The organism is Candidatus Accumulibacter sp. ACC003, from assembly GCF_907163085.1.
GTDB lineage: Bacteria > Pseudomonadota > Gammaproteobacteria > Burkholderiales > Rhodocyclaceae > Accumulibacter.
Genome location: NZ_CAJQTX010000009.1, coordinates 1 through 228,406, shown reverse-complemented (window position 1 = coordinate 228,406; position 228,406 = coordinate 1). Strand labels below are relative to the sequence as shown.

Genomic DNA, 228,406 nt, shown 5'->3' with positions numbered 1-228,406 from the left:
GCGGCGCACGCACCGAACCAGCCGTCTGATCGCCAAACTGCGCGGTCATGGCTTGATCGCCAAGGTCACCAACTCTCGCCTCTACCGCCTCACGCAAAACGGCGTGAAAGCCATGTGGGCGGCGGTCCGCTGCCGCCGTATCGACTTCCCAAGCGCTTTCAACATGTCAGAATCATTCGTGCAATAGAGACAAGTTTTGCGGGGGAATTTCATAGCCCCACATCCGCTGCTTGCCGGCCGCCCGCTCGCCGTCCTGGATCCTGCGCGCGCTGGCCGTCAGCACGTTCCACGTTTCCGGCACCTGTTGCCCGTACTTCTGCAGCAGGTCGCTGCGGTAGAAGAGCAGCCCGGCGTTGGCGAACCAGGGCATGGCGACGAGTCGGCCGTGGCTGCTGTTGTTGGCGATAAAGCCCGGAAAGTGTGCTTTCTCGACGCCACTGGCGTAAGGCCGCAGGTCGAGCAAGTGGCTACCGAGCAGGCCCGGCCAGATGACATCGACCTGCAGGACATCGACCTTGTCGGAGCGCGCCGACAGCAACTGCTGGTACAAGGCCAGCCGTTCGCTGGCGTCGTTGGGCGGGGTGACGATGTTCACCGTGTTGCCCGTCTTCCTGGCCCAGGCTTCGGCGGCCCCTTTACAGAATTCGAGTTCCTGGCCGACGCCCGAGCAGGCGATACTGATCGTCGCCGCGTGCGCGGTGCCCAGGGCGCTCGCGAACAGGGCGCTGGCGAAAAGCAGGGCGCGGGCGGTGCGTGCCGAAAGGTGGTTCATGCGCTGTCTCCCGTGTGTTTTCGTTGCCGCAAATGGTCAACGCTGCGCAACGCCCCGGTGCTGTCCAGGTGCGGGTTGCGCTGCGGGAAAGCGACGTAGAAGAACGATTTCGAGCACGGTCGGCAGCCGCCTGACCCGCAGCATGCTGGCGATGGCGCAGAGCACGGCCAGGCCGAGATCGCCAACGATGATCGGCAAGCGCCGCCGGTCGGTGTTCGACGGGCGGCGCTTAGGCCAGGAAACGCAGAAACGGGGTCACGTTTTGCCTATTGCCCGAGGCACGGGCAAGACCTGACTCCGCGCGCGCCGGCCTTGCTGATGCCGGCGTTGCGCAGGAGACGGGTCGCTGATGATCAGCCGCGTTGGCGGCGACGTGCCAGTTGCATCCCTACGAAACCCAGCCCAACCAGGGCCAGCGAAAGCGGCTCGGGAACTGGTTTGGGATCACCCTTCGCTGTCGCCGCGGCGAGGAGATACGAACCGCCGAATCGGAAGGTGTCGAAGGTGCCTTCGCCGAGATCCAGCCGGATGCCGCGGAAAGCAAAGTCATTGAAACCGCCCGGGGTCGAGATCGGCGCAAGGGCGGCGAGATCGAAGCTGGCGACTTCCAGGCCCGCCGACCACACCGAAATCACCGGTGGATCGCCAACGCCTGGGGCGTAATTGAAAAAGGCGCCGAACTCGCTGATCGGGGTGGCGAAAGCGAACTGCGCATAGCCCGTGCCGCTGTCCACACCGGCGTAAACCGACGGCAGGCCAAAGCTGCCGTTTGCGCCCAGACCGTAGGATCCCTGGCCGAGCACCGAACCGCTACCGGAATTACCGCCACCGCCGGGTGCTGCCGTAAAAGTGATCCCGCCCGGGATGGGTTCCGGACCGAAAGTGAAGTTGTAGGAGCCGTTGGCGTACGCCGAAAGATCCAATGCCGGTCCGGCGTAGGTGGCATGGTCGGTGAGCAGCGTCGCCGCTTGGGCGCCGCCGGCAAAGGCCAATGCTACGAGAAGGGACAGTCGTTTCATGGGAAATTCTCCTTGTCTGGGGTTGAAGTGCGTCACGCTATCAACAAAGCAAAATGCGTGCCTATTAGAAAAGTCTATACGAAACAATGGCTCGGCTTGGGGTGCTGCTGCGCCGTGTAAAAATTTCCGACAGCTTTTGTCGCTGGGCAGCAAGAGCGTTGAGCAAGACCGGGAAATCCCCTGGCTCGCCCGAGGTGGCTGGAGAATAAGGTCGGCACGCCATCGCCGCCGATGACGCGGTCCCCGGTTGCCGGGCGCAGGCGTGTGACGAGCATGCCGGTGCCCTCGCGATAGCGGCGCTGGTGAGCGACCAGATCGCGCGGCGTCAGGCGCAGCGCGCCGCCCCGGCCCGCGTCGAGCAGGCTGCAGAGCAGCGCCTCCTGGTAGTGCCGTTCGCTGCCCACCGCGAGGTGTGCAATCTTCTGGCTGGCCTTCGGAGTGCGCCGCCAAGAAAACGACGGCGCCCAATAGTTAGCGGTTACACTGATTTCAGCTTCGCGGCGGTCACTGCCGGCGGCGGGCTGCGTAGCGACCACGGCGCTACGCGCCGCTCCTTCCACGCCCGAGGCCATGCCGGAGCAAATGTCGTAAGCGATCAGTTCCTCTGGACCAGGCGATGGGAATTCGTGCAATCAAGGCAAGTTCCGCCTAACGAAAATCGAGGGCCTCATGAACGTACATCCAGCAACGCTCAAACAAGTCGGAATGACTCTGGGGTGATCATCATGACCGCGGCGTTTCCCCACGCCAACGCGATTGCCGCCAACCGAATATTCAATCTGCACCTGAAGAACATCGACTCCAAGCCAGCGACCTTCACGATCAAGACGGTTGGCCCCTGTTATGAGGGAAGTCCGGGCTTGGGCGAGATTTTTGCGAACGTTGCCCCGGGCGCGCAAGCGACGATCACCCTCGCCCGAATCCAGGGGCACGGGTGTGACGGCAAGGGCGGCGAACTCGGTGTCGAGTTCAATCCGCCAGACGGACATCGAAGCATCCAGAACTTTCAGTTTGACAACGCCGGTTCGCACTGGCTGACCGCGGCCGCCAACACCTACGGCGGAAAATTGAGCGCCAAGGCGGCTGACGAGAGCTATACGTATACGACCGTTCAGAGCCTGAAGGTCAGCGCCGGCAAAGCGATCGGCAGCTGGGAACCCGTCTGCGCGGGAATGTGCAACAGGAACCGTTCGAAAGAGACGACGCTCCAGAAGACGGCCGAAACGACCCACAGTCAAGAGACCATGAACGCCGTATCGGTGGCCCTTGAAGCGGGCGTCGAGTTTGGCGGGGCGTCGGCCAAGACCACCGTCACGGCGAGCCAGGAGAAGCGGATCGGACAGTCGATGAGCGAATCCTTCATGCGCGGCGAAACCAATACGGACACCAGCAATTACGTCCTGTCAACGGCGGAAATGAGGGGCCTTAACATCTATGCGGTCTGGCAATGGGCGGCGAAGACGAAGCTGAATACGGGCGAAGAGATCGTCGTGTTGAGTAACAACATTACCTGTACGCGGAATGCGGAAAAGCCAAAGTACCTGCCGGGAAGCCCTGAAGATCTGGTCGCCTGCAAAGGCGGAGCGGCACCAGCGGCCAGCGCGGCGGCGCCGGCAGCGGCATCTGTGCCGGATCTGCAAGGGACTTATCAGCGGGAGTCGGCGCAGAACGATTGGCACAAGGGGACGCTGCGCGGGCAGCCCCTGCGCTGGACGAATGCGGCTGGTGCGACCTGGGGTTTTGACGCGCAACCGCTCCGCGTTTCGGCGACCGAGCTGGTGTTGCAGACCAATACCGAGAATCCCTACTTCAAGTCGGGTGGCAAGACCTTCGACTTTGTTCTCGAAAACGGCAAGGTCGTCGGTTTTCGCTTCTTTGGCGAGAAGGAAATGTACCGGCGGACCGGCAACTGAATCGGCGCGCCAGCGCGCTTGAATGGTGATGGCGCAGGGCGCGATCGCGCCCTGCGCTTCTTCAAAAACCTTGAGCTACCGAGCCTTGCGCTGCGGTAGAAGGGCAATTCATCGAACCGCCGGCTGCATGCCCTGTCGTCCGGTGGGGCAGGAGCGGAGGAGTCCGGGAGGTCTTCTCGCATGGCGATCAACTACCGACGATTAACGAAGGAGGCGGCATGGGCTGGTTTTCGAAGGCGGACAAGGATTTCTTTCTGGCGACGGTCGAGCCGGGCACGCACAGCGTGCGCATCGACAAATATCTCGGCGTCGTGAATGGCGAGGCGATCATCGGCGCCAATATTTTCCGCGATCTTTTCGCGTCCGTACGAGACGTCGTCGGCGGTCGTGCCGGTGGCTATGAGCGGGCGCTCTCGGGCGCCCGCGATGCAGCGATGGAGGACATGATCGAGGCGGCGAAGGAGATGGGAGCCAACGGCGTCGTCGGAGTCGACTTTGACTACGAAGTGCTCGGGGAAACCAACGGCATGATGATGGTGGCAGTCAGTGGAACGGCGGTCAGGATCGCCTGAGTGCCGGCTGGCACGCGAACATCGCGGCGGCCATTTTCGACGCCCCCCAGCCAAGGGTCTCGACCTTCATCACCAGGGGCCTTGGCGACTGTCATGACGCTTAGTCGAGCCTGGCGCCCGCCACGTCGTCTTTCGCGCTTTGTCCGGGAATCGTCATGTACAGGCGCTTGTCCCTGCCGCCAGAGCCGGAGAAGACGTTGGCTCTGAGCCTTGGTGTCACTATCCTGGGTTGATACAACTGGTAGAGCTGCGTCACCAGTTGTACGTAATTGCGCGTTTCCGGATACGGCGGAATGGTGTTCTTGTGCTGCTGGACGGCGCCTTCGCCGGCGTTGTAGGAAGCCAGCACCAGATCTTGCTGATCTGGAAACAGGCGCTGAAGGTCACGCAGGTAACGCGCCGCCAAGCGGATATTGGTCTTGGGGTCGCTCAACTTCTCTTCAAGGGTATTCTTCTTGTCGCCGCGCAAGCCATAGCGCTCGGCCGTAGCCGGCATGACCTGCATCAGGCCAATCGCTCCCTTGGGCGAAATCGCGTCGGGATTAAAACCCGATTCGGCCGCCATGACGGCCTTGAGCAAGGCGGAATCGACGGCGAAGTCGTCGCCGGCCGATTTCAGGAAGGGCTCGAATTTCTTCAGGTTTGGATGTTTGGACAAATAGCGCAACACTTCGGGCCTTTCTGCACCGCTGGCCAGCGATGAAGACGAATACAGCGCATCGCCGCGCGCGAATAACTGGTAGCGCGCATCGATCTTTTCGGTGGCCAGGTGTGCGACGCCTTGTTCGTCGACGTAACCATAAATGCTCGCCAGGGCGCTCGCCGAAGCGACGTAGAGGGCAAGCGCGAGAACAAGACGGTTAATCAGCATTCGCTGGCATTCGGTAGTGTTGCATTCTTGACGAGACCTTCAGCAAGCCTGCAAGCAAGGCTGGGCCGAAGCGTTGTGATCGCTGACATAGGCATCTGCCAAAGCGCTTGTGGGTTCCCTGAAGGGAAAGCATCCCGCTCGGCGAGCGTTGCCGGGCGCCACGGCCGACGCAGCGTCAACGCCAGGAGAAAGATCTCTGGATTGCCATGTCGGCTGCGCCGCCGCGCAATGACGCGCGGACCAGGCACCTCGCGAGGGAATCGCTGCCGCTCCGTGCTCAGAGTGCAACACTATACTGGTTGCCGGCGTTGCCGTCGCATTCACGGAACGTTTCGGCGAGCGGCGCCGCCGCATCAGCTCCTGGGGACCACGTCGCTCACCGGCGACGACTCGATCTGCGACAGCAATTGCTGCAGCGCCTGCCGCAGCGACGTCGCTTCGGCCGTCGCGGCATTGGCTTCGACGAGCGACAGCGCCCAGCGGGCGATCGCCGCGGCCGCTTCGGCGTCGCCACGCGTGCGCGCTTGTTCCGCCCACAGCTTCGCCTGACGAAGGAAATCAGCGTCGAAGGCGACTGCCAGCTCGTTCGCCGCCAGCGTCTGGCAAAGCCGCACGCCCGGGGCGCCGGCTGCCGCCGTCAAGCGGACGTCGCTGTCGCTGCCGTCAGCGCCGGCCTTGCCCGAGGCCGCGCGCGACGCCAGGCCGAAAGTCCTTCGCGCCCACGCCGCTTCCGGGGCGCGAGAGCCCAGCAGCGGCGTGATGGAGTCCTTGAACCATTGATAGCGGTACAAACGATGCTGCCCGCCAAGGCCGGCGTCACCGCCCTTGGCGCCCTTGCCAGGCGCCGCGCAGCCGCCGGGCGGCCCGCCTTCGACGCCAGTGTCGAGCGCTGCTGGCAGCGCCTCGCCGATCGTCACGTCGATCGTGCCGCCATCGCCACCGCGTCCCGGGCGCCCGGGCGGCCCGCCGTCGCCGCCCCTGGCGCCGTCATGACCCGGCTCGCCGTAAGCCACCGACAGAAAATACGACAGCCCGAACTTCTTCAGAACGCGGCCGCCAAAGCGGCCACCGGTCTTGCGCGGATTGAACGCACCGTTGCTCGCCGACGCCGTCGTCGGCTGCACGCCCTTGCCGCCGCCCTGGCTGTCGCCGCCACAAGAACCGCAGGCGAGCAGGCGCGGCGCCGATCGCACGCGCTGGCAGACGATGCGCACGACGCCGCCGGCGACGCCGGCAACGCCGTCCTGACCGCGCTGCCCGTCGACGGCCGGCGCTGTACCGCTGGCGGCCGAAGCTTCGCTCCAGGGGGTTGGCGGTGTGCGGCCGCTGACGTCGATGATCGCGTCGCTGCCAACCATTTCGCGACAACGAAGATGCAAGCGGCCACCCGGCAAGGCGAATTCGCCGCGGACGCGTAGCTGGTCGGCGTCGACGGCGAGCTGCGTGATGCCGCCGGCGAGCAGCGTTCGGGCCAGAGTGGCGTCGAGCTCGACACGTCGGCCGACGATCCGCAAGCGTGACTTCTCAGGCATCGTTTCCTCCCGCGTCGTCGGCCAGGACGTCCACCACGAAGCGCTCGATCAGTGGCGCGGCTGGCGTGCTCTGGCTGCCGGCCGGCATGCTGCGGAGTCCGGCAGCGTCTCCGACTCCGGTGACTCCGGTGAATCCGGTGAATCCGGTGAATCCGGTGAATCCGCTGATCACCGCCGACCCGGAAAACTGCAGTTCGAGGCATTCGCACGCCGACAGGTCGAGCCCAGGAATACCGCCGACCGGAAGGCTCACGCGCCATTCGGTGAACGGCGTTGGTTCGAAAAAGACAGCGGCCATGCGGGCTATCGGTTCGCCGCCGAAGCTCACCTCGGTCGCCGTATCGACGTCGCCGGCTACCGGCAACTGGCTCACTCCGCTCCGGTGCCGGTAGCCGAATCCCAGGCGCAAGGGGCGCCCGGCGAAATCGAAGGCGCGCTCGGGGCGGCCATAGCGGTCGCGGTAATGGTCGCTGGTCGACAGTTGCAAAAGGATCTCGGTGCCCGGCGGGCAGCGTGCGCCGCGCAGGTAGGCACGCACCTGCGAAACGCGGATGCGTGCGTAGTGGGGGAAGTTTTCGGCGGCCATCGGCAGGTCGATGGCCAACGTTCCGTGCGTCGCGAACTGCTCGCGGCGGGTCGCGTCGAATTCCACCGACAACGATTGGCGCCAGGCTTGCGGCCGCGGATCGAAGCGCTCAAAGGCCTGTACCAGATCGTCGGCGGCGCGAGCGAGCGCAGCGCGTAGTTCGGCGGTACTCAGCGCCGGGTCGGCGCTGGCCTGGCCGTCGTCGAGGGCAAAATAATGGTGCGCAGCGGCAAGATTGTCGATCGCCAGCACGACCCGCGCCTTGATATCGTCACGCGCGCGCTCGAAGCGCAGGCGCAGCGATTCCTGCAGCGGCTGGTCGGCAGCGATGGCCGCGATCTCGGTAGCCACCGTCTCCTGGTCGGCCTCGTCGCGCTCGAGCGTCCACACCATCTGCAGGAAACCCTGGGCGTCGGCGACGACGTGCTCCTGGGCGAAGAACCTGGCCTTGCCGCGAATCGCCAGCTTGCGCAGTTCGCTGAGGTAGTCCTGCGCCCCCGGCACCTCGGCGTCGATCGCCGGCTGCAGCAAGGGGCCAAGATCCTCGACCAGCAGGTCCCAGTCCTCGGCAGCGATACTCGAGCCGGCGTCGGGCAGCGTTTGCGCTTCGCTCGCGATCCTGGCCGCCAGCTCGGTGGCGGAAATTCCCGCGGCGACGGCTTCGCGAACTTTGTTGAGCCCGTCGATGATCGATTTCAGCGTCTCGACGCCGCCGACCGCGTCGACCAGGCGCTTGATCGCCGCGATCAGGCGGGCAATACGGCTGGCGGCAAGCGCGGCGCCGGCGGTCGCCTCGGCCGCTGCCGCCGTTCCGGCCGCCGCGCCGACGGGGTTGGCCACGCACACCGCGGCGATCGCGATGCCGATGCCCAGCGCCGCTTGCAGTGACGCCCAAATGATCTGTTCGCGCTGCCAGCGGTCGAGCCCGTCGTCGAATTTTCTGCGGGCCTCGTTCGCGCTGCGCAGCTGCTCTCTTAGATGCGCGTCTTTCTGCTCCAGCAAGCCGCGCGACGCAGCCAGATTCCCTTCGCTCTGCTCGAACAGATTCCGCGTCAAGCGGGCGGCGCTGGCCACTCGCGCCAGCAGACTCTGCGCCGCGCCCTGGCGCACGCCGAGATCGTACTGGCGGTCGTCGACGACCCGCAGATCGTCCTCCACCGCCGCGAGCGCGTCGACCAGCGCCTGCGCCTGCGTGACGTAGAGCTGGCGGTCGAGGTAGGGCAGCAGCGCAAAGCGGCGTGTCGGTGAACGCAAGACGCTGAGGAGTTGCATGCTCTCGGCAAAGAGCCGCGCCTGTCGTGGGTCGCCGACGCTGCCGCTGACCACCCAGCGCGCACGCTCGAGAGCGTCGGCGGGGGCGCGTACGCGCCGGGCGCGCGCGGACTGCAGCACGCTGATCAGCAGCAGCGGGTCGCCCGGCAGGTCGGCGAGCTCGCTGACCTCGAGCTGCGTTTCGTTGCCCGCCGCCGTGCAACGCAGCGCATAGCCCTGTGGCGTGGTTGCCGCCACCTCGAGCGGCACTTTGAGGCCGCTGAAGCGCAGCGCGAAGGCGGCTGCTGCTTGGCCCTCGATGCGGCCGACGAATACCCGCCACGACGACTCTTGCAGCGCAGCGGCGAAGGCGATAGTCGCCGGCGTCGGGCAAACGAGGACGCGCACGTGCAGGTCCAGCGAACGGACGAGGAGGTCTACCGAGCAGTCGACGAGCAACTTGTCGGCACAGATCAGCACCGGCTGCTCGGGCGGCAGCTGCCGCAGTTCGTCGCTGATCGCCGCCAGCGAGAGCTGGCCAAAGTGCACGAAGCGCTTGACGGCCTGGCTTGATTCGCTGCTGGCCATCATTTCGCCGCTCGCGACTTCTTCCGGCGCTTCTTGCCCGCTTGGTACACACGTTCGAGTCGCACCAGCGCGGCGTCCTGCTGGCGGATACGGGCGATCTGGCGGACCGCCTTGTCGTACTTCTCCTGGGTGACGTCGTCACCCATCAGCGCGGCCGCCAGAACGGCACTCTGGATGGCGTTGAGCGGTGCCTTCGACGGCGCCGGGGCGGTGTGCAGCAGCGCGCGTGGGCGGGGGATCTCGGGCAGGTCGCTACGCGGTGTGCTGCGGCTGAGCACCGGCGCCAGCGTCGGCGCCGCCGCGACGCGCCGGCTCTTCAGCCAGTCTTTGCCGGCGCGGCTGGAAAGGTTCTGCCAATCGCGCAGCGTCGCCAGGATAGCCGTGTGGTCGTATTCGGTGCCGCCAGTTGGCGCGCGAAAAACCGTCCCCGGCTCGATCCACGGTGAAACCAGCACCGCCGGCACGCGGACGCCGTAGCGATCGAAAGCAAAGGGTTTCTGGGGCTTGCTGGCATCCGGTCTGACCGCTCCCCACGGTGTCGCTACATGGTCGTAGCAACCGCCGTGCTCGTCGTAGGTGATGACCAGTAGCGTGTTGCGCCAGCCCGGTCCGCTGCTCACCGCTTGCCACACCTCGTGCAGAAAGTTGTCGCCCAAGGCCACGTCGTGCGGCGGATGCTGGTCGTTCTTCTTTTCGAGAAAGCTTGGCTCGACGAAGGAGTATGACGGCAGCGTGCCGAGCGCGGCGTCGTTGCAGAACTCGGTGAAGCCACGGAAATGCCCCTGCAGCAATGGATTGCCGAGCTGCGTGACGAACTGCGAGCGGGTCAGCGTCGGCGTGATGATGCTGTCGGCGTAAACTTTCCAGGTGACGCCGAGCTCGTGCAGGACGTTGAAGATGGTCGGCGTGTTGTAGTACAGCGGATTCGGCGGCGTCCAGTCGTCGACGTCCTTGTCGAGGTTGTTCACCCGCCCGCAGGACGTGCCGGCATGGACAAAGGCTCGATTGGGCCAGGTTTGGCAGGGCAGCGACGCGAACCAGCGATCGCACACCGCGTAGTTGCGCGCCAGCGCCGAGAGCACCGGCAGCTGCGCCGGACTGAAGCAGTCCATGATCAGCCGCGGGTCGGCCTTGGGCTGTTCGCTCGAGCGGATCGCGTCGGCGAAATCGGCGACGAAGCCCTGCATGTCGGCGAGCTTGCCGGTGGTGGGTTGCTGGGTGCCGAACAACTGGCGGCTCATGTAGCGGAACTGCTCGTGCGGATCCGGGTCGGGAACGATCATCGAGCGTGCTCGCTGCGTGGCGTAGGCGCGGCGGTCTTCGGGCACCTGCTCGGGCGGCTTGCCGATGTCGGCGGCGTCGATCGGATTCCAGTAACGCCTCGCTTCGAGTCCGTCAAAAGTCGCTGGCTGTTGCGCCGGAATGTTGTGCGGTGCTTGGTTGCCCTGGTCGGCGTAAAGCCAACCGAGGAGATTGTCGAACGAGCGGTTCTCCATCATCACCACGACGACGTGCGCAATCTGCGCCTTGCCGAGCGGCAGCAAGGGCGCGCGTGGCCAGGCGAATGGCCAGCGTTCGTCGACCTGCCACGGGCTGCCGGGCAGATTGCGCCCGCCGACCATGGCTTCGCCTTTGGCCTGCGCTCGCACGCTGCTCGCCGCCAGGTCGAGGGTCAGCGTCAGCGAAGCGGTGAAGCCGCTGCGCAGGCGACGCGGGCCGAGCATGGCGTTTACGCGGAAGCTGCGGCTGAGCTTGCGTGCTGACAAGCGGCCCGAGCCGAGGCGCTGGCGACCGGCCTTCGGCAGCGGCTTGGGAACCACGAAGTAGGCCGTCACCTGCAGCTGGTCGGCGCGAACCACCTCATAGTCGATCTCGAAGACTCCAGCGTAGCGAATCGTAGGCATGGCTTCCTCCGACTGACACGAACTTCAACAGGGCTTGACGCAGTATCCCGGACTCGGGTTGCCGGAGTCAAACGACGATTTTCGGCCAGTCCGCGATCGGCGCCGCGCCGTTGGCGCGCTCGCCGCGTTCTGCAAGCAATCGCCCGGGCTGTCGTCTGGACTTCGTTTGGCCGTCGTTTGGCTTAATGCAGGGCAAACAGCGTCAGCTGCATGGCCTGCTTGCGGACTTCCAGCAGCTGCCGGTAGTCGGCACTCGCCGCCCAGCGGCTGGCGTCTGCCAAAGTCGGAAATTCGAGTTCGACGAAGGCGTCGAAGGCGCCGCAGTTGAGCTCGTTCCAGTACGAATGCACCAGCGTTCGCCGGTCGGTGATCACGCCGCCGTATTTTTCGACGGTCACCCCAACTTTGCTTCGGTACTCGTCAAAGGCCGCGGCATCGACGAGCTTGATCAGGCCGATCAGTTTCGTTGCCATGCTGTTCTCCCGCGCCCTTGCGTCCTGCCCAGCGTCGCGCTTGCGCTTGCCGCTGGTCGTCGGTGGTCGCCGCTGCTGCTGCCGAAAGCGAGGGCAAGGACGATCAACGTGGCCTGCTGAAGTCGTCGGCTAGCCACGCGCTGGCGCTGTTGACGCTCAGTTTGAATCCGGCGTGCACGCGGACCTCTGCCAGTTGCTCGCCGAGCGCGTCGTGCGCGGCCAGCAAGGCGTGCGGGTCGTACTCGTCGGGGACGATATCGAGCGTCACCGTGATCCGTCCGGCCGGCGTGTCCACGTTCACGCTCTTGTGATACAGCGCATACAACTGCTGCTCGTGACGGCGCAGGACTTCCGACGCCGTCTTGACCAGCGTGTTGAATGCCGAGGTGTCAAGCGGTTTGGGGTTCTTCTTGTCACGACCCATGGTCCATGGGCCGACCAGTGCCGGCTCGGCTTCGCCGTCCTTGCTCATCGCCACCGCCCAGCCTTCGCCGTCCTCGTTCTTGATAACGCGTGCCGTCCAGCCGTTGCTGACCCACAGCCGCGGTTCGTTTACGGCGGTCGGCGCTTCGCTCTCGCTGGTCGCGTCTGATGCCTCGTCTCGCATGCTGATCTTTCCTATTTCTTGCCGCCATCTCTTGGCGAGGACGCGCTGCTGCTGGTCTTCGCGTCCGGCGCTTGCCGGTGGTTGCCAATCACCCCCTTGAGCGGGCAGATCTTGAATGCCGGGCACTTCTGGCAGCCGGCGACGACGGCTATTGGGCAAAGAGTCATGGTCGTTCCTGGTGATTTTGCGGGAGTCGACGAGTATGAACGCGATGCTCGCCAGAAAGTAGGGTGCTTTACCTAAGGCCGTATCTCGTACGTCCCTTTCCGGCAATCGTCGACGATCAGCAGTTGTCGCCCGGTCAGCAGGCCGACCGAGACCGCCGATTCCGAAACGGGCTTTACGGCACCGGTCAGCGGCGCTGCTAGTGGGCAGCGACCGGCGTCAAGCAGCTGCTCACCGTTCATCCCGACGATCCGCAGCTGCCGGCGCGTCGTGTCGGGGACCAGCAGGTACATCCGGTCGGCGATCGACACGACGGTCGACAAGGCAAGCTCGGGCGAGCCATAGACGTGATTCGAGAAGCCATCGAGCGCGGCTATTTCGAGCAAGTCGCTGCCCTCTCGCCGGAAGACCTTCAAGCGGCCGCCGACGTGCGGCGTGATGACCGCGGCGATCTCGGCGCGTCCGTCGCTGTCGAGGTCGGCAACGCCGACCGGGTTCAGCCAGCGCATCGGCGTACCGATCGCTGCCGATTGTGCGGTGATTTCGAGGCGCTTGGCGCGCAAGCCGATCATCACCAGCCGCGATCCCTTTTCGCGCTGGCTGACGATGGCGAGAATTTCTTGAGGATCATCCGCTGCCAGCCTGACCAGCCGTGGCTCGAGATCCTCGAACACCTCGTCGTCGGGAAGCTGCAGGCTGAGCTCGCGGCCGCTGTCGGTGCGCGCTGTCAGGCGAGCATACTCGTGTGGTCGGCCGAGCGCGAAGTGGCCGTAACGATCAACCGGTGCGTCATAGTGCGCGGCGATTATGGCTTCGGCGCCGGCTGCTCCTGCGGCTGCTGCGCAAAGCGCGAAAAGTGCGACTAACGCAGCGATGGCGAACGCGCGGTGCGGTGCTGCGCTCACCAGCTGAAACCATCTGAACATGGCGGCTCATTGGTGCTGACGCACAGGCGTCAGGTGGAGGTGCGGGGTAGGGCCGTCCCGGGCGAAGGCGATGGGCACCTGCGCTTGCTCAACCGAGGGACGAAAAGCCTGGCGGCGCAAGGGCTTCAATGTGCTGCAGCAGCCAGCCCGAAGTCAACAGCTAACAGCTTGCCGTCGCTTTTTCGCTGTGGCGAAAAGCGAAGGTCGATCGGGGTGCCCGGCAACAAGTGCCGGCCATCGGCGACGTGCTGGACGACGACGCGTAGAATGCCCTGGTGATCCCGCCCAAAGACGGTGGCTAAATAACTCACGACGCGAATGGATTCGAGTAAATGACATTTCCGATGATCGGCCTGCAGAGCAGCCGCTTGCCACTGGCCGTGCAAAACGTCTGCCTGGCCCCGGCGTGGGGAGCCTGAGGTGATGGCTCGCGTTCGCCACGGCGTGTGTTTCGCTATCGCTTGCGCCTTGCTTTCGGGATGCGTCAGGTTTCCCGCGAGTCCTGCCGAAGGCGCGATTTTCGTTCCATCACCGAACCACAACGCGCGTCGGCCGGATTTCGTGATCCTCCACCACACCACGAACAGCAACGCCGAGCAGGCGCTCAAGACGCTTACCGACCCGGCCCGTGGCGTCAGCTCGCATTATCTGGTCGGCCGCGACGGCACGCTCTACCAACTGGTTGATGAAGAAAGGCGCGCCTGGCACGCGGGGGCGTCGTACTGGGGCGGTAACACCGATCTGAACTCGGCGTCTATTGGCATCGAACTCGACAACACGGGCAGCGAACCCTACCCGGAAGCACAGATCGTCGTCCTCCTCGATCTGTTGCGGGGCCTAAAAGAGCGCTACCGCATCCCGGCGAGCAATTTCCTCGGGCACGGCGATGTGGCGCCGGGTCGAAAAGTCGATCCGGGCCGACTCTTCCCCTGGCAACGTCTGGCGAACGAGGGCTTTGGCTTGTGGTGCAAGGAAGTAGCGTTTGCGCCGCTAGCCGCTTCCTTCGATTCTCAGGTTGCCCTGCAGGGCATCGGTTACGATGTCTCGGACCCTGCCGCCGCCCTGGCGGCATTTCGTCGGCATTTCATCGGCAGCGATAGCGAGGGAGACGCCAGCGACGAGGAACGGCAACTGCTGCAGTGCTTGCTGATCGCCAAGCGCCAGGAAGCCGGATCATGAACCGATGCCACGGACACTGCGGGCGCCACGGCCGCTACGGGCACTACATCGCCGCCTTGTTGCTGGCTGCCTGGCTGACGATTGGCCTGGCCGCTGCGGCCGAGGGCAGCCCCTGGGCGCTGCTCACGGCTCCCAGCGATGGCCCCGGCGAAGTCATCGGATCGGTCTCCAATGGCTGCATCGCAGGAGCGCAAGCGCTGCCAGCCGAGGGCGAGGGCTACGTCAGCATCCGCCGCTACCGCAATCGCTTTTACGGTCATGGCGAGCTGTTGCGCCTGGTCTCGGAGCTCGCCCGCGGTCAGGCCAGGCGCGGCCACGGCCTGGTGATGGTCGGTGATCTGAGCCAACCCAGGGGCGGCCTGATGTCGAGTTCGCACCGCAGCCACCAGAATGGACTGGATGTCGACATCTGGTTCCAACTCGCCGCCTCCGCGGAGGCTGCCAACCGCGATACGGCAAACCAGGCCGATCCACCCAGCATGGTCAGCGCGGACGGTGAGAGCTTGAGCGCCCTTTGGGGCGATGACCAGCAGGCCCTGCTCAAGGCCGCAGCCGACGACCCGAGGGTGGACCGCATTTTCGTCAATCCGGTCATCAAGCGCGGCCTGTGCGCAAGCGAAGGCGAGCACGCATGGCTGCGCAAGCTCCGTCCCTGGTTTGGCCACGATGCCCACTTTCACGTCCGTTTGCGCTGCCCCGGGGACAGCCGCCAGTGCGATCAGCAGGCGGCCCTCCCGGCCGGTGACGGCTGCGGCAAGGATCTGGACTGGTGGTTCAGTGACGAGGCCCGCCAGCCGCTCAAACGCTCGGTCCCCCGGGCAGAGCCCGTGCTGCCCGCAGCTTGCCGGGCGCTGCTGTCGATCAACTGAGCGGCAACCCGGCAGCGAAGTTCGTTCCTCCGAGTGGGCCGGCGGCGCTGGCGAGCCTGTGAGCGGCAGGTGAGCGAAGTCCGGGTCGGGGCCGCGATCATCGAGATCGTCGGGGTCATCGACGAGCGGCTATGCGAATGTGAGCTGCCGTGGCCGTGGCGCCCAGTTGGCAAGGCCGCAGCGCTTGAAATGGGGCAATTGGCGGACACTTCAATGCCGTTTGCCAAGCGCCAGGCCGATAAGCCAGGTGCTCGTCTCGCTGTCGAGTTTCTTTACACGTGTCGCCAGGTGGCGGCGCGTCGGTCGGATGGTAGCCCATAAAACAAGCATTAAATAATACAATTAATGGGCATGTGTGATTTTTGGCACGAATCGTGCTTTTTTCTTGTGTTTGGTTTTATCGTCGTTCGGGAATTTCCCTTTCAACGCTTGCATACATTTGGAGAACTGCACATGAAGCACAAGAATCGACTTCTGGCCGCGCTCGTGGCCTCGATCGGCCTCGCCGCAGCTTCGGCGGCCAACGCCGGAGCACTCTGGGAATTCGCCTCTGCCGGCAACAGCTTTACCAATGGTAGCTGGGACTTCGCAGCATCGTTCCAGGTAAATACAGACGTTTCGGCGACAGGTTTGGGCTATTACGCGGACCCCAGCACGGGCTCGGTAGACGCCAACGCAGTGGCCTTGTACCAGTGCGACAACGCCGACTGTACCGGCACCGGCGCCCTGCTGGCCTCGGTGGTCGTTGACAATAGCTACCCGCTGACTGGCCACTTCCGCTATGTGACCATCAGTCCCGTCTTGCTGCTGGCAGGCAATTCGTATCAGGTCGCCGGTGTCAGCAGTGGCGACAACTACACGTGGAACGATCCTGGCTTTGCCACTGATCCGGCGATCACCCTGATCGCTCTCGGCGGCCAGGTTGGCCGGTGGCAAGCGGGCGGCACGCCTGACTTCCTGAACTTCGGCCGAAACGATATCGTTGGCCTGGATGGATTCTGGGGGCCAAACGTCTTTGTTGGCGTACCGACCTTTACCGAAACTCCTGAGCCCGCTTCGCTGGCCCTGCTTGGCCTCGGTCTGGTTGGTCTTGCTGCGGCGCGCCGCAGGCAGCACAAGGCTTAATCGCCGCTTCGCTGCTCAAGAAGACAACGGCGGCCACGGTCGCCGTTGTTCATTGTGTGCACGGTTGTTCGCTCGCGCTGCCGATTGCCGCGGCCACGGCCAGCGGCCGCTTTGCAAGCAGAGGGCGGTTTCAACTTTGGCAGTTGAAGGCCTCGGTGTACGCCTGACGCATCACCACGATGCGGCGCTTGTGCGGGTCTTGATCTTCGGCCAGGCACGGTGCAGCCGGCCTTCATTCTTTCTCCGGCTGCACCGTGACGCCGCCGCGAAGCCCGCCGGAAGTCTGGGGGCTGCTCCATTGCGTTGGCTGCTCCATAATTCCGGACTTTGCGGTAAAGGAGGATCGCATGAGCTCTAGCGCTTGCGTCGACGCGCTGATCGCCTTCTATGAAAGCCTCAGCCCGGCCAGCGTCGCGCGCTTTCCCGAGTTCTACGCCGCCGATGCTTTCTTCAAGGATCCGTTCAACGAGGTCCGCGGCGTCGCGCCGATCGAGCGCATCTTCACGCACATGTTCCAGCAGGTCGCGGATGCGCGCTTCGTCGTCGTCGAACGGCTGCTCGCCGACAACGGCGCCATGCTGGTCTGGGAAATGCATTTCCGGGAGCGGCGCGGCCAGGGTCAGGCACGGACGATCCACGGCGTTTCGCATCTCAGGTTCGACGCCCAGGACAAGGTCGTCTGGCATCGTGATTACTGGGACGCCGCCGCCGAGCTCTACGAGACGCTGCCCGGCATCGGCTGGCTGATGCGCTTCCTGAAAAGGAAGCTGGCGGCCTGAGCCGGTCGGCGACGGCAAATGCAGCCGGAACTTCGTCAGCTGTCGAACTTCAGACCGACCAGCTGCCACGCATCGTTGAAGCCGTCACCGACGCCCATGCCGATCTGCCGGGCCGTGACGCGGATCTCGTGCAGCTCGTCGAGAAAGGCTTGGCGCTTGTCTTCGGGCAGGCTCATGACAACCTTCAGCGCCTGTTCGAACATTCGTATCAGCGCGTCGAAATAGCCCTCGTCGTTGACGCCGACTTCGGTGCTGAAGCCGACCGCGTGCCGGCAGTAGAAGATCATCAGATCGGCGAGTCCCTCGGCGTCGCCGACGTCGTGCTGGTAGTCGGCAATTGGTTTTTGGGCGTTGGCCACCGAGTAGTTCTGGTTCTTGAACACGTCGGGCCACAGCCAGCGATCGATGATTGTCTTGTAGGGCTTCAGGGCGTCGCCACCAAGCCCGAAACGGGCGTGCAGGAAGGTTTGATTGTCCTTGCTCGCGGCGTACAAGTCCTGCACCAGGCCGAGCAGGTCGGCACGGTCGAAATCCTTCAGCGTCGCCTTGACGTCGGTCCACGTCGGTGCTTTTTTTCGGGCCACCATGGTCGTTTGCTCCTCTTGTTGGCAGAGCGCGGTGCCTTGCTGCGGCGGTATGGCTTCGGCCGGAGCCGCAGCGCCTCACCACATAGTAGCCGGTTTTTTTGGTGGGGTTTAGCCTGGTCCACCGCCGTCGGCGGGTGAGCGCGGTTCGCCTGTACGCCGAGAGCAGAGGGCCTGCGCACGACGCCGGTCATCGATTGGGCGCTGGCGCGCGCTCAGACGAGATGCGACGAAACGCCCTGGCGGCTGTTGAGCGGCTGCCGACGCGTCGACGCTGCCGGCGGCTACTGAATACCCACCTGGCGCTGCTCGAGTCGCACGTAAGCGGTGATCTGGGCGACGTCGTCGGCCGTCAGGCCGGGCACCGGCGGCATGTCGCCGAACTGCCAGTGGTGCGCGCGCGAACCGTTTTTTACCGCCAGCTGGAAAGCAGCGTCGCCGTGGTGCGAGGGCTCGTAGATCTTGCTCAGCATCGGCGGCCCCTTGTCGCTGCCTTGAAGTTTGGCACCGTGGCAGGAAGCGCAGTTCTTGTCGAACAGGGTCTTGCCCGCCGCCGGGTTTGGCATCAGCCCCGGGCTTGGCGTTGGCACCTGCAGGTTTTGCGCGGTAGCCGGCACGCTGATCGCCGCGCCGACCAGCAGCAGCGCGATCAGGCACAGCTGCAGGCGGCGCGTCTGATGGCCGGCGGCGAGCGCCAGCGATCCTTCAAAAAGCTTGTTCACTTACGTTTTTCCTCCGTGTCGGTGATCGCTGCCAGCGCCCGGCGGTGGCGCCGAGCAGCACGAATGCGGTTTCGTCCTGGCGTGCGCGGCGGCGTTGGCGTCGCGCCAGTCTCGAAAGCTGGCAAGCAGTCTGGCAAGAACTCTGGCAAGGACTGGTTTGAGCCCGGAAGTCATTGACCTTGGCACGCTCTATTTTGCTTGGCTACCGTGCATTCCCGGCATCATCGGCATCGCTTGCCGGCCGTGCATGCCCATCGCGCCCTGGCCGCCGGCCATCGGACAGCCGCTGCCGCCCATGTCTTGCATCATCGTCTGCATGTCGGCCATTTGCGCGCTCATCATCGACAGACGTGCGTCGCCTTCAGTCTGCTCTATGGCATGCATACGTGCCTGCATGGTCTGCATCCGTGCTTGCATTTGCTCGTGCGTCAGGCTCCCAGGAGCCGTTGCCGCGGCTTGCGCCTTGCTGGTGGCGGCCTTGGTGCTGCCTTTTTCGGCAGCCAGAACGGCGACCGGCACGGTCAGTGAGGCGGCCAGGGCAAGCATCAGTAGTCTTCCCGTATACATCTTCATGTGGGTTCTTCCTTTCGTTGGTGAGGGGATGTCGCTGGCGCTGCACGACAACGACCAGTATCCACGATCGACAGCGACGGCGAACTGACCGACGAGTGACATTTCTGTCATCTACGCTCTCAGTGGCTCGCCGCCAGCGGTGTAAAGCGCGCCTGTTCGGCCGCCTTGCCGGCCAGGGTGATCGACACGACGACCTTCATGTCGGGTGTCGACGCGTATTTGGCGCTGCCTTTCATGCGATTGTCGCCGTCGGGTGTCAGCGTCGCAGTGGTCTTGTTCTTGCCGGCGAGGATCGTTGCCGTACCGGTCGCGCCGGCCGTGGCGACCTTGGCGCCGGCGTGGTCGGTGACATGGACGACGAGCGCGCTGTCCCTGGCCTCCTTGCCGTCGCCGGCGACCACCAATTCGAAGTGGTAAGGCCCGGCCTGGCGCAGCTGGCCGCCGTTGGGGGCCTTCTGGGTATCAAGATGCTCGTCGGAGTGGGCCAGCAAGGGCTGGCTGGCGAGCATGCAGGCGCTGGTCGCAGCGGCGAGAATCAAGGTCTTGATCTGGTGCATGGGAAACTCCTTGTCGGTGCAATGGGCTCAGTGCGGTTCAGAAGTGGTTTAGAAGCGGTTCAGAAACTTTCACTGTCATGGGCAGCGAGCAGACGTTCCAGCGCCGGCTTGCCCCACATCCAGAACATCAGCGGTGTCAGCAGGCTGTCGAGCAGCGTCGAACTGATCAGCCCGCCGAAGATGACCACCGCCACCGGGTGCAGCACCTCCTTGCCCGGGGCATCGGCCGAGAGCAGCAGCGGCAGCAGCGCGAAAGCCGCCACCAGCGCGGTCATCAGCACCGGCGTCAAGCGCTCCAGCGAACCGCGAACGATCATGTGCTGGCCGAAGGTCTCGCCCTCGAAGGCGCAAAGGTTGATGTAGTGACTGATCTTGAGGATGCCGTTGCGCGTGGCGATGCCGGTCAGGGTAATGAAGCCGACGAGTGCGGCGACCGACAGCGCTTGCCCGGAAATCCACAGCGCGATGACGCTGCCGACCAGCGCCAGCGGGATGTTGCCCATGATGATCAGCGTCAGTGCGGTCGACCGGTAGCGGCTGTAGAGGACCATGAAGATCATCGTCAGCGAGATCGTGGCGAGGACGCTGATCAGTCGCGCGGCCTCTTCCTGCGCCTGGAACTGGCCTTCCAGCGCGGTGAAATAGCCGTCGGGCAGCGGTTTGGCGGCGAGTTCGCTGCGGATGTCGGCGATCACCTGCGACATGTCGCGACCGTCGGTGTTCGCCGAAAGGACGATCCGGCGCCGTGAATTCTCGCGGCTGACCTGGTTCGGGCCGTCGCTTTCCTCGACGGCGGCGACTTTCGACAGCGGTACGTGGCCGCTCGGTGTTTCGATCAGCAGGTCGGCCAGCGCCTGCGGCCCGCGCGCGCTTTCCGGCAGGCGCACCAGCAGGTCGAAGCGGCGGTTGCCCTCGACGATCTCGGTGATCCGCTCACCCTCGATCATTTGTTGGAGGCCGCGCAGGAGGTTGCCGGGAGCGACGCCGTAGAGCGCCGCCTTCTCGTAGTCGAGGTGGATTTTTATTTGCGGGATCAGCACCTGCTTCTCGATCTGCAGGTCGGTGACGCCGGCAATCTGCGTCAGCCGCCTGCGCAACTCGGCGGCCAGGCCGCGCAGCGTGTCGAGGTCGTCGCCGTAGATCTTCAGTGCGATCTGCGCACGCACTCCCGAGAGCAGGTGATCGAGGCGGTGCGAGATCGGCTGTCCGACGTTCGACGCCGCCGGCAGCGTGGCTAGACGCTGCCGGATGTCGGCGATGATTTCGGCCCGGCCGCGATCGGAAGCCTTGAGGTCGACGTCCATCTCGGTGTAGTGCACGCCCTCGGCGTGTTCGTCGAGTTCGGCGCGGCCGGTACGTCGGCCGACCTTGGTGACCTCGGGAACGCCGGCCACCAGTTGCTCGGCGAGCGTGCCGATGCGGTTCGATTCGCTCAGCGAGGTGCCCGGGTTGAGCAGCACATTGACGGTCAGCGTGCCTTCGTTGAAAGGCGGCAGAAAGGAGCGCGGGAAGAACGGCACGCTCGCCGCAACGAGCAGCACCAGCAGCAGTGCGCCGAGCAGCAGGCCGCGGGCGCGCGCGAAGGACCAGTGCAGGAGGCGCGCGTCGGCACGCTTGAGCCAGATCACCAGCGGGCTGTCGCCGGCGTGCAGTTGCTTCATCCGCGGCAAGAGGTAATAGGCCATCACCGGCGTCAGCGTCACCGAGACGATCATGCTGGCCAGGATCGAGACGATGTAGGCGACGCCGAGCGGCGTGAACAAGCGTCCCTCGATTCCCGGCAGGACGAACAGCGGCACGAACACCAGGACGATGATCACCGTCGCGTAGACGATCGCCGAACGCACTTCCAGCGTCGCGGCGGCGATCACCTCGATCACCGGCCGTGGCGTGCTGGCGACGCGGTTGAGCTTGAGGCGGCGCAGGACGTTCTCGACGCCGACGACGGCGTCGTCGACCAGCTCGCCGATGGCAATCGCCAGACCGCCGAGCGTCATGGTGTTGATCGACAGGCCGAAGTAGCGAAAGACCAGCGCCGTCGCCAATAGCGATACCGGGATGGCCATCAGCGAGATGATCGTCGTGCGCACGTTGAGCAGGAACAGGAAGAGGATTACCGCGACGAGGATCGCGCCATCGCGCAGCGCCTCCGCGACGTTGTTCACCGAGTGCTCGATAAAGTCCGCCTGCTTGAAGAGAAACGACGGCGCTTCGATTCCTTCGGGCAGGCTCCTGGCGAGCTCGGCGATGGCTTTCTCGACTTCGCGGGTGAGCGACACGCTGTCGGCGGCCGGCTGCTTCTGCACCGACAGAATCACCGCCGGCTTGCCCTGGAAGCTGCCGTCGCCGCGTTTGATCGCTGGCGCCAGCTTGACGTCGGCCAGCTGCTTGAGGACGATCGACTGGCCGTTGCGGACGCTCACCACCAGGTTCTGCAAATCCTCGATTCGGGAGCTGCGGCCGATCTGGCGGATCAGGTATTCGCGGCCCTGCACTTCAAGAAAGCCACCGCTGGTGTTGGCGCCAAAATCACGCAGCGCGGCTTCCAGTTTCTCGCGCTCGACGCCCAGCGCCTGCAGCTGTGCGGGGCGCAGTTCGACGCGGTACTGGCGCACTTCGCCGCCGATCGGGATCACCTGCGCGACGCCGGGGATGGTCAACAGGCGTGGCCGCATCACCCAGTCGGCGTACTCGCGAACGGTCATCGGGCTGACCCTGGCGGGGTCGGCGGGGATGGCGATCAGCAGGATCTCGCCCATGATCGACGAGATCGGCCCGAGCTGCGGAACGATCCCCGGCGGCAGCTGATCGCGCACCAGATTCAGGCGCTCGGCGATCTGCTGCCGGTTGCGGTAGATGTCCGATCCCCACTCGAATTCGACATAAATGATCGACAGGCCGATGCCGGAGACCGAGCGCACGCGCGTCACCCCCGGCATGCCGTTCATCCCCGATTCGATCGGCAAGGTCACCAGCTGCTCGACCTCCTCCGGCGCCATGCCGCCGGCCTCGGTGATCAGCGTCACGGTCGGTTTGTTGAGGTCGGGAAAGACATCGACCGGCATCTGGCGCAGCGTCATCGCGCCGTAGATGATCAGCAACAGCGAGACGCCGAGGACGATCAGCCGCTGCTTGAGGCTGGCGCGGATAATCAGTTCGAACATCTCAGCGGACCTGCGATAACAGGCCGGCGCCCTCGACGACGACGCGATCGCCGTCGTGCAGGCCGTCGACAATCGCCACGCTGTTGGCGTCGAGCGACTGCGGCTGCACGCGGCGGGCGACAAAGCGTTCGGCGTCGGTATGCACCCAGACCGCGCTCTCGCCGGCACCGATGCGGGTCAGCGCCGAACGCGGCACAGCGGCGCCCTTGATCTCGTGCGCGGTGCGAACGATCACCTTGAGCGGTTGCCCGACGGCGACCAGCGAATTCGGCGTGACGATCCGGAACAGCAGCGGCAGCGCCTGTTCGCGCATCTGTCGGCCGCCACCGACGAAAGCGAGTTCCAGCGCTCCTTGCTCGGACAGCGCGCTCGCCGAAATCAGCGTCGCGCCGATGCCCGCCTGGTAGGCCAGCGCCTCGACCGCCAGGCGTGACGGGTCGATGATCTCGAAGAGGACTTCCCTGGCATCGACGACCTGACCGGCGACCAGACGGCTGGCGCTGATGACGCCCGTGACCGGTGCGCGCAAAGGCTCGGCGCGATCGATGCTGGCGCTGGTCGCGGCCAGGCGTTTGCGCAGAGCGCTGCGTTCGATGCGCGCCGCTTCGATTTCCTTGTGCGCCACCGCGCCTTCGAGCTCATCGAGCCGGCGTACGCGCGCGTCGGCAATCGCCAACTGTCCCGCCAACTCGGCTTGTTGTTCTTTCTGGTTGCCGCGTTCGATGGCGCTGCTGACCGGGCGCAGGTAGGCCACGATCTCGCCCCGGGTGACTTTTCGGCCGGCGAAGGGCATGCCTTTGGGACCGGCTTCGATACTGCCGGCGAAGGTCGCCTGCACGCGACCGCCGGTCTCCGGGTCGGCGATGACCTGGCCGTTGAGTTCGATCGTCGCCGACAGCGGACCGATGACGACCTGTTGGCTGCGCACGCCGATCTGGCGCTGCAGCGGCTTGGGAACGAACAGGCTGCCGTCGGGCAGGCGCTGCGGCGACGTGCTGTGGCGCACGCTCGCCGTGGCGCCTGCCTTTGCCGCGCTGGCCGGCGCTGCTTTGGCGGCTTCCTGGCTGTGATCCTCGTCGCCGTGCGCCAGCGCTGTACTGGCCAGGCAGGCCAGCGTCGTGGCAGCGAGAATGCGGCGGAAGTTCATGGTCGGTAGCCTCGCGGAGATCATCGGTGTTGGCGGCGGCGCCGGAGAACGAGCAGGGCGGCGCCGGCGAGCAGCAGCGCGGCAGCCAGCAGCCATACCGTCCACTCGCTCCAGTCGTGGCTGTGCGCCGCCGCGCTACTGGCCGGCTGCGACGTATCGAGCAGTAGCGACAGCAGATCGGCGTTGTCGCTGGTCTCGATGCTGATCGTCAGCGGATGTCTGGCCGCCGGAAGCTCGGCGGCGAGGGCAATGACGTAGGTGCCGGGTGAGGTTTCGCTGGCGACGCCCTGCACAGCGGCCAGGTCACCCGCGACCTCGACCTTGGCAGCGCTCACCGGCTCATTGCTGGCGAAGCGATCGACGTAGATCAGCAGTTTCTGTTCTTCGAGCGCGGCAACGACTTCGAAGTCGGCGGTGGCGGCGCTCGCCCGTGGCGCGACGCTCTGGCTGAGCGCTGGTGGCGGCGCGCCGTGATCTTCGCCGCCGTGGCCAAAGGCCGAAACGGCGATCACCAGCAAGGCGGTGGCCAGAAGCGGCTTCATGACAGCACTCTCACGGCAGCACTCCCAGGGTCTGATTGAGGCGCGAAATGGCCGCCGCGCGGGCGATCCGCTGGCGACCGAGGAAAGTGTCGGCGTCGTAGGAGGCGGCGCGGATTCGCAGCAGCGTCGCCAGGTCGGCTTCGCCCAGGGCAAAGCTCTTTTCGGCCAGGCGCAGGCTGTCGGCGCTCAGCGTGCGCCGCTGTTCGGCGAGCGCGTACTGCCGTTCGGCGGCGTGCAAGGCTTGTCGGGCGCGCGCGGCGTCGAGCTCGATGCGGTTCTCGACACGCTGCATTTCAGCGTCGCTGTAGTCGGCCTCGGCCTGCGCCGCCGAGCTTTCGCGGCGCACCAGAGCACCCGAAGAAAAGGGGATTTTCAGTCGGATACCGACGCTGTCCGAATACGATTCGCTGAAGTCGGCGCGCTCGCGAAGGGCGATCAAGCTTACTTCCGGCGCGGCGCGGCGCGACTCTTCGGCGACCTTGACCTTGGCGCGGGCGCTACGCGAGGCGGCCGCGGCAGCGCTCAGTTGTGGGTGCGTCGCCGGCAACAAGCGACTCGCGCCAGCAGCATCTGGCGTCGCCGGCTGTTCGGCGCTGATCGACGACGGCGCCGGTGCCCCGGTGAGTGCGCGAAAGGCGTGCTCGGCCTGCAGCAGCGCGCTGTCGGCGTCGATCGACTCGGCTTCGGCGGCCTGCGTTTCCATTTGTGCCAGATTGGCGTCGATCCGCGACAGATCGCCGGCCTGGTAGCGACGCTGCACTTCGCTGGCCAGGGCGCGCGCGGTCTGCAGGCGCCGCGCTGCCAGGCCGACGGTATTGCGCGCGGCGGCCAGCGTCCACCACGCCTCGCGCAACTCGCCGGCGAGCTCGAGGCGCAGCGCGGCGCGCCTGGCGCCTACTTCATCAAGACGGCTCTCGGCCTCGGCTTGGCGCGCCGCCTTCTGTCCCGGCAGCCACAGGTAGGTGTTCAGCTCGATTGCGACCTCGCGTTTGCCGCGATTGCTGTTCAGCTGGTCGTTGAGCGCGCCGACGCTGAGCGACCCCGGCTCGGGCGTCAGACCGGCAGCGAGCTCCTGTGCCGCGTGTGCTTCGCTGTCGCGGGAGTCCAGCGACTTCGCCTGTGGATTGCGCAGCCACGCCTGTTTCAGCCAGAACGCCAGGCTGCCTTCCTGCGCCTGCACAGGAGCGGCCAGTCCAGGCAGGCTCAGCAGCACGCCGACCAGGCAAGCAGCCAGCCGCAGTGGCCAGCGCACAGCAGTCATGGCAGCGCTCGGAAAGTGCGGCTATTCATCGACTGCTGCCCTTCAATGCTTGGCAAAAACGCGGCTCGAACCCTTGCTGTCGACCAGCAAGCTGTCGTAGGGCACCGGGCTGCCGCCCATCCCGGGCGAGCTGGCCGGCATCCCGGGCACCGCGAGCCCGAGGGCCTGCGGCTTCTCCTTGAGCAAGCGCTTGATATCGGCGGCCGGCACGTGACCCTCGATGACGTAGCCCTTGACCGTCGCCGTATGGCACGAGCCAAATTTCTCGGGCATGCCGAGCTTCGCGCGCTTGGCCGACACGTCTTCGATGTCGTGGGTGCTGACCGCGAAACCGTTGTCGCGCAGATGCTCGACCCAGCCGCCACAGCAACTGCACGAGGCGCTCTTGAAAACCTCGACGCGCGGCGGGGCGTCCTGGGCGAACGCCTGGGCGGCCGCGACGACGACAAGCGCGAGGAGGAGTCGAAATGGTTTCATGGCAGCTTTCTGATCCGGGAGGTTTGGTGAACGGGCAGGAGAAGTCTGGTGGCGCATTCTGCAGAATGTGCTCGCACAGCAGGCTGACGCCCGCATTACATTCGTGTAATCGTTGGCGAGCGGCAGCTGTTGTCGACTCGTGCCTGCTTGCCGGGCAGCTTTTCCAGGCAGGCCCCGAAGACCAGCCAGAATTCCCCGGCACGCAGCGCCGCCGCCGGCCCTTGCTCGACTTCGCACATCTCGGCTCGTCTTTGCGGCAGGCATGGCCGTCATATAGCGGCCAGGGCGACACGCTGACAAGTCGCTCAGACTCGTGCCGCTGGCGAGCTCGAGCGTATCGGGTCGCCGGTCAGGAGGAGAAAGCTGGCTGTGGCGAACGGCCGCGCTGACGCTTCGGCGGTTCAGCGAAACTCGAAGGCTTCCTGGTGGAAGGCGTCCGCGGTGAGGCCGTGAGCGCTCAGCCCGTCACGCATGGCGATGCCAAAACGCGTCGGACCGCAGAACCAGACGCTGGCTTCGGCCCACGCCGGTACGTCGGCGATCAGCTGCTCGACGCTGAGGCTTTTGCCGCGACTGCTGTCGAGCACGTGCAGGCGAACGCCGGCGGTGTCCGCGACGGCGGCCAGACGGGCGACGATCTCGGGATCGGCCTGGCGCGTGCAGTAGAACAGGTCTACCGGGTCTGCCGCGGCCACCGACGGCTGGCTGCTGCGCTCTGCGGCGAGCGCTTCGAGACGTGCGACAAAGGGCGTCAGGCCGATGCCGCCGGCGATCCACATCTGGCGTCGCTGCGCGGCGACGAAGTCGAAGCGGCCGTAGGGGCCTTCGACGATCAGCGGGTCGCCGACCTGCAGTCGGCTCGGCAAGCGGCGCGTGTAGTCGCCCAGACTCTTGATGCCGAACCTGACGTGGCCGTCGCCAAGCCAGGCCGAGGCGATGGTAAATGGGTGCGCGCCCTCGCGGGTGTCGAAGGTGACCAGCGCGAACTGGCCGCTGTGGTGGCCTTTCCAGCCCTTGTCCAGTCGTCCATGCACTTCGAGGACGCCCAGGCCGATCGGGCGGACTTCGGTAATCTCGCCTTGCGTGCGGCGGCGTGCGCCTAGCCAGCCGGCGAGCGAGAGAACGGCGGCGACCGCGCCGCCGGTCATCAGCAGCACCGCCAGGGGTCCGGCGACGCCGGCCCAGAACGCCCTTGGCATGAATACCAGCGCGTGCGCGGCGACCATCAGGAAGACGATCGGCATCAGTCGGTGGAGGCGCGCAAACTGCCGGTAGGGAATTCGCTGCAGCAAGGCCACCGCGACCAGCGCGAGCACCACATACAGGCCCCATTCGCCGAAGTCCTTGGCCAGCGGGTGCCAGGAGTCGAAAAGCGGCAGCGACAGACTCTTGGCGTTTTCGGGTTTTTCGAGGACGCCGCTGCGGCGCAGCTCCTTGGCGCCGAGCTTGATCGCGTAGTGGGTAGCAGCCAGGCCGACAGCGAGCAGCGCCACCTGCCGGTGCACCCGGTACAGCCGGTCGAGACCGCCGAGCAGCGCTTCCAGCCGTGGCCCGCGCAGCGCCAGGAGCATGGTCACCGACATCATCGTCGCCGACAGATAGCCGCTGCCGTGCAGCAGCGCCAGATACCACGCCCAGGGGCGCTCGGCTGAGGCGGTGAAGAGTACGGTCAGCGGCTGGCTGCTGACCCAGGCGGCGGTCAATGCCGCCAGCAGGATGTATACGAAACGATGCATGAGTGCGACCGGCGAAGGCGGAGCAGGAGTCCGAGGAGCGTGCCGCGGTGCGCCTCGAAAGCTTCAGTGTCTCGCATTGTAGCGATGCCCGATGGCAAAGGCGACGCGCTGTACGCAGCCAAAGCTAGCCACCTCGGGAGCCTGCACGCTGCGCACCTGGTACGTGTTTCGCAAGATTCGCCCACTTCGCACGACGATTGCCTGGCGCGCCCCCTTGACGGCGTCCTGGGTTAGGATCGCTTGATGAGCGATGCCAACACCCCATCAGTGCACGCCGCCGCCGAAGCGCCCGAACTCGAGGTGGTCATCGAGGTGCCGCGTGGCAGCTTTCTGAAACGCGGCTCGATCGGTCGCATCGACTTCATTTCGCCTTTTCCATGTCCGTTCAACTACGGCTCGGTTCCGAACTATCTTGGGCTGGAAGGCGATCTGCTCGATGCCCTGGTTCTCGGGCCGCGACTGCCCGTCGGTACGCGCATACGCGTCAAGGCCTGGGGCGCGGTGACGCAAACCGATCGCGGCATGGTAGACGACAAACTGGTGTGCTCTGCGCAGCCGCCGACGGCGGCGCAAAAAGCATTCGTCCTGCGCTTCTTCCGCTTCTACGCCCGCTGCAAGGGCTTGCTCAACCTGCTCCGCGGCCGACCGGGGCGCAACGGCTGCGACGGCTGGTGTTCAGCCGCGCAAGCCATCGCCCGGGCGCGACCGCGGCAGGAGGCGTGGTCGGGGCCGGCAGTCGACTACTGAGCCTCGGCAGCCGGCACGGCACGGGGGCGATTGGCTGTCTCGTCGAGGTCGATAGCCCCTGGTCGTTGCTTTGCCGTGCCTGCAGGGGTTCATGGCGGTGCCCGGCCGGCGCCGCGCCAATCGTCCGGGCTTGTTCGTTGAGCTCGAGTAAGCGAACGGACAAACAGCAAGCGTTCATGAAGCAGCCGCAGCAGATGCCGGGGGCGGTGCTATGGAAGCTTGTTTCTCCAGGCGTTCGACGGCTGCATCAAGGCATGCCCACTGTGGCGCACTACTCGCCCAGGTATTCATCACCGGACGCACTGACGAGGGATCATCGAAATTGCCGGCACGAATGACGGTGAACTGCGGGCGCGCAGACGAATTGCCAAAGAGGTGCGAACCACATCGGGGACAGAATCGTCGGCTGATTTTGTTGCCACTGTCTGCGGTGCTTGTGAATTCACTTAGCTCACCCGAGATTTCGAGTGCGTCTGTTGCCACCAATGCATTGACGGTACCGTTGGCAGCCAGGTGCTGGCAATCCCGGCACCAACAAACACGGGTGGTGATTGGCTCAGCTGCAAGATGAAAACTAACAGCTCCGCAGAGGCAGTGCCCATTTCGCTCAGTCATGTTTGGCTCCCGATCTTGAAAGTAAATTGTGCCGCTTAAGGAATAGTGTTTAGGTGCCGCCACAAAAGCAAGTGTTTTTGGACGTAGCGCAGACATGTCGCCGATGCCCCGATGCCGGGTCGGCCTGAACGAATCGTCAGGCTTCTCCCGGCTTACGGCTTGTCTTGCCACTCGATTATCTGATTGAGATCGAGGGAGAAGCCGCGCAAATGTTCCCTGTTGATTTCAACGGCGGCTGCCGGCTCACCATTCAATTTCCAGGTGTGGTTGCCACTTTGTGATTTCAGGTACTCGACTGTGACCTTGTTGCCTGAGGGCCAGGTGAGGATGTAGGCAAAGTTGCCATTTATCTCGGTCGCCTGCATCTGGCATCTCCCCGACAGCGACAGGTTCGTGCTGAAATTTTCGTAGTCGCATGAGTAGGTCTCCCATTTTGGCTGCGTTGCAGGTTTTGTCGCGTGCGCACAAATTGCAGTGGCGAAAATTGCCAGGCCGAAAGCAACTCGATTTCTCAAGAGGAGTACTCCTTTTTTTATTTTGATGAAAGAGCTCGGCCCACGTTCCGGCGATACTCTTCTTGGCATGTTAGTGGCGGCGTCGATCCGCAGAAATCTTGCGGCAACAAATGGCGGTGGAATTTGGCGGCGAGGCGAGGTGCGTTGCCAATCAGGACAGCCTTTATAAGGGTTGTCGGCCGATGGTCCCGACCAGGCCGGCACGATACTCCGGCGAGCCGACGCGAACGCGTTCGCCCTGGGTCTGAGCACGTCGCGCCGAAAGCCCCAGGCGAGTAGCAACCTCGGTATTCTCGGTGCGATCAAGGAAGTCGTATAGCGAGGCCACAGCATGCGTCAAGCGCCTCTCGTCACTGCCTTGCTTGGCATCCAGGCGCGCCGCGTACCAATCACTGGCGAGTACGCTTTCGCGAGAAAACAGCGAACGGACTTGCGGTGACTCCAGTCCATGGCCATCCGCTGTCTGTCCGTGTGCCATGATTTCCAGCAAGGCCTGCAAGGGCGGGCAGGCCAAAGAAATGGTGCCATCGGTGAAATAACTTTCGGCAACTCGCTGGTGTGTCGCGACGATATTCGCCACACCATCGGCAAAGATGTCCATGTCCTGCAGCTCGGGGCGCAGCATTTCATCGGTGAACACGGCATGCGGATGCAGAAATATCCGGCCAAAGTAGGTGCTCGCCAAACGGGCTGTCATCCGATAACCGAGGCGGCTGGCGAGAACCGGCTGACCACGGTGCTCGAAATCGACAACGCGTTCAAGGGCGCCCCGGGCAAGCAGATTTTTCGCATCGCGTTCACTCGGGCTCATACGTGCGAATACCTCGGGCACCAGCAAACTGACGTCATGATCGACGCGCACATTGGGCCCGACGTAACCGGCAGAGGAAACCCAGCCGTCGTAACCGGTGAGTGCGAAAGACACCAGGGCAGCGTTCAGGTCGATAATGGCTGGCAATGCATTGAACGGCCCTTTGGTCAACGCGCCCTCTGAACCCGCTCCTGTTGTCGAGGGTGACTTGCCGGTCATCGAACTGATGAATTCGATAAAGAGCTCGGGCAGTTCCATGTAGTGCAAGGGATTGTAGGGGCATAGTGCCCGGATGCCGTCCTCGGGAGGGTTGTTGCGGCGACCGGCGGCGACCACGTGCACCGGCGTGATAAGCGGCTCGGCAGTTGACTGCCTGCGGAACAAACTCATCGCCAGGTTGGCAATTGCCGTATCATCCGGGCGCGCGATATCGGAGCGTAGCTGCAGGTAGCGCGGGTTCTTCGAAGGTTTGCCGTCGACCAGACGCGGATGCGCCGAGGATACGAAATAGGCGGGTGACGATCCCTCCGGCGCATTGGCAGCGGCCTCGATCAGTTCCTGCATCGGTGCTGTAAATTCACTGAATCCGATAGCATCATCAACCAGCTCGCGCGCGTCCGCTCCGTCAAGCGGCTGGAAGTTGGATATAAAGGTCCCCGGTGTCGCCAGGTCGAGTTCAGCCTGCCGATCATAGCCGCGATGGATGGCGTCGTCGGGCCTTTGAAACAGGCGGCGCTCGCAGTTTTGCACGAACTTCTGTGACAGCGCCCCCGCCTCGCCGCCAATCGCGCTGGCGGGTGCGACCACGCTGGCCGTGATGTCGTCCTCGGTCTGTACTTTGCCGGCAGGGTGGAAGTCATGACGCAAGCCAAAAACGCGCCAGGCGCCATCTTTCTCGAAACCAACGCGCAGGGTATTGACGATCAGCGTGCTGCCGTCAAGCTTCAGCGAATTCCCTGGACGGCCGTTGATCAGATCGACCGAGTAATGACTCCGCCAGCTATCGCCCCATTCCTGTCGGTGAAAGCGCTTGACGACGAAGACAAGTTCCTTGACGTGTTGCGGAATAGCGCTCAGCCAGGTGTTGTACGCTTGGCTATAATCGCGGATCGACGGCGTCAGCAGCTTGATAACGCTACCAATCGAACGATCACTGCTTAGTAGGAGGCGGTTATCAACGCCGTTCTTTTCCTGATCGCTATAGCGCTCCGAGAAATCACGCGCCAGAATGGTTGCAACCGCGTCCATGTCCTTTTCGAGGTCGGCGACATAAACATGGCCGACAAGTATGGCGTCCGAAATGGCCTTGGATATCTCCGATTTGCCGCCGCCGGAGACGGTCGCCGGCTTGTGGCAGGCCGTCACTTCGGCCGAGGTACCGACGAGGTTCCACTGACGATGATCGGCACTCAATGACTCCATTTGCATGCGGTAGCCGTTGGGGCCCATATAGGTCTTGCCGGCCTGCAATTTGATTGACGACGTATGGCCATCAACGGTTGGCCACGAGACGGTCTGTGATCGCAAACTGAAAGTGGATTTCGCTGGCACCAGAACGACTTTCGGCTGCAGGCGATCAAGCGCATGCCCTGCCGGTTGCACGGCAAAGCGCTCGGGATCGCGAGCCAGCACCTCTTTCAGCGAATAGTCATCACCAGCCGTCAGATCGGTGTACTCCTGGCCTTCGTTATAGCTCGGAAACACCAGCGCGCCACCGGAATGCTCTTCTTCGGCAGAGCCAAACAGGTTCGCCGAATAGCTGATCTGCGTTTTCACCTCTTTCTTGCAGTAACCGAAATAGTTGTCTGCGATGATGGTCACCACCACGCCACGCTCGTCGCGCGCGCACAACTTGAATGCACTACCGCCGTTATACAGCTCGGCTTCACTCTTGTAGCACATGCCATCACGCCGTTGCAGCGCTGTCGCCGCATCCCAGTGTGGGAGACCGAGGAGGTGCTTGGGTACATGCGTCAGATGCGGCGCGAGAATCACGCAACCGGTGTGGCCGGTCCAGCTATCGGGGTCGAGCGAGGAATCATTCTCGGGCAAATAGGGGTCGCCGGCGTTGCCAAAAATACTTTCGACAAAATCGAGATTGGCGACCAGAGCCCCGGGAACGAAAAAGCGGGTTTCCATCCGCTTCTCGGTTGTAAAACCTGGGACGGCAGGCACCACCAGGGGCCGCAGGAGCAGCGAAACGAAGCACCTGGCGGGGGCGCTCTCAGCCGCCGTGAACGGTAGCTGCATTGACTCGGGCGGAGGATTAAGTGCCAGGGCCAGCAACTTGGAAAAAGCCAGCTTCGGCACGGCCAGCTTGTCGTCGGGAATCGGCAAGCCGCCCTCGGCGATGTGAAAAACCCCCGCTGTGGTGCGTCGATCGCTGGCGGGATTGTGGAGAACGCCATTGCGCAGACGATAGCTGCTGAGCAGCGGCGATTTGAAAAGGTCACCATTGGCCGGCAGCGAAACGCCGCGCGCCAGGCCGGATTGGTCGAGCACGAGCGTTTTACCCGGCAAGCGAGGTGCCCGACCAACATCCGCCAGATAATCTTTCAGAAAATTCTGAATGCGCGTGTCCACAGGGCAAAGTTTGTCGGAAAGTCGGCGGCTCAATTCCCGCTGGCGAGCCAGAATGGGTGACACGAGCTCCGTAATCGACGCCCCATCAGCCCCGGCAGCGAGCGGTAATTCGAGAAGAGCAAGTCGCAGATTGATCGCGGCATTCAACTCCGCGGTATTGACAGATAAGGGGGTAACAGCGGTATTTGAAGTGAAATTCACAGTGTATTCTTCCAAAAGGTGGTCACGCAGAATAAAGCGGTCGGCAGTCAAGGACTGCGCCCGAGAAATTGTGATCAAGAATGCCGTGACGAAAGCGAGTTGCCCGACAGCACCGTGGTCCGCAGACGGCCCCAGGGGGAGCACGGTTTGCGCGGTCTTGTTCGTTCGCGTCGTCGGCATGGACCGGGGTAGCGCAGTACTGCGGATCGGTCCGAGCGCCAGTAGAACATGAACTCATGGAGTCCAGCAAGCCGGCCATCGGCGCCGCGGCGACGCCCGCAAACGCCCGCTGCCGGGCCCGTAGCCGCGATCTGCTGCGCGTCCCATGCCGTGGCGCGCAGGCGGATGGGGTCACGGGTCAGTAGGCGGATGGATCAGGCGGGAGGCGCGCAGGGCAGGCGGCAAGCAAGGAACCTGGCCCTTGGTGGGAGCGTCGGTGCAAGCCGTAATGACCGCCGCCTATTCCAAACGCTTCTTAAGGAATTGCGCTTGGCTTGGCCGCTGGCCACTCAGCGACGCTTCCTGCAGGTTCAATGAGCCGCCGTCTGCGGGATCGCAGCCATGCTGGTGTGAGAGGGCGACGGGGTTAACGCCATCGCCTATCCGATCGTCTTGTTCCCGTGGCTGCTCTCGCTACTTCAGCGCCGAACGCTGACCTTCCAGCCGTCGGCCGTCTTGGCCAGATGCTGGACGGTGACGGTGTGCGGATCGTCGCGCGCCTCCAGCACCGCGTAGTCGCCGCTGACCTCGACTTTCTCGATCTGCTTGCGACGCGCTTCACCCTGCGCACCGCTGCGCATCCTGTCGAGAAACTGCTTGAAACCGTCGTCGCCGAAGGCCTTCGCCATGCCCTGCAAGTCGTCCACCTTGGCCGGGGTCATGTACGGACGCGCAGCGTCGAGGCCGCCGGCCAGCAATGCTTTCTCGTAGGCCAGAAAGGCGTCGGCCTGCGGGGACCTCTGCGCCTGCGCGCCGACAAGTGTTTGCGCGTGGCTGCCGGGAATGACCAGGGCGAGTGCGGCAAGAAGAGCGAACAGCCGAATCATCACTTTCATTGAAATCTCCCGGTGCATGGTCGTACAGCGCCAATTGATCACGACTCCGCGATTCGCCACTCGTTGGTGATCTCGACGGACTGGAACAGGGCCCTGGTCGTCAGACAGGTCTGAATGGGCGTCTCCGAGTACAGCCCAGGCTTGCCTCGACCGACCGACCGACCGGCGGCGCCGGTGTCCAGTTGTCATTGATGCTGGCGTCGTCCAGCCAGATCGTCAGGGTGCCCCGGCTGACCAGCGAACGGTCGTACTCCGACCAGTTCGTCACCCAATACCGTTGCTTCGACGTCGCCTCGCCAGTCTCTGGCCTTACACTGCGCCAACGCCATTTAGTTGGCCACCTTGATGGCATTGTTGTAATCGCCTTTTTTGGCCTGGTCCTTTTGATTCTAATTCTTCTTTAATTCTGGCACGTCCAGCGAGCGTGCCAACTCTGCGTAGTGACGTCTGCTGCGTGAGTGGAGAGTCGTCCGCGTGTCGTAGCGAACGTGGCAATTTGGACAGTTCAAGGCCAGGCAGTCACGAACCTCTCGCTCATGTGCTTTGGTATGCACCACGGACTTGAAGCGGGTCTGGTTGATGTTGCCGATGGCCGGATGTTTCGGGCAGACATGCACGTCGCCATTGGGGAGAATCCAGACGTTATCTTCCATGTAGCAGGGAATGTCGTTGGCGCCCTTCTTGATAATCCAGTCCGGAATCGCCGCCAGACCCTCCAACGATATGGATATTCGTTCAGGTTCAAGATTTTTCAGTTGAATGAGTCGGCGGGACATCGCCTCGAGCGTGCTCCTGTCCTCTTCGAGAAGTTGGAGTTCGCCGTGATCACCCTCAGAAAAGTACGGAAAGTCATACTGGATGAGTATTGGACCGAAGGACACGTCGAGTTTTTTGCTGAAATCCCAAATTTTGGCGACCGCATCCAGACTACAGGTCGGCTTCATTATCAGCCAAGCAAATGTCAGGGACACGTCCGGGTAGCGGCTTCGGAGGGAGGTGAGGTTGCGCTCCAGCTTCGCAAAACTGCCTGCTTTACCGACATAGTCGTCGTAGTCGCTGCCTACCCCGTACACTCCTACGTTAATTGCCCTTAATCCGCTTCGATACAGCTCGTCAGCAGCATCGTCGTCCAGCAAGATCGCGTTGGTTCCCAGGCTTGGAAATATACCTCGGTCTCGAGCATACGAAATCAAGCGCGTGATCTCCGGATACAGTAGCGGCTCACCACCATAGAGGTGCACCTTCGGAATACGCAACTCAGCCAAGTCATCTAGCGTCGCCATGACCGTTTCGACGTTGATGCGGTGGCCGGGCAAGAACGACCTCCCGTAGAGGCATGCCTTGCAGCGGAGGCTGCAGTTCGATATCAAGGCTATGTTGACGTTCGAAAGCGCCGGCGCTACGAGCGCTGGAAACGACTGGGCGAGTGAATACTTCAACGACAAGCACTCTCGGTCGACCCACTTCAAGAGCCCGATAGTTGACGAGACGGCGGGTGATTTGGCATGTGGCTTGATATGTTTGAAGTAGAAATTCAATGAAGCTGATCGCATGGTCATTTTCTTTCTCCTGTCGTGTCTGTCTGCCCGGTAGGTCAATGGCCGCCTGCAGTCGGTGTCGCAGCAGCCTTGCGAGGAATGCAGCTTTCATAAAAATCGCCGTACCTTGCGAGCATCGTGGACAGCGAGAATCGAGCGAGCGCATCCTGTCGGGAATTGTAGCCCATCGACGAGCGCATGCTCTCATCCGAAAGCAGCGAATCCATTGCGCCAGCCAAACTGTTCACATCATCCGGCGGGCAAAGGTAGCCAGTCCTGCCGACGCTGACCAGGTCGGAATTGCCGCCTACCTCGGTGGCGACAACCGGAACTCCACAGGCCATAGCTTCGAGAATCGCGTTGCTTAAGCCCTCGTTCCTGCTTGGCAGAACAAACAGGTCTACGGCGGGAAGGTACTTGTCGATCTGCTGGGTGGTACCGTAGAGGATGATCCGTTCAGCGATTCCAAGTTCTCGGCTTAGCGCCAGCAAGCGCGCCCGTTCCGGACCATCGCCGAAGAAGAGGAAGCGCACTTGGCGGTCGCTGCCGCTGCATATCCGGCTTGCCGCGCGAAGGAGCGATGCGTGGTTTTTTATGATGGTCAGGTTCGCTACAGTGGCGACAATTAACTCGTGCTCAGGAAGCTGCAGCTCCCGCCGCAGGGCATGGCGATCGGCGGTCGGTCGAAATCGATCACAGTCGACGCCGTTGTGGAGTATTTCGAAACGTGCCGGGGAAATGCCCGTCAACCCGGCATATTGATCTGCAGTATTGCGGCACACAGCGAGCAGTCGATCGGATCGCCTTGCCAGGATCCGCGACGCAAACCTCCTGCGCAGCGGGAATTTTCCCATGTCGGCGAAGCCGTGAAAGCTCCAAACCAGCGAGGGGCCGATACCGGACAATGCGCAGGCGATGACAGTGTCGAGCCAGGTATTCCAATTTCGGCAATGAACTAAATGAGGCCGCCATTCCCGCACGATCCTGGCCAGTTTGACGGGAACCGTCAAGTCGTGTCTGCGCCGAAAGAGGTCCCAAATACAAGTCTCGCGCACAATGCGTGCGGACATGTCGCCGCGGAGGTCAAGGCAGCAAACAGCCTGTTCGAAACGCGAGAGCGGCAAGCCGTTGACAAGATTGACAACGCCATTTTCGAGGCCGCCAACAGCCAGACTGTGCACGACATGCAGAACCCGTATCGATTGATCACGCATCAAGATTCTCTCTTGGGCCAGAGCGCAGTGACGAATAGGCTATCCGACGACGCTCTGGGGAGTCAAGGGTCTGCGCTTGCTTCATGGGTATGCCAACAAATAATGGCTGCAGCTGGGCCTCATAGAGCGCCTGCCACGCGCAGTGGTGAAGGCTTGAAAAACCGGAGGACTTGGCGGCTCCCCTTGGCGGTGTAGCGGAGTACCAGGGTGCTCCAGTCGGGGCGATCGGTCGCGTCTGTCGCGGAGGTCTGGCGCCGGTCCTGCTTCCGTAATGCGTTTTCGTCCTTGACCCCCGTGCTGCCCTATTTTGCTGGCGCGAGAATAGTGTAATCCGAGGTAATTGCCGATGTCCCTCACGTTGTAGCCGCTACTCACGAAGGCGGTGGCTATCGCCTCGTCCGATTCACGACCCCGCCGTGCCCACCCCATGATTTCCCCGATGCAGCCTTCCAGCAAGCCGCTTGAGCAACAATAAATCATCCACATAAATAAACACCACCGGAATCACCAGCAGGCTTAAGACGGTAGAAGTCAGCAGCCCACCAATCACCGCGATCGCCATCGGCGAGCGGAAACTTGGCTCGGCGCCGAGCCCCAGTGCGATCGGCGTCATCCCGGCGACCATCGCGATGGTGGTCATCAGGATCGGTTTGGCGCGTTTGTGGCAGGCGTCGATCAGCGCTTCGTAGCGCGCCATGCCGTGCTCGCGGCGGGCCATCACGGCGTACTCGACGAGCAGGATCGAGTTCTTGGTGACGATTCCCATCAGCATCAAGAGGCCGATCACCGACGGCATCGAGAAGCTGTTGTCGGTGACCAGCAGGGCGAAGAAGGCGCCGCCGACCGACAGCGGCAGCGCGGCGAGGATCGTCGCCAGTTGCAGGAAGTCGTGGAAGAGCCGCACCAGCACGACGTAGATGAAGAGCACGCCGATCAGCATCGCCGAGCCAAAGCTGCCGAACAGTTCGGCCATGCGCTCGGCGTCGCCCGACGGCGGCCGAGCTCGACGTCGATGCTGACGTTGCGCTGGCGGTCGAGGCGGTCGATTTGCGCCGGGCCGCTGCCCATGCGGATGTCGGCGACGGTGTCGAGCGGCACCGCGCCCTTGCTTGCCGGCACGCGCAGCTGGTGTACGGCGTCGAGGTCGTGGCGCAGGCCTTCGTCGAGGCGGACGCGAATCGGAATCTGGCGCTGCGCCAGGTTGAGCTTTGGTAGCTTGGCGTTGCGGTGTACCGGGGTCACTTCCAACAGGCCCGCATTGCTCACAAAGAGATCGACAGTGGAAATCAGGGCACAGACCGCGGTTTCATCTCACCCGCTTTCTCGCCACGATCAACGCTGCCTTGTTGGCGCCCGGACGCCAGCACTCCTCGATCTTGAATCCGGCACGCACCAGCTCGCCCTTCAACTGGCCAAGGCTTAGCGACGCTATGCTGGGCAACAGCGGCAGTGCGCGCAACAGCGGCGCCAACACCCGCATCTGCCACGCGGCATCGCCGATGCAGATGGTGCTCGAGATGAATAGCCCACCCGGTTTGAGCAATTCATGCACGCGGGCGAGGGTCTGCAGCCGATCCGGCAACAGGTGGAGGATGCTCATGCCGAGGATGACGTCCCAACTATCTGGCGGACTGTCCAACTCGGCCAGCGTCGCCTGTGCGAAGCTCAGGTTGCTGACCCCGGCGGCAGTGGCCTTTGCGCGGGCGATTTCGAGCATCCGCGGCGAATAGTCAATGGCATGGATTAGCGCCACATGTGGAGCGTGCAGGATGGCAGTCGAAGCCGTGCCGCACCCGAATTCCAGCACCCGGCTGTCCGGCCGCAGGAAGGTCCGGGTCTTTTCCAGCTTGGCCTCATAGGATGCCTGATCGGGAATTGGCATCCCTGCGTAGCGCTTTGCCAGGCGATCCCAGAACCAGGAACGCTTAAACATGCGTAATTCCTCCCCGCTCACCGAATTGGCATCGCGATCGGTCGTCAGGGCGCGGCGTCCAGCAAATCATGGGACAGACCGCGGGTTCCTGTCGAAACGCACGACGGCTGCGAGCTATTTCGCCGGCGGCTCGTTTGCCGCTCGCGCCTGTTTTTCCCGCAGTCGCTTGTTCTTGTCCTCGCTGCTGGTGAAAACGTAGCGACCCGCCAGTTCGCAGCCTTTCATGCCGGGGTTACAAACAAGGTCGTTCACCTTGGTGCATAGTCCCTTCACTTCATGCGGACAGCCCCATGACGACATGGCAATCTCCAAAAAAAAAACGGCGGCGAAGCCCGCCGAAAACGCTAGAAGGCAGTCACCGCGGGGGAGTAATGATCAGCTCGCTGGTGACTGTGCCGCTGCGAGGCCAGATTCGCTGCAGGCCGACGATCGCGCGTAGGAATTGGCAACACGCGACAACTCGCCAGGGCGCCTCGCTATTGTAGCCTGCCGACGTTTCATGACGATCAATCGCTGCCAGTGCACGCCAGCGGCGTGGGCTCTTGACTTTTGCCCAAGGCACGGGGGGAAACCTGAGCCCGCGTGCGTGACCCTAGCTAACAGAGCCTGGCGGCCGTCGGTGACAGCGAAAGGCTGGTGGCGCCTCCCTTTGCCGACCCGGGCGCCAGGCCTTCGACGAGCGCTGGTCGAACGCTGGATGCCGTCGATCGGGCCGTCCATCGTCGGCGACCAGCGTTTGATCGCGGCGACCAAGGCTTCGACGTGAGATTCGGGCGTGAGATTCGTGAGATTCGGGTGAGATTCGGGGACAGACCACGGTTCGGAGATTCGGCGGAGATTCGGGGACAGATCACCGTTTAGAACCGAGTTTTGGACGTCGTTAATGCGATCCTGGCTCCGGAAATCCGTGGTGCGTCCGCTGTTTCCGCCTGTTCCCCGCCTCCCCTGTGTTCGGCCATCCTGAACGCGTGCCAAATCACAGGCGCCGATCTACGCGGCAGGTTTGCTGGCGCGGGCCGGTGACTTGCGCTCGGATTTTTTCTTCAGGCCCAGCGAGGCGACCTGGTCGGAACTGGGGCCGAATTGGGCGATGACCTGGTCTTTGACGCCGAGAATGAGATTGTGATGCTCCCACTGGATGGCAACGCAGGCGTCGCGAGCGGCGTTGAAGGCGTTCTGGGCGCGCAGTTCGGCTTCCTGGGCGGCGTGCAGGGCCTCGTTCTTGGCGGCCAGGGTGGCGAAACTGTAGGCCGGGTTGGCCGGGCCGTAATCGGTAATCGCCTTGACCGCCAGAAAGGTTCTTTCATCTGCCTGGAGGATTTCTGCCTGCAGACGAACATTCTCGTTCTTTGCCATTTTTCCTCCCGGAAGATGAAGTTGCCGAGGAGTGGATTACCCTCGGAGAAGAGAATAGGACCGGGCCGCCAAAATTGTCAACACGTTTCGTGGCGCGTGCGCGCAGCGGCCACCGGGCCCGCTGAAAATGCGCACAGCTTGATCCGTGCCGGCAATCTCTCCTGCCGAATCGGCCACTGGATGGCCAGGGAGGCGGCCGCAGGCATCGGGGAGGCATCCCGACGCATCAGGGATGCATCGTGACACCGCGTGGAAGCATCGTGACGCCGCGTGGAAGCATCACGACGCCTCGGGGAAGCATCGTGACGCCTCGTGGACACGTCCCGACGCATCAGGGAAGCATCGTGACGCCCCGGGGAAGCATCCCGACGCATCCGGGAAGCATCGCGACACCGCGGGGAAGCTCCAATTCGTGAAAAGCAAAAAAGGAACCAGGCTCACATATCAAGCGACTTCTGGTCCTGTGGCCCCGTTTCTTCAAGCATTGCCTTCTGCGGCCGACCCCGCGGGCGAATTTCGCGCCGCTGTCCAGTGGCCCGTTCGCTGCTGTCGATAAACCGAGCATCCCCGAGCGGCTGTCGCTAATCCAAGGCCATGCGGATGTCGCTGATTGCCTCGGTATCCAGTTCCAAGCGGAACAAGGACCGATAGTTCACCAGCCGGTCAGCCTCGTTTGCGCCCAGACTGGAATACACCGCATGCGGAGTCAGCAATGAGTCACTCTGCCCCCGTCCGTTCGTTCGATAACTACGCCAGCGATAGTGCGCCGGGTCATCGACCATCGCTGCGCGCACGGCATTGAGTTTGATAGAGCGCTGACAAAGGAGTAGATAGAAATCGGCCTGCACCAGAGAAGACTTGTAGCGGCTGTCCGACAAGGTGCCAGTGCGACGGTACGACTTGTTGATGTACTGCACGTAGCGCCGGCCCAGCGAAATCATCAGCCGGGGGATAGCCTCGGATTCCGGCGGAGACAGCAAGCCGTGCACGTGCTTGGTCATCTGGACGTAGGCGTGCAGCGCGCAGCCGGTGGCTTGGCACGCCTCGCCCAGCCATTCGCGGTAGGCGAGCTAGTCTTCCCCAGCGAAGAAGCAGGCGTCGCGCTTATGTCCCCGCTGAACGACGTGCAGGGGAAAGCCTGGGAGCTGAATGCGGGGGCGACGGAGTAGGTCGTTGAGGAAAGCAGGTTCTTCCAGTTAAATCGAGCCTGGCCCCTTTTTGTTCTCCTTTTTGTTCTCTCTTTTATTCTAGCGAATGGTTGGGCGCCATTCAACCACAGTCCACTACGTGAAGTTGTGTCCGCAGAACCTACAAACTTGCGCAGCGGCCTTTACTTGTTCTGCACACTTGGGGCAGGTCTTCTCGGCAGATGGCACCGAGTTGCTTGCTACCGCAGCCTCGGAACGCTGGTATGAGACGGTTAGAGTGCCATCCGGCTTTACAAGGTGCATGTAGATGAAGATCAGGAAGCCTACCAAAACCACGCAAAGCAAAAGGGCTCCCAGGAATGACCCACAACCGTACGCGCCGGGCGCCCAACTCTGCGACGTGGGAAAGTACCCCTCTGCCGCCATCTTTGCAGCATCACTTTGAAATAACTCCATCGCCTTTGCTTGGCTCCCTTTGTAGGTCTTTACTATGACTTGCTTTTGGAGCCGCTCGCGTTGCTTTGTCTCGTCAAGTTTGGCCTGCAACTGCTGCTGACGTTGCTCCTCAGCTTCCTGCCGTTTCGCAGCCTCTGCCTTCTGTCGTTCAAGGTGTTCATCGACTTTCGCGTAGATGGCCCCGCATTTTGGGCACTCGGCCTTCGGTGTAGTATCGGATGACTGGCGTTCGTACCCGCATTTCCTGCAAACTTGGCTCACCGTTAGCTCTCCTATGGTGCCCAACGTAGAAGTCACCGGCGCTGCGCGGCTTTATCGCGCAGCGTCCGTGTGGACTGCCGGGTTGGGCCGCAGGCGGCAAAGACCCAGCAATAAGAGTGGCCAAACGAAGCCACGCTCATTGCTTGCTCCTGCTTACAAACCCTGGAATGGAGAACACGTCGATTTCCGTCCGGCGGACGCGACGACTGGCAGGCCGGTGTGACGCCAATCCCGTGGCCGGCTTGTAAATATCCAGCCCGCGACCGAGTTTGACTAGAACACCATGATCACACACGACGCAGCGATCGTGGATAGTCGGATCGACCTTGATTGTCAGGGTAGTTCCAAAGTTCCTGAAAAGATCATCGCCGACCTCCGTCATGATCCGGACGTTTGTTGTTGTTCCTTCACTCCACGTACCTGACGTCAGTACGAGAATTTCTTTGGGTCGTGCAACCTCGGCAGCTACCAGCAGAAACTCTTTCAGATTACGGATTTGGTGAGGTGCCGCAAGATACGGATCGATCAATGCAATGCGCAAGGACCCGCCAAGAAGTGCTGGGGCAAAAATCTTTTCCATCGGCCAACCGCTGTCGCCATCAGTCAAGCGAAGCCGGTTAAGTGTTTCCGTGGCACGGTTTTGGATTTCGTCAAACCAATCACCGCTTGACGCCTCAACCTCTTCGACAGATTGCACGGGCGATGAACTCGTTGGCAGTGAGAGGTTCGGCTGTACCGAAATGGCAACAGGCTCAGCGATTTCACTGAGAAGTGGAGCGCAGGAATCGACAACCTTGACCAGTTCGGCAGACAGCAAATTGCTTTCCTGCTCGAATGCTTCCCTTTGCCCACCGATCTTTGCTGTTGCTGCTGCGCGAATATCTTGCTCGGCGTTAGCAAGGGTAGCCTGGACTTCGCCGAGAGCGTTTCGCGGAACACCTTCAGCCTCCACCATTAGAAAGTCACCAAACGCCCCGCTACGCACAGCCAGGTGGGCGGTAAGAGCCTCTTGAAGAAGGCGCTTGACCTCGGTGTAGAAAGCCCGCACCTCCTGAGATTGCTGGTAGGTCGTGCCACGACCGAAGATGTCGGAAACACTCTCGCGTGCGGCCGAGATTTTGTTCTCTACCTCTTCCGAAACAAAGTCGTCGAGGAATGAGACTATGCGCTGTTCCTCGTCCGTGATGAGATCGTTTGCCGCTTTGAGGGATTTTTCCAAAGACCCCATGAGTATCTTGGTCAAATCGAAAGGAAGGTTTGCTCCAAGGTCGAGATTGCTCGCAATATCTTCGCTGGTGTGTGACAAGGCCGCCAGGTGTTTCTCAAAGAGGCCGACGAATGTTGCAAATTGCTCCGTCATTTCCGAGAGAATTTGCTGGACTTTGGGGAATATCCGGTTGGCTACGCGCGATTGGAGGTCGTACATGTATCCCCAGCTACCTGATCTCCGCGTCCGCCAGTGTTTGCCGACGTCGTTCAACTGAAAGCTGTCGAGTTCTCTTTCTGCCAGTAGCCCTATCGTTTCGATAATGTGATTGTTTTGCTTCCGGCGCGCATCGAGATTCTGCTTGAGGACGGCGACCTGCTCGACGGCTGCAATTTGAAATCGCTCCCGAGCAGATTCAAACTCGACTCGAAAGGTGGCAAGCTTTTGTTCAGCCACCTCCCCGTCCTTGATATCACGCAACGCCGCTCGGCGGTTCGCAACAATCGTAAGAAGTTCTTCCAGCGCGGATTTTGTGCCGCCGGCAATGTTGTGGGCGACAAGGGCCAAGCGTGATTCGGTGGACAGGAGGTGAAGCAGTTGCTTCTTCATCTGTTCTATTCCGCCCGGATCATCATCGTGGATTCGGTGCTCGATATGTTTCCCTGCCTTTGAGTCACGATGATTGGCTGCGGAGGTGAATGCCAGCCCGACGACCCCGAGTTGCTCGCGATAGCGGCGCATCGCAGGGGAATCCTCACCACTCAATTCGTTCAGCGTTTTCTCGATTTCATCGCGAATCCGTTGCTCTTCGTGCCTGATGCGCGACGCGATGGATTCCGGGTCTTCGTCGTTGGACTCCGCATTTCTGAGATGCTGATCGTAGGTTTGATCGACCTGCGTGATTACGAAAATGAGTTGTTTTACCGTACCCTTTCGGAGCAGCGTAAGAAGAAAATCCTTTTCTGACTGTCCATAGGCCACGCCCGACTTGGTGAGAAATAAAACGGCATCGACATTCTCGACGGCCTTTTCAGTGAGGCTGACACGGAATCGTTCTGTGTCGTCCAGACCGGGGGTGTCGATGAGCAAAACACCTTCATCGAGAATCGGCGCAGGCGATGCTATTTCAATGCGTTCGACTAGGCAGTGCAGTGGTCGCGTCCCCGAAGTGAACTCTTTCAACTTTTTGCGGAATGCATTTTCTGCCGTCTTGTCATCCGTCTTTCCAAGCAGGATTTCAATGCTGTGCCCGTCTGGCTTCACATAGGTCTTTTCAAGCCCAGGAAGATCGAACACCTCGATGATCTTTCCGTCACTGTTCTTGCGGGGCTTATCGATGAAGCTCTCCCACATCTTCACACGATGGGCATCAACGTGCTTTGCATCTTCCTTGTGGAGACTCTTGATGGCGTCCCACGACTCCCGCCCCACAAACCTGATCGTTGCCTTTACGGAGTTTCCGTGACGGAACGTGGTGACCGCCGCCGTCTCAGGGCTCGTATCCTCGCCTGCGAGTCGCGCGCCAAGCAGCTCGTTCACGAATGAAGACTTTCCTGCTTTGAACCGGCCGACGACTGCGACGCGATAGTTTTCAGGAACGACCTGGTTGGTGAGCAACGAACTGAGTAACTCGGCCGCCCGTGCACAGTCCTTGCCGATGCCCCAGGCCGGTTCATTGGTGTTCTGCACCTTGCGGACGAGTAGGTCGCGAATTTCCTCGACGCGCCCACGCAGCGCATGAATTTCAGTCCGAAGCAGTTTTGGCGATTTCATGTGCTGTCTTCCTTAGAGTAAACACGAAGTACCGCAGTCCAACACACCTGCAGCGGAAATGATAGAAAGTCGGCGCTGACGGGACGGCGATGTCATGGGGTTTGAGGCCCAACGTTTAGTCGACACCGATTTCGGTGTATATCTCGGCGCGTGCAGGTGTATAATCCTGTCCGGCAGGCGTAAGTCGCTGATTTGCATAGGGGTGTCAGACATGAACGCCCCTAATGGCTCGCAAAACGCACCTTCTGAACCTGGGCTCCTCGACCAACTTCGAGATCGCACCCGCCTCAAGCAACACAGCATACGAACTGAGAGCCATTATGTCCACTGCGCCAAGCAGGACATTCTCTTCCACCAGAAGCGTCACCCGCGGGATATGGGTGCTGCCGACGTGGAGGCGTTTCTCACGCATCTGGCAGTCGAGGGAAACGTCGCAGCGCCAACGCAGAAGCAGGCCTTGTCGGCGTTGCTGTTCCTCCGCACACTTCGGGGTCATCCGCACTTGGGGGTCACGTCTTTCCATTTGCCTCTGATAAAAAGTGCCCACGACTTCGAGTCTAAGTGGCCTGGTCATCGGGGAAGCACTTGTAGTCAGCTCAAGGACGCACCGCTTGCGGCGCGTCCCGCTGGAGCGAAGGGCTAGCCGAACTCGCCGAAACGAGCGGAAAATTCTCCGGGTGCCGGATGGACTCGGCGGACAGATCCACATCCAGCAGTGGCCAATACAGGTGGTCCGGGCTTGGCCATTCGACGGTGGTTAGTTGCTCGATGGTGGCCTGTCGGAACCAGGGGAACTCGGAGAACGGCAAGAGAAGCTCTTCGTCGCCGAGAAGCAGCCAAAACCCGTTCTTCGAGACGTGGGTGACTTCAACCGCCAAAGTGCGTGTGCCAGGCATCGATGACCTCCTCAAGGTGGCGGGCGACGACACGCTCGGCGCCGGCCAATTCCCGCCCGGACAGCCCTGTGTGGTTGGCAAGCGCCAGGCTGGGTTGTAGCCAGAACTTGGCCTCGCCATGCGGATGGGCTACATGGATGTGCATTCTCGGCTCCTCCCGCGAAAAGAAGAAAAGCCGGTATGGGCCATCGCGGACGACTGTAGGGGCCACGCTGTCTCCTGCTGGCTGCCGTTCGTTTTAAGCACGCGCGCGGGTTTTTCCTTCTGCTTCGCTGCCCGCTTCCCCTGCCATCGTTACGATTCTTCTAACGTACGTAGTGTAAGCCGAAACAACTGCCAATGTCCTTCAGGCTGTCGCGGCTACTCGCGAACGCAACAGCGACCGCTTCGCCCCGTTCACTCCCCGGCCGTCCCCACCCCATGATTCGCCCGATGCAGCCTGCCAGCCACCCGCTTCAGCAACAACAACAAATCATCCACATAAGTAAACACCACCGGAATCACCAGCAGACTCAGCACCGTAGACGTCACCAGCCCGCCAATCACCGCAATCGCCATTGGCGATCGGAAACTCGGCTCGGCGCCGAGCCCGAGCGCGATCGGCGTCATCCCGGCGACCATGGCGATGGTGGTCATCAGGATCGGTTTGGCGCGTTTGTGGCAGGCGTCGATCAGCGCTTCGTAGCGCGCCATGCCGTGTTCGCGTCGGGCCATCACGGCGTACTCGACGAGCAGGATCGAGTTCTTGGTGACGATTCCCATGAGCATCAAGAGGCCGATCACCGACGGCATCGAGAAGCTGTTGTGCGTGACCAACAGGGCGAAGAAGGCGCCGCCGACCGACAGCGGCAGCGCGGCGAGGATCGTCGCGGGTTGCAGGAAGTCGTGGAAGAGCAGCACCAGCACGACGTAGATGAACAGCACGCCGATCAGCATCGCCGAGCCGAAGCTGCCGAAGAGTTCGGCCATGCGTTCGGCGTCGCCCGACGGCGGTCGGCTGATTCCCGGCGGCAGGCCCTTGAGTGCCGGCAGTTCGTTGGCCTCGGCGACGACAGCGCCGAGGTCGCGGCTGCCGAGTTCGACGTCGATGGTGACGTTGCGCTGGCGGTCGAGGCGGTCGATTTGCGCCGGGCCGCTGCCCATGCGGATGTCGGCGACGGTCTCGAGTGGCACCGCGCCCTTGCTGGCCGGAACGCGCAGCTGGCGGACGGCGTCGAGGTCGTGGCGCAGGCCTTCGTCGAGGCGGACGCGAATTGGGATCTGGCGCTGCGCCAGGTTGAGCTTGGGCAGGTTGGCGTCGTAATCGCCGGCGGTGGCGACGCGAATGACGCCGGCCATCGCCGCGGCGGTGACGCCGAGATCGGCGGCGCGGGCGAAGTCCGGCGTGATGTGGATTTCCGGGCGCTGCAGGCTGGCGCCCGAGGTGACGTTGCCGATTCCCTTGAGCGTGCGCAGCTCGCGGGTTACGGCCTGGCTGGCCAGGCGCAGCGCTTCGGGGTCCTCGCCGGCGAGCACCAGCTTGAGGTTTTCGCCGGTCTGGCCGGCGCCGACCGATACCCGCGCGCCGGGCAGTGCCGCCATGCGCTTGCGGATGTCGGCTTCGACGACGCTCTGCTTGGCGCGGTCGTGGCGCGAGACCAGGCTGACGTTCAGCGTTGCCTTGCGCACGTCGCTGCTGCCGCTACCCGCAAACGGACCATCATTGCCACCCGAGCTGCGGCCGACGGCGCTGAAGACGCGCGTCACTTCGGGCATTTCTTCGAGCAGCGTGCGCGCCTGCGCGGCGATGGCCAGCGTCTCCTGGAGCGTGCTGCCGGGTTGCAGTTCGATGCTCACTTTGGTCTGCGCGCGATCGGCGGCGGGGACGAAGCCGGTCGGCAGCAGCGGTAGCAGTGACAGCGAACCGACGAAGAAGACGATCGCGGCCAGTGCCGTCGTCTTGCGGTGGTGCAGGCACCAGCTTGCCGAGGCGAGGAAGCGCGTCATCAGGCGGCTGTCGGCCGGCGGCGCACCGTGCGCCTTGAGGAAGTAGGCGGCCATCATCGGCGTCAGCAGGCGCGCGACGAGCAGCGAGGCGAGCACCGCGACGGCGGCGGTGATGCCGAACTGCTTGAAGAATTTGCCGGGAACGCCGCCCATGAAGGCTGTCGGCAGGAACACCGCGACCAGCGTGAAGGTGGTGGCGATCACCGCCAGGCCGATCTCGTCGGCGGCTTCGGTGGCCGCCTCGAGCGGCGTCTTGCCCATTTGCAGGTGGCGGACGATGTTCTCGATCTCGACGATCGCGTCGTCGACCAGGATGCCGACGACCAGCGCCAGCGCCAGCAGGGTCAGCGTGTTGAGGCTGAAGTCGAGGTAATACATGGCGGCGAAGGTGGGGATGATCGACAGCGGCAACGCGGTCGCCGCAACCAGCGTCGCACGCCAGTCGCGCAGGAACCACCAGACGACGAGGATCGCCAGCAAGGCGCCTTCGTAGAGCAGTTCCATCGAGCCGTCGAAGTTGTCCTGCACCGGCGCGACGGTATTGAAGGCCTCTTCGATGTGCACCAGGGGGTTCTTCTCCTGCAGCTTGCGCACCGCCTGGCGCACGGCGTTGGCCACCGCGACTTCGCTGGCGCCCTTGATGCGCGTGACTTCGAAGCCGACCACCGGCTGGCCGTCGAGCAGCGTGATGTTGCTGCGCTCGGCGACGCCGTCACGAACCTTGGCGACGTCGCCGAGACGGACGCGGCGGCCGCCAGCGAGCGGGATCTCGAGCGCGGCGATGTCGGCGACGGTGGCCACCGCGGCCAGCGTGCGCACCGCCTGGACGCCGTTGCCGATGTCGCCGCGGCCGCCCGAGGCGTCCTGCTGCACCTGCCGCAGCGCGCTCGAAACGTCGGCGGCGGTGACGCCGAGAGCGGCCAGGCGGGCGGTGTCGAGATCGACCTGCACCTCGCGGTCTACGCCACCGACGCGCGCGACCTTGCCGACGCCCTTGACGGCGAGCATCGCCTTGGCGACGTCGTTGTCGACGAACCACGACAGCGCCTCTTCGTCGAGGCGTTCGGAGCGCAGCGCGTAGGTCAGGATGGCGCTGCCCGAGGTCGTGACCTTGGAAACCACCGGGTCGCGCATCGCCGCCGGCAGGTCGGCGCGCACCGTATCGAGCGCGTTGCGCACCTCGTTGAGCGCCACCTCGGAGTTCTTGTCGATGTTGAAGGCGACCTTGATCGACGCCGAACCGTCGGTGAGCGTCGTCGTGATGTGCTCGATGCCGCCGAGTGATGCGACCTGATCCTCGATCTTGCGCGCCACCTCGGTTTCCATCTGCGCTGGCGCGACACCTTCGTAGGTGGCGGCGATGGTGATCGTCGGCAGCTCGATATCGGGGAAGTTCTGGATTCCCAGCGAGCGGAAGCTGCTGATGCCGAGGAAGGTCAGCAGGACGAACAGCAGCAGCGCCGGAACCGGATTGCGGATCGCCCAGGCGGAAACGTTCATTGGGCGACCTTGGCCGGCGCCGCTTCGACGCGTACCGCGTCGCCGTCGTTGAGGAAGGCGCCGCCGCTGGCGACGATGCGCGAATCGGCCGGCAGCGCCGTCAGGATCTCGACCTGGCTGCCGTCGCGGCGGCCGGTGTCGACCGGCAGCTGGCGGACGATGTCGTGTTCGCCGACCGCGAAGACGTAGCTGTGGCCGTCGCGCAGGATGACCGCCGAAGCCGGCAGAACGGTCGCCGTGGTGTTGCCGCTGACGATTTCGCCGCTGGCGAACATGCCGGCGCGCGCGGCGCTGTCGAGCGGCAGGTCGACGTAAACCAGCGCCTTGCGGCTGCTCGGGTCCAGCGTCGGCGCCAGCATGCGCACGCGGCCGCTCAGCGACGAGCCGTCGGCCAGCCGCAGCTGCGCGGTCTGGCCCGGCGCGACGCTCGCCAGCTGCTCGGCCGAGACCTCGGCGCGCCATTCGAGGCGGTTGCCGCGGAGTAGGCGAAACAGTTCGTTGCCGGCCTGCACGACGCTGCCCAGCGTCGCGCTGCGGCTGCTGATGACGCCGTCGTCGGGGGCGACGATGCGCGTCTGGGCGAGGCGCACGCGCTCGCTCTGCAGCGCCGCGCTGGCCGCCGCGACCGACGCACTGGCGCTCTGCTCGGCGGTCAGGTACTGGTTGATCAGCTGCTCGGAGAAGACGCCGGTGCCCTTGACGCGGCGCGCCCGGTCGCCGTTGGCGTGGGCTTCGGCGAGGCTGGCTTTGGCCTTGGCGACGTTCGCTTCCTGCTGCGCGAGGGCGGCCTCGACGCTGTCGCGCGCGAGCTCGGCGAGCAACTGGCCGCGGCGAACGACGCTGCCGACATCGACCGCCACCTTGACGACGCGCAGGCCGCTGGTTTCGGCGGCGATCACCGCTTCCTGCCAGGGAAAAACGCCGCCGCTGACGCTGACTTGTTGCGACCAGCTGGCCTGTTGCGGCTGCACCGTGCTCACCGCCAGCGCCGTACGTTTCGCCGGCTGCGTGGCGCCAGCTTTGGCGTCGCCGCTGCTGGCGCGGTTAGCGCTGCCGGGGCCGAAACGGAAGGCCAGGAAGGCGCCGCCGACGACGAGCACGGCGGCGATCAGGATGATGGTGAGGCGTAGCGAGCGTTTCACACGGTTCTCCGGCGCCGGCATGGCAGCCGTCGCCCAGGGGTCTTGTACAGGGAAGTCCGCCACTGTACGCGGTCAGGCGGCAGGGCGGTGGCGTTCGGCGTTGTTGGTGCGTCGGCGCCTTTGCCAGGGCCTGCAGCGCCCGCCGACTGACGCTGTTGGCGCGCCGCCCGGCCGCGCTGGCGGTGCAGTAAGAGAATATCAGGCCGACATTATCGCCGCTGGCAGGTTAACGGACGTCGCGGTTTGCAAAGACAGGTAAAGACGCGGCGGCCAGCGAGTTCAACTCACCGCCGGCAGGCGAGGATGATGAGGAGGGCGGTGTTGCCGCCGCCCGCGCGGCGCTGGCTCAGCCGCTGTTGCGCAGCCCGGCGGCGATGCCGTTGATGGTGATCAGGCTGCCGCGTTGCAGGCGGATGTCGTCGTCACCGGCGCGCAGCCGGTGCAGGAGCTCGACCTGCAGATGGTTGAGCAGGTCGATGTAGGGGAAACGGTTGCGCATCGAACGCTGCAGCAGCGGGTTGTCGGCGAGCTGTTCGTCGTGGCCGCTGATCGCCAGCAGGGCTTCGCGGCTGGCGTGCCATTTCTCGCTGATGCGCGCGAAGATGTCGCGGCGCAGTTCGGCGTCGCTGACAGTTCGGCATAGCGCGAGGCGATCGCCAGATCCGACTTGGCCAGGACCATGTCCATGTTCGACAGCAGGGTGCGGGAGAAGGGCCAGCGGCGGTACATCTCCTGGAGCAGCGCCAGACCGTCGGGCCGCTCGGCGCGCCAGCGCCTGACGGCGTTGCCGAAGCCATACCAGCCTGGCAGCATCAGTCGACACTGCGCCCAGGAGAAGACCCAGGGGATGGCGCGCAGGTCTTCGATGCGCTCGGAGCTGCTGCGCGACGCGGGTCGGCTGCCGATGTTCAGCGTGGCGATTTCGAGGATCGGCGTCGATTCGCGGAAATAGCGGGTGAAACCCGGCGTTTCATAGACCAGCTGGCGATACGCCTGGAATGCCAACGTCGACAATTCCTCCATGGCCTGATGGAAGTCCCTGGTCGGCAGGCTCTCGCGGTCGTTGCCGAGCAGCGTCTCTTCGAGAGTCGCGGCGGCGAGAATTTCGAGGTTGCGGCGGCCGACTTCGGGGTTGGCGTATTTCGAAGCGATCACTTCGCCCTGCTCGGTAATCCGGATCTGGCCGGCGACGGCGCCAGCCGGCTGCGCGAGGATGGCGTCGTAGCTCGGCCCGCCGCCGCGACCGACGCTGCCGCCACGCCCGTGAAACAGGCGCAGGCGAATCGCGTGCTCGGCAAAGACTCCGGTCAGGCCGATCTCGGCCTTGTACAGTTCCCAGCCCGAGGTCAGGAAGCCGCCGTCCTTGTTGCTGTCCGAATAGCCGAGCATGACCTCGTGCTGGTCGCCGCGGGCGCTGACCAGCGCCCGGTAGGCGGGCAGCGCGAAGAGTTGCTGCATCACTGCCGGGGCGCGCTGCAGGTCGTCGATGGTCTCGAACAGCGGGATGATGTTGAGCGCCAGTTGCGGTGTTTCGCCCGGTACCAGCAGGCCGGCTTCCTTGAGCAGCAGGGCGACTTCGAGGAGGTCGGAGACGCCGTCGGTCTTCGAGATGATGCAGTTCGGCAGGGCCGTGGCGCCGTAGCGCTGGCGCAGCTCACGGGCGGCGAAGAAGATCGCCAGTTCGCCGAGCGTTTCGGCCGAATACGCGATGTGCGGCGAGTACAGCGGGCGCGGACTGGCGATCTCGTCGGTCAGCAGTTCGATCCGTGCCGCCTCGTCGAGCTGGGCGTAGTCGGCGCAGCGCTGCGCCCTGGCGAGCAGTTCGCCGACCGTGCGTGCATGCACCTCGGAGTTCTGGCGCAGGTCGATCGGCGCCAGATGGAAACCGAAGACGCCGATGGCGCGGACCAGGCTGCGCAGGCGGCCGCCGGCGACCAGTTCGGCACCATTGGCGAGCAGCGAATCGATCAGGATCTGCAGGTCGGCGACGATCTCTTCTGGCGCCGCGTAGGCGGCGGCGACGCCGACCGCGTGCTCCGGCGACTCGTGCTGGTCGAGCGCGCTGGAGGTCGCCGCCAGGCGCGCATAGATGCCGGTGAGCGCGCGTCGGTAGGGCTCGTCGAGGCGTTGGGGTGCGGCGTCCGGCGAGGCTTCGGCGAGCGCTGCGAGGGCGTCGGAGACGTCGACCAGGGTATGCGACAGCGGCAGTTCCCTGCCCAGGGCGTGGATCTCGCCCAGATAGAAATCGAAGGCGGCGATCGACTGCCGGCGGACGCTCTCACGCAGGATGTCGGCGGTGACGAAGGGGTTGCCATCGCGGTCGCCGCCGATCCAGGAACCGACCCGGAAGAAGTTCGGCAGCGCCCAGTTCTGTCCGGGGAAGGCCTCGGCGAGCTGGTCTTCGAACTGGCAATAGAGGCGTGGCAGTTCGACGAAGAAGGTTTCGTCGAAGTAGCTGATACCGTTCTTGACCTCGTCGATCACCGCCAGGCGCGTCGAACGAACCATGCGCGTGCGCCACAGCGTGAGCACGGCGCGGCGCAGCGCCAGCTCGTTGGCGGCCAGCTCGGCCGGCGTCAGGCGTCGCCGATCACGATCGTCGAGCAATCCTCTGACCTCGTGCTGGCAGTAGAGGATGCTCTTGCGGCTGACTTCGGTCGGGTGCGCCGTCAGCACCGGTGAGATCAGCGCGTGCTCGAGGCAGGAACGCAGTCGGTCGGCGCTGACGCCGGCCGCCAGCAGCCGGGAAATGGCCAGCTCCAGGCTGCCGTCGCGCGCTGGCGAAGCAATCATTTCGTGTGCTCGCCGACGGCGGACATGGTGCTCGTCTTCGGCGATGTTGGCCAGATGCAGGAAATAGGTGAAGGAGCGGATCACCGCCAGCATGGTGTCGCGTGGTAGTTCGTTGAGGATTCTCTCCAGTTCGATGCGTGCGCCTTCGTCGAGATCGCGATCGAAACGCACCGAGTTCTGGCGGATGCGCTCGACGACGTCGAAGACCTCGCTACCTTCCTGCTGGCTGACCGTGTCGCCGAGAATCCGCCCCAGCAGGCGGATGTCCTCGCGCAGGGGAAGGTCCTTGTCGCTTTCAGTGCGGCTGGAATTCGTACTCATGGTTGGCTCTTCTCGGGTGGCTGGCTGGAGCGCCAGGCGGCAGTGGTGAACGCGCCTGACGGGTGCGCGATTATAGGCTGTCCAGGCGGCTTGCCTGCGCCCGCAACACGCCGTTCAGCTGGCCTTGTCCCGGTTGGCTGCTGACCATTCGCGGATCTGGTCGATGGTCGCGGTGGCGCCGCCGCAGACGATGAAGAGGACCGTGGCCAAGCCCTGGAGTTCCGGTGCGGCGTCGTAGGCCAGCGACAGGCTGGCGCCGCAGGCCGGCTCGACGAGTAGCCGGTGGTCGGCGAGAAAGCGTTCGCAGGCGCTGAGCGCGGCACCGTCGGAGACCACCAGGCTGTCGATCGGATGCTCCTTCGACCACTGAAACGCCTGCTCGCAGACGCGCTTGGCGCCGAGCGAGGTGGCGATGCTGGTGATCTTTTCGAGTTCGACCAGCCGCCCCGCTTGTCGCGAGCGATTGAACGAGGCCGCGCCTTCGGTTTCGACGGCGATCACCGGGATATGTCCGAGGCCGTTGCGATGCAGGCCTTCGATGACGCCGCAGAGCAGCCCGCCGCCGCCCACCGACAGCACGATGGCATCCGGGGCCAGGGTCGAACTGGCCAGCTCGTCGATCAGGCTGGCATGGCCGTGCCACAGCAGGGGGTCGTCAAAGGGGTGCACAAAGGCGTCCGACTCTTCGATCATCGACAGCGCGCGGATGTTCGCCTCGTGCCAGGAGTCGCCATGAACGATGATTTCCGCGTCTTCCTGCCGCAACAACTCACGCGCCCGCGCCGAGGTCGTTTCCGGTACCACGACGGTGACCGGGATCGACAGGCGGCGGCCGGCGTAGGCGACTGCCAGGCCGGCATTGCCGCCCGACGAGGAAACGAAGCGCCGCGCGCCGCGCCGGCTGTACTCCTCACAGGCGGCACCGATGCCGCGAATCTTGAACGAACCGGGTGCTTGCAGTGCTTCCAGCTTGAGCCACACCGAACAGCGGGCGGCGCGACTCAGTGGGCGCGATTCGAGCAGCGGCGTGGCGATGTGCAGTGGCATTCTGAGCGGGCTTTCCTGGCGCGAGCGACAGTCGATGGTAAACAGCTGCCGCGGCGATGTGCAAGCGTGACGAAGCGAATCCTGCGACACGGCCGCCGGCACGGCATTTGAACTACTGGCCGTGCTTGTTCGTCGGGCTTATTTTTTTGTTACCATTCTTTACGAGGGGTTTTCTCCCTCGCCTGCGCGCTTGTCGCAGGTGCTTGTAGTCCGCTAATCTTCATGAGGAGAGTATCGATGCTACGCAAATTTGCAATGCTGTCAGCAATCGCCGTTTTCGCGATGGCAGGTAGTGCCTGGGCAGGCGAATACGGCTCGCCAGCCGAAGCGAAAGCCATGCTCGAAAAGGCAATCGCCGCGGTCAATGCCAACAAGGCCAAGGCGCTCGAGATGTTCACCAAGGGCGAAGGAGGGTTCAAGGACAGAGACCTCTATCCCTACTGTGGGGGCCCTGACGGCAACTTCACCGCGCATCCGTCGCTGGTCGGCAAGAGCCTGAAGGATCTCAAGGACAAGGCCGGCAAGCCGCTCGGCGTCGACGTTTACGCGGCCGCCAAGGACGGGGTGATTGTCGAGGTTTCCTACATGTGGCCGCGCCCGGGCCAGACCGATCCGGTGAACAAGGTGGTCTACGTCACCAAGGTCGGCGACCAGGTGTGTGCGGTCGGTTATTACAAATAGCGCAGGCGGCGACCGCCCGACGATAGTGCGCCGCAGCGATCGCCATGTGCAAAAAACCCCGCCGTAGCGGGGTTTTTTTTCGGGGTGAAGTCGGTCCGTTTGGTGCTCGGAACCTCAGTACACCTCGGGAATGAAGGTCTGGTCCGACATCGGCGGCCGCACATAGCCGGTTTCTTCCTGCCGCGGCGGCAGGACGATCGCCTCGGGTGTCAGATCCTCATAGTCGATCATGTTGAGCAGGTGCGTGATGACGTTCAGGCGGGCGCGCTTCTTGTCGTCGCCGTCGACGACAAACCACGGCGCTTGCTTGATGTCGGTGTGCGCGAACATATTGTCCTTGGCGCGTGAGTATTCGACCCAGCGGGCGCGCGATTGCAGGTCCATCGGGCTGAGCTTCCACTGCTTTTCCGGGTGGAAAATGCGTTTCTGGAAACGGCGCTCCTGCTCCTCGTTGCTGACCGAGAACCAGTATTTGATGAGGATGATGCCGCTGCGGACGAGCATGCGCTCGAACTCGGGGCAACTGCGCAGGAACTCGCGGTATTCCTCGTCGGTGCAAAAGCCCATCACGCGTTCGACGCCAGCCCGGTTGTACCAGCTGCGATCGAAGAGGACCATTTCGCCGCCAGCGGGCAGGTGCTGGACGTAGCGCTGGAAATACCACTGGCCCGTTTCCCGGTCGGTCGGTGCCGGCAGAGCGGCGACACGCGTGACGCGCGGGCTGAGGCTCTCGGTGATGCGCTTGATCGTGCCGCCTTTGCCGGCGGCGTCGCGTCCCTCGAAGAGAACGACGACTTTCAATTTCTTGAACTTGATCCACTCCTGCAGCTTGACCAGCTCGACTTGCAGGGTCGACAGCGCCTTCTCGTAGTTCTTCGTCTTGAGCGGCTTCTTGCGCGTGCTTTTGACGCTTTCGGTCTCGCGGTTTTTGTCCTTGTCGGCGGCTTCCGGTTTGCTTTCGGCAGGTTTTTCTTTTGCCGCTTTCTGCTCCTTGGCCTTTTCCGGCTTCGCCGCTGCCTTTGTTTCCTGGGCCTTGGCTGTGGCTTTGGCTGCCGCCGGTTTTGCTTCTTCGGCCTTGCTTGAGGCCTTGGCAGCCGCCGGTTTTGGCGTGGCTTTGGCTGGCGTGGCCGTCGGCGCTACGGGCGCAACGGTCTTCCCCTCGGTCACGTCTTCAGCCTTCGCTTGATTGCCTTCCGGTACAACTTCCTCTTGGGCGGGTGTGTTTTCGCTCATTTATGCCTCCTTGGTGTGGCCAAAAAATCGGTAGGTGATTCAAGTGCATCCTGGCAAGAAAGCGTGACTGCTCGAAGGGGACGCTGTCCTTGCCGGCGACACCGGAACAATTGTCGTGGCAGAAAACAGACGGCGGCTGCCGTCGGCCTCGACACGGTTTGTCCGAGCCGCTTACGGCTCCGTGAACGAGCGAGACGTAGGGATTTCTTTGCCGTTTGAGTCGCGTCCGCGGCTCAAGGAGCTCAATTCTCCACTGGCGCGAGAAGGGCCGGGGTGAGGCGGGGAATTCAGGGAGCCTGCTCCCTGCCCGGCGAACGATTCCAGCGTGTAAGCCGGAATGCGCACTGCAAGTGAGAGGGCTGCAGGCATGATTTTCATGATCCGGGCTGCATCGTGTGCCAGGTGGGCCATCACGCTTCTGCGCCTTATGCCACGTTCCGGACGAACGCTGGCGTGTGCCTGCGGCTCAGTCGGAAGAGCGCTGCGCCGACGACTTCGTGGGCGACCATTTCGGGGCTTGGCGCACGCCTGCCGGCGAGCGCTGCCGCCTGCAGGCGGCGACTGGACCATTCAAGGCCGTCCGGAATGGTTGGCATGTTTCTTTTTCCCTTTGCGCCAGAATGGCCGTGGTCGGCAATTATCGTTTATTTTTCCGCAAAAATGAACATTGCTGCGCACGAAACGTGCAGAGGCGTGGCGGTGTCCCGGAACGTTTGCTGAGGGGCGTTCTGGCTGCTGGACAGTTCAGGGGGCAGGCGGCGCGGACAGCAAGGGGTTTCTGGTCCGGCGCGGCGCGGTTGTCCGTTTGCCTGGGGGCCGCTGGGAGCGGTGGCAAAGGGCAAAGAAACGAGCGCCCGGCCGGCGGCCGGGCGCTCGTCAATACGGCGTTCAGGCGAGTTTGGCGAAAGCCTCAACGACGGCTGGCGGTGCCTGGACCAGCTCGATCAGCACACCTTCGCCGGAGATCGGGAACTCGGCATTGGCTTTCGGATGCAGGAAGGTGATGTCAAAGCCGGCAGCGCCCTTGCGGATGCCGCCCGGTGCGAAGCGAACGCCGTTGGCGCTCAGCCACTCGACCGCCGTCGGCAGGTCGTCGATCCACAGACCGATGTGATTGAGCGGCGTGGTGTGTACGGCGGGTTTCTTCTCGGGGTCGACGGGTTGCATCAGGTCGACTTCGACCTTGAACGGGCCGCTGCCCATCGCGGCGATGTCTTCATCGACGTTTTCACGTTCGCTGACGAAGTTGCCGGTGATTTCGAGGCCGAGCATGTCGATCCACAATTTACGCATTTTCATTTTGTCGGGACCGCCGATGGCGATTTGCTGGATACCTAGGACTTTGAAGGGGCGTTGGCTCATGAAGTGTTCTTTCTCTGTAGCAGGGAGGGAAAAGTTCTGGCGGCGCGATCTCAGTCGCGAGCAGAACGACGTAGAGCGGTAGCGGCTGCAATTTCGCCACCGCGGGAAAACGCTTCGACGTTTTCTTCGATGGTATCAGGGTCGTATACATAATTGACCATCAGGCCATACGATTGCTGGCTGCCGCGTGCCGAGGTGTCGGCCAGGTAATTGAGGCGCTCGATGCGTGCGCCGTTGCCGAGATGGAAGCGGGCGACCGGATCGTAAGGCTGGTCACCCTTGCTGGCGGTCAGCAGGTAGCGCGCGGCAAGGCGTGTCAAGCCATGTTGCAGGGCTTGCGCCAGTCGTTGGTCAGCGGCCCAGCGATCGACCGACAGCAGCTTGGCGAGGTCATCGGCGCTGGTAATTGCGGTCATCTCGGGCAACAAACGGCGATTGATACGCTCCAGGTCGGCGTCGCTGAACGCCTTCCGCCAGGCGTCAGGGTTCTTTTCGGCCCAGCGCCGGAAGGTCGGCAGCGGCGAAAGCGTCGCAAAACTGTCGAGGCGCGGATAGTCACGTTTGAGATCGTCGACCACCCGCTTGAGCAGGAAATTGCCGAACGAGACGCCGCGCAGGCCGAGCTGAGTGTTGGAGATCGAATAGAAGATCGCGGTACTCGCCCGTTGCGCATCGAACACCGGCGCATGCTCGTCAAGCAGCGTCTGGACGTTGTCGGCGAGGTGCTCGGTCAGCGCAACTTCGACGAAGATCAGCGGCTCCATCGGCATCCGTGGATGGAAAAAAGCGTAGCAGCGGCGATCGGAATCGAGTCGATTCTTCAGGTCGCTCCACGAGCGGATTTCATGCACGGCCTCGTACTGGATCAACTTTTCCAGTAGCACCGCCGGTGAGTTCCAGGTAATGCGTTGCAGTTCGAGAAAGCCGACGTCGAACCAGGCGCCGAGCCGCGACTCGAGCTCGCGGTCAAGCGAGCGCAGGGCGGGATCCTTGTCGAGGTAGCGCAGCAGGTCGGCGCGCAGGTCGACGAGGAATTTGACGCCCTGCGGCAAGGCGTTGAATTGCGTCAGAATGCGCAGTCGCGACGAGCGCATGGCATTGCGTAAGGCCGATTCGGCTTGCCATTGCTGGTCGCTGCCGATGGCCGCCTGATACGCCACGTGCGCCTGGTCGACGCATTGCGGATCCGGGCCGAAGTCGTTGGCAATGCTGCTCAGGAAGGTGGCGCGACCTTCGTCATTGAGATGCTGGTAGGTTTCGGCGAGGAGCGCGGCACGCTGCCTGACCGAAACCTCGCCGCCAACGCCACTGGCGCATTCTTTAAGCAGTTCGCGAACGCGTCCCAGGTGTTTGCCCTCGAGCTCGCGTGGGCCGGTACCATCGCCGAGGAATTTGCGCACCCGGCGCAGCCCCCGGACAACAAAGCCTTCCGACATTCTTATCTCCTCCGTCCCGCGGCAAGCCGCACGTCCAACTCAGACGCGCTGGCGATGGGCGAGAACGACAAAAATCAGGCCAGCCATGACCATCGGCAGCGATAGCCACTGCCCCATGCTGACGGTGTATGAGAGCCCGAGGATACCATCATCGGGTGAACGGAAATACTCGGCGACCCAGCGCAGGCTGCCGTAGCCGACGAGGAATACCCCGGAAACGGCGCCGCGTGGTCGCGCCCGCCCTGAATAAAACCACAGGAGTGTAAACAGGACGAGGCCTTCGAGGCCGGCCTGGTAGATTTGCGAGGGATGGCGCGGCAGTTGGTCGACCAATGGAAAAATCATCGCCCACGGCAAGGACGGATCAGCCACCCGGCCCCACAGTTCGCCGTTGATGAAGTTGCCGACGCGTCCGGCAGCCAGGCCGAGCGGCACCAGCGGCGCGATGAAATCGGTGATTTCGAGCCAGGTCTTGCCGGTCTTGCGCGCGTACAGCCACATCGCGACGAGGACGCCGAGGAAGCCGCCGTGAAAAGACATGCCACCCTGCCAGACGGCGAGAATCTGCAAGGGGTGCGCTAGGTAGTACGCCGGCTGGTAGAACAGCACTTCGCCCAGGCGGCCGCCGGCAATCACGCCAAGGACGCCGTAGAACAGCAGGTCGTCGAGTTGTTGCACGCTCCAGCCGCTGCTCGACAACTGCGGATGCGTCAGGATGCGGTGCCGACCGAGCCACCAGAACTGGAAAAACGCGGCCAGGTACATCAGTCCGTACCAGTGGACTTTCAGGGGGCCGAGCGAAATGGCGACAGGGTCGAACTGGGGATGGATCAACACGGCACGAACACCACGGGGCTTTCGGATAGAATCGCGATTATATCGCGCCACTCCTGGGCGTGTTCTGGACTGGAGATTGCTGATGCCCGACTATCGTTCCCGCACCTCGACGCACGGTCGCAACATGGCTGGTGCGCGCGCCCTGTGGCGAGCTACCGGCATGAAGGACGGCGATTTCGGCAAGCCGATCATCGCCGTCGTCAACTCGTTTACGCAGTTCGTTCCGGGCCACGTACACCTCAAGGATATGGGGCAACTGGTGGCGCGCGAGATCGAGGCGGCCGGCGGGATCGCCAAGGAGTTCAACACCATCGCCATCGATGATGGCATCGCCATGGGGCACGACGGCATGCTTTATTCGCTGCCGTCGCGTGACCTGATCGCCGATTCAGTTGAGTACATGGTCAATGGGCACTGCGCCGACGCCATGGTCTGCATCTCGAACTGCGACAAGATCACGCCGGGGATGCTGATGGCGGCGATGCGCGTGAACATCCCGACGATCTTCGTTTCCGGTGGCCCGATGGAAGCCGGCAAGGTTGACTGGGGTGGCAAGGTGATTGCCATCGATCTCGTCGATGCGATGGTCAAGGGCGGCGACAGCAATTGTTCCGACGAAGAGGTCGACTCCTTCGAACGCTCGGCCTGCCCGACCTGCGGTTCGTGTTCCGGGATGTTTACCGCCAACTCGATGAACTGTCTGACCGAGGCGCTTGGTTTTTCGCTCCCGGGCAATGGCACGCTGCTCGCTACCCACGCTGACCGTAAGGAGCTTTTTCTCAAGGCCGGGCGGCAGATCGTCGAGATGTGCCGCCGCTATTACCAGCACGACGACGCTTCGGTGCTGCCGCGTTCGATTGGCAGTTTCGAGGCCTTCGAGAACGCCATGACGCTCGATGTGTCGATGGGCGGCTCGACCAACACCGTGTTGCACATCCTGGCGGCGGCGCAGGAGGGTGGGGTGAGCTTCACCATGGACGACATCGACCGTGTTTCGCGCAAGGTACCCTGTCTGGCCAAGGTGGCACCGGCGACGCCGGACTACCATATCGAGGATGTGCACCGTGCCGGCGGCATTTTCGCCATTCTCGGCGAGCTCGACCGCGCCGGCCTTATTCATCGCGATCGGCCGACGGTGCACGCGACGACGCTCGGCGAGGCGATCGACCGTTGGGACGTGCTGCGCAATCCGGCGACGGAACTGGTCGACTTCTTCAGGGCGGCGCCAGGTGGCATCCCGACACAGACGGCGTTCTCGCAGAAGCGGCGCTATCCCGAGCTGGACCTGGATCGTGCGCACGGCTGCATTCGCAATCTCGCCAATGCCTATTCGCAGGACGGCGGTCTGGCTGTCCTCTATGGCAATCTGGCGACCGATGGCTGCATCGTGAAGACCGCCGGCGTCGATGAAAGTATTTGGGTTTTCTCCGGCAAGGCACGCGTTTTCGAGAGTCAGGATGACGCTGTGCAGGCGATTCTCGGCGATCAGGTGGTCGCCGGAGACGTCGTCGTGATTCGCTACGAAGGTCCGAAAGGCGGTCCGGGCATGCAGGAAATGCTCTATCCGACGTCGTACCTGAAGTCCAAGGGTCTGGGGAAGGCGTGTGCCTTGCTGACTGATGGCCGCTTTTCCGGTGGCACTTCGGGCTTGTCGATCGGGCACGCTTCGCCGGAGGCGGCGGAAGGCGGTGCCATCGGTCTGGTTGAAGAGGGTGATCTGATCGAGATCGACATTCCCGGTCGGCGCATTCACCTGGCGATCGCCGATTCCGAGCTGAGCAGGCGTCGCGCCGCGATGGACGCGCGCGGCGAATCTGCCTGGCAGCCGGCAGCGCCGCGCGCGCGGTTTGTATCGCAAGCCCTGCAGGCGTACGCCTTGATGGCGACGTCGGCGGCGACCGGTGCGGTGCGTGATCTGAAGCAATTGACGAGGCGTTGATCGACCGCCGATGGCTTTCGATCTCTGGCTCGGCTTTCTGCTGGCGGCGATCCTGATCTCGGTCACTCCCGGCCCGGGCGCGGTGACCAGCATGAGCGCCAGTGTGCAGTACGGTTACCGGCTAGCGCTGCGGGCGATTGTCGGCTTGCAGGCCGCGCTGCTGATCCAGCTGGCGATCGTCGCCGCCGGACTCGGCGCGCTGCTGGCCACTTCGCCCTTCGCCTTCGACTTGCTCAAGAGCGCCGGCGCCGCCTATCTGATCTGGCTCGGCATCCAGAAATGGCGGGCGCCGGTCACCGGCATCGATCAACAAACGGCGCTGCCGGGACGCCCTGAAGGCCTTTTCGTTCAGGGCCTGCTGGTCAATCTGAGCAACCCCAAGGCGATCCTCTTTATCGCCGCGTTGGTGCCGCAGTTTGTCGATCCAGCAACTTCGCAGTGGCCGCAGTTTGCGCTGATCGGCATCACCATGTGCACCGTAGACACGCTGGTGATGTCCGGCTACGCGCTGCTGGTGTGGCGTTTGCGCCGCTGGCTGCGCGACGCGCGGGCCGTGCGCATGCAGAATCGTCTTTTCGGTGGTTTTTTCATCACCGTTGGCGTCGTGCTGCTGGCCTCGGGTCGCCGCTGATGCCCGCCTCCTCGCTGACTGGCTGCGCCGCGTGTCAACGATCTGCCTGCTTGGTGCGTTATGCCGGGAACGTTTGCAATACGGGCGATTTGTCTCAGCAGGCTTTGCAAGCGGGCCAAACTGAAATAATATCGGGACGTTCCAAACCACCTTTCTGAACGGAGTAAGAGCATGAAAGCAATCTATGTGAGCCTTCTGGCTGCCGCCGGCGTGATGTTTGCCGGCGCCGTCCAGGCCGAAGACGCCGAGGCGCTGGCCAAGTCCAAGAACTGCCTGACTTGCCACCAGGTGGACAAGAAGGTCGTTGGTCCGGCGTACAAGGATGTGGCCAAGAAGTACACCGCCAAGGACGAGCCGATGCTCGCCGAAAAGATCATCAAGGGCGGTAAGGGCACCTGGGGTCCGGTGCCGATGCCACCGAACAAGGTGACGCCCGAGGAGGCCAACACGCTGGCCAAGTGGATCCTCAGCCTGAAGTGATCGCTGAATGCAAAAACCGGCCTGTGGCCGGTTTTTTTTTTGTCGTTTGTTCTTTACGAAGGTTGGATATGCATCCCGGCAGCGAATATGCGTGTTGACAACGCCAGGATGTGCTCCGACAATCGGCCGTTCGCTAGCCCAATACAAACACAATATCGGAGATGAAAGCTATGAACCACGTACGTATACCTGGTGTGCTCGTCGTTCTCGCCGCGTCTGTGGCGCTCATTGGTTGTGGCAAGAAGGAAGAGCCGAAAGCGGCGGCTCCGGCGCCAGTCGCGGCCGCGGCAGCGGCGCAGCCGACGATGGTCGTCAAAATTGGTCACGTCGCACCGCTGACCGGGCCGATCGCCCACCTTGGCAAGGACAACGAGAACGGTGCTCGTCTGGCTGTCGACGATGCCAATGCGCAGAAGATCGTCATCGACGGCAAGCTGATTACCTTTGAACTGCTCGGTGAGGACGATCAGGCCGACCCGAAAACCGGTACGGTCGTCGCCCAGAAGTTGGTTGATGCGAAAGTCGCCGGCGTCGTCGGTCACCTGAACTCGGGCACCACGATCCCGGCGTCGGCAATCTACAACCAGGCTGGTTTCCCGCAAATCTCGCCGTCGGCGACCAATCCGAAGTACACGCAGCAGGGCTTCAAAACGGCTTTCCGGGTGATGGCCAACGACGTTCAACAAGGTTCGGTGGTCGGTACCTACGCCGCCAAGGACATGCACGCCAAGAAGATCGCCATCATCGACGACCGTACGGCGTATGGTCAGGGGCTGGCGGACGAGGTCGAGAAGGCCGCCGTCGCCAACGGTGCGACCGTCGTTGCGCGTGAGTTCACCAACGACAAGGCGATCGACTTCAAGGCTATTCTGACCAAGATCAAAGCCAAGAATCCCGATGTGATCTTCCTCGGCGGCATGGACGCGGTTGGTGGCCCGATGCTCAAGCAGATGAAGGAACTTGGCATCAAGGCCAAATTCACCACCGGTGACGGTGGCTGCTCGCCGGAGCTGATCAAACTTGCCGGCGCTGCCTCCGAAGGCGTGATTTGTACGCAAGCCGGATTGCCGGTCGACAAGCTGCCGAACGGCCAGAAGTTTGTGGCTGATTTCACCAGCAAGTACGGCCCGATCCAGATCTATTCGCCGTACAGCTATGACGCAGTGATGGTCCTGATCGACTCCATGAAACGTGCCAACTCGGTTGACCCGGCCAAATATCTGCCCGAGGTCGGCAAGACCGCCTACAACGGCGTTACCGGCAAGATCGAGTTCGACGAAAAGGGTGACATCAAGAACGGTGCCATTACGGTTTTCGAGATCAAGGATGGCAAGCTGGTCACTCTGAAGAGCGAAGGCGGTTCGACCGCTGCTGCCGCGGCGCCGATGCCGGCGGCCGCACCCGCTACGGAAGAAAAGTAGTAGGCGGGCATTTGCCTGCCGAGGGAATGGCGCCGGTGGCGTCGTTCCCTTGCTTTTCCTGCATCCGCATAATCGTTCAGCATGAACTGGGCGTAGCGCCGGCATGTCCGATTGCTGGCGCTATCAGTCGGAAACTCTGGTTCGTCATAAGCACCTTGTTGCGGAAAGCTCGCCCATGGACACTCTTCTCCAGCAACTGATCAACGGCCTCACTCTGGGCGCCGTTTATGCGCTTGTCGCCCTGGGCTATACGATGGTGTATGGCATCATCGGCCTGATCAACTTCGCCCATGGCGAGGTCGTGATGATCGGTACGATGGTGGCTTTCACGGTCATCGTCTCGCTTGCCGGTTCCGGCATGCCACCGCTGCTCATTCTCGGTATCGGCCTGCTCGTTTCGGTTGTGGTCTGTATGGTGCTCGGCTGGGCGCTGGAAAGAGTCGCCTATCGTCCGCTGCGGGGTGCTCCGCGACTGACGCCGCTGATCACCGCGATCGGCATGTCGATGGTCTTGCAGAACGTGGCGATGATCATCTGGGGCCGGAACTACATCACTTTCCCACCGATGATCGAAAAGCATATTTACACGGTCGGTGGCGCAACGTTTACCAATGTGCAGATGGCCATCGTTTCGCTGGCGGCGCTGGTGATGCTCGGCTTGATCTACCTGGTGCACCGGACGCGCATCGGAATGGCCATGCGCGCCACGGCACAGAACCCGCAGGTGGCCATGCTGATGGGCGTCGATATCAACCGCGTCATTGCCATGGCCTTCATCATCGGCTCCGCGCTGGGTGCGGTTGCTGGCTGCATGGTCGGCTCGTATTACGAAATTGCCCACTACCAGATGGGTTTCATGCTTGGCTTGAAGGCTTTCACCGCAGCGGTTCTGGGCGGCATCGGCAATCTGGCGGGAGCGATGGCCGGCGGCCTGTTGCTTGGCGTGATCGAGGCGCTTGGCGCTGGCTACATCGGTCAACTGACGGGTGATTTCCTCGGTAGCCACTACCAGGATATCTTCGCCTTCATCGTTCTGATCGTTGTTCTGATGTTTCGTCCTTCGGGTCTGTTTGGCGAGCGCGAGGGAGATCGCGCATGAACGATCAGGTCAAAAAGGCGCTGCCCTGGCAGCGGCACTGGCTGGGCGTGCTGTTGATCGCTGCGGTTCTGGTGGCCGTGCCTTTCATCGCCGCTCTGGGCGGTCAGGCCTGGGTGCGCATTGCCAACTTCGCGATTCTCTACATTTTCCTGGCGCTTGGTCTGAACATCGTCGTCGGCTATGCGGGCTTGCTTGATCTGGGTTACGTCGCTTTCTACGCGGTCGGCGCGTATGTCTATGCCTTGCTGGCGTCGCCGCACTTTGGTTTGCACCTGCCATTCTGGGTGATCTTGCCGCTTGGCGCGGCCATCGCGTGCATGTTCGGCATGTTGCTCGGTGCGCCAACGCTCAAGTTGCGTGGTGACTACCTGGCGATCGTCACGCTCGGCTTTGGCGAGATCATCCGCATCTTCCTGAACAATCTGAATGCGCCGATCAACGTCACCAACGGTGCGCAGGGGATCACCCTCATCGACCCGATCCGGATCGGGGATTTCTCGTTTGCCGAGACCAGCGTGATATTCGGGGTCGAACTCAGTGGGCCGCAAAAGTACTACTTCTTGCTGGTGGCCCTGGCGATCCTGGTGATCATGGTCAACGTGCGCTTGCAGGATTCGCGAATCGGTCGCGCCTGGCAGGCCATCCGCGAGGACGAAGTTGCCGCCAAGGCCTGCGGGATCAACACCAGGAACATCAAGCTACTGGCCTTCGCCATGGGGGCGTCGTTCGGTGGCATCGCTGGCGGCGTCTTCTCGGCGATGCAGGGATTCGTCAGTCCCGAGAGTTTCTCGCTGATGGAGTCGATCACCATTCTGGCGATGGTCGTTCTCGGTGGCATGGGGCACATACCTGGAGTGATTCTCGGCGCGATCCTGCTGACCGCGCTTCCCGAGGTCTTGCGTTACGGCATCGAGCCGCTGCAAGACGCGATTTTTGGGCGCAGCATTGTCGATCCGGAAAGCCTGCGGATGCTCATCTTCGGCTTGGCGATGGTGCTGGTCATGCGTTTCCGGCCGGCTGGCCTGTGGCCGTCGTCGCAACGCCGCCGCGAACTTGCTGAGAGCGAGAAATGAGCAGCCGCGATAAACCACAAATTCTTCTCGAAGCGCACGCAGTAGCCAAGCATTTTGGCGGCGTCAAGGCCTTGCACGACGTTTCTCTGACGATTCGCCGAGGCGAAATCTATGGCCTGATCGGACCGAACGGCGCTGGCAAGACAACCTTCTTCAACTGTCTCACCGGCCTCTACAAGAACGAGAGTGGCCATTTTATCTTCGACGGCGTCAAGCTTGCCGCCGACGCCCCGCACAAGGCCGCCGAGGCTGGTATCGCCCGGACCTTTCAGAACATTCGCCTGTTCGGCAACATGACTGCGATCGAGAACGTCATGGTTGGCCGGCACTTGCGTACCCACGCCAACGTCGTTGGTGCCATTATCCGCAATCGTGCGACGATGGCCGAGGAGGCGGCGATCACCCGTCGAGCCGATGAGTTGCTGCACTATGTGGGCATTCAGGACCGGGCGCATGACTATGCCAAGCACCTGTCCTACGGTGATCAGCGCCGCCTCGAGATCGCCCGCGCGCTGGCCACCGAACCGAAGCTGCTGGCGCTCGACGAGCCGGCGGCAGGCATGAATGGCACTGAAACCGAAGCCTTGCGCACGCTCGTCGAAGGTATCTGCCGGGACGGTGTGACGGTCTTGCTGATCGAGCACGACGTCAAGTTGGTGATGGGTCTGTGCGGGCGCGTAGCGGTGCTCGACTACGGCGAGAAAATCTGTGAGGACGTGCCGTCGGTGGTGCAGAAGGACGCACGCGTCATCGAGGCTTACCTCGGCGGCTCGGTCGCCTGAAGAGAACGGACAAGTCATGCTCGAAGTTACCGGTTTACGCGTCTCCTACGGTGGTATCCAGGCCGTTCGCGGCATCACCTTTCATGTCAATGAGGGCGAGATGGTCGCCCTGATCGGTGCCAATGGTGCCGGCAAGAGCAGCACGCTGCGGGCGCTGGCGCGACTGCTCGAACCAGCGGGCGGTAGCGTCCGCTATCGCGGCAAGGAACTGCTGTCCCTGCCGCCGCACGGACTGGTCAGTGAAGGGATCGCACTGGTGCCTGAAGGTCGCGGCGTCTTCCCGCGCATGAGTTGCCTCGAGAATCTGCGCATGGGTGCTTACGCCCGTAATGACAAGGCGGCGATCGAGCGCGACCTCGAGCACGTGCTGGGACACTTCCCGCGTCTCAAGGAGCGGGCGCAGCAAATGGCGGGAACGCTGTCAGGTGGTGAGCAGCAGATGCTGGCGATCGGCCGGGCGCTGATGAGCAAGCCCAAGCTGATGCTGCTCGACGAACCGTCGATGGGTCTCGCGCCGATCATGGTCCAGAAGATCTTCGAGGTCGTTCGTACGGTGGCCAGCGAGGGGATGACGATTCTGCTCGTCGAGCAGAACGCCAAGCTGGCACTCGAGGTCAGTCAGCGCGGATACGTCATGGAAAGCGGCGAGATCACGGTGACCGACGAGTCGCGGAAGCTGCTTGCCGATCCCAAGGTTCGGGCGGCCTATCTCGGCGAGTAGCCGGGGCCACCTTAAAATTCCATCGTCTCGGCGAAGGACAGCGCCTGCAGTTGTGCGCGGTTGAACTGGTCGGCCGTCAGTCCCAGCATGCTCGCCTGTTCGGTGACCCCCTCGGCGGCAGCGCTCTCGCTGGCCAGCGCCAGCTCGAGGAAGGGTTGATAGCGACCGCCGTTGCCAAGCAGCGCGTCACAGATCGGGTCAGGCAAGCGCATTGCATCGAGCGCCTGTTCCATGCCGACACCGAGCAGGGTGTCGAGCAAGGAAAAGGCGCCGGTGATGAACAGGTTGTCGTACTCCGACGGGTCGACCAGGCCGATCGCCAGCAACTCCATCAAACGCGCACGCACGAGCGCGGTGTAGATCAAGGCCGGCGCCATCGGATCCTTGCTGGCCGTCGCCAGTAGCAGCGACAGCCAGCGATTGAGCTTGTCGTAGCCGAGCATGCTGACCGCGTGGCGGAATGACTGGATCTCGCAGGACAGGCCAAAACCGGCAGAATTGATGTAGCGCAGGAGCTTGTAGGACATCGCCACGTCATGCTTCAGGGCGGCCTCTATTTCCTTGACGTCGGCATTTCTGCGGACCAGGTTGAGGACTCGCACGATATTGTTTTGTGCCGGGTTGAGAGTTTTTGCCGGGAGCTTGGTCGGTTTCGTGAAAAACCACCCGGCGGCGGCCGTGACGCCCGCGTCCAGGCACGCCCGAAAGTCTTCGCCGTTGGCGATGTTGAAGGCGACGCCCATTCCGTAGGCCTTGGTCCGTGCCGCCAACAGCTTGAGTTGGCCCAGGGTGAACTGCCTGGCATCGAGGCCGATGAAGCGAAACGGCACGTCGACGGACAGCGCCTGCGTTGCCTGAGGATCGAAGAGTAGGCAGACGGTCGGTTGCCAGGTTTGCAATGCGGCGATCAGATCGGGTCCGTCGGCGCCGAGCAGAGTTGCCGCTGTCAACTCGATGGTTGCGTTGTCTGGCGTCGACCAGTCAAGAAGGCCTGCGCTGCAAGCCGGGCCTCGGCAACTGATGAAGACCGGTTTTTCGCTGCGCGGCCAGATGTCATCGAGAGCGCTGAGGGCGTTTACCGCGTCCTGCATGCTCGCCTTGTCGTCCATCTGGAGCGTCAGGCGAGTAGCGATGACCCTGCTTTGGCGGTTGAGCAAAGGCTCGCGGGACATGAAGATCTTATTCATTTTGGCTGGCCCTGATGTGCGAAGCGGTGAGCGTTTCAATGGCCGCGAGCGTATCGGCGGCGAAGTCGAACGAGTCGGCAAAAAACTCCTCGACTGGCAAGCGGCCGCGCGTCACGAAGTCTCGCCGGGCGGCGGCGACCATCGCCGGCGAGCCACAGACGTAGGCCTGAAAACCCGAAAGGTCAGGATGGTCGGCCATTGCGACCTGATGAACGAGGCCGCTTCGACCCTGCCAATTGTCGTCGGCCAGCGGCTCCGACAGCACCGGGACGAAATTCAGCTGGGCGTGCTCGGTCGGCCAGCTTTCACCCAGCTGCAGGAGGTAGAGGTCGGCACGCGCACGGCCACCCCAATAGACGTACATTGATCGCTTGTTGCCTTCGCTGATCGCCTGCTGGACCATCGCCTTGATCGGCGCAAAGCCGGTGCCAGCAGCGACCAGCAGTATCGGCTTTGCTGATTCGCTGCGCAGAAAGAAGCTGCCGTGTGGCCCGCAAAGGCGCAGGATGTCGCGTTCCTTCATGGTGTTGAAGACGTGCGCGGTAAACTTTCCACCGGGCGTGTGGCGGATATGCAATTGCAGGAAGGCGTCGTCTTGCGGTGCATTGGCAAGCGAAAAAGCGCGCCGCTTGCCTTGCGGCAGCAGGATGTCTACGTACTGCCCGGCGAGAAACTGCAGGCGCTCGTTGGCGGGCAGCTTCAACTCGACAAGCATCACGTCGGGCGCCGCGCGGGTCAGTTTTTGCACTCGCGCCGGCAGCGTGCGGACCGGGATGTCGGCCAGCGAGCGCAACTCGCGGCTTTCGATGCACAGGTCGCTTCTGGCCCTGGCGCAACAGAAGAGCGCGAAGCCTGCCGCCCGCTCAGCCTCGCTGAGAACATCGGGCTGCGCCTTGCCGTGCTCGACATGGCCGCTCAAGACCTTGCCCCGGCACGAGCCGCAAACGCCATCGCGGCAACCGTAAGGAAGACTCAGCCCCTGCCGCAGTGCCGCTTCGAGAATGCTCTCGGTCGCGTCCGCCTGGAAATGCTGCTGGCTTGGCTGAATACTGACCTGAAAACCCATTGAATCTCCGCTGATGTCCGAATCCGGTAAAATTGCGCCGTGCAAAAACTATTAATCGTCGGCTGTGGAGATATTGCCCGTCGTTTGCTGCCCCGTCTGCTCGGCCACTACCGCGTTTTCGCACTGGTACGCGAGTTCGAGCAAGCCGCTTTCTGGCGTGACAGCGGCGCCAAGCCTGTCCTTGCCGACCTGGACCAGCCGCGCAGCCTGCAGCGTATTGCCGGCCTGGCCGATGTCATCGTCCATCTGGCGCCGCCGCCGGCGAGCAAGCTCGAAGGGGGCGCGGGCGAGCAGCGCGACCGCCGGACTTGTAACCTGTTGGCAGCGCTGAGTCGCGGCTTGAGTCTACCACAGCGGATCGTGTATATAAGTACGACGGGCGTTTATGGCGATTGCTCGGGTGAACGCGTTGACGAGACCCGCGCGCTGCGGCCGGGCACCGCTCGTGCGCACCGCCGGGTTGACGCCGAGCGGCAGCTGCGTGCCTTTGGCCGCCGTGGTGTGGTGGTCAGCATCTTGCGCGCCCCCGGCATCTACGCCACCGATCGTCTGCCACTCGAGCGCTTGCGCAAAGCGACCGCGGCGCTCAACGAGGCTGACGACGTGTATACCAATCACGTACACGCCGAGGATCTGGCGGCGCTGACCTGCGCCGCACTGCGCTACGGCCGCAGCAACCGTATCTACAATGCGACGGATGATTCGGAAATCAAGATGGGTGACTATTTCGACCTTGTCGCCGATCGTTTCGGAATTCCGAGGGTGCCTCGTCTGTCGCGCAGCGCTGCGCAGGAGCAATTGTCGCCGCTGCAATTTTCATTCATGAGCGAATCACGCCGCTTGTCGAATCAGCGCATCAGGACCGAGCTTCGGGCCAGGCTGCGCTTTCCGCTGGTCGATGATGGTGTGGTGGCGGCGGTCGATGAAAGGAATAGCGCGTGCTCGTAGTCAAGGTTCTGCATCTGTGGATGGTCGTCAGCTGGTTCGCGGGTTTGTTCTACCTGCCGCGCATATTCGTCAATCTGGCGATGGTCAAGGCCGACAGCACTGCCGAGCGAGACCGTCTGCTGTTGATGGCCGGCAAGCTCTATCGTTTCATGACGCCGATCGGCGCCCTGGCGGTTGCTCTTGGCCTGTGGTTGTGGCTGGGCTATGGTTTTTCGGGCGGCTGGCTGCACGCCAAGATCGCCCTGATACTGCTGCTGATTGCCTATCATGCCTATTGCGGCTGCTTGCTGCGCGACTTCAAGGCGGATCGCAAGGTCCGCAGTCACGTCTGGTTCCGCTGGTTCAATGAACTACCGGTGCTCTTATTGCTGGCCGTGACTTATCTCGCGGTCGTCAAGCCATTCTAGTCCACAGCTATCGGGAGACAATCGTGGAAACCTATTTTGCAAGCTGCCCACGCGGCCTCGAGCCTTTACTCGCCGAGGACCTTGCGGCGGCTGGTGCTGCCGAACTGCAGCAGATTTCCGGCGGCGTTCATTTCGTCGGCGAGTGGCCGGTTTGCTACCGCGCCAATCTCCACTCGCGGATCGCTACGCGCATCTTGTGGCGGGTGGCGCAAGCGAGCTATGCGAAGGAGCAAGACATCTACGAGCTGGCGCTGGACACGCCGTGGCCGAAGTGGTTCGTTCCCGAGCAGACCATTCGGGTCGACGTCAATGCGGTAAAGAGTCCACTAAAAAGTATCGAGTTCGTGACCTTGCGCATCAAGGACGCGATTTGTGATCGCTTTCGCCGCGACTTTGCTCGCCGGCCGAGCGTCGATACGCGCCAGCCGGACGTCCGCATTCAGGGTTTCATCAATAGCGACGAGTGCACTCTTTATCTTGATACCTCCGGTGCGCCGCTTTATCAGCGGGGTTTCCGCCAGAAGACCGTCGAAGCGCCGCTGCGGGAAAATCTGGCCGCCGGCATCTTGCGCCTCAGTGGCTGGCAGCCCGGTACGGCGCTGCTTGACCCGATGTGCGGGAGTGGCACTTTTCTGCTCGAGGCGGCGCAGATTGCGCTCAATCGCGCGCCGGGCGCCCGTCGTGATTTCGCATTTCAAGGCCTGCGCCATTTTGACCCGCAAGTCTGGAAAAGCATGCTCGAGGCAGCGCAAGCAGCCGAGAAGCCGGCGGCACCGGCAGCGATTTTTGGCAGCGACATTTCGCCGGTAGCCGTGCGCGCCGCTCTTGCCAACCTCGATCGTGCCGGATTGCTGCCGGCGGTCAGTCTTGCCTCGGGCGATTTGCTCGAGATCGACGCGCCAGCCGCCGCCGGCATCATGGTCAGCAATCCGCCCTACGGCGAGCGGGTGTCCAGCGATGAGGAGCTGGCTGAGTTCTACCCCCTACTGGGGCATGCGCTGAAGCGCCGGTTTGCCGGCTGGAGCTGCTACCTGATCAGCGCCGACACACGCCTGCCGAAACTGGTTCGCTTGACGCCAAGCAAGAAGACGCCGCTGTTCAATGGTGCCCTCGATTGCCGTCTGTATGAATTCCGAATGGTCGCCGGCAGCAACCGCGGCAAGGCTGCGGCGAGCGCGTCGTAGGTAATCGCCGCCGCTGTGTGCGGTGCCCTTGCCGGGGGGGGCTCGCCTGCGCCCGGCCGCCGAAGGGCGGCGTTGCGCTGGCTGTCAGACGATGCCCAGGTGGCCGATGCCGGCAGTGAGGTCCCGGTCATGCGACTCCTTGCCGTTGAGCTTGATCTGCAGCCGTAGGTCGTTGAGCGAGTCGGCGTTGCGCATGGCATCCGGATAGCTAATCTGGCCGGCTTCGTAGAGCTCAAACAGGGCTTGGTCAAAGGTCTGCATGCCGAGTTCGCGCGAGCGCTTCATGACCTCCTTGATCTCGTGTACCTGGCCCTTGAAGATCAGGTCGGAGATCAGCGGCGAGTTGAGCAGGATCTCGATCGCCGGCACCCTTCCCTTACCGTCTTTCTTCGGTAGCAGGCGCTGCGAAACGATGGCGCGCAGGTTCAGCGAGAGGTCCATCAGCAACTGGTGGCGGCGTTCCTCGGGGAAAAAGTTGATGATTCGGTCAATCGCCTGGTTGCTGCTGTTGGCGTGCAGCGTGGCCAGGCATAGATGGCCCGTTTCGGCGAAGGCGATGGCGTAGTCCATTGTCGCTCGGTCGCGAATCTCACCCATCATGATCACGTTTGGTGCCTGCCGCAGGGTGTTCTTCAGAGCGCCTTCCCAGGTGTCCGTGTCGACGCCGACCTCGCGCTGCGTGATGATGCATTTCTTGTGCTCGTGGACGAACTCGATGGGGTCCTCGATGGTAATGATATGGCCGTGGCTATTACTGTTCCGGTGATCGACCAGCGCCGCCAGCGAGGTGGTCTTGCCAGTACCGGTACCGCCAACGAAAATTACCAGCCCGCGACTGGTCAGTGCGATGTCCTTGAGGACTGCCGGCAAGGCAAGATCGTCCAGAGTCGGCACCACCAGGTTGATCGTCCGGCAGACGACGGCGACTCGCCCCTGCTGGACCAGTGCATTGACGCGAAAGCGACCGATTCCAGAGGGCGAGATGGCGAAGTTACATTCCTTCTTGTCCTCGAACTCGGACGCTTGACGGTCGTTCATGATCGAGCGTGCCAATTCCGCCGAGTGCTGCGGCAGCAGTGGCTGGTTGGACACCGGCATCACTTTGCCGTCGATCTTGATCGCCGGGGGAAAATGGGCGGTAATGAAGAGGTCGGAACCATTCTTCTGGGTCATCAGGCGCAACAGTTCGTGCATGAACTTCAGCGCTTGGTCGTGTTCCATGATCTTCCTCCTGCTCGCCAGGCGAGCTTAAATGCCGGCGAAGCTGTCTTTGTTGGCGGCTTTGCTTTTCGCTTCGGCCACCGAAACGAGATTGCGCTTGACCATCTCGGCGAGATTCTGGTCGAGCGTCTGCATGCCATGCTGTTGTCCTGTCTGCAACGCCGAATACATCTGCGCCACCTTGTTCTCGCGGATCAGGTTGCGGATTGCCGGTGTGCCGATCATGATCTCGTGCGCGGCTATACGTCCGAGGCCATCCTTGGTTTTCAGCAGCGTTTGTGAGATGACGGCGCGCAGCGATTCGGAAAGCATCGATCGAACCATTTCTTTTTCGGCAGCCGGGAAGACGTCGACGACGCGGTCGATGGTCTTGGCGGCACTCGAGGTGTGCAGGGTGGCGAACACCAGGTGGCCGGTCTCGGCGCCGGTGAGCGCCAGCCGGATCGTTTCGAGGTCACGTAGTTCGCCGACCAGAATGACGTCCGGGTCCTCGCGCAGCGCCGAACGCAGGGCATTCTGGAAGGACAGGGTGTGCGTACCGATTTCGCGCTGGTTGATCAGGCTCTTCTTCGACTGATGAACGAACTCGATCGGATCCTCGACGGTGAGAATGTGGCCGTACATGGTCTCATTGACGTGGTTGACCATCGCTGCCAGGGTGGTGGATTTGCCCGAGCCCGTCGGGCCGGTGACCAGCACGATGCCGCGGGGAAACTCGGAGATGTCCTTGAAAATCTTCGGGCAATTGAGTTCTTCCAGCGTCAGGACCTTCGACGGAATTGTCCGGAAGACCGCACTGGCGCCGCGATTCTGGATGAAGGCGTTGACGCGGAAGCGCGCCAGATTGGGAATCTCGAAGGAAAAGTCGCATTCCCGGGTGTCTTCGTACTGTTTGCGCTGGCCGTCGCTCATGATGTCGTAGACCATCGCGTGCACGTCCTTGTGCTCCATCGCCGGCAGGTTGATGCGGCGCACGTCGCCGTTCACCCGGATCATCGGCGGCAGTCCGGACGACAGATGCAGGTCGGAAGCCTTGTTCTTGACGCTGAAGGCCAGCAGTTCTGTGATGTCCATCCGGTTCGGTCCTCGGGCGATGAGCAGGGCGCGGTGCTATACTCTGGGCAACCTGCGCAACGCCTGATTATGACCACACTTCCCGCCAAGCTGCAAGCCGTTCTCGTGCGAGTCGCCCGCGCGGCGAGCGAGTACGGACGGGATCCCGCTGGCATCGACCTGCTCGCCGTCAGCAAGGCCTGGCCGGCAGCGGACATTCGCGAAGTCGCGGCAGCCGGGCAGCGCGCCTTTGGCGAGAGCTTTGTCCAGGAGGGTCTCGAGAAAATGGCCAAGCTGCGCGACCTTGGGCTGGACTGGCATTTCATCGGTTCGCTGCAGAGCAACAAGACGCGCGTGCTTGCCGAGGCTTTCAACTGGGTGCATTCTGTGGACCGCTTGCGGATCGGCGAACGGCTTTCCGAGCAGCGCCCAGCGTCATTGCCACCTCTGTCGATTTGCCTGCAGGTGAATGTCAGCGGCGAGGCCAGCAAGAGCGGTGTCGCTATTGCTGAAGCGCGGACGCTGGCGCACGCGGTCGCCGGCTTGCCGAAGCTGCGCTTGCGTGGTCTGATGACTATTCCAGCGCGCAGTGACGATTTCCTGACGCAGCGCCGCCCTTTTCGCCGGCTGCGCGAACTTTTCGAACAACTGCAGGCCGATGGCCTGGCGCTTGATACACTTTCGATGGGTATGTCGCATGACCTCGAGGCGGCAATTGCCGAGGGCGCGACGCTGCTACGCGTCGGTACCGCGATTTTTGGTGAGAGAAACAGAGCATGAGAATTACATTCCTGGGCGGTGGCAACATGGCCAACGCTTTGATCGGCGGCCTGGTGAAGACAGGTTTCTCGACGGCCGATATTGCGGTCATCGAGTTGGGGGCACAGGGACGCGCCAAGCTTCGCCTTGTCTACGGCGTCCGCTGTTATGAGGCGCCAACTGCCGCGGCGCTCGATTGCGATGCAGTGCTCCTGTCGGTCAAGCCGCAGCAGATGCGCGACGCCAGCGAGTCACTGGCGAAACGTCTCAGCCAGCAATTGGTCATCAGCATTGCTGCCGGCCTGCGTCTGGCCGACCTCTCACGCTGGCTGGGGGGCTATGGAAAAATTGTCCGAGCGATGCCCAATACCCCGGCGCTGATCGGCTCCGGCATCACCGGGTTGTGTGCGCTACCGGGAGTGTCGATGGCCGAACGACTCGGCGCCGAGCGCATCCTGCAGGCTGTCGGCAGTACCCTGTGGGTCGCCGAGGAAGCCCAGATGGACGCGGTGACCGCCATTTCTGGTAGTGGCCCGGCCTACGTTTTCCTGTTCATTGAGGCCTTGCAGCAGGCCGCCATCGCTCTTAATCTCACCGCCGCCCAGGCTCGCCAGTTGTCGATCGAAACGGTGCTTGGCGCTGCCAAACTGGCGGTGCAGTCGGACGAAGCCGCGGCCATTCTGCGCGAGCGTGTCACTTCCAAAGGGGGGACCACCGAAGCGGCTCTGCGGACGATGGATGAACTTGGCGTGCGCGAGGGCTTTATCGCTGGCGTCCTGGCGGCCAACACGCGTAGTCGCGAGTTGGGTGAATTGCTCGGGAAGGACACTTGATGGCCGGCCAGGCGGGCTTGTTTCTCTTGCAGGCGCTGACCGGTTTCCTGACCTTCGCTTTGCTGCTGCGCTTTTACATGCAGGCATTTCGCGTTTCGTTCAACAATCAGGTCGGCACCTTCGTGGTCGACCTCACCAACTGGCTGGTCAAACCCTTGCGCAAGCTGTTGCCGGGCCTGTTTGGCCTGGATCTGGCGAGCCTCTTGCCCGCGTATCTGCTGCAGCTCATCTTTACCGTCGCCCTTGCTTCAGTGCAAGAAGGCGTCGAAGGCGGGTCGCCCGGGAGTTTGCTGCCCTTGCTTCTGTGGTTCGCCGTGCTGGCCACCCTGCGCTTCAGCATCTACCTGTTGATTGGTGCGCTGCTGCTGCAGGCCGTCCTGTCGTGGGTCAGTCCGTATTCGCCCTTGAGCCAGCCCGTTGCGCAGCTGACCAGACCTTTCCTGCGGCCGATCCAGCGTGTGGTACCGATGGTCGGCGCCATCGACCTCGCGCCGCTGATCGCCATTGTTCTCGCGCAATTGCTCTTGATGTTCCTGTGAGTCGTGGCCGACTGGCTGCACGAAGCGGGCTCTTCGATCACGCTGGCGGTCCATGTCCAGCCCGGAGCGAAGAAAAGCGAAACGGCCGGCCTGTACGGTGACGCGCTCAAGATACGCCTGGCGGCGCCGGCAATCGATGGGCGGGCCAATGCGGCCTTGATCGAATTTGTCGCGCAGCGCTTGGGTCTGGGGAGAGCGGCCGTCGAGTTGACGAGTGGCCAGAAGTCACGGCGCAAGCGGCTGACGGTCAGCGGCGCATCTGCAGAAGCGATTCGGCGCTTGCTCGGCGAGTGAGCAAGCGCCTTGGCCAGCTGCCGGCCAGACCATAGATGTCGCCGCTGTCAGGCCTCGAAAACGATTTGTCCGCCGACCAGCGTCATGCGTACCCTGCCGCTTACTTCGTAACCCAGCCAGGGGGTGTTCTTGCCCTGGCTGCGCAAGGACTCGGCGGTGACCCGCCAGGGCTCCGCGGGGTCAAAGACGCAGACGTCGGCCGGACTGCCGATGCTCAGCGAGCCGGCATCGATGCCGAGAATCGCCGCTGGATCACAGGTGATGCGGGCCAGCGCCTCAAGCAGTGGCAGCTTCGCCTGGGCGGCCCAGAGGAGCGTCAAAGGCAGCAGGAGTTCCAGCCCGGTGGCGCCTGGCAGGGCTTCGGCAAAAGGCAGCTGCTTGCCATCGGCATCGACCGGGGTATGGTCCGAACAGAGCGCCGCCAAGCCTTCCTGAACGGCGGCACGCAACGCGTCGCGGTCGCTGGCGGCGCGCAGCGGCGGATCGAAGCGGGCGTTGCTGTCGAAGTAGCCAATGTCTACTTCCGAAAGATGCAGGTGATGGATGGCCACGTCGCAGCTGACCTGCATGCCGGACAGTCTGGCCTGGCGGACCAGGGCGACACCGGCGGCCGACGACAGGCGGGACAGATGCAGGCGGACGCCGGTCTCGGACGCCAGCAGCAGCGCCGTCGCCGTGGCGACGGTCTCGGCCGATACCGGCACGCCCGCCAAACCCAGCCTGGTGGCGACCTCGCCATCGTGGGCGACGCCGCCACGGGCGAGGAACTGATCCTGCGGCCGCAAACGCACTGCGAAGCCGAAAGTGGCGGCGTACTGCATGGCGCGCAGCAACAACAGCGTATCGATCGGCTGGTTGGCCTGCGAGAAGGCGATACAGCCGGCACGCGCCAGGCTATTCATCTCGGCCAGTCGCTGGCCCGCCAGTTCGTGCGTCAGCGCGCCGATCGGGTAGACGCGTGCCAGGCCAAGCGTTTCGCTGCGCCGGACCAGGCGCTCGACCAGCCCCGGCTCGTCGAGTGGTGGCTTGGTGTCCGGCGGACAAGCCAGCGAAGTGACACCGCCAGCCACCGCTGCGGCGAGTTCGGGTTCGATGCTGCCCAGTCGGGTGGACAAGTCGACCAGGCCGGGGCAGACGATCAGCCCCGTGGCGTCGATGCAGCGTTCGGCCGAGAAGCCTGCCGGCGGCTGGCCGATCGCGGCGATACGGCCGTCGGCGATGAACACGTCGAGGCGCGCGTCAAGGCCGCTGGCCGGGTCGATCAAGCGCGCATTCTGGATCTGGAGGTTTTGCGTGTTCATTGCTCAGTTCCCGGCCACGATGCTCATCACCGCCATGCGCACGGCGATTCCGAAGGTTACCTGCGACAGGATTACCGCTTGTCGCCCATCGGCGACGTCGGAGTCGATTTCGACGCCACGATTCATCGGTCCGGGGTGCATCACGATGGCGTCCGGTTTGGCCAGCGCCAGCATCGCCGGCGTCAGTCCGTAACTGCCGAAGTACTCGCGTGCTGACGGCAGCAGGGCGCCGTTCATGCGTTCGTTCTGCAGACGGAGCATGATCACCACGTCGCAGTCGCGCAGTCCTTCGCGCAGGTCGTGGCAGACGCGCACGCCCATCTTCTCGATGGCCGTCGGCAGCAGCGTTTGCGGGCCGACGGCGCGCACCTCGGCGGCACCGAGCGTGGTCAGCGCGTTGATGTCCGAGCGCGCGACGCGCGAGTGCAGGATGTCGCCGACGACGGCGACCACCAGATTGGCAAAATCCTTCTTGTAGTGCCGGATGGTGTACATATCGAGCAGCCCCTGCGTCGGGTGCGCGTGCCGTCCATCGCCGGCATTGACGACATGGACGTCGCTGCGCCCGAGGCGGCGCAGATGGTCGGCGATCAGGTGCGGCGCACCACTGGCCGCGTGCCGGACGACGAACATGTCGGCGTGCATGGCGATCAGGTTATCGACCGTGTCGAGCAGGGTTTCACCCTTGGCCGTCGATGAACGCGTGACGTCAAGGTTGATCACGTCCGCCGACAGGCGCTTGGCGGCAATTTCGAAAGTTGTCCGGGTACGCGTCGAATTTTCGAAGAAAACGTTGAATACGCTCTTGCCGCGCAGCAAGGGCACTTTCTTGACGTCGCGGTCGGATACCTCGATGAAGCTCGACGCCGTATCGAGAATGTGCGTCAGCACCGCACGCGGCAGGCCTTCGATCGACAGCAGGTGCGTCAACTCGCCGTGGGCATTGAGTTGTGGGTTATGCATGCTCGGCGAGACTCCACTGCAGGTGGCCATTGGCGTCCGCCGAGAGCTCCAGCTCCTGCGTTGGCGCGAGGTCGACGCGCCAGGTAGAGAAGTCGGCGCAAATGGGTAGCTGGCGCTGCCCACGATCGGCGAGAACGGCGAGCTGGATGCTCGCCGGTCGACCGTAGTCGAAGAGTTCGTTGATTGCCGCGCGCGTGGTCCGCCCGGTATACAGCACGTCGTCGACCAGAATCAGCGGCCGGCCTTCGACGTCGAACGGGATCGATGTTGGCTTGACTCTTGGATGCAGGCCTTTTTCGCCGTAATCGTCGCGATAGAAGGAGACGTCGATGAGGCCGATTTCGGTCTGCAGCTGCAGGAGCTCACGCAGGCGCCGGGCGACCCAGACGCCACCGCTGTGAATGCCGACCAGGACCGTGTCGGGGCGCAGCCGAGGCCGGATCAGGGTAGCGAGTTCGCGACATTGGGCGTCGGCGTCGGGAAGTTCAATGGCAGGCATCGCGTGGGCGGTCATCGGTTCTTCAAAGAAGGGTGGCAAGCTGCTTGGGCAGCGGCTGGCTGTCAAAATAATCCTGCAGGATCAACTGCGCAGCGACCGCGTCGAGATGTTTTTTGGCACTGCGGGAGTTGTGTCCCGAGGCGCGCAGTCGTTCCTGCGCCTCGATTGACGACAGTCGTTCGTCGGCATAATCAACGTTGAGTCCGAAGCGGCCGCGCAGCTGCCTGGCGAAGCGCTCGCAGCGTGCGGTCATGGCGTTGGTTGCGCCGTCGAGCGACAGCGGCCTGCCGACGACCAGCATGGCTACCTGCCATTCCTGCATCAGGGCCGTGATGGCGGCGAAGCGCGTGGCATTTTCTTCGCCATGGATGGTCGTCAAGGCGTGTGCCTGCCGCAACTGCCATTCGCCAACGGCGACACCGATGCGCTTTTCTCCAAAGTCGAAAGCGAGTACCGCGCCGGTCTGACCGCCCGCCGGCTCAAGCATGGCCGACCTGGTCGGCGAGATTGGTAAGGCTGACGCCAAGCAGTTCCAGTGCCGACGCCAGTCGCTCTTCGTAGGGCAGCTCGAAAAGAATTGCCAGTTCGGCGGCGACGGTCAACCAGGCATTCTGTGCCAGTTCGTGTTCGAGCTGGCCGGCAGACCAGCCCGAGTAGCCCAGCGTCACCATCACATCCTGCGGCTGCCCCGTGTGCGCCAGCGCCTGCAGGATGTCGCGCGAACTGGTCAGGCCGACGTGCTTGTTGACCACCAGTGTAGACTGCCATTGGCCGACGGGTCGGTGCAGGACGAAGCCACGGTCGGTCTGCACCGGTCCACCGAAAAGGATGGGCAGCTTGGCCAGGCCTTCGGCCTCGAGCGGCACTTCGATCTTGTCGAGCAGGGTCCCCAGGCTCATGTCGATCGGCCGATTGACGATCACGCCCAAGGCACCGCGCTCATTGTGTTCGGCGATGTAGACCAGGGTCCTGGCGAAATACGGATCGGCCATGGCCGGCATGGCAATGAGAAAATGATCGGTCAGATTGATGCTGTGCATGGTCTCATTTTAAACGGCGCTAGCGAAGGACACAAAACTAATCCATGTTTGATTCGATTCTGGTCTGGTTTCGCCGCGATCTGCGTGACTTTGATCACGCTGCGCTTGGCGAAGCGCAGCGACGAGGGCGACGCGTTTATTGCACTTTCGTCTTCGACCGCGAAATTCTCGATGCCCTGGCGACGCGCGCTGATCGTCGAGTGGACTTCATCCGAGCGTCGCTGCTCGAGCTCGACGGTGCCCTGCGCCGTCGTGGCGGCGCCGTGCTGGTGCGTCACGGCCGGGCTGCCAGCGAGATCCCGCGATTGGCGAAAGAGCTTGCTGTCGCCGCGGTGTTTGTCAATCGTGACTACGAGCCGCAAGCCAAGCGGCGCGACGCCGCGGTCAGCGCCGCACTGGCGGCAGAGGGAATCGCCTTCGAGTCGTTCAAGGACCAGGCGATTCTTGACGGTGACGAAGTGCTGACTCAGGCCGGCAAGGCGTACACCGTCTTCACGCCATACAAGAATGCCTGGCTCAAGCGACTGAGCGACGATGAATGGCAGCCCTACCAGGGGCGCGCCGGGATTCTGGCTAGCGTGCCGACGGCCAGCGCTGTTCCGCAGCTGGCGGAAATCGGCTTTGCCGCGACCGACCTGCCAGCGCTCGGCATCGTGCCGGGAATGTCGGGTGGGCAGCAACTTGTCGATGACTTCATCGGACGCATCGCGGGCTATCACGATCGGCGTGATTTTCCGGCGCTCAAGGGCGTCTCGTATTTGTCGGTGCACCTGCGTTTCGGGACCGTCTCGATTCGCGACCTGCTGGCCAAAGCGATTGCCGCGGGTGCTTTGCGCAGCGACGCGAGCGCTCAAGGGGCGGCGACCTGGCTTGCCGAGCTGGTCTGGCGCGATTTCTACTTCATGATCCTCGATCGCTTTCCGCACGTTGCCGAGCGCGCCTTCAAGCCGGCGTACGACGCCATTGTCTGGGAGCAGGGGCCGGCGGCGGACGCGGCTTTCGCGGCCTGGTGCGCGGGGCGCACCGGCTATCCGCTGGTCGATGCGGCGATGCGGCAGCTCAACACGACGGGCTACATGCATAACCGCCTGCGGATGCTGGTTGCCTCGTTTCTGTGCAAGGATCTGGGTGTCGACTGGCGGCGTGGCGAGGCCTACTTCGCGCGTCAGCTCAACGATTTCGATTTGTCGGCGAACAACGGCGGTTGGCAATGGGCGGCGTCGAGTGGCTGCGACGCGCAACCCTATTTTCGCATCTTCAACCCGGTGACGCAGTCGGAGCGCTTCGACCCCGCCGGCAAGTTCATTCATCGCTACCTGCCCGAACTGGCCGCGCTGCCCGCTCGCTTCGTCCATCAGCCGTGGCGAATGAGCCTGCCGGAGCAGCTCGCTTGCGGCGTCGTCGTCGGGCGTGATACGCCCGCGCCGCTGGTCGATCATCAGCAGGCGCGGCAGCGAACGCTGCAACGCTACGCGGTTGTCAAGCGCCCCGCTGCTCCCTGATGTGTTGCTTCACCAGGCGCAGCAGTTCGTCTTCCTGATAGGGCTTGCCGAGGTAGTCATTGACGCCGAGTTCGAGTGCGTATTGACGGTGTTTGTCAGCCGTGCGCGAGGTAATCATGATGATCGGAACCTTGCCCAGGCGCTCGTCGGCGCGCACATTGCGGGTGAATTCGAAGCCGTCCATGCGCGGCATCTCGATGTCGACCAGCAACACGTCGGGGATTATTGCGACCAGTTGTTCGAGCGCGTCGACGCCATCCTTGGCGGTCATCACCTGGTAGCTCTCACGCGCCAACATGCGGCTGGTGATCTTGCGTACGGTCAGCGAGTCGTCGACGATCATCACCGTCGGCAGGATGCTGGCCGCGACGTCGGTGGCCGCCGCCTGGCGCAGCGTTGGTACCGGCGCGATCACCGGCCCGCTGCGCGCGCGACTGCCAAGCGCCAGCGGATTGAGGATCAGCAGGACCTGGCCATTGCCGAGCACCGTCGCGCCGGCAACGCCGATCACCCGGGCCAGTTGTGGGCCGACGTTCTTGACGACGATTTCCTGATTTCCCAGCACTTCATCGACCTGCAGAGCGATGCGCCGAGTGCCGCTGCGCAGCAGCAGGACCCAGTACTGGTGGTGCTTTTCCGGTAGCGCCTGCGCGTCGCCGAGAAGATGCGGCAGGTAATGGAAGGGATAGTGGTTGCCGGTCCACGTCGCAGCATTGGCCTCACGGATGCGCGTCAGGGCTTTTTCCTTGAGGTCCAGTACCTGTTCGATCATTACCGCTGGAATCGCGTACTCGCGCGTTCCCGAGCGAACCAGCAAGGCCTTGGTCACCGCCAGTGTCAGCGGCAGATAGAGGCGGAAGGTGGTCCCCTGATCAGGCCGGGAGAGTACTTCGATACGACCGCCCAGGCTGCTTACCGCGCTCTTCAGGACGTCCATGCCGATACCGCGGCCGGCGATGCGCGAGACGCCGCTGGCGGTCGAGATGCCCGGGGCAAAGATCATTTCGATGACGTTGGCTTCGTCGGCGGCCTCGTCGATGGTCAGCAAGCCCGCCGCCAGGCCGCGTTCGCGCAGCCGCTGCAGGTTGAGGCCGGCGCCGTCGTCGGCAAACGAGACGATGATTTCGTTGCCTTCCTGGGTCAGCGTCAGTGACAGTTCGCCGATCTCGGCTTTGCCCTTGGCGCGCCGCGCGGGCGCGTCTTCCAGACCGTGCGCGATCGAGTTGCGCAGGATGTGCTCGAGTGGCGCCAGCATCTTGTCGAGAACGCTTCTGTCGAGTTGCAGCTGGGCGCCGCTGATTTCCAGGTTGGCCCGCTTGCCAAGCTCCTTGGCCGCTTGCCGAACGATGCGATACAGACGGTCGGCAATGCTGGCGAACGGCACCATGCGCACCGACATCAGCTCCTGCTGGACTTCGCGGTTCAGACGTGACTGCGCGAGGATCGCCGCGTTGGCGTCGTCGAGGTTCTTCAGCAGATTCTGCTGCACGGTGGCGACGTCATTCACCGACTCGGCCATCATCCGCGTCAGCTCCTGGAAGCGCGTGAAGCGGTCGAACTCGAGCGGGTCGAATTCGGCTTGACGGCGTTCATCGGTGAGCGCCGTGCGAGACTGCATCTGCAACTCGGCCTGGAGTTCGATGTCGCGCAACTGCCGACGCAGACGGATCACGTTCTCGGTCAGGTCGAGCAGCGACCCCTTGATCGCCCGCATTTCGCCTTCGATCCGGGAGCGCGCTATCGACAGTTCGCCGGCTTCGTTGACCAGCCGATCGATGAGGTCGGCGCGTACCCGCAACAAGGCCCGCTGTTCGCCGCTATCGGTTTCTGCTTCGCGTCCTTCCGACTGCCCGGTGGTGGCCGTCTGGTCGCTGGCCGCGTTCGGGTCGTCGGCATCTGCAGCGTGCTCCGCGGCCAGTTGTGAGGCGGTCGCGTCGGTTACCTCGACCGGCGCGTCGGGCGATTCGCCGCGCTGCAGTCTTTCGACAATCTGGACAATGACGTCAAAGGCGTTGTCGATATCGTCGATCAGCGTCAGGGGTGCACTTTCTGCCTGCTGCGCTTCGGCCATGCGCGTTTCGATGGCGTGCGTCAGTTCGCCAAGGTTCATCGCCCCGGCCATTCGCGCGCTACCCTTGAGCGTGTGGAACGAACGCGCCAGTTGACGGAGCACGTCGGTGTCGGCCGGGTTGTTTCGCCACGTGCGCAAGTGCTTCGCGATGTTCTGGGTGAGATCGAGCGCCTCCTCGAGAAACAGCGGCAGCAGTTGTTCGTCGAGTTCGTCCTGCATCTCCGGAATGCTGATGGCCTCCGTGGCGCCAGGCGGCACGGCGGCGGCTTCGGGCGCGGCGACCGCCGCCGGCAGCTGCTCATCAGCCGCCGTTTCCTGCTCCTCGTCGGCTGCGGCAAGCTCAGCCTGTTGCTCGACGAATTGCTCGGGGTATAGCGGCTCGAGGGCATCGACCAGCGTCGGCCTTGCTTCGGGCTGGTAGCCGTCGGTGATATCGGTGAGCATCTCGGCGAGTGCGGTGATCGACTGCCGGATAAGCGCCAGTGCCTCCGGCTGATCGGGATGGGCGCAGTGATTGCGGCGCATCAGCGCGCGTTCGAGCGCCACGCCAAGCCGGTTGACGGCCTCGATACCGACTGTTCCGGCGATCCCGGCGAGGGTGTGCGCGGCGCGGTACATGTCGTGTGCGGTGGGCGTTGCCGGTTCTTCTTCAAGAACCAGCAGCTCGCTGCGTAGTGTCGCCAGGTGCCCGTCCGCTTCGACATTGAAGATCTCGGCCAGATCGGGGGCGATCGATAGCCGCGCCCGGGCTTCTGGTTCGGCTGCCGACTTGTCGTCGGTGCTGGCGATCGGCTCGGCAGCGCCCTCGCTGCCGAGCCTGAGCGAGTCGGCCAGAGCAATCATGCTTGTCGCATCGGGCGCCAGGCCATCGCCGGTCTTCAGGTGCTCGACCCAGACGGCAAAAATGGCGCACGCCTGCTCAAGCACGTCGAGGACTGCTGCGGTGACCTGGTGTTCCTGGCGCAGCCAGAGGTTGAGCAGTTGCTCGACCGCCCACGCCGCTTCACCGAGATCCTTGAGTCCGACCATGCGACCGCTGCCCTTGAGCGTATGCACCGAACGGCGGAGCGTGGTCAACAGTTCGACGTCGTGTGGCTGGCCTTTCAGGAGCTGGAAATTCTGCTCCATGCTGGCCAGGACTTCGGCCGCTTCGGCAAGGAAAATCTCGAGGATCTCGGCGTCGACCTCCTCGGTGGTCGCCTGCGAGAGCTGGATCGTTGCCGCCGAGGGCTGCGGTGTCTCGGGCGCCTGCGGCTTGAGTATCGCCAATGTCTGGTCGATCTGACGAGCGACATCGTCGCCCTCAGACAGTGCCGAGAGCAGCCGCTTGCTTTGCTCGCCGAGGGCCTTGTCACCCACCAGATCGGCGTCTTTTTGCAAGGCGCTGAGACTGTGCTGGACTTCCTGGCGCAGGCCAGCGTCGTCGGCTTGCGCCCGGAACGTCGCCAGCAAGGCGCTGGCCTCGAGCTTGCGCTCCTCGAGCTCTTTCTCGACGCTCGCCGCTGCCGGCTTGGCGACCGACATCCGGGCCGTGCTCGACTGCATGTTGTTGACGAAGGCCGCGAAGTCTGTAGCCCCGTGTTGCAGTGCGTCGACAAAGAATCCGACCAGCGACAACTGTTCGGCAAGACGTTCGAAGTCAGCCTCGTGCGGGACGTACTCCGGGCTTGCGAAGCTCTTGATGTCGGTCGCGCACTGGCGCAGGAGCGTGACCGCGGCATCGTGGCGCATCATGGTCAGTGCCCCGACGACCTGCCGCATCGGGATTTCCAGCCCGTCCAGATCGGCTCGCTTGTCGGCGTCGCGGAAGAAGCCATCGAGGACCTGTTCAATTTGCGTCAGGTTGTTCTGGATCTCTCTGGCGACCTGGCTGATCAGCAGCTTCTCGTGCACCTGCCGTGACATTTCGTCGAGCGACGGCAGTTCGGATTCCGGTGGCAGCGGCGTTCCGGCGACGCAGGCGTGAATCCGGCCGACCATCACATCGACCTGGTGCGTGAAGCTGCTGTCGAGATACTGGATATTCCCCTGCGCGCTCTGGGCAAGAAGGATCGCCGTGGCCGTTTCCATGGCCAGCGCTTCGCTATGCCGCGACGGGGTGTTGGTCAGGAAGCTGGCTACTTCGGAAATGGCTCGCGCCAGGCGCTGATAATCGGCGTGACCGAGGTCGTCGACCACCGCTGAAAGCGTTCCGGCGTTGGTCGCGAAGCCCGGCAGAGCCTGCGCCGTGCCGGCGCAGAACTTGTTCCACGATTCCTCGGTGGCGGCAATTGCTTCGCGCAAGCGACGGCGGACGGCCTCGACGGCGACCGGCGCCTCGGGCGACGTATCGGGTATCAGCGATGCCAGCTCGTAGGCATGCTTGACGACGCGCACGGCACGATGATCGCTGTCGGCGCTGGCGACGAGATACAGTGCGTCGCGCATCAGGCGTTCGGCGACGTTGTTCGAGCCTTCGAGCAGTCGTCGAATCTGCAGGTCGATGCGCGTGCACAGTTGCCGTGCGTCGGTATCGGCGGGCAGCGTCTTTTCAGCCAGCGCCGACAAAAAAGCGGTAGCGACCCACCAGAACGAGCGGGCAGACGCCAGATCCTGGAGCGCTTCAATGTGTCTGACGGCCGTCAGCATCTCCGGCAGGCCGGCGCCGTCCTGCGGTGCCCGCAACCACGACAGCAGGCCGCGCTGGAAATGCGCGCGCTGCTGACGCAGGCGCCCCTGAAACTCGTTGCCGCTGATTTTCGGTGTGCCGCCTGGACGACGCGGTGGCTGGACCTGCAGGTTGGGGAAGAAGAGGTCCGTCGCGGCGACGCGTTCGTGCCCACGCGCGGTCTGCAGCTCGCGGTAAAGTGGCAACAGCCGCAGCGGCTGGTTAGGCTGGCCGCCCAGCAGATCGTCAAGATAGTGACGGAGAGCGGCCATGGCGTTGCGCGCCAGTTCGATGAGCGCCGGCCTGGCCGCCAGTTGCTGCTGTTCGACGGCCTCGAGTAGCGCTTCCAGTGCTTCGGTAAACTGCGTTACACCATCAAGACCGACGATGGTCAGCGCTCCCTGCACCTGATGCAGGTGCGTACGACAGAACCTGACCTGGGTGCGGTCCTCGCTCTCGTCGCCAGCGTTGGCGATGAACTCTTGCAGCGCCTTGTCGGCGCGCTCCAGGGCGAGGTCGATTTCGCTTTTGACCCAGGTCAGCGGGCCGATATCGAAGTTCGTCGGTGCATTCATCCGGGAATGTCTCTCCAGCTTACTCTCTTGGCCGCGTCGCTCAGGTCACCTTGAAGCCGGCGACCGAACCCTTCAGTTCAGTGGCCAGACCGGCCAGTTCGCCAATTGCCGTCGCTGTTTTCTGCGTGCCGGCCGTTGTCTGGCCGGTGACCAGGAGTATTTCCTGCATCTTGCGGGCCACTTTGGCCGCCGATTCCGACTGCTGACGCGTTGCCCCGGCGATGGTTTCGATGAGCGCGGTCAGTTCGCGCGAAACCACGCCGATTTCGGCCAGTGCCTGGCCCGCGGCATCGGAGAGTCGGGCGCCTTCGACGACGCCGCGGGTCGACTCTTCCATCGCCGAGACGGTGTCCTGAGTATCTGTCTGAATCGTCCTGACGATCGCGCCAATCTGCTTGGTCGCTTCACCGGAACGTTCTGCGAGCCGCTGTACTTCTTCGGCAACGACCGTGAAGCCGCGCCCGGCCTCACCGGCCGAGGCGGCCTGAATGGCGGCATTCAACGCCAGTACGTTGGTCTGCTCGGTGATGTCCGAGATCAACTCGACGATCTCTCCGATTTCCTGCGACGATTCGCCCAGCCGCTTGATGCGCTTCGACGTTTCCTGGATCTGATCACGGATCTTGTTCATCCCCTTGATCGAGTCTTCGACGGCCTGCGTGCCCTTGGCGGCTGCCGCCAGCGACTGGCGGGCCACTGTTGCCGACTGTTTGGCGTCCGCCGAGACGTTGGTCATCGACGTCGACATCGACAGTACCGACTGCCCCGCCAACTTGATTTCGGTGGTCTGGTGCTCGGCCGCGGTGAGCAGCTCGGTGGATGTCTGCTGGGCCATTCCGGTGGCCACCGTTACCCGGCTCGCCGCATCGTTGATGCGGCCGACCAGGACCCGCAGTTCTTCGATGGTGTAATTGATCGAATCGGCGATGGCGCCGGTGATGTCCTCGGAAACCGTCGCCGTGACCGTCAGGTCGCCGTCGGCGAGGTCGCCAAGCTCGTTCATCAAACGCAGAATCGCATCCTGATTCTGACGGTTGACGAGCTCCGTTTCGCGGCGGCTGCGCTCGGCTGTTTCCGCCTGACGACGGCTCTCGGTCAGGTAGGTTCTGGCCAGCAGCAACAGCAGGCCGATGGCCAGTACGATCAGGCCGGCCAGCGCGAAGCCGTAGCCGGTGCGTTTCATGACCGTGCCCTGGTACGCTTTCGCCAGCTGGTCGGTCGCTTCGAGCAGCTGTTCGCTGTCGCGAAAGATCTGCGAACCGGCCTGTTTGGCAATGCGCAGCCTGTCCAGATTGCCGAGAATTCCGCCAATGGCCGTGTGGTACTCCGTGAAACTGCTGTCGAGTTCGCCGAGTTTCAGTTTGCTGTCGGCGTCGGTGGTCGCAGCAATGCGCAGCGCCTCGCTACCTTTGCTCAGCGCTTTCATGGTGTCACGAAAAGTGTTCGTATCCTTGCCCAGCAAGAAAGTGGTTTCGGAGTCGATGGCGTCGCCGACGAGTAACGAATTGGCGTTCTTGGCAATCCGCTGGGTGAGCATCACCAGCTGGTTGGCTGCGGCAATTTCACGGATTCCGGCGCCGCTCTGCAACTTGAGCGCGGCGACCTGTTCCGACAGTTCGAGCAACTGCGGATTTTTGTCGTTGATCGCCGCGACGTCCTTGCCGAGCGAGATCAGGTTGTTTTCCATCTCAAGCAGGCGACCGGCATTCTTGTCGGTTTTCCCCCAGGCTTCCGTCAGCGTCAGTAACTGCGGCTCGACGCTGGCCGGCGAGGGGGGAACCTGCGTGCCAGCCAGCTCGCCGCCATTGCTCAGGCTGTCGAGCTGGCTGGCGAAGCTCTCACGCGAGTCCCGAAGTTGTTTGAAAGCCGTCGGGTTGCCGAGCAAGGCCAGGCTGGACGCCTTCGCCAGTCGCTGCGACAGCATTCCCATGTCGCCGGTGGCGGCAATGTACGCGGTGCCGTAGCTTGACTTGCGGTCATCGCGGTAGATGACCACAGCAATGATCAGCATGGTCAGCAGAAGTGCGCCGCCGAGAATCTGTAGTTGTTTGACAACCGGATAGCGATTGAGCAGAGACGCCTCCAAGGGGAGCGCATGATCGCTATCCGCTTCGTCTGCATCCATGATCGTGCGCGCGACCAGAGTCTCGCCTGCCGGGTCTGCAGTACGGGACAGGAAGCCCGGCAGCTTTGATTTGAACGTCATTTTGCGTCTCCGGTTACACGATATCTACGGTGTGACTTGGTGCCGTCGAGCATCTTTTCTGTTGCATGGACTCACACGCCAATGTCCATGAACGCCTCGTCAGCCAGCAGTTCGCGCACCTTGAGTTTCTTCCAGCGACGTCCTTCGTTGTCGCTATACGATTCATGCGCCCAGGCCGGCGCTGTCGGATCGGGCGTTTCGGCATTCAAGGCTTCGACATTGCGCAGACCGATCATCCGGTTGACCAGCAAGGCGGCGTTGCTGCCATGACGGGTACCAATCAACAGTAGCCGCGAACTGGCGTTCTGCGGCGTCACTTCCTTGCCGAGAAAGGCCGAAAAGTCGACGGCCGAATACAGATTGCCGCGGATGTTGGCGATGCCGGCGAACCACGGTCGGGTTAGCGGCACGGTGGTCAGAGACGCGGTCAGCGGAATAATCTCACCCGAGTCGGCGAGGTCCAGAAGCCAGTAGTCGCTGCCAGCCTGAATACCGAGTAGTCCGGCCGCACTCTGATCACCGGTGCCCGCCAGCCGTGCCGCGAGGTACGACTGAAAGTCATGCAAGCTGATTTTCTTGGTCATGGAGCCGTCTACAACGCGGCGATCTTGGCCAACAACTCCTGACCGTTGACTGGTTTGACCAGGTAATCCTGGGCACCCTGGCGCAAGCCCCAGATCTTGTCGGTTTCCTGTCCCTTGGTGGTGCACACGATGACCGGGATGTTCCGGGTGGTCTCGTCGCGAGTCAAGGTGCGGGTCGCCTGGTAGCCGTTGAGACCCGGCATGACAACGTCCATCAGGATCAGGTCCGGCAATTCGCTTTTCGCCCTGGCGATTCCTTCTTCGCCGCTCTCCGCGGTAATGACCTCATAGCCGCTACTGGTCAGCAGGGCTTTCATGACGTGACGTTCGGTCGGCGAATCGTCAACGACGAGGATTTTCTTGATGGTCATGGGGTCTGGCTCCCTCAGGCTGAAGGCGGCGCGAAAGTGGCGACCGTTTGCAGCAGACTGTCTTTGGTAAATGGCTTGGTCAGATATTGGTCCGAGCCGACCATGCGCCCGCGCGCACGGTCGAACAGGCCATCCTTGGACGACAACATGATCACCGGCGTCGAACGGAAACGCTGGTTCTTCTTGATCAGGGCGCAAGTCTGATAGCCGTCGAGTCGTGGCATCACGATGTCGCAGAAGATCACCGCGGGCTGATGATCGGAGATTTTTGCCAGGGCGTCGAAGCCATCTTCCGCCAGCAGAACTTGGCAGCCGGCCTGCACGAGGAAAATTTCCGCGCTACGCCGGATGGTGTTGCTGTCGTCGATAACCATGACCTTGACGCCGCGCAGGTCTGCAGCTTCCGCCAATTCTCTCCTCCAGAGTGTGTCAGGTTATTGTCTTGAGAATGTCCCTGATCCGACAGGATTTCCTGCTGACACTACTATACCGCATTGTTTTCAGATCTCGACCATTTCAAAGTCTTCCTTGCGTGCGCCGCATTCGGGGCAGGTCCAGTTGATCGGGATGTCCGGCCACGGCGTGCCTGGCGCGATTCCTTCATCCGGCAGGCCCGCCGCTTCGTCATAAATGAAGCCGCAGGTCAGGCACATCCAGGTGCGGTATTGCCGTTCGTTTGCTGTGTTCATGGTTGCCGTCTGTTTTCGGTTAGAATCGATGAAAAACCGGTAGATTCTAGCCAAACCCCTCTCTTGGTGCCAAGACTTTCTTTGTTTGACAGAAAACCTTCGTGGCTGGTGGTCGCTCGCCGATGAATCCGGACCGCGCCCGCCTGCCGCCGCCGATCGTCTTGAGCTTCGCCGCCAGTGATCCCTCTGGTGGCGCTGGCTTGCAGGCTGACCTGATGACCCTCTCGGCGATCGGCTGTCATCCGCTGTCGGTGACGACCGCCTTGACCGTCCAGGATACCGTTGGCGTTGCCAGTGTGCTGGCGATCGACGCTGGCTGGGTCGAAGATCAGGCGCGAGCCCTGCTCGCGGACATGCCGGTGGCGGCGTTCAAGATTGGCCTGCTGGGCAGCGTCGAGAACGCGCTGGTAATCGCCGAAATCATCGCCGACTACCCGGATTTGCCGCTGATCGTCGACCCCGTTCTGGCCTCCGGACGCGGTGACGAGCTCGCCGATGACGAGATGATTGCCAGCTTGCGTCAGGCGCTGCTGCCGCTGACCACGATCCTGACGCCCAATACCCTCGAAGCACGCCGACTCGTCGCCGCCGAAGATGATGACGACGAAGCGCCAGCGCTGGCTGTTTGCGCGCAGCGGCTGTTGTCGTTCGGCTGCCAGTACGTGCTATTGACCGGTACCCACGACCAGACGCCGCGGGTGGTCAACAGCCTCTACGGAGGCGCGGCTGGCGGGCTGTTACGCAGCGATTCCTGGGACCGCCTGCCCGGCAGTTACCACGGTTCTGGCTGCACTTTGGCGTCGGCGCTGGCCGCGTATCTGGCCAAGGGCTTGCCGATCAGCGACGCGGTGCGCGCCGCGCAGGAGTACACCTGGGGCGCGCTGGCCGCCGGTTTTCGGGCCGGAAGGGGCCAATACCTGCCCGATCGCTTCTTTCAGTGGCGCACTGGCCAGGGTTATCTCGATGGCTGAGCAAGCACTCGCCGGAGCGCTGCGTGGTCTGTACGTGATCACGCCGGACTGTCTGGCGCCAAACGTCCTGCTCGAGCGGCTCCGCGCGGCCTTGAGCGGTGGCGCGGTACTTGTCCAGTATCGCGACAAGGGTCGCGACGCGGCCCGCCGCGCCGAAACCGCAGTGGCCTTGCGCACCCTGTGCCGGCAGTTCGGCGCCCGTTTGCTGATCAATGACGATCTGGCGCTGGCTCTGGCGGTCGCCGCCGACGGCGTGCACCTGGGTGCCAGCGACGGCGATCTTGCCGCGGCGCGGCGCGCGCTGCCCGCCGGTGCTTTGCTCGGCGCTTCGTGTTACGACGACTTCGAGCGTGCCCGTCGCGCGGCTGCCGGCGGCGCCGACTACGTCGCTTTCGGCGCCATGCATCCGTCGTCGACCAAGCCGCTGGCGGTGCGCGCGCCGCTGTCCCTGTTCGTCCGCTGCCGAGCCGAACTGCACGTGCCGGCCTGCGCCATCGGCGGCATCACCGTTGATAACGCGCCGCCGCTGCTGGCTGCTGGCGCCGATCTGCTGGCCGTTGTCAGCGACGTGTTCGAGGCGCCCGACGTGGCCTCGCGGGCGGCCGCCTATCAACAACTATTCGAGGAAAATGCTCGTGATCTCTCGCAATCAGCAACTTTTTGAGCGTGCCCAGCAACACATCCCGGGCGGCGTCAACTCGCCGGTGCGTGCCTTTCGCTCGGTCGGCGGCACGCCGCGCTTCTTCGTCGAGGGGTCCGGCGCTCGCGTTACCGATGCCGACGGCAAGATCTACGTCGATTACGTCGGCTCATGGGGGCCGCTGATTCTTGGCCATGCCCATCCGACAGTGATCGCCGCCGTTCGCGACGCCGCCGTCAGAGGGCTTTCCTTCGGCGCGCCGACCGAGAGCGAGGTGGAAATGGCCGACCTGCTTTGCGAGTTGTTGCCGTCGCTCGAGATGGTCCGCCTGGTCAGTTCCGGGACCGAGGCGACGATGAGTGCCATTCGTCTGGCGCGTGGCCACACCGGTCGCGACCTGCTGATCAAGTTCGAGGGCTGCTACCACGGCCATTCGGACAGCCTGCTGGTCAAGGCCGGTTCGGGAATGCTCACCCTCGGCAATCCGAGTTCGGGCGGCGTGCCGGCCGATATTGCCAAACATACAATGGTTCTTGACTACAACGATGCAGTTGGACTCGCCGCGGCGTTTGCCGAGCACGGTGCGCAAATCGCCGCGGTGATTGTCGAACCGGTGGCGGGCAACATGAACCTGATCGTGCCGCAGCCGGTTTTCCTGCAGGCGCTGCGCGACCTCTGCAGTCGGCACGGCGCGGTTTTGATTTTCGACGAGGTGATGAGCGGCTTTCGCGTCGGCGCCCAGGGCGCGCAGGGGATCTATGGCATCACACCGGACCTGACGACGCTCGGCAAGGTGATCGGTGGCGGCATGCCGGTCGGCGCCTTCGGTGGCCGCCGCGAGATCATGGCCCAGATCTCGCCGCTCGGTTCGGTCTATCAGGCCGGTACCCTGTCGGGCAATCCGGTGGCCGTCGCGGCCGGCCTGGCGACGCTGAAGCTGGTGCGCGCGGCGGGTTTCTACGAAGCGCTTGCCGAGCGCAGCCGACAGCTGAGCGAAGGGCTACTGGCCGCCGCGGGCAAGCATGGCGTGCCGTTTTCGGCGCAGTCGATGGGCGGCATGTTCGGACTGTATTTCCGTGCCAGTTGTCCACAGACCTACGCCGAAGCGATGGCGTGCGACAGCGAAGCGTTCAAGCGCTTCTTCCATGGCATGCTCGACGCCGGCCACTATTTTGCCCCGTCGGCTTTCGAGGCCGGCTTCGTTTCGGCGGCGCACAGCGAGGCCGACGTCGCTGCGACGGTGGCCGCTGCCGAAGGCGTTTTCAAGGCCTGGTGAGTTCCCCGGGGGGGAGCGTCGCCCGGCCCGGCCAGCGTCAGGCGGTCCGGCGGTGCGCGGCCCGGCTGCTCTTAAGGCGGCGTTTCTCGAATAATTTCAGACCGATGTACATGCAGGCGCCGATGGCCACCATGCCGACCAGTAGCCCCGAATAGGCGATCTGCCAGGGGATGCCTTCGGTGACCATCGAGAATTCGGACATGCCGCCCATGCCGGCCACGACGTTGATCGGCATGAAAATCACGCTGAGCACCGTCAGTCGTTTGATGTCCTTGTTCTGGTTGATGTTGATCGCACTGTCGGTGGCGTCCATCAGGAAGTTCAGCTTGTTGAACAGGAAAGCGGTGTGGCCGTCGAGCGACTCGATGTCGCGCAGAATCTCGCGACCGTCAACCAGCTGCGCCTCGGAGAGGAAGCCGCCGCGCAGCAGGAACGACAGCGCCCGCCGGGTATCGAGGACATTGCGCCGGGTGCGTCCGTTAATGTCTTCGGCCTCCGAAATTGCCACCAGGATCTCGGTTGCTTCCTGGTCGGTGACGTGCGAGCGCAGGACCTGCCGGCCGACCTTGTCGAGCTCGGCGTATACATCTTCCAGCGCGTTGGCCGAGTACTCGACGTCGGCGGCATAGAGGTCGAGCAGAACGTCCTTGCCGTCGGCGACATAGCCCGGGCGCGTGCGCGCCCGCGCCCGCTGCAGGCGAAATACCGGCAGTTCCTCGGTGCGAATGGTGAACAGCACGTCGTTCTTCAGGATCAGCGCCACCGGGACGTTGCGCGACTCCTCCCGGGTGTCGAGCAGGAAGTCGGAGTGCAGGTGCGTGTGTCCCTCGTCGTCGACATAGAAGCGCGCGCTGGCCTCGAGGTCGGTCAGGCTGCCGGGATCGGGCAAATCGACGTCGAACCGCTTGCCGATCCAGCCGCGGATTTTCTTCGTCGGCGCGATCAGGTCTACCCAGATCGGCGTGACGTTCTGCAGATCCTCCGGACCGTTGATCGAAATCTGGCGCAGGCGGCCGTCGCGCAGTTCGAAAGCGGTGGTGGTCGTTTTCTCGTTGCGGTAGTGGCTGTCGTCGATCAGCTCTTCGAGAATGTCGTCCGGGAGAATCGCCAGGATCGGGTCGGCGCCTTCCTTGACCTCATCCCAGACGATCAGCCGCTCGTTGGCGTCCAGCGATTCGAGGATGTAGGCGACTTCCTTGGGCGGCATCAGCTTGAGCTTCTGGCGAAGCTCCATGCGATAGCGTTCCTGGATTTCGACACCGGCCGCGTCGAGCGACGGCGAGTCCTGCTCGCGCAGCAGCGGTTCGACGAGTTCTTCGACGCGTTTCTGCAGCGAGAGCAACGAGCGCACTTCGGTCAGGTGAACTTCGGCGAGGCCTTTTTCCAGCGTTTCTGGCGGCTGCAGCTTGTTGTTTTCTACGCTCAAAGTATCGCCTCCCTGATGATCGATTCGGCAGAACAAGGGTCGCGAGTGTAGCACCGCGGGAGCCAGGTGTAACGTCGCGTCCGATGCTTTTTTGTGTCAACAGAAAAATAAAAATATCTATCTGATCAATTGTCTGTCAGCGAATCGTCAGCCCATGGTCAGGTTTTGTCAGGTCGGATCCCGTCCTTGTGGCGGCGCCGCATTGGTCCTAGAATTGCGCGCTGGTTGCTGCGCTGCAGTAATCGAAATCGTGCTGCCGAGCGGTCTCTCCGACCGTCGATCGGCCATCGAGCAGACCGGCTTTTCTGAGCCGCTGTCGCGTTGGCGAGAAGCGGGCAGGCGACACGGCCAAGACGATCAGGGGTGGGATGATGAGTGCAGAGGTCGCGCCACACGGCGACAAGTCAGGTCTGGCGGCGACCGCGCTGGCGGCGATGGGCGTGGTTTTTGGGGACATCGGCACCAGCCCGCTGTACACCATGAAAGAGGTCTTTGGCGGGCACCATCCGCTGCCAATCAACGCCGACAGCGTCCTCGGCATCCTCTCGCTGGTCTTCTGGGCGCTGACTGTCACCGTTTCACTGAAATACGTCGTGTTCATCACCCGCGCCGACAACAAGGGCGAAGGCGGCATCATGGCGCTGACGGCGCTCGCTCTGCGCACAGCGAACGCCTCGCCGCGCGTCCTGTGGGCGATGTCGGCGCTGGGAATTTTCGGCGCCGCGCTGTTTTATGGCGACGCCGTGATCACCCCGGCGATGTCGGTGCTGGCGGCGGTCGAAGGAATGGAAGTCGTGACGCCGTCGCTCGAGCCCTACGTCCTGCCGGTCACCATCGCCATTCTCGTCGTCCTGTTCGTATTTCAGCGCCACGGCACGGCGGCCGTCGGTGCGCTGTTTGGCCCGCTGATGCTGTTCTGGTTTGTCTGCCTCGGTGCGCTTGGTTTGTGGCAAGTGATCCAGCATCCTTCCGTGCTGCTGGCGATCAATCCCTGGTACGCGCTGCGCTTCATTTTTGAACATCAGGGGATGGCCTTTGTGGCGCTGGGTTCGGTGGTGCTGGCGATTACCGGCGGCGAAGCGCTTTACGCCGACATGGGCCATTTCGGGCGGCGGTCGATCAAGTGGGCGTGGTTCGCGTGTGTCTTCCCGTTGCTCTACCTCAACTATCTCGGCCAGGGAGCCTTGATCCTCGCCGACCCGACGACGGTTGAAAATCCCTTCTTTCTGATGGCGCCGAGTGAAATCCTGCGCATACCGCTGGTCTTGCTGGCCACCGTGGCGACAGTGATTGCCTCGCAGGCGGTGATTTCCGGAGCCTTTTCGCTGACCAGCCAGGCCATGCAACTCGGCTATTGCCCGCGCATCCGCGTCAAATTCACCTCCGAACGCGAGAAGGGCCAGATCTACGTTCCGAACATCAACTGGCTGCTCCTGGCGGCGGTGATCGTCGTCGTCCTCGGCTTCCGCTCGTCGTCGAACCTGGCTTCGGCCTACGGCATTGCCGTGACCCTGACGATGATGATCGATACCATCCTCGCCTTTGTCGTCGTGCGCGCGCTGTGGCAGTGGAGCTGGCCGCGCGCGGCCCTGTTCCTGGTGTTTTTCGTGGTCGTCGACTTTGCTTTCTTCTCGGCCAACGTCATCAAGGTCTTTGACGGCGGCTGGTTCCCGCTGGCGCTCGGCTTGTCGGTCTTTATCCTGCTATCGACCTGGAAGCGCGGGCGCCAGTTGCTCTACGAGAAGCTCGCGCACGATACGATACCGCTCGCCGCGTTCATTGCCAGCCTGGAAATGGGCGGACCGCTGCGCGTCGATGGCACCGGCGTCTTCCTCACCGCCACCCCCGACGGCGTGCCGCGGGCGCTGCTCCATAACCTGTACCACAACAAGGTTCTGCACGAACGTGTGGTCTTGCTGAACGTCGACGTCGAAGACGTGCCGCACGTTGCCGAGGCCGAGCGTGTGCGGGTCGAAGCGCTGCCCGCCGGTTTTCATCGGGTTTTCGTCCGCTATGGTTTCAAGGACGAAGCCGATCTGCCGCGAGCGATGGAACTGTGCGCCGGGCATGGATTGGCCTTCGAGATGATGGAGACCTCGTTCTTTCTCGGCCGTGAGACGATCGTCACCATGCCGATTGCCAAGCGCTCGCGGATGGCACACTGGCGGCAGGTGCTGTACACCTGGATGTTTCGCAACGCCGATCCGGCTACCGCCTTCTTCAAGATTCCGCCGAACCGGGTGGTCGAGCTGGGCGCGCAGGTCGAGCTCTCGTAGTGCTTGCCGCCGCGTGACGCATCATCAGAGGATGCCATGAACGACCGACACCGCTTCCCTGCCGTGCTGATCCTGAGCTCCCTGGCGACCGCCGTTCTCGCCGGCGAACTGCCGAGCGAGCCCGCCGAGCTGGGCAGCATTCGTCGCAACGAGCGCGGTCAGTTGGAGGTATTCAAGGCGCCAGCCGAGACGCCGTCAGGCGCCGCCGCGCCGGGCGTCGTCCCGGAGGCGCTCAAGCGCGCCGCGCCGGGCCAGCCGCCGGCGCCGAAAGCGCCGGCCGCGGTGGCCAGCGGCAAGACCATCGTCGTCGGCCCGCTTGAGCAGGTCTCGAGCATCCAGGAAGCGGCACGCATCGCGCGCGACGGCGACACCGTCGAGATCCGCTCGGGCGTGTACCGACAGCAGGCGGTGCTGTGGACGCAAGCGCGGCTGACGATCAGGGGCGTTGGCCAGCGCCCGGTGCTCATTGCCGATGGCGCTAGCGCCGAAGGCAAGGCGCTGTGGGTGGTCCGCAACGCCGACATGCTGATCGAGAATATCGAGTTTCGCGGCGTTCGCGTTGCCGACGGCAATGGCGCCGGGATTCGTTTCGAAAATGGCCACCTGCGCGTCGTTCGCTGCGCCTTCTTCGACAACGAGATGGGTATCCTCACCGGTAATTCTGCGACCGCGGTGCTCGAGGTCGAGGACAGTGAATTTGGTCAGGCACCGACGCACGCCGGTGCGCTGCACCACCTGCTCTACGCCGGCAGCATCGCCAGGCTGAGCGTTCGCGGCAGCCGCTTGGAGCAGGGCTTTCGCGGCCACCTGATCAAGTCGCGGGCGCGCGAAAGCGACATCCGCTACAACATGCTCGTCGACGGTGGCGACGGCCGTGCTTCGTACGAGCTGGAGTTTCCCAACGGCGGTTTGGCGTGGGTCATCGGTAACATCATCGGCCAGACCGACAAGACCGATAATCGCGACTTGATTGCCTACGGAGCGGAAGGGCAGCGCTGGCCTGAGAACGTGCTCTACCTGGCGCACAACACGCTGATCGACGGCTGGTCTGGCGGGCGCTTCCTGCACGTCTGGACTGCGCGGATGGCGTCCGGAGTCGAGGTTTGGGCGGTCAACAATCTGCTCGTTGGCCAGGGCTCTTTCGCGCCGCAGGCACCCGGCCGTTACAACGGCAACGTCAGCGTCGACCGCTCGGCGCTGAGCGATCGCGACGGCCTGCCATTCGCCTTGCCGAGCAACTCGCCCTTGCGCGGCACCGCGACCTCGCCGGGCTTCGTCGGCGAGCAGAGCCTGACCCCCAGCGCCGAGTTCAAGCTCCCGGCCGGCAGTCGCGCCTTGCCGGCCGGCAAGCCGCTGTCGCCGGGCGCGCTGCAGTAGGCTCGACTTCGCTCAGCCCGAGCGGCTGTCGGCGCTCGTCAGCAGCGCTCCCCGAGCACGCCCGCGACCGCCGCGACCTGCTCGGGGAGCGCCGCTGACCAGGGCACGCGCGCGACGCTGGTCGGCGGCAGGCCGACGTCCTCGGCGAACATCGAGAACAGGCAGCGGCTGAGGAAGCCGGCGACGATTTCGGGGTGCTGGCCGGCGGCTTCGAGGGCCCGGGCGATCTTCGCCAGATGCCCGGCAATTTCGCGCGTGACGCGCGCCGAGGCGCGCGCCGGGTCGAGCGCCAGCGGCTCACGCCACAGCGTTTGCAGGCGCGCGCGGATGTCAGGGTCGGCGAGGTCGGCGATCCTGATGCGATGCGAGCGCGGGTCGGGGAAGGGCGTGTAGGTGGCGCCCGAGCGCGTGAAATCGGCGTACAGCTCGATCACCCGGCCGACGTCGACGACGATCAGGAAAGGCGGCCGGCCCTCGTCGACGGGCAGCGCGCGGGCGTAGCCTTCGGCCTGGCCGCGGGCACGCTGCAGCGCGTCGTCGAAGCCCTTGCTGGCGGCGGTGAGCCTGATTTTCTTGGCTTCGAGAATAAAATGGCCACGCTTGTAGCGGTCGATGCGGCCGCTGGACGTGCTGCCGTCACCGTGGCGAAAAGTCACCCGCCGCTCGAAGACGTAGGCGTTGTCGCGGGTGTCTTCGCGCGCCGGGTCGGGCGAGGGCACTTCGAGCAAGTGGCAGAGGTCGGTGACGAAGAGCTGGTAGCTGGTGAACTCGGAACCGTCGGCCGCGCGCCAACGCGCGACGAAAGCAGTGGCGGAGTTTGCGGCGTCGGCGTCGGCGTCGGCGCTGGCGTTCTGGCTGGGTTCGCGCATGGGGTAGGAATATGGCATAGAGCGGGGGCGGGGGCGCCGCGGCTTGGGCTCGCGGCTTTCCTGCGGGCGCTGATTGATTGCGCCTTGCCGGTTCAGTCCTTGTCGCCAGCGGGTAGTAACAGGCTGAATAACTGCGCCAGCCGGGCGACGCCCATCTTCTCTCGGATGCGGGCACGATGAAACTCGACGGTCTTGACGCTGATCCGCAGCTGCTCGGCGATCTGGCGAGTTGGCTTGCTGTCCAGAACCTGGTGCAAGACTTCGCGCTCGCGTTCGCTGAGCGTTCGCAGTCTGGCCGTCACATCCGGGGGCGTGTGGTCGTAGCGATTCGCCGCCTGGCGCCGCTCGCGATCGACATGCAGCGCGTTGAGCACGGCCAGCACCAGCCGTTCTTCCTCAGGCGGCTTCTCGATGAAATCGACGGCTCCCTTCTTCAACGCGCGGACGGCCAGCGGGACATCGCCGTGGCCGGTGAGAAAGACGATGGGAATCTGCTGCCGGCGCTTGTGCAGCTCATCCTGGAGTTCGGGTCCGCTCATGCCGGGCATGCGGATGTCGAGGACCAGGCAGCCGCTGCGGCCGGCGCGATGTGCCTTCAAGAAGGTCAGCGCCGAGCGAAAGGTTTCGACGCGCATCCCGGCGGCGCGCAGGAGCATGGCAATTGCATCGCAAACGGCGGCGTCGTCGTCGACGACAAAGACCGTCGGCTCACTCTCCCGGCTTTCCATCAGTCAGGCTCCGGCGGCAGGCTGAAGTGGAAGGTAGCGCCGCCGTCAGCGTTTGCGCTGTGCCCGAGGTGGCCCCCGTGCGCCTCGACGACCGAGCGGCAGATCGATAATCCCAGGCCCAGGCCCTGCGACTTGGTGGTTACGAACGGCAGGTAGAGGCGTTCTTCGATGGCTTGCGAAATTCCCACACCTTGATCCGCGACTGCCACGACAAAGCTTCCGTCGGCGGCCGTGGCGGTTGACACCGATAGCTTGCGGCGCGACGGCGGCGACGTCGCCATGGCGTCGATGCCATTCTGGATCAGATTGACGATCACCTGGACGAGGAGAGTTCGATCGGCATGGTTGATCGGCAGCGCGTCGGACAAGGATAGCTCGACGGTCACCGCGCTGTCCTCCAGTTGTGTTTCCATGAGTTCCAGGGCTTCCCGGAGGAGTGCATTGATATCGCATTGGCTCGGATGCGGGCGCCGGCTGCGCACGAAGTCGCGTACTCGGCCGATGATGCGCCCTGCCCGCAGCGCCTGCTCGCGACAGCGTTTCATCGCGGCGACCAGTTGCTTGCGGTCAACATCGGTCGCCGCCAGCATTCGGAGACAGGCGTCCTTGTAGCTGGCGATGGCCGTCAGCGGCTGATTGACTTCGTGCGCCAGCGATGTGGCGATTTCGCCAAGCGCCGCCAGATAGGTGGTCTGGTGGAGCATTTCCTGATGCTGACGCTTCAAGGTCTGGGCGTTTTTTTGTTCGGAAATGTCGGTGATCACCTTCAGGCTGACGCGTTGACCGCCATTCCACGGAATCGGCCCAGCCTGCACCAGATACCAGTGGCCGTTGCTCTGGTCGCGCACTTCAGCCGCGACGAAGGCGGTCCCTGCCGCTTCGCTACGCGCGCCGTGCGATGCGCCGGTGCGGCTGTCACGGCAGCCAAAGCGCTCGTCCAGCGCTTTGCCGCCGAGTGCCTGCGGCTCGCCGTCGAGTAGGCGCAAGAGGCCACGGTTGGCGTAGAGAACTGCGCCGCTGTCCTCGTCCGCGACGTAGACCGCGGCATGTAACTCCTCCAGGACCCGGAAGAAGCGCGCGTCCGCTTCGCTCAGCGCGACGCGCAAGCGCGCCAGCAATACGACCACAGTGAGGTACATGGCGACCATTACCACGCCTTCCCAGTAGAAGAAGACGACGCCGGAATAAGGGTTCATTGAGCGAAAGCTCGCCAGCCACGACAGCGTTGACACGGCGACGATGACGACTCCCGCACGGGTGCCGCCGGCCCATGTGGCGAAAGCGATCGGGATCAGGTAGAGAATGGCCAGGCGCAACTCGTAGCCGGTCGCGTAGTCGAGCGCGGCGACGAGAACGACGAGTGCCAGCGTCAGGGCGATCGTCGCCGCCGGGCGGCCGCCGACCCAGCGTTGACAGGCCCCGCTACTCGGCGGCCGTGCCTGCTGCTCGACTGTGCATTGCATTACTCGGCCCCTTCAATAATCCGCCCTGCAGCGGCCGACGAGCGCTGTCGGCATGCCATTCCCGTCCCGGCTGCGAGACCCGAGCACCTTAGCACGAGCGCCCGAGAGGGGGTGGCGAAACTAGGGATAACCCTAGTTTCGCCTGCAATGGCGCGACCTATACTGCCTCTCGCGACGCTGCCGGGGAAAAGCAGCGGTCGTTCGCCAGCTTGCGTGGCTCCAGTTGACAGCGTTCCGGAAGTGGCCGGCCGCTAAAAAAAAAAAGGAAGGTGTGCTTTGCTCGAACAGATTCTGATGTTTCTCCAGGCCCTCCTCGATCAGACGGGGGCGGTCCACTTTTCGTTTGGCAACCTGATAATGATCGTCGTTGGCATGATCATGATCTATCTGGCGGTCGCCAAAGACTACGAGCCGCTGCTGCTGGTCGGCATCGGGTTTTCGTGCATCGTCGCCAACGTTCCCGGGCCGCCCGACGACGTCCCCGGCGGGCAAGCCATCTCGGCACTCTTGTACGCGGTGAAGGAGGGCGGCTTGTTCCACTACGCCTACCTGGGCGTCGTCAAGCTGATCCTGCCGCCGCTGATTTTTCTTGGTGTCGGGGCGATGACCGACTTTGGGCCGATGATCGCCAATCCGCGCCTGGTGATTCTCGGCGCGGGAGCGCACCTGGGAATATTCGCGGCCTTGATTTTGGCCAAGCTACTCGGCTTCACCCTCAGCGAGGCGGGCGCGATCGGGATCATTGGTGGCGCCGATGGGCCGATGGCGATCTTCGTAGCGGTCAAGCTCGCGCCGCATTTGCTGGGCCCGATTTCCGTCGCCGCGTACTCGTACATGGCGCTGATGCCGATGATCCAGCCACCGGTTATGCGCTTGCTGACCACCAAGGCCGAACGACAGATCGGCATGGCGCTCCTGCGCAAGGTCAGCAAGCTCGAGAAGATCGCCTTTCCCCTCGTCATCGCGATCATCGTCAACCTGTTTTTTCCGCCGGTGGCACCGTTGATCACCATGCTCATGCTCGGCAACCTGCTCAAAGAGGTCGGCGTGACCGAGCGGCTGGCCAAGACTGCCGCCGGTCCGATGATGAACATCATCATCATCATCCTCACCGTGGCCATCGGCTCGACCATGGCGGCGGACAAGTTCCTGACTATTCAGACGCTCGAGATCGTCGTCCTCGGCCTGCTGGCTTTTCTCGTCGGTACCGCTTCTGGCGTCATTACCGCAAAGATCATGAATCTGTTCCTGAAGACCAAGATCAATCCCTTGATTGGCTCCGCGGGAATCGCCTCCGTACCGATCGCGGCGCGCGTTGCACACATCGTCGCGCACCAGGAAAACCCCCAGAATTTTCTCATCTATCATGCCATGGGCCCCAATCTGGCCGGTGTATTCGGCACCGCCATCTCGGGCGGTATCCTGCTGGCTCTGTTGGGCGTGGGGAGTTGAGCATGGCGCACCCGAGCCATTACCTTTTCATAGTCGCAGCCACGGCGCCAGTCGGCGTTGGGGCTGCGGCCATAACCGTTACCACGAGGCAGCCATGACCGCGATCATTCCGGACACGCTCGAAGGCGCGCTGATCCTGAGCGTCATCGATTTTTTTCTCAGTTTCGTGATCATCAGCGGGATTGGCGTCGTGCTGGCCTTTCTGCCGCTGCTCAACCGCTTAAAGCGCGAAGCGCCGCAACCGGGGAAACCCGCCGGCACGCCGCCCGTTTGATGCCGTAAGCGGCGCCCGCCACCGGCAATTATCGCCAAACCGACAAGCCCGCCTTTGCGAGCAGGCGGGCTTGCGGGCGGCGGCGATGAGCGCTTGCCGCGGTGGCGACGGTCAGCGGCGGGCGTCGTGAGGAATTGCCGATTCAGTAAACGTTCGAGCCCTGCTAATCTCTCACGGTGCGCACGCATGCGGTCGCCACTCACCGGCGAACCGCTGTAGCCAAAACCACCACACCGCCAAGAGACGACGATGCTCGACAGCTCCGACGAACACCAGGAAATCCGCGACGCCGTCCGCGATCTGTGCGGGCAATTCCCGGACGCGTATTTTCGCCGGATCGACGAGCAGCGCGGCTATCCCGAGGCTTTCGTCGACGCGCTGATCGGCGCCGGCTGGCTGGCGGCGATGATTCCCGAGGAGTACGGTGGCTCGGGTCTCGGCTTGACCGCGGCGAGCGTGATCATGGAAGAGATCAACCGCAGCGGCGGCAACGCCGCTGCCGTGCACGGCCAGATGTACAACATGGGCACGCTGCTGCGCAGCGGCAGCGCGGCGCAGAAGGCGAAATACCTGCCCGACATCGCCGCCGGCAAGCTGCGCATCCAGTCGATGGCGGTCACCGAGCCCGGCGCCGGCACCGACACCACGCGTATCACGACCAGCGCGGTCAAGAAAGACGGCCGCTATGTGGTCAACGGCCAGAAGGTGTGGATTTCGCGCGTCCAGCACTCGGACCTGATGATTCTGCTGGCGCGCACGACGCCGTTCGCCGAGGTGGCGAAGAAATCGGCCGGGATGTCGATATTCATCGTCGATCTCCGGCAGGCGGTCGGCAATGGCCTGAGCGTGCGACCGATTGCCAACATGGTCAATCACGAGACCAACGAGTTGTTTTTCGACAATCTCGAGATTCCGCAAGAGAGCCTCATTGGCGAGGAGGGCAAAGGTTTCAAGTACCTCCTCGAGGGTCTCAACGCCGAGCGCGCGCTGATCGCCGCCGAGTGCATCGGTGACGGCTACTGGTTCGTCGACCGCGCCAGCCGCTACGCCAAAGAGCGCGTCGTTTTCGACCGGCCGATCGGCCAGAACCAGGGCGTGCAGTTTCCGATTGCCGAAGCGTTTATCGAAGTCGAAGCGGCCAATCTGATGCGCTTCAAGGCGTGTGCGCTTTTTGACGCGCAGCAGCCGTGTGGCGCCGAGGCCAACATGGCCAAGTACCTGGCCGCCAAGGCGTCGTGGCAAGCGGCCAACGTCTGCTTGCAGACCTACGGCGGCTTCGGCTTCGCCAGCGAGTACGACGTCGAGCGCAAGTTCCGCGAGACGCGCCTTTATCAGGTCGCGCCGATCTCGACCAACCTGATATTTTCCTACGTCGCCGAGCACCTGCTCGGGCTGCCGCGCTCATTCTAGAAGGACTGCCATGCGCCCCCTCGACGGCATCACCGTGCTTACCCTCGAACACGCCATCGCGGCGCCGTTCTGTACCCGCCAGCTGGCCGACCTCGGCGCCCGCGTGATCAAGGTCGAGCGGCCGTGCAGCGGTGATTTCGCGCGCGCCTACGACGAGCGCGTGCGCGGCCTGGCGTCGCACTTCGTATGGACCAATCGTTCGAAGGAGAGCCTGACGCTCGACCTTAAGCACGCCGAGGCGCCGGCGATCCTGGCGAAGCTGCTGGCGCAGGCCGACGTGCTGGTGCAGAACCTGGCGCCCGGCGCCGCGGCGCGCCTCGGCCTGTCGTACGAGACGCTGCGCGAGCAGCATCCGCGGCTGATCGTCTGCGACATCTCGGGCTACGGCAGCGACGGCCCGTATCGCGACAAGAAAGCCTACGACCTCTTGATCCAGAGCGAATCGGGATTCCTGTCGGTGACCGGCGCGGCCAATGCGCCCGCCAAGGCCGGCTGCTCGGTCGCCGACATTTCGGCGGCGATGTACGCGCACAGCCAGATCCTCGCCGCGCTGCTGCAGCGCGCTCGCAGCGGGCGCGGCTGCCATATCGACGTGTCGATGCTCGAAAGCATGGTCGAGTGGATGAGCTATCCGCTGTACTACGCCTTCGACGGCGCGCCGCCACCGCCGCGCGCCGGCGCCGCGCACGCGACGATCTTCCCCTATGGCCCGTTCACGGCGGGCGACGGCAAGACGGTGATGCTCGGCTTGCAGAACGAGCGCGAGTGGCAGGTGTTCTGCAGCCGTGTCCTTGATCTCCCGGAACTCGCCAGCGATGCGCGCTTCTGCTCGAACTTGCGGCGCACGCAGGCGCGTGACGAACTGCGCGCGCTGATCGACGAGTGCTTCGCGCTGCTCAGCTCCGAACAGTTGATCGCCAAGCTCGACGCGGCGCAGATCGCCAACGCGCGGATGAACGACATGCACGAGGTCTGGGAGCACCCGCAGCTCGCGGCGCGCGGGCGCTGGTGCGAAGTCGACACGCCGGCCGGCCCGATCCCGGCGCTGCTGCCGCCCGGCCAAGTCGATAGCTTCACGCCGCGCATGGACGCCGTGCCGGCGCTCGGGCAGCACACCGATGCGATTCTCGGCGAACTCGGCTGGGAGCAGGCGGCGATCGATCGGCTGCGGCAAGAGGGGGCGATCTGACGAGACGTTGCGAGCACGCCGGCGTCAGCCAACGGTCGGCGGCGTGCTGCTATCTGCGTTTTACCGTGCTTGCCCGAGCCGCCGCCAGTTTTGTCGGCGCCCGTTCATTTCCCTGGCGCTAGCTGTTCCCGCTTGGTGAGGCTCAGGCGCTGGCCAACATCGCAGACGCACCGCCGCGGCTGCCATCGCCGATGCCGTAGGCGTCGATCAGGCGGGCAATTTGTGAGATCAGTCGGGCGTCCGAGCCGCTGTCGGCGTTGTTCGCTGTGCTGCTGGCCGCCGACGATGCCGACCCGGAGGACGTGACGGCAGCGATTTTTTCCTGGTAGGCCTGTGCCTCCTGGAAGCTGACCTTGCCGTCGCCATCGGTGTCGGCCTGATCAAAATTCGTCACCAGCGCTGTCAGCTTGCTGGAGAGATCGCTATTCGAGGTCGCGGTTTCGCTTGCCACGCTGCTCAGCTCTTCCCTGCTCAACCCTGCGCCTGCGGGTGGGGGTGGGGGCGGGCGGCCGTTCATGGCTTGCGTCCCGTCGCCGCCACCCTGTGCCATCGCTGCCGTCGTGCGCGCATGCATCAGCTGGCTGTCTAGCTGCTCACCGATCTGTTTCAGCGTATCGGAAAACTCCTGCTTGGTGACCTTGCCGTCGCCGTTCGCGTCAAGCTTGGCAAACAAATCGTTGGCCGCTGACGCGCTGTCGGACGTGGCGCTTGCCGCTGCGGCTGATGAGCTTGCCGACGACGACGAAAAGGCTTTTGCGAAGCCCGCCTGCAGGTCTGACTTTTCGATGTAACCCTGCTTTGCCGAGTCCAGCTGGGAGAACAGGGCGTCGGCCATTTGTGCCGGGTCCGGGCGTTTCGTGCCGCGCATCTCGCGCGGATCTATCGCCATGTTGCTACCAATGCCGCCAACGCTACTGCTCATGATGTGCTCCTCTTTTTTCCATGAAATCACAAGACGGAGCCGGCAAGCAGAATCATGCCCGAGATTCTTGCCGCGTCTGCGTCAGTCCCCTGCGTGCCCTCTGGTGGAGGCCGCTTGTTCTTTGCCGTTGACAAGGTCGCGGGCCATGCGCCCGTAAGCGACTTATCGTCAATGCAGGTCAGGGATGCAGTCTAGGCAATTAGCCGGGATGGGGGGCCCGAAATGGCGGGAATTACGGTAAAACTGTGTAAAGCCTTGCCATGGGGTCGGGCATCGTGTCGGCCATGCTTGCCAGCTCAGGGTAGCGCTTCGATTCTGTAGAAGGCGTAGTCGTGTGCGACGCCGTTCGCTTCGACGCTGGCCTCGTGTGACAGTTGGCCGCCAATCTTTTCCATTGCCCGGCGTGAACGCCAGTTGGTCGCGCCGATGTGGAACCAGACGACTTTCGCCCAACGGAAGGCGTGCTGGAGCATCAGTTGCTTCATCTCGCGGTTGCTGGCGCCGCCCCAGTGGCTTCTGGCCAGGAAGGTAAAGCCGATGGCGACTTCGCTCTCGTCCGAATGCCAGTCGTAGTAGCGCGAAGATCCAATAAGCGCGCCCGAAGCTTTGTCGCTGGCCACCAGCGCCCCGCCGGAGGCCAGTGCGTTGGCAAAGAAGCCTGCAAAGACCGCTCGCTGATAGCGCAGGGGTTCTGGATGCTGCTCCCAGATCGCCGGATCCGCAGCCACCGCGTAGAGCGCTTCGAAATCGTCGGGGTGTAATGGGCGAAGAGACATCGCTTCGCCGATCAGTGTTGGCTGCAGATCGAAGTCGCGCGTCGTGGTCATGGGTGCTCCTGGTGTGAGAGTCGCGTTCGCTGATCGAAAGTCGCGCGAATGGCTGGCGAGAAAGTGGCGCTGGACTGCCGCGTCGCTGCGCTCCTCGCAGTGATGACGGTGGGGCGGGCGAAGCCGTCGTTGCACACGAAGTAGCCGTCATTGCGAACGAAGTGAAGAAATCCAGGGTGTGGCGTTTGCCGTAGCAAAGAGACTTTCATGATCGGCTTAGCTTGCTCGCTCGCGCTACGGCAGCACTGATGCCTTGCTGGTTTATGGCTCGGTTGCCGGCACATGCCGACTGGGCCGCGTGCTTGTCATCATGCCACCGAGTAGCAGTGCGACCGCGCTGTCGGCGAGTTCATCCAGCGAGAGCTTGCCGTCAGAACGATACCAGTGTTTCGACCAGTTGAGCATGCCGAACAGCAGCAGTCGTACCGGCGACGCGGCGGACGCGATTGTGCCGGCTTGCGCCAGTTCGTCGAGCGTTGCCTGCCATGGCACTTGATAGCGGTCGAAGGCGGCGGCGATCTCGACACGTGCGGCGGCGTCGAGGGCGCGCGTTTCGCCGAGCAGCATCGGCGAATGGCACTCGCCTTCGAGCAGTGTGCCGAGATGCGTGCGCACCAGTACGCGCAGCCGCTGCTCGGCGTCGGTGATGCCGTCGATGGCGGCGAGCAGGCGCGCGTAGCCGGCGTCTAGTCCCTCGACCATCGCCGTCTTGAGGAGTTCGTGTTTGCTGCGAAAGTGGTAGAAGGGGCTGCCCGAACGCATTCCGACAGCGTCGGCGATGTCGCGCGTGGTGGTCGCGTCGAAGCCCTTGTCGACGAACAGCCGGGCGGCTGCACGCAGTAGTTCGGCGCGGCGATTGGGTTCAAGTCCTGTTTCTGCTTTTCGTCTGGGCATTGGCTCAAGGCCGAGCGTGGCGACGCAGCTGCTGCGCGGTGGCTTGCGCCAGCTGGTGGTCGAGGCGGGCGATCATCACAGCGCCGCGGCGACCCGCGTCCCCTGGTCGATGGCGCGCTTGGCGTCAAGTTCGGCGGCGACGTCGGCGCCGCCGATCAAGGTCACGGCGATGCCGGCGGCTTGCAGCGGGGCGAGAAGTTCGCGGCGTGATTCCTGGCCGGCGCAGACGACGATGCTGTCGACCGGCAGCGTCCGTGCCTGGCCATCGACGCTGATGTGCAGGCCGGCGGCGTCGATGCGCTGGTAGTTCACGCCGCCGATCATGTGCACGCCGCGCTTCTTGAGCAGCGTCCGGCGAATCCAGCCGGTGGTCTTGGCCAGGCCCTCGCCGACCTTCGACGACTTGCGCTGCAGCAGAAAGACCTGCCGCGGCGCGGCTTCGTCGAGCGGCGCTTTGAGGCCGCCGCGATGCGCGTAGCTGGCGTCGATACCCCATTCGTCGTTGAAACGTTCTGCTTCGCTGCGCTCGTCATGCGCGTGCGTCAGGAACTCGCCGATGTCGAAGCCGACGCCGCCGGCGCCGATGATGGCGACGCTCTTGCCGGCCGCTTTGCGGCCTTCGACGATATCGACGTAGCTTGCTACCTGGTCGCTGTCGATTCCGGCGATAGCCGGCAACCGCGGCGTGATGCCGGTGGCCAGCACGACGTGCTCGAAGCCGCCGGCCTTGAGCAGTTCGGCATCGACGCGCTGGTTCAACTGCAGCGTCACGCCGCTGGTCTCGATGCGCCGGCCGAAGTAGCGCAGCGTCTCGGCGAAATCCTCCTTGCCGGGGATTTTCTTGGCGATGTTGAACTGGCCGCCGATCTGCTCGGCGGCGTCGAACAGCGTCACCTGGTGGCCACGCTCGGCGGCGGTCGTCGCGCAGGCCATACCCGCCGGTCCGGCGCCGACAACGGCGATTTTCTTGGCTGAGCGGGTCTTTTCGATGATCAGCTCGGTTTCGTGGCAGGCGCGTGGATTGACCAGGCACGAGCTCAGCCGACCGTTGAAGATGTGGTCCAGGCACGCCTGGTTGCAGGCGATGCAGGTGTTGATCTCGTCGCTTCGGTTGGCCGCCGCCTTGTTGACGAAATCGGCGTCGGCAAGGAAGGGACGGGCCATCGAGACCATGTCGGCGCTGCCCGAGGCGAGCACGTCCTCGGCTACTTCGGGCGTGTTGATGCGGTTGGTGGTGATTAGCGGAATGTTCACCGAACCCTTCAGCCGCCTGGTGACCCAGGCGAAAGCGGCGCGTGGGACCATCGTGGCGATGGTCGGGATGCGCGCCTCGTGCCAGCCGATGCCGGTATTGATCAGCGTCGCGCCGGCGGCCTCGATGGCCTGCGCGAGTTGCACCACCTCGTCCCAGCTACTGCCGCCCTCGACCAGATCGAGCATCGACAGGCGAAAGATGATGATGAAGTTCGGCCCGACTTTCTCGCGCGTCGAGCGCACGATGTCGACCGCGAAGCGGATGCGGTTCTCGAACGAGCCGCCCCACTGGTCGCTGCGCTGGTTCGTCTGCTGGGCGATGAACTGGTTGATCAGGTAACCCTCGGAACCCATGATCTCGACGCCGTCGTAGCCGGCTTTCTGTGCCAGCTCGGCGCAGCGGACGTAGTCGGCGATCGTCTTGCGGATTCCCCACTGCGTCAGCGCGCGCGGCGTGAAGCGGTTGATCGGCGCGCGCAGCTTCGACGGCGCGACGTTCAGCGGGTGATAGGCATAGCGGCCGGTATGCAGGATCTGCAGCGCGATCTTGCCGCCGGCGGCATGTACGGCCTCGGTGATCAGGCGGTGCTTGCGCAGCTGCCACGAAAAGCTCAGCTGCGAACCGAAGTGGTAGACGCGGCCGGCGAGGTTGGGCGAATAGCCACCGGTGACGATCAGCCCGACGCCGCCGCGGGCGCGCTCGGCATAAAAGGCTGCCATGCGCTCGAAACCGTTCTTCGTCTCCTCGAGCCCGGTGTGCATCGAGCCCATCAGGACGCGGTTCTTCAGCGTCGTGAAGCCGAGATCGAGCGGGGCGAGCAGCTGCGGGTAGGGGGCGGGTTGCGGTGGGGGCAGCTTCGTGTCGGTGAACTGGTTCATATGGGGTATCCGGAGAATGGCGATCAATTGTTAAGCAAGCAAGCGCTTGGTTATTGTTCCGGAAGCAGGTGCGTATTGCAAGTGCGGGCGAAAGTCCTGTAGAGCCCGACATCGGCATGCATCGATTCGCCTGCGGGCCCGGTGGCGACGGTGCGGCAGGTGCAGCGCTGGCCGAAAGGGAGTTCCCAGCGTTTGCCGATGCTCGTGCACGACGCCTTCGCATCGTTTCCAGTCGATTGCGGCCATCAATCGATGCGAAAGTTGTTCGGATTTACGGATCGGGTGACGCGGCCGGAGCGACGTCGCGTACACTGCGAGTTCTGTCCCCGCCAGCAAATTTCCGGACGCCTGCCGCCGGCCAGGGGCGTCCCGCGCTCGCCTTCCGAGCGACCTCTCGTGCAAGGAAATATCAAGATGTTACGCAAACTGCTGCTGGCCGCCGTGCTGCTGGCGATCCTCGTCGTTTGGGGAGTGACCCGGTCGCCGCCGGCCGGAGAATTGTCCGCCGAGTTTCACAAACCCGTCGCCAGCAAGGTCGTTCTCGTTGTCCTCGAGAACACTCATGCGGACGTGGCGCGCGCCGGGAAATTTCTCGGGATGCTTGCCGACTCGGGCGCTTATCTTGCCAACTACCATGCCATTGCCAAGCATTCCCAGCCCAACTATGTGGCACTGATTTCCGGCAGTACCGAGGGAGTGGTCGATAATTCCTTGGTCAAACTCGATCGTCCGCACTTGGGGCAAAAGCTGAAGTCGTGGATGGCCTACGCCGAAGGCTACCCCAGCGGCCGCTGCGATCTGCGCCCGGTTATTGGCGCCTACGCCCGCAAGCACTTGCCATTCCTGAGCTTCTCCGACGTTCAGGACAACCCGGATTTCTGTCGCGAGCACGTCACCGGTTTCGACGAGTTCCTGATCGCCGCCAAGGCACGCACGCTGCCCCGCTTCTCGCTGGTCATTCCGAACCTCGAACACGATGTACACGACAAACCGCTGCGCGACGCAGACGCCTGGCTCGAAAAGAATTTTGCCGCCCTGATCGACGATCCCGACTTCAGGCGCGAGGTGTTGCTGATTGTCATCTTTGACGAGGGCGACGGGAAATGGTGGCACCTGCCGGGCGACCACGATCGCGTCTACGCCGTGCTCTGGGGGGACGATGTCATTCCCGGTGATGTACACGCCCGTTACGACCACTACGACCTGCTGCGAACCATCGAAGCGATCTTTGACGTCGCGCCGATGGCGACGGGCGACGCGCAGGCGCGTCCCATCAGCGGAATCTGGCACCAGCGCCGCTAAGCGACGTTCTGGCCGTTCGTGTCGGCGAGCCGGCGGATCGGCAATCGACCAGGACTGTCAGCGGCGGTAAGCCGCAGTGACTTGCCCGGCAATCACGGCGGCGGGCGTTGCAGGTAGTAGACGCTGTAGGCGCCGTCGCGGAATAGCCCCCGCCAGACCGGCTGTGGCCATTCAAGCGCTGCGTCACCGCTGCTTGCGCCGGCCAGCGACTTGCCGGCCTTGTCACTGATCAGCAGGTAGAGCGGATAGCGCAGGCTGGCGAGTTGCTCGGCTTGGCTGATGAACTGCGGCTTGAATTCGCCAGCCACATTGACGTGGTAGATAATCGCCGGGCCGTCCTTGTTGATGCCGTACAGGACCAGCGGCGCAGGATTGACTCGGCGCAGTTCCTCGACGGCCTCGACAAAAGGCCGCGCCGAGTGGAGCTGCAGTTCGGCGGGTTCGCGCAGATAGACATTGCTCAGCCAGAAAGCGAAGGCGGCGACGGCGACGATGATCTGATCGCGTCGAGCGCGGGTCAGCGTCCGGCGCAGCGCGAGCAATGACACCAGCTGAGCGCCGGCCAGCAGGCTGAGCAGCAAGCCGGCGTTGATGTCGACGCCGAGCTGCTGCTTGCGCGCATAGTGCTGCGCGAACAGGACCAGCGCGATCAGCAGTGCCGGCAGCGCGAGCAAGAGCTTTTGCAGCAGCTGGTAAACGATCGACAGCGCCTTGTTGCCTTGATCGACGAACACGTAGGAGGCCAGCGCGGCCATCGCCGGAACCGCTGGCAGCAGGTAGCGGGCCTTCTTGGTTTCCGGAATCGACAGGCCGATCAATATCAATAGCAGCCACGCCGCCATCAATGCCGCCATGCGCAACGCAGGATCCCACGTCGCGGTGGACGCTTTTCGCAGCCAGGGAAATTGCAGGTAAGGGAGCGACGTGCTCAACACGCTCACGCTGACGATCAACGCCGCCGGGAAACTCAGTGCGAAGTTGGCCAGGCTGTTGAGCAGGTAATAGTAGCCTGGCAAGGCGTCGGCGCTACCGCTGAGGCGGCCGGTCACCTGCATCCGGATGACGTCCTTGACGAAGTCTTCGCCGCCTTCGATTCTGGCAAGATGAAGCAGCACGAACCAGCACGCGATCAATAGCGCCAAGGCCGGCAGGCCGACCTTGAATACTGCCCGCCACTGATTGCTCAGCGCGTAATAGCTGCAGACGACGCCAACCGGAATGACGATGCCCATCGGGCCGCGAATCGCAAAGCCGAGCACGAACAAGGCGAGAAGCCAGGGCAGGGGGCGCGTCGCCCCGATTGTTTGATTGCCGTCGCGATAAACCAGCACGAAGCACGCCAGGGTGATCGTCGCCAGCATCTGATCGAGTGAAATCGAGCGTGCCTCGGCGAGAAAGGTCGCGGTTAACAGCGAAAAGCATACCGCGACGAATGCCCATTGCCGTGACACACCACTCAGCAGACGGTAGCTCAGCGCCAGACTGAGCGCGCTGGCCATCGCCGTGGGAAGAACTGCCGTGAACTTGTTGACCTCGCCAAGCGGCAGCGAGCCGAGCCAGATCAGCAGTGTCGAGGTGGCCGGGTAGTCGGGATAAGGTTCGCCGTAGGTTCTCGGAAAGATCGAGACGCCCAGGCGCAGCATTTCTTTCGCAAAGACGGCGAAGCGCGTTTCAAAGCCGACGAATTCCTGACCCCATAGCGCAAAAGTGAACAGCAGCAAGGCAATGGCGGCAACGGCCATGGTTTCGTGTCGCAGCTGCCGAGCTGTTGGCGCGGGCACGTTCGAAGGCGGTGTAGACAGGGGTGTTGTCATCTGGAATTTCGGCGAGTTTGCCGCTCCACGCCGGCTCGGTCCAGGGTCGTCAGGAGGGGCTGCAGTGTCGATCCGGCTGCCGCCAGCCGTGGCGCTGCGGTCCGGTTGTCGGGCGGCGAGCCCTCGATTCTATATGTCTTCGGCCGAAAACGGCGCAGTTTGTCGGCCGCTACCGGCCACCGTTTCTGCCCCGGGGCCAGGCTTCACGGCAATCTTTCGCGCGCCCGAGACAGCTCGCCGCCGGGCTGAGTTGCCCCTGCCAGAGACGCAGGCGAGAGCGACCGTCGCAAGTTTTCCATCGCACGCCTGCTGGGCGCCGCCCTGATCACACGCGCCTAATTCTCGGCTAAGTGTCGGCGCCTATTCTTGGCGCCTTTCGAAAGCGGCGGTGACTTGGATGCGCGCTGGCAAACAGTACCTGCCGCCAATTGCGCCGAGCGATGCACAGGCGGAAAGCCGCTATTCCAAAGAACAGGCGGCTTCCGGCAGATTGTCCGCGACGGCGAACGCTACTACGGCATCTTGGGAGGAGGCGGGAAGACGCTTGCGTAGTTGCCAACGACGCCAGGAAACGGCTTGCTTTTTGCAGCGCCGGAGCATGGCTTTTCGAGTGTCGCCGTCGACGCCTCCAGAATGGCGGCTTCCGACTTTGACGACGATGCGCGACGGGCCGATTGACCGCAGCCCGGAGCAAGCGTCGTTTGCGCGAATCAAGGACGTGGCGGTGCGCTTCGGGACCAGAAGCAATTTGATCAACACTGCCCTGACGGAAGGATAAGCTTCGATGGATTTTCGCTTGCCGGGTTGGACAAGGCCGGTGCTACTCGTTGTTCTGTTCGCGTTTTTGTTGATCTTCAGCGGATTGAACCGCTTCGACCTCAGGGAATCGGTTGAGCCGAGAGAAGCAGGCGTGGCTGCAGACATGCTCCAGAACAAGCAATTTCTGGTGCCAACGCTGAATGGCCGACCATTTCTCGAAAAACCGCCTCTGAGCTACTGGCTGCAAGCTGCGTCAATGAAAGCTTTCGGCTATGAGCCCTTCGCGCCGCGCCTTCCGTCGGCCTTCGCCGGAATCGGAATAGTGTTGTTGTTCGTGTTTTTCTATCGCCATTCGGAACAAAAGGACTGGCTGATCCTTCTGTCCGGATTCTTTATGCTGACCATGGAGTCTTTCTGGGCGCATGCGCGGATGGCGGGCCAGGACATGCTCCTCGCTTTTGGAGTCTCCTTGGCTCTGCTGTCTTTCTATTTTGTGCGTGAAAAGCCTTCGCGAGCTCTCTGGTTCATGTTTGCAGCGGGAATTGCCATTGCCACGCTGACCAAAGGCGTGGTCGGCCTCGCTGTACCCGGGGTAGTGATTTTTTCGTATCTCCTGGCCGAGACCATTTTTCTGGATAAGCGGTTATCGGTTAATAACTGGTTGCAGCCACTGATCTTTACCCTTCTTGGCTTGTTGCCACTCCTCGTCTGGTTGTGGTTCTTGTACAAGTCCCAGGGATTTGCCGCCGTCAAAGAGGTGGTATGGGTCAACAGTGTAGGGCGCTTCGATGGCGAATATGCGCAAGGGTCGCATGCGGAACCTTTCTATTTCTACCTCAAGAAATTGCCGCAAACCTTCCAACCCTGGTCCCTGTTTCTGTATATAGCCATCTGGCAATCGTTGAAAATAGCTCTGAAAAAACGGCGGGTCCTGTTTTTTGTCTGCTGGATTCTGGCACCGTACGTCTTGTTGTCAATAGCGGCCGGCAAGCGGCCTTCGTATCTGATCATGCTCTATCCGGCGGCCGCCGCTTTGCTGGCGCACTTCGTCGTCGCCTGGGCGCAGCAGGATGCGAGAACCACTTCCGGGAAATTCGCAAAACATATCAAATGGCTGGTGTCGTTTCAGGCCGCCGTTCTATCGGCAGTGACGCTGCTGTTGCTTGTCCGCCTGGTTCAGCTTAACTCTCCTTCAATGGCTGCTCTGACAGCCGTACTGGCAACACCGCTGCTGGTCATCATGTGGCGTTCGATTCCAGCGTTGCGCGTCTTCAATTTTGTGGCCAGCTGCGCAGGAGCCATTCTCGTCATCTATGTCACCTATTACAGCGTGCTCGTGCCGCTCGACGACGACGATCAATCGCCGAGAGCGCTGATGGCCAAATTGGCGGATTTCGCCGCTGACGGAAGAGCTGTGGCTCTCTATCAACCCAGCGAGCGTATCGAGGGCGCCACCTCCTTCTATCTGCAGCGCCGATTGCCGGTCGTCAGTACGGAAGCAGAACTGGGGAAACTGATTGCCGACAACCCGGACGCGCTGGTCTTGATCACCGAGCAAACTCCTGTTGACTGGTCGAGGCTCACCGACGAGGCTCGCTTGAAGTATGGGAGTCTCTACTATCACTATGTCAGCGGCAAACGCTAGGAAGGCTTCGTGCAGCGGCTATCGACTGCCGTGGTGCAGCAGTGGTGTCATCGATTGCGGATGCGGTTCTGACACCTCTTTATTTCTTTTCAACTGCCGCCCTGCGAAGTGCAGCTCAACGCCGCCGATTCGTCCGGAGCGTGTCAATGACGTTCTGGCAGTCGGCAATAACAATGCGTTTTGCGGCCCTAATTCTCGGTTAAGACTCGACAGTTAGTCTCGCTACTTCGCGAATATCCATGGGAATTGAAGGCGTGATCGCAAGGAATCGAAAGTCGTTTTTCGCGGACCGCCGGCAGGCCAGGTTTTCTGCCGGTCGCATCTCTTGGTCATTTCCCTGGTCGGCAGCGGCGAACGGTGCGGGAAAGTCTTCAAACGACCCGCTTATTTCGCTTATGGCAGATCGTTCTGCACCCAGGGCTTCGGCTTTGCGCGCCCGTGTGCTGCTAAAAAGAGGCCGCAATGGCCTCTCTTAGGAAAATCACAATTCGTCTGGCGATGCTTGTCGGCCTTGTTGGTGTCGCCACCCTGGCGGTCCTCGCCTATCACCTGTTGTCAACGCCGCAACGGGTAGCGCTGGTCGTCCCATCGGTAACTGCCACGAGGATTTCGTTCTTTGCCCTTGGTGACCAAGGCGCCGGCTGGCTTGACCAATGGAGTGTGGCGCGCAGCATGGAAAAAGTAGCGGAAAAAACGGGCAACCTCGATTTCGTTATTTTTCTGGGGGACAATTTCTATAACGATGGTATTCAGTCGACAGAGGATAGGCAGTGGAACTGGAAATTTGAAAACATGTATTCCGGGACGAAGCTGGCGACGATTCCATTCTATGCGGTTCTCGGCAATCATGATGTGCAGGTATATGGCGAAGCGCAAATCCAGTATTCTCGGAAGCAAGCGGGATCGGGTCGATGGCAGATGCCGGGGCACTACTACAGCAGGGATTTTGGCACGGACAATGGCCATCCCCTGCTGCGCGTTTTTTTTGTCGATAGTAATGTGCTGACGCCGGAAGGCATGGCAAAGCAGTTGCGTTTCATAGAAGAATCGTTCGCGCCACCGGCCAGTCAAGCGACATGGCGGATCGTTGCCGCGCATCACCCGATTCGCAATTTCGGGAAACACGGCGAAACGCCGGAGCTGGTGTCCGCCTTGTTGCCGATACTGAAGAAAAACCACGTTGACCTCTATATGGCTGGTCACGATCACAACCAACAACTCATCGTTCGCGATGGCGAACCGTACTACGTGATTTCTGGCGCTGGGGGTAAGAGCATCCCGTTATACACAACTCACATGACATGACGGAGCTCGCGCATATGCTCTACGCCGGAGACGAAATCACGCAAGCGCTGGATGCCGAGCCAGAGGGATTTGACGCCGGGTTCGCCGTCGCCCTTGCGGGCGAGGAATCCGCCGAGCTGCGCGATCAAACGGATGACCTCGCGAATGCTCGGCACCTTCTTCGGTGGTTTCTTCTTGTTGAGGATAAAGGCGCCGGCCCATTCCGTTTCGGAGAAGAGCAGATCGGCAGGCCACTGCGGGTGGATGCGTCCCAGGCGGATCAGGCGGGCAAGGCGCCAGGAAACAACCAGATAGACCGCCAGAGCCAGTTCCAGCTTGCTCTGGCTGCCCAGTTGCAAGGCCTCGACCCGGCAGCCGTTCTTGAGCACATGGAACAAGGTTTCGATCTCCCAGCGGCAGCGATACCAGTCGATCAATTCGACGGCCGCCTCAAGATCGGCAACTTTACGATTGGTCAGCAAGCGCCATTCGACCGGCTTGCAGCCGGCGGGCGCCCCGATTTCCGTGGCGATCAGGCAGGTCACTCTGATGTGGCGGCCGTCCGTGTCACGAGCCGGGAGGTCGACCGCATGGCTTCGCAACTGCTGGCGCACGATCCGTTTTGGCTGCCCGTGCCGCGATGCCAGAGTGAATTCGATCTCGCCGAGGGGCGCTTCGGCAAGAGTTGCCGCCCACAGTTTGCCGCCTTGCGGCAAACAGCGGTTGTGTTTGGCGCGAATCAGCCAGTCGGCCGGCGTTCCCAACGCCTGGGCGCGCTGCATCAGGCCGACGATGTCCGCTTCGCGGTCGGCCACATAGACCAATCGCGTTTGTGGCATCCCCGCCGCGGTTTCGGCGACCCGCTCGTAGCCTTCAATCCAGCGCGTGCTCTCGCTGATGCCCGGCCGGCTTCCGTCGGCCGCTTTCGCTTCTCTCGCCCACATCCAGGCGTCGATCACCCCGAGCGGTTCACGTTCCGGGGTCACCGCATAGGTCGGGTGCAGATACATGCCGCGCTGGGCTTCGTACGAGAGCGGCCCGAGTCCTTCGATCTCCTGACCGTTGAAGTCCAGTTCGGTGGTGTCCTGAAGGCACAACACCACCGGGTGTTGTGCCATGCGCCTTTGGCTGCAATCCATGTGCGGTTGCAGGATCGATTGCCAGTTCAACCCGCGCTTGCCAGCGTGGGCCTGATCGAAGAAACGGTACGCCGCCACAGTCTCCGCCCAATCCCCACAGGCGCCTGGTATGCTCGCCGTCGGCTGCTCTGCAAAGCGTGTCGCCAGTTTGATTAGCCTCCGTCTCAGACGTCCGTCCCCCAGTTCAGCCCCGCCAAATTCGTCTCCCGCCCAGTTTGCCATCGCCCGATCCTTATGAAAATGGGAAAGGGAAAGCAAGGGGTATACCAGACAAAATCAGTCAACTATTTGTCAGGACACATCGGGCGGCCACGTTATGCTGAGTGAGTTGTGTATAACGAGATGGGGTAAGAGCCTCTATCCACTGGCGAGAGATCAACAAGGCTTGCTGTTCGGACGGTCTCAATACGGCTTTGCGAGAACTGTCGTCGACTCGTCGAGAATGGTTATCAATTTCTACGATGACGATGCGCAGTTGGCCGCGGCGTATGGCGTTGACCGAAGCTGCAAGGAGTCCGCTACGGCGTGTTTGAAACAAACAGTTGCCCCCACGACAGAAAAATAGTGACGAGACTTGCGGTAGCCATTCTCTTCTGCCTGCAGGTGTTCAAACATTGGCCGGCAACGCGCGCCCATTGAGTAAACTCACGACGGCCGACCGGGCTCGGCGTGGCGCATTGACGCCTCTGCGGGCTGGCGATGATGCCGCTCGCAGAATGTTGGGGAAAGAACCGTTACACTGCAGTGTTCGATGAGGGTGGCCGGATTGGATTGCGCCGGCCGCACCCTGATCGTCACGGTCAAGCTTGAACACTCGACACCAAAGCCTTAAGCGATCAACCATGATTACTCCCGAGATCTCGGTCGTTATTCCCGTCTATAACGAAGAGGACGGCCTGCCGTCGCTGTTTGCCCGCCTGTACCCGGCGCTCGACGCGCTCGGTACGAGCTACGAGCTCATTTTCGTCAACGACGGCAGTAGCGATCGCTCGGCGGCGGTGCTGCGCGAGCAGTTCGAGCGGCGTCCGGACGTCACCCGCGCGATTCTGCTCGCCGCCAACGCCGGCCAGCACATGGCGATCATGGCCGGCTTCGAGCACGCGCGCGGCCAGATCATCGTCACCCTCGACGCCGACCTGCAGAACCCGCCCGAGGAAATAGGCAAGCTCATCACCAAGATGCACGAAGGCCACGATTACGTCGGCAGCATCCGCCAGCGGCGCCACGATAATGCCTTCCGCAGCAGCGCGTCGAAGGCCGTGAACTACCTGCGCGAGAAGACCACCCGCATCCGCATCACCGATCAGGGAAACATGCTGCGCGCCTATTCGCGCAGGGTGGTAAACGCCATTAATTCGTGCCAGGAAGTCAGCACCTTCATCCCGGCGCTGGCCTACACCTTCGCCAGCAAGCCCACCGAGGTGATCGTCGAACACGAGGAGCGCGCCGCCGGCGAATCGAAGTATTCGCTGTACAGCCTGATCCGCCTCAACTTCGACCTGATGACCGGTTTTTCGCTGGTGCCGCTGCAATGGTTTTCGATGCTCGGCATCGTCGTCTCGCTCGGTTCGGCGGCGCTGTTCGTGCTGCTGATCGTTCGCCGGCTGATCGTCGGCCCCGAGGCCGAGGGTCTGTTCACGCTCTTCGCGCTGATGTTCTTCCTGATTGGTCTGGCGCTGTTCGGCATTGGCCTGCTCGGCGAATACGTCGGCCGCGTCTACCAGCAGGTCCGCCGCCGCCCGCGCTACCTGATCGAAGCCGTTCTGGAAGCAAACGAATGAGGCGCGCAGCTGCAGCACGCCAAGCGGCACCCCTACGTCGGTCGGCGCCCGCCGATCGCTTCACCCGCCTGGACGAGAACAGCGTCCGCTTCCTCTCCTGACTCTGGCCCCCATGAAAAAAATCCTGATCCTCGGCGTCAATGGCTTCATCGGCCATCACCTCTCCAAACGCATCCTGGCGACCACCGACTGGGAAGTGCACGGCATGGACGTCAACCGCGAGCGCGTCACCGACCTGCTCGACGATCCGCGCTTTCACTTCTTCGAAGGCGACATCATGATCAGCAAGGAGTGGATCGAGTACCACGTCCGCAAATGCGACGTGATCCTGCCGCTGGTCGCCATCGCCACGCCGGCGACCTACGTCACCGAGCCACTGCGCGTCTTCGAACTCGACTTCGAGGCCAACCTGCCGATCATCCGGCACGCCGTCAAGTACAAGAAGCGCGTCATCTTCCCATCGACCTCGGAGGTCTACGGCATGAGCCAGGACCCCGAATTCGACCCCGAGACGTCGCCGCTGATCTACGGCCCGATCAACAAGCCACGCTGGATCTACGCCTGCGCCAAACAGATGATGGACCGCGTGATCCACGCCTACGGCCAGCAGGAAGGCCTGCAATACACGCTCTTCCGGCCGTTCAACTGGATCGGCCCGGGCCTCGACTCGATCCATACGCCGAAGGAAGGATCGTCGCGGGTGATCACCCAGTTCCTCGGCCACATCGTCCGCGGCGAACCGATCAAGCTGGTCGACGGCGGCGCGCAGAAGCGTTCCTTCACCTACGTCAGCGACGGCATCGACGCGTTGATGAAGATCATCGCCAACGTCGATGGCATTGCCGACGGCAAGATCTACAACATCGGCAATCCGGCGAATAACTACTCGATCCGCGAACTGGCGACGCTGATGCTCGACCTCGCCCGGCAGTACCCCGAATACGCCGACTCGGCGGCCAAGGTCAGCGTCGTCGAAACGACGTCGGCCGCGTACTACGGCAAGGGCTACCAGGACACGCAGCACCGCGTGCCAAAGATCACCAACACCATGGCCGACCTCGACTGGGCGCCACAGGTCGCTTTCGAGGACGCGCTGCGCGGCATCTTCGACGCCTACCGCGGCGACGTCGCCAGCGCCCGCCGCCTGATGGACTGACGGCTATTTCTGGCAAAGGACAAGCCATCTGGCTGGTCTTTTGCCCCGTCCCGTATTCGGTGTGGCGACAACAGTTAAATCGTTCGACGATGTACCTGTTGTCGCGCCTTGATGACAACCGAAAATCCGGTGCCATCGCCTACGTCCTTTTCTGGCAATCGCCCTGGCGCCGGGCAAGGCGCCGGTGTTTCAGCTCAGGGCTTGTGCGACAGCGCGTCCTCGACGCCGGCGGTATTGTCCAACAGGCTCCGCGTGGCGCTTTGCAGAAAGGCTTCCAGCTTCTCCTTCAGATCAGGCGCGAGGTCGATCGCGATCCGTTCGGCTTTCGGATCGGCACCAAGCTGGTAGCTGTACAGCCGCGGTTCGAAATCCTTGGGTTCGATCAGGATTCGCTCCGGGGTGATCAGCGCGACCGTCAGCTCGCCGCCCGAGGGCTTGATGACGCCGATTCCGAGGTCGCCTTCCGGCAGATTGAGCAGGTCGCGCCCCCAGCACTGATGACGTACGGTGCCGCCGAGGCGGCCCATGATCGTCGGCACGATGTCGATCTGCGTGCCGACGTGATGACTGCGGCTGCCGAACTTTTCCTGAATTCCCGGCGCGATCAGCAATAGCGGCACGTTGAAGCGGAAGAGATCCATTTCGGTGAGTTGCTGCTCGCTGCCGAAGCCGTGGTCGCCGACCAGGACGAATAGCGTGTTCTTGTAGTACGGCGCCCGGCGCGCCTTCTCGAAGAACTGACCGAGCGCCCAGTCGGCATAGCGCATCGCCGTCAGGTGCTCGTCGGCGCTGCCGTGGCCAGTCACCGGCCTGGTTGGCAGATCTTTCGGCAGCGCGTACGGGGTGTGGTTGGAGAGCGTTTGCAGCAGCGCGTAGAAGGGCTTGTCGGTGGGCAGCTTGGCCAGCTCGTTGGCGGCGCGGTCGAACATGTCCTGGTCGGAGGCACCCCAGGTCGGGTCCATGTATACCGGCTTAACAAAATCCTCGCGGCCGATGAAGTTGGTCATGCCCTGGTTGCTGAAGAAGCCCGACTGGTTATCCCACTGGAAATTGCCGTTATACACGTACAGATTGTCGTAGCCACGAGCGCTGAGCAGTTGCGGCAGGCCAGAGAACTTGTGTGCGCCTTCGGGGGTGCGCATCAGGTATTCGAAGCCAGGCAGGTTGGGAAAGCACGCCATGGTCGCGAACATCCCCTGGTGGGTGTGCGTGCCGTTGGAGAAGAAGCGGTCGAACAACAGGCCCTCCTTGGCGAGCTGATCGAAGTGCGGCGTGATGTCGCCGCGGCCACCGAGCGCGCCGACGAAGTGACCGGCGAAGCTTTCCATCAGGATTACCACAACGTTGCGAATCGGCAGCGTGCGTTCGGCGGGTGGCGTGAAGTCGCGGCGGATCGCCGCGCGGTCGGCGTCGACCAAGCGGTCGTGCGGCGTCAGCAGCAGTTTCCGGACGATGCTCAGCGCCTGTTGGTCGGACATCGTCGCGTGCCAGGCATTGTCACGCTGTGACGACCAGCTGGCTTGCGCCGCCGAAAGCAGTGTCAGCGAGCCGTTCAGGCCCAGCTGATTGGCGAACATCGAATCGGTGGTATAGGCGTCACCCCAGCGCAGGGGCGGCCCCTGCCGCAAGTGGCCGCGGGCGGCGATCACGGCCAGCAGCGCGCACAGCAGGAAGGCGCCGGTCCGCCAGTACCAGGCCGGCGGGTGGCCTGGCTGCTGCCGCGGCGGCAGCGGCGACGGTCGGCTGCGCAGGTCGATGGCCTTGAACAGCCTGGCCAGCAACCACGTCGCGATGGCCCAGGCGAGCAGGTAGCGAGCGACCGGAAAGCCGTTCCACAACATGCTTCCCACCGTCGCCAGGTCTTCCTCGAAATACTGGAAGACCAGGCCGTTGAGGCGCTGATGGAATTCGCGATAGAAATCGAGCTCGCTAATGCCGAGCAGCAGGGTGCCGCTGGCGAAGGCCGTCAGCCACCAACGCCAGACGCGGCGTGCGGCCATCGCGCGGACGCTGAGCAGCGCCAGCAGCAGCGGTGCGATGCCGTAGACCAGCAGCCGCAGATCGAAACGCAAGCCGTTGTGAAAAGCCTCGACAAAGGTCGTCGTCGGCGTGCTGCCGATCAGCTCGCGGTTGTAGGTCAGCAGCGCGATGCGCAAGAGGGTGAATAGCGCCAGCAAGACCGTGCCGCTGAGCACGGTGAAGGTCAGGTGGCTCCGCAGCGTCGGCGGGCTGATGGCGACGCCGAGCGGCGACGGGCGGGCAAGGGTGTTGGTCATGGTTGGTCAGCGTTCGCTGCTTTGGCGGTTGAGTTTCAGGATGCGCTGGCGCCCCTGTTCGGCGACCAGATAGCTGCCGGGTTCGAGCGGGATGATGGTTTGCGCCGAGCGCAGGTGGTCGAGGATCACCCGCAGTTTGCCCGTGCTCTCGAGCAGCAGCACGCGTGCCATGTGCGTGGCGTCTTCGGTGATCCACACGCCATCGGCCGTACATTGCACAAAGCCAGGGGCGTTGAGGCCGGCGGCGACGACGATGTCCGGGCCTTCGGCGTGCCATTGTTTGACCAGGCCCTGACGCTTCTCGGTGTAGAACAGCCGGCCGTCGGCACACACGCTGACGCCTTCGCCGTCGTCCAGCCCGGCACGCAGTACCGCCAGTTCGCCGCTGTCGGGAGAATAACGCAGAAGCCGGCCCGGTCGCGCGTCCTCGATCACATACAGCACCTGCCCGTCGGTGGCGATGCCTTCGACGTTGTTGGCCTTGAACAAGCTTTCGGCCTTGCCGTCGTGCAGCCACAGCACCGGCAGCGTGCCGCCCTCCTGGCCGGTGACCAGGCCGCCGCGGAACATCACCTGGCCGTCTGGTTTTGATAGCCCGCCGAGCACCTCGGTGAGGCGGCCGCCGGCCTGCAGTTTGAGGATTTTGCCCTGGCCACTGGACAGCTCCTGGCTGACGTACAAACCGCCCTTGCCGTCCAGCGCCAGCGCGCTGACCATCGCGATATCCTCGCGATAGACCTGCACTTGCCAGCCGGCGGCGGTGCTCACCGGATAAAACTGCCGCCAACTGGCGTAGATCAGATAGAGCAGCAGCAGCGCGCCAAAGAGAACGGCGGCGCGGCGCCAGTAAAGCTTCAAGGGTAAAGACATCTTTCGTTTTCCAGAGCTCTCGGAAAAAAACGCCCGAGCGACGCGCTACTGCTTGCTGGTGTGCTCATCGTCGCTGTCGTTTTCTTAGCCGCCCGCGGGCTTTTCTGCACAATCCGGCAGCGCTTGGCGTTGGGCGGCGTCGAAGCGCCAGACGGCTTTCTTGCCGTCCGCAAAGGCCATCGCCTGTTCGCTCAGGAAGGGATAGCGCGAGGCCGCCCCCTTGTTCGCCCAGACCCACACCGTGCCGCCGCTGTAGGCGCACAGGCGCGCCGCAAAGTCGTCGGGAAGCACCAGCATTTCCTGTGCCTTGAGCGGGGCAAAACGAGCCGCGTCGTACAACTCCTTGCGCCAGTTGTCGTGCGCGGGAATTTCCGGATCCTGCCAGTTGCTGACTACCCACGAGTTCTTGCGTGCGCGCAGGTAGAAGGGCACGTCGTACTCGTAATCGCCGACCATCACCACCTGATCGCCGGCCGCAAACAGCGGCGCGACGTGCTTGCTCAGCGTCCGCGAAGACGTCGGGTCGAACTGGCCGACCAGCGCGACGAAAGACAGACAGATGCCGGCCGCGACGAGCAGGCTGACGCCAAGGTACAGTGAGCCATCCGCCTGCTGTGCCTGGCGTCGCTTATCCAGCCAGCCAAGGATGGCGTCGGCCAGCAGGTAGGCCAGCGGCGGCAGCGCCGGAAAGATATAGCCGACCAGTTTGGAATTTGGCAGTGAGAAGAACACCAGGATGCCGAGCACCCAGATAACCATCAGGCTGCGCAGCTCGAACTTCTCCGGGGCGACGACGAATTTCAGCGAAAAGAAACGTGCGAGCCACGGCGACCACGGCAGCGTGCCGAGAAGAAGCACCGGGATGAAGAACCAGAAAGGCCGGGCGTTGCTGAAGCCGCTATGCGCGAAACGCTGAAAGTGGTGATAGACGAAGAAGTAGTCCCAGAAGCCGCTGTACGATTTCTGCATCCAGACGAACCACGGTGCCGCCACGGCCAGGAACAAGACCATCATCGGTAGCGACAAGAGCGCTGGTATCAGCCGGTAGCGCTTGCGCAGCAACAGCCACGCGAGGAGGATCGCGCCGGGCAGGACAAAGCCGATCAATCCCTTGGCGAGAACGCCGAGCGCGGCAAAAAGGTAGGCCGCGGCCAGCGCCATCCGATACGGCAGGCCGCGTTCGAGGCGCAGGATGGCGCTGGCGCCACAGGCGATGGTCGCCGAAATCATTCCCGCGACGAGCATGTCGAGGTTGGCGTACTGCGCACCGGCGAAAAACATCGGTTGCGTGACCAGCACGGCGACCGACAGCGTCGCCAGACGTTTGTCGGCGTAGCGTCGCACGAACAGATACAGCGCGCCGGCGGCGACAACGGCGCCGAGGGCCGACGCCAGGCGAGCCGCCCAGTCGTTGACGCCGAACAGCTGCAGCGCCAGCCCGGTCAGCCAGTAGAACAGGGGCGGCTTGTGAAAGAACGGCAGGCCATCGAGCGTCGGCACCAGCCAGTCGCCGCTGACGAGCATTTGCCAGGCGACGCCGACGTAGCGTCCCTCGTCGGGCAGCATCAGCGGCCTGATGCCGGCAAAGAGCGTCAGCCAGACCACGCAGAGACTGAGTACCAGGGCACGCGTACGGGTTTCGAGGAGAGCTTCGGCAAGCGTCGAAAGAAAGTTTTTCATTTAATCCTGATTGTCGCGTCGGCGACGGAAGAATCTCGCCGCGGCCGGACAAGAGTCGGAGAGTGAGGCTGGGAATCCACGGGACATGCGCCCTGCCGGTAGCGGAAGAGCAGGCCGCAAGCGTCGTGCCGCGTGTGCAGACTGACCGTGCCGCCGAGACGCGCCGCGGCTTCGCGAGCGATCGTCAGGCCGAGGCCGCTGCCTTCGCCGCCCGCATCGGGCAGGCGGTAGAAGGCATCAAATACGCGTTCGTGTTCTGCGCTCGGGATGCCGGGGCCGTTGTCGACGACTTCGATGATTCCCTGCTGCTCGTCGGCGCGCAGGCGAAGCGTTACCTCACCGCCTTCGGGCGTATATTTCAGGGCGTTTTCGAGGGCATTCTTGACGATCAGCCGCAGCGCATCGGGCGAGCCAGAAACGGTGAACGACGCCAGCTCGTCCAGCCCCAGATCGATCCGCCTGGACTCGGCGAAGGGCAGTAGCTCGGCGATCAGTTCGCGTGCCAGGAGCGACACCTTGAGCTCGTTCCCGGCGCTTGTTCCGGCTTGTGTTCTGGCCAGGTTCAGCAACTGTTCGGTCAGCTGCCGGGCGCGCTCGATTCCCTGCTGCAGCGGCAGCAGACGCTCGCGAACGGCGTCGAGCGATCCGGCGTGCCCGAGATTCTGCGCCTGTACCGATAGCGCCGTGAGCGGGCTGCGCAGTTCGTGCGCGGCATCGGCGATGAAACGCCGTTGCTGTCCGAGCAGGTGATTCACCCGTTCCAGCAGCCGGTTGATGGCGTGCACGAAAGGCGTGATCTCCTCGGGCAGGCCTGCATCGGTGAGTGCTCGCGGCCGATCGGCGGCTTGCTCGTCGAGACTGCGCGAAAGTTCGGCGATCGGCGCCAGCTCGTGGCGAACGATGCGCACGATCAGGACCGTCAGCAGCGGAACGAGCAGCAGCAAGGGAATCAGCGTCCGTAGCGCACTGTCGGTGGCGATTTCGTCACGCGCGGCGGTGGGCTGCGTGACGACCGTGCGCGTCCCGGCGGGCGTCTCCAGAATGAACGCCCGCAGCCGCTCGCTGCCCGAGTTCACGGTGTGAAAACCTGTCCGCAGCTTGGCGGCGAGCCAGTCGGGCGGCACGTCGCCGGGTAAGTGGACGATCATGATCCGTGACTCGGGGTCTTTGAGCCTGACGTTCCGCGAGCTTTGCGGCGCCGTTTCCGGCAACCAGCGCGCCATCGCGCCGCCGGTGTTCAGCGCCGCGATCTGGCGCAGCATGTCGTCCTGGAATTCCTTGGCTTCGCCATAGGCCAGGGCAAAGGACGCGGCTGCTGCCAGCAGGCCGGCGAACACGATGGCGCTGCCCAACATCAGCGATAGATGCCGCTGCAGCGATCGTTTCATACGGCTTTGTCGACCATCCAGCCGGCGCCGCGGACGTTCTTGATGATCGTTGTGCCGAGTTTTCGGCGCAGGCCGTGAATCAGGACATCAATGACGTTGCTTTCCACTTCTTCGTTCCAGCCATAGATCCGCTCTTCGAGTTCGGCGCGCGTCAGGATGGTGCCGGGACGCAGCAAGAGCGCGTGCAGCAGGGCGAACTCGCGCGCACTGAGCAGCTCGCAAGCGTCGCCGCAGCGCGCTTCGCGGCTGCCGGGGTCGAGACTGAGCGTGCCGTTGCTCAACAGCGGTGCGGCGTGTCCGCCCTGGCGGCGGATTATTGCCCGCAGCCTGGCGAGCAGTTCCTTGACGTCGAAGGGTTTCACCAGATAGTCGTCGGCGCCGAAATCGAGCCCCTTGATGCGATCATCGACGCCGTCGCGAGCGGTGATGACCAGCACCGGCACGGTGTTGCCGGCCTGCCGCAGGCGCCGCAGTACTTCCAGGCCGTCGCGCCCGGGTAGCCCGAGATCGAGCAGCACGGCCTGGTGCGCGCCGTCCTGGAGGATGCTGTTGGCGGTCGCGCCGTCCCTGACCCAGTCCACGGCGTAGGCCGCGTCCTTGAGGGCGACGGCTGTCGCTTCGCCGATCATGGCGTCGTCTTCGACGAGCAGGATGCGCATCACGCGGTTCGCAGTTGTGAATGTGCCATTGTCTCACCTGCTCTCTGCGGCGCAAATCGGCAGACGCCAGCCGCCGTCGTCGGCGGCACAGGTGCTGCGCCGGAAAGATCGCTCAAGCGGCACGCTCCGGGTCCGCTTTCGAGCCGTCCTGGCGACTGGCCGACAGGTAAATGACCAGGCCGGCAATGCTCGCCAGGAAGATCACGCTGGTGAGCACCGTACCCAGACCCAGGCCGCCGTCGCTACTCGCTTGCGACAGGTAGTCGCCAAACGAAGCGCCGAGCGGCCGCGTCAGCACGTAGGCGATCCAGAACGTCAGCACGGCATTGGCCTTGAAGACGTACCAGGCGAGCGTCACGATGCCGATCAATGCGGCGAAAATCAGTGTCGACGTGGCGTAGCCGAGTTGCAGTCCTTCGGCGGCGAGGTCGCCAGCGGCGGTGCCGAGGGCGAAGGTGAACAGGATTGCCGCCCAGTAGAACAGTTCGCGCGGCGTCGTGAAGATGGAGTGAATCGACAGCGTCTTCTCGCGCGCGTACCAGGCGGCGAAGGTCGCCAGCAAGGCCAGGCCAAAGACGATGCTCGTCGTCTCCAGGGCGACGCCGAAGTTGTCGACCAGGCCGTCGGTGATCAGCGTTCCGACGATGCTGATCAGCACGACCACCAGCCAGTACAGCCACGGCACGTACTGGCGCGCCCGCAATTGCAGCAACAGGAAGGCCGTCAGCAACGCGCCCATTAGCAGCGCTGTGCCGTTCAGTCCGAAATGCAAATCGAAGTTGAGAAAATCGGCGGCGGTTTCGCCGACGGTTGTCGCCATGATCTTGATGATCCAGAAGTACAGGGTGACTTCCGGAACCTTGTTGAGCATCGGCATGCGCGGCTGCGTCGCTTCTTCGTGCATCGGCGTCTTCATTCGACTCTCTCCTTGACCCGTGGTTTGGGCACTCAATCGTCGCCCTCGTGGTCGCGCCCTACTTTGCGCTCGGCCTGGTCCTCGACGACGGCGATCACCGTGCCCGTGCGAGAGTTGGCCGTCACGTCCATGACCGGCTTGCCCTTGAGCACTTCGACGTCGAACACCCCTTGGCCCTGGTGCTGCGCGTACTCGGTGCGCGATGCCGGGCCGCCGACGTGCTGCTCGGCGGCGCTCACCGCCGGTGTCAGGCTGATCTTCGCGTCGGCCATCGCGCGCGCGTCGTTGTCGGCGGATTTGGCGGCGTAGACGCTACCGACGGCGCTTGCCAGGAGCAAGGCCACGGCAGCCAGATAGACGTTGTCGGTCATGGTGATCGGTTTCATGGGGGGCTCCTTCAAGACCTGCGGCAAATCGCGTAGAGGTGAAGATAGCGTTCAAGAATTAGCGCCGGCTTAAAGTGGCGGCATGGCGCTTGCCGCCCGACACGCGCCGCAATCGTGCGCGAATGGTGAACACACGCTATGATCCGCAGCCGCTGTCACCCGATAGCCGCCGTGCCCGCTGCCTGCAGCTTTCCGGCCAGCATCCGGGATGGCCGTTGCGGCAGTGTTGCCGCTGGCGCAGCAAGACCATCAGCCGGCCCTTGCCGGTGGTGCACCAAGCTCCTCTTGATAAGGCCGTAAATCTCGTATGCCGCAGCCACCATCGACCGAGCAGCCATCACCACCAGTCGCCGCCGCGAAGGCTGCCAAAGCGGTGTTTTTCGACCCGGCCAACAAGCGTTGGCCGCGTCTCCGCCTGGGGATGACGCTGTTCGGCGTGACTCTTAGCGTGTTGTTCGGAGGCCTGCTGCTCAGCATCCTTGCCGCGCCGGTATTACCGGCACTCGACTTGCCGCGTTTAGGCTTCTTGTCGCAAGGCGCGCACGCCGTGCCGGATGTTCCGCCGCTGGCTGTCGCGCGACCGACGACACGGCGCGAGCGGGTGTTGCGTAACGACCAGCTCAAACTGCTTCGCGAGCGTGAGCGCAGCCTGCGGCAACTGCTGCAAGCGCCGCACGCGAAAGCGGCGCTGTCGGACCGCCAACCCCTGACCATCGCCTTCTTCGTCAACTGGGACGACGCCAGCATGAGTTCGCTCAAGGAGAACCTCGGCAGCCTGGATACGGTGATCGCCGAATGGCTGCATCTCGACAACGAAAGCGGTACGCTGCGCGAAAACGACCCGATCCGCACCGCCCACGTCACCGAGTACATTCGCGCCCGCCGTCCCGACCTGTCGCTGGTGCCGCTGCTCAACAACTGGAACGGCCACGAATGGGAAGGCGCCAAGCTGGCGCGCATGCTCGCCAACCCGGCGGCACGAAAACGCACCATCGAACAGATCCTCGCTTTCGTCGAGCGGCATCGCTACGCCGGCATCAGCATCGACTTCGAGAACGTCCCCGGCAAAGCGCAGCCCGACTTTCAGCGCTTCATGGCCGAACTGTACGCGGTGATGCATCCCAGGAACCTCGTGGTGTCGGTCAACGTGCCGGCCGACGACGCGTCTTTCGATTATCGCCGCCTGGTCGGTAACGCCGATTACCTGATCGTGATGGCCTACGACGAGCACTGGGCCGACGGCACGCCCGGGCCGATCGCCAGCCTGCCGTGGTTCGCCCGCGTCCTGCGCGCCAGGCAGCGCGACATTCCGGCCGACAAGATGATCGTCGCCATCGGCAACTACGGCTACGACTGGGGACCGCGCGGACAGCCGGCCGAGGAGCGCACGTTCGAAGAAGCGGTTCTGATCGCCAAGGAATCGGATAGCAAACTGCAACTCGACCCGGCCTCGCTCAACGCGACCTTCGCCTACGATGACGACAATGACCGTCGCCATCATGTCTGGTTGCTCGACGCGGTCAGCGCCTTCAACCAGTTGGTCACCCTGCGATCCGTGCAGCCGCGGGGCGTCGCTCTGTGGCGGCTCGGCAGCGAAGACCCGGCGCTGTGGCAAGTCTTCGGCAAGAAAGCTCCGCTCGATGCCGCGCAGCTCGCCGAGATACGTTTCGCCTACGGCGTCGATTACGAAGGCCAGGGCGAAGTCCTCGACGTTACGGCGCAACCGCAGATCGGCCGCCGGATCATCAAGTTCGACGCCCAGCGCGGCCTGATCTCCGGTGAGCGCTTCACCGCTTTCCCGTCACCGTACGTCATCACCCGCCACGGCCACGGCGAGCGCAAGGTCGTTCTCACCTTCGACGACGGCCCCGACCCCAAATTCACGCCGCTGATCCTCGACGCGCTGCGCGACGCCAAAGTGCCGGCGACCTTCTTCATCATCGGCGCCAACGGCCAGCGGTATCCGGAATTGCTGCGCCGTGCGGTCGCTGAGGGGCACGAACTCGGCAACCATACCTTCACGCATCCCAACATCTCGAGCATCTCGCCGAGGCAGCTGGAACTCGAACTGTCGGCGACGCAACATCTGCTGGCCAGCGAAGTCGGTCGTCACTCGCTACTCTTCCGGCCGCCCTACGCCGTCGACGCCGAACCTGAAACCATCGACCAGATCCGTCCGATCGAACTGGCCGCGCAGCAGGGCTATGTCGTCGTCGGCATGCAGCTCGACCCGGACGACTGGAAGCGCCCGGGTACCGACGAAATCGTCAAGCGCGTCGTCGACGCCGCCGAAAGCGGCGAAGGCAACATTGTGCTGCTGCACGATTCCGGCGGCGACCGCACGCAGACCGTTGAAGCGATCCCGAGGATCGTCGCCGAGCTGCGCCAGCGCGGTTTCGAATTCGTCACCATTGCGCAACTCCTCGGCCGCAACCGCGACGCGATCATGCCGCCGGTCCCCCCCGAAGAGCAGGTGCGCAGCTGGTTCGACGGAGCCGCCTTCGCAGTCATCAACTGGACCGGCGCGGCGCTCGACTGGCTGTTCGTTCTCGGCATCGTTCTCGGCATTGCGCGCCTGCTTTTCGTCGGCGGACTTGCCATCTATCAGCGCTGGCGCCAGCGCCACGCGGTCTTTGATCCCGCCTACGCGCCGTCGCTGGCGGTCGTCGTGCCGGCCTTCAACGAAGAAAGGGTGATCGTCCAGACGATCACGTCGTTGCTTGCCTGCGAGTCGCCGCGGTCGTTTGAAATCATCGTCGTCGACGACGGTTCGCGTGACGCAACGTATCGCGTCGCCAGCGAAGCATTCCGCAACGACCCGCGCGTGCGCGTATTCACCCAGGCCAACGGCGGCAAACCCGCGGCGCTGAACTTCGGCTTCGCGCAAACGCGCGCAGAAATCGTCGTCGCGCTCGACGCCGACACGGTGTTCACCAGGGACACCATCAGCAAGCTCGTTCGCCATTTCCAGAACCCGCAGGTCGGCGCCGTCGCCGGCAATACCAAGGTCGGCAATCGCATCAATCTGCTCACCCGCTGGCAGGCGCTCGAGTACATCACCAGCCAGAATCTCGATCGCCGCGCCTTCGACGTCCTCAACTGCATCACCGTCGTTCCCGGCGCCGTCGGCGCCTGGCGGCGCGAGTTGGTCGAAGCCGCTGGCGGTTTCAAGAACGACACCCTGGCCGAAGACGCCGACGTGACGCTGGCGATCCGCAAAGGCGGCAGCGTCATCGTCTATGACGACGAAGCCATCGCCCTCACCGAAGCGCCCGACACCGTGCGCGGCTTCATCGGACAGCGCTACCGCTGGATGTACGGCACCATGCAGGCGGCCTGGAAACACCGCGACGTCCTGTTCCGTCGGCGACACGGCGCGCTGGGTTTCGTCGCCCTGCCGAACGTCATCATCTTTCAGGTGCTCTTCCCGCTGGTATCGCCAATCATGGACTTGCTGCTGCTCGGCTCGCTGGGGTCGGCGGCCTTCAGCCACTGGCATCATCCGGAAGAGTATTCCGCCGACAACCTGTGGCGGGTGCTGTTCTACTACGCCCTGTTCGTCACCGTCGACTACCTGGCCGCAATTCTGGCCTTCGCCCTGGAACGTAAGGAAAGCTGGGGACTGCTGATCTGGCTGTTCTGGCAGCGCTTCTTCTATCGCCAGTTGATGTACTACGTCGCCATCAAGAGCACGCTCACGACGCTGAAAGGCGCGCTCGTCGGTTGGGGCGTTCTCGAGCGTAAAGCGACGGTGCTGGCGGAGAGGTGAGCGCCGCAGTCGGAGCGATCTTCCTCGCGCCGGCCGCGGCAATTCTGCTGTATCGCTTTGTTTTTTTGAAACCGATGCTGGCAGCAAGCGGGTCGGCTTCTGCCTTCGCAGCAAGCTATTCGGGCAAGGGAATGAACTCGATTTCGTCGCCCGGAACTTTCGGGAAACGCCCTTCCCGCCAATCGCGCCTGGCCTGCTCGATTCGCTCCTGGCGGCTGGAAACGAAGTTCCAGTCGATAAAGCGCTTGCCGAGGTGCTCGCCACCGATGATCGCGATTCGCGATTCCGCCGTCGCTTCGAGGATCACGCCCGGAACGTCGGCGACGATCGCCATGGCGTGTTCGGGAATCGGCGTGTCGCGAATTTTCAGGTGGCCTTGGGCGACATAGACGGCGCGTTCTGCGGCCGCCGGCAAGGCGAGCCGTTGCCCGGTGTGCAGATGCGCCTCGACGTATAGCGTCTCGGCAAAGACCTTGACCGGCGAGCTGACGCCAAAGGCCGAGCCCATCAGTACGCGCACGCCGACGCCGTCGACGGTCAGCGCGGGAATTTCGCTGGCCGGATAGTGATGGAATGCGGCGTCGATCTCCTCGTCCTTTTCCGGCAGCGCCAGCCAGAGCTGCAAGCCATGCAGACGGTGCGCCACCGCGCTCACTTCGGGGCGCTCGCGTTCTGAATGGACGATGCCGCTGCCGCTGACCATCAGGTTGATATCGCCCGGCCGTATCGCCTGCTGGCTGCCGAGTGAATCGCGATGCAGGATTTCGCCTTCGAAGAGGTAGGTGACGGTGGCAAGATTGACGTGTGGGTGCGGCCGCACATCGATGCCGTGACCCGCCGGAAATTCTGTCGGCCCCATGTGATCGAAGAAAATCCACGGACCGACCATCTGGCGCCGTGCCGTTGGCAGGGAGCGGCGCACCGAGAAGCCGCCGAGCTCCTTGTCGCGTGGCTGGATAAGGAGCTCGATCGCGCCGCTGCCTGGCGTGGCGGCACAATCTGCTGCCGGTGTGCTTGTCGGATTGCTCATGGTTTGCCTCCTGAAGTGAGTTGTCGGGTGGACTTGGCGAGCCGTGCATGGCCGGTGGCCCGGTCGCGTGCATGGCGCGCGTCCGACCGATCCGTGGCCGACTACGGGAACTGCCGGACCTACTGCAAGCCGCTTGCCGGTAGCAGCCGCGCAGCCGGGTCCTGTCGGTAGAAGGTGGCGAACTGTTCGTAGAGCGCCGGATATTGTGCGCGCAGGAGCGCCGGCGTTTCGAAGAAAGTTTCGCTCATGACGGCGAAGAACTCGCTCGGATTTTCGGTCGCGTAGGGGTCGAAGAGCGTCTCGTGGGCCGTCTCCTCGGCCTCATCTACCCGCGCGCAGAAGTCCGCGTAGCTGGCGTGCAGTACGCTCTCCCAGGCGCTTCGCGAGATCTCCGGCGGCAGTGCCGGGACACCGTTTGGCTCGCCGCTGAGCATGTCCAGTTTGTGGGCGAACTCATGGATGACGACGTTGTAGCCGGCGCCGGCCATTTGCGCGTCGCGCCAGGAAATCAGCAGCGGTCCCCCCTCCCAGGCTTCGCCGGACGCGACTTCCTGGTATTCATGGACGACGCCGAACTCGTCCTCGACGCTGCGTGGGATCACGAACTCGTCGGGATAGACGACGATGCCGACCCAGCCGCGGTAGTAGTCGAGGCCGAGATTGAGGATCGGCAGGCAGCCCTGCGCGGCGATCGCCAGACAGATCTCATCGCTGAGTAGCAGCCCGCCGGCGGTGGTGAACTCCTTCTCGGCGAGGAAGTCCTCGGTCAGCGCCCGCAGGCGGATCTGCTCGTCGTCGGCAAGCGCGCCGAGAAAGGGTAGCGTGGTCAGCAGCGCTTGCCACAGCGCGTCGGGCAGCGGCGTGGTTTCCGGCCGCTTGCTGAACCAGCCGAGCAGTTTGCGGATCATGCGCTTTTCAGTCGCCCGGGCAGGGCGGTCGTCAGGTAGATGCCGGTGAAGACCAGCGCCATGCCGAGGTAGTGGAAGCTCTGCGGGATCTCGGCGAGGAAGATCGCCGCCAGGATCGTGCCGAAGACCGGCATCAGGTGCAGGAACAGGCTGGCCTTGCTGGCGCCCACTTCGCCGACGGCGCGGTTGTAGAAGACGTAGCCGAGAAAACCCGGGAAAATACCGGTATAGGCGATGCCGGCGAGCGAAGCCGCCGAGACCACGATGTTCTTGCCCTGCGCGACCTCCCAGGCGTAAAGCGGTGCCAGCGCGAGCAGGCCGACGACAATGAATGCGGCGAGCAACAACATCGGGTCGACGCCGACCGGTCGCCATTGCAGGCCGACGGTGTACAGCGCCCAGGTGAAGACCGCCACCAGCATCCACAAGTCGCCGATGTTCAGGCTCAGCCCGGCCAGCGTCTGCAGGTCGCCGCGGCAGACGATGATCGTCACGCCGACGAGAGACAGCAGCACGCCGAACCATTCGATACGGCGCAGTTGTTTGTTGAGGAAGGCCCACGACAGGGCAATCGTGGCGATCGGGATGAACGAATTGAGCAGGATGGCGTTGGTCGCTGCGGTGTAGTTCAAGGCGACGTAGGCCAGCGTGTTGTAGGTGCCGACACCGAGCAGGCCGAGGACCAGCACCGCTTTCCAGCCGCGCCGCAACAGCGGCCACTGCGTCCGCAGATGCGGCAGGGCGAGTGGTAGCACCAGCGCCAGGGCGATCGCCCAGCGCCAGAAAGCGAGCGACAGCGGTGGCACCTGCTCGCGGATGGCGCGGCCGAGCACCATATTGCCGGACCAGAACAGCGTCGTCAGGACGAGCAACAGGTAGGGGTTTCGCAGGCGGGCGAGCATCGGCGAGCGGCTTTGCCAAAAGCCGCATTATGCCTGACGCACGGCTGCCGGCCGTATAATGGGCCAATGGTATCCGTTACACATTCGGTCGCCGCGCAGGGTGACCTAGAACACTCGCTGCAAAGCCTGGGCGATGGCTTGTCGCCCGCCGACACCGACCGCCTTCGCCGGGCGGCTGATTTCGCCGGATCATTTTATGGCGATCACCTGCTTGGCAGCGGCGAAGGCGTCTGGGGGCATGCGCTGGGGATGGCGCTGATCGTCGCCGGCTTGAAGCTCGACGCCGATTCGCGGCTGGCGGCGCTGCTCTTCGCCGTCCCGGCGCAGCAGGAAAACGGTCTGGCACTGATCGAAAAGGATTTCGGGCGCAGTGTCGCCAACCTGGTCAACGGGATTTCGCGGCTCAATCGCGTGCGCCCGATCACCCGTGGCTTCGTCGCCCATGCCGCCGACAGCAGCGACAAGAAACCGCAGGAAATCAAGGCGCAGATCGAAGTCCTGCGCAAGATGCTGCTGGCGATGGTCGAGGACATTCGCGTCGTCTTGCTGCGTCTGGCATCGCGCACGCAGACCTTGCGCTATTACGCGACCGAGCCCGATGAGCTGCGGGTTTCGGTGGCGCGCGAAACGCTGGAGTTGTACTCGCCGCTGGCCAACCGGCTCGGCGTCTGGGAGCTCAAGTGGGAGCTCGAGGATCTGTCTTTTCGCTTCATGCATCCGGCGATCTACAAGGACATCGCGCAGCACCTCGACGAGAAGCGCCACGAACGCGAGCAGTTCATCAGCACAGCGGTCGAGCTCCTGAAGCGCGAAATGGCGGTGGCCGGCGTTCTCGACGCCGAAATCTACGGCCGACCCAAACACATCTACAGCATCTGGAACAAGATGCGCAAGAAGGATGTTGCTTTCGCCGAGGTCTACGACGTTCGCGCGCTGCGCGTGATCGTCGACCAGGTCAAGGACTGTTATACCGCGCTGGGAATCGTTCACCACATCTGGTCGCCGATCGCCAGCGAGTTCGACGACTACATTGCCAATCCGAAAGGCAACGACTACCGTTCGTTGCATACGGCCGTGCATTGCCCCGACGGACGCGCCCTCGAGGTGCAGATCCGGACCCGCGAAATGCACGGCCACGCCGAACTCGGGGTAGCCGCGCACTGGCGCTACAAGGAAGGCAGCAAGGCCAGGCCCGAAGACCGCTATGACGAGAAAATCGCCTGGCTGCGGCAGCTGCTCACCTGGCGCGACGAGGCGGTCGATTCGTCGGACTGGGTCAGGCACTACAAACAGGCGGCGTTCGACGAGACGATCTATATCCTGACGCCGCAGGGGCGGGTGGTCGATCTGCCGCGCGGGGCAACGCCGGTGGATTTTGCTTACCGGGTACACACCGACATCGGCCATCGTTGTCGTGGCGCCAAGGTAGACGGCGCGCTGGTGCCGCTGAATACGCAGCTCAACACCGGCCAGCGTGTCGAGATCGTTCTCGCCAAGCACGGCGGTCCGTCGCGCGACTGGCTCAACGCTTCGCTTGGCTACGTCTTCACGCATCGTTCGCGGGCCAAGGTTCGGCAGTGGTTTGCCAGTCTGGCGCTCGAGGACATGCTCGCCGAGGGGCGCGCCGTGGTGACGCGCGAAATACAGCGAATGGGTTACGCGGGCACCAAGCTCGACGACCTTTCGGCCAGGCTGGGGTTTGCCCGCAGCGACGACCTGTTCATCGCTGTCGCGCGCGCGTCGCTGAGCATGCGGCAGTTGCAGGTCGCGGTGCGCGGCGCCGAAAGCGCCGACGACGAGGAAGAGCCCAGCGAGTTGTCGGTGTCCAGGCAGCGGCCCAGCGATCAAGCCGAGAAAGGTATTCTGATCGTCGGCGTCGATCGTTTGTTGACCCAGTTGGCCGGCTGTTGCAAGCCCGTGCCACCCGATCCAATCCTCGGTTTCGTCACCCGCGGCAAGGGCGTGTCGGTGCATCGTGCCGACTGCAGCAACTTTGCGAACATGCAGGCCATGAATCCCGAGCGGGTGATCGAAACGAGCTGGGGAGCGCGCGCCGAGGGTATCTTTGCGGTCGACATCGTGATCGACGCGCACGATCGGCAGGGGCTGCTGCGCGACGTTTCCGACGTTCTGGCGCGTGAAAAAATCAACGTCATCGCGGTCAATACGCAATCCAGGCAGGGCAACGCGCACATGAGTTTCACCGCCGAAGTCAGCAGCATTCCGCAGCTCAATCGCACCTTGAGCCTGCTGCACGAAGTCGTCGGCGTGGTCGGCGCACGCCGCGCCTGATTCCTCGCGCGCGTGACGCCGGCGCTTGCCGGCGTCACGGGTTCAGGTGGTCAGGCCTGGAGCAGGGCAATCAAATCCGCTTGCGACGAGTGCGGGCTGGTGCGCGAGCCGCGCCGCTGGTGGTAAGTGCCGTCGGGGCCCAGTTCCCAGGCCAGTACGTTGTCGGTCAGATAGATCTGCAGCCCCTCGGCAATCACCCGGTGCTTGAGCTTGCGATCGAGTACCGGAAACGCCAGCTCGATGCGCCGGAAGAAATTGCGGTCCATCCAGTCGGCGCTCGATAGATAGACCTTCTCTTCGCCGTCGGCGTAGAAATAGAACACGCGATGGTGTTCGAGCTGCCGGCCGATGATCGAGCGGACGGTGATGTTCTCCGAGAGATCCTTGACGCCAGCGCGCAAGCCGCAGACGCCGCGAACGATCAGGTCGATCTTGACCCCGGCCTGCGACGCTTCGTAAAGCGCGGCGATGGTTTCCGGTTCGAGCAGCGAATTCATCTTGGCGATGATCCGTGAACGCTTGCCGGCGCGCGCGGCTTCGGCTTCGGCGCGAATTCCGGCAACGACGTTGGGCTGCAGCGTGAACGGCGCCTGCCAGAGATGCGTCAGCACCTGTGCCCGACCGAGGCCGGTCAGTTGCTTGAAGACCTCGTTGGTATCGGCACCGATTTCTTCGTTGCACGTCAGCAGGCCGAAATCCGAGTACAGGCGGGCGGTTTTGGGATGGTAGTTGCCGGTGCCGAGGTGCACGTAGCGGCGCAGGACGCTGCCGGCCTTGCCCTCCTCGCGACGGACGATCATCAGCATCTTGGCGTGTGTCTTGTAGCCGACGACGCCGTAGATGACGTGCGCGCCGACCTCTTCGAGCTTGGTCGCCCAGCCGATGTTGGCTTCTTCGTCGAAGCGTGCCATCAGCTCGACGACGACCGTCACTTCCTTGCCGTTCTGCGCCGCACGCAACAGCGACTGCATCAACACCGAGTCGGTACCGGTGCGGTAGACGGTCATCTTGATCGCCACCACCTGCGGGTCGACGGCCGACTGTTCGAGCAATTCGATCACCGGATCGAAGCTCTGGTAGGGATGGTGCAGGAGGATGTCGCCGGCACGGATGCTGTCGAAAACGCTTTTGCTTTTCTGCAGCGCCTTTGGCGTTCCGGGTTTGAAGGGCTGGAATTTCAGGCCGTCGCGCTGCACCGAGTCGGGGACCATCATCAGCCGCGCCAAATTCACCGGACCGGCGACGCGATAGAGGTCGCGCTCGGTCAGATTGAACTGGCCGAGCAGGAATTCTGTCATCGCTTCCGAGCAGCTGTTGGCGACTTCGAGCCGGACGGCGTCACCGAAATGTCGCTGCGGCAATTCGCCCTGAATCTTGGCGCGCAGATTCTTGACCGCCTCCTCGTCTACGAACAGATTGCTGTTGCGGGTGACGCGGAACTGATAGCAGCCGAGGACTTTCATGCCGGCGAACAACTCGTGCACGAACTCATGCAGGATGGAAGACAGGAAAACGAAGCAGTATTCGTTGTCGGCGAGTTCGCGAGGCAGGCGGATGACCCGTGGCAGAACGCGCGGCGCCTGCACGATGGCCGCGTTCGAGCTGCGGCCGAAGGCGTCGCGGCCTTCGAGTTCGACGGCAAAATTGAGGCTCTTGTTGAGGACCCGCGGGAAGGGATGCGAAGGATCGAGGCCGATCGGCGTAATCACGGGCATCACTTCGCGGAAGAAGAAGGTGCTGATCCAGTCGCGCTGGGCGGTGCTCCAGTCGCCGCGTTTGACGAAACGAATACCCTCGGCGGCGAGCGCCGGCAGGACCTCTTCGTTGAGCAGCGCATACTGCTCCTTGACCAGCGCGTGTGCCTCGTCGCTGACCAGCCGGTAGACTTCGCCGGCCGTCTTGCCGTCGGTGGTGATCGATACCGAACCGAGCTTGAGTTGCTCCTTGACGCCGGCGACGCGGATCTCGAAGAACTCGTCGAGGTTGCTGCTGACGATGCACAGGAAGCGCAAGCGTTCGAGCAGCGGTGTTTTGGCGTTTTTGGCCTGCCACAGCACCCGTCGATTGAACGCCAGCAGGCCCATCTCGCGATTCTGGAAGTAGTCTGCCGGGAAGCCGGTGGAAGCGATTTGGGCGGGCGTCTCGGTGGTCGTGGCGGCGATGTTCATGGGTTCCTTTCTTGACAATTTAGGGATCAGGCAGGCGTGCAATAGACGGCAAACATAGTACAACCATCGCTCTGCCATGGGTCGATCGGCGGGCCATTTTCTCGGCGATGAGGCGCTGTGGCGACGCGCTGGCTGCCGGGATGGCGCTGTTCGCATGGTGGTAAGATGCTGGTTCTGCAAATACCAGCGGCCGCTGGGCAACAAGAGAGCGGGCATGAGCTACGAACTAATTGCCGGTGTCGACCTCGGTTCGACCAGTTTTCGGCTGCAGGTCGGGAGAATCGTCGGGACGCGGATTCTCCCGCTCGATGAGCTGAAAGAGCCGGTTCGCCTCGGTGCCGGCCTGAGCAGCGAGAAAATCCTCGATCACGCCTCACAACAGCGCGCGCTCGACGCCTTGCGGCGACTTGGCGAGCGGCTGCGTGGTTTCGCGCCGGCAAGCGTGCGGGCGGTGGCCACCGACGCCATGCGCGTCGCCAGGAATGCCGGTCTCTTTCTACCGCGGGCCGAGGCGGCGCTGGGTTTTCCAATCGAGATCATCGGTGGTCGCGAGGAGGCCCGCCTGATCTTCATCGGCGCAGCCAACGCGCTGCCCGCCAGCAGCCAGCGGCGCCTGGTGGTGGACATCGGCGGCGGATCAACCGAACTGATCATTGGCGAAGGGACCGAGCCGTCGCTGATGGAGTCGCTGTTCATTGGCGGTATCGGCTATCGTCGGCGCTTCTTTCCGGAAGGCAAGGTAGACCAGAAGAGCCTGCACGCGGCCAAAGTTTCGGCGGCTCGCGAGATCGAGACGATCGTTGCCGACTACCAGCGCTGCGGTTGGCAGGAGGCCGTGGGTTCTTCGGGTTCAGCGCAGGAAATTGCCAATCTCCTCGAAATGAATGGCCTTAATCCCGACGGCTGCAAGGGTATCAGCCGTGACGGGCTGCATACCCTGTGCGAACTCTTGGTACGTGCGGGCTCAGCCGAGGCCCTGCAGCTCAATGGCCTGCGTAGCGAACGCCTGATCATCCTGCCGGGCGCCATCGCCATCATGTCGGCGCTGTTCTCCGAACTGGCCATTGAGCACATGGCGTACACTCCTGGTGCGCTGCCGCTGGGTGTCCTCTACGATCTGCTCGGTCGCTGCGAGCATCACGACACGCGCGACGAGACGGTCGGGCACTTCATGCGGCGCTACCAGGTCGCCGAGGCGCAGGTCAGACGCGTCGAAGCGACCGCGCTGGCGCTGCTCGGGCAGTTGATCGCGCTCGATTCGCCCGCGCACGAGAACGAGGTGCACTTTCTGCGCTGGGCTGTCTCACTGCACGAGATCGGCGTTTCGGTGGCGCATACCGGCTTTCACAAGCATGGCGCGTACATCATCAGCCATGCCGATATGCCTGGTTTCTCGGCGCGCGACCAGTCGCGCCTGGCGTTGCTGATCCTCGGGCAAAGCGGCAAACTGCAGAAGCTGGCGGCACTGCCGGCAGGCGATCCGAACTGGCGGCTGCTTTTCTGCCTCCGCCTGGCGGTTCTGGTGCATCGTTCACGCGACGAGCAGCCCTTGCCAGCGTGGGCGCTCAGGCAGTCGCCGACAGGTTTCGAGCTGGCGATTCCGGCCGCCTGGCTGGCCGCTTATCCGATGACCGCCGCCGCCCTGGCCGACGAGACCTCGCTGTGGCGCCGTATCGGAATCGACGTGCGCATCGAGCGTCTGGCTGGCGAGACAGCGCTGTGCTGACGAGCGGCTGAGCCGACGATGAGCACGGCGACGATCGCCACCGTCGAGCAGGCGGGCCGCGTGCAGCTGCGGCTTGCCGGCGATTGGACTCTGGCGACGATGCCGCGGCCGATTGCCAGCCTGGAGCTGCGCTTGCGTGCTCTGGCGAGTGGCAATCCCCACTGGGATCTGCAGTCGATCGTGCGCATGGACAGCGCTGGCGCCATCCTCTTGTGGCGTGCCTGGGGACGGCAATGGCCGGCAGCTCTGGACATTTCCCCTCGCCACCGCTTGCTGATCGAGCGCGTCGAGCGGCTACGCTCCGAAAGTGAGCCGCTGCGCTCGCGCGATGCCCTGGCCGGGTTGGTCGCTGCCGGTCGCCTGGTCCTGGCGGCGGTCGCTCAACTGGCGGCAATCGTCGCCCTGATTGGTCAGCTACTGCTCGACGTGCTGTATCTTTGCCGTCATCCAGGCGACGTGCCGTGGCGCGAGTTTTCGGCCAACCTCTACAAGAGCGGTGCGCAGGCGCTGCCGGTAACGGCCTTGATCGGTTTCCTGATCGGTGTCGTACTCTCCTACCTTTCTGCCTTGCAGCTGTCGACCTTTGGCGCCGATGTTTTCATTGTCAATCTGCTGGGCATCAGCATCGTTCGTGAACTGGGGCCGATGCTGGTAGCCGTTCTCGTTGCTGGTCGATCGGGGTCGGCGATGACCGCCCAGATTGGCGTCATGCGGGTCACCGAGGAGATCGACGCGCTGGCGACGATGGGCGTTTCGCGAAGCCTGCGTCTGGTTTTACCGAAGGTCGTCGCACTCTCGGTGGCGATGCCGCTGCTGGTCGTCTGGTGCTCGGCAGCCGGGATCGTCGGCGGAATGGTTTCGGCCAATCTGCAGATGGATTTGTCGTACGGTTTCTTCATCGACACCTTGCCCAAGGTGGTGCCGGTCAGCAATCTGTGGATCGGCATGAGCAAGGGCGTCGCTTTCGGCTTTCTGATTGCGCTGATCGCCTGTCACTTCGGCCTCAGGGTCAAGCCGAATACCGAAAGCCTGTCGTCGCAGACGACGACTTCGGTGGTAACCTCGATCACCGTGGCGATTCTGGTCGATGCCGTGGCAGCGATTCTGACTCGCCATATCGGGATGCCGCTGTGAGTGCGCCGCCGGACGCTGGCCGGGCGGTGCCGGTGATCGAGATTCGCGGCCTGTGTACGCGCTTCGACGACGTTCTGGTGCATCAGTACATCGACCTCGATGTTGGCGCCGGGCAGATGCTCGGTCTGGTCGGTGGTTCGGGCAGCGGCAAGACGACGCTGCTGCGCGAGATCGTTGGTCTGCTGGCGCCGAGCGCTGGCACGCTGAAACTCTTTGGCCAGGCGGTGCTCGACGACGACCGCAAGCGCAGTCGCGCGCTTCGCCGCCGCTTCGGGATGCTCTTCCAGCAGGGAGCGCTCTTTTCGGCGCTATCGGTTTTTGACAATATCGCGTTCCCGCTGCGGGAGCTGCGCACTCTCGACGAGGCCATGATCCGCGATCTGGTATTGCTGAAGCTGGCGATGGTAGAGCTCGAGCCACGCCACGGCGCTTTGATGCCCGCCGAGTTGTCCGGGGGAATGGTCAAGCGCGTCGCGCTGGCGCGGGCGCTGTCGCTGGAGCCCGAGCTGCTGGTCTTCGACGAGCCGACGGCGGGTCTTGACCCCGACCTCGCCGAGAGTTTCGTCAATCTGATCAGGCTCCTGCAGCGCGAACTCGGGTTCACGGTAGTGATGGTGACGCACGATCTGGCAACCTTGACGGGCTTGGCGACGCGGCTGGCAGTGCTCGCCGACAAGACTATTGTCGCTTGCGGTACGGCCGCCGAAGTGCTCGCTGTCGATCACCCGTTCATCCGCAATTTTTTCGCTTCGGGGTACGCTGCGGCGGCCAACCGACAAGCGGCGAACTAGCCGTGGAGAACCGTTCGCACGCCCTGATCGCTGGTCTGTTCATCCTTCTGCTCGGCGCCGCGGCGATCGTCGCCGCCTGGTGGTTCGGCGGCAAACACGAAATGACGCGCGACTACACGGTGGTGACGCAGCAAAACGTTACCGGCCTCAGCCTGCAGGGCCAGGTGCGTTATCGCGGCATCCGCGTCGGCAAGGTGGAGTCCATCGAACTCGACCCCGATGACTTGCGTAACATCCTGATCCGGATCAGCGTCAATGACGACGTGCCGGTGACGCACGGGACGACCGCCAAGATGGGCTATCAGGGAGTCACCGGCATCGCCCACGTCCTGCTTGAAGACAGCGGTGCCGATCCGACTCCCCTGACTGGCGATGCGGGCGCCGCTTCGCGGATCCACATGCAGCCTTCCCTGATCGACGAGTTGTCGGACGCCGGCGGCGCCACGCTGCGCGCGGCGCGCGATTTTCTGGTCAGCGCCAACCAGCTGCTGAACAACCAGAACCTGCAGCATTTCGCGAAGATTCTGATCAATCTCGAGGCGACCACCGCCAACGCCAACGGCGCTGTCGAGGAGTTTCGGCAGTTGCTGACCATGCTTCCGGAAAACATCCGCTTGCTGGGCACGACGCTGGCTCGTGCCGAGCAGGCGGCGGGCCAGGGGACGCCGCTGTTGGTCGAGGCGCGGGCCCTGGTGGTCCGTTTGCAGAAGGTCAGCGACAAGGTCGATCTACTGATCGGCGACGCGTCGCCGAGCGGATTCGGCGCGCTCGCGCCCCGCCTCAATGAGCTCGGGAGCGACTTGTCGGCCAACTCGCGTCAATTGCAGCGGGTCCTGCAGATGCTTGAAGAGTCGCCACAAAGCGTCGTCTTCGGCGCGCCGAAGCACGCCCCAGGGCCCGGTGAGACCGGTTTCAGTGCGCCGCCAGTGCGCGAGGGACGACGATGAGAAAGCTGTTGATGGTCTTGGCGTTGGGTTTGCTGGCGGCGTGCGCGGCCGGCCCGCGCAATTCGCCAACGCCCGAGGTGTACGACTTCGGTCTGCCGGCGCCGCGCGTCGTCAGCGACGGCCGCTGGTCGAAGGTGGTGCTCGAAATCCGGGCGCCGTACTGGTTCGACTCGCCGAGTATCGAATATCGTCTGCTCTACGACGATCCTCTCAAGTTGCGCAGCTACGCCGGCAGTCGCTGGGCGGGAGCGCCAGGGCTGCTGCTGTCGCAGCGCCTGCGGCAGCAACTGGGGGTGCTCGGCGGCAGCGGCCAGGCGGCGGTGAATTGCCAGCTACGTCTGGAGCTGCAGGAATTCTCGCAGGCCTTCGACACGCCGCAGCATAGTCGTGGCATCCTGCAAGGCAGTGCCAGCATCGTTGACGCTCGGCGCCGGGTCGTCGCCGAGTGGCTGCTCGCCGTCGAGCAGCCGGCGGCCACTGCCGATGCGCGCGGCGGTGTGCGTGCGCTGGTGGCGGCCAGCGAAGAACTCGGCCGGCAGCTCGCCAGCTGGTTGGACGAGCTGGCGAAAACCGGCAAGCTGTACGACTGCCTGGCGTCGCCAGGCAGCTAATTTTCATTAACGGTCATGGCATGTTGAGATAGCCCAGATCATGAAAGTCATGACCGTTTCCCCCTTCCCCTGGCCCTTCTCACGCAAGGGGAGACGGGGGTTTCGTGAGTCGCGTACGCGACTTTCACAGTAACCGCAGCGCCGCCGGGTCCCAATTCCATGCGCCGTCCGCCGGCGTTGCCGACCGACCCGTTGGCGATCGACATCAAGGAGAGAATCATGAGTACCCCGACGCCAGCCCTGGAGCCCTACCTGGTCCGTACTGATGGCAATGGTATCGCGACGCTGACGCTGAACCGGCCGCAGCAATTCAACTCACTGTCGCTGGCGATGATCGCCGCCCTACAAGCCGAACTTACGGCCATTGCCGCCGATCAGGCGCTACGCGTGGTGGTCATCGCCGGCGCCGGCAAGGCCTTCTGCGCCGGTCACGACCTCAAGGAGATGCGTGCCAACCACGACAAGGCGTTCATGCAGGATCTGTTCAGACGCTGCGGCAAGATGATGATGACCATCACCGAGATGCCGCAACCGGTGATCGCGCGGGTCCACGGCATCGCCACCGCGGCCGGTTGCCAGCTGGTGTCGATGTGCGACCTGGCCGTTGCTGCCGACAGCGCGCGCTTTGCCACGTCGGGGATCAACGTCGGCCTGTTCTGTGCAACGCCTGGCGTCGGACTTTCTCGCAATCTTGGCCGCAAGCAGGCGCTGGAGATGTTGCTGACCGGTGATTTTATTGATGCCCAGACGGCACTGCAGCAAGGCCTGGTCAATCGCGTCGTTGCTGGCGACGCGCTCGACGCCGAGATCGACAAGCTGGCCGGCGCGATCATTGCCAAGTCGTCGGTGGCCATCGCGATGGGTAAGCAGATGTTCTACAAGCAGCTCGAGATGGGGCTCGAAGGCGCTTACCAGTATGCTTCCGAGGTGATGGCCTGCAACATGATGACGGTCGATGCGGCGGCCGGCATCGACGCTTTCATCGGCAAACGCAAGGTCGAGTGGCAGGGTAGGTAGTGTCCGAGCGAGCGGCGCCGGGGTCGCTTCGGCCGGCCGTTGCAGCGGGCGTCAGATTACCACCAGCTGGTCGTGTCCGCCGGCCCTGGCGTCGGCAAGCGCTTCGGCGGCGCGCTTCATGAGGTCGTCGAACGACTTGTCGTCTGGTCTCGCCTGGCTGGCGCCGACGCTGGCCGTGAACTGGACGGTGCCGTTTTCGGTCGGGATCGAAATGGCGGCGATCCCTGCACGCAGCCGCTCGGCAACGACAACGGCGTCGCTGGCCTCGGTCGCGTGCAGCAGGATCGCGAATTCGCCACCGCCGACTCTGGCGAGCAGATCCATCGCCCGCAGACAACGGTTGGCCACTTCGGCAAAGGCAATCAGCACCAGGTCGCCGACGGCATGGCCGTAGCCGTCGTTGAGCCGCTTGAAAAAGTCGATATCGCACAACAGGATGGTCAGCGGCGATTGGCTCTGCTGCGCGCGCAGCAGTGCTTCATCGAGCGTTTCGACGAAGTGTTGCCGATTGCTGACACCGGTCAGCTGGTCGCTGGTCGCCAGTTGCTGCAGCTCGGCATCGCGAAGCGCCAGCGCCTGTAGCAGGCGCAGCGACCGAAAGGCGACGACAAGCAGCGGCACACTGATGCCCAGAGCCAGCAGAATGATCCACAGCGTTTGCTTCAGCCACGGCACGAGGACTTCGTCGTAGTCGGCCGAGACCGTTACCAGCAACGGGAAATCGGTGACCGCCGCATAGCTGGTGAACTGTCGTCGCTGCGTGTCAGCGCTTTCTTCGACGACGACCACGTTGTCGAGCTGCGGTGCCAGCGCCTCGCTGGCCAACGCGCCGCCGGTGACCGCCTGGCCGAGCGCTTGCGCGTCGTCCGGCGCGACGGCCAGGACCGTGCCGTCATGGCGCAGCAGGGTGATCGAGCCACCGGGCTTGCGGCGCTGCTTTTCGTACACCTCGGTGAGCAGCGTCAGGTCGATCACCGCGACCAGCGTCGAAAAACCGTCGATGGGATCTGCCAGGCGGACAGCGATCGGCAAGCCGAAATGGCCGTCCGGCTGACGGCGCGTCGGTTTGCCGATGAACAGGGTACCGTCGGCCGGTGCCCCCTTGAAATAGTCGCTGCCGGCGGCGCTTGTCGGCGGCTCCGAGGGATCGCCGAGAACGTCGAAGATACGACCGTCGGTGGCCACCAGGCGGATGTCGATGGCCTCGCCGGTTCTGCTCCGAAAGCCCTCGATCATGTTCCGGAAAGCCAGGTCGCGGCGTGGGTCGCGCGCCGGGTTCGCTTCCAGCCATTGCGCAGACGCCGCCAGGAAGACATTGATCAGGCGAAACTGTCGCCGCGTCTGGTCTTCGACGGCATACGTCATGCGTTGCAGGAACTCGCCGGCCATGGCGATACGTTCCTGTCGTGCGGCGACGGTCCAGAAGCCGACGAAGGACCACAGCGCTACGAAAAACAGTAGCGTCAGGATAATCACCGTGCGTGGGTTCGCCCATTCCTCGAGATGCTTGCTGGTGGTCTTCGCCATGCTGTCTGCCTGTTAACCTCTAGCCAACACATGGCGCATTCTAACAGGCGGCTCGCCTTCCTCGACAAGGCGCCGCTCGACACGCCGTGCCTCGCCGCGCGGCGGTCGCCGGCCCGCGTCGGTACTGTGCGCCGGCGAGTGCCGCGACTCGTGGAGTGCTCAGCGCGACTTGTGCGGCGCTTCGTCATCGTCGTCGCGCAGCCACTCCGCGTCGGCCGCTTGCACGTCTACGACGCCGCCGAAGAACTCGATCGCCGTGTCGGCTACCTGGGTGGTGTCGTAGTAGGCGTAGGCGCCAGCGCCGAGCGCGCCGACCACCGGGATCCAGCGGGCGATTCCCTTGCCGATCACGCGTTGCCCGATGTGCATGGCGATCTTCAAGACGACGGCCTGCACCTGCGGCCGCGAGGCGCGCTGAACGACAAAGCGCTTGCCGATCTGGGTTACCAGATCCCGGACGGCCTGCGCGTCGGTGTGCCGGAAAAGACAGTAAATCATCTCTTCACGCGTCAGCTCATGCGTCTTTCCGTAGCACGCGGCGATGTCGGCAACCATCTGCGTTTGCAGTTCCCATAACGAGCGCAGTTCGGGGAGGAGCGTCAGCCAGCCCAGTGGGCCTGGCGGCAGGCTGAGTCCACCGGTGGTGAGCGCCGCGTGTCTGGCCACCGTTCCGGCAATCGCCCGCGCCCGGCTCTCTGGTCTGGCCTGCGGCCGCTCGCTGCTGCGCGGAGTCTGGCCGACGTAATCGAGAATCGCATCGGCAATTCGGGGACCGACTGGCAAGCGGGAGCGGCGTTTCGAGAAGCGTTTGTCGGGCATGGTCAGGGTGCCACCGGTTCTGAAAGCGAACGCTCAGGTTCAGGAAAAGCTCGGGCCAGCGCTGCCATCTTGCTTCATTCGGCCGCTTTGCGCCAGACGCTGGCCAGCCAGGGCTGTTGCGCGCGCGGCACGCCGGTCGGACGAAAATAGTGCTCGATTTCACTGAAGCCGGCGTCCGCCATTTGCTGCCGCCAGGTGGCGAGGTCATGGAAACTGGCGTAACGCCCACCATTCCAGCCCTCCTCGTTCTCGCCGCGCGGGTTCGACGAGAACAGCACGCCGCCAGGCTTCAGGGTGGCGTGCAATTGCCGCAGAACGCGCAGCAACTCCTGCCCAGGCACATGAAACAGCGAGGCGTTGGCGAAAACCCCGTCGAAATGCCCGCCGGGTAGGTCAAGTTTGAGAAAGTCCTGTTGCCAGACGGCGCAGCCGCTGTCTACACGCGCCATGTCGACGAAAGCCTGTGCCCCGTCGAGTCCGATCGCCCGATGGCCGAGGGCGCTGAAGGTCTGCAGGTCGCGACCCGGGCCGCAGCCGAAGTCGAGAATCGTGAATGGCGCCTGGCCTTCGATGTGGCGCAACAAGGCCGCGATGTTCTGGCTGACGTCGTGCTCGCGCGTCCCCTCGCGAAAGTCCTCGGCGCGCTGGTTGTAGTGGCTCAGCGTCAGGGTCGTGATGTGTTCGAGGTCGTCGGAATGTAGTGGCATCGCGGCTCTTCGGTAATCGTCGGTAATCGTCGCCGCTCGCTGCTTGGCGGCCTGGCTCGCCAGGCCGCCGGCGAGCCGAGCGCCGGTGTCGATGGTAAACCACCAGCGAGTGATCGCGATTGCCTACGAAGGTGATCTATTCCGTGCTCGTCGTCGCGTTAGACTCGCAGCGCTCCGGATGATGTTCTTCTCGCCGGGAGCTTGGCCGCTCTGGCCGCTCTGGCCGCGCCTTCGATCGCCGGGGCGCGCTCGCCGATCCGTGCGTTTGTCGGGACCAGCAGGGAGTCTGGAAGTTCCTGTGCTAATCTACGCGGCTGTGCCGTGCCTTGACAGGCCCGCGTCAAGAGGCGTGCGGGCAGGGTGCCGCCAAGGGAATGATCAATATGACCCGGCGAAGGCGTCGCCTTCGCCGCACGAGGGTTCGTGATGTCTACCGAAACCGAAATCAAGCTGTCGCTGTCGGCACGTGTCGCCAGCGAGTTGGCCAGGCACCCGCTGCTCGCCGACCTGAAGCCGCATCGACAACTGCTGATCAATACCTACTACGACACCGCCGACAGCCGCCTGCGCAAGGAACGGATCGCCGTGCGCTATCGACAGCAGGGCCGTGATTGCCTGTTTGCCGTCAAGACGGCGGCGCAGCTCAGTGGCGGATTGGCACAGCGCCGAGAGTGGGAGGTTCGCGGCACGCCTGGGACCTTCGATTTCTCGCACGTCGACGATGGCCGTGTCCGTGCCGTGCTCGAGTCGCTTCGCGATCAGTTGCAGCCCCTGTTTACTACCCGCTTCACCCGCCTGGCGTGGTTGTTCGAGCCGCGTCTCGGGGCGCGCATCGAAGTGGCGCTTGACCGCGGCTGGATCGAGGCAGCGGGGCGGCGGCAGTTGATCCGTGAGGTCGAACTGGAGTTGTGCGAGGGAACGGTCAGCGATCTGTTCGATCTGGCCAGCACGCTGCAGGCGACCCTGCCACTACACCCCGAAGTCAGCAGCAAGTCCGAACGCGCTTGCCGCCTGTTGGCCGATTTGCCGATGGTCGCGGGCAAGGCGATGCCGGTCGCCGTCGACGCCGGCTTGTCGAGCATCGCTGCTTTTCGCCTGGTCGCTCTGGCGTGCGTCAACCACCTGCAGCGTAACGAGCAAGGCGTTCTCCAGAGCGATTCCCCGGAGTTCGTTCACCAGGCGCGAGTCGCCATTCGCCGTCTGCGGTCGGCTATCCGCGTTTGGCAGCGACACCTGCCCGAGGCCTTTGTCGCGCGCTTCGATCCGGTCTGGCGAGAACTCGCGCAAGAACTCGGCGACGCCCGCAACTGGGATGTCTTTCTGGCTGGCGGCGTACCCGCGTTGGCGGATGCGTTGCCCGAGCACGTGGCGGTCGAGCAATTGCGCAACTACGCCCAACGGCGTGCCGGCAGCTGCCGCCGGGCCGCCAGGCGGGCGCTCAAGGCGGCCGCCTATTCGCGCTTGTTGGTCGACTTCATCGCCGCCGTCGTGGCCTTGCCGGAAGTCGACGCCGGCCAGGTCGGGACTTTGCTGCCGGGGTGGCTCGACAAGTGCAGCAAGCGCGTCAGTCAGCGTGCCGCCGATGCCCTTGACAGTGGTGAAGATGCGGCTCGCCATCGCCTGCGCCTGGCCTTCAAGCAACTGCGCTACGCCCTCGAATTCTTTTCGTCAAGCTTCGCCGCCGGGCCGGTGCTCGAGGCTTATCACCAATCAGTCACCGACCTGCAGGAACTGCTCGGCAGCCAGAACGACCTGGCGGTCGCCACACAGCTGAGCACTGTGGCGCTGCCGGCGGCGAAAGCGGCGCCTATCGTCGGCTGGCTGGCGACGCAGAGCGAGTCGCTGCTGCCTGAACTGGCGACAAGCCTGGCGGGATTCCGGCAACAGCCGGTGCCCTGGCACGAGCCGTTGCCGGGCGCCAGGCCGGCCGCCAGCTCCGGCGTCTAACGCGCCTGGCTCGGCAAGGACTCGATCGCCCGGTAGCCGCTGTCAGCGGTTGCGCTTGGGCAAGACGTCGGACAGCAGGCTGGCGGCGTCGCGAATCATCCGTTCGGTAGTTTCCCAGTCGACACAGGCGTCGGTCACCGAGCAGCCGTACTTGAGCTGCGTCAGGTCGGCGGGGATTGGCTGATTGCCGGCGACAATATTCGACTCGATCATCATCCCGACCAGTGACTGGTTGCCGAGGCGTACCTGATTGACGACGTCGGCCATCACCAGCGGCTGCAGCTCGGGCTTCTTGTAGCTGTTGGCGTGCGAGCAGTCGATCACGACGTTGGTCGGCAAACCGGCCTTGCGCAGCGCCTGTTCGGCCATCTGCACGCTGACCGTGTCGTAATTCGGCCGGCCATCGCCGCCGCGCAGGACCAGATGACCGTAGCGGTTGCCGCGGGTACGGACGATCGACGTCCTGCCCTGACCGTTGATGCCCAGGAAGCTGTGCGGCCGCGACGCCGAGAGAATGGCGTTGACGGCGATCGAGACGTCGCCGTTGGTGCCGTTCTTGAAGCCTACCGGCGTCGATAGGCCCGAAGAGATCTCCCGGTGGGTCTGTGATTCGGTGGTGCGCGCGCCGATTGCGGTCCATGAAATCAGATCGCCCAGATACTGCGGCGAGATCGGGTCGAGGGCCTCGGTGCCAGCTGGCAACCCGAGTTCGGCGATCTCGAGCAGGAACTCGCGCGCCTGCTGCATGCCCCGGTCGACGTGAAATGAATCGTCCATGTCCGGGTCGTTGATGTAGCCCTTCCAGCCGGTGGTGGTGCGCGGCTTTTCGAAATAGACGCGCATCACCAGGTAGAGCGTGTCGCTGACCTCGTCGGCGAGCGCCTTGAGGCGCCGCGCATAGTCGAGTCCGGCCAGCGGGTCGTGGATCGAGCATGGCCCGACGACGACGAACAGACGGCGGTCGCTGCCGGCGAGAATTCTGCGCAGCAGCTCGCGGCTGTTCATCACCAGCCTGGCGGCGGTCGGCGAAAGCGGCAGGCGGCCCTGGATTTCCTCGGGAGAGGGCATCGCGTCGAAGGCGCTGACATTGATGTTGTCGATGTCGAGAGTGGTCATGGTTTTGGCGGCCGGGTCAGTTGATGAACAAGGTCTTTAACGGCGCTAACGCGGTCGGCAAGCGTTGCGCAGTGGCGTTTGACAAGTAGCCGGTCTTGTCCGGCCAGTCGGTAATTGCGGTTCGTCTGAATCAGCTCGATGATCCGCAGGGGGTCGACCGATGGCTTGGCTTCGAACTGTACGCTGATCTGCTCGGCGGTGGCGTCGAGCTTGCTGACCCCCAGTGGCTTGCACAGCAGGCGCAGGCGGTGGCTGTCGAGCAGCGCGCGGGTCTGCGGCGGCAGCTCGCCAAAACGATCGATCAGCTCTTCCTGCAGGTCGGCCAGTTGCTCGGCCAGCGTGCAGTTGGCCAGACGCTTGTACAGCGCCAGCCGCTCGTGGACGTCGGGTGCGTAGTCGGCGGGCAGCAGCGCCGGGGTGTGCAGGTTGATCTCGGTGGTGATCGCCAGCGGTTGCGTGAGGTCCGGCTCCTGGCCTTTCTTGAGCGCGGCAACGGCCCGGTTGAGCATCTCGGTGAACATGTTGAAGCCGACTTCCTGCATCTCGCCCGACTGGTTGTCGCCGAGGACTTCGCCGGCGCCACGGATTTCGAGGTCGTGCATCGCCAGGTAGAAGCCGGCGCCCAGCTCGTCCATCATCTGGATCGCCTCCAGTCGCTGTCTGGCCTGCTTGTTCAGCGCTTCGTCGTCGTGCGTCAGCAGGTAGGCGTAGGCCTGATGGTGCGAGCGCCCGACGCGACCGCGCAGCTGATGGAGCTGCGCCAGACCGAACTTGTCGGCGCGATTGATGACGATGGTGTTGGCGTGCGGATTGTCGATGCCGGTTTCGATGATCGTCGTGCACAGCAGGACGTTGACGCGTTGCTGCGTGAAATCGCGCATCACACGTTCGAGGTCGCGCTCCTTCATCTGACCGTGACCGACGACGATACGCGCCTCGGGCAACAGCTTGGCGAGCTTGTCGCGCATGTTTTCGATGGTGCTGACTTCGTTATGCAGGAAGTACACCTGCCCACCACGTTTGAACTCGCGCAGCAGCGCTTCGCGGATGATGCCGTCGGAGAAACGGCTGACGAAGGTCTTGATCGCCAGGCGTTTCTGCGGCGCCGTGGCGATGACCGAGAAGTCGCGCAGGCCCTCGAGCGACATGGCGAGCGTGCGTGGTATTGGTGTCGCGGTCAGCGTCAGGACGTCTACTTCGGCGCGCAGCGCTTTCAGCGCCTCCTTCTGGCGGACGCCGAAGCGGTGTTCCTCGTCGATGACGACCAGGCCAAGACGGCTGAACTTGACGTCCTTCTGCAACAGCCGGTGCGTTCCGATGACGATGTCGATTCGGCCGGCGGCCACCTCCTTGAGCGCTTGGCTGACCTCGGCGCCGGTCTTGAAGCGCGACAGCTCGGCGATCTTCACCGGCCAATCGGCAAAGCGGTCGTTGAAGGTCTGGAAATGCTGTTCGCAGAGCAGCGTCGTCGGGCACAGGACGGCTGCCTGGCGGCCGCCGGCGACGGCGCAGAAGACGGCGCGCAAGGCGACTTCGGTCTTGCCGAAGCCGACGTCACCGCACACCAGGCGATCCATCGGGCGGCCCGATTTCATGTCTTCGATGACCGCCGCGATCGCCGCCGCCTGGTCGGGTGTTTCTTCGAAACCGAAGCCATCGGCGAAGGCATCGTGGTCGTGTGTCTTGAAGTCGCACGCGTGTCCCTGGCGCGCCGCGCGCAGTGCGTACAGGGCGAGCAATTCGGCGGCGGTGTCTCTGGCCTGCAGCGCCGCGCGGCGCTTGGCCTTTTCCCATTGCGGCGAGCCAAGGGTGTGCAGCGGCGCGGCGTCGGGGTCGGCGCCCGAGTAGCGCGAGATGACGTGCAGTTGCGACACGGGGACGTACAACTTGGCGTTGCTCGCGTAGTGCAGTTCGAGGAACTCCATCTGGCCTTCACCGAGGTCGAGGTGGACCAGACCCTGATAGCGGGCGATGCCATGCTGCTCATGAACCACCGGCGAACCGATCTTGAGCTCGGTGAGGTCGCGCAACCAGTTGTCGACCGAGGCCTTGCGCTGCGCGACGTGGCGTGCGCGGCGCGAGGGACTGTCGGCGTACAGCTCGCTTTCGCTGATGATCGCCAGCTGTTCGCACTGGAAGCCGTCGTGCAATGGCGCGACGGCCAGCGAGAGCTTGCTGTCGGCGCTCAGGAAGTCGGCAACGCTGGCGCTGGCCTGCGGCTGCAGCCCGTACTCGGCGAGCAGTTCGGCCAGCGTCTCGCGGCGCCCGGCGGTTTCGGCGACGATCAGTACGCGGCCGTTGAAATCGTCGATGAAGGCTTTCAGGCGGCTCAATGGGTCTTGCGCGCGGCGGTCGACGGCCACTGCCGGCAGTCGTCGCGCCGGGCCGTCGTCACCGACGCTGAGCTTTATTCCGGCGTAGGGTTTGGCGGCGACAAAGAAGTGTTCTTCAGCCAGGAAGAGGTCGGCGGGCGGCAGCAGGGGGCGGCTGCGGTCGCCTGCCAGCATGTCGTAGCGTGACTGCGCTTCACGCCAGAAGGCGCGCAGCGCTTCCGGCACATTGCCGTGCAGGGCCAGGATCGCGTCGCCGGGAAGGTAGTCGAAGAGGCTCGCCGTTTCCTCGAAAAAGAGCGGCAGCCAGTATTCAATGCCAGCGGTTGGCACGCCGTTTGACACGTCCTTGTAGATTCGCGACTTGCCGGGGTCGCCGTCGAAGAGCTCGCGGAAGCGCTGGCGGAAACGGCTACGCCCCTGTTCGTCGAGCGGAAACTCGCGCGCCGGCAGCAGGCGAATCTCCGGCACCGGGTAGAGCGTGCGCTGGCTGTCGACGTCAAAGGTCTTGATGCTTTCGATTTCATCGTCGAAGAGGTCGAGCCGGTACGGCAGTTGCGAGCCCATCGGGAAAAGATCGATGATGCCACCGCGGATCGAGTATTCGCCCGGCGCAACGACCTGCGTGACGTGCGCGTAGCCGGCCAGCGTCAGCTGCGCGCGCAACTGCCCGGCGTCGAGTTGCTCGCCCTGCTTGAGGAAGAAGGTGTAGGCCGCCAGATAGGCCGCCGGCGCCAGCCGGTAGACCGCGGTTCCTGCCGGCACCAGCAGCACGTCGCAATCGCCGCGCATGACCGCGTAGAGCGTTGCCAGGCGCTCGGAAACCAGATCGTGATGCGGCGAGAAACTATCGTATGGCAGTGTTTCCCAGTCCGGCAGCAGGCGTATCCGCAGGTCGGCCGCGAAGCACGGGATCTCCTGCAGCAGACGCTGGGCGTCGGCGGCGCTGGCAGTAATCACCGCCAACAGGCGATGCTTGCCGCCCAAGCTCGCGTCGGCCGCCGCGCCGGCGATCATAAGCGCGTCGGCCGAGCCCGCAAATGAGGGAAACTGTAGCCTTTCGCCGACTTTGGGTAACGGCGGTCGGGGAAGCTGAAATGACAAGGAAGGCGACTCGCGACTCGATTTCTGACCCGGGTGGTCTGCGCGAGCTGGTCAAGGCAAGGCAGCGAAAGGGCAGGATTATAGCTGATCAGCGGGCGTCGCTCGCATCGTCGCGCCGGCGGCACCTACTCGTGCGGCGTCGCTCGGTCGGCCGGCGCTGCTCGCCGTTCGCCGGCGCGGCAAGGGCGTCAGCGCTGCTGCGCGGCAAGTTTTGCGCACAGCGCACTGAAGAACGGCGACGCGCCACTACGAAACGAGTAGTCGGCAGAATCGGAAAGCTGCGTCGGCTGCGGGTTGACTTCCACCACCGTCGCCCCGGAACGTTTTGCCCACAGCGGCAGCAGAGCGGCTGGCTGCACGGTGAACGAGGTGCCGACACAGAAAAACAGATCGGCCGTGAGGCTGCTCGTTGTCGCCGCGGCAAATACCTCTTCGTCAAGCATTTCGCCGAACAGCACCAGGTCGGGTCGCGTCGGCGCGCCGCAGTGTGGGCAGCTTGGACAGCTGGGGGCCGCGGGCACGCTTTGCTGCCAGTCGGCAAGGTAGCCGCAGCGCTGGTGGCAACGGACGCGATGAATCGTGCCATGGATTTCGAGCACGCGTTGATTGCCGGCGCGGCTGTGATAGCCGTCGATATTCTGGGTGATGATCGTCAACTGTTTTGCCGCGCAGAGTCTCTCAAGCCGGGCGAGCGCGTGATGACCCTCATTCGGCTGCCGCTGATCGACCAGCTTCTTCAGTTGCCGCAGCCAGTCCCAGACCACCCGCGGATTGCGCTGGAATCCCTGGACGCTGGCTACCTCGTCCGGGTCGACCTGCTTCCATAGTCCGCTTGCGTCATCGCGGAAGGTGGGAATGCCGCTATCAGCGGAAAGTCCGGCGCCCGAGAAGACGACGATTTCCATCGCCTCGCGCACCAGGGTGGCAACGGCATCGAGCTTGCTGGCGTGCATCGTTCACTCCTTCTGTATCGTTGCGGCCGGCCGCGGCCGATATCTAGCCGAGAAACGGCGGTTGCCATCGGCGCCGACAGCCGCCGCACTACCGGCCATCGGCGTTTTCCTGCACCGAATGTCGTGTCGCTGGCGGCACCCCCGGTAGGCGTAGCGTTCGCCTTGGTCGCCGAGAGTGGCGACCAAGGCGGCGATCTGGCCGCTCGCAGAGCCTGTTCGTTGTATAAATGCAACACAATGCCAAGTCAATGCTTGAAGCGGCTCAAGTTTGTATGCTTAAATCCGCCGACTGCGCAAAAATCGCATCGCGTGACACGCATTCGGACCTAACAGAGAATAATCGAGGAGGAATATCTTGAAATCGAAAATCATTACCACCCTGCTGGCCTCAATCGGCCTGTTTGCGGTAGCTGGTGCTGCACAAGCCCAGACCGCTGTTGATCGCGTTTACGTGATTGACTCACGCGGCGAAGTCGCGATGAGCGGCGCCGGCCTGTGCTGGCGGACGGGATTCTGGACGCCTGCCGGCGCTGCCAAGGATCCGGCTGGCTGCAAGTGCGACAAGGACTTGCTGCCGAAGGAAGTTTGCGAGCCACCGATGGCTGCTGCTGCTCCTGCTGCGGCTGGTCCGAAGCCGTCTGGCGACAAGATCACCGTAGCTGCCGACGCATTGTTCGACTTCAACAAGGCGACGCTGCGCCCGCTCGGCAAGTCCAAGCTTGATGAAGTTGTCGCGATGTCCAAGCAGATCAAGCTGGAAGTGATCATCGCCGTCGGTCATACCGACCGCATTGGTTCCGATGCCTACAACCAGAAGCTGTCCGAGCGGCGTGCCGCGTCGGTCAAGACCTACCTGGTGAGCAAGGGCGTCGAAGCCAATCGGGTCTACACCGAAGGCAAGGGCGAGAAGCAGCCGGTTACCAAGCCTGGCCAGTGCGCGGGTGCGAAGAGCAAGAAGGTCATCGAGTGCCTGCAGCCTGACCGTCGTGTCGATATCGAACTGATCGGCACCAAGTAATCCAGGCAATGCTTGAGAAAAGCCCCGCTTAGGCGGGGCTTTTTTTCACGCTCTGTAAACCCCGTTCGGGCCATGATTACACCTGTCCAGGTCGTCGATCTGATTATCGAGGCACGCTGGGTCGTACCGGTTGATCCGGCCGGCGTGGTTCTTGACAACTACGCGGTGGTCGTCGACCACGGCCGGATCGTCGCGCTCCTGCCGCAGAGCGAGGCTGCCGGCCGCTTTTCCGCACGCTCCCGCAAGAACCTGGATCAGCACGTGCTGATCCCGGGGCTGGTCAATTTGCATACGCATGCGGCGATGAGCCTGCTGCGTGGTCTGGCCGATGACTTGCCGCTGATGGAGTGGCTACAGCAACACGTCTGGCCGGCCGAGGCGCTGCACGTTTCCGAGCAGTTCGTCCTTGACGGCACGATGCTGGCTTGCGCCGAGATGTTGCGCGCCGGTATCACCTGCTTCAACGACATGTATTTCTTTCCGGGAGCGGCTGCCGAGGCGGCGCGGGCCGCCGGAATCCGCGCCGTGATCGGCCTGATAACGGTCGATTTCCCGAGCAACTACGCGACTGACGCAGACGACTATCTGGCCAAAGGGCTGGCGGTTCGGGACCAGCTGTTGGACGAGCCGCTACTGTCTTTTTGTCTCGCGCCGCATGCGCCGTATACCGTCAGCGAGCGCAGTTTTTCCAGGGTGCTGACGCTTGCTGAACAGATTGAGTTGCCGATTCACCTGCACCTGCACGAAACCGTCCAGGAAATTGACGATAGCCTGAAACGCTTTGGCATGCGCCCGATCGAGCGTCTTCGCCGCCTCGGCCTGCTGAGTCCGGCTTTGATTGCGGTTCACGCGGTTCATCTTGAAGCGTATGAAATCGAACTGCTGGCCAAACACGGCTGTTCGGTCGCGCATTGCCCCAGTTCGAATCTCAAGCTGGCCAGTGGCATCGCGCCGATCGCTGAACTGTTTGCTAAAGGCATCAATATCGGCCTGGGCACCGATGGCGCCGCCAGCAATAATCGCCTCGACCTCCTGCAGGAGATGCGTTTGGCTGCTCTGCTCGCCAAGGGACGAAGTGGGCGTGCCGACGCCATCAACGCCCATCAGGTGCTGCGCATGGCGACGCTCGGCGGCGCCCGCGCGCTTGGCCTCGAAGCGTGTATCGGTTCGATCAGCGTCGGCAAGGCGGCCGACTTGTGCGCCATCAGCATCAACGACGTCGCGCTTGCTCCCTGCTACGATCCCGTGTCGCACCTCGCCTACGCAGTAGGCCGTGAGCATGTTTCTGACGTCTGGGTGGGTGGTCGGATACGCGTCGAAAGCGGGCAACTGGTTGAAAACAACGAAACTGGATTGATAAAACTGGCGCTCTTGTGGCAGAATAAAATTCGTCCGTGACGGGTTGGGTGAACAACGAGGCATAACAGGCCATGCGGACCGACTCCGCAGGCTTCAATTAACGAGGGAAACACAGATGAACAGAACTGCAAAGAAAATTACCCTGGTGGCCGTGCTCGGCGCCACTCTCGGCTTCGGCGCCTCGCTGGCTCAGGCACAGACTTCAATTCCACTGGATCGAGTGTACGTAATTGACTCACGCGGCGAAGTCGCGATGAGCGGCGCCGGCCTGTGCTGGCGGACGGGATTCTGGACGCCTGCCGGCGCTGCCAAGGATCCGGCTGGCTGTAAGTGCGACAAGGACTTGCTGCCGAAGGAAGTTTGCGAGCCACCGATGGCTGCTGCTGCTCCTGCTGCGGCTGGTCCGAAGCCGTCTGGCGACAAGATCACCGTCGCTGCCGACGCATTGTTCGACTTCAACAAGGCGACGCTGCGCCCGCTCGGCAAGTCCAAGCTTGATGAAGTTGTCGCGATGTCCAAGCAGATCAAGCTGGAAGTGATCATCGCCGTCGGTCATACCGACCGCATTGGTTCCGATGCCTACAACCAGAAGCTGTCCGAGCGGCGTGCCGCGTCGGTCAAGACCTACCTGGTGAGCAAGGGCGTCGAAGCCAATCGGGTCTACACCGAAGGCAAGGGCGAGAAGCAGCCGGTTACCAAGCCTGGCCAGTGCGCGGGTGCGAAGAGCAAGAAGGTCATCGAGTGCCTGCAGCCTGACCGTCGTGTCGATATCGAACTGATCGGCACCAAGTAAGCCAGCAGTGTTCGGCAAAGCCCTGCCTCGGCAGGGCTTTTTCGTTTTGCCTGCGGCACCGACGAGGGCTCCGAAGCTGACCGCAGGGTTCGCTCTTGGTGGCCATCAGCGGCTGCGCGGCGTTATTGCGCGAGCGCGCGGCGGCAAAGCACTTCCGAGGATTTCGCCGAGCGTCGGCGCGCGGCGTCGCCCAGGTCGGGCGGCGACGTTTTACGCACGCTCGATCAACTGCCGGGTGCGCCGCAAGGCTTCCGGTGCTGCGGCCGGACAGCGGACACCTGCGTCCGCTGGTCGTCCGTCACCTGTCATGGATACTACTGGCATGATGATTAACGCCGACCAGAACGAACTCGATAAATTCAGCCAGCTTGCCCACCGCTGGTGGGATCCGAACAGCGATTTCAAACCGCTGCACGATATCAACCCCTTGCGCCTGGCGTGGATCGATGGCCACTGTCAGCTGGCTGGCAAACGCGTGCTTGACGTCGGTTGCGGCGGTGGGCTGCTGTCCGAAGGAATGTGCGAAAAAGGCGCTACGGTGACCGGCATCGATCTTTCCGACAAGGCGCTGAGCGTTGCTCGCCTGCACCTGCTGGAGAGTGGCCGAGAGCTTGACTATCGCCAGATCTCGGCCGAGGAATTGGCCGCTCAACAAGCCGGTAGCTACGATGTGGTGACGTGTATGGAAATGCTCGAACACGTTCCCGATCCGGCCAGTACGGTCGCTGCCTGTGCGGCGCTGACCAGGCCCGGCGGGCATGTCTTCTTCTCGACCATCAACCGCAACCCGAAAGCTTATCTGCTGGCCGTGATTGGCGCCGAGTATGTCCTGCGGATGTTGCCCAAGGGCACCCACGACTATGCTCGGTTCATCAAGCCGTCCGAACTCGCGCGCTGGGTGCGAGCCGCCGGTCTCGAGCCCGATCAGCTGCGAGGGATGAGCTATAACCCCTTCAGCCGACACTACGCGCTCGGTACCGACAGCGACGTCAATTACCTCCTGCACACCGTCAAGAATGTTTGAAGCGGTACTGTTTGACCTCGACGGTACCTTCGCCGATACGGCGCCGGACCTTGCGGCTGCGCTCAATCGCTTGCGCGACGATCTTGGCATGCCGCGGGTGCCGCCGCAAGAGCTTCGCTCCCTGACCTCGCAGGGCGTGCGCGGGATGCTGAAAGCGGGCCTGGACATGCACCCGGGCGACGCGCGCTACGCGGAGTTTTATGAACGCTTCCTGCGCTATTACAGCCAGGATATCTGCGTCGAAACGACGCTCTTTCCAGGCGTTGACCAACTCCTGGGCGGTCTGGAAGGGCGTGGTTCGCCGTGGGGGATCGTCACCAACAAGGCGCAGCGTTTCACCCTGCCTTTGCTCGCCCGGCTGGGCTACGCGAAACGTGCGGCCTGCGTCGTCAGTGGTGATTCCGCGCCGCGTGCCAAGCCGGCGCCGCAACCGATGCAGCTGGCGTGTATGCTCATTGCCAGGAGCCCCGGAAGTTGCCTCTACGTCGGCGACGATTTGCGTGACATCCAGGCTGGTCGGGCGGCCGGCATGGTCACCGTCGCTGTACGCTATGGCTATCTTGGTGATGGAGATCCGATCGAAGCCTGGGGTGCCGACCATCTGGTTGACCATGCCGGCGAAATCGCCGCTCTGGTCGGTATCGACTGAGCGCGTTGTGGTAGCCAGCGGCCAGGCTGCCAATGCCTGAAATGCGAGTACAAGTAGCGATCCCCTGGAGTACAGCGATGATCAGAACTGCCCTAATTCTTTTCGCCCACGGCGCGCGTGATCCCGATTGGGCCGAGCCGATGCACCGCGTTCGTGCGTCCTTGCGCGAACACGCGCCAGCGACGCGTGTCGAGCTGGCTTTTCTCGAGTTCTTGCCACCGAACTTGCGCGATTGCGTCGAATCGCTGGTCGGCGAGGGATTCGAGCGCATCGTCGTGCTGCCGATGTTTATCGCCCGTGGTGGGCACCTGCAGCGCGACCTGCCACTGTTGCTCGACGAGTTGCAGCGGGAGTATCCGCGGACACGCTTTGAACTGGCCGGGACGATCGGCGAGGTCGAGAGCGTCGTTCAGGCCATGGCCGGCCATGCTCTGACGCTGATTCGTGCGGGCTGACGAGATGGCCAGGTCGCTGTCGCGCGTGCCAAGCGTGCCAATTGTCGATCCGCTTCGGCGCCCGCCACGACGCCTGGCGCGAACTGTGCGGCGCCCGGACAGCGGCCGTGCCTGAAGTCGGCTTTTCGCCAATCGGCTATCTGGCAACGCCGTTTCGCGATCGCTTCGGAATTCCCCGTCAGCCACGGCTGGCGCCACACGCGCGCGGTCAGCTGCGCCTCATTCGACCTTACGATCGCCCGGAGGCGGTGCGCGGGCTGGCGGCCTTTTCGCACGTCTGGCTCAGTTTCATCTTCCACCGCACTGCCGGCCGCTGGAGTCCGACGGTCAGGCCACCGCGCCTCGGCGGCAACGAGCGCGTCGGCGTCTTTGCCAGTCGCAGCCCTTTTCGCCCGAACCCATTGGGGCTGTCGCTGGTCGAGTTGCTGAGCGTCGACACGCGTGCCGGCGTGCTGCTGACTTTTGCCGGCGTCGATCTGCTCGACGGCACGCCGATTCTCGACATCAAGCCGTACCTTCCCTTCGTCGAGTGCGAACCGGCCGCACGCGGCGGCTTCGTCGCCGGTCCGCCGCCGCAGCTGGCGGTTTCTTTCAGCGCCCGGGCGCTCGCGCAGCTGTCGCAGCACGAGCAGCGCTGGCCCGATCTGGTCGCGCTGCTTGGCGAATTGCTGGCCCAGGACCCGCGTCCCGCCTATGCTGACGACCCCTTGCGGCAGTACGGCTTTCGCCTCTACGATATCGAGATCAAGTGGCGTTGTACGGCGGCCGGCGCGATCGTCGAAGAGGTGCTCGGGCCACTGGTCGACGGCTAGTGGCCGCATCAGGCGTGCCGCCGTGCGGCAACTGCCCGCTCGTGTCGGCGCAGGTCATGGCGGCTGCGTTACTATGGAATCGTCGGCACCAGCGCCCGGCCTGACCGGCAAGCCAGCCGGCATCGGGACGAGCTCTCGCCTGCTGCCGACCGGCGACCGCTGGCCGTCGAGAGTCATCACCTTGGAGAGAAATTCCATGAAAAAGTCGATCATGGTGCTGCTCGCAATGAGCCTTGCCGCACCGCATTTTGTTCTCGCTGGCGGCGGCGGGCGTGGGGGCTACGAGGCGTCCGGTACGGTAGTCGTTGGCGGCGCTTATGGCTATGGCCCGCGCGGTGCTTATCGGGGCGGCTATGGCGGTGGCGGCTACCGGGGCCCCAACGTTGGTGTCTATCTTGGTGCGCCGGTATTCTGGGGCGGCCCGTGGGGGCCGTGGGGGCCGCCCGCGTATTATCCGCCGCCAGTGGTCTATCCGTCGGTGGTCGCCGTACCGCCGCCGGTGGTCTATGTCGAGCGAACGCAGGCGCCGGCGAGTGAGCAGTCGCTGGAGTCTGGCTACTGGTACTACTGCCGGGAACGCGGCGGCTATTACCCGGCGATCATGCAGTGTCCCGGTGCCTGGGTGCAGGTCGCCCCACGCGCTGATTAGGCGCTAGCGTCGCGGCCGCACGGCTCCGGGGTCGCTGGGCGCCGTTTCATGGCGCGAGGCGCTCGCGGAGCCAGCGCTGCTCGCTGTCGAGTCGGTAGCGCAAGCGATCGTGCAAACGGCTCTTGCGGCCCTGCCAGAACTCCCAGGTGTCCGGCCGCAGGCGGTAGCCGCCCCAGTGCGGTGGCCGCGGTGGCTGCAACAGGAACCTGGCACCGTAGCGAGCGGCATTGGCCAGCAACACCGCGCGGCTGTCAATGACCTGGCTCTGCGGACTGGCCCACGCACCGATTCGCGAATCGAGCGGGCGACTGGCGAAGTAGTCGTCGCTTTCTGCCTCGCTGATCTTGTCCACCCGGCCTTCGATACGCACGACGCGCTCCAGTTCGACCCAGTGAAATTGCAGCGCGGCGCAGGGATTGGCGGCCAGCTCCTGGCCCTTGCGACTGCCGTAATTGCTAAACCAGGTGATGCCGTTGTCGTCGTAGCCCTTGATCAACACGATCCGCGTGGACGGTCGCATGCGGCTATCAACCGTCGCCAGCGTCATCGCATTCGGCTCGGGAAGCTGTGCGGCGATCGCTTCGGCGAGCCAGTGCGCAAACTGTACCAGGGGGTCGGCGTGCGACGCCGCCTCGCTGAGTTCGGCACGTTCGTAGCTTTTTCTGAGGTCGGCAAGACTGGTCATGGCGCTTAACGGGTCACTGAGGTGCTGCGGGAGTCGGGTTGGCGGCGGTGACGCTTTCTCGGCGCAGTCACCAAGAGCCGATTATCGTCCAGCCGGCTGCGGGTTTCCGATGAATTTTTTGCGCCAAGCGGTAGAGCCCCTGTGTTCGGTGACCAGGCGCGAAGGTCGCCGGCGCGCGCCACAGTCGCTAGACCTGCAGCCAGTCCTTGCGGAGCGCATTGCGTTTCTGCTCGAGCAACAGTTTGTGCTTGCCGCGTTCCGGGGCGCCGAGGACGACTGAAAACTCCATCAACTCGTCACGTCTGAAGGCATGCACCCGGACCGTTTCGCCGGCGTTTTTGCGACACAGCACGCGCTCGATAGTCGCTGCCGTAACGCGTAATCCGTCGATCGCCAGCAGCAGGTCGCCGGCCGACAGGCCGGCGACTTGTGCCGGGCTCGCTGCATAGACCGTAGCCAGGCGCAGCTCGTCGCCGCTGCTGCTGGTCTTGACGCCGAGCGTTGGTACGCCGGAGCCGTCGTCACGCTGTAGGCGGATACCGAACGGTTTCAGCAGCGCCGCGAGTGGCAACTCGGCCGTGCCATGGACCGCGTCGGCAAAAAAACGCTCGAGGTCGAGGCCAGAAAGCTCCTCGGCGAGCTGGCGGATGTCATCGTCGCCGACCGCCATGCCGCCGTGCTGGTCGCGTTCGCCGTGGCGTTGCCAGAGCACGCGCATCAGCTCATCGAGTGAACAGCGATTGCTGGTGCTGGCGCGCAGCGTCAGGTCCAGCGCGAGCGCGACCAGTGATCCCTTGGTGTAGTAGCTGACGACGGCATTGGGCGTGTTCTCGTTGGGCCGGTAGTACTTGGTCCAGGCGTCGAAGCTCGATTCGGCCAGCGTTTGCCGCCGCCGGCCGGGGTCGCGCTGGACCTTGTCGATGGTCGTGGCGATCAATCCCAGCCAGTCCTCGGCGGTGATCAGGCCGCAGCGTAGCAGCGCCAGATCGTCGTAATACGAGGTGAAACCCTCGAAAGCCCAGAGCAGCGTGGTGTAGTTCTCGGCGTCCAGATTGCAGTTGACGAAAGCGGCCGGTTTGATGCGCTTGACGTTCCAGCTGTGAAAGTATTCGTGGCTGCACAGGCCCAGGAAGTTTCGGTAGCGCTCGGGGGTGCCCTTCATGCCGCGGTAGGGCAGGTCGTCGCGGGCGCAGAGCAGGGCCGTCGAGGCGCGGTGTTCGAGGCCGCCGTAGCCGTCGCCGACGGCGGTAATCAGGAAAACGTAGTGTGGCATGGGCGCTGCTTCGCCGAAGAAACGGATCTGCCATTCGCAGATCCGTGTCAGGTCGGCCGTCAGTCGCGCCAGGTCGCAGTCATGGCGGCCGCTGATGGCTATTTCGTGGCGAATGCCGCAGGCGGTGAAACTGGCCAGCGAGAAGCTACCCATTTCGACCGGATAGTCGATCAGTTCGTCGTAGCTGGCAGCCCGGTAGACGCCGAAACCGTGATCTTTGGCGCCGCCTCGCCGATCGCTGGCAGGCGCCAGTGCGGTGGCCACCCGCCAGTTCGCGAAGCGCTCGCCGAGCGGCGGCTGGATATCGACCAGGCAGGGCAACTGCTGTTGGCCGAGCGGGCGCAAGAAGACGCTGCAGCCGTTGAAGAAGGCGTGCGTCTGATCGAGGTGGGCGCCGCGTACCGAGAGATCCCAGGCATAAACCTCGCAGATGATCGTCAGCGACGCGGCTGGGTCGAGTGCGGCTGCTTGCCAGGTGTGTTTGTCGACCTTCTGGAGAGCGATGGCGTCGCCGCTCGCCTCGGCGCGAATCGATACGATGTGGCGCGCGAAGTCACGGATCAGGTAGCTGCCAGGGATCCACGCCGGCAGGGCAAAGCGCTGGCCTGCCGGGTCGGCGGTGGCAAGCGTACAACGCACCTCGAAAATGTGCGCTTCCGGATGACTTGGGCGGATGCTGTAGCAGACTTTCGCGGACTTCATCTATGGTCTTCTCGTGCTTGACGGCATGGGCGGAATTGTACGGCTTGCACGCTGTCGGATGCTTGTCGGTCGCGGCCCGGGCTTCCCGGAGCCGGCAAAATATGGCCGCCGATCACCGTGTTCCCGTGCCTCAAGCCGCGCATGCTTCATGACCTGATCATCGCTAGGATCCCGACGCAAGTCGTGCCACAATGAATTGAGCAGGCATAGGCGCAACGTATTAATTCACTGTAGAAAATGGAAAAACGGAGACGGGGACGGGCGATGAAGGGTATCGGAAATTCAAAATGCTTGCTGTTTGCGCTAGCCTTGGCGACGGCATTGCTGTCCTGCCCGGCACTGGCCAAGGGCAAGGCCCAGGCCCAGGCCAAGCCCAAGGAGCTGACAGGGACCTTGCGGAAGATCAAGGAAACCGGTGTGATCACGCTGGGACATCGGGAGACCTCGATTCCGTTCTCGTACTACGACGATCAGCGAAACGTCATCGGTTATTCACAGGACCTGATGCTGAAGGTCGTCGAGGCCATCAAGGCGGACCTGAAGATGGCCGAGATCGATATCAAGTTGGTGCCGGTCACCTCGTCGAACCGCCTGGCGCTGGTTGGGAAAGGCTCGGTGGACATCGAATGCGGTTCGACCACCAACAATCGAGAGCGCCAGAAGCAGGTCAGCTTCTCGACGACCATCTTCATCATCGGTACGCGCCTGCTGACCAAGGCCGACTCCGGAGTCACCGATTTCCCCGACCTGGCGGGCAAGAACGTCGTCACCACCAAGGGAACCACGTCGGAACGTCTACTTCGCCGGATGAACGACGAAAAGAAAATGAACATGAGCATCATCAGTGCCAAGGATCACGGTGAGGCCTTCCTGCTCCTCGAAACCCGGCGTGCCGTCGCTTTCATGATGGACGACGCACTGCTCTACGGGGAAATGGCCAAGGCCAGGCACCCCGGCGATTGGCGGGTGGTCGGCAAGCCACAGTCGTTCGAGGCCTACGGTTGCGCCTTGCCCAGGGACGACTCGGCGTTCAAGGCGGCCGTCGATCGGGCGCTGAGCGAGGCGATGACCTCGGGTGAAGCCGAGAAGATCTACGCGAAATGGTTCATGCAGCCGATCCCGCCGAAAGGACTGAATCTCGACTTCCCGCTCTCGGACGCGATGAAGGCGCTTTACAAGGCGCCAAACGACAAGGCATACGAGTAGCGGGTTGGCTGTTCCGGGGCCTGCCGGCCTCGGCAATCCGTGTGACCTGAAAAGGAGGCTCCCAATGTTGAAAGAGACGCTTACTACCCGCTGGCTGCTCGCCTTGCTGGCGAGTGTCCTGGTCAGCAGCGCTGCACTGGCTGCGGACAAGCCGAATGTCGTCATTCTGGCTACCGGTGGCACGATCGCCGGGGCCGGTGCCGAGGCCACCAACAGCGCGACCTATCAGGCGGCGAAGGTGCCCGTCGACAAGCTCATTGCCGGCGTTCCACAGTTGGCCGCGGTGGCCAACGTGCGCGGCGAACAGATTTTCCAGATTGCTTCGGAGAGCATCACCAACGACAATCTGCTGGCGCTGGGCAAACGCGTTTCGGCACTGGTCAAGCAGAGCGACGTCGATGGCGTGGTGATTACGCACGGTACCGATACGCTCGAGGAAACCGCCTACTTCCTGAACCTGGTGGTGCACACCGATAAGCCGATCGTGGTCGTCGGCTCGATGCGACCCGGTACGGCGATGTCGGCTGACGGCATGTTGAACCTGTACAACGCGGTCAGCGTCGCAGCCAGCAAGGATGCGCGCGGCAAAGGCGTGCTGGTGACGATGAACGACGAGATCAGCAGTGGCCGCGATGTCGCCAAGACGGTCAATATCCGGACCGAGGCGTTCAAGAGTCCCTGGGGGCCTCTGGGAATGGTCGTCGAGGGCAAAAACTACTGGTTTCGCCTGCCTGCCAAGCGGCATACCATGAACTCCGAATTCGACATCGACAAGATCGAAGCCTTGCCGTCGGTCGGCATCGCCTATGGCTATGGCAACGTTTCCGACACCGCCTACCGCGCCTTGGTCGCCAACGGTGCCAAGGCGATCATCCATGCGGGGACGGGAAATGGTTCGGTGAGCAAGGCGGTGGTGCCGTTCCTCGTCGAGGCGCGTGGTCAGGGCGTGCAGGTCATTCGTTCTTCGCACGTCAATGCCGGTGGTTTTGTCCTGCGCAACGCCGAACAACCCGACGACAAGTACGACTGGGTGGTGGCACACGACCTCAACCCACAAAAGGCGCGAATCCTTGCCACCGTGGCGCTGACCCAGACGCAGGACAGCAAGGAGCTGCAGCGGATGTTCTGGGAGTACTGACTGCCTCTGGCGGTTGCTTGATGAGGGGTAAGCGGTCCGATGCGACCGCTTACTCTGCCGTCCGACTGCGGCGGCACTGGCGCTGGTCGCCAAGGTGGCTTGACCCCGGATCCACGGATCAATAAAGAGGAGAGCGGCATGGTAGTCCTTACAGAATCGACCCTCAACCTGCGTCGCAACCTGCGCGAGATTGCCGAGCAGCAGAACCTGTCGGCGCGGGTTGACGAGTACCTTGAATACTATTTCGGTGACGTCGAACTAGACGATGCGGCCGACGCGGCTCCCGAAGACCTCCTTGGCGCGGCCGTTCAGCATTTCCGGCTGGGCGAGGTGCGAGTCCGGGGACAAGCCCCTGTTGCTCTCTACACGCCGGATTTTGACCGTCATGGCTGGCATTCTCCGCATACCGTGATCGACATCGTTACCGACGACATGCCGTTCCTGGTCGATTCGATCACCATGGTCGTCTCGCGACATGGTCTGGTCATTCAGCGCCTGCTGCACCCGCTGCTGGGCGTCGAGCGCAGCGCTGAAGGCGGCTTGCTACGCACGCAGTCGCGCGGTGCCGCCGCCAGCCAGACGGAATCCTGGATTCATTTGGAGATCGACCGGGTCGGCGATGCCACGCTGCTCGACCAGTTGCGCCAGGAGATCGCCGGCGTCCTTGCCGATGTGCGGGCGGCCGTCGAAGACGTGGCGAGCATGCATCAGCGAATGCGCGAGGCATACGACGAGATGCTCGCGGCGAAGACCGCCGATGGCGACGAAGTGGCGGCGTATCTGGACTGGATCGGAGTTAACAATTTCGTCTTTCTCGGCTACGCCGATTACCGCATCGCCAGCGGCGAGGGCGTGCTTGAGCGCGTTGCCGAAAGCGGTCTGGGGATTCTTCGGCACGCCGACCACCCGGGCTTTGGCCGCTGCCTGGCAGGAATTCCTGGCGTCGTCGCCGAATTGTCCAGCGATGCGCTGCCGGTGCTGCTGGTCAAGACCGACGCCCGGTCGACCGTTCATCGCTCGGCCTACCTCGATTTCATTGGTGTCAAGTGCTACGACGCCGCAGGCCAGGTGATCGGTCTGCGGGCGCTGGTCGGCCTATACACGGCGCACGTCTACCACGTCGCCGCGACCGACATTCCGATCCTGCGTCGCAAGATCGCCGCGGCCCGCGCGGCGATCGGCTTCGCGCCGCGCAGCCATCGCGAAAAGACCCTGGTCAACGTGCTCGAAACCTATCCGCGTGACGAGTTGATCGAGATCGCTCAAGACGATCTGCGATCGATCGTGCGCGGCATCGTCTCGGTCTACGAACGCGAGCAGGTGCGCGTTTTCATGCGCAACGACGCCTGGGGGCGCTACGTTTCGGCGATGGTCTATATGCCGCGCGACCATTTCGACACCAAGCTGCGCAAACGGATCTCGGCACTGTTCCATGAAACTCTGGCCGCCGACCACGTCGAGTTTTTTATCATGCTCGGTGAGTCGCGGCTGGCGCGGCTGCATTTCATCGTGCACACGCCGGTCGGCACCCGCTATCACTACGATGCCGAAGCGATCGAAAGGCAGGTCGCACGCATCGTTCGTGGCTGGGCCGACGAGCTGAAGCACAATCTGATCGGCCATTACGGCGAGGAACGTGGCAACGCCCTGTTGCGTCGCTACGTCCCCGAGCTGCCTTTGTTTTATCAGGAGCGGGTCACTCCGGCGTCGGCGGTGTCCGATCTCGAGCGCCTCGAGACCGCCGAGCACAGTGGTCGCGTCGAGGTCAAGCTGAGCGCTGCGCAAGGTGACGACGGCGCCCACCAGCACCTGAAACTCTTCCGTCGTGGCCGTCCGCGGCCGCTGTCGGCGATCTTGCCGATTCTCGAAAACCTTGGCCTGACGGTGCTTTCCGAGCAGCCCTTCAATCTGCCCAAGAGCGATCTGCACGTCGCCGATTTCGCCGTGCAGCTGCCGGACCCGGCGGCACTCGACGACGATGGCACCCGGCAGGCGTTCGTCGAGTTGCTTGAGCGCCTGCTGCGCGACGAGGCCGAGAATGATGGATTCAACCGGTTGGTGCTGCTGGCCGGTCTCAACGGCCGGCAGGTCGGCATCCTGCGCGCCTACCGGCGTTACCTGCTGCAGGCCGGGCTGCCCTTCAGCCAGGCGTTCATCGAACAGTGCCTGGCGACCCATTTCCGGATTACCCGTGGCCTGGTCGACCTGTTCGAAGCCTTGTTCTCGCCGGCAGCCGACGACACGCGCGCCAAAGAGATTTCCGACGAGCTGAGCGAGGCTTTGTTGCAGGTCAGCAACCCCAACGACGATCGTATCCTGGCCGCCTTGCAGACGGTCATTGAAGCGACGCAGCGGACCAATGCCTATCAATCGGCGATTGATGGCAAGGCCAGGGATTACGTGTCGTTCAAGCTCTCGTCCAGAGACATCCCGTTCCTGCCGCAGCCGGTGCCGCTGTACGAAATTTTTGTCTATAGCGAGCGTATCGAAGGCGTGCACCTGCGCGGCGCGAAAGTGGCCCGTGGCGGCCTGCGCTGGTCTGACCGGATGGAAGACTTCCGCACCGAGGTGCTTGGCCTGGTCAAGGCGCAGATGGTGAAAAACGCGGTGATCGTCCCGCTCGGTTCGAAGGGTGGCTTCGTCTGCAAGCGGCTGCCGCCGGTTGGCGATCGTGAAGCTTTTCAGGCTGAAGGAGTCGCCTGCTACAAGACCTTCATTCGCGGCCTGCTTGATCTTACCGACAACCTGGTCGATGGTCAGGTCGTACCGCCAGCGGGTGTGCGCCGTCGTGACGGCGATGATGCCTATCTGGTGGTCGCCGCCGACAAGGGAACGGCGACCTTCTCGGACATCGCCAACTCGATCGCCATCGAGTACGGTTTCTGGCTGGGTGACGCCTTCGCTTCGGGTGGCTCGGTCGGTTACGACCACAAGAAGATGGGCATCACCGCCAGGGGCGCCTGGGAGGCGGTCAAGCGGCACTTCCGCGAGCTCGGGCTCGATATCCAGACGCAGCCGTTCACCGTCGTCGGTATCGGCGACATGTCCGGCGACGTTTTCGGCAATGGCATGTTGCTCTCACCGGCGATCAAGTTGCTGGCGGCCTTCGATCACCGGCATCTGTTCCTCGACCCTGACCCCGATCCGGCGCTCAGCTTTGCCGAGCGACAACGGCTCTTTGAACTGCCACGCTCGTCGTGGCTGGACTACGATACGACGCTGATTTCCAGTGGCGGCGGGGTGTGGTCGCGCGCCGCCAAGACCATTCCCTTGTCACACGAAGTGCGTGCCTGGCTGGGGACGACGGCGATCCAGCTGCCGCCGCATGAACTGATCAAGATTCTTCTGCAGGCGCCGGTCGATCTGCTCTACAACGGCGGCATCGGGACCTACGTCAAATCCAGCAGCGAGAGCCATCAGGACGCCAGCGACCGTGGTAATGACATCTTGCGGGTCGATGGCAGCCAGTTGCAGGCACGGGTGGTTGGCGAAGGCGGTAATCTCGGGCTGACGCAGCCGGGCCGGATCGAGTTTGCGCTCGCCGGGGGTAGGATATTCACCGACGCGATCGACAATTCGGCTGGCGTCGATTGCTCCGACCACGAAGTTAACATCAAGATCCTGCTGGCCGGGCTGATCCGCCGTGGCGATTTGACCGGCAAGCAGCGCGATACCTTGCTGGCGTCGATGACCGACGAGGTCGGGCGTCTGGTCCTGGCCGACAATTATCAGCAGACGCAGGCGATTGCGCTCGAAGCCGCGGCGGGTGCGCAGCTCATCGAAGGGCATGCGCGTTTCATCCGCGCTCTCGAAGCCAAGGGTGCCCTGCGGCGCAGCATCGAATCCCTGCCTGACGACAAGCGGCTTGCCGAGCGCGCGCAGCAGCAGCGCGGGCTCACCGCGCCAGAGCTCTCGGTCCTCCTGGCTTATGCCAAGATCACCTTGAAGGAAGCCATTCTGGCCTCGGATCTGCCCGACAACGAGGATGTCTACGAGCTGCTGGTGAACTACTTCCCGGCGGCTGTCCTCGGTCAGTGCAGCGAACTGTTGCCGGTGCACCCCCTGAAGCGAGACATCATTACCACCCAGCTGGTCAATCGGCTGGTTAACCGCATGGGAACGATTTTCGTCATGCAGGTCAGCGACGAAAGTGGTGCCTCGCCGGCGCAGGTGGCCGGTGCCTGGTACGCGGCGAGCAGCGTCCTCGACGCCGAAACGCTGTGGCACGACGTCGAGTCGCTGGACCTGATGCTTGACGCCAGCGCTCAGATGGAGCTGATGGCTGGCTTGCGGGTGCTGACCGCCGAGGCCACGCGCTTGCTGCTGCCCCAGCATGTCGCCGGTGCCTCGATCGCGCAGATGGTCGCCGACTACCAGCTGGCGGTGCTGGACTGCATGGATCGTATGCGTGCCGGGCGTACCGGCTCGGAAGTCGTCGCCGCGCTGATCGAGGGGCGCGCCGACATTGTCGTCGCCTTCGAACTGGTCAATCTGGCGCGTGCCTGTGCGTACCCGCTGGCCGACGTCGCGCAGGCGCTGAGTGCTCTCGTCGAGCAAATCGACCTGGATTGGCTGGGCGCTGCCGTCAATCGTTTGCCGGCAGGTAATCGCTGGCAGGCGCGGGCCCGTGCGCAGCTCAGCGCCGAGCTGAGGACTCTTCGACAGCACCTCTTGCAGCAGATTCTCGGTAGCCGCTTGCCGCCGATCGGTGACGCGGCGGCCGTGCTCGATGAACTGAAGAGCAACGTCCCGCAGGATCTGGCGATGCTTTCAGCCGGTCTGGCAGAAATCAGGCGCTTGCTGGCGTCCTGAGGCGGCCGCCGAGCAGACGCCGCCCTGGCCTGGCAGTCGCCGGCCAGGGCGGCGTTCGCGAAACGGCCGGCAAGCCATGAGCGCCGTTGGCGCTTGACTTGCTGTGGCCGATGTCTGCGCTAGAGCTGTCGTCCGCGCGCCGCCTGTTTCCGTCACACCGATCGGCGGTGGCGCGTTCTCGCCCTTGGGCCCGGCGGCAAGACTCGCTTCGCGTGCCGCGCCGAGCGGCGAGCAGGGAGCGCTTAAGGGGCGCGCGAGCGACCCGTGATGCGTCGCGCCGAGCAGCATAATTATGCATTTCGCCGAGAATGGCGGGGTATTCTGGTGTACAATTGCTTGCCAGCTGCGAAGCCTTGACGGCTCGCCAATCCCCTCAGGATCCTTGATGCCGCTGCCCCCTGCCACCGCCGAACGCACCCGCATGCACGTCCGCAGTGTCCAGCTCGAGGGCTACAAACGCGACGACGGCTGCTGGGACATTGAGGCGCGTCTGGTCGACGTCAAGGATCACGACTACCCGCTGTCATCGGGTCTGCGCAAGCCGGGTGAGGCGGTGCACGACATGCGGGTGCGGGTGACCATCGATTACCAGATGAACGTCCTCGACGCGGCGGCCAGCGTTGACGCCATGCCCTACGCTGGATATTGCGAGCGGATTGCCCCGGCCTACGCGCAGTTGATCGGGCTCAATCTTTTCCATGGCTTTCGCACGGCGGTCAAGAACCTGTTCCGCAGTACCCGCGGTTGCTCGCATCTCAGCGAGCTGCTGATGTCCCTGCCGACCGCGGCGTTGCAAACCTTCGCCAGTGACGTGCGCGACAACGACGATAGCGGGCACAAACCCTATCAGCTTGATCGTTGCCACGCACTGGAGTCGCATTCGGACGCGGTCCAGCGTTATTACCCACGCTGGTACCGTGACCAGAAGCCCGGGTAGGAAGCTCTGCTCGTGGTTCCTTACGTATCGCATGTTTTGTACGTTTCGCAACCTTAACTCAAGCAAGGAAAGCGCATGAAAATTCACGAATATCAGGGCAAACAGCTCCTGAAGAAGTTCGGCGTTGTCGTTCCGCGCGGGGTGTTCTGTCAATCCGTCGATGAAGCGGTCAAGGCAGCCGAATCCCTGGGTGGCAAACTCTGGGTGGTCAAAGCGCAGATTCACGCTGGTGGTCGCGGCAAGGGCGGTGGGGTGAAGGTCGCCAAGTCGCTGGACGAAGTCCGCGAGTTCGCCGGCCAGATCCTCGGCATGCAGCTGGTCACTCACCAGACCGGCCCGGTCGGCCAGAAGGTGCGCCGGCTGTTGGTCGAGGAGGGTGCCGACATCCGCAAGGAATACTACGTGGCTGCGCTGACCGATCGCACGACGCAGACGGTGGCGATGATGGCTTCCTCCGAGGGCGGCATGGACATCGAGAAGGTTGCCCACGACACCCCGGAAAAAATCCTCAAGGTCTTCGTCGACCCCGAGGCAGGACTGTCCACCGCGCAGGCGGCCGAACTGGCGACCGGTATCGGCGTTCCGGCCGAGTCAGTCGATCGCGCGGTCGCGGCGCTGCAGGGCCTGTTCAAGTGCTACATGGAAACCGACGCCTCGCTGGCCGAGATCAACCCGTTGATTCTCGAGGGTGACGGCAACATCAAGGCGATCGACGCCAAGTTCAACTTCGATTCGAACGCGCTCTATCGCCAGCCCGAGATCGTCGCTTTCCGCGACCTCGACGAAGAGGACCCCGACGAACTCGAGGCGTCCAAGCACGACCTCTCGTACATTTCGCTCGACGGCAACATCGGTTGCCTGGTCAACGGCGCCGGCCTGGCGATGGCGACCATGGATACCATCAAGTACTTCGGCGCCGAGCCGGCCAACTTCCTCGACGTCGGCGGTGGTGCGACTACCGAGAAAGTGACTTCGGCGTTCCAGATCATGCTCAAGAATCCCAAGGTCAAGGGCATTCTGGTGAACATCTTCGGCGGCATCATGCGCTGCGATACGATCGCCACCGGCGTCGTCGCCGCGGCGCGCGAAACGCACCTCGCGGTGCCGCTGGTGGTCCGCATGAAGGGGACCAACGAAGACATCGGCAAGAAGATCCTCAGTGATTCGGGTCTGCCGATCATCACTGCCGATACCATGGCTGATGCCGCCACCAAGATCGTTGCTGCGGTCAAGTAAGGAGCCAACATGTCGATTCTGATTAACAAAGACACCAAGATCATCACCCAGGGCATGACCGGCAAGACCGGGCAGTTTCATACCGAGAAGTGCCAGGAATACGCCAACGGCAAGAACTGTTTCGTGGCCGGCGTCAACCCCAAGAAAGCCGGCGAGAGCCTGCTCGGCATCCCGATCTTCGGCTCGGTCAAGGACGCTGCTGTCGCAACAGGCGCGACCGTCTCGGTGATCTACGTGCCGCCGCCCGGTGCGGCTGCCGCGATCTGGGAAGCCGTCGAAGCCGACCTCGACCTGGTGGTGTGCATTACCGAAGGCATTCCCGTTCGCGACATGCTGATCGTCCGCAACCGGATGAAAAAGCGTGAAGCCGCTGGCGGCAAGAAGACGCTGCTGCTCGGCCCGAACTGCCCTGGCCTGATCACCCCGGATGAAGTCAAGATCGGCATCATGCCCGGTCACATCCATCGCAAAGGGCGCATCGGCGTCGTTTCGCGTTCGGGAACGCTGACCTACGAAGCAGTCGGCCAGTTGACCGAAATCGGTCTCGGCCAGTCGACCGCTGTCGGTACCGGCGGTGACCCGATCAACGGACTGAAGCATATCGACATCATGCGGATGTTCAACGACGACCCCGACACCGATGCTGTAATCATGATCGGCGAGATCGGCGGTCCCGATGAAGCTGACGCTGCGATGTGGTGCAAGGCCAACATGAAGAAGCCGATCGTCGGCTTCATCGCTGGTGTTACGGCGCCGGCCGGCAAGCGCATGGGTCACGCCGGTGCGCTGATCTCCGGCGGTGCCGATACCGCTGACGCCAAGCTGGCGATCATGGAAGAGTGCGGCTTCACGGTGACTCGTGATCCGTCGGAAATGGCCAGACTGATCACGAAGCTGATCTAACGCAGCGAGCTGGCCTGCGCGCCAGGTACGAAGGGCAGGCTGCGGTCTGCCCTTTTTTTTTGGCAATGGTCGGCCGCCGATTGCTGGCGGCCATTTGCCGGTAGAATCGTCAATACCGCGCTGCAGCGTGTGGCAAGCGCGGCAGCTGGGCGATCATGCCAATTGTTTGACGAGGGTCTGAGGAAGAAATGGCACTGTTCCTGACTGAAAAAGATGTTGAGCAACTGTTGACTATGCCGTTGGCGCTGGAGGCGGTTGAGGAGGCGCACCGTCAGCTGTCGTCGTCGGGCGCGTGCGACGTTCCGCGGCAACGGACACGCATGCCGCAGACGACGCTGCATATTCTGCAAGGCGCCTTGCCGCAGCTTGACGCCATCGGCTACAAGGCCTACACCAGCAACCGCTCGGGCGTGCGTTTTCTGGTGCACCTGTTTCAGGCATCGAGCGGCCGCCTGCGGGCGGTGATTGAAGCCAATCGGCTGGGTATGATGCGTACCGCCGCGGCGTCTGGCGTTGCCACGCGCTGGCTGGCCAGGCCCGATGCGCAGGTGGCCGGGGTGTTCGGCGCTGGCTGGCAAGCCGAGGGACACCTTGAAGCCTTGGCCGCCGTGCGCGGCTTGCGGCGGGTCAAGGTGCATGCGCGCAATGCCGAGCGGCTGGCGGCTTTCTGCGCGCGGATGGCCGAGCGCTTGGGAATCGACGTCGTCCCGGTGGCCTCTGCCGAAGAGGTGGTGCGTGGCAGTGACATCGTCAGCACCGTCACGACTGCGTCGGCACCACTCTTCAGCGCCGACTGGCTGTCTCCTGGTACGCATATCAATGCCGCTGGTTCAAATTCGCTGATTCGTCGCGAAGTGGGTGAAGATGTCGTCAAGCGCTGTTCCACGATTGTCGTCGATAGCGTCGAAACGGCGCTTCGCGAGTCCGGCGATCTACTGCCTTTGTTCGAGAAAGGGCGCTTGCAGGCGCGCAGCCTGGTCGAACTCGGTGACGTGATCTGTCATCGGCAACGTGGGCGCACGGGCGACGACGAGATCACCCTGTTCGAATCACAGGGAATGGCTGTGCAGGACTTGGCGCTTGCGGTTCGCCTCGAGGCGTTGGCGCAGGCGCGTGGCTTGGGCGTTGAATTGCCTTATGGCGATTAGTGTCGGCTGTCGGCACAATGAGCGACTCGATGAGCACTGCTGCGGTCGACTGCTGGCGGCTGCCGCGGCGAGCATCGGCGATGCGTGATCGTGGTCTGGCGGTTGGCGGCCATTGATTTCACCGCGGGGAGATCAACGGCGGTGGTTGCGGCCGGCTGGTCAGTTATCTGGAGAATATGTGGGAAATAGTCTCTTGGGAGCGCTGGAAATCGCCACCCGGACCGATCCCGGGGTGGTGCGAAGGCAGAACGAAGACTCGGTATTTGCCGATGCCGACCTCGGTCTGGCCATCCTGGCCGACGGCATGGGGGGTTACAACGCCGGCGAAGTGGCCAGCGGCATGGCGACGCAGATCCTGTCAAGCCGGCTCGAAGCGGCGTTCAAGGGGAAAACGGCGCAAGGATCCGCGCCTGGCAGCATTGACACCGTCGCGCAGCGTTTGCTGCTGGAGTTCATCGCCGAGGTGAACTCGGCGATCTATCGTGCGGCCGAGGGTCAGGCGCAGTTCGGCGGGATGGGCACGACGCTGGTTGCTGCTGTGTTTTGCGACGACCGCTTGATCGTTGCTCATATTGGCGACTCGCGCTTGTATCGTCTGCGCGGCGAGGAATTCGTGGCCTTGACGCGCGACCACTCGCTGCTGCAGGAGCAGATCGACAGTGGTGAAATATCGCGGGAAGAAGCGCGCTACTCGGCGAACCGCAATCTCGTAACGCGAGCCGTCGGCATCGATCCCGAGGTGGAGACCGAGGTTCACGTCCACCCGGTGCGCCCTGGCGACGTCTATCTGCTCTGTTCGGACGGTCTCTACGACATGGTCGAGGAGAGCGATATGCAGCACGCGCTGGAGATGTCCGCTGCCAATCTCGAACGTGCCGCTGCAGAGTTGATCCAGATGGCCAACGACAGTGGTGGCGAAGATAATATTTCGGTGGTGGTGATCAAGGTTTTGCACGAATTTCCGGCTGGCCGGGGACGTTGGTCGAAACTCTGGTCATGGTTTAGATAAGGACAGGCGATGGCAAAGCTGATACTCAGCATGGATGGTCTGGTGCTCAAGGAAATCCCGTTGCTTAAGGAGCGCATGAGTATCGGCCGCAAAGCGCATAACGACATCCAGATCGACAATATGGCCATCAGTGGCGAACATGCCGCCGTGGTGACCATCCTTAGCGATTCCTTCCTTGAGGATCTGAATAGCACCAACGGCACGGTGGTCAATGGGCAGTCGATCAAGAAGCACTTTCTCAAGGACGGCGACGTCGTCGAGCTTGGTAAGTACAAGATGAAGTATCTGGCCGTCGCAGTGGCTCCCGGAGAAGTTTCGGAATACGACAAAAGTATGTTGTTCCAGTCCGGTCCGCTGCCTGACGTGGCCAGGCTCGGCGAGCCAGCAGTGACTGTGGCGCCAGCGCCGGCAGCGGCTGGCACGCTGCCGCCGGCGGCCATTCAGTTGCTTACTGGCTCCAATGCGGGTCGCGAACTGCAACTGACCAAGACGCTGACGACGCTTGGCAAGCCCGGCCTGCAAGTGGCGGTGATTGCCAGGCGGCCGCATGGTTACTTTCTGACGCATGTCGAGGGCAAGCACTTTCCGCTGGTCAACGGCCAGGTGCTTGACGCGCAGGCGCATTGTCTGCGCGACCACGATGTCATCGAAATAGCCGGGGTGAAGATGGAATTCTTCCTGAAAAACTGATGAACGGCGGTCTTCGGGCTGGGCGCCGCCGGCAGTTCGTGCGTCGCTGCTGCAGCCTGGCGCCACCCCTTGAAGTGGAGGGTCGAGCGAAGCGATCATGAAAGTAAGGGTGCTGGGCTGTAGCGGCGGGATTGGCGGCTGTCATCTGCGGACCACGTCGATGCTGGTCGACCATGACTTGCTGGTCGATGCCGGAACGGGCGTCGCCGATTTGTCGCGCGACGAACTGGCCAGCATCGACCATGTGTTCCTGACGCATTCACATCTCGATCACATCGCTTCGCTACCCTTGCTGATCGATTCGGTCAGCGATCTGCGCGAGAAAGCCCTGATCGTTCATGCGACGGCCGCGACCCTCGAAATCATCGCCAAGCACATCTTCAACTGGGCCATCTGGCCAGATTTCAGCGTCATTCCGAGCCGCGAGAAGCCGCTGATGGAATATCGAGCAATCAAACTCGGCGAGTCGGTCCAGCTGGGGCAGCGGACGATTACCGCGCTCCCTGCCGAGCATACCGTGCCGGCGGTTGGCTATCAACTTGACTCGGGAGTCGGTAGCCTGGTGTTTACCGGCGATACGACGGTCAATGACTCGTTTTGGCCAATCGTCAACGGCATCGCCAATCTGCGATATCTACTGATCGAAACCGCTTTCGCCGACCGTGAACGGCGGCTTGCCGAAATTTCCAAGCACCTGTGCCCAAGCATGCTGGCCAGCGAATTACGCAAGCTGGCCAGGGAGGCCGAGATCTACATCAGTCATCTCAAGCCGGGCCAGGCGACGCTGACGATGGCTGAAATCGCCGCGTGCGCCGGCGATTTCAAGCCAAAAATGTTGCAGAACAATCAGGTTTTCGAGTTCTGAAAGCGGCTTGGCAAGTCGTTTCGAGTCGCCGAGATGCGCGGCGCCAAGGAACAAGATTGGCCACGCGGTGGCTTGATTGACCCCTTTTGAGTACCGGAGAGAGCTTTTGAACGCGATCATCATCCCTGGCTCGTGCTCTTTGTTAGCCGCTCATGACGGCTACGAACGCCTTTGCCGGGAGGTATAGCAATGGTCACCAGCTGGTCGCTTGACAACAGCGACATGAGTCGTCGGCTGGGGTTCTTCAAGAACCTGCAGCGGGTCACCAACAAGATCCACGCGACGAGCAGCTCCGATGAAATCCTCCTCGAACTGTCCGAGGATATCTGTGAGCTGTTTCACTGCCAAAGGCTGACCATCTACCTGCTTGGCGAAGATCGGCAGAGTATTGTCGCCAAGGTCAAGACCGGGCTTGCCTCGCACCAGGACATCACGCTGCCGATCTCCGAGCAGAGCATCGCCGGCTACGTTGCGGCGACCGGCAAGTCGGTCAATATCCGCGATGTCTATGACCAGGCGGAGTTGCTGAGCCACAGTCCGCGCTTGCGTTTCCTCGACGAAGTCGACCGGCACAGCGGCTATCGTTCACGGCAGATGCTCGTTGCGCCGATCGTCGGCGCCGAGAACGACGAACTGCTCGGGGTCGTGCAACTGATCAACAGTCGCTCTGATTCGCCTTTCCCAATGGTCGCCGAAGAAGGAGTGCAGGCGCTCGCGCAGACGCTGGCGGTGGCCTTTGCGCAGCGCCGAAAGGCCCGCCCGCCGGTCGACAGCAAGTACGCTTCGCTGGTCACTGCTGCCGTCGTGTCCGGTGGCGACCTCGATCGCGCCGAGCAGTTGGCACGCCAGCAGAACGTCGATATCGAGGAGGTATTGGCGACGCAATTCGGCGCCTCTTCGCAGATCAATTTGCTCGGCGACGTGTGTGCCGAAGTCGATGGCGATGAAGCGGGTGGTGCCGGCCATGACAGCGCAGAGCTCGTCGCCGACGGCGAAGCGCTCCGGCTGGCGAACAAGATCATCGTCGATGCCTGCCAGCAAGGCGCTTCCGACATCCACATCGAACCCCGGCCGGGCAAGGAAATGACGCTGATTCGCTTCCGCCGTGACGGCGCGTTAGCGCCCTACAGCGAAGTCCCGGCGCTTTGTGGTCGGGCCTTGATCGCCCAACTCAAAATGATGTCCGGCCTCGACGTCGCCGACCAGCGTCGGCCACAGGACGGCAAGCTGAAGTTCAAGAAGTGGGGGCCGCTGGATGTCGCGTTGCGCGTGCTCACGCTGCCGACGACGGGCGGAATGGAGGACGTCGTGTTGCGCCTGCTCGCCACCGGCGAAGTGATGCGGCTCGATGACCTCGGCGTTGCGCCAGCTCAGCTGATGCGGTTGCGGGCGCTGATCGCCAGACCCGGCGGGCTGTTCTTGGTCTGCGGCCCGAGCGGATCAGGAAGAACCACCACCCTGCACTCGCTTGTGAGTGAACGTAACCGGCCGGAAACGAAGATCTGGACCGCCGAAGACCCGCTCGAAATTACCCAGAATGGCCTACGTCAGGTGCCGGTCAACGAGAACACCGGGCTCGACCTGGCGACCGTGATGCGCGCATTTCTGCGTGCCGACGCGGACGTGATCATGGTCGACGAAATCGGCGACCGGGAAACCGTCGCCATCGCTGTCGAAGCGGCGCTGAACGGCCGCCTGGTGTTGGCCTCACTGCGCTCCGGCAGCGCGCCGGGGTCGATCAAGCGCTTACTGGCGATGGGCACTGACCCGGGCAATCTTGCCGAGGCGCTGCTCGGTGTTGTCGCCCAGCGCCTCGTCCGGCGCTTGTGCGAGTCGTGCAAAGAGGCCTATCAGCCGACGCCCACAGACGTCCGGCTGCTTCTCCAGGAGTACGGCGCCGAAGTCGCAGCAAGCACGCGATGGCAGGCTGATGCGCAGGCCGCAGCCGACGGCGTGCATGGTGATTGGCTGCGGCAATACGGCAGCGACGGCGCTTTCACACTCTACCGCGCGCGTGGCTGTCCAGCCTGTGGCGGTAGCGGCTACCAGGGTCGCGTTGGTCTGCACGAATTGCTGGTCGGTAGTGAATTGATCAAGCCGCAGATTCAGGCGCGCGCGCGGGTCGGCGACTTGCTCGCCAGCGCGCTCAGCGAAGGCATGCGTACGACGAAGATGGATGGCATCGAGAAAGTCCTCGCCGGCGTCACCGACCTCAAACAGGTGCGCACGGCGTGCATCAAATAGCGGTAGCGCGCAGCTAGTGGCGATGACCCGGGGGTGCGCTCGCCATGCTCCCGCCTCTCAGGCGTAGACCTCGGCGGCCCGCAATGGCGTTCCCAGCTGGTCCTTGGCGGACAGCGCCGGCGGGCCATCGAGCGGCCAGCGGATACCGATTTCCGGGTCGTTCCACATAATGCATCGTTCGTCTTCGGGTGCGTAGTACGCGGTAGTCTTGTAAAGGAAATCGGCCGTTTCGGAAAGCACCAGGAAACCGTGCGCACAGCCCGGTGGAACCCACAACATGCGCTGATTTTCGCTGCCAAGCTCGAAGCCCTGCCAGCAGCCGAATGTCGGCGACGAACGGCGCAGATCGACGGCTACATCGAATACCGCTCCGCTGCTGACCCGCACCAGCTTGCCCTGCGGTTGGCGCAGCTGGTAGTGCAGTCCGCGCAAGACGCCCCTGGACGAACGTGAATGGTTGTCCTGAACGAAATCGGTGTTCAGACCAGCACCGGCAAAATCCTTGCGGTTCCAGCTTTCAAGGAAGAAACCACGGCTGTCACCGAAGATTCGGGGTTCGATGATCACGAGATCAGCGATGGAGGTCGGAATTATTTTCATGGGAAAGTAGTTAAGGTTGGCGACCGGCCGCTACGAGATGGCAAGGTAGGGCAGAATGGCGACGCGGCCGGCGCCATTCTGCCAGGCGCCACGCTATTCCCGCAGCAGCCCCAGCAGATACTGCCCATAGAAATTCTTCTTCATCGGCTGCGCCAGGGCTTCCAGTTGCTCGGCACTGATATGGCCATTGCGGAAAGCAATTTCCTCCGGGCAGGCAATCTTCAGGCCCTGCCGTTTCTCGATGGTCTCGATGAACAGGCTGGCTTCCAGTAGTGACTCGTGCGTGCCAGTATCGAGCCAGGCATGGCCACGGCCCATCATCGAAACGCCCAGTTCGCCCCATTCCAGATACTGACGGTTTACATCGGTAATTTCCAGTTCGCCGCGGGCTGACGGTTTCAGCTTACGCGCTACATCGACCACCCGATGGTCGTAAAAATACAGTCCGGTCACTGCGTAGTGCGACTTCGGTGCCGCCGGCTTTTCCTCCAGGCTGACGGCGCGGCCGCCGGCGTCAAACTCGACGACGCCGTAGCGTTCGGGGTCATGGACTCGGTAGCAGAAAACCGTCGCACCATCACGTTGCGCATTGACCGTCTGCAGATCTCTGGCCAGCTCATGGCCGTAGAAAATGTTGTCGCCGAGGATCAGCGCCGAAGGACCACCGTCGAGAAAATCCGCACCGATAATGAAGGCCTGCGCCAGCCCATCCGGGCTTGGCTGCACCGCGTACGCGATGTTCAGTCCCCATTGCCGGCCGTCACCGAGAAGCTGCTCGAAGCGCGGTGTATCCTGTGGCGTGGAAATGATCAGGAAGTCGCGAATGCCGGCCATCATCAGCGTTGTCAGCGGGTAGTAAATCATCGGCTTGTCGTAGATCGGCAGCAGCTGCTTGGAAACCGCCAGCGTCGCCGGGTACAGCCGCGTGCCGGAGCCGCCAGCGAGGATAATCCCCTTTCGGGCTAACTGGGCACCACCGCCGAGCGGTGCCTGCGTGTGTGTAGCTGTCATTTCGCGATCCTGCGTAAAGGCCATGGACGACCCTGGAGGCCCGGTTACAAGGCGTGCCGCGGGCCGGATTGGTCAACTGAGTCAAGTTTCTCATCAGACTCGGCTATTCCTGGCTTCGGACCCATCCATCATACAGCAAGGTGGGACGTGCCCCAAGCGGCGATGACTGGACACGATCGGTGCGACCTGCGCGGGCGAGCGGCCGGCTTGTTCGTCCGCCAGGCGACGATGGCAGGGCACCGACGCGGGCTTGCATTTGCGCGTGCTTTGGGCAGCGGGGTGCTTCGGCGTGTGAGCGCCGCTGGCGCCACTTGAGCGCAATGACTTTGATGATCAGCGCTGTCTATTCGCCGGCGTGACCGTTTGCCGTGGCGGCAAGTTGCGCTGTTCTCATGCCGGCGGCGTTGAGTCGGTTCGTGGCCGCGGCGCTGGGGTAAAATCCAGGTCCTGTCGATCTGGGGTGGCTCGATGAAAATTCTTGTGACCGGCGCTGCCGGATTTATCGGTATGAGTACGGCGCTGCGGCTACTGGCGCGCGGCGATCAAGTTGTCGGAGTCGACAATCTGAATGATTACTACGAGGTCTCGCTCAAGGAAGATCGGCTGCAGCGGCTCGCGTCACTGGCCGGTTTCAGCTTCGTCAAACTGGACATCGCCGACCGCGTGGGCATCGAGAAACTGTTCGCCGATCAAGGATTCGAGCGCGTGATCCATCTCGCGGCGCAGGCCGGGGTGCGCTATTCGCTGCAGAACCCGCACGCCTACGTGGACAGCAACCTGCTCGGTTTCGTGAATATTCTCGAAGGCTGCCGTCACAACCGCGTGCAGCATCTGGTCTATGCGTCGAGCTCCAGCGTGTACGGCGGCAACACCCGCATGCCATTTTCGGAACACGACAGTGTGGACCATCCGGTCAGTCTCTATGCGGCGACCAAGAAGGCCAACGAGTTGATGGCGCACACCTACAGCCACCTCTATCGCCTGCCGACCACCGGCCTGCGGTTTTTCACCGTCTATGGGCCGTGGGGCAGGCCGGACATGGCGATCTTCCTGTTCACCAAGGCGATTCTTGAAGGTCGGCCGATCGACGTTTTCAACTATGGGCGGATGCAGCGCGATTTTACCTACGTGGATGACATCGTCGAAGGTGTGATCCGGGTCCTGGATCGGACGGCCACCGCCAATACGGACTACCTGCCCGACGAAGCCGATCCGGCGACCAGCAACGCGCCTTACCGTGTCTTCAACATTGGTAACCACCAGCCGGTACCGTTGCTCGACTTCATCGGCGCGCTCGAAGACGCCCTCGGAAAAGTAGCGGAAAAACGCTTGCTGCCGATGCAGGACGGCGACGTGCCGGCTACCTACGCCGATACCGCATTGCTCGCCGACTGGCTGGGTTTCGCTCCAGCCACTTCGCTCAAGGAAGGCGTCGGCAACTTTGTCGCCTGGTATCGCGATTACTACCGGCTCTGACGATCCGCGATCCGCCCCCTTCCGAGGCGCCAAGGCACCGGGATTTGTCGGTCGAAACGCCGACACGACGGCAGTCCTTAGACTTGTAATTCTTTTTGTGGAGTGTAAACTTTCCGGAAAAGGAGGGTCGTGATGAATTCTGCTTATGCCTACCCGGCCAGCCGCTTCGAGCCGGCAATTGTCGTTGACCTCAACGCCAGGTCGGAGCGTGAGCGCTTGTCGAAGTCGGCGCTGCAGGGTTTTTTCAAGTTGCTGGCGGCCTGGAAGCTGCGCGACGACGATGCTCGCGAGTTGCTCGGGGGCTTGTCGAGCAGCGCTTTCTATGAATGGAAGAAAAACCCCGCGCGACTCCTCGAAGTTGATCGCATCACGCGTATTTCCTACCTGATCGGCATCTACAAGGCCTTGCACATCCTCTATGGCGATCGGCTGGCAGATGAGTGGGTGAGTTTGCCCAATCGCAACCGGATCTTCGCCGGCCGTACGCCGCTGACTTATATGCTCAGCGGTGGCCTGCTGGCGATGCAGACCGTTCGCCAGCTGCTCGAAGCACGGCGCGGCGGGGTGTGATGGCGAGCCCGCCGCTTTGCCGTTTGCGCCAGTTCGATACGATCCGCCTGATTCCTTCGCGCTTCGCCGACCGGGAGGAGTCGGTGCTCGGGGCGCTGGCGGTGAATGGCGACCATTTGCGGGACCTGTTCGATCTCGACAACGCGACCAACGAGCGCTTGCTCGGCGAGAGCGGCGGACTGCCGGCGATCGGCGTCGATGAGTTGGTGTTTGGCGTGCCAAACTTCAGGATCGTCAACGCTGCTTTCACTTATCCGCGCCCGGAAGGCAGTCGCTTCAATGATGGCGACCGCGGCGCCTGGTATTGCGCCTTCGAGCTGTCTACGGCGATGGCCGAAATCATCTTCCACCGCAAGGTCGAGTATCAGGAGATCGACCGTTTTGACGATAGCGTCACCTATCAGGCGATGCTCGCCGACTTCAGCGCCGAGTTTCATGACCTGCGCGGTGAAGCCGCGTTTGTCGACTGTCTCGATCCGGACAGTTACCTGGCCTCGCAGCAACTGGCGTCATCGCTGCTCGGCGCGGGTTCGATGGGGATCATCTACCCCAGCGTGCGGCGTCATGGCGGAACCAATCTGGCGTGCTTCAGGCCGGCGCTGGTCGGCCATCTCCGCCGGGGAGCGGCTTACCGCTTGACGTGGAGCGGCGAGCCGCAGCCGCAGGTCGAGCCGCTGGCAGCTGACGACTAGCCAGCCAGTCGCCGTGACGACGCGCCATCCGGCGCGTCCTTTTTCGGCCATCGCCTTGGCCGCGACGGCGAGGTGCTGCAGGTGATGGTCAGCGTTTTATCCGCCACGCTGGCTCCGCAGCCAGGCCGTGAAATCCCTGCCGACTTCAGGGTGGATCTGGCCGAGGACAACGCTGGCTTGCATCAGTCCCAGCTTGCTGCCGCAGTCGTAGCGCACGCCGTGGTAGCGATAAGCCAGCACCTGTTCGGCGCCAAGCAGCGCGGCGATGCCGTCGGTGAGCTGGATTTCGCCACCGGCGCCGCGCGTCTGGCCGCGCAACAGATCAAAGATCGCTGGCGTGAGAACGTAGCGGCCGGCGACGCCCAGATTGGACGGTGCGATTTCCGGCCGTGGCTTTTCGACCAGGCCGCTGATCGTCAGCAGATCGGCAGTCAGTGGCTCGCCCCTGACGATCCCGTAGCGGTGCGTTTCGTTTCTCGGCACTTCCTGAACGGCGAGCACGCTACACTGGCGCTCGGCGAAGAGTTCGGTCATCTGCTGCATGATCGGCGGCTCGCCGATCATCAGGTCGTCGGCCAGGAGGACAGCAAACGGTTCGCCGCGCACCAGCCGTTCGGCACAGAGCACGGCGTGGCCGAGGCCGAGCGCACGCGGCTGGCGCACATACACGCAATCCATGTCGTCCGGCTTGATCGAGTGCACCAGCGTCATCAACTCGTCCTTGCCGCCGGCGGCAAGTTCAGCTTCCAACTCGTAGGCGGTATCAAAATGGTCTTCGATGGCCCGCTTGTTGCGGCCGGTGACGAAGATCATTTCACGAATTCCGGCGGCGTAGGCTTCCTCGACGGCGTATTGAATCAGCGGCTTATCGACCACCGCCAGCATCTCCTTGGGGCTGGCTTTGGTCGCCGGCAGAAAGCGCGTCCCGAGGCCGGCGACCGGGAAGACCGCTTTTTGAACTACTACGTTGCTTCTGGTTGGAGTCATCGCTTAATCCATGTTGGGTAATGTCGAGAGCGTTCGGCAGCTTGTAATTCTATCCCGGGAGGCGCCCCGGAGACTTCCTTTACCCCGTAGAAAATCATCGCTGCAGCGCTCTTCGAGTGGCCGGGTGCTGCGCGACGCCTTACACCACACCGCCCGCCCAGGCGCTAATCCCGGATAATGGGACGAGTCCGGACGCGACCGCCGGCTGCGCAAGCGGACCGCCGGGTGTCGATCCGAGCCTTGGCCGGAGGCAATGGAGGTGTCGCAGCAGATGGCGTCAATTGAGTCTCTTCCACTTGACCTGGCAGGCTTGCTGGCGATCGCCGCCGGCCTCGGCTGGGCGTCTGGAATTCGTCTTTATCTGGCGCTATTTGTCGTCGGCCTGGCAGGCCGGCTGGAATGGGTGGCGCTGCCAGATGGTCTGCGGGTGCTCGAGCATCCCTGGGTTCTGGCGGCGGCAGGCCTGATGCTGCTGGTCGAATTCCTGGCCGACAAGCTGCCGATCGTCGATTCCGCGTGGGACAGCGTGCACAGCTTCATCCGCATTCCGGCGGGTGCTGCGCTGGCGGCGATGGCCTTTGGCGGGCAGGGCGTCGAGTGGCAAACGGCGATGGCCATCGTCGGCGGCAGTCTGGCCGCCAGCGCGCACCTTGCCAAAGCAGGAACGCGGCTGGCGATCAATCTGTCGCCCGAGCCGTTCAGCAACCCGGTGGCGTCACTCGGCGAGGACTCGCTGGTGCTCCTGGGGCTGTGGTTGATGTTTGTTCACCCAGGGCTGCTGCTTGCTTTCCTGCTGCTCTTTGTCGCCATTCTGGTCTGGTTGCTGCCGAAGTTGTGGCGCTTGCTGACTCGTCGCCGGCAGCAGCAGGCGTGAACCGCGATTAGCATCACGGTGCGGTCAAGGCGATGCGTTCGCCGCTCCACGACATGCCGCCGAGCACCGCCATGATCGAAATGATCGCCAGCGCCACGACTATCGTCAGGTACAGACGGGGGCTGCTGGCCCGGTCGGCAATGGCCAGGATGTGCAGGGCGCCCCAGGTGACGGCCAGACCAGTCAGCAGCGGAATGCCGAGTACCTGCCACTCGATGCTGTTCAGCGACAGCATTCGACTCTCTCGCCATGGGACAGCCAAAAAAACGCCGAAGGTCCAGAACAGCGCGGTGCTGCCGACGGCGCAGATCGCGGCGACGCCGCGGGTGATCCAGTTTTCCATTGCTGGCCCTGTCTATTGCTACTTGTTTACGGGTGCCGGTCAGTAAGTCCTGCTCGGCGTGGCGGCGTCGCGATCAATAAATGAAGCGATCACGCAACGCGTCGAGATTCAGTTCGTGCAGGATCTGTTCGAGCCGCGCCACGGCATTGCCGCGCGCCTGGCCGGTGTACCGGGCGACGATCAGCTCGTTCTTCAGCGAGTGTTCCCAGCCGACCAGTTCGGTGACCTGTAGCTGATAGCCGCGTGCTTCGAGTTGCAGGCAGCGCAGCACGTTCGTCAGTTGGCTACCGAATTCGCGGGTGTGCAGCGGATGACGCCAGATCTCCGATAGCGGCGTTCTGGCGAAAGACTCGTTCTTCGTGCGGCGCAAGTGCGTCGCCACTTCGGCCTGGCAGCAGGGGACCAGCACGATGTACTTTGCTTGCTTGTGGAAGGCGAAGCGGATGGCGTCGTCGGTAGCCGTGTCGCAGGCGTGCAGGGCGGTCACCAGGTCGATCTGCGCAGGCAGTGCGGGCGAGTCGATGGCGTTCTCTACGCACAGGTTGAGGAAGGACATGCGCGTGAAACCGAGCCGGTTGGCCAGGCTGCGCGAGCTGTCGACCAGCTCGGGGCGCGTCTCGACGCCGTAAATGTGGCCGTCGTCCCTGGCCTTGAAGAACAGGTCGTAAACGAGGAAGCCCAGGTAGGACTTGCCGGCGCCGTGGTCGGCCAGAGTCAGCTTGCCGCCGCTCGCAAGCAGCTCGGCGAGCAGCGGCTCGATGAAGTGGAACAGGTGATTGACCTGCTTCAGCTTGCGCCGACTGTCCTGGTTGAGCTTGCCATCACGGGTCAGGATGTGCAGTTCCTGGAGCAGCTCGAGCGACTGCCCGGGCCTGATTTCGGGGATCGGCGGCAAGTTTTTCCTGAAGTCGAGGGTGACGAAACGAGCATTCTAGCGCTTCAGGCCTTGCTGTGGCGGCCGTGCAAACGTGTCGGCGCACGCCGAAACAGGGCTGGAGCAGGCAGGAGCAGGCAAGCGGTGGGATAATGCACGCTCATTTATTTAGGCGAATTTGCCATGGCCATCCAGTGGTATCCCGGTCACATGAACTCGGCGCGCCTGAAAGTGGCCGAGACGATGGCATCGATCGACGTGGTCATCGAGCTGCTCGACGCGCGCATGCCCGAGGCCAGCACCAATCCGATGGTCAGCGACCTTCGCCGGCAGCGCCAGCGTCCGTGCCTGAAAGTGCTCAACAAGGCCGATCTCGCCGACCCGCAAGTAACGCGGACGTGGATCGATCACTACAATCGGCAGGACGGTGTTCGCGCCGTCGCCCTGTCGTGCCGCAAACCTGGCGACGCGCAGCGCCTGCCGACGCTGTGCCAGGAGCTGGCGCCGCATCGCAACGACAACGTCAAGCCCTTGCGGATGCTGATCATGGGCATTCCGAACGTCGGCAAGTCGACGCTAATGAACGTTTTGCTCAAGCGCAAGATCGCCAAGGTCGGTGACGAGCCAGCGGTGACGCGCTCACAGCAAACATCGCTGCTCGACATTCGCCATTCGATTACCGACACGCCGGGATTGCTGTGGCCGAAGATCGCCCATCCGAGCGACGGACTGATGCTCGCCGCGAGCAATGCCGTCGGTCGCAACGCGATGATCGACGAAGAGGTCGCGACGTTTCTTGCCGCTTTGCTGCTGTTGCGCTACCCGGCGCTGTTGGTCAGTCGTTACGGCTTGCCGGCTGACCAGCTGGCGGCTATCGACGCGGTCGGCGTCATCGACCGGATCGCCAGGCGCCGCGGTCTGCGCAGGCGTGGCGGCGAGGCCGACCTGGAGAAGGCGGCGAAGGTGCTGCTGCAGGATTACCGCGATGGCATCCTCGGCCGCATTACACTGGAGACGCCGGTAACGCGCCGCCTCATGCTGGCCAACGAAGCGGCGCAAGCGGCGACGGTGGATCTCGCAGAAGAAGAGGCCGAGCAGGGTGAGCTGGCCAGCGCCGCGAGCGACGCGCCACAGGAGACGTCTCTCGGCAGCTTGCCGGCCGCGAGCCGCAAATCACTCTCGCGTTGATCGTCGTTTGTCCGCGCCGCATTGTCTACTCCCTGCCGCCTTGCGTACGCCCTGCTCATGCGGCCCCTGGAGCAGCGTCCGGCGTTTCAGCAGTGGCTGCAGCAAATCTGGCACCACCAGGACGCGCAGATCGAGAGCTTGGTCGGTCGGCCGGCAGCGCTGATCGACACGGGACTGATCAAGCAAGCACCGCTGTGGCAGCGTTTTCCGATCGCCATTTCCGTCGCCGTGGCGCTCATCAAGCATCTCTTCGGTGGGTCGTCTGACGCCTCGCTGCGGGCTTTGATTATCGGGCCGCTGGGAATTCCCGGCGAAAGAAAAAAAACCGCACTTTATCGCCCGTAGCAGCCGTTTTGGTCTGCTTCACTTTTTTTTTGTAGTGCATAATTGCCGCTTATGCACACCTACCTCAACAACTCGTCCTCCGCGGCTGGATCGATGGCTTCGTCATTGGGTCGGGTCGTCGCCGTCGTCTCGCAAAAGGGTGGCGCCGGCAAGACCACGGTGGCCATGCAGCTGGCTGGCGGTTTCCATGCCCTGGGCGCTTCGGTGCTGCTGGTCGATCTGGACCCTCAGGAGAGTGCGTTTCGCTGGGCCGAGTCGGCGCCTCTGCTCGACTCGGATCTGCAGCTCGACGTGCGCAAGATGTCGGGCCTCGAACTGATCAAGCACGTCGGCGAACTGCAGCGAGAGGCCGACTATGTCGTCCTCGACACACCGCCGTCGATCTATCACCCGTCGACCCTGGCGGCGCTGGCGGTGGCGCATCTGGCGCTGATTCCGGCGGTACCAAGCCCGACCGATCTGTGGTCGACGCTGGCCGTCGAGCGACTGATCCTCAATCGCATGGAGCAGAGCCATCGCCTGCACGGGTGCATTCTTCCCAACCGCGTACAGAATACCGCACTGGCTACTGATGTCCTTGAACTGCTGCATGAATTCACCTTGCCAATCCTTGATGCGATGCTCTGCCAGCGTAACGCCTACGCGCAAAGTGCGGTGATCGGAGCATCCGTTTTTCAGCTCGGTTCCGGCGCCGAATCTGCTCAGAAAGAAGTTCGTAGGTTGACCGCGGAAGTTCTCAAACAACTGGGAGAAAAGTGATGACCCCCCCCCCCTCGCACCAGCACCAACAAGACGGCCCTGCGCGCCAGTCTGAAGAAAGAGGACGATTCACTGGCCGATCGTCTGGCGGCGACCGACGCGCCGCTCGGGACCACGGCGCCAATTGAAGCTCCCGCGGCTGTTGAAACTGCCAGCGCGCCTGTCGCCTCTGCCAGCACTCCGCCACGCAAGGCCGCGGCGAGGGGGGCCACCAGATCCGCTGCGAAAGCACCGGCAACGGCAGCAAAAGTGCCTGCCGGAACGCCAGGACCGGCGGCCGCCAAGGCGGCCGCAGTTGAGCCCGTGGCTGCATCGGCCGCAGTAAAGTCCACACCGGGGCGAACGAAAGCGGCTGGCGCAGTCGAAGTGGAGCCGGTAGAGCGGTTGGAGAAGGTGGTCAAGCAGAAGCGCGACAAACTCGTGCGCTACTCGGTCGAGTTGCTGAAGAGTGAAGAGGCGGCGATTGACGCCCTGCGCGACGAATTGTCCAGGGCCGCGGGTTGGGCGGCAAGCACGTCGGATATTCTGCGCGCTGGCGTGCGTACCTTCGCTGAGCAGAAGCTGGAGCAAATGCAGAAGCTGTTGGGCTCGTTGCCTGTGGCGACGAAAGGCAAGGGCGGCAAGAAAGACAGGAGGCGAAAAAAAGGCAAGAAGTAGCACTACAAGGCTGGATGTTGGGCTGATCGAAACGATCAGGTAGTCGGGCAATGAAAACACCCCGGAGTCCTCGCCGTTAAGGTGATGGACGTCCGGCCGCGAAGGGGCGGCCAGGGTCATTCATTGCCCGTATTTTGTGCGTTCGTGAAAAGAGTGCCGATGATCACTCGGCGTTGAATTTTGACTGAGGGGGGCTCTGGGGAGCGCCCACTATTAATGGGGGTAACTGGTATGTTTAGTAGTCTAATGCCGCAGCGCAGGGAATTTTTCGAGCTGCTTGCTGCGCACGCGGAACAGGTTGTCGCTGGGGCGAATGCGACCCTGCGTCTGATCAATGGCCTTGGCGACGGCAGTTCGGACTCGGCGGCGCTGGTCGCGGAAGTCAATCAGCACGAGCAACAGGGCGACCAGATCAAGGCCAAGGTAATCGGCCGGCTGCATCAGTCGTTTACGACGCCGATCAACCGCGACCAGATCCACGCGCTGATTACCGACCTCGACACGACGCTTAATGTCCTGCAAAGCGTCGCCAATGCCGTCGGTATGTACGGGATAAAGCAGTCGACGGTTGAAGCGCGCGAAATGGCGTCCTTGGGTGCTGACGCCTGCATGCGCCTCAGCCGCGCAGTCATGGCTTTGGGCGACAAGGCGCGTGGCGCGGAAACACTGAATCTGTGCAAGGAGATCGAGGACATCGAGTCCAAGGCCGACAAAGTGCAGCACAAGGCGATTACCGCCTTGTTCCAGGACGGCGCCAATATCTGGGAGACGATGAAGATGAAGGAGTTCTACTCGCTTCAGGAAGCCGTTCTCGACTCTTGCCAGGAAGCGGCGAAGATGATCGAAGAGATCCTGATCGAAAACTCCTGAGAGGTAGCGCAAAATGGAAGGCCTAAATATGAGCATCTGGACGCTCGCGTTGCTGATAGCAATCGCGTTTGCGTTCGACTTCATGAACGGGTTTCACGATGGCGCGAACTCCATCTCGACGATCGTCGCGACCGGTGCCCTGACCCCGAAACAAGCGGTGTTGTTTGCCGCGTTCTTCAACTTTGCCGCCCTGTGGGTTTTCCAACTCAAGGTGGCGGCGACCATCGGCAAGGGCACGGTTGACCCGAGCTTTGTCGATTATTACGTGATTTTCGGGGCCTTGATCGGCGCCTTGGCGTGGAACATCATCACCTGGTACTACGGCATCCCGTCGTCGTCATCGCACGCACTGGTCGGTGGTCTGGTTGGCGCGACGATGGCCAAGGCTGGCTCGGGCGCGCCGATTGTCTGGGAGGGTTTCGGGAAGATCCTCGCGTTTATCATCATTTCGCCACTGGTGGGGGTGATTATCGGCGGTCTGCTAATGGTACTGGTGGCCTGGGTCTTCCGAAACCAGTCGCCGTATCAGGCCGGCAAGTGGTTCAAGGGAGCGCAGTTGTTCGCTGCCGGTGCCTACAGCCTGGCGCACGGCGGTAACGATGCGCAGAAGACAATCGGCATCATCTGGCTGCTGATGATCACCGCTGGCGTGGCAACCAAGGACGTCGGGACGCTGCCAACCTGGGTGATCTACGGCTGCTATTTCATGATTTCCTGGGGTACCTATCTCGGCGGTTGGCGAATCGTCAAAACGATGGGAACCAAGATCACCAAGCTCAATGCCGTCAGCGGCTCGTGTGCGTCGATGGGTGGCGCAGTCACTCTGGCGATGGCGACTCTGGGTGGTATTCCGGTGTCGACGACGCACACCATCACCGGCGCCATCATCGGTGTCGGTGCGGCGACCGACGTCAAGGCGGTGCGTTGGGCAATCACTGCCAACCTGCTGGTCGCGTGGGTGTTGACGATTCCCGCTGCCGGACTGATCGCGGCGATCTTCTGGTATATCGGGACGAAGTTTCTGTAGGTCCGCGGCGAGCCGTTGATAGCGATGGACGCCCCGCGAAGGGGCGTCCCTTTGAGCCAGTCATCACTGGTTACAAGAGTTGCAACCGAATATTGAGGGAGGTTTTATGTTACCGAAGCGGACTGAATTTTTTGAACTTCTCGAGGCGCACAGCGAGCGCGTTCTGGCCGGTGCCAGCGCCATGCTGCGCCTGGTTACCAGTCTGGGGGTCAGCAAGCACGACGTTGCCGCGCTGATCGAGGAAATCAACATGAACGAGGCGAGTGCGGACCAGATCAAGGCCGCTCTGCTGACGATGCTGCACAAGTCCTTCGTCACGCCACTTAACCGTGAGCAGGTTTACGCACTGACGATCGATATCGACAATGTGATGAACGCGGTTCAGGATGTCGCACAGGCGGTTACCATCTACAACATCAGCGAGTCGAATACCGAGGCGCGCGAACTCGCTTCGATGACCGTCGACGCCTGCACGCGTCTTGCTCGTGCCATCGCCTCGTTGAAGGAAAGGGAGCGCAGCCAGGAGACCGTCAACCTGTGCGTTGAAATAGAGCGCATCGAAGAGAAGTCTGTCGCCGTCATTTACAAGGCGATCAAGAGCTTGTTCGCGACTGAGGGCGACGAGGCTGCCGCGCTGCGAGCGATGCGGATGCGTCAGTTCTATGCCCTGCAGGAGAAGGTTCTGCGAGCCAGCAAGAAGTCAGCGCAGACAGTTGAAGAGATCCTGCTCCAGAATTCCTGAAAAATAGCCGCGTCCGAGGACCTGAACCGTGCGGCAGCTGGTCGTTGGCTGTGCGCGCGCTTGCCTTGGCAATTTTGCTTGACGAACAAAGGCCATCCCGGACCTCTTGGTTTGGTCCTGCACCAGTGGGGCAGCCGGTAGTGACGACCACTTCCGGCTGTTTCCAGCGGCTGTAAGGCCGTTCTTTTCCGGTCATTCCGAAGCAAGTCGGCGGCGACCGCATGGCGCCGCGTTGGTGTCGTCGGCGCGATCCCCGTTAGGCTTCCCTGGCGCTTACTTGACCAGGGTGATAGGCAGCTCGCTAAGGCGCAGGACGCGGCTGCTTACCGAGCCGAGGATGGTGCTGGATACCGCGCCGAGGCCGCGGCTGCCCATCACGATGCCATCACAATTCTGCTCGCGGGCGACGCGGGCGATGGTTTCGGCAGTCGGCCCGATCTCCACGATCGGCGTGCAAGATATGCCGGCAGTTTGCAGTACGTCGCGACTCTGCTGCAGGACGTCGCCGCCCCGCGTTTCCTCCATCGCGGCAACTTCACTCCCGGTCAGGAAGCGGCGCACTTCCCAGTCGTCGACTGCGGGCTGGACGTTGAGCAGCACGGCCTCAATCGAGTGATAGAGTTTGGCCAGCGCGGCGATGTGCCGCACGGCACGGTTTGCGGCGGCTGAGCCATCGACGGCGACAAGCACTTTGTGCATGGCAAATTCCTTCAGCGGTGTGGACCCGATTGTGACTGGCGCGGGGGCGATTGTTGACGCCAGATTGCCGAGAAATGGCCTGCTTGACTCACCCAATGATAACCGGCAAGGTTACCATAGCGCCTTCAAGGATGGGGGGGCTTGTGATATCCACCATAGTTCGCCGTGCGTCGTGCTGCCGCCTGCTGGCGGTCGCCGCTCTGCTGTTTCTTGCGTCGCCGGCGCAGGCGGCGGACGGGCCGGAAGTGTTTGGCGTCCCGGTTGATTTTGTGCTGTTCGGAATCACGCTGCTCGGCGTTGCCCTGTTCCATCATCAGGTGGTCAAGGTGGCGCTGGGCGGTCTGGTAGTGATCTCGGTGTACAAAATCGTGTTCACCGGTTTCAAGAGCGGTGATGGCTTCGCCGGTTTTGTCGCCCACATGGGGCACGAATGGGTTCTGTTGGTCAACTTGCTCTGCCTGTTGCTTGGTTTTGCTCTGCTGGCGCGCCATTTCGAGGATAGTGGTGCTCCCGATGCCCTGCCCAGCTTGCTGCCGTCAAGCTGGCTCGGGCCCTTTGTGCTGTTGCTGATCATCTGGACTCTCTCCGGCTTCCTGGACAATATCGCCGCTGCGCTGATCGGCGGCACCATCGCCGCTGGCGTCTTCAGGCGCCGGCTACACCCCGGCTACCTGGCGGCCATCGTGGCCGCTTCGAACGCTGGTGGCGCGGGTAGTGTGGTCGGCGACACGACAACAACGATGATCTGGATCGCCGGCATCAGTCCGTTCGAGGTCATGCCGGCGTATGTCGCCGCCGTCGTGGCGCTGGTGGTGTTCGCCATCCCGGCGTCGCTGCAGCAACATCGCCACCAACCGATCGTGCGCGACTTGCACGCGGCGCATCACATCGACTGGGTCCGCCTTGGCGTCGTCGGCTTCATGCTGCTTGCCGCCGTCGCCACCAACGTCACAGTCAACCTGAACTTCGCTGCCTATGCCGATCACTTCCCATTTCTTGGCGTTGCCGTGTGGCTGGCCTTACTGCTCGCAGCGCCGCTTCGCAAACCGGAATGGCGTTTGTTGCCGGACGCTTTCAAGGGGTGTGTTTTTCTGCTCTCCCTGGTCGCTTGCGCATCGATGATGCCAGTCGAAAAGTTGCCGCTGGCTTCGTGGCAGACGACCCTTGGCCTGGGTTTCGTGTCATCGGTTTTCGACAATATTCCGCTTACCGCGCTGGCCTTGAAGCAGGGTGGCTACGACTGGGATTTTCTCGCCTTTGCCGTGGGTTACGGCGGCTCGATGCTGTGGTTCGGATCTTCGGCGGGGGTGGCGCTGGCGAGCCTCTTTCCCGAAGCCAAATCGGTCGGCAAATGGCTGCGGCATGGCTGGCATATTCCGGTTGCCTATCTCGCCGGCTACTTTGCGCTGCTGCTGATTGTCGGCTGGCATCCGAAGGCCGGATAAACGGCTTTGCGGCCAGATGAGGGTCGTTGGCGGGGCGCAATCGAGCGGATATTTCTCGATTGATGAATAACTGACAGGATGATGATGGAACGTTTCGTGGTAGGTAAGGAAGAAAAGCGCCGACGCTGGATCAACGTCGGTTGGGGTCTGCTGTTCAGCGGCGCGATCATTGCCACAGTCGCCTTCGAGCACCAGCAGGACCCCGAGCGCTACGGGGGCTTCCTGCTGTGGTCGGTTGCTTCGCTGCTGGGCGCGGCGAATCTGGCCAACGTGTTCTTTCTCTTGCGCTACTTGCGTTTGATTGGCGATCACTGCCTGGAGCTGGTGCCGGGCAAAGTAAGCGCGCGTGGCAGACCGGCGCGGCCGGGCAAGCTGCGCTTCCTGACCGCCGGCAAATGGACCGAGCTGGAGCTCGAGCAGGTGACCGCGCTCCGTTTGTTCAAGCGCTGGGGCAAGCTTCGGCACATTCAGTTGTTGCTCAAAAACAATCGTGGCATTCGCCTGGAAGGCTACCAGGACCTGCCGCGCCTGGCGGAGAGTCTGCAAAGCGAGCTACCGGGTGGCAAGTTGATGTCGTGAATCGCAGCTGCGGGGCGGCAGTCGCTTGCTGCCTTGTGGCGCCCGCGCCCGTGACCGTTTGAGCGCGAGGTGCTGGTGGCGCAGGCAAGCGCCGCGGCAAGGCGACGAACGTCGCTGCGGTGGCCCGGTGGTCAATAGAACGGCGCACTGCCAGAAAACAACGCCGCCCCCATCGCGGCAAGTCCGCCTTCTGAACGCACCGACGCAAGCTCTGTTGGGAAGCGTCGCGCTGCTCGCAGAGCCGCCCGTCGGGTCGGGCGCATACTTCGAGTGCACCATAGTGGTGCGTCTTTCCCAAGTCGCATATATGGTCTCCGAGCGCTGCCGCCAGGCCGCCAATTTTTCGCCGAGTGGCGAAAAAAATTCACGTTTTCTGGTACTTGCAAAAAAAACAATGCTTCGGGTTGCCCTTTAGGAGGCATTTGAGACTACAATTTGTAACGGACTTTTAAGCTTTTGTAAGGCGCTGAGCGAGCTGCTTTGCGGATCTTCGTTCGCGCTGCACAAGGGCATTTTTTCAGTTTTCTTATCAACGATAGCGGAGGAAAGATGTTATCCACCAATCCGATGGCGGCCTTGTTCGGCAAGTCACCTTTCAAACCCATGCAGAAACACATGCGCATCGTAACCGAGTGCGTCGCCGAGGTGCCGGCTCTGTTCAGTGCCGTGATCGAGCAGGACTGGGCGCAAGTCGAAGCGCAGAAAGACAAGATTTTTGTCAAGGAAGGCGAAGCCGACGCGCTCAAGAACGATCTACGCGATCACCTGCCGAGAAGTATGTTGCTGGCCGTTGACCGACGCGACCTGCTGGAGCTTCTGGCGATGCAGGACTCCATCGCCGATACCGCGCAGGACATCGCCGGCCTGCTCGTCGAACGCAAGATGGAAGTGCCGCCAGGGATGGCCGAGCCGCTGATGAGGTTCGTTACGCGCTGCGCCGAGACCTGCGAACAGGCGCACAAGATCATCGAAGAACTCGACGAACTGCTCGAGACGGGTTTCCGTGGACGTGACGTCGACCGGGTCAACGTCATGGTCCTCGAACTGGGCCAGATGGAAAGCGATACCGACGTGATGGGCATGTCGCTCAGTGGCATCCTGTTTGCCCAGGAAGACAGCATCAAGCCGGTGTCGGTGATGTTCTGGTACCAGTTGATCCAGTGGGTCGGCAATCTGGCCGATAACGCCGAGAAGGTCGGCGACCGCTTGCGTCTGCTGATCGCCCGCTGATCGCAGCAAGTCAAGAGGGTCGGCAAACCTCGTCTGTAGCCCAGTGTTCGCGATCCTGGGCCCGCCGTTCACGTGTCACCAAAAACTACCTCTAAAGGTGCAAGATGGAAACTATTGCGCAACACCAAACTATATTTTTAATTCTGGCTTATACCTTCGGTCTGTACATGACCTGGGGAATCGGCGCCAATGACGTCGCTAACGCCATGGGTACTTCGGTCGGTTCAGGGGCCCTCACGGTCAAGCAGGCCATCGTCGTGGCCGGCATCATGGAATTTGCCGGTGCCTATCTGGCAGGTGGCGGCGTCGCGTCGACGATCTCGAAGGGGATCATCGACGGCAAGGTCTTCGAGCCGGTACCGGAGCTGCTGATGCTCGGCATGCTGGCCGCGTTGTTGGCGGCGGCGATCTGGCTGATGGTCGCCACCATGCGCGGCTGGCCGGTGTCCACCACGCACTCGATCGTAGGCGCGGTCGTCGGCGTCGGCGTCGCGGCGGTCGGTATGGACGCGGTGCAGTGGGACAAACTGGGCGAGATCGTCGCCAGCTGGTTCGTTTCGCCGGTCCTTGGCGGCTTCTTTGCCCTGCTGCTGACCTTGAGCATCCGCAAGCTGATCCTCAACACCGAGGACCCGATCAGCCAGGCGCGCAAGTGGGGACCGTTTTATGCGTTCCTCGTTGGTTGGCTGGTCTCGCTGGTGACCATCATCAAGGGCCTCAAGCACATCAAGATCCATCTCGGCGCGACCGAGGGGCAGATCCTGGCGGTGGTTATCGGCGTCGGTCTGGCGATCGTCGCCAAGGTGATGATGAATCGCATCAAGACCGACGAACGCGCGGACAAGGACTTCCACTACGCCAGCGTCGAAAAGCTGTTCATCCCGCTGATGGTGTTCACCGGCGCGGCCATGGCTTTCGCGCATGGTTCGAACGACGTTGCCAATGGTATCGGCCCGATGGCCGCGGTGATTCAGCTGATCGAGACCGGACAGGTGTCATCCAAGTCGGCGGTGACGCCGTTCATGTTGTTCGTTGGCGGTATCGGTATCGTCATCGGTCTGGCGACCTATGGCTACAAGGTAATGGCCACCATCGGCAACAAGATCACCGAGCTGACGCCGACGCGTGGTTATTGCGCGACGATCGCCGCGTCGTTCGTCGTGGTCCTTGCTTCGGGTCTCGGCTTGCCGGTATCGACCACGCATATTGCGGTCGGTGCGGTGATGGGTGTCGGACTGGCGCGCGGTATCGGTGCGCTCGACCTGCGGGTCATTGGCGGGATCATTGTCTCGTGGTTCATCACCGTGCCGGTCGGGGCGATTCTGGCGGCTATCATCTTCTATATCCTCAAGGCGATCTTCGTATAACCCGAGACCGCTCCGTCCTGGCGGCGCCTCCTTGCGGGGCGCCGCTTGTTCTTCCGCCGACTGACCATGCCGTGACCTTTCAACCATGCCGGATTTGCCCACTCAAGTCGTAGAGGCTTTGCAGCGTTTCAAGGGAGTCGAGTTTCCGAAAGACGTCCGGTTTCGCCAGATTCTCGTGACCGGCCCCCCCGGTGCCGGCAAGAGCACGCTGATCAGGCGTCTCGGGGGCTGGTCTGAGGAAGGGTATCTCGATATCAGTCGGAAGCATTGGTGGCGATCCGAACTGCTCTCGATGCGGCCGCGAGAGATTCATCTGGGCCTGCCTTTCGTCGGTCAGACCAATGCGCTGTCGGTCTTCGATCCGCAGTTTCTTGACCACGACCCCTTACCTCTGGTCGATCTTGCCCGTATCGCCTTACCTCCCAGGCAGTTGTTCTTCCTTTCGGTCGACTGGTATCGACGCTACGTTTTCGAGTTTCTTCTGCCTCCTGCAGAGTTGGTCTTCGAACGACGTACCGAGCGTGCTCGGCGCAGCACGCACCCGGTAGACGCGCAGCTGAGTCTGGCGATCTGTAGCGCGCAGACCGAGATCTTCCGGCAAGTCGCCGAGCATCTGCACCGGAAGGGGTTTTACGTGTACACCCGCGCGGGGATAGAGAATCTGCCGCAGCGTTTTGTCGATCCAGCCGGTGATGTGGTAATCCCTGCACGGCGGCGGCGGCGCTTCACCTGGTCGAACGTCCTGGCGCGGCTGAAAGCGATTTCTGCGAGATTGGGCTTTGGCGTCGGTCGTTACCTCAAGTTGCGCGATGCCTATCGCCTCGGCGACACCAAGGTGCGCGTCAACCTCGAAGGTCGGCCGATCGAGATTACCCTTGGTCTGGATGACAAACGCCTGCGGCTTTATCGCGAGACACGAATGGACCACAACGGCCAGGCGGTCAAACTGGACAGTTATCTAGTCATCGATCCCGATACCCATCTTCGCCAGCTCGGCGGTTTTCTGCGACTGACCCCAAAGAGCTGGTTGGTCCTGGGCTCCGACGATCTGCTACAGCAAGCGATCTTTGATTATCCGCCAGCCGTCGATGGCCATCATTTGGCCATGATCTACGGTCGCGACGGCTTGGTTTTCCGCAATCTGAGCGACGCCGGGACGACGATCGCTCCAGTCGCCGAAGAAGCCCGAGTGGTCCGCATGAACCGCTTGCGGCGTTTGCGCAATCGCCGCAAGGTACGCAATGCCGATGCGTCATCGGTCGTGCGCCTGCTCGCAGACGGCAAAACTATCCGCATGGGTCGCTTGTGGCGGCTGCGCGAGATTTTCGGTGGACCGATCGAATTGCTGCCAAGAGAAGACGCGCTGGCGCTGATCGAGCAGGTCAATCGCATGATGGCGAGCGAGATTTATCGTGCTACCGACGAGCGGGGATTGCCGGGTGGCCTGCTGGCGTTGCCGCGGTCGCTGACGCCGATCGTTCTCGCCGACATGCACGCGCAGGTTGATAACCTGCTGACGGTGTTGACCCAGAACGCCTTCCTCGAAGCTCTGGAGGACGGCAGCGCTGCGCTGGTGATCCTCGGCGATGCGGTACATTGCGAGGTGGACGGGCAACTACGGGCGATGGAAAGCTCAATGCTGATGATGGACCTGATCTTTCGCCTCAAGCTGCGTTTCCCGGAGCAGGTGTTCTACGTCCGCGGCAATCATGACTCGTTTTCCGAGGACATCGCCAAGGACGGCGTTCCGCAGGGCTTGCTATGGGCCAGGGAACTGAGCGAAATTCGCGGTGCCGTTTACCAAAAGGCGATGCGCGAGTTCTACCGGCTGTTGTCGTACGTTGTCGTCTCCCCCGATTTCTTCGCCTGCCATGCGGCGGCGCCGAAGAGAAAGGTCAGCAGGAAGATGCTGGTGAACATCTATCAGTACCCTGAACTGATTCCGGAGTTGATCGCCAATCGCCTGCAAAAAGCCAGCCGGCCGCAAGGTTACAGCCGGCGCGACGTCAAGCACTTCCGCAAGCGCCTCAACCTCGACCCGGAGACCCCTTTTATCGTCGGTCACACGCCGATCGACCGCGAGGATACCCTGTGGTCCAACGTCGATGGCATCGACCACCACCACGTCCTGTTCAGCGCCAATCCTCGGCACGTGGGCGTATTTACGCGCGTTGGCGAAACGATGGTGCCGCTGACCTACGCAGTGGACGAATTGACGCCGATCATCAACGCCCTGAACGTCGAGCCGCCGCTGCTGGCGGACGCCAAATTGCCCCCGGGTGACGACGACGATGATCAGGCCCCGGCCCACGAAGTTGTCGCCGAGCCGGCCAGAAAGTGGCGGTTTGGCGCCTAACGGTCATCGCTGTCGAGATCCGTCGAATCATGGAAGTCATCGCTGTTTCCCGCGCTCGTGGGAAGTGCGATTTCTGAGTAGCGAACGCGAACTGCACGGTAAGCCTTGTTGATCGCTCACTGGCCGGCTGCTGTGGACAATGCAGCAGTCGACCGTAATCAGCGCCAGCGTTGATCTGGTCGTCGGAGTCGTGTCTGCGACTTGCGGATCAGTTGTGGCAGAGGAGTCAGTCATGGAACGTCGCCTTAACGATCTTGAAGTCAGGATCAATCTTGCCGAGGATCTGGTTGAGGAACTCAACCTAACGGTCTATCGGCAACAGCAGCAGATCGACTTGTTGCAGCAGCAACTGCGCCATCTCTACCGGCAGCTGCAGGAAACACCGGCGACCACCGACTCGCGCAATCCGCTCGACGAGCGTCCACCGCATTACTGAGCGCTGAAGGCGTGTGGGTCGCTGTCGCTCGCGGCGATCTGGGCGCAGGCCGTGCTGGCGCGCTGGTGCTGGTGATGCGTGGCCCTTCAGGCATTGTTGCGCATCCCTGCCGGATTCTTCCGAATTCATGTCAACCGCTGCCGCCAGCGAGCGTTATGCGCTCCATGGGTGGGAAGCAAACAAGAACCTTCGACAGGAGAGAAAAATGGGAAGCCTGAGCAACGAGTCGTTTGACCAATTCCTTGATTCACTGAAGCAGGCTGGTGTGGAGATCAGCAACGAGCGCGAACTACGCGAGCGCCTGGCCGAAGCGCAGCGTTGGCGTTTCGCCTTTGCCACTCTGGCGGCCAATGGCCGGCAGTTGGGGATTCGTTTCCAGGACGCCAGTTGCGGTGCCAACGAGGCCGACATCCACCGCGCCTTCGCGCGCTTCCAGTTCCCCGAGCAGTTGGAAACGACCTTTGCCGCCAGTCTGCGAGCCGATCACTGAGTATCGGCTGGTTTCGTATCGGCGACGACCAGCACCACAGAGTCTGCCGATCCTTGGGTGATTCCGGGGTGTCGGAGAATGAGAAGGCCCGCTTTATCGCGGGCCTTTTTTTCGCAACGCTGGCGTGGGTCAGAGGCGATTGTCAGCCGCCGCGCTTTTCACCGTCGTGGCGAAGGCTTGGCGGAGGGCGCGACGACCACACGACCGACCGGCGCGCGACGCCTTGACTGTCGGTTCCAAGCGGGCGGGCCTTCGCGGTCTCGCGATCGTTCTGTCAGGAGGTCGCAAGCAGGGCCCCAGGGGGGCTTTCGCGGGCCACTCCGGACGCTGCTGGCGGCTGGCGATCGGCCTTGAACGCTGGTTATCTCGCGTTCGAACGAGGTCGCCGCAAGCTGGCCTTCAAGCTTGTTGGACGACGCCTGCGCGGTGAGTCATAATGTCGCCATGAACGAGTCCCCCCCCCCCCAAGATCCGCGTCGTCGGCTCCGTGAACTCCTTGCCATCCCGGAGCGCGATCGCACTGATCCGCAATGGGACGAAATTATCGAGCTTGAAATTACCATGGCCCCTGGCAACCGTGAGTCCGACAGGCCGTCAGACCGGCCGCCCGGGCAACCGGACCGGCGCCAGGGTGCGCCCGTTCCTGGTCGTCGGCAGGACGCGCGTAAGCCCAGCGCGAGGCCTGGTGGCCCCAGGCCAGACCAACGGCCGGCCGCCGCTCGACCTGATGGCAACTCCGACGCGCCGGTTGATGCGCGTCCTGCCACTCCCAAGCGGCATGGTCGGCGGCCCAGGCGTCCGCCGGAGACCCCCAGCGATAGCTGATTGGCTGCTTAGGGCTTGCCTGGCGTGTCAGGACAAACTCTAACCGTAGCGGATCGTCGCGCAGCAGCAGGACGCCTCTGTCGCCAATGCCGCTTTCGATAAAGCGCTTTTACCGCTAATCGCTGGCCGCAACGCCGCGAATCCGGGGCATTGTCGTTGCCTCGACTTTGGCTGGCTGTGCCACACGCGGATGCCGGATGCCATAGTCGCGATCAGCAGAGTGCTGGCGCCTCGAGCGAATGCACTTGCCGACAATGCGATTGTTGTAGGACCGTGCAGCGTGGCGCCGAACACACACCTTGTGTTGATCAGCTGGTGCGCGCCGTTTTCGATCAGCAGGCGCGAGTCGCTGCGGTCGTGCGAATTAGCACAGCGCCGTCGCAGGTCGAGCGCGCGCCGAAGCTGAATGATCAGCCGCCGCTGTCGCCTTGCAGCCACCGGCATTTACCTTTGCTGGCCTCGTGGATGGCGTCCAGCAAGCGCTGGTGTTCAGCAAGCTCTTCCTGGCTGGCACGCCGGACACGCTGCGCCTGGCACGGGCCCGCGGCCGGAATCTTTCGTGCCGCTTCGATCCTGCTGGCGTTGTCGTCGTCGAGGTCGATGATCAGGCTCTCCTGGCCGCGGGTCATCGCCAGATAAACCTCGGCAAGAATCTCGGCATCGAGCAGGGCACCGTGCAGCGTACGGCGCGAGTTGTCGACGCCGTAGCGGTCGCACAGGGCGTTGAGGTTGTTCTTCTTTCCCGGGTGCAGATCCTTGGCCATGCGCAGGGTGTCGCAGACGGCGTGGCAGACGGTGTCGACCGGCGCCATGTCGAGTAGCGCCAGTTCGGCGTTCAGAAAGCCGACGTCGAAGGCCGCGTTGTGGATGACCAATTCGGCACCGCGGACGAAATCGAGAAACTCGGCGGCAACGTCGGCAAAGTGCGGCTTGTCGAGCAGGAACTCGCGGCTGATGCCGTGTACCGACAAGGCGCCCGCGTCGATGTCCCTTTCCGGGTTCAGGTAGCGGTGGAAGTGGCGTTTGGTGAGGCGCCGGTCGGACATTTCGACGCCTGCAATTTCGATGATGCGATGGCCCAGTTTGTGCTCCAGACCGGTGGTTTCAGTATCGAGAAAGATCTGGCGCATTGACGCATCCCATAGGTGAGGCTTGCAGGCGGCCGCTGTGCGGCTGGGCCTTGAAGCGTGTGCTCAACGACTGCTGGTCGGCTCGGGGCGGGTCGGCTGGCGACGCGGCAGTTCGTCCATGCCACGATTGGCCAGCGTGTCGGCGCGCTCATTGCCGGCGTGCCCGGCGTGCCCCTTGACCCAGAACCACTCGACCTGGTGCCGATTGGCGGCTTCGTCGAGACGTTGCCAGAGGTCGGCGTTCTTTACCGGCTTCTTGTCCGAGGTCCGCCAGCCATTGCGCTTCCAGTTCTGGATCCAGGCGCTGATCCCCTTCTGCACGTACTGCGAGTCGGTATGCAGGTGCACCGTGGTCGGCCTGGTGAGCGCTTCGAGGGCGCAGATGGCGGCCGTCAGCTCCATGCGGTTATTGGTGGTGTCCGCTTCGCCGCCCCAGAGTTCCTTTACCTGGTCTGCGAACTGCAGGACAGCTCCCCAGCCGCCGGGGCCGGGGTTGCCACGGCAGCCGCCGTCGGCGTGAATGGTGACGACCCGTTGATCATTCATCTATTACGATTTCCTTCTTGCTGAGTACCGCTAGCGCCTTGCCAGGCGCACTCTGTTTTTTCCAGCGCGGCATGATCAGGCGCATGCTATGCACCCGCTTGACCGCGCGCAGGACGTAGACGCCGCCAGCGAAGCGCCACCAGCGACTGCCGCTGGTCTCGATGAAGCGCCAATTTCTGAGCCAGCGTTCATTTCTGAATGGTGGCGCGTAGCAACCGAAGCGGCCTTGGTCGACCTCCAGGCCAAGCAGTTGTAGCCAGTCTTTGAGCCGCGGTGCCGACAGGTAGTGGCCATTCCAGGGGATGTGCTGCGGGCAGTTCGGCAGCCGGCGGCGCAGACCCCAGATCGAGAGCGGATTGAAACCGGCAATCACCAACTCGCCTTCGGGAATCAGGACGCGCTCGACTTCGCGCAGAATCTGGTGCGGATCGTCGTGGAACTCAAGGACGTGCGGCATCACTACCAAGTCGATACTGTTGGCCGAAAAGGGAAGTTGGCGCAAGTCGCAGAGGACATCGACCCGGCCATAGTCGTCGGCCAGTTGGCGGAGCGGGATGCGGTTCTGGGCGAGCAAGTCGCATTGTGGCAAACCCAGCTGAATGGCGTTATAGCCGAAGATGTCGGCGACGGCGGCATCGATCGTCGCCCGCTCCCAGGCCATGACGTAGCGCCCCGGTGGCGTTTGAAGCCAGGCGTCGAGGCCAGGAATTGACATTTTCTGTAGTTCTTCCACAATTGAGCGATGTTCGACGTCATCCGCATTCCAGCCTTCAAGGATAACTACATCTGGTTGTTGCGCAAAGGCGCGGCAGCTGCCGTCGTTGATCCCGGCGATGCACGGCCCGTTCTCGAGGTGCTCGACCAGTATGGGCTATCGCTGACCACCATCCTGGTTACCCACCACCATGCTGATCATCAAGGTGGCGTAAGCCGCCTGCTGGCCCACTATCCGGCCGAGGTCTTTGGTCCGGCGACCGAATCGATCAGCGGCATCACCCGGCCTCTGGCCGGTGGCGAGACGATCCGCACTGCCTTCTGCGACGTCGAGTTTCAGGTCCTCGCGGTTCCCGGACACACCCTCGGACACCTTGCCTATTATGGCGCAGACTGCCTGTTCTGTGGCGATACCCTGTTCGCTGGCGGCTGTGGTCGGCTGTTCGAGGGGAGCGCCGCGCAGATGGCCGATTCGTTGGCGCGGCTGGCGGCTTTGCCCGGCGAGACGGCAGTCTACTGCGCACACGAGTACACCGAGGCAAATCTGCGCTTCGCTCTGGCCGTCGAGCCGGGCAATCGCCGCCTGCAGAGCCGCGTAAACGAAGTGGCGGTAGCGCGTGCCAAAGGCTGGCCGACGGTCCCCTCGACAATCGCCATCGAGAAGGCGAGCAACCCTTTCTTGCGCAGCGCCGAGCCAGAAGTGGCGGCAGCGGCCAGACGCAGGGTCGCCGACGCCCACGACGACGTGGCGGTCTTTGCCGCCTTGCGCGCATGGAAGGACGGCTTCTGAGGTTTCCGTCAGGCGCTTTCCGGTCCGTCGTGCTGTTCCGCGGCGTTGCTCCGTGCTGACCGCCACACCTGGCTGAGCGTGTCGACAACCGTATCCCGGCGGGTGCGGGGGCGGCACGTTCGTGCTAAATTCGGCGCTTTCCAAGCCACCTAGCGGTCTGTTGCGATGACTGAAGAAGCTGAAACTGCCAAAACGACCGCCTCGTCCAGCAAAACTACGATCAGAAAATACGGGCTTCGACTCGCGCTTGCGGTGCTCGTCTTCAGCCTGCTTGGTTTTTTTGGCTTGCCGCCGCTCGTCAAATCAATACTGGTCGATCAGCTGGCGGTGGCTTTGCACCGACCGGTAACAATCGAGGGCGTGCGGATAAACCCCTACACGCTGTCGCTGCAAGTCGCAGGCTTGGCTGTTCAGGACAAGGACGGGGGCGACGCACTAATCGCTTTCGACCGCCTTGACGTCGACGTCGAGTGGAGTTCGCTGTGGCGTGGTGGGCCGGTGATCAGCGAGCTTAAATTGGTGGCTCCGGCGTTCAGAATCGTCCGTCAGGCGGATGGGCGCTTCAACGTTTCCGATCTGGTCGATGAGTTCATGGCCAGGCCCGCGTCGGACGATCCGACGCCGCGTTTTTCGCTCAACAACATCCAGATCTCCGGCGGGAAAATCGAGTTTGACGACCAGACGCTTGGTGAGAAGCACCTGATCAGCGAGCTTGATATCGGCGTGCCATTCATCTCGAGCTTGCCGCAGGCGACCGCGATCTATGTCGAGCCGGCTTTTTCAGCGTCGATCGACGGCTCGCCGCTGCTCATTCAGGGCAAGAGCAAGCCTTTTGACACTTCGCTGGAGAGCGAGCTGGCGCTTGATCTGCGTGCCGTGCAAGTCGCCAGGTATCTCGAGTACCTGCCGTTCAGCTTGCCGATCAAGGTCACTTCGGGCGCACTCGATAGCGAACTGAAGCTGGCGTTCAAGCGCCAGGACGAAGATCATTCGACGCTCGTTGTTTCCGGCAAAGTGGCGCTCAAGGACGTCGTCGTCAAGGAGAGTTCAGGCGCGCCGCTGATTTCTGTGCGCGCTCTGGAGGTGGTGATCGATAGTATTGAGCCACTCGACGGCAGGTTCGCGATCGAGCGAATTGATGTTGATACGCCCGAAATTCATGCCCGGGTAAGCCCGCAAGGTACGATCAACTGGGTCGACTTCTTCAGCAAGGAACTCGTTACCCGCGGCACGCCGACGCCGGCTGCCAGCAAGAGCGAGAAGTCGGTGCCGATCGAGTGGTCGCTGGCGACCGCGAAAGTGAGCGGTGGCGCGCTGCGCTGGCGTGACGAGTCGCATGGCGAAGCGTTTGACGCCAGCGTAGACGGGCTGCAGATCGGCTTGAAAAACTTTGCCAGCAAAGGAAGCTCCGCCGGTGAGTTTGACCTCGCATTTCGCATGCAAGCCGGACAATGGATCGCACTCGACGCCTTCTCGGCCAAGGGGGGGCGCATCGATCTCGCCAAGCGCGAGCTGGCCATCGCCGAGGTCGCGTCGCACGGTGCCAAGCTGCTGATCCGGCGCGCTGCAGATGGCACGATAGAGTTCGTCGAACCGCCTTCCTTGCGCGTCGTCGAAGCCTCCCGGAAGGATTCGGCCGGGCCGTGGAAAGTGAGCGTCGCCAAGTACCGCGGTGAAGACCTTGGGTTACGTTTCGAAGATCGGATGATCTCGCCGGCGGTGGTGCACAGCATCGACGGTATGAAGATTGATGCCGAAAACCTGTCTACCGAGCCCGGTACGACGGCCAGCATCGCGACGCGGTTCATGGTGAACAAGAAAGGCGGCGTCGAGGTCGACGGCAAGGTGACGCTTTTTCCGCTCGATACCGACCTCAAAGTCGTCGTCAAGGCGCTCGACCTGGTACCGCTGCAGCCGTATTTTACCGAGCAGTTGAATGTCGTTCTGACGCGTGGGCAGGTGCTCTTGAGTGGCGATCTTCGTTTGCAGCAGCTTGCCGCAGCCGTCGCAGGTGCCGAGACCGGCAAGCTGTCGGGAGCCTTCTCGGGGCAGCTGGCGGTTGGCGATTTCGCAGCGGTCGACAAGAGCAATTCGGCCGACTTCCTGAACTGGAAGTCCTTGTCTTTTGGTCACCTCGACCTGCGCCTGAATCCGAGTTCGCTGTCGATTGGCGAGGTCGCTCTGGCTGATTTTTTTGCCCGCGTGATCATCAATCCGCAAGGGAAACTCAACCTCTTGCAGGTCGTTCGCCAGGCTAATGAGCCGCCGACGGCGCTGGTTACCAAGAAGGCGGAGCAGACCACCGCCGTGGTTTCTGGCGCAGGCAAGGCCGTCGCGCCGCTTGCTGGCGGCAGCGAGTCGCGGCTGCCGGTGAAGGTCGGCAAGATCACTCTGCAGGGTGGCGACATCAAATTCAGCGACAACTTCATCAAACCGAACTACTCGGCCGATCTGAAGAAAATCGGCGGTGCCATCAGCGGCTTGTCGTCTGCTGCCGGCAGTGTCGCCACGGTCGACCTGCGTGGCACTTACGACAATATTGCGCCGATCAAGGTGAGCGGCCAGGTCAACCCGCTGATCGCCAAGCCTTATCTGGACTTGCAGGCCGACGTCAAGGGGATCGAGATGACCGCACTGTCGCCGTACTCGGGCAAGTACGCGGGTTACGCGATCGAAAAAGGCAAGCTGTCGCTGTTTGTCAAGTACAAGGTAGACAACAACCAGTTGACCGCCGAGAACCGGGTTTTTCTCGATCAGCTGACCTTCGGCGACGCGGTCGATAGCCCGGAGGCAACCAAGCTGCCGGTGAGCCTCGCCGTTGCCCTGCTGAAGAACTCAAAGGGCGAGATCGACATCAACCTGCCGGTCGCCGGTTCGCTCGATGATCCCGAGTTCAGTATCGGTGGCCTGCTCGGCAATCTGATCGGCAACCTTCTGGTCAAGGTCGTGACCTCGCCTTTTGCCCTGCTGGGGTCGCTCTTTGGCGGCGGCGAGGAATTGTCGAACGTCGAGTTCGATTTCGGCCAGTCGACCATCACCCCGGCGGCACAAAAGCGTCTCGAGACGCTGGCCAAGGCCTTGCTGGACCGGCCCGCACTCAAGCTCGCCGTCGGCGGGCACGCTGACCCGGAAGCTGACCCCGAGGGATTGAAGCGCGCCCGCCTAAATCGCAAACTGCAGGAGCTGAAAGCGGCCGGTGGGAAGAAGAGAGATGGCAAAGACCCGCTGGCGGCGACCGTCGACATCGGCGCCGACGAGTACCCGGTATTGCTGGAGAAGGTTTACCGTGCCGAGGACTTCGAGAAGCCACGCAATATGGTCGGATTGGTCAAGACGTTGCCGGCCGATGAAATGGAGAAGCTGATTCTGGCCAATTCGGTCGTCGACGACAGCGACCTGCGCGCGTTGGCCGAGCAACGGGCGCAAGTCGTTCGCGACTGGCTGTTGGCGCAGCAGGTTCCGGCCGAACGTGTGTTCCTGCGGCCGGCCAAGATCGGCAAGGTCGACGATAAAGCGGCTTCGCCGCAGCCGGCCGCCGGGAATCGGGTTGTCTTCGCGCTCGAATAGGGTCAGTCGCTGGCCTTTGCAGCGACCGCTGGCGGCGCTTGTTCCGGCGACCGGCGAAGCATGAGCGAGGCCTGGCCGTACTGGCCCTACGCCGCCTTTTCGCTCGGCCTCGTGGTGATCGTCCTGCAGCTCGTTCTGCTGCTGCGCGCCGGAACGGCCCGAGAGTTGGTCGGCGTGCGTCTGCGCGACCTGCAAGGCGGTCTCGATCGACTCGAGCGCGAGTTGCGTCAGGAGATGTCTCTGGGCCGACAAGAGGCGGCAAACGCCGCCCGCGGCGATCGCGAGGAACAATCGCTGTCTTTGAGCCGCTTGTCGCAGACGCTCGCTGGGCAATTGGCCCAGCTTGGCCGGCTGCAGGCGCAGCAGCTCGAATCGTTTGCACAGCAGCTGGCGCGCCTGACGAACAGCAATGAACAGCGTTTCGAGGACCTGCGCCAGGCGCTGGAGAAGAGACTGGCAGCGATGCAGGCCGACAATGCCGGCAAACTCGAAGAGATGCGCCGGACGGTCGATGAAAAACTGCACGCGACGCTCGAACAACGCCTCGGCGCATCGTTCAAGCTGGTCAGCGAGCGCCTCGAGCAGGTCCATCAGGGGCTCGGCGAGATGCAGACGCTGGCGACCGGCGTTGGCGACCTGAAGAAGGTGCTGACCAACGTCAAGACGCGTGGCAGCTGGGGGGAGGTGCAATTGGCAGCCTTGCTGGAGGAACTGCTGAGCAGCGAGCAGTTCGCGACGAACGTGGCGACCAGGCCTGATTCGCAGGAGCGCGTCGAGTTCGCCATTCGCTTGCCGGGTCGCTCGATCGACGACGCGCAGCGGCCGGTGTGGTTGCCGATCGACGCCAAGTTTCCGCTGGAGGACTATCAGCGCCTGCTGGAGGCGCAGGATAGAGCCGATCCGGTGGCACTCGAGGTTGCGACCAAGGCGCTCGAAGGGCGGCTGCGCCTGGCCGCCAGGACGATTCACGACAAGTACGTCGAACCGCCGTATACAACTGACTTCGCGATCCTCTACCTGCCGATCGAGGGTCTTTTCGCGGAAGTTCTGCGGCGGCCCGGGCTGGTCGATGGCCTGCAGCGCGATTGGCGGATCTGCATCGCCGGCCCGACGACGCTGGCCGCGCTGCTCAACAGTCTGCAAATGGGCTTCCGAACGCTGGCCATCGAGCGCCGCTCGTCGGAAGTCTGGGCAGTTCTCGGCGCCATCAAGACCGAGTTCGGCAAGTTCGGCGAAATCCTTGAGGCGACGCACAGGAAGCTCGAACAGGCCAGCCGGAGTATCGAATCGGCCGGCGTGCGGACTCGCCAGATCGAGCGCAAGCTGCGCGGTGTCGAGGCCCTGCCGGTCGGCGAAGCACAGCAGCGTTTGGGGGACCTGCAAGAGATCGGCGGCGTTGGCGATCAGCAATGAATCGCCAGGACATGGCAGCGGCTTTCGCCGCGACGACTTATCGAGTGGCGACTCGTGAAGGAGATTTCGCTTTGCGCATCGGCGTCGCCGACAGCGGGTTCGATGATTTTCTGGGCCGCCTGACGACCTCGCCCGAGCGTCTGGCGGCGCTTGCTGGAGGTCCGGTGGACGGCCTTGTCGGCTGGGGGATCGTCACCGCCTACAACCCCGGAAGCTTGCTGAGCGAGGACCAGAATAGCCTTCGGCATTTGCGTTTGTACGACCGCCTGAGCGCCTCGCGCTGGCTTTTTCTGGCTGGCTGTAACGTTGCTGACGATAATCTCTGGCCTGCTGAGCCGAACTATCTGGTGCTGGACGTGCAGCCGCCGGATATTGTCGCGCTCGGTCGCGAGTTCGGCCAGGTCGCCGTCGTCTGGGGACGAAGGGGGACAGCGCCGAAGCTGCTGTGGATTTGAGCAGCGAGTGCTTTGGCGATCGTGACTTTTGTGGTCCTGCACGGCGAGGAGACTCGCTTAGAATGTGCTTTTGTGAGGTCAAGCAAAGCCTGTGAGCAAGCGCGTTGGACGTTTCGAGATCATTCGTGAGCTGGGTCGAGGCGCCCAGAGCGTTGTCTATCTGGCGCTCGACCCACATCTGCAGCGGCAGGTGGCGATCAAGACCATGCACTACGCGCGCGCCGATCCGCAGCAGCATCGGCAGTTGCTCGAAGAGGCGCGGATGGTCAGCCAGCTACGCCACCCGAGCATCGTACCGATTTTCGAGGCCGCCGAAGACCGCGGCGAGCTGTACCTCGTTTTCCAGTATGTGCCGGGCAAGAACCTGGCCGAGTACCTGCAGCTCAGTGGTGGCTTGCCGCCGGAGAGGGCAGTGGCGATCATGCAGACGATCCTCGATGCCGTAGCGCATGCGCACGCGGCGGGGATCATTCACCGCGACCTCAAGCCAAGCAACATTCTGATTGACGATGATGGCGTGCCGCGGGTGATGGATTTCGGCATCGCCAGTCGCGCTGCCGGTCTGGCCAGCGATGGCGGCCAGTGGTCGGGAACGCCAGCGTATATGGCTCCCGAGTACATCGAAACGCGGACCAGCAACCAAAGGACGGACATCTTTTCCGCCGGTCTGGTTCTGTACGAGTTGCTCAGCGGGCAGCGCGCGGTCGCTGGTAGCGACATCAAGCTGGTGATGCAACAGATCGCCAGCAGCGACGTCAGATTGCCGCACGAGCTGAGCAGTTTGCTCGACGAGCGGCTGCTGGCTGTTCTCTATCGGGCTCTGGCACGCGATCCACAGAGTCGCTACGCGACCGCCGCCGAGATGCGCGCGGCTCTCGACGATTACCGGCAGCCGGAAAGCGTGACGCCGGCAGTCGATAGCAAGCAGAGCACGATCGACTTCCTGCTCCGGCGGATGCGCCACAAGAGCGATTTCCCGGCATTGTCGGAGTCGGTTGGGGCGATCAACCGGATCACCGCCTCGGAGAATCAAAGCATTGGCGATCTCTCAAATGCGATCATCAAGGATTTTTCGCTGACCAACAAGATCTTGCGGATGGTGAACTCGGTGCACTATCGGCAGGCCGGTGGCGGCAGTATCAGCACCGTCTCGCGAGCGGTCGTCGTCCTCGGTCTCGATGCGGTGCGCAGCATCGCCATCACGGTGATGCTCTTCGAGCATTTGCAGAACAAGGAGAACGCCAATCAGCTCAAGGAGGAGTTCCTGCGCGCCAACTTGGCCGGTGTCCTGGCCAAGGACATCGGCAGCAAGGCTGCAAGCCACGGCGACGTTGAGCAGGCGTTCATTTGTTCGATGTTCCACAACCTTGGACGCTTGCTGAGCCAGTACTACTTTCCCGAAGAAAGTGCCGAAATCAGGCGCTTCGTCCAACAGAAGAACTGTGCCGAAGAGGTCGCCGCGCTGCAGGTCCTCGGCCTGTCGTTCGAAGATCTGGGTGTCGGTATCGCCCAGAGTTGGGGGTTTCCGAAGCTGATCGTCAACAGTATGCGCAAGCTGCCGGTGGGGGGCGTTCGCCGCCCGGCCAACTCCGAAGATCGCTTGCGCGTCCTCGCCGCGCTGGCCAATGAACTCTGCACGCTGGTCGCCGACGCGAAACCTGAACAGCAACAGAAAGAGTTGCGCAAGATCGTCGCTCGTTTTGGCGATGTCATTGAAGTCGACGAGCAAGGTTTACAGAGAACGCTGGTCAGATCCTTCGAGCAGATGAGTCATTTTGCCGGCATCATTCACCTCAATCTGCCGCAAACGCATTTTGGCAGACAGCTCAGGGCCTGGGGAGGGGCGGCGGCAGCCAGGCCGGTCGCTGGCCTGTCGCCGCCGGCTGCGGAGAACGGCTTGGCCGGCACGGTGCTTGCGGATATGGTGCCAGCGTCCGTCTGCGATGAGCGATCGGCCGGTGGCGGCAAGCTGGCTTCGGCTGACGCCCCCGAGGCCGGCGAAGTGATCTTGCTGGCCGGTATTCAGGACGTCAGCAACGCCTTGATCAGCGACTTCAAGCTCAACGATGTGTTGCGCATCATCCTGGAAACCTTCTACCGTGCCAAGGGTTTCAAGACCGTCATCCTGTGTATCCGCGATGGGCGCAGCAATTCGATGCTCGGTCGTTTCGGCTTTGGGCCGAACGCTCCGGAGATTGCCAAGCGCTTCAGATTTTCACTGGTGTTTGCCGCTGATATCTTTCACGCGGCGCTGGCCAATGGCGTCGATGTCCTGATCAGCGATACCAGTGAGGCAAAGATCGCGGCACGAATTCCGGCGTGGTTTCGCAAGGCGGTGAGCGCCGAAACCTTCGTCGTCTTCCCGCTTTGCGTCAAAGGCAATCCGGTGGCGATGATTTACGCCGATCGCGAACACGCTGGCGAAATCGTCATCTCCGAGAAAGAGCTGTCCTTGCTGCGCACCTTGCGCAACCAGGCTGTCCTGGCCATCAAGCAGTCGATCTGAGGCCTGACGCCGGCTGGCGCGCGCGTCGTTGCGCTGGCCTGCCGGTTGGGATCGCCAGCGGCGGCGCCTCACCACAACTTCCACCACGGTTCTTGGCGTTCGAGGCCACGTATATAGTATTCGCTGTCGGGATAGTTCTTGCGCATGACGCGTTCGGCATCGTCGCGCAGATCGTCCAGGCCAAGCAAATCGTAGGCCTTGACCATGATGAACAGTGCCTCCTCGGTGGACGGCGTGCCGGGATAGTTGATCACCGCGTACTGGGCACGGTTCGCCGCTGCCAGGTAGGCGCCTCGTTTCATGTAGTAGCGGGCAACGTGCAGTTCGAGCCGCGCCAGGGCATTGACCAGGTACTTCATGCGCAGCAGCGCGTCGGGCGTGTACTTGCTGTCCGGGAAGCGGGTGACCAGTTCCTTGAAGGCGTCAAACGATTCGCGCGCGCCTTTCGGGTCGCGTTCGGTCATGTCCTGGTTGCTGATCGCGCCAAGAAGACCCAGGTCTTCGTTGAAGTTGATCAGGCCGCGCAAGTAGTAAACGTAGTCGACATTCGGGTGGTTCGGATGCAGCTTGATGAAGCGGTCGCAGGCGGCAATCGCCGAAGCGGGCTCCTGATCCTTCCAGTAGGCGTAGGCGATCTCGATCTGTGCTTGCTGGGCGTAGCGGCCGTAAGGGTAGCGCGACTCGAGCTTCTCGAAGTACTTGACGGCCTTGGTGTAGGAGCCGTCGTTGAGGGCATCCTTGGCCTCGGCGTAGAGCTTGTTGGCCGACCAGCCGATTGTTTCATCCTTCGATTCGGGGAAAAGGCCGCAGCCCGAAAAGAGAGTGGCGACGAAAAGCGCTGCGATAACCGCTAAACTACGCATGATGAAAAACCCACAGAAAAAGAAGGCGCCGACGCTTGTGTCGACCGACGACAAGGGGCTCGCCGATTATAGCGCAAACCCCAGAATTGCCCTGAGCGTGCCCGTCGATTGCAGCGGCCAGCGCCTTGACCAGGTTCTCGCTCGTTTGCTGCCACAGCATTCGCGCAGTCGGCTGCAGAACTGGGTGCGCGATGGTCGCGTCAGCGTCGCCAGCGAGGTGGTCGTCGAGCCCCGTCGCAAGCTGTGGGCCGGCGAGACTCTTGAAGTCGCCGAGGCGCCAGACGAACGCACGGAATCGTCGGCTCCAGAGGATATACCGCTGCTGCTGGTGTTCGAGGATGAGCATATCCTGGTGCTCGACAAGCCAGCCGGACTGGTTGTTCATCCGGGCTGTGGGAATTGGACGGGGACGCTGCTCAACGCCTTGCTGCACCACGCGCCGCAACTCGACAAGGTGCCGCGGGCGGGGATCGTGCATCGCCTCGACAAGGATACCAGTGGTCTGATGGTCGTCGCCAAGACGCTCGAGGCGCAAACCGATCTGGTCCGGCAACTGCAGGCGAGAACCGTCAAGCGCTGTTATCAGGCGCTGGTGCGCGGCCTCGTCGACCGTTCGGGCACGGTCGACGCGCCAATCGGTAGGCATCCCACGCAGCGTACCAAAATGGCGGTGGTGAACACCGGTAAGCCGGCGCGTACGCACTATCGGGTGCTCGATAGCTTTCTGGTCTGTACGCTGATCGAATGCGCTCTGGAAACCGGCCGTACCCACCAGATACGCGTGCACATGACCTCGGTCGGGCATCCCTTGGTTGGTGACGAGGCCTACGGCGGTGCTGTCAATCGTGTGCCGCGCGGTCCGGAATTTTCGCGTCAGGCGCTGCATGCCTGCCGCCTGGCGCTGGTTCACCCGGGGACTGGCAAAGCGATGCTGTGGCGGTCGACGGTGCCCGACGATATGGCGACGCTGATCGAGACGCAGCGCCAGGAGACGGCCGAGCACGGTCTCCAATTCGAGCGCTACGAAGAGGACGACGATTGGCAGCAGGATGACTGGCGAGACGACGACTGGCAAGAGGGCGACGATGATGACGACAGCCCGGACGACGACGACCTTGGTGAGCAATAAAGACTGGATCGTTCCCGACTGGCCGGCGCCGGCGCGTGTGCGCGCTCTGATCACCACCCGTCACGGCGGTGTCAGCCTGGCGCCCTACGCCAGTCTCAACCTCGGCGACCATGTCGGCGATGATCCGCTGGCCGTCGCCGAGAATCGCCTTCTGCTTGGCCGCCGCTTGCCGGCGAAGCCGTGCTGGCTGCAGCAGGTACACGGTACGCGGGTCGTGGACGCGGCTACCGCAGCAGCAGGGCAGGTGCCGACTGCCGATGGTGCTTTTTCGCGGCGCTCGGGTGTGGTCTGTGCGGTGATGACGGCAGACTGCCTGCCGGTACTGCTCTGCGACCGATCGGGGACTGCCGTGGCGGCGGCGCACGCCGGTTGGCGCGGTCTGCAGGCGGGTATTCTGGAACGAACGGTGGCCGCCATGGGACTTCCCGGCGAGCAGTTGCTGGCCTATCTCGGGCCGGCGATTGGCCCGCAGGCCTTCGAGGTCGGCGGCGAGGTCCGGGCGGCGTTTGTCGACGCCCACGACGACGCCGCCGACGCGTTTCAGCCGACAAGCGCCGCGCAGTCAAGGTGCCGCGACGCCTCGGTCGATGCGGCCACCGGGCATCGCGGTGGCTGGCTGGCCGATATCTATTTGCTGGCGCGACAAAGCCTGCAACGTTCCGGCGTCGGCGCTGTTTACGGAGGCGGCTATTGCACGGCGCAGGGGAAGCACTTCTTTTCGTATCGACGTGATCGCGTGACCGGGCGGATGGCGTCGTTGATCTGGCTGGCAGCAGACCAGTAGTCAGCGATCGCCTTGCTCGTCGTCGGCGTTGCTGTGGCCATTCGCGCGCTCGGATTCAGCGGCCATGCGGGCGCGCCGGCGGCGCGTCGGGCCGCCAAACAGCCACAGCAGCAAGGCTATCGGCAGCAGGCCGTAGAAGAGCAGGGTCAATACGCCAGCGACGACGCTGCTCTCGGTCAGCGCCATCAGGACGGTTACGTAGAGCCAGCCAATCGCCACGATATACATGCCCCGATTATAGAGTGCGGAACTGCCGCGCTGGCGTTACTTGCCGGGTGGCTGCGGGCAGTTCGCAGGCAGCCACGATGACCGGGCTGAACGCCTTGCCATTGACAGCGTAGATGGTGCAATGCAGAATCGGCGGCTGTTGTCTGGCAGGCTTGTCGCGTGGTCGTTGAGCGAATCCGGCGCCAGCCCTTGTTCGGGGCAGTGCTGCCAGCATTGGTAGGCTTGGGTCGGACGCCCCTCGCCGCTTCCTGGCGTTCTTCTCGGCGCGCAGGCGTGAGCCTGGCCAAGCGGCGAGTGTCGCAAGCGGGTTGGCGCAAACGACGGGTGGTGGGACAATGGCGGACTGAGTTCCGCTGAGCGATTTTGCAGGGTCGGCAGGAGATCGCGGTCTGGATTCCCTGTGGACCTGGAACGAAGCCGCGTTGCGGACTTGTGACGGAGTTTCCGTCCGGGCCGCTCGGGAGATGTTGTAATCGTGGCGGCTTCTTGCCGCCAATTGTTTCATTCGTCAACAGGAAAGGAAGAATTATGACGCAACGTGTTGCTTTGGTTACAGGTGCCATGGGTGGGATCGGTACGGCTATTTGCCAGGAACTGGCCAAGGCCGGTCACAAAGTGGTTGCCGCTTACCATCCGGAGTTCGACAAGCCGGAAGAGTGGACGAAGGCCATGGAAGAAGCCGGTTTCAAGGACTTCATCTGTGTTGCCGGTGACGTCTCCGACTACGATTCCTGCGTCGCCCTGACCGCCGAGGCGGAAGCCAAGGCGGGCCCGATCGATATTCTGGTCAATAACGCCGGCATTACCCGTGACAAGATGTTTGCCCGGATGGAACTGGCTCAGTGGAACGCCGTAATTTCTACCAACCTGAATAGCCTGTTCAACATGACCAAACAGGTTTCGGCGAAAATGGCCGAACGCGGTTGGGGCCGGATCATCAATATTTCGTCGCTCAACGGCCTCAAGGGTCAGGCCGGCCAGACCAACTACTCGGCGGCCAAGGCTGGCGTGATTGGTTTCAGCAAGGCGCTTGCCGCCGAAGTGGCGGCCAAGGGCGTGACGGTCAACTCCATCTGCCCCGGCTACGTAGCGACCCCGATGGTCATGGCCATCAAGCCCGAGATCCTGCAAGGCATCGTCGATACCGTGCCGATGAAGCGTCTGGCCAAGCCGGAAGAGATCGGCGGAGCGTGTGCCTATCTGGCTTCCGATATCGCCGGTTTCATGACCGGTTCGACGATGAACATCTGCGGCGGCCTGTACTATCAATAAGCGCACTCGGTTGTTGTAGGAAAGTCAAGACAGGCCCCAATAGGGGCCTGTTTTTTTTTTGCTGAGGTATAATTGTGCTGCACCGCACCACTGGGGGCGCGTCAGCGCTCGTCGAGTTACCCGCAAATGGAGGAAACGTCGTCATGTCGGAGCAGCTGCGGCTGATCAAGAAGTACCCGAATCGTCGCCTTTACGATACCAAGACGAGCGCTTACATCACCTTGAGTGATGTAAAAGACTTGGTCCTGTCGCGAGAGAACTTCAGCGTTCTCGACGCCAAGACCGGCGACGATATTTCCCGGGCGATTCTCTTGCAGATCATCCTGGAAGAGGAAGCGGCGGGGGTGCCACTGTTTACGGCCGATCTGCTGTCGCAGATGATCCGCTTCTACGGGCACGCGATGCAGGGCATGCTCGGCAAGTATCTGGAGACCAACATGAAGTCCTTCGTTGACTTCCAGAAGAAGCTGCAGGAGCAGTCACAGTCGCTTTACGGCGAAAACAACAGTCAGCTGCAGAACGACATGTGGTCGCAGTTCATGAATTTCCAGGGCCCAGCGATGCAGACGATGATGAGCACCTACATGGAACAGAGCAGGAAGATGCTCAACCAGATGCAGGACCAGCTGAAAACGCAGACGCGCACCTTGTTCAACGGTATTCCGCTTCCAGGCTTTCCTGTAGAGTCTGGCAAGCAGTCGCACGATCCCGGCAAGTAAGAACGAGCCCAGCTCGTCAGTCTTGCTGGCGGTTGTGCGCTGGCAGTGTCGAGTAGCGCTGCCGGCTTGGCCGGGGCGGTGACCGACAAGGTCCGAAATGAATCCTTCAGTTTTCTCACGAGCGCGCGCACCTACCATCGGTAGGTGCGCGCTACGCGCTGCTTGGTCGCTCTAGCGCAGGATCGAGATGAAGACCGCGGCAATGATCGCCGAGGTGATGACGCCGCTGATACTGGCTCCCAGCGCCTGCGGCATGACGATCGCTCCCGGGTTGGCCGCGGTCGCCACTTTCTGAACGATCTTGGCGGTCGTCGGTACACAACTGACGCCGGCGATGCCGACGATCGGGTTGAACTTGCCGCCGCTCCAGAAATACAGGATGTAGCCGCCGGCGAGTCCGCCGAGGGCCGAGATTCCCAGGGCCGCCATGCCGAGAATCAGGAGTTTCAAGACCGTCGGGTCGAGTAGCGTGTTGGCCTCGCAGAGCACTCCCAGAGTCAGGCCGAGGAAGAATGTCGCGCCGTACAGGAAGGTCTCGCCGAGCAGCTTGCTGAAGTTCTCCAGGCCGCTTTCGCGAACGGCAACGCCGACAAAGAGCGAGAAGAACAGCGGCGCAGCAACCGGAAACAGCAGGCACAGCAGGGTGCAGGCGACGACCGCGAAGATCAGTTTCTGGGAACGGCTGATCCGCGGTCCGCGGTCCGCAGACATGTCGATGCCGCGGATGTGCGCGGGCACCAGCCACTTGATCATGTACGGATAAACGCCATAGGTCAGACCAAGATAGAGGTAGCCGACGACGGTGATCGAGACAAACAGATGCTTGGCCAGAATCAGCGAGGTGAACAGCACCATTGGTCCGTCGGCGCCGCCGATGGTGGCCACCGACGCCGCTTCGGGCTCGGTGAGGCCGAGGGCGATGGCCAGGGGGAAAACGACGAAGGTTCCCAACTCGGCGAACAGGGCAATGAACATGCTCTGGAAAGGCCGCGCCATGACGTAACCGACATCCAGGAGAACGCCGATGCCCATGAACACCAGGCAGGCGATCAAACCGTTGCTGAAGGTCAGCGTGTAGATCGGTTGTAGCCAGTCAATCTGCAGGATGTTGATCAACGCGACCGGATCGCTGATCAAGGGATCGACAAAAAGCGTCCCGGGTTTGCCGCCTTCGAGGAACATCACCGCGGCGTTAACCGAGGACATGCCCATCCCCATCGGGATCATCAACAAAGGCTCCAGGATGTTCCTGGAGCCCAGGTAAATTAGCAAAAAACCAAGCAACATCAGGAAGATGCGCCCGATCATGATCTTTGGTTCAGCGGCCGCCAGAGTGGCTATGCCCTGAAATAGATCAACAAAGTTAATGCTTTCCATGTGCTTCAGTCCTCGCGTCTAGCCACAGCGCCCACGGGTCCGCGCCTTGACTTGCAAACCATATGGGAGCTGGGTTCCGGCCGATGTCCGCTCACGCGATGGTCAACAGCGGCTGTCCGCCCTCGATCGGGTCGCCGGCTGCCACCAGAACGCGGGTGACCTGACCAGCACGGGTGGCGATTATCGGTGTCTTCATCTTCATCGCTTCGAGTACGACCAGTCGATCACCGACGGCGACTGCCTGTCCCACTTTGACGTTGACTTCGACGACCACGCCACCCATCCCGGCGATGACGTCGCCGTCTCCGGCAGCTGCGGCGGCGGCCGGCGCGGCGGCTGCGGCTGCAGGTGCGGCGGTGCGTGCGCTACCCGCTGCCGGTGCGGCTGCGGCCGGGGCTGATGTTGGTACGGCTTGGCCGGCGGTGATTTCCAGCACGCTGACGTCGTACTCGCGACCGTTCACCGTAACCTTGAATTCTCTAGGCATTTCGAGCTCCTGTTGGCTGTTGTCTGTAGTCTGTTATCTGTTGCTGCGGCCGGCGGCGTGCCCCGGCGTATGCGATGAATGCTGGGCGGCGCGGCCGCCGATGGCCCAGCCGTGCGCGCTTTCGGAAATATGCAGGATGCGGTGCGGTCCGAGGGCCGCGAAGATCGCCGCCGACAGGGCGGCAATATCTTCTTCGGGAACACCGAGTCCGACCGGGCAAACCGTACCGGTCGGTACTTCTTGGACCGGTTTGCGTTGTTCAAGCCTGCTGGTCACTGTGACCAGCACCTTGATCAGTACGGCGACGATCAGCGAGACCACGACGGCGATGCCGTAGACCTGCAGTGACTTGATGATGGCTGCTGTCAGCATGGAGCGTTTTCCTTCCGTCGCCAGTTACATGGGGATGTTGCCGTGCTTCTTGGTCGGCCTGAGTTCGCGTTTGTCGAGCACCTTGCGCAGTGCCAAGGCAACCATCCAGCGCGTGTCCTGCGGTTCGATGACATCGGAAATGTAGAAATTGCTCGCCGACACGTACGGTGAGGCGAATTTTTCACGGTATTCCTGCGCCAGTTCGGCGGCTTTCGCCGGCTTGTCTTCGGCGTCAGAGATTTCCTTGCGGTAGAGGATCTTGACCGCGGCCTCGGCGCCCATCACGGCGATCTCGGCGGTTGGCCAGGCAAAAACCATGTCTGCCCCCATTTCCTGGCTGCACATGGCGAGATACGACCCGCCGTAAGCCTTGCGCAGGATCACGGTGATTTTTGGCGTTGTGCAGGAGCCGTAGGCAAAAAGCATTTTCGCGCCGTGGCGAATAATGCCACCGCGCTCTTGCTCGATCCCTGGCAGGAAACCGGGAACGTCGACCAGCGTCACGACCGGGACATTGAACACGTTGCAGGTCCGTATGAAGCGAGCGACCTTGTCGGCGGCGTTGAGGTCGAGCGCGCCGGCCATCACCATCGGCTGGTTGGCGACCAGGCCGATGACTACGCCGCTGATGCGGGCGAAGCCGACAATCACGTTGCGGGCGAAGCCGGCATGGACTTCTAGGAGCTCGCCATTGTCGACCAGGCGGTGAATTATGGCGTACATGTCGAGGGGTTCTGACGGGCTCTCCGGAATGCAGTCGTTGATTCCGGGATCTTCCATCTCTTCGATCGGCGTCGCCAGATTGTGCGGCGGGTCCTCGGTGTTGTTGGAAGGCAGATACGAGAGTAGCTGCTTGACCATGGCGATCGCGTGCTGGTCGTCCTCGGCGATGAAATGGGCATTGCCGCTGACCGTCGCATGCATCTCGGCGCCGCCGACTTCGGCCATCGTCGTCGAGCGGCCGGTCACCGCCTTGATCACCTGCGGACCGGTCAGGAACATGTGCGCGTTCTCGCGGGTCATGATCACGAAGTCCATCAAGGCCGGTGAGTAGGCGGCGCCACCGGCGCACGGGCCGCAGATCACGGCGATCTGTGGCACCACTCCGGACAGCAGAACGTTGGAGTAGAACACGTCGCCGTAGCCCGAAAGCGCGTCAACGCCTTCCTGGATACGCGCACCGCCCGAATCCTTGAAGGCCACCACCGGCACGCCATTTCTGAGCGCATGGCGCATGATGCGGTTGATTTTCCGCGCTTGCATTTTGCCAAGCGTCCCGGCGAGGACGTTGAAGTCCTGGCTGAACGAGGCCACCTGCATCGGCCCGACGTAGCCAGTGCCAACGACGACGCCGTCAGCAGGCAAGACCTTGGTGGTCATGCCGAAGTTGGTCGAGCTGTGGGCGGCATGCAAGCCCAATTCTTGGAAGGTGCCTTCGTCAAAGAGCACGTCGAGGCGCTCACGAGCCGACAACAAACCCTTGGCGTGCAGTGCCTCCAACTTCTCTGGGCTGACGTTGTCCGTCAGCGTTGCGCGCTTGGTGCGCAGCTTTTCTAACAATTCCGGTCGTATCGTCATCTGAAATCCTAACGGTTGGCTAAGTTGGAACTTACTCGCAGCGGCGGGGCTAGCGACTTTCCGGCAGCGTAGTATCCATACTTTTGTAGGTAGTGGCTAGTGTTTTGAAAATCATTCGCAACAACTGCAGTAGGGAATCGCCCATCTCTCTGCATCGCTTGTGACGCGCGCGCCTTCTCGGGCTGCGAACGTCTGTCGGCACCGTTTCCGGATGCACGCGGGATCGAGACAGCGATCCACGTGATCGTGCTCAGAGCGTGCGAGGGTGAGCGTACAATTCGCAGTTGGCCTGCCTTCAGCATCTGGCGGCTCGTGGCATGGCGCCACCGAGCAACGAAGTTGCCGGGCCAAGACACAAAAAAAGCCCTGACTAATCAGAGCTTTAATGTTTCAGGATGGTGCCCAAGAGAGGAATCGAACCTCCACGGTGTTGCCACCACTAGGACCTGAACCTAGCGCGTCTACCAATTTCGCCACCTGGGCATTTCCGGAACGGGCGAATTTTATAGGAACAAGAACAAATGTCAATAAGCAAACTGTCGGCAGTCCGCCGCGCCGATCCCTACCTCGAGCGTGAGCTGAAGACTTACGATCAGCCGCTGCCGTCGCGCGAATACATCCTGCAGATTCTCGAAGAGCAGGGCAAGCCGGTCAGCTTCGACGCGGTCTGTGCGCTGCTCGACATTCAGCCACACGAGCTCGAGTTGTTGCAGCGCCGCTTGCGGGCGATGGAGCGCGAGGCGCAATTGTTGCGCAACCGCAAAGGCTCGTACATCCTGACCGAGCGCGCCAGTCTGATCGCCGGGCGCATCGAAGGCCAT

Annotated in this window: 201 protein-coding genes, 1 tRNA gene and 4 pseudogenes (1 of these 206 cut by a window edge); 97 read left to right on the top strand and 109 right to left on the bottom strand. The window is 63.0% G+C overall.

The window, feature by feature from the left end; all coding sequences use genetic code 11:
- Window positions 1-187, top strand: the end of a protein-coding gene (locus QZ656_RS19515; protein ID WP_291994948.1) for a hypothetical protein. 1,256 nt of this gene lie to the left of the window's left edge; 187 of the gene's 1,443 nt are visible here — the last part of the coding sequence; its start codon lies off the left edge, out of view; its stop codon occupies window positions 185-187.
- Here QZ656_RS19515 and QZ656_RS19510 read toward each other — a convergent pair.
- The 4 genes from QZ656_RS19510 to QZ656_RS19495 all read right to left on the bottom strand — a co-directional run bounded on the left by QZ656_RS19510 (window position 173) and on the right by QZ656_RS19495 (window position 2,423).
- A complete protein-coding gene (locus QZ656_RS19510; protein WP_291994947.1) occupies window positions 173-772 on the bottom strand; it encodes an extracellular solute-binding protein in 600 nt (199 codons plus the stop codon). The two genes, QZ656_RS19515 and QZ656_RS19510, sit on opposite strands and share 15 nt — an antisense overlap.
- A gap of 36 nt (window positions 773-808) precedes the next feature.
- Window positions 809-970 (bottom strand): hypothetical protein, encoded by a 162-nt coding sequence (locus tag QZ656_RS19505; RefSeq protein ID WP_291994946.1) that lies wholly within the window; start codon window positions 968-970, stop codon window positions 809-811.
- 155 nt (window positions 971-1,125) lie between these two features.
- Window positions 1,126-1,791: a PEP-CTERM sorting domain-containing protein gene (locus tag QZ656_RS19500; RefSeq protein ID WP_291994945.1), complete on the bottom strand. Its 666-nt coding sequence runs from the start codon at window positions 1,789-1,791 to the stop codon at window positions 1,126-1,128.
- 74 nt (window positions 1,792-1,865) lie between these two features.
- Complete coding sequence (locus QZ656_RS19495) at window positions 1,866-2,423, bottom strand: hypothetical protein (protein WP_291994944.1); 558 nt, start codon at window positions 2,421-2,423, stop codon at window positions 1,866-1,868.
- Between the two features lie 84 nt (window positions 2,424-2,507).
- Here QZ656_RS19495 and QZ656_RS19490 point away from each other — a divergent pair, with 84 nt between their 5' ends.
- Together QZ656_RS19490 and QZ656_RS19485 are read left to right on the top strand one after the other, a co-directional pair.
- Window positions 2,508-3,704, top strand: a complete 1,197-nt coding sequence (locus QZ656_RS19490; protein WP_291994943.1) for a hypothetical protein — start codon at window positions 2,508-2,510, stop codon at window positions 3,702-3,704.
- Window positions 3,705-3,922: 218 nt separating this feature from the next.
- Entirely contained in the window at window positions 3,923-4,276 is a 354-nt protein-coding gene (locus QZ656_RS19485; RefSeq protein ID WP_291994942.1) for a heavy metal-binding domain-containing protein, read from the top strand.
- 100 nt (window positions 4,277-4,376) lie between these two features.
- Here the strand turns inward: QZ656_RS19485 and QZ656_RS19480 are convergent, their stop codons facing one another.
- The 9 genes from QZ656_RS19480 to QZ656_RS19440 form a co-directional block, all read right to left on the bottom strand.
- Window positions 4,377-5,147 carry a lytic transglycosylase domain-containing protein gene (locus tag QZ656_RS19480; protein WP_291994941.1) on the bottom strand — a complete coding sequence of 257 codons (771 nt, stop codon included), beginning with the start codon at window positions 5,145-5,147 and terminating at the stop codon, window positions 4,377-4,379.
- A 353-nt stretch (window positions 5,148-5,500) separates the two neighbouring features.
- Window positions 5,501-6,679: a hypothetical protein gene (locus QZ656_RS19475; RefSeq protein ID WP_291994940.1), complete on the bottom strand. Its 1,179-nt coding sequence runs from the start codon at window positions 6,677-6,679 to the stop codon at window positions 5,501-5,503.
- Entirely contained in the window at window positions 6,672-9,107 is a 2,436-nt protein-coding gene (locus QZ656_RS19470; protein ID WP_291994939.1) for a hypothetical protein, read from the bottom strand. Before QZ656_RS19470 ends, QZ656_RS19475 begins: the two co-directional genes overlap by 8 nt.
- Complete coding sequence (locus QZ656_RS19465) at window positions 9,104-11,008, bottom strand: alkaline phosphatase family protein (RefSeq protein ID WP_291994938.1); 1,905 nt, start codon at window positions 11,006-11,008, stop codon at window positions 9,104-9,106. Before QZ656_RS19465 ends, QZ656_RS19470 begins: the two co-directional genes overlap by 4 nt.
- A 182-nt stretch (window positions 11,009-11,190) precedes the next feature.
- Window positions 11,191-11,481: a DUF1330 domain-containing protein gene (locus QZ656_RS19460; protein WP_291994937.1), complete on the bottom strand. Its 291-nt coding sequence runs from the start codon at window positions 11,479-11,481 to the stop codon at window positions 11,191-11,193.
- 103 nt (window positions 11,482-11,584) lie between these two features.
- On the bottom strand, window positions 11,585-12,088 hold the full coding sequence (locus tag QZ656_RS19455; RefSeq protein ID WP_291994936.1) for a hypothetical protein: 504 nt from the start codon (window positions 12,086-12,088) through the stop codon (window positions 11,585-11,587).
- A gap of 11 nt (window positions 12,089-12,099) precedes the next feature.
- Window positions 12,100-12,255 carry a hypothetical protein gene (locus tag QZ656_RS19450; protein WP_291994935.1) on the bottom strand — a complete coding sequence of 52 codons (156 nt, stop codon included), beginning with the start codon at window positions 12,253-12,255 and terminating at the stop codon, window positions 12,100-12,102.
- A 72-nt stretch (window positions 12,256-12,327) separates the two neighbouring features.
- A complete protein-coding gene (locus tag QZ656_RS19445) occupies window positions 12,328-13,179 on the bottom strand; it encodes a hypothetical protein (RefSeq protein ID WP_291994934.1) in 852 nt (283 codons plus the stop codon).
- Between the two features lie 125 nt (window positions 13,180-13,304).
- On the bottom strand, window positions 13,305-13,565 hold the full coding sequence (locus tag QZ656_RS19440) for a hypothetical protein (protein ID WP_291994933.1): 261 nt from the start codon (window positions 13,563-13,565) through the stop codon (window positions 13,305-13,307).
- Window positions 13,566-13,602: 37 nt separating this feature from the next.
- Here QZ656_RS19440 and QZ656_RS19435 point away from each other — a divergent pair, with 37 nt between their 5' ends.
- From QZ656_RS19435 to QZ656_RS19420, 4 genes are all read left to right on the top strand, one after another.
- Window positions 13,603-14,358 (top strand): N-acetylmuramoyl-L-alanine amidase, encoded by a 756-nt coding sequence (locus QZ656_RS19435; RefSeq protein ID WP_291994932.1) that lies wholly within the window; start codon window positions 13,603-13,605, stop codon window positions 14,356-14,358.
- The gene (gene mepA, locus QZ656_RS19430) at window positions 14,355-15,227 is read left to right on the top strand and encodes a penicillin-insensitive murein endopeptidase (RefSeq protein ID WP_291994931.1); all 873 of its coding nucleotides are present in this window, start codon (window positions 14,355-14,357) and stop codon (window positions 15,225-15,227) included. Before QZ656_RS19435 ends, mepA begins: the two co-directional genes overlap by 4 nt.
- 351 nt (window positions 15,228-15,578) lie before the next feature.
- On the top strand, window positions 15,579-16,352 hold the full coding sequence (locus QZ656_RS19425) for a PEP-CTERM sorting domain-containing protein (protein WP_291994930.1): 774 nt from the start codon (window positions 15,579-15,581) through the stop codon (window positions 16,350-16,352).
- A gap of 347 nt (window positions 16,353-16,699) precedes the next feature.
- Window positions 16,700-17,131 (top strand): nuclear transport factor 2 family protein, encoded by a 432-nt coding sequence (locus QZ656_RS19420; protein WP_291994929.1) that lies wholly within the window; start codon window positions 16,700-16,702, stop codon window positions 17,129-17,131.
- 35 nt (window positions 17,132-17,166) lie between these two features.
- On the opposite strand, the gene QZ656_RS19415 is transcribed toward QZ656_RS19420, so the two are convergent.
- From QZ656_RS19415 to QZ656_RS19365, 11 genes are all read right to left on the bottom strand, one after another.
- Window positions 17,167-17,718, bottom strand: a complete 552-nt coding sequence (locus tag QZ656_RS19415; RefSeq protein ID WP_291994928.1) for a hypothetical protein — start codon at window positions 17,716-17,718, stop codon at window positions 17,167-17,169.
- Window positions 17,719-17,999: 281 nt separating this feature from the next.
- On the bottom strand, window positions 18,000-18,437 hold the full coding sequence (locus tag QZ656_RS19410) for a cytochrome c (protein WP_291994927.1): 438 nt from the start codon (window positions 18,435-18,437) through the stop codon (window positions 18,000-18,002).
- A 189-nt stretch (window positions 18,438-18,626) separates the two neighbouring features.
- The gene (locus tag QZ656_RS19405) at window positions 18,627-19,010 is read right to left on the bottom strand and encodes a hypothetical protein (protein ID WP_291994926.1); all 384 of its coding nucleotides are present in this window, start codon (window positions 19,008-19,010) and stop codon (window positions 18,627-18,629) included.
- 119 nt (window positions 19,011-19,129) lie between these two features.
- Entirely contained in the window at window positions 19,130-19,567 is a 438-nt protein-coding gene (locus QZ656_RS19400) for a hypothetical protein (RefSeq protein ID WP_291994925.1), read from the bottom strand.
- Between the two features lie 59 nt (window positions 19,568-19,626).
- The gene (locus QZ656_RS19395; RefSeq protein ID WP_291994924.1) at window positions 19,627-22,731 is read right to left on the bottom strand and encodes an efflux RND transporter permease subunit; all 3,105 of its coding nucleotides are present in this window, start codon (window positions 22,729-22,731) and stop codon (window positions 19,627-19,629) included.
- Between the two features lies 1 nt (window position 22,732).
- On the bottom strand, window positions 22,733-23,878 hold the full coding sequence (locus QZ656_RS19390) for an HlyD family efflux transporter periplasmic adaptor subunit (RefSeq protein ID WP_291994923.1): 1,146 nt from the start codon (window positions 23,876-23,878) through the stop codon (window positions 22,733-22,735).
- A gap of 20 nt (window positions 23,879-23,898) precedes the next feature.
- Window positions 23,899-24,420, bottom strand: a complete 522-nt coding sequence (locus QZ656_RS19385; RefSeq protein ID WP_291994922.1) for an LPXTG cell wall anchor domain-containing protein — start codon at window positions 24,418-24,420, stop codon at window positions 23,899-23,901.
- A gap of 10 nt (window positions 24,421-24,430) precedes the next feature.
- Entirely contained in the window at window positions 24,431-25,681 is a 1,251-nt protein-coding gene (locus QZ656_RS19380; protein WP_291994921.1) for a TolC family protein, read from the bottom strand.
- Between the two features lie 42 nt (window positions 25,682-25,723).
- Entirely contained in the window at window positions 25,724-26,158 is a 435-nt protein-coding gene (locus QZ656_RS19375; protein WP_291994920.1) for a DUF411 domain-containing protein, read from the bottom strand.
- Between the two features lie 95 nt (window positions 26,159-26,253).
- Window positions 26,254-26,397 carry a hypothetical protein gene (locus QZ656_RS19370; RefSeq protein ID WP_291994919.1) on the bottom strand — a complete coding sequence of 48 codons (144 nt, stop codon included), beginning with the start codon at window positions 26,395-26,397 and terminating at the stop codon, window positions 26,254-26,256.
- A 162-nt stretch (window positions 26,398-26,559) separates the two neighbouring features.
- Complete coding sequence (locus QZ656_RS19365; protein WP_291994918.1) at window positions 26,560-27,894, bottom strand: ferric reductase-like transmembrane domain-containing protein; 1,335 nt, start codon at window positions 27,892-27,894, stop codon at window positions 26,560-26,562.
- A gap of 66 nt (window positions 27,895-27,960) precedes the next feature.
- Here QZ656_RS19365 and QZ656_RS19360 point away from each other — a divergent pair, with 66 nt between their 5' ends.
- Window positions 27,961-28,128 (top strand): hypothetical protein, encoded by a 168-nt coding sequence (locus QZ656_RS19360; protein WP_291994917.1) that lies wholly within the window; start codon window positions 27,961-27,963, stop codon window positions 28,126-28,128.
- Between the two features lie 9 nt (window positions 28,129-28,137).
- Window positions 28,138-28,641, top strand: coding sequence for an inorganic diphosphatase (locus tag QZ656_RS19355; RefSeq protein ID WP_291994916.1), 504 nt, complete (start codon window positions 28,138-28,140; stop codon window positions 28,639-28,641).
- Between the two features lie 174 nt (window positions 28,642-28,815).
- Here QZ656_RS19355 and QZ656_RS19350 read toward each other — a convergent pair whose 3' ends face one another.
- From QZ656_RS19350 to QZ656_RS19285, 14 genes and pseudogenes are all read right to left on the bottom strand, one after another.
- Complete coding sequence (locus QZ656_RS19350; protein ID WP_291995260.1) at window positions 28,816-29,256, bottom strand: GFA family protein; 441 nt, start codon at window positions 29,254-29,256, stop codon at window positions 28,816-28,818.
- A gap of 152 nt (window positions 29,257-29,408) precedes the next feature.
- Window positions 29,409-29,771, bottom strand: a complete 363-nt coding sequence (locus QZ656_RS19345; protein ID WP_291994915.1) for a hypothetical protein — start codon at window positions 29,769-29,771, stop codon at window positions 29,409-29,411.
- Between the two features lie 163 nt (window positions 29,772-29,934).
- Entirely contained in the window at window positions 29,935-33,366 is a 3,432-nt protein-coding gene (locus tag QZ656_RS19340) for a hypothetical protein (protein WP_291995259.1), read from the bottom strand.
- Window positions 33,367-34,004: 638 nt separating this feature from the next.
- Entirely contained in the window at window positions 34,005-34,421 is a 417-nt protein-coding gene (locus QZ656_RS19335; protein ID WP_291995285.1) for a hypothetical protein, read from the bottom strand.
- Window positions 34,422-34,452: 31 nt separating this feature from the next.
- Window positions 34,453-34,773: pseudogene (locus QZ656_RS19330) on the bottom strand (transposase); the annotation flags it as partial.
- Window positions 34,774-34,810: 37 nt separating this feature from the next.
- Window positions 34,811-35,980, bottom strand: a complete 1,170-nt coding sequence (locus QZ656_RS19325; protein WP_291994914.1) for a radical SAM protein — start codon at window positions 35,978-35,980, stop codon at window positions 34,811-34,813.
- A 35-nt stretch (window positions 35,981-36,015) separates the two neighbouring features.
- Window positions 36,016-37,173 (bottom strand): glycosyltransferase, encoded by a 1,158-nt coding sequence (locus tag QZ656_RS19320; protein WP_291994913.1) that lies wholly within the window; start codon window positions 37,171-37,173, stop codon window positions 36,016-36,018.
- A 403-nt stretch (window positions 37,174-37,576) separates the two neighbouring features.
- A pseudogene (locus QZ656_RS19315) lies at window positions 37,577-38,388 on the bottom strand (efflux RND transporter permease subunit); the annotation flags it as partial.
- 91 nt (window positions 38,389-38,479) lie between these two features.
- Window positions 38,480-39,127, bottom strand: coding sequence for a class I SAM-dependent methyltransferase (locus QZ656_RS19310; protein WP_291994912.1), 648 nt, complete (start codon window positions 39,125-39,127; stop codon window positions 38,480-38,482).
- Between the two features lie 93 nt (window positions 39,128-39,220).
- Complete coding sequence (locus tag QZ656_RS19305; RefSeq protein WP_291994911.1) at window positions 39,221-39,406, bottom strand: hypothetical protein; 186 nt, start codon at window positions 39,404-39,406, stop codon at window positions 39,221-39,223.
- A 690-nt stretch (window positions 39,407-40,096) separates the two neighbouring features.
- Window positions 40,097-40,462 carry a hypothetical protein gene (locus tag QZ656_RS19300; protein WP_291994910.1) on the bottom strand — a complete coding sequence of 122 codons (366 nt, stop codon included), beginning with the start codon at window positions 40,460-40,462 and terminating at the stop codon, window positions 40,097-40,099.
- Between the two features lie 581 nt (window positions 40,463-41,043).
- A complete protein-coding gene (locus QZ656_RS19295; protein WP_291995258.1) occupies window positions 41,044-41,514 on the bottom strand; it encodes a transposase in 471 nt (156 codons plus the stop codon).
- Between the two features lie 231 nt (window positions 41,515-41,745).
- Window positions 41,746-42,327 (bottom strand): zinc ribbon domain-containing protein, encoded by a 582-nt coding sequence (locus QZ656_RS19290; RefSeq protein ID WP_291994909.1) that lies wholly within the window; start codon window positions 42,325-42,327, stop codon window positions 41,746-41,748.
- A 136-nt stretch (window positions 42,328-42,463) separates the two neighbouring features.
- Window positions 42,464-45,307: a dynamin family protein gene (locus QZ656_RS19285; protein WP_291994908.1), complete on the bottom strand. Its 2,844-nt coding sequence runs from the start codon at window positions 45,305-45,307 to the stop codon at window positions 42,464-42,466.
- A gap of 211 nt (window positions 45,308-45,518) precedes the next feature.
- Here QZ656_RS19285 and QZ656_RS19280 point away from each other — a divergent pair.
- A pseudogene (locus tag QZ656_RS19280) lies at window positions 45,519-45,785 on the top strand (site-specific integrase); the annotation flags it as partial.
- A gap of 118 nt (window positions 45,786-45,903) precedes the next feature.
- On the opposite strand, the gene QZ656_RS19275 reads toward QZ656_RS19280, so the two are convergent.
- The 6 genes and pseudogenes from QZ656_RS19275 to QZ656_RS19250 all read right to left on the bottom strand — a co-directional run bounded on the left by QZ656_RS19275 (window position 45,904) and on the right by QZ656_RS19250 (window position 54,992).
- Window positions 45,904-46,203 carry a DUF2442 domain-containing protein gene (locus tag QZ656_RS19275; protein WP_291994907.1) on the bottom strand — a complete coding sequence of 100 codons (300 nt, stop codon included), beginning with the start codon at window positions 46,201-46,203 and terminating at the stop codon, window positions 45,904-45,906.
- On the bottom strand, window positions 46,175-46,348 hold the full coding sequence (locus tag QZ656_RS19270) for a DUF4160 domain-containing protein (protein WP_291994906.1): 174 nt from the start codon (window positions 46,346-46,348) through the stop codon (window positions 46,175-46,177). The genes QZ656_RS19275 and QZ656_RS19270 overlap by 29 nt, the downstream gene beginning before the upstream one ends.
- A gap of 251 nt (window positions 46,349-46,599) precedes the next feature.
- Window positions 46,600-49,689 carry an efflux RND transporter permease subunit gene (locus tag QZ656_RS19265; RefSeq protein WP_291994905.1) on the bottom strand — a complete coding sequence of 1,030 codons (3,090 nt, stop codon included), beginning with the start codon at window positions 49,687-49,689 and terminating at the stop codon, window positions 46,600-46,602.
- Window positions 49,686-50,831 carry an efflux RND transporter periplasmic adaptor subunit gene (locus tag QZ656_RS19260; RefSeq protein ID WP_291994904.1) on the bottom strand — a complete coding sequence of 382 codons (1,146 nt, stop codon included), beginning with the start codon at window positions 50,829-50,831 and terminating at the stop codon, window positions 49,686-49,688. Before QZ656_RS19260 ends, QZ656_RS19265 begins: the two co-directional genes overlap by 4 nt.
- Window positions 50,832-51,177: 346 nt before the next feature.
- Window positions 51,178-53,945 (bottom strand): annotated as a pseudogene (gene ppc / locus QZ656_RS19255) (phosphoenolpyruvate carboxylase).
- A gap of 114 nt (window positions 53,946-54,059) precedes the next feature.
- Window positions 54,060-54,992, bottom strand: coding sequence for a pyridoxal-phosphate dependent enzyme (locus QZ656_RS19250; RefSeq protein WP_291994903.1), 933 nt, complete (start codon window positions 54,990-54,992; stop codon window positions 54,060-54,062).
- 237 nt (window positions 54,993-55,229) lie between these two features.
- Here QZ656_RS19250 and QZ656_RS19245 point away from each other — a divergent pair, with 237 nt between their 5' ends.
- On the top strand, window positions 55,230-55,673 hold the full coding sequence (locus QZ656_RS19245; protein ID WP_291994902.1) for a cache domain-containing protein: 444 nt from the start codon (window positions 55,230-55,232) through the stop codon (window positions 55,671-55,673).
- Window positions 55,674-55,787: 114 nt separating this feature from the next.
- On the opposite strand, the gene ppk2 is transcribed toward QZ656_RS19245, so the two are convergent.
- The 5 genes from ppk2 to lgt form a co-directional block, all read right to left on the bottom strand.
- The gene (gene ppk2, locus QZ656_RS19240; protein ID WP_291994901.1) at window positions 55,788-56,906 is read right to left on the bottom strand and encodes a polyphosphate kinase 2; all 1,119 of its coding nucleotides are present in this window, start codon (window positions 56,904-56,906) and stop codon (window positions 55,788-55,790) included.
- Between the two features lie 425 nt (window positions 56,907-57,331).
- Window positions 57,332-57,502 (bottom strand): hypothetical protein, encoded by a 171-nt coding sequence (locus QZ656_RS19235; protein WP_291994900.1) that lies wholly within the window; start codon window positions 57,500-57,502, stop codon window positions 57,332-57,334.
- 292 nt (window positions 57,503-57,794) lie between these two features.
- A complete protein-coding gene (locus QZ656_RS19230) occupies window positions 57,795-58,268 on the bottom strand; it encodes a VOC family protein (RefSeq protein ID WP_291994899.1) in 474 nt (157 codons plus the stop codon).
- 50 nt (window positions 58,269-58,318) lie between these two features.
- Window positions 58,319-59,704: a malonyl-CoA decarboxylase gene (locus QZ656_RS19225; protein ID WP_291994898.1), complete on the bottom strand. Its 1,386-nt coding sequence runs from the start codon at window positions 59,702-59,704 to the stop codon at window positions 58,319-58,321.
- Window positions 59,705-59,743: 39 nt separating this feature from the next.
- Window positions 59,744-60,541, bottom strand: a complete 798-nt coding sequence (lgt, locus tag QZ656_RS19220; RefSeq protein WP_291994897.1) for a prolipoprotein diacylglyceryl transferase — start codon at window positions 60,539-60,541, stop codon at window positions 59,744-59,746.
- An 82-nt stretch (window positions 60,542-60,623) separates the two neighbouring features.
- On the opposite strand from lgt, the gene ilvD reads away from it, so the two are divergent.
- From ilvD to QZ656_RS19180, 8 genes are all read left to right on the top strand, one after another.
- The gene (gene ilvD / locus QZ656_RS19215) at window positions 60,624-62,480 is read left to right on the top strand and encodes a dihydroxy-acid dehydratase (protein WP_291994896.1); all 1,857 of its coding nucleotides are present in this window, start codon (window positions 60,624-60,626) and stop codon (window positions 62,478-62,480) included.
- A gap of 10 nt (window positions 62,481-62,490) precedes the next feature.
- Complete coding sequence (rhtB, locus tag QZ656_RS19210; protein ID WP_291994895.1) at window positions 62,491-63,111, top strand: homoserine/homoserine lactone efflux protein; 621 nt, start codon at window positions 62,491-62,493, stop codon at window positions 63,109-63,111.
- Between the two features lie 171 nt (window positions 63,112-63,282).
- Entirely contained in the window at window positions 63,283-63,591 is a 309-nt protein-coding gene (locus QZ656_RS19205; protein ID WP_291994894.1) for a c-type cytochrome, read from the top strand.
- A gap of 170 nt (window positions 63,592-63,761) precedes the next feature.
- Window positions 63,762-65,012, top strand: coding sequence for a branched-chain amino acid ABC transporter substrate-binding protein (locus QZ656_RS19200; protein ID WP_291994893.1), 1,251 nt, complete (start codon window positions 63,762-63,764; stop codon window positions 65,010-65,012).
- A 175-nt stretch (window positions 65,013-65,187) separates the two neighbouring features.
- Complete coding sequence (locus QZ656_RS19195; RefSeq protein ID WP_291994892.1) at window positions 65,188-66,111, top strand: branched-chain amino acid ABC transporter permease; 924 nt, start codon at window positions 65,188-65,190, stop codon at window positions 66,109-66,111.
- Window positions 66,108-67,184, top strand: coding sequence for an ABC transporter ATP-binding protein (locus tag QZ656_RS19190; RefSeq protein ID WP_291994891.1), 1,077 nt, complete (start codon window positions 66,108-66,110; stop codon window positions 67,182-67,184). The genes QZ656_RS19195 and QZ656_RS19190 overlap by 4 nt, the downstream gene beginning before the upstream one ends.
- Complete coding sequence (locus tag QZ656_RS19185; RefSeq protein ID WP_291994890.1) at window positions 67,181-67,966, top strand: ABC transporter ATP-binding protein; 786 nt, start codon at window positions 67,181-67,183, stop codon at window positions 67,964-67,966. The genes QZ656_RS19190 and QZ656_RS19185 overlap by 4 nt, the downstream gene beginning before the upstream one ends.
- Window positions 67,967-67,982: 16 nt before the next feature.
- Window positions 67,983-68,687 (top strand): ABC transporter ATP-binding protein, encoded by a 705-nt coding sequence (locus tag QZ656_RS19180; protein ID WP_291994889.1) that lies wholly within the window; start codon window positions 67,983-67,985, stop codon window positions 68,685-68,687.
- Window positions 68,688-68,698: 11 nt separating this feature from the next.
- Here QZ656_RS19180 and QZ656_RS19175 read toward each other — a convergent pair whose 3' ends face one another.
- Entirely contained in the window at window positions 68,699-69,859 is a 1,161-nt protein-coding gene (locus QZ656_RS19175; protein ID WP_291994888.1) for an HDOD domain-containing protein, read from the bottom strand.
- Between the two features lie 7 nt (window positions 69,860-69,866).
- Window positions 69,867-70,940: a CDP-6-deoxy-delta-3,4-glucoseen reductase gene (locus QZ656_RS19170; RefSeq protein ID WP_291994887.1), complete on the bottom strand. Its 1,074-nt coding sequence runs from the start codon at window positions 70,938-70,940 to the stop codon at window positions 69,867-69,869.
- Between the two features lie 39 nt (window positions 70,941-70,979).
- On the opposite strand from QZ656_RS19170, the gene QZ656_RS19165 reads away from it, so the two are divergent.
- The 3 genes from QZ656_RS19165 to QZ656_RS19155 are packed head-to-tail and all read left to right on the top strand — an operon-like array spanning window position 70,980 to window position 73,479.
- Window positions 70,980-71,888: an SDR family oxidoreductase gene (locus QZ656_RS19165; RefSeq protein WP_291994886.1), complete on the top strand. Its 909-nt coding sequence runs from the start codon at window positions 70,980-70,982 to the stop codon at window positions 71,886-71,888.
- A complete protein-coding gene (locus QZ656_RS19160) occupies window positions 71,879-72,295 on the top strand; it encodes a CopD family protein (RefSeq protein ID WP_291994885.1) in 417 nt (138 codons plus the stop codon). The genes QZ656_RS19165 and QZ656_RS19160 overlap by 10 nt, the downstream gene beginning before the upstream one ends.
- Window positions 72,296-72,315: 20 nt before the next feature.
- Window positions 72,316-73,479 carry a THUMP domain-containing protein gene (locus QZ656_RS19155; protein WP_291995257.1) on the top strand — a complete coding sequence of 388 codons (1,164 nt, stop codon included), beginning with the start codon at window positions 72,316-72,318 and terminating at the stop codon, window positions 73,477-73,479.
- Between the two features lie 84 nt (window positions 73,480-73,563).
- On the opposite strand, the gene QZ656_RS19150 is transcribed toward QZ656_RS19155, so the two are convergent.
- Together QZ656_RS19150 and QZ656_RS19145 are read right to left on the bottom strand one after the other, a co-directional pair.
- Entirely contained in the window at window positions 73,564-74,700 is a 1,137-nt protein-coding gene (locus tag QZ656_RS19150) for a PilT/PilU family type 4a pilus ATPase (protein ID WP_291994884.1), read from the bottom strand.
- A 27-nt stretch (window positions 74,701-74,727) separates the two neighbouring features.
- Window positions 74,728-75,774 carry a type IV pilus twitching motility protein PilT gene (locus QZ656_RS19145; protein WP_291994883.1) on the bottom strand — a complete coding sequence of 349 codons (1,047 nt, stop codon included), beginning with the start codon at window positions 75,772-75,774 and terminating at the stop codon, window positions 74,728-74,730.
- A 69-nt stretch (window positions 75,775-75,843) separates the two neighbouring features.
- Here QZ656_RS19145 and QZ656_RS19140 point away from each other — a divergent pair, with 69 nt between their 5' ends.
- The 4 genes from QZ656_RS19140 to QZ656_RS19125 are packed head-to-tail and all read left to right on the top strand — an operon-like array spanning window position 75,844 to window position 78,178.
- Window positions 75,844-76,533: a YggS family pyridoxal phosphate-dependent enzyme gene (locus QZ656_RS19140; RefSeq protein WP_291994882.1), complete on the top strand. Its 690-nt coding sequence runs from the start codon at window positions 75,844-75,846 to the stop codon at window positions 76,531-76,533.
- Window positions 76,530-77,345: a pyrroline-5-carboxylate reductase gene (proC, locus tag QZ656_RS19135; protein WP_291994881.1), complete on the top strand. Its 816-nt coding sequence runs from the start codon at window positions 76,530-76,532 to the stop codon at window positions 77,343-77,345. Before QZ656_RS19140 ends, proC begins: the two co-directional genes overlap by 4 nt.
- The gene (locus tag QZ656_RS19130; protein ID WP_291994880.1) at window positions 77,345-77,884 is read left to right on the top strand and encodes a YggT family protein; all 540 of its coding nucleotides are present in this window, start codon (window positions 77,345-77,347) and stop codon (window positions 77,882-77,884) included. Before proC ends, QZ656_RS19130 begins: the two co-directional genes overlap by 1 nt.
- A 3-nt stretch (window positions 77,885-77,887) precedes the next feature.
- Entirely contained in the window at window positions 77,888-78,178 is a 291-nt protein-coding gene (locus tag QZ656_RS19125; RefSeq protein WP_291994879.1) for a DUF167 domain-containing protein, read from the top strand.
- A gap of 47 nt (window positions 78,179-78,225) precedes the next feature.
- Here the strand turns inward: QZ656_RS19125 and QZ656_RS19120 are convergent, their stop codons facing one another.
- The 5 genes from QZ656_RS19120 to QZ656_RS19100 are packed head-to-tail and all read right to left on the bottom strand — an operon-like array spanning window position 78,226 to window position 81,981.
- A complete protein-coding gene (locus tag QZ656_RS19120; RefSeq protein ID WP_291994878.1) occupies window positions 78,226-79,479 on the bottom strand; it encodes a dihydroorotase in 1,254 nt (417 codons plus the stop codon).
- 3 nt (window positions 79,480-79,482) lie between these two features.
- Entirely contained in the window at window positions 79,483-80,442 is a 960-nt protein-coding gene (locus QZ656_RS19115; RefSeq protein ID WP_291994877.1) for an aspartate carbamoyltransferase catalytic subunit, read from the bottom strand.
- The gene (pyrR, locus tag QZ656_RS19110; RefSeq protein ID WP_291994876.1) at window positions 80,435-80,956 is read right to left on the bottom strand and encodes a bifunctional pyr operon transcriptional regulator/uracil phosphoribosyltransferase PyrR; all 522 of its coding nucleotides are present in this window, start codon (window positions 80,954-80,956) and stop codon (window positions 80,435-80,437) included. Before pyrR ends, QZ656_RS19115 begins: the two co-directional genes overlap by 8 nt.
- 7 nt (window positions 80,957-80,963) lie before the next feature.
- Entirely contained in the window at window positions 80,964-81,428 is a 465-nt protein-coding gene (ruvX, locus tag QZ656_RS19105; protein WP_291994875.1) for a Holliday junction resolvase RuvX, read from the bottom strand.
- Window positions 81,421-81,981: a YqgE/AlgH family protein gene (locus QZ656_RS19100; RefSeq protein ID WP_291994874.1), complete on the bottom strand. Its 561-nt coding sequence runs from the start codon at window positions 81,979-81,981 to the stop codon at window positions 81,421-81,423. Before QZ656_RS19100 ends, ruvX begins: the two co-directional genes overlap by 8 nt.
- Before the next feature lie 44 nt (window positions 81,982-82,025).
- On the opposite strand from QZ656_RS19100, the gene QZ656_RS19095 reads away from it, so the two are divergent.
- Complete coding sequence (locus QZ656_RS19095; RefSeq protein WP_291994873.1) at window positions 82,026-83,483, top strand: deoxyribodipyrimidine photo-lyase; 1,458 nt, start codon at window positions 82,026-82,028, stop codon at window positions 83,481-83,483.
- On the opposite strand, the gene QZ656_RS19090 is transcribed toward QZ656_RS19095, so the two are convergent.
- The 6 genes from QZ656_RS19090 to QZ656_RS19065 form a co-directional block, all read right to left on the bottom strand.
- Window positions 83,461-88,776 carry an Hpt domain-containing protein gene (locus QZ656_RS19090; RefSeq protein ID WP_291994872.1) on the bottom strand — a complete coding sequence of 1,772 codons (5,316 nt, stop codon included), beginning with the start codon at window positions 88,774-88,776 and terminating at the stop codon, window positions 83,461-83,463. The two genes, QZ656_RS19095 and QZ656_RS19090, sit on opposite strands and share 23 nt — an antisense overlap.
- A gap of 40 nt (window positions 88,777-88,816) precedes the next feature.
- Window positions 88,817-90,982, bottom strand: coding sequence for a methyl-accepting chemotaxis protein (locus QZ656_RS19085; protein ID WP_291994871.1), 2,166 nt, complete (start codon window positions 90,980-90,982; stop codon window positions 88,817-88,819).
- A gap of 71 nt (window positions 90,983-91,053) precedes the next feature.
- Window positions 91,054-91,566, bottom strand: a complete 513-nt coding sequence (locus QZ656_RS19080) for a chemotaxis protein CheW (RefSeq protein ID WP_291994870.1) — start codon at window positions 91,564-91,566, stop codon at window positions 91,054-91,056.
- Window positions 91,567-91,574: 8 nt separating this feature from the next.
- Entirely contained in the window at window positions 91,575-91,937 is a 363-nt protein-coding gene (locus tag QZ656_RS19075; RefSeq protein ID WP_291994869.1) for a response regulator, read from the bottom strand.
- Window positions 91,938-91,951: 14 nt separating this feature from the next.
- A complete protein-coding gene (locus QZ656_RS19070) occupies window positions 91,952-92,311 on the bottom strand; it encodes a response regulator (protein WP_291994868.1) in 360 nt (119 codons plus the stop codon).
- Between the two features lie 126 nt (window positions 92,312-92,437).
- The gene (locus QZ656_RS19065; protein ID WP_291994867.1) at window positions 92,438-92,626 is read right to left on the bottom strand and encodes a rubredoxin; all 189 of its coding nucleotides are present in this window, start codon (window positions 92,624-92,626) and stop codon (window positions 92,438-92,440) included.
- Between the two features lie 122 nt (window positions 92,627-92,748).
- Between QZ656_RS19065 and QZ656_RS19060 the strand changes: the two genes are divergently transcribed.
- Genes QZ656_RS19060 through hemL form a run of 3 tightly spaced genes read left to right on the top strand, consistent with a single transcriptional unit; the run spans window position 92,749 to window position 95,513 of the window.
- A complete protein-coding gene (locus QZ656_RS19060; RefSeq protein ID WP_291995256.1) occupies window positions 92,749-93,597 on the top strand; it encodes a hydroxymethylpyrimidine/phosphomethylpyrimidine kinase in 849 nt (282 codons plus the stop codon).
- A complete protein-coding gene (thiE, locus tag QZ656_RS19055; RefSeq protein WP_291994866.1) occupies window positions 93,590-94,261 on the top strand; it encodes a thiamine phosphate synthase in 672 nt (223 codons plus the stop codon). Before QZ656_RS19060 ends, thiE begins: the two co-directional genes overlap by 8 nt.
- Window positions 94,233-95,513 carry a glutamate-1-semialdehyde 2,1-aminomutase gene (gene hemL / locus QZ656_RS19050; protein ID WP_291994865.1) on the top strand — a complete coding sequence of 427 codons (1,281 nt, stop codon included), beginning with the start codon at window positions 94,233-94,235 and terminating at the stop codon, window positions 95,511-95,513. Before thiE ends, hemL begins: the two co-directional genes overlap by 29 nt.
- 37 nt (window positions 95,514-95,550) lie before the next feature.
- Here hemL and QZ656_RS19045 read toward each other — a convergent pair whose 3' ends face one another.
- Complete coding sequence (locus tag QZ656_RS19045; protein ID WP_291994864.1) at window positions 95,551-96,939, bottom strand: CorA family divalent cation transporter; 1,389 nt, start codon at window positions 96,937-96,939, stop codon at window positions 95,551-95,553.
- A 371-nt stretch (window positions 96,940-97,310) separates the two neighbouring features.
- On the opposite strand from QZ656_RS19045, the gene QZ656_RS19040 reads away from it, so the two are divergent.
- Window positions 97,311-99,215, top strand: coding sequence for a potassium transporter Kup (locus tag QZ656_RS19040; RefSeq protein ID WP_291994863.1), 1,905 nt, complete (start codon window positions 97,311-97,313; stop codon window positions 99,213-99,215).
- A 36-nt stretch (window positions 99,216-99,251) separates the two neighbouring features.
- Window positions 99,252-100,592, top strand: a complete 1,341-nt coding sequence (locus tag QZ656_RS19035) for a hypothetical protein (protein WP_291994862.1) — start codon at window positions 99,252-99,254, stop codon at window positions 100,590-100,592.
- Window positions 100,593-100,630: 38 nt separating this feature from the next.
- On the opposite strand, the gene QZ656_RS19030 is transcribed toward QZ656_RS19035, so the two are convergent.
- The 3 genes from QZ656_RS19030 to QZ656_RS19020 form a co-directional block, all read right to left on the bottom strand.
- Window positions 100,631-101,461: a type IIL restriction-modification enzyme MmeI gene (locus tag QZ656_RS19030; RefSeq protein ID WP_366522203.1), complete on the bottom strand. Its 831-nt coding sequence runs from the start codon at window positions 101,459-101,461 to the stop codon at window positions 100,631-100,633.
- 92 nt (window positions 101,462-101,553) lie between these two features.
- Window positions 101,554-102,189 carry a response regulator gene (locus tag QZ656_RS19025; RefSeq protein ID WP_291994861.1) on the bottom strand — a complete coding sequence of 212 codons (636 nt, stop codon included), beginning with the start codon at window positions 102,187-102,189 and terminating at the stop codon, window positions 101,554-101,556.
- Window positions 102,189-103,652 (bottom strand): ATP-binding protein, encoded by a 1,464-nt coding sequence (locus QZ656_RS19020; protein WP_291994860.1) that lies wholly within the window; start codon window positions 103,650-103,652, stop codon window positions 102,189-102,191. Before QZ656_RS19020 ends, QZ656_RS19025 begins: the two co-directional genes overlap by 1 nt.
- Before the next feature lie 276 nt (window positions 103,653-103,928).
- Between QZ656_RS19020 and QZ656_RS19015 the strand changes: the two genes are divergently transcribed.
- The 4 genes from QZ656_RS19015 (at window position 103,929) to QZ656_RS19000 (ending at window position 107,977) form a co-directional block, all read left to right on the top strand.
- Window positions 103,929-105,104: a sodium ion-translocating decarboxylase subunit beta gene (locus QZ656_RS19015; protein ID WP_291994859.1), complete on the top strand. Its 1,176-nt coding sequence runs from the start codon at window positions 103,929-103,931 to the stop codon at window positions 105,102-105,104.
- A gap of 94 nt (window positions 105,105-105,198) precedes the next feature.
- Window positions 105,199-105,378: a hypothetical protein gene (locus tag QZ656_RS19010; RefSeq protein WP_291994858.1), complete on the top strand. Its 180-nt coding sequence runs from the start codon at window positions 105,199-105,201 to the stop codon at window positions 105,376-105,378.
- A gap of 249 nt (window positions 105,379-105,627) precedes the next feature.
- The gene (locus tag QZ656_RS19005) at window positions 105,628-106,788 is read left to right on the top strand and encodes an acyl-CoA dehydrogenase family protein (protein WP_291994857.1); all 1,161 of its coding nucleotides are present in this window, start codon (window positions 105,628-105,630) and stop codon (window positions 106,786-106,788) included.
- A gap of 10 nt (window positions 106,789-106,798) precedes the next feature.
- Entirely contained in the window at window positions 106,799-107,977 is a 1,179-nt protein-coding gene (locus QZ656_RS19000) for a CaiB/BaiF CoA-transferase family protein (RefSeq protein WP_291994856.1), read from the top strand.
- Window positions 107,978-108,119: 142 nt separating this feature from the next.
- On the opposite strand, the gene QZ656_RS18995 is transcribed toward QZ656_RS19000, so the two are convergent.
- The 4 genes from QZ656_RS18995 to QZ656_RS18980 form a co-directional block, all read right to left on the bottom strand.
- Window positions 108,120-108,866 (bottom strand): EF-hand domain-containing protein, encoded by a 747-nt coding sequence (locus QZ656_RS18995; RefSeq protein WP_291994855.1) that lies wholly within the window; start codon window positions 108,864-108,866, stop codon window positions 108,120-108,122.
- 329 nt (window positions 108,867-109,195) lie between these two features.
- Entirely contained in the window at window positions 109,196-109,726 is a 531-nt protein-coding gene (locus tag QZ656_RS18990) for a GNAT family N-acetyltransferase (RefSeq protein WP_291994854.1), read from the bottom strand.
- A 261-nt stretch (window positions 109,727-109,987) separates the two neighbouring features.
- Window positions 109,988-110,620 (bottom strand): TetR/AcrR family transcriptional regulator, encoded by a 633-nt coding sequence (locus QZ656_RS18985; RefSeq protein WP_291994853.1) that lies wholly within the window; start codon window positions 110,618-110,620, stop codon window positions 109,988-109,990.
- 75 nt (window positions 110,621-110,695) lie between these two features.
- A complete protein-coding gene (locus tag QZ656_RS18980; protein ID WP_291994852.1) occupies window positions 110,696-112,753 on the bottom strand; it encodes an NADPH-dependent 2,4-dienoyl-CoA reductase in 2,058 nt (685 codons plus the stop codon).
- 414 nt (window positions 112,754-113,167) lie between these two features.
- Here QZ656_RS18980 and QZ656_RS18975 point away from each other — a divergent pair, with 414 nt between their 5' ends.
- On the top strand, window positions 113,168-114,055 hold the full coding sequence (locus QZ656_RS18975) for an alkaline phosphatase family protein (RefSeq protein WP_291994851.1): 888 nt from the start codon (window positions 113,168-113,170) through the stop codon (window positions 114,053-114,055).
- A 92-nt stretch (window positions 114,056-114,147) separates the two neighbouring features.
- Here the strand turns inward: QZ656_RS18975 and QZ656_RS18970 are convergent, their stop codons facing one another.
- A complete protein-coding gene (locus QZ656_RS18970; protein WP_291994850.1) occupies window positions 114,148-115,797 on the bottom strand; it encodes a glycosyltransferase in 1,650 nt (549 codons plus the stop codon).
- Window positions 115,798-116,653: 856 nt separating this feature from the next.
- Between QZ656_RS18970 and QZ656_RS18965 the strand changes: the two genes are divergently transcribed.
- Both QZ656_RS18965 and QZ656_RS18960 read left to right on the top strand, forming a co-directional pair.
- Window positions 116,654-118,273 (top strand): glycosyltransferase family 39 protein, encoded by a 1,620-nt coding sequence (locus tag QZ656_RS18965; RefSeq protein WP_291994849.1) that lies wholly within the window; start codon window positions 116,654-116,656, stop codon window positions 118,271-118,273.
- 462 nt (window positions 118,274-118,735) lie between these two features.
- The gene (locus QZ656_RS18960; protein WP_291994848.1) at window positions 118,736-119,578 is read left to right on the top strand and encodes a metallophosphoesterase; all 843 of its coding nucleotides are present in this window, start codon (window positions 118,736-118,738) and stop codon (window positions 119,576-119,578) included.
- Here the strand turns inward: QZ656_RS18960 and QZ656_RS18955 are convergent.
- The gene (locus tag QZ656_RS18955; protein ID WP_291991684.1) at window positions 119,566-120,918 is read right to left on the bottom strand and encodes an IS4 family transposase; all 1,353 of its coding nucleotides are present in this window, start codon (window positions 120,916-120,918) and stop codon (window positions 119,566-119,568) included. The genes QZ656_RS18960 and QZ656_RS18955 overlap by 13 nt on opposite strands.
- Before the next feature lie 620 nt (window positions 120,919-121,538).
- On the opposite strand from QZ656_RS18955, the gene QZ656_RS18950 reads away from it, so the two are divergent.
- Both QZ656_RS18950 and QZ656_RS18945 read left to right on the top strand, forming a co-directional pair.
- The gene (locus tag QZ656_RS18950) at window positions 121,539-122,477 is read left to right on the top strand and encodes a glycosyltransferase (protein ID WP_291994847.1); all 939 of its coding nucleotides are present in this window, start codon (window positions 121,539-121,541) and stop codon (window positions 122,475-122,477) included.
- A gap of 112 nt (window positions 122,478-122,589) precedes the next feature.
- Window positions 122,590-123,633, top strand: a complete 1,044-nt coding sequence (locus tag QZ656_RS18945) for a bifunctional UDP-4-keto-pentose/UDP-xylose synthase (RefSeq protein WP_291994846.1) — start codon at window positions 122,590-122,592, stop codon at window positions 123,631-123,633.
- A gap of 194 nt (window positions 123,634-123,827) precedes the next feature.
- On the opposite strand, the gene QZ656_RS18940 is transcribed toward QZ656_RS18945, so the two are convergent.
- The 7 genes from QZ656_RS18940 to QZ656_RS18910 all read right to left on the bottom strand — a co-directional run bounded on the left by QZ656_RS18940 (window position 123,828) and on the right by QZ656_RS18910 (window position 131,808).
- The gene (locus QZ656_RS18940; RefSeq protein ID WP_291994845.1) at window positions 123,828-125,909 is read right to left on the bottom strand and encodes an LTA synthase family protein; all 2,082 of its coding nucleotides are present in this window, start codon (window positions 125,907-125,909) and stop codon (window positions 123,828-123,830) included.
- Window positions 125,910-125,915: 6 nt separating this feature from the next.
- Entirely contained in the window at window positions 125,916-126,779 is an 864-nt protein-coding gene (locus QZ656_RS18935) for a hypothetical protein (protein ID WP_291994844.1), read from the bottom strand.
- Between the two features lie 84 nt (window positions 126,780-126,863).
- Window positions 126,864-128,459, bottom strand: coding sequence for a glycosyltransferase family 39 protein (locus tag QZ656_RS18930; protein WP_291994843.1), 1,596 nt, complete (start codon window positions 128,457-128,459; stop codon window positions 126,864-126,866).
- On the bottom strand, window positions 128,456-129,847 hold the full coding sequence (locus tag QZ656_RS18925; protein WP_291994842.1) for an ATP-binding protein: 1,392 nt from the start codon (window positions 129,845-129,847) through the stop codon (window positions 128,456-128,458). The genes QZ656_RS18930 and QZ656_RS18925 overlap by 4 nt, the downstream gene beginning before the upstream one ends.
- The gene (locus tag QZ656_RS18920; protein ID WP_291994841.1) at window positions 129,844-130,506 is read right to left on the bottom strand and encodes a response regulator; all 663 of its coding nucleotides are present in this window, start codon (window positions 130,504-130,506) and stop codon (window positions 129,844-129,846) included. The genes QZ656_RS18925 and QZ656_RS18920 overlap by 4 nt, the downstream gene beginning before the upstream one ends.
- Window positions 130,507-130,618: 112 nt before the next feature.
- Window positions 130,619-131,422, bottom strand: a complete 804-nt coding sequence (locus QZ656_RS18915; protein ID WP_291994840.1) for a hypothetical protein — start codon at window positions 131,420-131,422, stop codon at window positions 130,619-130,621.
- Between the two features lie 32 nt (window positions 131,423-131,454).
- The gene (locus tag QZ656_RS18910; protein ID WP_291994839.1) at window positions 131,455-131,808 is read right to left on the bottom strand and encodes a PepSY domain-containing protein; all 354 of its coding nucleotides are present in this window, start codon (window positions 131,806-131,808) and stop codon (window positions 131,455-131,457) included.
- Between the two features lie 307 nt (window positions 131,809-132,115).
- Between QZ656_RS18910 and QZ656_RS18905 the strand changes: the two genes are divergently transcribed.
- Window positions 132,116-135,577 (top strand): glycosyltransferase, encoded by a 3,462-nt coding sequence (locus QZ656_RS18905; RefSeq protein WP_291994838.1) that lies wholly within the window; start codon window positions 132,116-132,118, stop codon window positions 135,575-135,577.
- 115 nt (window positions 135,578-135,692) lie between these two features.
- Here QZ656_RS18905 and QZ656_RS18900 read toward each other — a convergent pair whose 3' ends face one another.
- From QZ656_RS18900 to QZ656_RS18890, 3 genes are all read right to left on the bottom strand, one after another.
- Complete coding sequence (locus QZ656_RS18900) at window positions 135,693-136,607, bottom strand: pirin family protein (protein ID WP_291994837.1); 915 nt, start codon at window positions 136,605-136,607, stop codon at window positions 135,693-135,695.
- A gap of 119 nt (window positions 136,608-136,726) precedes the next feature.
- Complete coding sequence (locus QZ656_RS18895; RefSeq protein WP_291994836.1) at window positions 136,727-137,515, bottom strand: M90 family metallopeptidase; 789 nt, start codon at window positions 137,513-137,515, stop codon at window positions 136,727-136,729.
- Window positions 137,512-138,417, bottom strand: coding sequence for a DMT family transporter (locus QZ656_RS18890; protein WP_291994835.1), 906 nt, complete (start codon window positions 138,415-138,417; stop codon window positions 137,512-137,514). The genes QZ656_RS18895 and QZ656_RS18890 overlap by 4 nt, the downstream gene beginning before the upstream one ends.
- A gap of 66 nt (window positions 138,418-138,483) precedes the next feature.
- Between QZ656_RS18890 and QZ656_RS18885 the strand changes: the two genes are divergently transcribed.
- The gene (locus QZ656_RS18885) at window positions 138,484-140,709 is read left to right on the top strand and encodes a bifunctional (p)ppGpp synthetase/guanosine-3',5'-bis(diphosphate) 3'-pyrophosphohydrolase (RefSeq protein ID WP_291994834.1); all 2,226 of its coding nucleotides are present in this window, start codon (window positions 138,484-138,486) and stop codon (window positions 140,707-140,709) included.
- A gap of 50 nt (window positions 140,710-140,759) precedes the next feature.
- Here the strand turns inward: QZ656_RS18885 and ppk1 are convergent, their stop codons facing one another.
- Complete coding sequence (ppk1, locus tag QZ656_RS18880) at window positions 140,760-142,877, bottom strand: polyphosphate kinase 1 (RefSeq protein ID WP_291994833.1); 2,118 nt, start codon at window positions 142,875-142,877, stop codon at window positions 140,760-140,762.
- A 214-nt stretch (window positions 142,878-143,091) separates the two neighbouring features.
- Here ppk1 and QZ656_RS18875 point away from each other — a divergent pair, with 214 nt between their 5' ends.
- The 6 genes from QZ656_RS18875 to QZ656_RS18850 all read left to right on the top strand — a co-directional run bounded on the left by QZ656_RS18875 (window position 143,092) and on the right by QZ656_RS18850 (window position 149,103).
- The gene (locus QZ656_RS18875; RefSeq protein WP_291994832.1) at window positions 143,092-144,603 is read left to right on the top strand and encodes a Ppx/GppA phosphatase family protein; all 1,512 of its coding nucleotides are present in this window, start codon (window positions 143,092-143,094) and stop codon (window positions 144,601-144,603) included.
- Between the two features lie 18 nt (window positions 144,604-144,621).
- Window positions 144,622-145,737, top strand: a complete 1,116-nt coding sequence (locus QZ656_RS18870; protein WP_291994831.1) for an ABC transporter permease — start codon at window positions 144,622-144,624, stop codon at window positions 145,735-145,737.
- Window positions 145,734-146,528: an ATP-binding cassette domain-containing protein gene (locus QZ656_RS18865; RefSeq protein ID WP_291994830.1), complete on the top strand. Its 795-nt coding sequence runs from the start codon at window positions 145,734-145,736 to the stop codon at window positions 146,526-146,528. The genes QZ656_RS18870 and QZ656_RS18865 overlap by 4 nt, the downstream gene beginning before the upstream one ends.
- A gap of 2 nt (window positions 146,529-146,530) precedes the next feature.
- Complete coding sequence (locus QZ656_RS18860; protein ID WP_291994829.1) at window positions 146,531-147,475, top strand: MlaD family protein; 945 nt, start codon at window positions 146,531-146,533, stop codon at window positions 147,473-147,475.
- Window positions 147,472-148,086 (top strand): ABC-type transport auxiliary lipoprotein family protein, encoded by a 615-nt coding sequence (locus QZ656_RS18855; protein ID WP_291994828.1) that lies wholly within the window; start codon window positions 147,472-147,474, stop codon window positions 148,084-148,086. The genes QZ656_RS18860 and QZ656_RS18855 overlap by 4 nt, the downstream gene beginning before the upstream one ends.
- A 219-nt stretch (window positions 148,087-148,305) precedes the next feature.
- Window positions 148,306-149,103 carry an enoyl-CoA hydratase gene (locus QZ656_RS18850; protein ID WP_291994827.1) on the top strand — a complete coding sequence of 266 codons (798 nt, stop codon included), beginning with the start codon at window positions 148,306-148,308 and terminating at the stop codon, window positions 149,101-149,103.
- Between the two features lie 51 nt (window positions 149,104-149,154).
- On the opposite strand, the gene QZ656_RS18845 is transcribed toward QZ656_RS18850, so the two are convergent.
- The 3 genes from QZ656_RS18845 to QZ656_RS18835 form a co-directional block, all read right to left on the bottom strand.
- On the bottom strand, window positions 149,155-150,630 hold the full coding sequence (locus QZ656_RS18845; RefSeq protein WP_291994826.1) for a sensor domain-containing diguanylate cyclase: 1,476 nt from the start codon (window positions 150,628-150,630) through the stop codon (window positions 149,155-149,157).
- A gap of 159 nt (window positions 150,631-150,789) precedes the next feature.
- Window positions 150,790-151,449, bottom strand: coding sequence for an EcsC family protein (locus QZ656_RS18840; protein WP_291994825.1), 660 nt, complete (start codon window positions 151,447-151,449; stop codon window positions 150,790-150,792).
- Between the two features lie 74 nt (window positions 151,450-151,523).
- Window positions 151,524-152,156, bottom strand: coding sequence for a class I SAM-dependent methyltransferase (locus tag QZ656_RS18835; RefSeq protein ID WP_291994824.1), 633 nt, complete (start codon window positions 152,154-152,156; stop codon window positions 151,524-151,526).
- Between the two features lie 426 nt (window positions 152,157-152,582).
- On the opposite strand from QZ656_RS18835, the gene QZ656_RS18830 reads away from it, so the two are divergent.
- Window positions 152,583-154,103: a CYTH and CHAD domain-containing protein gene (locus QZ656_RS18830; protein ID WP_291994823.1), complete on the top strand. Its 1,521-nt coding sequence runs from the start codon at window positions 152,583-152,585 to the stop codon at window positions 154,101-154,103.
- Window positions 154,104-154,145: 42 nt separating this feature from the next.
- Here the strand turns inward: QZ656_RS18830 and QZ656_RS18825 are convergent, their stop codons facing one another.
- From QZ656_RS18825 to QZ656_RS18815, 3 genes are all read right to left on the bottom strand, one after another.
- Complete coding sequence (locus QZ656_RS18825) at window positions 154,146-155,219, bottom strand: 3-deoxy-7-phosphoheptulonate synthase (protein ID WP_291994822.1); 1,074 nt, start codon at window positions 155,217-155,219, stop codon at window positions 154,146-154,148.
- Entirely contained in the window at window positions 155,216-158,653 is a 3,438-nt protein-coding gene (mfd, locus tag QZ656_RS18820) for a transcription-repair coupling factor (RefSeq protein ID WP_291994821.1), read from the bottom strand. Before mfd ends, QZ656_RS18825 begins: the two co-directional genes overlap by 4 nt.
- 188 nt (window positions 158,654-158,841) lie before the next feature.
- Entirely contained in the window at window positions 158,842-159,606 is a 765-nt protein-coding gene (locus tag QZ656_RS18815) for an NAD-dependent deacylase (RefSeq protein WP_291994820.1), read from the bottom strand.
- 355 nt (window positions 159,607-159,961) lie between these two features.
- On the opposite strand from QZ656_RS18815, the gene ompA reads away from it, so the two are divergent.
- From ompA to QZ656_RS18775, 8 genes are all read left to right on the top strand, one after another.
- Window positions 159,962-160,624 (top strand): outer membrane protein OmpA, encoded by a 663-nt coding sequence (gene ompA, locus QZ656_RS18810; protein ID WP_291994819.1) that lies wholly within the window; start codon window positions 159,962-159,964, stop codon window positions 160,622-160,624.
- Window positions 160,625-160,696: 72 nt separating this feature from the next.
- Window positions 160,697-162,022: a TRZ/ATZ family hydrolase gene (locus QZ656_RS18805; protein ID WP_291994818.1), complete on the top strand. Its 1,326-nt coding sequence runs from the start codon at window positions 160,697-160,699 to the stop codon at window positions 162,020-162,022.
- A 76-nt stretch (window positions 162,023-162,098) separates the two neighbouring features.
- Window positions 162,099-162,776 (top strand): OmpA family protein, encoded by a 678-nt coding sequence (locus QZ656_RS18800; protein WP_291994817.1) that lies wholly within the window; start codon window positions 162,099-162,101, stop codon window positions 162,774-162,776.
- 322 nt (window positions 162,777-163,098) lie between these two features.
- Window positions 163,099-163,800, top strand: a complete 702-nt coding sequence (gene ubiG, locus QZ656_RS18795) for a bifunctional 2-polyprenyl-6-hydroxyphenol methylase/3-demethylubiquinol 3-O-methyltransferase UbiG (protein ID WP_291994816.1) — start codon at window positions 163,099-163,101, stop codon at window positions 163,798-163,800.
- Complete coding sequence (locus QZ656_RS18790) at window positions 163,793-164,449, top strand: HAD-IA family hydrolase (RefSeq protein WP_291994815.1); 657 nt, start codon at window positions 163,793-163,795, stop codon at window positions 164,447-164,449. Before ubiG ends, QZ656_RS18790 begins: the two co-directional genes overlap by 8 nt.
- A 77-nt stretch (window positions 164,450-164,526) precedes the next feature.
- The gene (locus tag QZ656_RS18785; protein WP_291994814.1) at window positions 164,527-164,904 is read left to right on the top strand and encodes a CbiX/SirB N-terminal domain-containing protein; all 378 of its coding nucleotides are present in this window, start codon (window positions 164,527-164,529) and stop codon (window positions 164,902-164,904) included.
- A gap of 107 nt (window positions 164,905-165,011) precedes the next feature.
- On the top strand, window positions 165,012-165,716 hold the full coding sequence (gene tsaA, locus QZ656_RS18780; RefSeq protein ID WP_291995255.1) for a tRNA (N6-threonylcarbamoyladenosine(37)-N6)-methyltransferase TrmO: 705 nt from the start codon (window positions 165,012-165,014) through the stop codon (window positions 165,714-165,716).
- Between the two features lie 196 nt (window positions 165,717-165,912).
- Window positions 165,913-166,365, top strand: a complete 453-nt coding sequence (locus tag QZ656_RS18775) for a hypothetical protein (RefSeq protein ID WP_291994813.1) — start codon at window positions 165,913-165,915, stop codon at window positions 166,363-166,365.
- Between the two features lie 46 nt (window positions 166,366-166,411).
- On the opposite strand, the gene pdxH is transcribed toward QZ656_RS18775, so the two are convergent.
- Both pdxH and QZ656_RS18765 read right to left on the bottom strand, forming a co-directional pair.
- Window positions 166,412-167,050, bottom strand: a complete 639-nt coding sequence (gene pdxH / locus QZ656_RS18770; RefSeq protein ID WP_291994812.1) for a pyridoxamine 5'-phosphate oxidase — start codon at window positions 167,048-167,050, stop codon at window positions 166,412-166,414.
- 187 nt (window positions 167,051-167,237) lie between these two features.
- Window positions 167,238-169,025, bottom strand: a complete 1,788-nt coding sequence (locus QZ656_RS18765) for a PDZ domain-containing protein (protein ID WP_291994811.1) — start codon at window positions 169,023-169,025, stop codon at window positions 167,238-167,240.
- 321 nt (window positions 169,026-169,346) lie between these two features.
- Between QZ656_RS18765 and QZ656_RS18760 the strand changes: the two genes are divergently transcribed.
- From QZ656_RS18760 to QZ656_RS18710, 11 genes are all read left to right on the top strand, one after another.
- On the top strand, window positions 169,347-170,231 hold the full coding sequence (locus QZ656_RS18760; RefSeq protein WP_291995254.1) for a glutamate/aspartate ABC transporter substrate-binding protein: 885 nt from the start codon (window positions 169,347-169,349) through the stop codon (window positions 170,229-170,231).
- A gap of 64 nt (window positions 170,232-170,295) precedes the next feature.
- The gene (locus QZ656_RS18755; protein WP_291994810.1) at window positions 170,296-171,369 is read left to right on the top strand and encodes an asparaginase; all 1,074 of its coding nucleotides are present in this window, start codon (window positions 170,296-170,298) and stop codon (window positions 171,367-171,369) included.
- 138 nt (window positions 171,370-171,507) lie between these two features.
- A complete protein-coding gene (locus tag QZ656_RS18750; protein ID WP_291994809.1) occupies window positions 171,508-176,181 on the top strand; it encodes an NAD-glutamate dehydrogenase in 4,674 nt (1,557 codons plus the stop codon).
- A gap of 385 nt (window positions 176,182-176,566) precedes the next feature.
- Window positions 176,567-177,118 carry a DUF2889 domain-containing protein gene (locus tag QZ656_RS18745; RefSeq protein WP_291994808.1) on the top strand — a complete coding sequence of 184 codons (552 nt, stop codon included), beginning with the start codon at window positions 176,567-176,569 and terminating at the stop codon, window positions 177,116-177,118.
- 75 nt (window positions 177,119-177,193) lie between these two features.
- Window positions 177,194-178,354, top strand: coding sequence for an ADP-forming succinate--CoA ligase subunit beta (gene sucC, locus QZ656_RS18740; RefSeq protein ID WP_291994807.1), 1,161 nt, complete (start codon window positions 177,194-177,196; stop codon window positions 178,352-178,354).
- Between the two features lie 9 nt (window positions 178,355-178,363).
- Window positions 178,364-179,257, top strand: coding sequence for a succinate--CoA ligase subunit alpha (gene sucD, locus QZ656_RS18735; RefSeq protein ID WP_291994806.1), 894 nt, complete (start codon window positions 178,364-178,366; stop codon window positions 179,255-179,257).
- 188 nt (window positions 179,258-179,445) lie between these two features.
- The gene (locus tag QZ656_RS18730) at window positions 179,446-180,405 is read left to right on the top strand and encodes an ornithine cyclodeaminase family protein (protein ID WP_291994805.1); all 960 of its coding nucleotides are present in this window, start codon (window positions 179,446-179,448) and stop codon (window positions 180,403-180,405) included.
- 178 nt (window positions 180,406-180,583) lie between these two features.
- On the top strand, window positions 180,584-181,414 hold the full coding sequence (locus tag QZ656_RS18725) for a Stp1/IreP family PP2C-type Ser/Thr phosphatase (RefSeq protein WP_291994804.1): 831 nt from the start codon (window positions 180,584-180,586) through the stop codon (window positions 181,412-181,414).
- Window positions 181,415-181,423: 9 nt separating this feature from the next.
- Window positions 181,424-182,104, top strand: coding sequence for an FHA domain-containing protein (locus QZ656_RS18720; RefSeq protein ID WP_291994803.1), 681 nt, complete (start codon window positions 181,424-181,426; stop codon window positions 182,102-182,104).
- A gap of 97 nt (window positions 182,105-182,201) precedes the next feature.
- Window positions 182,202-182,969 (top strand): 3',5'-cyclic-nucleotide phosphodiesterase, encoded by a 768-nt coding sequence (locus QZ656_RS18715; protein WP_291994802.1) that lies wholly within the window; start codon window positions 182,202-182,204, stop codon window positions 182,967-182,969.
- Window positions 182,970-183,158: 189 nt separating this feature from the next.
- A complete protein-coding gene (locus QZ656_RS18710) occupies window positions 183,159-185,213 on the top strand; it encodes a GspE/PulE family protein (RefSeq protein ID WP_291994801.1) in 2,055 nt (684 codons plus the stop codon).
- Between the two features lie 57 nt (window positions 185,214-185,270).
- On the opposite strand, the gene rfbC is transcribed toward QZ656_RS18710, so the two are convergent.
- Together rfbC and rfbA are read right to left on the bottom strand one after the other, a co-directional pair.
- A complete protein-coding gene (gene rfbC, locus QZ656_RS18705) occupies window positions 185,271-185,813 on the bottom strand; it encodes a dTDP-4-dehydrorhamnose 3,5-epimerase (RefSeq protein ID WP_291994800.1) in 543 nt (180 codons plus the stop codon).
- Between the two features lie 93 nt (window positions 185,814-185,906).
- A complete protein-coding gene (rfbA, locus tag QZ656_RS18700) occupies window positions 185,907-186,824 on the bottom strand; it encodes a glucose-1-phosphate thymidylyltransferase RfbA (RefSeq protein WP_291994799.1) in 918 nt (305 codons plus the stop codon).
- A 468-nt stretch (window positions 186,825-187,292) separates the two neighbouring features.
- Here rfbA and QZ656_RS18695 point away from each other — a divergent pair, with 468 nt between their 5' ends.
- The 3 genes from QZ656_RS18695 to QZ656_RS18685 all read left to right on the top strand — a co-directional run bounded on the left by QZ656_RS18695 (window position 187,293) and on the right by QZ656_RS18685 (window position 189,562).
- Window positions 187,293-188,300: an NAD-dependent epimerase gene (locus QZ656_RS18695; protein WP_291994798.1), complete on the top strand. Its 1,008-nt coding sequence runs from the start codon at window positions 187,293-187,295 to the stop codon at window positions 188,298-188,300.
- 132 nt (window positions 188,301-188,432) lie between these two features.
- Window positions 188,433-188,870, top strand: coding sequence for an antitoxin Xre/MbcA/ParS toxin-binding domain-containing protein (locus tag QZ656_RS18690; protein WP_291994797.1), 438 nt, complete (start codon window positions 188,433-188,435; stop codon window positions 188,868-188,870).
- Window positions 188,870-189,562 carry an RES family NAD+ phosphorylase gene (locus QZ656_RS18685; RefSeq protein ID WP_291994796.1) on the top strand — a complete coding sequence of 231 codons (693 nt, stop codon included), beginning with the start codon at window positions 188,870-188,872 and terminating at the stop codon, window positions 189,560-189,562. Before QZ656_RS18690 ends, QZ656_RS18685 begins: the two co-directional genes overlap by 1 nt.
- Window positions 189,563-189,658: 96 nt before the next feature.
- On the opposite strand, the gene galU is transcribed toward QZ656_RS18685, so the two are convergent.
- Complete coding sequence (galU, locus tag QZ656_RS18680) at window positions 189,659-190,549, bottom strand: UTP--glucose-1-phosphate uridylyltransferase GalU (protein ID WP_291994795.1); 891 nt, start codon at window positions 190,547-190,549, stop codon at window positions 189,659-189,661.
- Between the two features lie 271 nt (window positions 190,550-190,820).
- Between galU and QZ656_RS18675 the strand changes: the two genes are divergently transcribed.
- Window positions 190,821-191,423: a DUF4126 domain-containing protein gene (locus tag QZ656_RS18675; protein WP_291994794.1), complete on the top strand. Its 603-nt coding sequence runs from the start codon at window positions 190,821-190,823 to the stop codon at window positions 191,421-191,423.
- Between the two features lie 13 nt (window positions 191,424-191,436).
- Here the strand turns inward: QZ656_RS18675 and QZ656_RS18670 are convergent, their stop codons facing one another.
- Together QZ656_RS18670 and QZ656_RS18665 are read right to left on the bottom strand one after the other, a co-directional pair.
- Entirely contained in the window at window positions 191,437-191,766 is a 330-nt protein-coding gene (locus QZ656_RS18670) for a hypothetical protein (protein ID WP_291994793.1), read from the bottom strand.
- Between the two features lie 73 nt (window positions 191,767-191,839).
- A complete protein-coding gene (locus tag QZ656_RS18665; RefSeq protein WP_291994792.1) occupies window positions 191,840-192,661 on the bottom strand; it encodes an SAM-dependent methyltransferase in 822 nt (273 codons plus the stop codon).
- A gap of 162 nt (window positions 192,662-192,823) precedes the next feature.
- Here QZ656_RS18665 and ylqF point away from each other — a divergent pair, with 162 nt between their 5' ends.
- The 7 genes from ylqF (at window position 192,824) to QZ656_RS18630 (ending at window position 198,228) form a co-directional block, all read left to right on the top strand.
- Entirely contained in the window at window positions 192,824-193,828 is a 1,005-nt protein-coding gene (gene ylqF / locus QZ656_RS18660; RefSeq protein WP_291994791.1) for a ribosome biogenesis GTPase YlqF, read from the top strand.
- 57 nt (window positions 193,829-193,885) lie between these two features.
- The gene (locus tag QZ656_RS18655) at window positions 193,886-194,173 is read left to right on the top strand and encodes a hypothetical protein (RefSeq protein ID WP_291994790.1); all 288 of its coding nucleotides are present in this window, start codon (window positions 193,886-193,888) and stop codon (window positions 194,171-194,173) included.
- Between the two features lie 93 nt (window positions 194,174-194,266).
- On the top strand, window positions 194,267-194,932 hold the full coding sequence (gene parA / locus QZ656_RS18650; protein ID WP_291994789.1) for a ParA family partition ATPase: 666 nt from the start codon (window positions 194,267-194,269) through the stop codon (window positions 194,930-194,932).
- Window positions 194,933-195,181: 249 nt separating this feature from the next.
- Window positions 195,182-195,589, top strand: a complete 408-nt coding sequence (locus QZ656_RS18645; protein ID WP_291994788.1) for a hypothetical protein — start codon at window positions 195,182-195,184, stop codon at window positions 195,587-195,589.
- Window positions 195,590-195,820: 231 nt separating this feature from the next.
- The gene (locus QZ656_RS18640) at window positions 195,821-196,459 is read left to right on the top strand and encodes a DUF47 family protein (protein WP_291994787.1); all 639 of its coding nucleotides are present in this window, start codon (window positions 195,821-195,823) and stop codon (window positions 196,457-196,459) included.
- 13 nt (window positions 196,460-196,472) lie between these two features.
- The gene (locus tag QZ656_RS18635; protein WP_291994786.1) at window positions 196,473-197,486 is read left to right on the top strand and encodes an inorganic phosphate transporter; all 1,014 of its coding nucleotides are present in this window, start codon (window positions 196,473-196,475) and stop codon (window positions 197,484-197,486) included.
- Window positions 197,487-197,592: 106 nt separating this feature from the next.
- Entirely contained in the window at window positions 197,593-198,228 is a 636-nt protein-coding gene (locus QZ656_RS18630; RefSeq protein WP_291994785.1) for a DUF47 family protein, read from the top strand.
- 273 nt (window positions 198,229-198,501) lie between these two features.
- Here QZ656_RS18630 and QZ656_RS18625 read toward each other — a convergent pair whose 3' ends face one another.
- Window positions 198,502-198,927: a universal stress protein gene (locus QZ656_RS18625; RefSeq protein ID WP_291994784.1), complete on the bottom strand. Its 426-nt coding sequence runs from the start codon at window positions 198,925-198,927 to the stop codon at window positions 198,502-198,504.
- 200 nt (window positions 198,928-199,127) lie between these two features.
- Between QZ656_RS18625 and QZ656_RS18620 the strand changes: the two genes are divergently transcribed.
- The 7 genes from QZ656_RS18620 (at window position 199,128) to QZ656_RS18590 (ending at window position 206,830) form a co-directional block, all read left to right on the top strand.
- Window positions 199,128-200,372 carry a citrate transporter gene (locus tag QZ656_RS18620; RefSeq protein WP_291995253.1) on the top strand — a complete coding sequence of 415 codons (1,245 nt, stop codon included), beginning with the start codon at window positions 199,128-199,130 and terminating at the stop codon, window positions 200,370-200,372.
- Window positions 200,373-200,456: 84 nt separating this feature from the next.
- On the top strand, window positions 200,457-200,951 hold the full coding sequence (locus QZ656_RS18615) for a hypothetical protein (protein WP_291994783.1): 495 nt from the start codon (window positions 200,457-200,459) through the stop codon (window positions 200,949-200,951).
- 549 nt (window positions 200,952-201,500) lie between these two features.
- Window positions 201,501-202,181 (top strand): TIGR00153 family protein, encoded by a 681-nt coding sequence (locus tag QZ656_RS18610; protein WP_291994782.1) that lies wholly within the window; start codon window positions 201,501-201,503, stop codon window positions 202,179-202,181.
- 104 nt (window positions 202,182-202,285) lie between these two features.
- Window positions 202,286-203,548, top strand: a complete 1,263-nt coding sequence (locus QZ656_RS18605; protein WP_291994781.1) for an inorganic phosphate transporter — start codon at window positions 202,286-202,288, stop codon at window positions 203,546-203,548.
- 175 nt (window positions 203,549-203,723) lie between these two features.
- A complete protein-coding gene (locus QZ656_RS18600) occupies window positions 203,724-205,904 on the top strand; it encodes a metallophosphoesterase (RefSeq protein ID WP_291994780.1) in 2,181 nt (726 codons plus the stop codon).
- A gap of 232 nt (window positions 205,905-206,136) precedes the next feature.
- Window positions 206,137-206,340 (top strand): SlyX family protein, encoded by a 204-nt coding sequence (locus QZ656_RS18595; protein ID WP_291994779.1) that lies wholly within the window; start codon window positions 206,137-206,139, stop codon window positions 206,338-206,340.
- A gap of 205 nt (window positions 206,341-206,545) precedes the next feature.
- Window positions 206,546-206,830, top strand: coding sequence for a hypothetical protein (locus QZ656_RS18590; protein ID WP_291994778.1), 285 nt, complete (start codon window positions 206,546-206,548; stop codon window positions 206,828-206,830).
- Window positions 206,831-208,065: 1,235 nt separating this feature from the next.
- On the opposite strand, the gene dnaQ is transcribed toward QZ656_RS18590, so the two are convergent.
- From dnaQ to QZ656_RS18575, 3 genes are all read right to left on the bottom strand, one after another.
- On the bottom strand, window positions 208,066-208,785 hold the full coding sequence (gene dnaQ / locus QZ656_RS18585; protein WP_291994777.1) for a DNA polymerase III subunit epsilon: 720 nt from the start codon (window positions 208,783-208,785) through the stop codon (window positions 208,066-208,068).
- Between the two features lie 63 nt (window positions 208,786-208,848).
- On the bottom strand, window positions 208,849-209,331 hold the full coding sequence (gene rnhA / locus QZ656_RS18580) for a ribonuclease HI (RefSeq protein ID WP_291994776.1): 483 nt from the start codon (window positions 209,329-209,331) through the stop codon (window positions 208,849-208,851).
- Window positions 209,324-210,046: a class I SAM-dependent methyltransferase gene (locus QZ656_RS18575; RefSeq protein ID WP_291994775.1), complete on the bottom strand. Its 723-nt coding sequence runs from the start codon at window positions 210,044-210,046 to the stop codon at window positions 209,324-209,326. Before QZ656_RS18575 ends, rnhA begins: the two co-directional genes overlap by 8 nt.
- A 27-nt stretch (window positions 210,047-210,073) precedes the next feature.
- Between QZ656_RS18575 and gloB the strand changes: the two genes are divergently transcribed.
- The 5 genes from gloB to QZ656_RS18550 all read left to right on the top strand — a co-directional run bounded on the left by gloB (window position 210,074) and on the right by QZ656_RS18550 (window position 218,776).
- A complete protein-coding gene (gloB, locus tag QZ656_RS18570) occupies window positions 210,074-210,835 on the top strand; it encodes a hydroxyacylglutathione hydrolase (protein ID WP_291994774.1) in 762 nt (253 codons plus the stop codon).
- Window positions 210,836-211,087: 252 nt separating this feature from the next.
- Complete coding sequence (locus QZ656_RS18565) at window positions 211,088-214,402, top strand: DUF748 domain-containing protein (protein ID WP_291994773.1); 3,315 nt, start codon at window positions 211,088-211,090, stop codon at window positions 214,400-214,402.
- A gap of 60 nt (window positions 214,403-214,462) precedes the next feature.
- The gene (gene rmuC / locus QZ656_RS18560) at window positions 214,463-215,815 is read left to right on the top strand and encodes a DNA recombination protein RmuC (RefSeq protein ID WP_291994772.1); all 1,353 of its coding nucleotides are present in this window, start codon (window positions 214,463-214,465) and stop codon (window positions 215,813-215,815) included.
- Window positions 215,816-215,886: 71 nt separating this feature from the next.
- On the top strand, window positions 215,887-216,270 hold the full coding sequence (locus tag QZ656_RS18555; RefSeq protein WP_291994771.1) for a DUF3293 domain-containing protein: 384 nt from the start codon (window positions 215,887-215,889) through the stop codon (window positions 216,268-216,270).
- Between the two features lie 91 nt (window positions 216,271-216,361).
- Window positions 216,362-218,776 (top strand): serine/threonine protein kinase, encoded by a 2,415-nt coding sequence (locus QZ656_RS18550; RefSeq protein ID WP_291994770.1) that lies wholly within the window; start codon window positions 216,362-216,364, stop codon window positions 218,774-218,776.
- A 68-nt stretch (window positions 218,777-218,844) separates the two neighbouring features.
- Here QZ656_RS18550 and QZ656_RS18545 read toward each other — a convergent pair whose 3' ends face one another.
- Entirely contained in the window at window positions 218,845-219,639 is a 795-nt protein-coding gene (locus QZ656_RS18545) for an outer membrane protein assembly factor BamD (RefSeq protein ID WP_291994769.1), read from the bottom strand.
- A 1-nt stretch (window position 219,640) separates the two neighbouring features.
- Between QZ656_RS18545 and rluD the strand changes: the two genes are divergently transcribed.
- Together rluD and pgeF are read left to right on the top strand one after the other, a co-directional pair.
- Window positions 219,641-220,768 (top strand): 23S rRNA pseudouridine(1911/1915/1917) synthase RluD, encoded by a 1,128-nt coding sequence (gene rluD, locus QZ656_RS18540; RefSeq protein ID WP_291995252.1) that lies wholly within the window; start codon window positions 219,641-219,643, stop codon window positions 220,766-220,768.
- Window positions 220,728-221,552: a peptidoglycan editing factor PgeF gene (gene pgeF / locus QZ656_RS18535; RefSeq protein ID WP_291995251.1), complete on the top strand. Its 825-nt coding sequence runs from the start codon at window positions 220,728-220,730 to the stop codon at window positions 221,550-221,552. The genes rluD and pgeF overlap by 41 nt, the downstream gene beginning before the upstream one ends.
- Here the strand turns inward: pgeF and QZ656_RS18530 are convergent, their stop codons facing one another.
- Window positions 221,553-221,780 (bottom strand): hypothetical protein, encoded by a 228-nt coding sequence (locus tag QZ656_RS18530; protein WP_291994768.1) that lies wholly within the window; start codon window positions 221,778-221,780, stop codon window positions 221,553-221,555.
- 528 nt (window positions 221,781-222,308) lie between these two features.
- Here QZ656_RS18530 and QZ656_RS18525 point away from each other — a divergent pair.
- Both QZ656_RS18525 and phaR read left to right on the top strand, forming a co-directional pair.
- Window positions 222,309-223,052 (top strand): beta-ketoacyl-ACP reductase, encoded by a 744-nt coding sequence (locus tag QZ656_RS18525; protein ID WP_291994767.1) that lies wholly within the window; start codon window positions 222,309-222,311, stop codon window positions 223,050-223,052.
- Window positions 223,053-223,195: 143 nt separating this feature from the next.
- On the top strand, window positions 223,196-223,771 hold the full coding sequence (gene phaR / locus QZ656_RS18520; protein ID WP_291994766.1) for a polyhydroxyalkanoate synthesis repressor PhaR: 576 nt from the start codon (window positions 223,196-223,198) through the stop codon (window positions 223,769-223,771).
- A gap of 171 nt (window positions 223,772-223,942) precedes the next feature.
- Here phaR and QZ656_RS18515 read toward each other — a convergent pair whose 3' ends face one another.
- From QZ656_RS18515 to QZ656_RS18495, 5 genes are all read right to left on the bottom strand, one after another.
- Window positions 223,943-225,148, bottom strand: coding sequence for a sodium ion-translocating decarboxylase subunit beta (locus QZ656_RS18515; RefSeq protein WP_291994765.1), 1,206 nt, complete (start codon window positions 225,146-225,148; stop codon window positions 223,943-223,945).
- A gap of 91 nt (window positions 225,149-225,239) precedes the next feature.
- The gene (locus QZ656_RS18510; RefSeq protein ID WP_291994764.1) at window positions 225,240-225,635 is read right to left on the bottom strand and encodes a biotin/lipoyl-containing protein; all 396 of its coding nucleotides are present in this window, start codon (window positions 225,633-225,635) and stop codon (window positions 225,240-225,242) included.
- 33 nt (window positions 225,636-225,668) lie between these two features.
- The gene (locus QZ656_RS18505; RefSeq protein WP_291994763.1) at window positions 225,669-226,007 is read right to left on the bottom strand and encodes a hypothetical protein; all 339 of its coding nucleotides are present in this window, start codon (window positions 226,005-226,007) and stop codon (window positions 225,669-225,671) included.
- A gap of 24 nt (window positions 226,008-226,031) precedes the next feature.
- Window positions 226,032-227,585, bottom strand: coding sequence for an acyl-CoA carboxylase subunit beta (locus tag QZ656_RS18500; protein WP_291994762.1), 1,554 nt, complete (start codon window positions 227,583-227,585; stop codon window positions 226,032-226,034).
- Window positions 227,586-227,981: 396 nt separating this feature from the next.
- Window positions 227,982-228,068 (bottom strand) — tRNA-Leu (locus QZ656_RS18495).
- 38 nt (window positions 228,069-228,106) lie between these two features.
- Here QZ656_RS18495 and QZ656_RS18490 point away from each other — a divergent pair.
- On the top strand, window positions 228,107-228,406 hold a 300-nt coding region (locus QZ656_RS18490), incomplete at its 3' end, for a winged-helix domain-containing protein (protein WP_291994761.1).

Bases quoted from the DNA above. Each gene is read 5' to 3' on its own strand.
- QZ656_RS19170 (WP_291994887.1), bottom strand. From the start codon at position 70,940: ATGGGTTTTCAGGTCAGTATTCAGCCAAGCCAGCAGCATTTCCAGGCG.
- QZ656_RS18690 (WP_291994797.1), top strand. From the start codon at position 188,433: ATGAATTCTGCTTATGCCTACCCGGCCAGCCGCTTCGAGCCGGCAATT.
- sucC (WP_291994807.1), top strand. From the start codon at position 177,194: ATGAAAATTCACGAATATCAGGGCAAACAGCTCCTGAAGAAGTTCGGC.
- QZ656_RS19075 (WP_291994869.1), bottom strand. From the start codon at position 91,937: ATGACCATCAAGAAAATCCTCGTCGTTGACGATTCGCCGACCGAACGT.
- sucD (WP_291994806.1), top strand. From the start codon at position 178,364: ATGTCGATTCTGATTAACAAAGACACCAAGATCATCACCCAGGGCATG.
- QZ656_RS18515 (WP_291994765.1), bottom strand. From the start codon at position 225,148: ATGGAAAGCATTAACTTTGTTGATCTATTTCAGGGCATAGCCACTCTG.
- QZ656_RS18985 (WP_291994853.1), bottom strand. From the start codon at position 110,620: ATGCCCAGACGAAAAGCAGAAACAGGACTTGAACCCAATCGCCGCGCC.
- ylqF (WP_291994791.1), top strand. From the start codon at position 192,824: ATGGCCATCCAGTGGTATCCCGGTCACATGAACTCGGCGCGCCTGAAA.
- QZ656_RS18950 (WP_291994847.1), top strand. From the start codon at position 121,539: ATGATTACTCCCGAGATCTCGGTCGTTATTCCCGTCTATAACGAAGAG.
- QZ656_RS18785 (WP_291994814.1), top strand. From the start codon at position 164,527: ATGATCAGAACTGCCCTAATTCTTTTCGCCCACGGCGCGCGTGATCCC.
- QZ656_RS19445 (WP_291994934.1), bottom strand. From the start codon at position 13,179: ATGTTCAGATGGTTTCAGCTGGTGAGCGCAGCACCGCACCGCGCGTTC.
- QZ656_RS19085 (WP_291994871.1), bottom strand. From the start codon at position 90,982: ATGACGTTCAAATCAAAGCTGCCGGGCTTCCTGTCCCGTACTGCAGAC.
- QZ656_RS18755 (WP_291994810.1), top strand. From the start codon at position 170,296: ATGTTGAAAGAGACGCTTACTACCCGCTGGCTGCTCGCCTTGCTGGCG.
- QZ656_RS19005 (WP_291994857.1), top strand. From the start codon at position 105,628: ATGCTCGACAGCTCCGACGAACACCAGGAAATCCGCGACGCCGTCCGC.
- pgeF (WP_291995251.1), top strand. From the start codon at position 220,728: ATGACGACAGCCCGGACGACGACGACCTTGGTGAGCAATAAAGACTGG.
- QZ656_RS18630 (WP_291994785.1), top strand. From the start codon at position 197,593: ATGTTACCGAAGCGGACTGAATTTTTTGAACTTCTCGAGGCGCACAGC.
- QZ656_RS19060 (WP_291995256.1), top strand. From the start codon at position 92,749: ATGAATCCGGACCGCGCCCGCCTGCCGCCGCCGATCGTCTTGAGCTTC.
- QZ656_RS18505 (WP_291994763.1), bottom strand. From the start codon at position 226,007: ATGCTGACAGCAGCCATCATCAAGTCACTGCAGGTCTACGGCATCGCC.
- thiE (WP_291994866.1), top strand. From the start codon at position 93,590: ATGGCTGAGCAAGCACTCGCCGGAGCGCTGCGTGGTCTGTACGTGATC.
- rnhA (WP_291994776.1), bottom strand. From the start codon at position 209,331: ATGAATGATCAACGGGTCGTCACCATTCACGCCGACGGCGGCTGCCGT.
- QZ656_RS18890 (WP_291994835.1), bottom strand. From the start codon at position 138,417: ATGCTCGCCCGCCTGCGAAACCCCTACCTGTTGCTCGTCCTGACGACG.
- rhtB (WP_291994895.1), top strand. From the start codon at position 62,491: ATGGCTTTCGATCTCTGGCTCGGCTTTCTGCTGGCGGCGATCCTGATC.
- QZ656_RS18815 (WP_291994820.1), bottom strand. From the start codon at position 159,606: ATGCACGCCAGCAAGCTCGATGCCGTTGCCACCCTGGTGCGCGAGGCG.
- QZ656_RS18910 (WP_291994839.1), bottom strand. From the start codon at position 131,808: ATGAAACCGATCACCATGACCGACAACGTCTATCTGGCTGCCGTGGCC.
- QZ656_RS19195 (WP_291994892.1), top strand. From the start codon at position 65,188: ATGGACACTCTTCTCCAGCAACTGATCAACGGCCTCACTCTGGGCGCC.
- QZ656_RS18640 (WP_291994787.1), top strand. From the start codon at position 195,821: ATGTTTAGTAGTCTAATGCCGCAGCGCAGGGAATTTTTCGAGCTGCTT.
- QZ656_RS19180 (WP_291994889.1), top strand. From the start codon at position 67,983: ATGCTCGAAGTTACCGGTTTACGCGTCTCCTACGGTGGTATCCAGGCC.
- QZ656_RS18775 (WP_291994813.1), top strand. From the start codon at position 165,913: ATGAAAAAGTCGATCATGGTGCTGCTCGCAATGAGCCTTGCCGCACCG.
- QZ656_RS18915 (WP_291994840.1), bottom strand. From the start codon at position 131,422: ATGAAGACGCCGATGCACGAAGAAGCGACGCAGCCGCGCATGCCGATG.
- QZ656_RS18935 (WP_291994844.1), bottom strand. From the start codon at position 126,779: ATGTCTTTACCCTTGAAGCTTTACTGGCGCCGCGCCGCCGTTCTCTTT.
- QZ656_RS18670 (WP_291994793.1), bottom strand. From the start codon at position 191,766: ATGGAAAACTGGATCACCCGCGGCGTCGCCGCGATCTGCGCCGTCGGC.
- QZ656_RS18995 (WP_291994855.1), bottom strand. From the start codon at position 108,866: ATGGCGATAGATCCGCGCGAGATGCGCGGCACGAAACGCCCGGACCCG.
- QZ656_RS19185 (WP_291994890.1), top strand. From the start codon at position 67,181: ATGAGCAGCCGCGATAAACCACAAATTCTTCTCGAAGCGCACGCAGTA.
- QZ656_RS19095 (WP_291994873.1), top strand. From the start codon at position 82,026: ATGTTTGATTCGATTCTGGTCTGGTTTCGCCGCGATCTGCGTGACTTT.
- QZ656_RS19300 (WP_291994910.1), bottom strand. From the start codon at position 40,462: ATGGCAAAGAACGAGAATGTTCGTCTGCAGGCAGAAATCCTCCAGGCA.
- QZ656_RS19400 (WP_291994925.1), bottom strand. From the start codon at position 19,567: ATGCACCAGATCAAGACCTTGATTCTCGCCGCTGCGACCAGCGCCTGC.
- QZ656_RS18790 (WP_291994815.1), top strand. From the start codon at position 163,793: ATGTTTGAAGCGGTACTGTTTGACCTCGACGGTACCTTCGCCGATACG.
- QZ656_RS19010 (WP_291994858.1), top strand. From the start codon at position 105,199: ATGACCGCGATCATTCCGGACACGCTCGAAGGCGCGCTGATCCTGAGC.
- QZ656_RS18800 (WP_291994817.1), top strand. From the start codon at position 162,099: ATGAACAGAACTGCAAAGAAAATTACCCTGGTGGCCGTGCTCGGCGCC.
- QZ656_RS18685 (WP_291994796.1), top strand. From the start codon at position 188,870: ATGGCGAGCCCGCCGCTTTGCCGTTTGCGCCAGTTCGATACGATCCGC.
- QZ656_RS19200 (WP_291994893.1), top strand. From the start codon at position 63,762: ATGAACCACGTACGTATACCTGGTGTGCTCGTCGTTCTCGCCGCGTCT.
- phaR (WP_291994766.1), top strand. From the start codon at position 223,196: ATGTCGGAGCAGCTGCGGCTGATCAAGAAGTACCCGAATCGTCGCCTT.
- QZ656_RS18545 (WP_291994769.1), bottom strand. From the start codon at position 219,639: ATGCGTAGTTTAGCGGTTATCGCAGCGCTTTTCGTCGCCACTCTCTTT.
- QZ656_RS18730 (WP_291994805.1), top strand. From the start codon at position 179,446: ATGGCACTGTTCCTGACTGAAAAAGATGTTGAGCAACTGTTGACTATG.
- QZ656_RS18925 (WP_291994842.1), bottom strand. From the start codon at position 129,847: ATGAAACGATCGCTGCAGCGGCATCTATCGCTGATGTTGGGCAGCGCC.
- QZ656_RS19405 (WP_291994926.1), bottom strand. From the start codon at position 19,010: ATGAAGATGTATACGGGAAGACTACTGATGCTTGCCCTGGCCGCCTCA.
- proC (WP_291994881.1), top strand. From the start codon at position 76,530: ATGAGAATTACATTCCTGGGCGGTGGCAACATGGCCAACGCTTTGATC.
- QZ656_RS18595 (WP_291994779.1), top strand. From the start codon at position 206,137: ATGGAACGTCGCCTTAACGATCTTGAAGTCAGGATCAATCTTGCCGAG.
- QZ656_RS18625 (WP_291994784.1), bottom strand. From the start codon at position 198,927: ATGCACAAAGTGCTTGTCGCCGTCGATGGCTCAGCCGCCGCAAACCGT.
- QZ656_RS19420 (WP_291994929.1), top strand. From the start codon at position 16,700: ATGAGCTCTAGCGCTTGCGTCGACGCGCTGATCGCCTTCTATGAAAGC.
- QZ656_RS18745 (WP_291994808.1), top strand. From the start codon at position 176,567: ATGCCGCTGCCCCCTGCCACCGCCGAACGCACCCGCATGCACGTCCGC.
- QZ656_RS19025 (WP_291994861.1), bottom strand. From the start codon at position 102,189: ATGGAAAGCCGGGAGAGTGAGCCGACGGTCTTTGTCGTCGACGACGAC.
- QZ656_RS19065 (WP_291994867.1), bottom strand. From the start codon at position 92,626: ATGAACACAGCAAACGAACGGCAATACCGCACCTGGATGTGCCTGACC.
- QZ656_RS18825 (WP_291994822.1), bottom strand. From the start codon at position 155,219: ATGACCACTCTCGACATCGACAACATCAATGTCAGCGCCTTCGACGCG.
- dnaQ (WP_291994777.1), bottom strand. From the start codon at position 208,785: ATGCGCCAGATCTTTCTCGATACTGAAACCACCGGTCTGGAGCACAAA.
- QZ656_RS19415 (WP_291994928.1), bottom strand. From the start codon at position 17,718: ATGGTGGCCCGAAAAAAAGCACCGACGTGGACCGACGTCAAGGCGACG.
- rmuC (WP_291994772.1), top strand. From the start codon at position 214,463: ATGAGCGAGGCCTGGCCGTACTGGCCCTACGCCGCCTTTTCGCTCGGC.
- QZ656_RS18715 (WP_291994802.1), top strand. From the start codon at position 182,202: ATGAAAGTAAGGGTGCTGGGCTGTAGCGGCGGGATTGGCGGCTGTCAT.
- QZ656_RS19510 (WP_291994947.1), bottom strand. From the start codon at position 772: ATGAACCACCTTTCGGCACGCACCGCCCGCGCCCTGCTTTTCGCCAGC.
- QZ656_RS18710 (WP_291994801.1), top strand. From the start codon at position 183,159: ATGGTCACCAGCTGGTCGCTTGACAACAGCGACATGAGTCGTCGGCTG.
- ubiG (WP_291994816.1), top strand. From the start codon at position 163,099: ATGATGATTAACGCCGACCAGAACGAACTCGATAAATTCAGCCAGCTT.
- ruvX (WP_291994875.1), bottom strand. From the start codon at position 81,428: ATGCTTGAGCCGGCGGGCGGTCAGACCGGCGCGGTACTCGCTTTCGAC.
- rfbC (WP_291994800.1), bottom strand. From the start codon at position 185,813: ATGAAAATAATTCCGACCTCCATCGCTGATCTCGTGATCATCGAACCC.
- QZ656_RS18895 (WP_291994836.1), bottom strand. From the start codon at position 137,515: ATGATCCGCAAACTGCTCGGCTGGTTCAGCAAGCGGCCGGAAACCACG.
- QZ656_RS19000 (WP_291994856.1), top strand. From the start codon at position 106,799: ATGCGCCCCCTCGACGGCATCACCGTGCTTACCCTCGAACACGCCATC.
- QZ656_RS19395 (WP_291994924.1), bottom strand. From the start codon at position 22,731: ATGTTCGAACTGATTATCCGCGCCAGCCTCAAGCAGCGGCTGATCGTC.
- QZ656_RS19225 (WP_291994898.1), bottom strand. From the start codon at position 59,704: ATGTCGGAAGGCTTTGTTGTCCGGGGGCTGCGCCGGGTGCGCAAATTC.
- QZ656_RS19265 (WP_291994905.1), bottom strand. From the start codon at position 49,689: ATGAACGTTTCCGCCTGGGCGATCCGCAATCCGGTTCCGGCGCTGCTG.
- QZ656_RS19380 (WP_291994921.1), bottom strand. From the start codon at position 25,681: ATGACTGCTGTGCGCTGGCCACTGCGGCTGGCTGCTTGCCTGGTCGGC.
- QZ656_RS18840 (WP_291994825.1), bottom strand. From the start codon at position 151,449: ATGCCCGACAAACGCTTCTCGAAACGCCGCTCCCGCTTGCCAGTCGGT.
- QZ656_RS18655 (WP_291994790.1), top strand. From the start codon at position 193,886: ATGCGGCCCCTGGAGCAGCGTCCGGCGTTTCAGCAGTGGCTGCAGCAA.
- QZ656_RS18805 (WP_291994818.1), top strand. From the start codon at position 160,697: ATGATTACACCTGTCCAGGTCGTCGATCTGATTATCGAGGCACGCTGG.
- QZ656_RS19090 (WP_291994872.1), bottom strand. From the start codon at position 88,776: ATGAATGCACCGACGAACTTCGATATCGGCCCGCTGACCTGGGTCAAA.
- QZ656_RS19285 (WP_291994908.1), bottom strand. From the start codon at position 45,307: ATGAAATCGCCAAAACTGCTTCGGACTGAAATTCATGCGCTGCGTGGG.
- QZ656_RS19100 (WP_291994874.1), bottom strand. From the start codon at position 81,981: ATGCACAGCATCAATCTGACCGATCATTTTCTCATTGCCATGCCGGCC.
- QZ656_RS18870 (WP_291994831.1), top strand. From the start codon at position 144,622: ATGAGCACGGCGACGATCGCCACCGTCGAGCAGGCGGGCCGCGTGCAG.
- QZ656_RS19375 (WP_291994920.1), bottom strand. From the start codon at position 26,158: ATGAAACCATTTCGACTCCTCCTCGCGCTTGTCGTCGTCGCGGCCGCC.
- ppk1 (WP_291994833.1), bottom strand. From the start codon at position 142,877: ATGAACATCGCCGCCACGACCACCGAGACGCCCGCCCAAATCGCTTCC.
- QZ656_RS18970 (WP_291994850.1), bottom strand. From the start codon at position 115,797: ATGGCCGTTGCCGCCATTGCCTTGCTGCTGTTCACTTTTGCGCTATGG.
- QZ656_RS18990 (WP_291994854.1), bottom strand. From the start codon at position 109,726: ATGACCACGACGCGCGACTTCGATCTGCAGCCAACACTGATCGGCGAA.
- QZ656_RS18605 (WP_291994781.1), top strand. From the start codon at position 202,286: ATGGAAACTATTGCGCAACACCAAACTATATTTTTAATTCTGGCTTAT.
- QZ656_RS19435 (WP_291994932.1), top strand. From the start codon at position 13,603: ATGGCTCGCGTTCGCCACGGCGTGTGTTTCGCTATCGCTTGCGCCTTG.
- pyrR (WP_291994876.1), bottom strand. From the start codon at position 80,956: ATGACCGCCCACGCGATGCCTGCCATTGAACTTCCCGACGCCGACGCC.
- QZ656_RS19130 (WP_291994880.1), top strand. From the start codon at position 77,345: ATGGCCGGCCAGGCGGGCTTGTTTCTCTTGCAGGCGCTGACCGGTTTC.
- QZ656_RS19475 (WP_291994940.1), bottom strand. From the start codon at position 6,679: ATGCCTGAGAAGTCACGCTTGCGGATCGTCGGCCGACGTGTCGAGCTC.
- QZ656_RS19245 (WP_291994902.1), top strand. From the start codon at position 55,230: ATGCTACGCAAATTTGCAATGCTGTCAGCAATCGCCGTTTTCGCGATG.
- QZ656_RS18765 (WP_291994811.1), bottom strand. From the start codon at position 169,025: ATGAAGTCCGCGAAAGTCTGCTACAGCATCCGCCCAAGTCATCCGGAA.
- QZ656_RS19355 (WP_291994916.1), top strand. From the start codon at position 28,138: ATGAGCGATGCCAACACCCCATCAGTGCACGCCGCCGCCGAAGCGCCC.
- QZ656_RS18885 (WP_291994834.1), top strand. From the start codon at position 138,484: ATGGTATCCGTTACACATTCGGTCGCCGCGCAGGGTGACCTAGAACAC.
- QZ656_RS18845 (WP_291994826.1), bottom strand. From the start codon at position 150,630: ATGGCGAAGACCACCAGCAAGCATCTCGAGGAATGGGCGAACCCACGC.
- QZ656_RS19270 (WP_291994906.1), bottom strand. From the start codon at position 46,348: ATGCACATCCATGTAGCCCATCCGCATGGCGAGGCCAAGTTCTGGCTA.
- QZ656_RS18960 (WP_291994848.1), top strand. From the start codon at position 118,736: ATGGCCTCTCTTAGGAAAATCACAATTCGTCTGGCGATGCTTGTCGGC.
- QZ656_RS19020 (WP_291994860.1), bottom strand. From the start codon at position 103,652: ATGCAATGCACAGTCGAGCAGCAGGCACGGCCGCCGAGTAGCGGGGCC.
- parA (WP_291994789.1), top strand. From the start codon at position 194,267: ATGGCTTCGTCATTGGGTCGGGTCGTCGCCGTCGTCTCGCAAAAGGGT.
- ilvD (WP_291994896.1), top strand. From the start codon at position 60,624: ATGCCCGACTATCGTTCCCGCACCTCGACGCACGGTCGCAACATGGCT.
- QZ656_RS19120 (WP_291994878.1), bottom strand. From the start codon at position 79,479: ATGAACACGCAAAACCTCCAGATCCAGAATGCGCGCTTGATCGACCCG.
- QZ656_RS18955 (WP_291991684.1), bottom strand. From the start codon at position 120,918: ATGGCAAACTGGGCGGGAGACGAATTTGGCGGGGCTGAACTGGGGGAC.
- ppk2 (WP_291994901.1), bottom strand. From the start codon at position 56,906: ATGAGCGAAAACACACCCGCCCAAGAGGAAGTTGTACCGGAAGGCAAT.
- QZ656_RS18965 (WP_291994849.1), top strand. From the start codon at position 116,654: ATGGATTTTCGCTTGCCGGGTTGGACAAGGCCGGTGCTACTCGTTGTT.
- QZ656_RS18510 (WP_291994764.1), bottom strand. From the start codon at position 225,635: ATGCCTAGAGAATTCAAGGTTACGGTGAACGGTCGCGAGTACGACGTC.
- QZ656_RS18615 (WP_291994783.1), top strand. From the start codon at position 200,457: ATGGAACGTTTCGTGGTAGGTAAGGAAGAAAAGCGCCGACGCTGGATC.
- QZ656_RS19500 (WP_291994945.1), bottom strand. From the start codon at position 1,791: ATGAAACGACTGTCCCTTCTCGTAGCATTGGCCTTTGCCGGCGGCGCC.
- QZ656_RS18980 (WP_291994852.1), bottom strand. From the start codon at position 112,753: ATGAACCAGTTCACCGACACGAAGCTGCCCCCACCGCAACCCGCCCCC.
- QZ656_RS18930 (WP_291994843.1), bottom strand. From the start codon at position 128,459: ATGAAAAACTTTCTTTCGACGCTTGCCGAAGCTCTCCTCGAAACCCGT.
- QZ656_RS19205 (WP_291994894.1), top strand. From the start codon at position 63,283: ATGAAAGCAATCTATGTGAGCCTTCTGGCTGCCGCCGGCGTGATGTTT.
- QZ656_RS18975 (WP_291994851.1), top strand. From the start codon at position 113,168: ATGTTACGCAAACTGCTGCTGGCCGCCGTGCTGCTGGCGATCCTCGTC.
- QZ656_RS18500 (WP_291994762.1), bottom strand. From the start codon at position 227,585: ATGACGATACGACCGGAATTGTTAGAAAAGCTGCGCACCAAGCGCGCA.
- QZ656_RS19450 (WP_291994935.1), bottom strand. From the start codon at position 12,255: ATGACTCTTTGCCCAATAGCCGTCGTCGCCGGCTGCCAGAAGTGCCCG.
- QZ656_RS19460 (WP_291994937.1), bottom strand. From the start codon at position 11,481: ATGGCAACGAAACTGATCGGCCTGATCAAGCTCGTCGATGCCGCGGCC.
- QZ656_RS19370 (WP_291994919.1), bottom strand. From the start codon at position 26,397: ATGTGCGAAGTCGAGCAAGGGCCGGCGGCGGCGCTGCGTGCCGGGGAA.
- rfbA (WP_291994799.1), bottom strand. From the start codon at position 186,824: ATGACAGCTACACACACGCAGGCACCGCTCGGCGGTGGTGCCCAGTTA.
- QZ656_RS19365 (WP_291994918.1), bottom strand. From the start codon at position 27,894: ATGCATCGTTTCGTATACATCCTGCTGGCGGCATTGACCGCCGCCTGG.
- QZ656_RS19235 (WP_291994900.1), bottom strand. From the start codon at position 57,502: ATGCCAACCATTCCGGACGGCCTTGAATGGTCCAGTCGCCGCCTGCAG.
- QZ656_RS18635 (WP_291994786.1), top strand. From the start codon at position 196,473: ATGGAAGGCCTAAATATGAGCATCTGGACGCTCGCGTTGCTGATAGCA.
- rluD (WP_291995252.1), top strand. From the start codon at position 219,641: ATGAAAAACCCACAGAAAAAGAAGGCGCCGACGCTTGTGTCGACCGAC.
- QZ656_RS19385 (WP_291994922.1), bottom strand. From the start codon at position 24,420: ATGAAGCCGCTTCTGGCCACCGCCTTGCTGGTGATCGCCGTTTCGGCC.
- QZ656_RS18945 (WP_291994846.1), top strand. From the start codon at position 122,590: ATGAAAAAAATCCTGATCCTCGGCGTCAATGGCTTCATCGGCCATCAC.
- QZ656_RS19150 (WP_291994884.1), bottom strand. From the start codon at position 74,700: ATGGAACACGACCAAGCGCTGAAGTTCATGCACGAACTGTTGCGCCTG.
- QZ656_RS18675 (WP_291994794.1), top strand. From the start codon at position 190,821: ATGGCGTCAATTGAGTCTCTTCCACTTGACCTGGCAGGCTTGCTGGCG.
- QZ656_RS19145 (WP_291994883.1), bottom strand. From the start codon at position 75,774: ATGGACATCACAGAACTGCTGGCCTTCAGCGTCAAGAACAAGGCTTCC.
- QZ656_RS18855 (WP_291994828.1), top strand. From the start codon at position 147,472: ATGAGAAAGCTGTTGATGGTCTTGGCGTTGGGTTTGCTGGCGGCGTGC.
- QZ656_RS19320 (WP_291994913.1), bottom strand. From the start codon at position 37,173: ATGCGTGATCAATCGATACGGGTTCTGCATGTCGTGCACAGTCTGGCT.
- QZ656_RS19140 (WP_291994882.1), top strand. From the start codon at position 75,844: ATGACCACACTTCCCGCCAAGCTGCAAGCCGTTCTCGTGCGAGTCGCC.
- QZ656_RS19390 (WP_291994923.1), bottom strand. From the start codon at position 23,878: ATGAACTTCCGCCGCATTCTCGCTGCCACGACGCTGGCCTGCCTGGCC.
- QZ656_RS19425 (WP_291994930.1), top strand. From the start codon at position 15,579: ATGTGTGATTTTTGGCACGAATCGTGCTTTTTTCTTGTGTTTGGTTTT.
- pdxH (WP_291994812.1), bottom strand. From the start codon at position 167,050: ATGACCAGTCTTGCCGACCTCAGAAAAAGCTACGAACGTGCCGAACTC.
- QZ656_RS18610 (WP_291994782.1), top strand. From the start codon at position 201,501: ATGTTATCCACCAATCCGATGGCGGCCTTGTTCGGCAAGTCACCTTTC.
- QZ656_RS19470 (WP_291994939.1), bottom strand. From the start codon at position 9,107: ATGATGGCCAGCAGCGAATCAAGCCAGGCCGTCAAGCGCTTCGTGCAC.
- QZ656_RS19305 (WP_291994911.1), bottom strand. From the start codon at position 39,406: ATGTCGTCATGGGGCTGTCCGCATGAAGTGAAGGGACTATGCACCAAG.
- QZ656_RS19035 (WP_291994862.1), top strand. From the start codon at position 99,252: ATGAACGACCGACACCGCTTCCCTGCCGTGCTGATCCTGAGCTCCCTG.
- QZ656_RS18720 (WP_291994803.1), top strand. From the start codon at position 181,424: ATGGCAAAGCTGATACTCAGCATGGATGGTCTGGTGCTCAAGGAAATC.
- QZ656_RS19465 (WP_291994938.1), bottom strand. From the start codon at position 11,008: ATGCCTACGATTCGCTACGCTGGAGTCTTCGAGATCGACTATGAGGTG.
- QZ656_RS18875 (WP_291994832.1), top strand. From the start codon at position 143,092: ATGAGCTACGAACTAATTGCCGGTGTCGACCTCGGTTCGACCAGTTTT.
- QZ656_RS18850 (WP_291994827.1), top strand. From the start codon at position 148,306: ATGAGTACCCCGACGCCAGCCCTGGAGCCCTACCTGGTCCGTACTGAT.
- QZ656_RS19030 (WP_366522203.1), bottom strand. From the start codon at position 101,461: ATGCGCGAACCCAGCCAGAACGCCAGCGCCGACGCCGACGCCGACGCC.
- QZ656_RS19115 (WP_291994877.1), bottom strand. From the start codon at position 80,442: ATGCATAACCCACAACTCAATGCCCACGGCGAGTTGACGCACCTGCTG.
- QZ656_RS19335 (WP_291995285.1), bottom strand. From the start codon at position 34,421: ATGAAAGTGATGATTCGGCTGTTCGCTCTTCTTGCCGCACTCGCCCTG.
- QZ656_RS19190 (WP_291994891.1), top strand. From the start codon at position 66,108: ATGAACGATCAGGTCAAAAAGGCGCTGCCCTGGCAGCGGCACTGGCTG.
- QZ656_RS18900 (WP_291994837.1), bottom strand. From the start codon at position 136,607: ATGAGCAATCCGACAAGCACACCGGCAGCAGATTGTGCCGCCACGCCA.
- QZ656_RS18830 (WP_291994823.1), top strand. From the start codon at position 152,583: ATGTCTACCGAAACCGAAATCAAGCTGTCGCTGTCGGCACGTGTCGCC.
- QZ656_RS19480 (WP_291994941.1), bottom strand. From the start codon at position 5,147: ATGCTGATTAACCGTCTTGTTCTCGCGCTTGCCCTCTACGTCGCTTCG.
- QZ656_RS18525 (WP_291994767.1), top strand. From the start codon at position 222,309: ATGACGCAACGTGTTGCTTTGGTTACAGGTGCCATGGGTGGGATCGGT.
- QZ656_RS18695 (WP_291994798.1), top strand. From the start codon at position 187,293: ATGAAAATTCTTGTGACCGGCGCTGCCGGATTTATCGGTATGAGTACG.
- QZ656_RS18575 (WP_291994775.1), bottom strand. From the start codon at position 210,046: ATGTCAATTCCTGGCCTCGACGCCTGGCTTCAAACGCCACCGGGGCGC.
- QZ656_RS19080 (WP_291994870.1), bottom strand. From the start codon at position 91,566: ATGACCAAGAAAATCAGCTTGCATGACTTTCAGTCGTACCTCGCGGCA.
- QZ656_RS19325 (WP_291994914.1), bottom strand. From the start codon at position 35,980: ATGACCATGCGATCAGCTTCATTGAATTTCTACTTCAAACATATCAAG.
- QZ656_RS19250 (WP_291994903.1), bottom strand. From the start codon at position 54,992: ATGCCACTGCACATCGCCACGCCGCTGCTCGAATCGCGCCCACTGAGT.
- QZ656_RS19070 (WP_291994868.1), bottom strand. From the start codon at position 92,311: ATGGTTATCGACGACAGCAACACCATCCGGCGTAGCGCGGAAATTTTC.
- mepA (WP_291994931.1), top strand. From the start codon at position 14,355: ATGAACCGATGCCACGGACACTGCGGGCGCCACGGCCGCTACGGGCAC.
- QZ656_RS18590 (WP_291994778.1), top strand. From the start codon at position 206,546: ATGGGAAGCCTGAGCAACGAGTCGTTTGACCAATTCCTTGATTCACTG.
- QZ656_RS18530 (WP_291994768.1), bottom strand. From the start codon at position 221,780: ATGTATATCGTGGCGATTGGCTGGCTCTACGTAACCGTCCTGATGGCG.
- QZ656_RS19350 (WP_291995260.1), bottom strand. From the start codon at position 29,256: ATGACTGAGCGAAATGGGCACTGCCTCTGCGGAGCTGTTAGTTTTCAT.
- gloB (WP_291994774.1), top strand. From the start codon at position 210,074: ATGTTCGACGTCATCCGCATTCCAGCCTTCAAGGATAACTACATCTGG.
- QZ656_RS19040 (WP_291994863.1), top strand. From the start codon at position 97,311: ATGAGTGCAGAGGTCGCGCCACACGGCGACAAGTCAGGTCTGGCGGCG.
- QZ656_RS19485 (WP_291994942.1), top strand. From the start codon at position 3,923: ATGGGCTGGTTTTCGAAGGCGGACAAGGATTTCTTTCTGGCGACGGTC.
- QZ656_RS19230 (WP_291994899.1), bottom strand. From the start codon at position 58,268: ATGAGCCAACGCCCCTTCAAAGTCCTAGGTATCCAGCAAATCGCCATC.
- QZ656_RS18920 (WP_291994841.1), bottom strand. From the start codon at position 130,506: ATGCGCATCCTGCTCGTCGAAGACGACGCCATGATCGGCGAAGCGACA.
- QZ656_RS19175 (WP_291994888.1), bottom strand. From the start codon at position 69,859: ATGTCCCGCGAGCCTTTGCTCAACCGCCAAAGCAGGGTCATCGCTACT.
- QZ656_RS19455 (WP_291994936.1), bottom strand. From the start codon at position 12,088: ATGCGAGACGAGGCATCAGACGCGACCAGCGAGAGCGAAGCGCCGACC.
- QZ656_RS18835 (WP_291994824.1), bottom strand. From the start codon at position 152,156: ATGCCACTACATTCCGACGACCTCGAACACATCACGACCCTGACGCTG.
- QZ656_RS18905 (WP_291994838.1), top strand. From the start codon at position 132,116: ATGCCGCAGCCACCATCGACCGAGCAGCCATCACCACCAGTCGCCGCC.
- galU (WP_291994795.1), bottom strand. From the start codon at position 190,549: ATGACTCCAACCAGAAGCAACGTAGTAGTTCAAAAAGCGGTCTTCCCG.
- QZ656_RS18940 (WP_291994845.1), bottom strand. From the start codon at position 125,909: ATGACCAACACCCTTGCCCGCCCGTCGCCGCTCGGCGTCGCCATCAGC.
- QZ656_RS19275 (WP_291994907.1), bottom strand. From the start codon at position 46,203: ATGCCTGGCACACGCACTTTGGCGGTTGAAGTCACCCACGTCTCGAAG.
- QZ656_RS18750 (WP_291994809.1), top strand. From the start codon at position 171,508: ATGGTAGTCCTTACAGAATCGACCCTCAACCTGCGTCGCAACCTGCGC.